The sequence below is a fragment of the Polaribacter sp. Hel1_85 genome, assembly GCF_000766795.1.
Lineage (GTDB): Bacteria > Bacteroidota > Bacteroidia > Flavobacteriales > Flavobacteriaceae > Polaribacter.
Genome location: NZ_JPDS01000001.1, coordinates 62,672 through 293,357, shown reverse-complemented (window position 1 = coordinate 293,357; position 230,686 = coordinate 62,672). Strand labels below are relative to the sequence as shown.

184 protein-coding genes, 1 tRNA gene, 1 other RNA gene and 1 pseudogene (2 of these 187 cut by a window edge) are annotated in these 230,686 nt (G+C 28.9%); 93 read left to right on the top strand and 94 right to left on the bottom strand.

Annotated features, from left to right (window positions below):
- Both PHEL85_RS01225 and PHEL85_RS01220 read right to left on the bottom strand, forming a co-directional pair.
- Positions 1-3,947, bottom strand: partial view of a T9SS type A sorting domain-containing protein gene (locus PHEL85_RS01225; RefSeq protein ID WP_036820003.1) — the 5' portion only. Its footprint begins 3,721 nt before the window's first position; only the first 3,947 of its 7,668 coding nucleotides appear in the window; it begins with the start codon at positions 3,945-3,947; its stop codon lies beyond the left edge, outside the window.
- 102 nt (positions 3,948-4,049) lie between these two features.
- Positions 4,050-4,454 (bottom strand): response regulator transcription factor, encoded by a 405-nt coding sequence (locus PHEL85_RS01220; protein WP_036820000.1) that lies wholly within the window; start codon positions 4,452-4,454, stop codon positions 4,050-4,052.
- 93 nt (positions 4,455-4,547) lie between these two features.
- Here PHEL85_RS01220 and PHEL85_RS01215 point away from each other — a divergent pair, with 93 nt between their 5' ends.
- Together PHEL85_RS01215 and PHEL85_RS01210 are read left to right on the top strand one after the other, a co-directional pair.
- Positions 4,548-6,368 carry an ATP-binding protein gene (locus PHEL85_RS01215; RefSeq protein ID WP_036819997.1) on the top strand — a complete coding sequence of 607 codons (1,821 nt, stop codon included), beginning with the start codon at positions 4,548-4,550 and terminating at the stop codon, positions 6,366-6,368.
- Positions 6,361-6,987 (top strand): response regulator transcription factor, encoded by a 627-nt coding sequence (locus PHEL85_RS01210; RefSeq protein ID WP_036819994.1) that lies wholly within the window; start codon positions 6,361-6,363, stop codon positions 6,985-6,987. Before PHEL85_RS01215 ends, PHEL85_RS01210 begins: the two co-directional genes overlap by 8 nt.
- On the opposite strand, the gene bcp is transcribed toward PHEL85_RS01210, so the two are convergent.
- Positions 6,984-7,436 (bottom strand): thioredoxin-dependent thiol peroxidase, encoded by a 453-nt coding sequence (gene bcp, locus PHEL85_RS01205; RefSeq protein WP_036819992.1) that lies wholly within the window; start codon positions 7,434-7,436, stop codon positions 6,984-6,986. The two genes, PHEL85_RS01210 and bcp, sit on opposite strands and share 4 nt — an antisense overlap.
- Before the next feature lie 133 nt (positions 7,437-7,569).
- Between bcp and PHEL85_RS01200 the strand changes: the two genes are divergently transcribed.
- Positions 7,570-8,226 carry an endonuclease III domain-containing protein gene (locus PHEL85_RS01200; protein ID WP_036819990.1) on the top strand — a complete coding sequence of 219 codons (657 nt, stop codon included), beginning with the start codon at positions 7,570-7,572 and terminating at the stop codon, positions 8,224-8,226.
- Positions 8,227-8,671: 445 nt separating this feature from the next.
- Here the strand turns inward: PHEL85_RS01200 and PHEL85_RS01195 are convergent, their stop codons facing one another.
- The gene (locus PHEL85_RS01195; protein WP_036819987.1) at positions 8,672-9,259 is read right to left on the bottom strand and encodes an RNA polymerase sigma factor; all 588 of its coding nucleotides are present in this window, start codon (positions 9,257-9,259) and stop codon (positions 8,672-8,674) included.
- A gap of 217 nt (positions 9,260-9,476) precedes the next feature.
- Between PHEL85_RS01195 and uvrA the strand changes: the two genes are divergently transcribed.
- The 8 genes from uvrA to PHEL85_RS01155 all read left to right on the top strand — a co-directional run bounded on the left by uvrA (position 9,477) and on the right by PHEL85_RS01155 (position 19,570).
- A complete protein-coding gene (gene uvrA, locus PHEL85_RS01190) occupies positions 9,477-12,269 on the top strand; it encodes an excinuclease ABC subunit UvrA (RefSeq protein ID WP_036819984.1) in 2,793 nt (930 codons plus the stop codon).
- Between the two features lie 226 nt (positions 12,270-12,495).
- A complete protein-coding gene (locus PHEL85_RS01185) occupies positions 12,496-13,605 on the top strand; it encodes a MauE/DoxX family redox-associated membrane protein (RefSeq protein WP_036819981.1) in 1,110 nt (369 codons plus the stop codon).
- 156 nt (positions 13,606-13,761) lie between these two features.
- On the top strand, positions 13,762-14,115 hold the full coding sequence (locus PHEL85_RS01180) for a DUF6686 family protein (RefSeq protein WP_235318215.1): 354 nt from the start codon (positions 13,762-13,764) through the stop codon (positions 14,113-14,115).
- Between the two features lie 105 nt (positions 14,116-14,220).
- Positions 14,221-15,315, top strand: a complete 1,095-nt coding sequence (locus PHEL85_RS01175; RefSeq protein WP_036819978.1) for a hypothetical protein — start codon at positions 14,221-14,223, stop codon at positions 15,313-15,315.
- A gap of 258 nt (positions 15,316-15,573) precedes the next feature.
- Complete coding sequence (locus tag PHEL85_RS01170) at positions 15,574-17,532, top strand: histidine kinase (RefSeq protein WP_162179426.1); 1,959 nt, start codon at positions 15,574-15,576, stop codon at positions 17,530-17,532.
- A 4-nt stretch (positions 17,533-17,536) separates the two neighbouring features.
- On the top strand, positions 17,537-18,382 hold the full coding sequence (locus PHEL85_RS01165) for a metallophosphoesterase (RefSeq protein WP_036819973.1): 846 nt from the start codon (positions 17,537-17,539) through the stop codon (positions 18,380-18,382).
- A gap of 2 nt (positions 18,383-18,384) precedes the next feature.
- A complete protein-coding gene (locus PHEL85_RS01160) occupies positions 18,385-19,134 on the top strand; it encodes a LytR/AlgR family response regulator transcription factor (RefSeq protein WP_036819971.1) in 750 nt (249 codons plus the stop codon).
- Between the two features lie 64 nt (positions 19,135-19,198).
- On the top strand, positions 19,199-19,570 hold the full coding sequence (locus tag PHEL85_RS01155; protein WP_036819969.1) for a helix-turn-helix domain-containing protein: 372 nt from the start codon (positions 19,199-19,201) through the stop codon (positions 19,568-19,570).
- Between the two features lie 240 nt (positions 19,571-19,810).
- On the opposite strand, the gene PHEL85_RS01150 is transcribed toward PHEL85_RS01155, so the two are convergent.
- Positions 19,811-19,886, bottom strand: a tRNA-His gene (locus tag PHEL85_RS01150).
- 54 nt (positions 19,887-19,940) lie between these two features.
- Complete coding sequence (gene bshB1 / locus PHEL85_RS01145) at positions 19,941-20,657, bottom strand: bacillithiol biosynthesis deacetylase BshB1 (protein ID WP_036819967.1); 717 nt, start codon at positions 20,655-20,657, stop codon at positions 19,941-19,943.
- 345 nt (positions 20,658-21,002) lie between these two features.
- Between bshB1 and PHEL85_RS01140 the strand changes: the two genes are divergently transcribed.
- Together PHEL85_RS01140 and pckA are read left to right on the top strand one after the other, a co-directional pair.
- A complete protein-coding gene (locus PHEL85_RS01140; protein WP_036819964.1) occupies positions 21,003-22,841 on the top strand; it encodes an SLC13 family permease in 1,839 nt (612 codons plus the stop codon).
- A 535-nt stretch (positions 22,842-23,376) separates the two neighbouring features.
- Positions 23,377-25,005, top strand: coding sequence for a phosphoenolpyruvate carboxykinase (ATP) (gene pckA / locus PHEL85_RS01135; protein ID WP_036819961.1), 1,629 nt, complete (start codon positions 23,377-23,379; stop codon positions 25,003-25,005).
- A gap of 35 nt (positions 25,006-25,040) precedes the next feature.
- Here the strand turns inward: pckA and PHEL85_RS01130 are convergent, their stop codons facing one another.
- On the bottom strand, positions 25,041-26,198 hold the full coding sequence (locus tag PHEL85_RS01130) for a trans-sulfuration enzyme family protein (RefSeq protein ID WP_036819958.1): 1,158 nt from the start codon (positions 26,196-26,198) through the stop codon (positions 25,041-25,043).
- A gap of 72 nt (positions 26,199-26,270) precedes the next feature.
- Here PHEL85_RS01130 and PHEL85_RS01125 point away from each other — a divergent pair, with 72 nt between their 5' ends.
- The 3 genes from PHEL85_RS01125 (at position 26,271) to PHEL85_RS01115 (ending at position 28,099) form a co-directional block, all read left to right on the top strand.
- Positions 26,271-26,969, top strand: coding sequence for a Rossmann-like and DUF2520 domain-containing protein (locus PHEL85_RS01125; protein WP_036819955.1), 699 nt, complete (start codon positions 26,271-26,273; stop codon positions 26,967-26,969).
- Between the two features lie 65 nt (positions 26,970-27,034).
- Positions 27,035-27,562, top strand: a complete 528-nt coding sequence (locus PHEL85_RS01120) for a KdsC family phosphatase (protein WP_036819951.1) — start codon at positions 27,035-27,037, stop codon at positions 27,560-27,562.
- A gap of 111 nt (positions 27,563-27,673) precedes the next feature.
- Positions 27,674-28,099 carry a DUF2147 domain-containing protein gene (locus PHEL85_RS01115; RefSeq protein WP_036819949.1) on the top strand — a complete coding sequence of 142 codons (426 nt, stop codon included), beginning with the start codon at positions 27,674-27,676 and terminating at the stop codon, positions 28,097-28,099.
- 46 nt (positions 28,100-28,145) lie between these two features.
- On the opposite strand, the gene PHEL85_RS01110 is transcribed toward PHEL85_RS01115, so the two are convergent.
- Positions 28,146-28,787, bottom strand: a complete 642-nt coding sequence (locus PHEL85_RS01110; RefSeq protein WP_036819946.1) for a protein-L-isoaspartate(D-aspartate) O-methyltransferase — start codon at positions 28,785-28,787, stop codon at positions 28,146-28,148.
- Positions 28,788-28,972: 185 nt separating this feature from the next.
- Between PHEL85_RS01110 and PHEL85_RS01105 the strand changes: the two genes are divergently transcribed.
- From PHEL85_RS01105 to PHEL85_RS18055, 3 genes are all read left to right on the top strand, one after another.
- Positions 28,973-29,932 carry a Gfo/Idh/MocA family protein gene (locus tag PHEL85_RS01105; protein WP_036819943.1) on the top strand — a complete coding sequence of 320 codons (960 nt, stop codon included), beginning with the start codon at positions 28,973-28,975 and terminating at the stop codon, positions 29,930-29,932.
- Positions 29,933-30,111: 179 nt separating this feature from the next.
- On the top strand, positions 30,112-31,002 hold the full coding sequence (locus tag PHEL85_RS01100; protein ID WP_036819940.1) for a 3-hydroxybutyryl-CoA dehydrogenase: 891 nt from the start codon (positions 30,112-30,114) through the stop codon (positions 31,000-31,002).
- Between the two features lies 1 nt (position 31,003).
- On the top strand, positions 31,004-31,648 hold the full coding sequence (locus tag PHEL85_RS18055; RefSeq protein ID WP_081965054.1) for an acyloxyacyl hydrolase: 645 nt from the start codon (positions 31,004-31,006) through the stop codon (positions 31,646-31,648).
- A 48-nt stretch (positions 31,649-31,696) separates the two neighbouring features.
- Here PHEL85_RS18055 and PHEL85_RS01085 read toward each other — a convergent pair whose 3' ends face one another.
- Positions 31,697-32,170, bottom strand: coding sequence for a Dps family protein (locus tag PHEL85_RS01085; protein WP_036819938.1), 474 nt, complete (start codon positions 32,168-32,170; stop codon positions 31,697-31,699).
- Positions 32,171-32,276: 106 nt separating this feature from the next.
- Here PHEL85_RS01085 and PHEL85_RS01080 point away from each other — a divergent pair, with 106 nt between their 5' ends.
- Positions 32,277-33,224 (top strand): hydrogen peroxide-inducible genes activator, encoded by a 948-nt coding sequence (locus PHEL85_RS01080; protein WP_036819937.1) that lies wholly within the window; start codon positions 32,277-32,279, stop codon positions 33,222-33,224.
- 66 nt (positions 33,225-33,290) lie between these two features.
- On the opposite strand, the gene PHEL85_RS01075 is transcribed toward PHEL85_RS01080, so the two are convergent.
- Complete coding sequence (locus tag PHEL85_RS01075; protein WP_036819936.1) at positions 33,291-34,910, bottom strand: ABC-F family ATP-binding cassette domain-containing protein; 1,620 nt, start codon at positions 34,908-34,910, stop codon at positions 33,291-33,293.
- Positions 34,911-35,099: 189 nt separating this feature from the next.
- Here PHEL85_RS01075 and PHEL85_RS01070 point away from each other — a divergent pair, with 189 nt between their 5' ends.
- The 3 genes from PHEL85_RS01070 to PHEL85_RS01060 all read left to right on the top strand — a co-directional run bounded on the left by PHEL85_RS01070 (position 35,100) and on the right by PHEL85_RS01060 (position 39,469).
- On the top strand, positions 35,100-36,491 hold the full coding sequence (locus PHEL85_RS01070; protein WP_036819935.1) for a TlpA family protein disulfide reductase: 1,392 nt from the start codon (positions 35,100-35,102) through the stop codon (positions 36,489-36,491).
- 132 nt (positions 36,492-36,623) lie between these two features.
- Positions 36,624-38,432, top strand: coding sequence for a DEAD/DEAH box helicase (locus PHEL85_RS01065; protein ID WP_036819933.1), 1,809 nt, complete (start codon positions 36,624-36,626; stop codon positions 38,430-38,432).
- Between the two features lie 242 nt (positions 38,433-38,674).
- Positions 38,675-39,469, top strand: coding sequence for a carbonic anhydrase (locus PHEL85_RS01060; protein WP_036822926.1), 795 nt, complete (start codon positions 38,675-38,677; stop codon positions 39,467-39,469).
- 498 nt (positions 39,470-39,967) lie between these two features.
- Here the strand turns inward: PHEL85_RS01060 and PHEL85_RS01055 are convergent, their stop codons facing one another.
- The 5 genes from PHEL85_RS01055 to PHEL85_RS01035 form a co-directional block, all read right to left on the bottom strand.
- Positions 39,968-40,720, bottom strand: coding sequence for a hypothetical protein (locus PHEL85_RS01055; protein ID WP_036819930.1), 753 nt, complete (start codon positions 40,718-40,720; stop codon positions 39,968-39,970).
- Positions 40,721-40,722: 2 nt separating this feature from the next.
- Entirely contained in the window at positions 40,723-42,483 is a 1,761-nt protein-coding gene (locus PHEL85_RS01050) for a hypothetical protein (RefSeq protein ID WP_036819928.1), read from the bottom strand.
- A 250-nt stretch (positions 42,484-42,733) separates the two neighbouring features.
- Entirely contained in the window at positions 42,734-43,981 is a 1,248-nt protein-coding gene (locus tag PHEL85_RS01045; protein WP_036819926.1) for an aminotransferase class I/II-fold pyridoxal phosphate-dependent enzyme, read from the bottom strand.
- A gap of 83 nt (positions 43,982-44,064) precedes the next feature.
- Positions 44,065-45,060 carry a PLP-dependent cysteine synthase family protein gene (locus PHEL85_RS01040; protein ID WP_036819924.1) on the bottom strand — a complete coding sequence of 332 codons (996 nt, stop codon included), beginning with the start codon at positions 45,058-45,060 and terminating at the stop codon, positions 44,065-44,067.
- Between the two features lie 158 nt (positions 45,061-45,218).
- On the bottom strand, positions 45,219-47,402 hold the full coding sequence (locus PHEL85_RS01035; protein ID WP_410477239.1) for a S9 family peptidase: 2,184 nt from the start codon (positions 47,400-47,402) through the stop codon (positions 45,219-45,221).
- Positions 47,403-47,465: 63 nt separating this feature from the next.
- Here PHEL85_RS01035 and PHEL85_RS01030 point away from each other — a divergent pair, with 63 nt between their 5' ends.
- Complete coding sequence (locus tag PHEL85_RS01030; protein WP_036819920.1) at positions 47,466-47,789, top strand: YbaB/EbfC family nucleoid-associated protein; 324 nt, start codon at positions 47,466-47,468, stop codon at positions 47,787-47,789.
- Between the two features lie 162 nt (positions 47,790-47,951).
- Entirely contained in the window at positions 47,952-50,558 is a 2,607-nt protein-coding gene (locus PHEL85_RS01025; RefSeq protein WP_156109068.1) for an AsmA-like C-terminal region-containing protein, read from the top strand.
- A 56-nt stretch (positions 50,559-50,614) separates the two neighbouring features.
- Here PHEL85_RS01025 and PHEL85_RS01020 read toward each other — a convergent pair whose 3' ends face one another.
- Together PHEL85_RS01020 and rocD are read right to left on the bottom strand one after the other, a co-directional pair.
- Complete coding sequence (locus PHEL85_RS01020; protein ID WP_235318214.1) at positions 50,615-51,055, bottom strand: DUF5362 family protein; 441 nt, start codon at positions 51,053-51,055, stop codon at positions 50,615-50,617.
- 114 nt (positions 51,056-51,169) lie between these two features.
- A complete protein-coding gene (rocD, locus tag PHEL85_RS01015; RefSeq protein ID WP_036819919.1) occupies positions 51,170-52,414 on the bottom strand; it encodes an ornithine--oxo-acid transaminase in 1,245 nt (414 codons plus the stop codon).
- 351 nt (positions 52,415-52,765) lie between these two features.
- On the opposite strand from rocD, the gene rlmD reads away from it, so the two are divergent.
- Positions 52,766-54,220, top strand: coding sequence for a 23S rRNA (uracil(1939)-C(5))-methyltransferase RlmD (gene rlmD / locus PHEL85_RS01010; protein WP_036819917.1), 1,455 nt, complete (start codon positions 52,766-52,768; stop codon positions 54,218-54,220).
- A 79-nt stretch (positions 54,221-54,299) separates the two neighbouring features.
- On the opposite strand, the gene PHEL85_RS01005 is transcribed toward rlmD, so the two are convergent.
- Positions 54,300-54,758, bottom strand: coding sequence for a DUF6702 family protein (locus PHEL85_RS01005; RefSeq protein ID WP_036819914.1), 459 nt, complete (start codon positions 54,756-54,758; stop codon positions 54,300-54,302).
- Positions 54,755-57,337: a sulfatase-like hydrolase/transferase gene (locus PHEL85_RS17195; protein ID WP_052108407.1), complete on the bottom strand. Its 2,583-nt coding sequence runs from the start codon at positions 57,335-57,337 to the stop codon at positions 54,755-54,757. Before PHEL85_RS17195 ends, PHEL85_RS01005 begins: the two co-directional genes overlap by 4 nt.
- Before the next feature lie 320 nt (positions 57,338-57,657).
- Here PHEL85_RS17195 and PHEL85_RS00995 point away from each other — a divergent pair, with 320 nt between their 5' ends.
- From PHEL85_RS00995 to PHEL85_RS00950, 11 genes are all read left to right on the top strand, one after another.
- Positions 57,658-57,951: a 4a-hydroxytetrahydrobiopterin dehydratase gene (locus PHEL85_RS00995; protein ID WP_036819911.1), complete on the top strand. Its 294-nt coding sequence runs from the start codon at positions 57,658-57,660 to the stop codon at positions 57,949-57,951.
- Position 57,952: 1 nt separating this feature from the next.
- Positions 57,953-58,414, top strand: a complete 462-nt coding sequence (locus PHEL85_RS00990; protein WP_036819908.1) for a DUF6452 family protein — start codon at positions 57,953-57,955, stop codon at positions 58,412-58,414.
- A complete protein-coding gene (locus PHEL85_RS00985; protein ID WP_036819905.1) occupies positions 58,395-59,120 on the top strand; it encodes a DUF6048 family protein in 726 nt (241 codons plus the stop codon). The genes PHEL85_RS00990 and PHEL85_RS00985 overlap by 20 nt, the downstream gene beginning before the upstream one ends.
- A gap of 60 nt (positions 59,121-59,180) precedes the next feature.
- Positions 59,181-60,128, top strand: a complete 948-nt coding sequence (locus tag PHEL85_RS00980) for an isopenicillin N synthase family dioxygenase (protein WP_036819902.1) — start codon at positions 59,181-59,183, stop codon at positions 60,126-60,128.
- A gap of 121 nt (positions 60,129-60,249) precedes the next feature.
- The gene (locus PHEL85_RS00975; RefSeq protein ID WP_036819899.1) at positions 60,250-60,573 is read left to right on the top strand and encodes a translation initiation factor; all 324 of its coding nucleotides are present in this window, start codon (positions 60,250-60,252) and stop codon (positions 60,571-60,573) included.
- Between the two features lie 51 nt (positions 60,574-60,624).
- Positions 60,625-61,569, top strand: coding sequence for a DUF1835 domain-containing protein (locus tag PHEL85_RS00970; RefSeq protein ID WP_036819896.1), 945 nt, complete (start codon positions 60,625-60,627; stop codon positions 61,567-61,569).
- Positions 61,570-61,572: 3 nt separating this feature from the next.
- Positions 61,573-62,442, top strand: a complete 870-nt coding sequence (locus PHEL85_RS00965) for a nucleoside phosphorylase (RefSeq protein WP_036819894.1) — start codon at positions 61,573-61,575, stop codon at positions 62,440-62,442.
- Positions 62,443-63,303, top strand: a complete 861-nt coding sequence (locus tag PHEL85_RS00960; RefSeq protein WP_036819891.1) for a substrate-binding domain-containing protein — start codon at positions 62,443-62,445, stop codon at positions 63,301-63,303.
- A gap of 18 nt (positions 63,304-63,321) precedes the next feature.
- Entirely contained in the window at positions 63,322-63,462 is a 141-nt protein-coding gene (locus PHEL85_RS17730) for a hypothetical protein (RefSeq protein ID WP_156109066.1), read from the top strand.
- Positions 63,463-63,745: 283 nt separating this feature from the next.
- Positions 63,746-64,624 carry a UDP-2,3-diacylglucosamine diphosphatase gene (locus tag PHEL85_RS00955; protein ID WP_036819888.1) on the top strand — a complete coding sequence of 293 codons (879 nt, stop codon included), beginning with the start codon at positions 63,746-63,748 and terminating at the stop codon, positions 64,622-64,624.
- A gap of 5 nt (positions 64,625-64,629) precedes the next feature.
- Positions 64,630-65,643: a glycosyltransferase family protein gene (locus PHEL85_RS00950; protein ID WP_036819885.1), complete on the top strand. Its 1,014-nt coding sequence runs from the start codon at positions 64,630-64,632 to the stop codon at positions 65,641-65,643.
- On the opposite strand, the gene ung is transcribed toward PHEL85_RS00950, so the two are convergent.
- A complete protein-coding gene (gene ung / locus PHEL85_RS00945; protein WP_036819883.1) occupies positions 65,627-66,289 on the bottom strand; it encodes a uracil-DNA glycosylase in 663 nt (220 codons plus the stop codon). The genes PHEL85_RS00950 and ung overlap by 17 nt on opposite strands.
- A 37-nt stretch (positions 66,290-66,326) precedes the next feature.
- On the opposite strand from ung, the gene PHEL85_RS00940 reads away from it, so the two are divergent.
- The 3 genes from PHEL85_RS00940 to PHEL85_RS00930 all read left to right on the top strand — a co-directional run bounded on the left by PHEL85_RS00940 (position 66,327) and on the right by PHEL85_RS00930 (position 82,331).
- Complete coding sequence (locus PHEL85_RS00940; protein ID WP_036819880.1) at positions 66,327-68,531, top strand: endonuclease MutS2; 2,205 nt, start codon at positions 66,327-66,329, stop codon at positions 68,529-68,531.
- Positions 68,532-68,798: 267 nt separating this feature from the next.
- Complete coding sequence (locus PHEL85_RS00935) at positions 68,799-77,483, top strand: T9SS type A sorting domain-containing protein (protein ID WP_156109065.1); 8,685 nt, start codon at positions 68,799-68,801, stop codon at positions 77,481-77,483.
- A gap of 147 nt (positions 77,484-77,630) precedes the next feature.
- Positions 77,631-82,331, top strand: coding sequence for an MBG domain-containing protein (locus PHEL85_RS00930; protein WP_036819874.1), 4,701 nt, complete (start codon positions 77,631-77,633; stop codon positions 82,329-82,331).
- A 3-nt stretch (positions 82,332-82,334) separates the two neighbouring features.
- Here PHEL85_RS00930 and PHEL85_RS18185 read toward each other — a convergent pair whose 3' ends face one another.
- Positions 82,335-82,463, bottom strand: coding sequence for a hypothetical protein (locus tag PHEL85_RS18185; protein ID WP_262501541.1), 129 nt, complete (start codon positions 82,461-82,463; stop codon positions 82,335-82,337).
- A 121-nt stretch (positions 82,464-82,584) separates the two neighbouring features.
- Between PHEL85_RS18185 and PHEL85_RS00925 the strand changes: the two genes are divergently transcribed.
- A complete protein-coding gene (locus PHEL85_RS00925; RefSeq protein ID WP_036819871.1) occupies positions 82,585-83,034 on the top strand; it encodes a hypothetical protein in 450 nt (149 codons plus the stop codon).
- A 62-nt stretch (positions 83,035-83,096) separates the two neighbouring features.
- Here PHEL85_RS00925 and leuB read toward each other — a convergent pair whose 3' ends face one another.
- The 6 genes from leuB to PHEL85_RS00895 form a co-directional block, all read right to left on the bottom strand.
- On the bottom strand, positions 83,097-84,152 hold the full coding sequence (gene leuB / locus PHEL85_RS00920; RefSeq protein ID WP_036819869.1) for a 3-isopropylmalate dehydrogenase: 1,056 nt from the start codon (positions 84,150-84,152) through the stop codon (positions 83,097-83,099).
- A 131-nt stretch (positions 84,153-84,283) separates the two neighbouring features.
- Positions 84,284-85,804 (bottom strand): alpha-isopropylmalate synthase regulatory domain-containing protein, encoded by a 1,521-nt coding sequence (locus PHEL85_RS00915; RefSeq protein WP_036819867.1) that lies wholly within the window; start codon positions 85,802-85,804, stop codon positions 84,284-84,286.
- A 181-nt stretch (positions 85,805-85,985) separates the two neighbouring features.
- Positions 85,986-86,585, bottom strand: coding sequence for a 3-isopropylmalate dehydratase small subunit (gene leuD / locus PHEL85_RS00910; RefSeq protein ID WP_036819864.1), 600 nt, complete (start codon positions 86,583-86,585; stop codon positions 85,986-85,988).
- An 11-nt stretch (positions 86,586-86,596) separates the two neighbouring features.
- A complete protein-coding gene (gene leuC, locus PHEL85_RS00905; RefSeq protein ID WP_036819861.1) occupies positions 86,597-88,003 on the bottom strand; it encodes a 3-isopropylmalate dehydratase large subunit in 1,407 nt (468 codons plus the stop codon).
- 233 nt (positions 88,004-88,236) lie between these two features.
- Complete coding sequence (locus PHEL85_RS00900) at positions 88,237-88,884, bottom strand: HAD family hydrolase (RefSeq protein WP_036822916.1); 648 nt, start codon at positions 88,882-88,884, stop codon at positions 88,237-88,239.
- A 539-nt stretch (positions 88,885-89,423) separates the two neighbouring features.
- A complete protein-coding gene (locus PHEL85_RS00895; protein WP_036819859.1) occupies positions 89,424-91,133 on the bottom strand; it encodes a lipocalin-like domain-containing protein in 1,710 nt (569 codons plus the stop codon).
- 571 nt (positions 91,134-91,704) lie between these two features.
- Here PHEL85_RS00895 and PHEL85_RS17725 point away from each other — a divergent pair.
- From PHEL85_RS17725 to PHEL85_RS00860, 9 genes are all read left to right on the top strand, one after another.
- Positions 91,705-94,005, top strand: coding sequence for a DUF1566 domain-containing protein (locus tag PHEL85_RS17725; protein ID WP_156109063.1), 2,301 nt, complete (start codon positions 91,705-91,707; stop codon positions 94,003-94,005).
- 320 nt (positions 94,006-94,325) lie between these two features.
- The gene (locus tag PHEL85_RS18310; protein ID WP_081965052.1) at positions 94,326-94,730 is read left to right on the top strand and encodes a 7TM diverse intracellular signaling domain-containing protein; all 405 of its coding nucleotides are present in this window, start codon (positions 94,326-94,328) and stop codon (positions 94,728-94,730) included.
- 80 nt (positions 94,731-94,810) lie between these two features.
- Positions 94,811-94,966, top strand: a complete 156-nt coding sequence (locus tag PHEL85_RS00885; RefSeq protein WP_156109061.1) for a hypothetical protein — start codon at positions 94,811-94,813, stop codon at positions 94,964-94,966.
- Between the two features lie 39 nt (positions 94,967-95,005).
- Positions 95,006-95,131 (top strand): LuxR C-terminal-related transcriptional regulator, encoded by a 126-nt coding sequence (locus tag PHEL85_RS18305; RefSeq protein ID WP_081965082.1) that lies wholly within the window; start codon positions 95,006-95,008, stop codon positions 95,129-95,131.
- Between the two features lie 578 nt (positions 95,132-95,709).
- The gene (locus PHEL85_RS00880) at positions 95,710-101,256 is read left to right on the top strand and encodes an immunoglobulin-like domain-containing protein (RefSeq protein ID WP_081965051.1); all 5,547 of its coding nucleotides are present in this window, start codon (positions 95,710-95,712) and stop codon (positions 101,254-101,256) included.
- A gap of 277 nt (positions 101,257-101,533) precedes the next feature.
- Positions 101,534-102,214 (top strand): tetratricopeptide repeat protein, encoded by a 681-nt coding sequence (locus PHEL85_RS00875; protein WP_036819850.1) that lies wholly within the window; start codon positions 101,534-101,536, stop codon positions 102,212-102,214.
- Positions 102,215-102,751, top strand: coding sequence for a YfiT family bacillithiol transferase (locus tag PHEL85_RS00870; RefSeq protein ID WP_036819847.1), 537 nt, complete (start codon positions 102,215-102,217; stop codon positions 102,749-102,751).
- Positions 102,752-102,817: 66 nt separating this feature from the next.
- Positions 102,818-103,282 carry a DUF962 domain-containing protein gene (locus PHEL85_RS00865; RefSeq protein ID WP_036819845.1) on the top strand — a complete coding sequence of 155 codons (465 nt, stop codon included), beginning with the start codon at positions 102,818-102,820 and terminating at the stop codon, positions 103,280-103,282.
- 3 nt (positions 103,283-103,285) lie between these two features.
- Positions 103,286-103,624 carry a tRNA-binding protein gene (locus PHEL85_RS00860; protein WP_036819842.1) on the top strand — a complete coding sequence of 113 codons (339 nt, stop codon included), beginning with the start codon at positions 103,286-103,288 and terminating at the stop codon, positions 103,622-103,624.
- Here PHEL85_RS00860 and PHEL85_RS00855 read toward each other — a convergent pair.
- The 5 genes from PHEL85_RS00855 to PHEL85_RS00840 all read right to left on the bottom strand — a co-directional run bounded on the left by PHEL85_RS00855 (position 103,621) and on the right by PHEL85_RS00840 (position 107,099).
- Positions 103,621-104,022 carry a hypothetical protein gene (locus tag PHEL85_RS00855; RefSeq protein WP_036819839.1) on the bottom strand — a complete coding sequence of 134 codons (402 nt, stop codon included), beginning with the start codon at positions 104,020-104,022 and terminating at the stop codon, positions 103,621-103,623. The genes PHEL85_RS00860 and PHEL85_RS00855 overlap by 4 nt on opposite strands.
- Before the next feature lie 15 nt (positions 104,023-104,037).
- Positions 104,038-104,196 (bottom strand): YqaE/Pmp3 family membrane protein, encoded by a 159-nt coding sequence (locus tag PHEL85_RS17550; protein WP_076686390.1) that lies wholly within the window; start codon positions 104,194-104,196, stop codon positions 104,038-104,040.
- A gap of 108 nt (positions 104,197-104,304) precedes the next feature.
- Positions 104,305-104,919: a LysE family translocator gene (locus PHEL85_RS00850; protein ID WP_036819836.1), complete on the bottom strand. Its 615-nt coding sequence runs from the start codon at positions 104,917-104,919 to the stop codon at positions 104,305-104,307.
- A 64-nt stretch (positions 104,920-104,983) separates the two neighbouring features.
- On the bottom strand, positions 104,984-105,955 hold the full coding sequence (locus tag PHEL85_RS00845) for a tetratricopeptide repeat protein (protein WP_156109059.1): 972 nt from the start codon (positions 105,953-105,955) through the stop codon (positions 104,984-104,986).
- A gap of 109 nt (positions 105,956-106,064) precedes the next feature.
- Positions 106,065-107,099, bottom strand: a complete 1,035-nt coding sequence (locus PHEL85_RS00840) for a quinone-dependent dihydroorotate dehydrogenase (protein ID WP_036819831.1) — start codon at positions 107,097-107,099, stop codon at positions 106,065-106,067.
- Positions 107,100-107,231: 132 nt separating this feature from the next.
- Between PHEL85_RS00840 and PHEL85_RS00835 the strand changes: the two genes are divergently transcribed.
- Complete coding sequence (locus PHEL85_RS00835; RefSeq protein ID WP_036819829.1) at positions 107,232-108,071, top strand: sterol desaturase family protein; 840 nt, start codon at positions 107,232-107,234, stop codon at positions 108,069-108,071.
- Between the two features lie 4 nt (positions 108,072-108,075).
- On the opposite strand, the gene PHEL85_RS00830 is transcribed toward PHEL85_RS00835, so the two are convergent.
- Positions 108,076-109,149: a serine hydrolase domain-containing protein gene (locus tag PHEL85_RS00830; protein WP_052108406.1), complete on the bottom strand. Its 1,074-nt coding sequence runs from the start codon at positions 109,147-109,149 to the stop codon at positions 108,076-108,078.
- Positions 109,149-110,408, bottom strand: a complete 1,260-nt coding sequence (locus PHEL85_RS00825; RefSeq protein ID WP_036819827.1) for an exo-beta-N-acetylmuramidase NamZ domain-containing protein — start codon at positions 110,406-110,408, stop codon at positions 109,149-109,151. Before PHEL85_RS00825 ends, PHEL85_RS00830 begins: the two co-directional genes overlap by 1 nt.
- A 4-nt stretch (positions 110,409-110,412) precedes the next feature.
- On the opposite strand from PHEL85_RS00825, the gene PHEL85_RS00820 reads away from it, so the two are divergent.
- From PHEL85_RS00820 to PHEL85_RS00790, 8 genes are all read left to right on the top strand, one after another.
- Complete coding sequence (locus PHEL85_RS00820) at positions 110,413-111,648, top strand: ABC transporter permease (protein ID WP_036822907.1); 1,236 nt, start codon at positions 110,413-110,415, stop codon at positions 111,646-111,648.
- A 434-nt stretch (positions 111,649-112,082) separates the two neighbouring features.
- Positions 112,083-113,462 carry a sugar porter family MFS transporter gene (locus PHEL85_RS00815; RefSeq protein ID WP_036819824.1) on the top strand — a complete coding sequence of 460 codons (1,380 nt, stop codon included), beginning with the start codon at positions 112,083-112,085 and terminating at the stop codon, positions 113,460-113,462.
- A 44-nt stretch (positions 113,463-113,506) separates the two neighbouring features.
- Entirely contained in the window at positions 113,507-117,661 is a 4,155-nt protein-coding gene (locus tag PHEL85_RS00810) for a hybrid sensor histidine kinase/response regulator transcription factor (RefSeq protein ID WP_036819820.1), read from the top strand.
- Positions 117,662-118,097: 436 nt separating this feature from the next.
- Positions 118,098-121,058, top strand: a complete 2,961-nt coding sequence (locus tag PHEL85_RS00805; protein WP_052108405.1) for a SusC/RagA family TonB-linked outer membrane protein — start codon at positions 118,098-118,100, stop codon at positions 121,056-121,058.
- Between the two features lie 23 nt (positions 121,059-121,081).
- On the top strand, positions 121,082-122,500 hold the full coding sequence (locus tag PHEL85_RS00800; protein WP_036819814.1) for a RagB/SusD family nutrient uptake outer membrane protein: 1,419 nt from the start codon (positions 121,082-121,084) through the stop codon (positions 122,498-122,500).
- Positions 122,501-122,588: 88 nt separating this feature from the next.
- Positions 122,589-125,027 carry a VCBS repeat-containing protein gene (locus tag PHEL85_RS00795; protein ID WP_156109057.1) on the top strand — a complete coding sequence of 813 codons (2,439 nt, stop codon included), beginning with the start codon at positions 122,589-122,591 and terminating at the stop codon, positions 125,025-125,027.
- Positions 125,028-125,122: 95 nt separating this feature from the next.
- Positions 125,123-125,908: an FG-GAP repeat domain-containing protein gene (locus PHEL85_RS18050; protein ID WP_235318213.1), complete on the top strand. Its 786-nt coding sequence runs from the start codon at positions 125,123-125,125 to the stop codon at positions 125,906-125,908.
- Positions 125,874-129,230: a VCBS repeat-containing protein gene (locus tag PHEL85_RS00790; RefSeq protein WP_052108404.1), complete on the top strand. Its 3,357-nt coding sequence runs from the start codon at positions 125,874-125,876 to the stop codon at positions 129,228-129,230. The genes PHEL85_RS18050 and PHEL85_RS00790 overlap by 35 nt, the downstream gene beginning before the upstream one ends.
- Positions 129,231-129,296: 66 nt before the next feature.
- On the opposite strand, the gene PHEL85_RS00785 is transcribed toward PHEL85_RS00790, so the two are convergent.
- Positions 129,297-129,542: a hypothetical protein gene (locus tag PHEL85_RS00785; RefSeq protein ID WP_036819811.1), complete on the bottom strand. Its 246-nt coding sequence runs from the start codon at positions 129,540-129,542 to the stop codon at positions 129,297-129,299.
- Between the two features lie 182 nt (positions 129,543-129,724).
- Positions 129,725-131,953 (bottom strand): glycoside hydrolase family 3 C-terminal domain-containing protein, encoded by a 2,229-nt coding sequence (locus PHEL85_RS00780; RefSeq protein WP_036819809.1) that lies wholly within the window; start codon positions 131,951-131,953, stop codon positions 129,725-129,727.
- 319 nt (positions 131,954-132,272) lie between these two features.
- On the opposite strand from PHEL85_RS00780, the gene PHEL85_RS00775 reads away from it, so the two are divergent.
- Both PHEL85_RS00775 and PHEL85_RS00770 read left to right on the top strand, forming a co-directional pair.
- Entirely contained in the window at positions 132,273-133,874 is a 1,602-nt protein-coding gene (locus PHEL85_RS00775; RefSeq protein ID WP_052108403.1) for an MFS transporter, read from the top strand.
- A gap of 31 nt (positions 133,875-133,905) precedes the next feature.
- Positions 133,906-135,294 (top strand): GH1 family beta-glucosidase, encoded by a 1,389-nt coding sequence (locus PHEL85_RS00770; protein ID WP_036819807.1) that lies wholly within the window; start codon positions 133,906-133,908, stop codon positions 135,292-135,294.
- Between the two features lie 175 nt (positions 135,295-135,469).
- Here PHEL85_RS00770 and PHEL85_RS00765 read toward each other — a convergent pair whose 3' ends face one another.
- Positions 135,470-135,994: a YkgJ family cysteine cluster protein gene (locus tag PHEL85_RS00765; RefSeq protein ID WP_036819804.1), complete on the bottom strand. Its 525-nt coding sequence runs from the start codon at positions 135,992-135,994 to the stop codon at positions 135,470-135,472.
- A gap of 88 nt (positions 135,995-136,082) precedes the next feature.
- Between PHEL85_RS00765 and argS the strand changes: the two genes are divergently transcribed.
- The 6 genes from argS (at position 136,083) to PHEL85_RS00730 (ending at position 142,493) form a co-directional block, all read left to right on the top strand.
- Complete coding sequence (gene argS, locus PHEL85_RS00760) at positions 136,083-137,990, top strand: arginine--tRNA ligase (RefSeq protein WP_036819801.1); 1,908 nt, start codon at positions 136,083-136,085, stop codon at positions 137,988-137,990.
- Positions 137,991-137,994: 4 nt separating this feature from the next.
- Positions 137,995-138,594 (top strand): hypothetical protein, encoded by a 600-nt coding sequence (locus PHEL85_RS00755; RefSeq protein ID WP_156109053.1) that lies wholly within the window; start codon positions 137,995-137,997, stop codon positions 138,592-138,594.
- A gap of 233 nt (positions 138,595-138,827) precedes the next feature.
- Complete coding sequence (gene lpdA, locus PHEL85_RS00750; protein ID WP_036819795.1) at positions 138,828-140,216, top strand: dihydrolipoyl dehydrogenase; 1,389 nt, start codon at positions 138,828-138,830, stop codon at positions 140,214-140,216.
- A 130-nt stretch (positions 140,217-140,346) separates the two neighbouring features.
- On the top strand, positions 140,347-140,721 hold the full coding sequence (locus tag PHEL85_RS00745) for a LysM peptidoglycan-binding domain-containing protein (protein WP_200882304.1): 375 nt from the start codon (positions 140,347-140,349) through the stop codon (positions 140,719-140,721).
- Positions 140,722-140,851: 130 nt separating this feature from the next.
- Positions 140,852-141,598, top strand: a complete 747-nt coding sequence (locus tag PHEL85_RS17190) for a hypothetical protein (protein ID WP_052108402.1) — start codon at positions 140,852-140,854, stop codon at positions 141,596-141,598.
- Positions 141,599-141,890: 292 nt separating this feature from the next.
- Positions 141,891-142,493, top strand: coding sequence for a hypothetical protein (locus PHEL85_RS00730; RefSeq protein ID WP_036822894.1), 603 nt, complete (start codon positions 141,891-141,893; stop codon positions 142,491-142,493).
- A gap of 15 nt (positions 142,494-142,508) precedes the next feature.
- On the opposite strand, the gene rlmF is transcribed toward PHEL85_RS00730, so the two are convergent.
- Together rlmF and bshC are read right to left on the bottom strand one after the other, a co-directional pair.
- Positions 142,509-143,456: a 23S rRNA (adenine(1618)-N(6))-methyltransferase RlmF gene (gene rlmF, locus PHEL85_RS00725; protein ID WP_081965050.1), complete on the bottom strand. Its 948-nt coding sequence runs from the start codon at positions 143,454-143,456 to the stop codon at positions 142,509-142,511.
- A gap of 86 nt (positions 143,457-143,542) precedes the next feature.
- Positions 143,543-145,135: a bacillithiol biosynthesis cysteine-adding enzyme BshC gene (gene bshC, locus PHEL85_RS00720; RefSeq protein WP_036819789.1), complete on the bottom strand. Its 1,593-nt coding sequence runs from the start codon at positions 145,133-145,135 to the stop codon at positions 143,543-143,545.
- A 206-nt stretch (positions 145,136-145,341) separates the two neighbouring features.
- Between bshC and PHEL85_RS00715 the strand changes: the two genes are divergently transcribed.
- Positions 145,342-147,819, top strand: a complete 2,478-nt coding sequence (locus PHEL85_RS00715) for a M14 family metallopeptidase (protein WP_036822887.1) — start codon at positions 145,342-145,344, stop codon at positions 147,817-147,819.
- 225 nt (positions 147,820-148,044) lie between these two features.
- On the opposite strand, the gene rimO is transcribed toward PHEL85_RS00715, so the two are convergent.
- Positions 148,045-149,394: a 30S ribosomal protein S12 methylthiotransferase RimO gene (rimO, locus tag PHEL85_RS00710; RefSeq protein WP_036819787.1), complete on the bottom strand. Its 1,350-nt coding sequence runs from the start codon at positions 149,392-149,394 to the stop codon at positions 148,045-148,047.
- A 58-nt stretch (positions 149,395-149,452) separates the two neighbouring features.
- Positions 149,453-151,093 (bottom strand): annotated as a pseudogene (locus tag PHEL85_RS00705) (amidase family protein).
- An 80-nt stretch (positions 151,094-151,173) separates the two neighbouring features.
- Here PHEL85_RS00705 and PHEL85_RS00700 point away from each other — a divergent pair.
- Both PHEL85_RS00700 and PHEL85_RS00695 read left to right on the top strand, forming a co-directional pair.
- Positions 151,174-152,244 (top strand): serine hydrolase domain-containing protein, encoded by a 1,071-nt coding sequence (locus PHEL85_RS00700; RefSeq protein ID WP_036819784.1) that lies wholly within the window; start codon positions 151,174-151,176, stop codon positions 152,242-152,244.
- A gap of 175 nt (positions 152,245-152,419) precedes the next feature.
- Entirely contained in the window at positions 152,420-153,730 is a 1,311-nt protein-coding gene (locus PHEL85_RS00695) for a M48 family metalloprotease (protein WP_036819781.1), read from the top strand.
- On the opposite strand, the gene PHEL85_RS00690 is transcribed toward PHEL85_RS00695, so the two are convergent.
- The 9 genes from PHEL85_RS00690 to PHEL85_RS00655 form a co-directional block, all read right to left on the bottom strand.
- Positions 153,727-155,184: a hypothetical protein gene (locus PHEL85_RS00690; RefSeq protein WP_036819778.1), complete on the bottom strand. Its 1,458-nt coding sequence runs from the start codon at positions 155,182-155,184 to the stop codon at positions 153,727-153,729. The two genes, PHEL85_RS00695 and PHEL85_RS00690, sit on opposite strands and share 4 nt — an antisense overlap.
- Positions 155,185-155,261: 77 nt before the next feature.
- A complete protein-coding gene (gene ftsY / locus PHEL85_RS00685; protein ID WP_036819775.1) occupies positions 155,262-156,215 on the bottom strand; it encodes a signal recognition particle-docking protein FtsY in 954 nt (317 codons plus the stop codon).
- A gap of 310 nt (positions 156,216-156,525) precedes the next feature.
- Positions 156,526-156,678 (bottom strand): DUF4295 domain-containing protein, encoded by a 153-nt coding sequence (locus PHEL85_RS17545; RefSeq protein WP_081965049.1) that lies wholly within the window; start codon positions 156,676-156,678, stop codon positions 156,526-156,528.
- Between the two features lie 54 nt (positions 156,679-156,732).
- Complete coding sequence (rpmG, locus tag PHEL85_RS00680; protein WP_026775116.1) at positions 156,733-156,915, bottom strand: 50S ribosomal protein L33; 183 nt, start codon at positions 156,913-156,915, stop codon at positions 156,733-156,735.
- A 27-nt stretch (positions 156,916-156,942) separates the two neighbouring features.
- Complete coding sequence (gene rpmB / locus PHEL85_RS00675) at positions 156,943-157,182, bottom strand: 50S ribosomal protein L28 (protein WP_036819770.1); 240 nt, start codon at positions 157,180-157,182, stop codon at positions 156,943-156,945.
- Positions 157,183-157,270: 88 nt separating this feature from the next.
- Positions 157,271-158,512 carry a competence/damage-inducible protein A gene (locus tag PHEL85_RS00670; RefSeq protein WP_036819768.1) on the bottom strand — a complete coding sequence of 414 codons (1,242 nt, stop codon included), beginning with the start codon at positions 158,510-158,512 and terminating at the stop codon, positions 157,271-157,273.
- Between the two features lie 84 nt (positions 158,513-158,596).
- Entirely contained in the window at positions 158,597-159,205 is a 609-nt protein-coding gene (locus tag PHEL85_RS00665) for a fumarylacetoacetate hydrolase family protein (protein ID WP_036819766.1), read from the bottom strand.
- Positions 159,206-159,300: 95 nt separating this feature from the next.
- The gene (gene purU, locus PHEL85_RS00660) at positions 159,301-160,170 is read right to left on the bottom strand and encodes a formyltetrahydrofolate deformylase (protein ID WP_036819763.1); all 870 of its coding nucleotides are present in this window, start codon (positions 160,168-160,170) and stop codon (positions 159,301-159,303) included.
- Between the two features lie 95 nt (positions 160,171-160,265).
- Positions 160,266-161,105: a 1,4-dihydroxy-2-naphthoyl-CoA synthase gene (locus PHEL85_RS00655; protein ID WP_036819760.1), complete on the bottom strand. Its 840-nt coding sequence runs from the start codon at positions 161,103-161,105 to the stop codon at positions 160,266-160,268.
- Positions 161,106-161,174: 69 nt separating this feature from the next.
- Here PHEL85_RS00655 and PHEL85_RS00650 point away from each other — a divergent pair, with 69 nt between their 5' ends.
- Entirely contained in the window at positions 161,175-162,332 is a 1,158-nt protein-coding gene (locus tag PHEL85_RS00650) for an alpha/beta hydrolase-fold protein (protein WP_036819755.1), read from the top strand.
- A 75-nt stretch (positions 162,333-162,407) separates the two neighbouring features.
- On the opposite strand, the gene PHEL85_RS00645 is transcribed toward PHEL85_RS00650, so the two are convergent.
- The 5 genes from PHEL85_RS00645 to ffs all read right to left on the bottom strand — a co-directional run bounded on the left by PHEL85_RS00645 (position 162,408) and on the right by ffs (position 166,706).
- Entirely contained in the window at positions 162,408-162,902 is a 495-nt protein-coding gene (locus tag PHEL85_RS00645) for a hypothetical protein (protein ID WP_036819752.1), read from the bottom strand.
- Complete coding sequence (menD, locus tag PHEL85_RS00640; RefSeq protein WP_081965048.1) at positions 162,902-164,620, bottom strand: 2-succinyl-5-enolpyruvyl-6-hydroxy-3-cyclohexene-1-carboxylic-acid synthase; 1,719 nt, start codon at positions 164,618-164,620, stop codon at positions 162,902-162,904. The genes PHEL85_RS00645 and menD overlap by 1 nt, the downstream gene beginning before the upstream one ends.
- 245 nt (positions 164,621-164,865) lie before the next feature.
- On the bottom strand, positions 164,866-165,519 hold the full coding sequence (gene fsa, locus PHEL85_RS00635) for a fructose-6-phosphate aldolase (RefSeq protein WP_036819749.1): 654 nt from the start codon (positions 165,517-165,519) through the stop codon (positions 164,866-164,868).
- A gap of 200 nt (positions 165,520-165,719) precedes the next feature.
- Complete coding sequence (locus PHEL85_RS00630; protein WP_036819744.1) at positions 165,720-166,523, bottom strand: SDR family oxidoreductase; 804 nt, start codon at positions 166,521-166,523, stop codon at positions 165,720-165,722.
- A gap of 84 nt (positions 166,524-166,607) precedes the next feature.
- Positions 166,608-166,706, bottom strand: an RNA gene (gene ffs, locus PHEL85_RS17540) — signal recognition particle sRNA small type.
- Between the two features lie 178 nt (positions 166,707-166,884).
- On the opposite strand from ffs, the gene PHEL85_RS00625 reads away from it, so the two are divergent.
- From PHEL85_RS00625 to PHEL85_RS00610, 4 genes are all read left to right on the top strand, one after another.
- Positions 166,885-167,406 carry a DUF4199 domain-containing protein gene (locus tag PHEL85_RS00625; RefSeq protein ID WP_036819743.1) on the top strand — a complete coding sequence of 174 codons (522 nt, stop codon included), beginning with the start codon at positions 166,885-166,887 and terminating at the stop codon, positions 167,404-167,406.
- Positions 167,407-167,507: 101 nt separating this feature from the next.
- The gene (locus PHEL85_RS00620) at positions 167,508-168,464 is read left to right on the top strand and encodes a glycosyltransferase family 2 protein (protein ID WP_036819742.1); all 957 of its coding nucleotides are present in this window, start codon (positions 167,508-167,510) and stop codon (positions 168,462-168,464) included.
- A gap of 41 nt (positions 168,465-168,505) precedes the next feature.
- On the top strand, positions 168,506-170,221 hold the full coding sequence (locus PHEL85_RS00615; protein ID WP_036819738.1) for a phospho-sugar mutase: 1,716 nt from the start codon (positions 168,506-168,508) through the stop codon (positions 170,219-170,221).
- A complete protein-coding gene (locus tag PHEL85_RS00610) occupies positions 170,221-172,050 on the top strand; it encodes an ABC transporter ATP-binding protein (RefSeq protein ID WP_036819735.1) in 1,830 nt (609 codons plus the stop codon). The genes PHEL85_RS00615 and PHEL85_RS00610 overlap by 1 nt, the downstream gene beginning before the upstream one ends.
- Before the next feature lie 81 nt (positions 172,051-172,131).
- Here PHEL85_RS00610 and PHEL85_RS00605 read toward each other — a convergent pair whose 3' ends face one another.
- The 5 genes from PHEL85_RS00605 to PHEL85_RS00585 form a co-directional block, all read right to left on the bottom strand.
- Positions 172,132-173,544, bottom strand: a complete 1,413-nt coding sequence (locus tag PHEL85_RS00605) for a CCA tRNA nucleotidyltransferase (protein ID WP_036819732.1) — start codon at positions 173,542-173,544, stop codon at positions 172,132-172,134.
- Positions 173,545-173,688: 144 nt separating this feature from the next.
- Positions 173,689-174,726 carry a CDP-glycerol--glycerophosphate glycerophosphotransferase gene (locus PHEL85_RS00600; protein ID WP_036819729.1) on the bottom strand — a complete coding sequence of 346 codons (1,038 nt, stop codon included), beginning with the start codon at positions 174,724-174,726 and terminating at the stop codon, positions 173,689-173,691.
- A gap of 2 nt (positions 174,727-174,728) precedes the next feature.
- Positions 174,729-175,409 carry an NTP transferase domain-containing protein gene (locus PHEL85_RS00595; RefSeq protein ID WP_036819727.1) on the bottom strand — a complete coding sequence of 227 codons (681 nt, stop codon included), beginning with the start codon at positions 175,407-175,409 and terminating at the stop codon, positions 174,729-174,731.
- A 14-nt stretch (positions 175,410-175,423) separates the two neighbouring features.
- Positions 175,424-176,173, bottom strand: coding sequence for a glycosyltransferase family 2 protein (locus PHEL85_RS00590; RefSeq protein ID WP_036819725.1), 750 nt, complete (start codon positions 176,171-176,173; stop codon positions 175,424-175,426).
- 12 nt (positions 176,174-176,185) lie between these two features.
- On the bottom strand, positions 176,186-177,001 hold the full coding sequence (locus tag PHEL85_RS00585) for a 2,3,4,5-tetrahydropyridine-2,6-dicarboxylate N-succinyltransferase (protein ID WP_036819722.1): 816 nt from the start codon (positions 176,999-177,001) through the stop codon (positions 176,186-176,188).
- Positions 177,002-177,211: 210 nt separating this feature from the next.
- Between PHEL85_RS00585 and ruvX the strand changes: the two genes are divergently transcribed.
- The 4 genes from ruvX to mazG all read left to right on the top strand — a co-directional run bounded on the left by ruvX (position 177,212) and on the right by mazG (position 179,573).
- Positions 177,212-177,622: a Holliday junction resolvase RuvX gene (gene ruvX, locus PHEL85_RS00580; protein ID WP_036819719.1), complete on the top strand. Its 411-nt coding sequence runs from the start codon at positions 177,212-177,214 to the stop codon at positions 177,620-177,622.
- 132 nt (positions 177,623-177,754) lie between these two features.
- Positions 177,755-178,345, top strand: a complete 591-nt coding sequence (gene def / locus PHEL85_RS00575) for a peptide deformylase (protein ID WP_036819716.1) — start codon at positions 177,755-177,757, stop codon at positions 178,343-178,345.
- Positions 178,346-178,371: 26 nt separating this feature from the next.
- A complete protein-coding gene (locus tag PHEL85_RS00570) occupies positions 178,372-178,794 on the top strand; it encodes a DUF5606 domain-containing protein (RefSeq protein ID WP_036819713.1) in 423 nt (140 codons plus the stop codon).
- Positions 178,794-179,573, top strand: coding sequence for a nucleoside triphosphate pyrophosphohydrolase (gene mazG / locus PHEL85_RS00565; protein WP_036819710.1), 780 nt, complete (start codon positions 178,794-178,796; stop codon positions 179,571-179,573). Before PHEL85_RS00570 ends, mazG begins: the two co-directional genes overlap by 1 nt.
- 153 nt (positions 179,574-179,726) lie before the next feature.
- Here the strand turns inward: mazG and PHEL85_RS00560 are convergent, their stop codons facing one another.
- The 14 genes from PHEL85_RS00560 to PHEL85_RS00495 form a co-directional block, all read right to left on the bottom strand.
- On the bottom strand, positions 179,727-180,689 hold the full coding sequence (locus PHEL85_RS00560) for a glycosyltransferase (RefSeq protein WP_036819708.1): 963 nt from the start codon (positions 180,687-180,689) through the stop codon (positions 179,727-179,729).
- Between the two features lie 249 nt (positions 180,690-180,938).
- Positions 180,939-181,745 (bottom strand): enoyl-ACP reductase, encoded by an 807-nt coding sequence (locus PHEL85_RS00555; protein ID WP_036819705.1) that lies wholly within the window; start codon positions 181,743-181,745, stop codon positions 180,939-180,941.
- A gap of 91 nt (positions 181,746-181,836) precedes the next feature.
- Entirely contained in the window at positions 181,837-183,489 is a 1,653-nt protein-coding gene (gene recN / locus PHEL85_RS00550; RefSeq protein WP_036819702.1) for a DNA repair protein RecN, read from the bottom strand.
- A 72-nt stretch (positions 183,490-183,561) separates the two neighbouring features.
- Positions 183,562-184,452: a DUF4835 family protein gene (locus tag PHEL85_RS00545; RefSeq protein WP_036819699.1), complete on the bottom strand. Its 891-nt coding sequence runs from the start codon at positions 184,450-184,452 to the stop codon at positions 183,562-183,564.
- A gap of 82 nt (positions 184,453-184,534) precedes the next feature.
- A complete protein-coding gene (gene coaBC / locus PHEL85_RS00540) occupies positions 184,535-185,746 on the bottom strand; it encodes a bifunctional phosphopantothenoylcysteine decarboxylase/phosphopantothenate--cysteine ligase CoaBC (RefSeq protein ID WP_036819696.1) in 1,212 nt (403 codons plus the stop codon).
- Positions 185,746-186,066 (bottom strand): DNA-directed RNA polymerase subunit omega, encoded by a 321-nt coding sequence (locus tag PHEL85_RS00535; RefSeq protein WP_036819693.1) that lies wholly within the window; start codon positions 186,064-186,066, stop codon positions 185,746-185,748. The genes coaBC and PHEL85_RS00535 overlap by 1 nt, the downstream gene beginning before the upstream one ends.
- Before the next feature lie 9 nt (positions 186,067-186,075).
- Entirely contained in the window at positions 186,076-186,939 is an 864-nt protein-coding gene (locus PHEL85_RS00530) for an outer membrane protein assembly factor BamD (protein ID WP_036819690.1), read from the bottom strand.
- A gap of 120 nt (positions 186,940-187,059) precedes the next feature.
- Positions 187,060-187,569 carry a ferritin gene (locus PHEL85_RS00525; RefSeq protein WP_036819687.1) on the bottom strand — a complete coding sequence of 170 codons (510 nt, stop codon included), beginning with the start codon at positions 187,567-187,569 and terminating at the stop codon, positions 187,060-187,062.
- Positions 187,570-187,575: 6 nt separating this feature from the next.
- Positions 187,576-188,454, bottom strand: a complete 879-nt coding sequence (gene dapA / locus PHEL85_RS00520; protein WP_036819685.1) for a 4-hydroxy-tetrahydrodipicolinate synthase — start codon at positions 188,452-188,454, stop codon at positions 187,576-187,578.
- A 99-nt stretch (positions 188,455-188,553) separates the two neighbouring features.
- Positions 188,554-189,075, bottom strand: coding sequence for a DUF6913 domain-containing protein (locus PHEL85_RS00515; protein ID WP_036819682.1), 522 nt, complete (start codon positions 189,073-189,075; stop codon positions 188,554-188,556).
- Between the two features lie 33 nt (positions 189,076-189,108).
- Positions 189,109-190,197 (bottom strand): esterase-like activity of phytase family protein, encoded by a 1,089-nt coding sequence (locus PHEL85_RS00510; RefSeq protein WP_036819679.1) that lies wholly within the window; start codon positions 190,195-190,197, stop codon positions 189,109-189,111.
- Between the two features lie 525 nt (positions 190,198-190,722).
- Positions 190,723-191,370, bottom strand: coding sequence for a lysoplasmalogenase (locus PHEL85_RS00505; RefSeq protein ID WP_052108400.1), 648 nt, complete (start codon positions 191,368-191,370; stop codon positions 190,723-190,725).
- Between the two features lie 3 nt (positions 191,371-191,373).
- Complete coding sequence (locus PHEL85_RS00500) at positions 191,374-195,024, bottom strand: ABC transporter permease/M1 family aminopeptidase (RefSeq protein WP_036819676.1); 3,651 nt, start codon at positions 195,022-195,024, stop codon at positions 191,374-191,376.
- A gap of 52 nt (positions 195,025-195,076) precedes the next feature.
- Complete coding sequence (locus PHEL85_RS00495) at positions 195,077-195,964, bottom strand: ABC transporter ATP-binding protein (RefSeq protein ID WP_036819674.1); 888 nt, start codon at positions 195,962-195,964, stop codon at positions 195,077-195,079.
- 220 nt (positions 195,965-196,184) lie between these two features.
- Between PHEL85_RS00495 and PHEL85_RS00490 the strand changes: the two genes are divergently transcribed.
- The 3 genes from PHEL85_RS00490 (at position 196,185) to PHEL85_RS00480 (ending at position 199,127) form a co-directional block, all read left to right on the top strand.
- Positions 196,185-197,273: a M42 family metallopeptidase gene (locus PHEL85_RS00490; RefSeq protein WP_036819672.1), complete on the top strand. Its 1,089-nt coding sequence runs from the start codon at positions 196,185-196,187 to the stop codon at positions 197,271-197,273.
- A gap of 152 nt (positions 197,274-197,425) precedes the next feature.
- Positions 197,426-198,583 carry an aminotransferase class V-fold PLP-dependent enzyme gene (locus tag PHEL85_RS00485; RefSeq protein WP_036819669.1) on the top strand — a complete coding sequence of 386 codons (1,158 nt, stop codon included), beginning with the start codon at positions 197,426-197,428 and terminating at the stop codon, positions 198,581-198,583.
- 1 nt (position 198,584) lies between these two features.
- The gene (locus PHEL85_RS00480; RefSeq protein WP_036819666.1) at positions 198,585-199,127 is read left to right on the top strand and encodes an NUDIX hydrolase; all 543 of its coding nucleotides are present in this window, start codon (positions 198,585-198,587) and stop codon (positions 199,125-199,127) included.
- Between the two features lie 7 nt (positions 199,128-199,134).
- Here PHEL85_RS00480 and PHEL85_RS00475 read toward each other — a convergent pair whose 3' ends face one another.
- Entirely contained in the window at positions 199,135-199,896 is a 762-nt protein-coding gene (locus PHEL85_RS00475; RefSeq protein WP_036819663.1) for a DUF6503 family protein, read from the bottom strand.
- 166 nt (positions 199,897-200,062) lie between these two features.
- Positions 200,063-201,829: an ABC transporter ATP-binding protein gene (locus tag PHEL85_RS00470; protein ID WP_036819660.1), complete on the bottom strand. Its 1,767-nt coding sequence runs from the start codon at positions 201,827-201,829 to the stop codon at positions 200,063-200,065.
- Positions 201,830-202,036: 207 nt separating this feature from the next.
- Between PHEL85_RS00470 and PHEL85_RS00465 the strand changes: the two genes are divergently transcribed.
- Positions 202,037-203,929, top strand: coding sequence for a DUF294 nucleotidyltransferase-like domain-containing protein (locus PHEL85_RS00465; protein ID WP_036819656.1), 1,893 nt, complete (start codon positions 202,037-202,039; stop codon positions 203,927-203,929).
- A gap of 1 nt (position 203,930) precedes the next feature.
- Positions 203,931-204,596, top strand: a complete 666-nt coding sequence (locus PHEL85_RS00460) for a PolC-type DNA polymerase III (RefSeq protein ID WP_036819653.1) — start codon at positions 203,931-203,933, stop codon at positions 204,594-204,596.
- Between the two features lie 53 nt (positions 204,597-204,649).
- On the opposite strand, the gene acs is transcribed toward PHEL85_RS00460, so the two are convergent.
- From acs to PHEL85_RS00415, 8 genes are all read right to left on the bottom strand, one after another.
- The gene (acs, locus tag PHEL85_RS00455; RefSeq protein WP_036819651.1) at positions 204,650-206,557 is read right to left on the bottom strand and encodes an acetate--CoA ligase; all 1,908 of its coding nucleotides are present in this window, start codon (positions 206,555-206,557) and stop codon (positions 204,650-204,652) included.
- A 131-nt stretch (positions 206,558-206,688) separates the two neighbouring features.
- A complete protein-coding gene (locus tag PHEL85_RS00450; protein WP_036819649.1) occupies positions 206,689-206,907 on the bottom strand; it encodes a hypothetical protein in 219 nt (72 codons plus the stop codon).
- Between the two features lie 46 nt (positions 206,908-206,953).
- A complete protein-coding gene (locus PHEL85_RS00445) occupies positions 206,954-207,319 on the bottom strand; it encodes a response regulator (protein WP_036819646.1) in 366 nt (121 codons plus the stop codon).
- A 16-nt stretch (positions 207,320-207,335) separates the two neighbouring features.
- Positions 207,336-210,023, bottom strand: coding sequence for an ATP-binding protein (locus PHEL85_RS00440; RefSeq protein WP_036819643.1), 2,688 nt, complete (start codon positions 210,021-210,023; stop codon positions 207,336-207,338).
- A gap of 278 nt (positions 210,024-210,301) precedes the next feature.
- Positions 210,302-211,993 carry a sodium:solute symporter family protein gene (locus tag PHEL85_RS00430; protein WP_036819638.1) on the bottom strand — a complete coding sequence of 564 codons (1,692 nt, stop codon included), beginning with the start codon at positions 211,991-211,993 and terminating at the stop codon, positions 210,302-210,304.
- A gap of 29 nt (positions 211,994-212,022) precedes the next feature.
- The gene (locus tag PHEL85_RS00425; protein WP_036819635.1) at positions 212,023-212,283 is read right to left on the bottom strand and encodes a DUF4212 domain-containing protein; all 261 of its coding nucleotides are present in this window, start codon (positions 212,281-212,283) and stop codon (positions 212,023-212,025) included.
- Positions 212,284-212,295: 12 nt separating this feature from the next.
- The gene (locus PHEL85_RS00420; RefSeq protein WP_036819632.1) at positions 212,296-213,516 is read right to left on the bottom strand and encodes a hypothetical protein; all 1,221 of its coding nucleotides are present in this window, start codon (positions 213,514-213,516) and stop codon (positions 212,296-212,298) included.
- A 109-nt stretch (positions 213,517-213,625) separates the two neighbouring features.
- Positions 213,626-214,045: a terminase gpP N-terminus-related DNA-binding protein gene (locus PHEL85_RS00415; protein ID WP_036819629.1), complete on the bottom strand. Its 420-nt coding sequence runs from the start codon at positions 214,043-214,045 to the stop codon at positions 213,626-213,628.
- A 162-nt stretch (positions 214,046-214,207) separates the two neighbouring features.
- On the opposite strand from PHEL85_RS00415, the gene PHEL85_RS00410 reads away from it, so the two are divergent.
- Positions 214,208-214,987, top strand: a complete 780-nt coding sequence (locus tag PHEL85_RS00410; protein WP_036819626.1) for a sulfite exporter TauE/SafE family protein — start codon at positions 214,208-214,210, stop codon at positions 214,985-214,987.
- 107 nt (positions 214,988-215,094) lie between these two features.
- The gene (locus PHEL85_RS00405; protein ID WP_036819623.1) at positions 215,095-215,892 is read left to right on the top strand and encodes a TerC family protein; all 798 of its coding nucleotides are present in this window, start codon (positions 215,095-215,097) and stop codon (positions 215,890-215,892) included.
- A 56-nt stretch (positions 215,893-215,948) separates the two neighbouring features.
- On the opposite strand, the gene PHEL85_RS00400 is transcribed toward PHEL85_RS00405, so the two are convergent.
- From PHEL85_RS00400 to PHEL85_RS00375, 6 genes are all read right to left on the bottom strand, one after another.
- On the bottom strand, positions 215,949-216,320 hold the full coding sequence (locus PHEL85_RS00400) for a hypothetical protein (RefSeq protein WP_036819621.1): 372 nt from the start codon (positions 216,318-216,320) through the stop codon (positions 215,949-215,951).
- Positions 216,313-216,792: a hypothetical protein gene (locus PHEL85_RS00395; RefSeq protein ID WP_036819614.1), complete on the bottom strand. Its 480-nt coding sequence runs from the start codon at positions 216,790-216,792 to the stop codon at positions 216,313-216,315. The genes PHEL85_RS00400 and PHEL85_RS00395 overlap by 8 nt, the downstream gene beginning before the upstream one ends.
- Positions 216,793-216,885: 93 nt before the next feature.
- Positions 216,886-218,073 (bottom strand): enoyl-ACP reductase FabV, encoded by a 1,188-nt coding sequence (gene fabV, locus PHEL85_RS00390; RefSeq protein ID WP_036819611.1) that lies wholly within the window; start codon positions 218,071-218,073, stop codon positions 216,886-216,888.
- Between the two features lie 10 nt (positions 218,074-218,083).
- Entirely contained in the window at positions 218,084-219,031 is a 948-nt protein-coding gene (locus PHEL85_RS00385) for a phosphoribosylaminoimidazolesuccinocarboxamide synthase (protein WP_036819607.1), read from the bottom strand.
- Between the two features lie 43 nt (positions 219,032-219,074).
- The gene (locus PHEL85_RS00380) at positions 219,075-219,695 is read right to left on the bottom strand and encodes a hypothetical protein (RefSeq protein ID WP_036819605.1); all 621 of its coding nucleotides are present in this window, start codon (positions 219,693-219,695) and stop codon (positions 219,075-219,077) included.
- On the bottom strand, positions 219,692-220,645 hold the full coding sequence (locus tag PHEL85_RS00375) for a PhoH family protein (protein ID WP_036819602.1): 954 nt from the start codon (positions 220,643-220,645) through the stop codon (positions 219,692-219,694). The genes PHEL85_RS00380 and PHEL85_RS00375 overlap by 4 nt, the downstream gene beginning before the upstream one ends.
- Before the next feature lie 128 nt (positions 220,646-220,773).
- Between PHEL85_RS00375 and PHEL85_RS00370 the strand changes: the two genes are divergently transcribed.
- From PHEL85_RS00370 to gldG, 5 genes are read left to right on the top strand one after another with little or no spacing between them, the layout of a single operon-like run.
- Positions 220,774-221,634 (top strand): S-adenosyl-l-methionine hydroxide adenosyltransferase family protein, encoded by an 861-nt coding sequence (locus PHEL85_RS00370; protein WP_036819600.1) that lies wholly within the window; start codon positions 220,774-220,776, stop codon positions 221,632-221,634.
- Positions 221,635-221,640: 6 nt separating this feature from the next.
- Positions 221,641-221,937 carry a putative quinol monooxygenase gene (locus PHEL85_RS00365; RefSeq protein ID WP_081965047.1) on the top strand — a complete coding sequence of 99 codons (297 nt, stop codon included), beginning with the start codon at positions 221,641-221,643 and terminating at the stop codon, positions 221,935-221,937.
- The gene (locus PHEL85_RS00360) at positions 221,937-222,458 is read left to right on the top strand and encodes a GNAT family N-acetyltransferase (protein ID WP_036819595.1); all 522 of its coding nucleotides are present in this window, start codon (positions 221,937-221,939) and stop codon (positions 222,456-222,458) included. The genes PHEL85_RS00365 and PHEL85_RS00360 overlap by 1 nt, the downstream gene beginning before the upstream one ends.
- A 4-nt stretch (positions 222,459-222,462) precedes the next feature.
- A complete protein-coding gene (gene gldF, locus PHEL85_RS00355) occupies positions 222,463-223,179 on the top strand; it encodes a gliding motility-associated ABC transporter permease subunit GldF (protein WP_036819593.1) in 717 nt (238 codons plus the stop codon).
- The gene (gene gldG / locus PHEL85_RS00350) at positions 223,172-224,815 is read left to right on the top strand and encodes a gliding motility-associated ABC transporter substrate-binding protein GldG (protein ID WP_036819590.1); all 1,644 of its coding nucleotides are present in this window, start codon (positions 223,172-223,174) and stop codon (positions 224,813-224,815) included. Before gldF ends, gldG begins: the two co-directional genes overlap by 8 nt.
- Positions 224,816-224,912: 97 nt before the next feature.
- Here gldG and PHEL85_RS00345 read toward each other — a convergent pair whose 3' ends face one another.
- A complete protein-coding gene (locus tag PHEL85_RS00345) occupies positions 224,913-225,674 on the bottom strand; it encodes an NAD(P)H-binding protein (RefSeq protein WP_036819587.1) in 762 nt (253 codons plus the stop codon).
- Entirely contained in the window at positions 225,661-226,323 is a 663-nt protein-coding gene (locus tag PHEL85_RS00340) for an MIP/aquaporin family protein (protein WP_036819585.1), read from the bottom strand. The genes PHEL85_RS00345 and PHEL85_RS00340 overlap by 14 nt, the downstream gene beginning before the upstream one ends.
- A 106-nt stretch (positions 226,324-226,429) precedes the next feature.
- On the opposite strand from PHEL85_RS00340, the gene PHEL85_RS00335 reads away from it, so the two are divergent.
- Both PHEL85_RS00335 and PHEL85_RS00330 read left to right on the top strand, forming a co-directional pair.
- Complete coding sequence (locus PHEL85_RS00335; RefSeq protein WP_081965046.1) at positions 226,430-227,359, top strand: DUF2911 domain-containing protein; 930 nt, start codon at positions 226,430-226,432, stop codon at positions 227,357-227,359.
- 164 nt (positions 227,360-227,523) lie between these two features.
- Positions 227,524-228,153 carry a class I SAM-dependent methyltransferase gene (locus tag PHEL85_RS00330; RefSeq protein WP_036819583.1) on the top strand — a complete coding sequence of 210 codons (630 nt, stop codon included), beginning with the start codon at positions 227,524-227,526 and terminating at the stop codon, positions 228,151-228,153.
- Here the strand turns inward: PHEL85_RS00330 and PHEL85_RS00325 are convergent.
- Both PHEL85_RS00325 and PHEL85_RS00320 read right to left on the bottom strand, forming a co-directional pair.
- Entirely contained in the window at positions 228,134-229,105 is a 972-nt protein-coding gene (locus PHEL85_RS00325; RefSeq protein WP_036819581.1) for a Gfo/Idh/MocA family protein, read from the bottom strand. The genes PHEL85_RS00330 and PHEL85_RS00325 overlap by 20 nt on opposite strands.
- A gap of 3 nt (positions 229,106-229,108) precedes the next feature.
- A protein-coding gene (locus PHEL85_RS00320; protein ID WP_036819580.1) for a sodium:solute symporter crosses the window boundary here: on the bottom strand, positions 229,109-230,686 show its 3' portion. The gene runs 147 nt beyond the window's last position; the window shows 1,578 of its 1,725 coding nt (coding positions 148-1,725); the start codon falls outside the window, past its right edge — the gene reads right to left on this strand; the stop codon is at positions 229,109-229,111.

Sequence of the window (230,686 nt, the reverse complement as noted above, 5' to 3'; positions counted from 1 at the left end):
ACCAAATTGGTCATTGCTTCTATTCCTTGTAAACTTTGAATTTTAGCTGTTACATTTGGTAACAAAGTATTATTTATTGGGTCTTGAATATTTAAACTATCTATTACTTGTGCTTCTGATATTAAAATATTTCCATTCAATCCATTGGTGTCAAAACCTAAATCTATTAAGGCTTGCTCAAAATTTGTGTCTGGTATTAAAACAATTGGTTCATTTGTTTCATAACCACAGTCTAAATTATAAACCGCTGTATCATTAATAAGTGTCCAATTATCTGTTGCAAATGTTACATCATCTACTTGTACACAAGTTAAATCTATATTTTCTGACAAATCAATTTCTGTAATATTCGAATTTGTTCCATTATTTAAATTAATAGATGTAAGTTCATTACTATTTAAGAACAATCTTTTTAATTGAGTATTATTAGAAACATCAAATGTTGTTAGCTTCGCATCAAAAGCATCAATTCTTTCTAATAACGGATTATTTGAAACATCTAATTCTGTAATATCATTTTCACCTAATCTTACATCATATAACTTCGGGTTTTTACTAATGTCTAAGGCTGTTAATTTAGAATCTGAAACATATAACCTTTCTAAATCTGGCAACATAGTAACATCTATTGTTGTAATTGCTGTTTGCCAAAAATGAATTCTATTAAGTTTAACATTATTAGATAAATCTACAGTTGTTAAATTTAAATTTAAATCAAAATTTAATTGTTCTAAATTTATATTTGTTGCTATATTTAATGTCGTTATATCATTTTGACTTCCCCAAAGACGTTTTAGTTTAGTATTTGTTGAAACATCTATGGCTTCCAATTTATTTTGGTGTATATAAAAATCTTCTAAATCAATATTTTTAGAAATATCTAGTTTAGAAATATTGTTATTACCTACATATAAATTTTTCATTTTTATGTTTAATGACATATCTAGATTAGTTAATCTATTTTCTGTCACATCTAAATATTCTAACATTTCTACTTGAGTTAAATCTAAAGATGTTATTTCATTACTCCTTGCAGATACATGTTTTAATTTAGGCAACTTAGGTAGTTTTAAGCTGTTTAATGACGAATTATTTAAATTTAAATAGGTAACATTTGTCATACTATCTAAGCCTTTAAAACTTTTAATTACTACATTCTCTAACTTTAAAGAATCTATAGCTTTTGCTTCTGATAATTTAATAGTACCATTTAATCCGTTCGAATCAAAACCCAAAGTAATTAATCTGCTTTCAAAAGAACTATCATCTAGTTCTACAAATTCTTCTCTTGTATAATCGCAGTCTAAATTGTAAATTTCCTCATTATCTATATTTTTCCAATTTTCTTTTGCAAAAGCAACATCATCAACTTGTACACAAGTTAAATTTGGGTTATTTTTTAAATTTAGACTTAAAGGAATAATAGTACCATTTGAATACTTTTTTATATTAAAACCTGCGTTTAAATTGACTGTTGCCAATTTATTATCCATTAAATCTATTACTGAAAGACTTAAGTTGTTTTTAAAATCTAATGTTGTAAAATCATTATTACTAGCCAAAAAATTGTTTAAGTTTGAATTATTTGCTAGATCTATTGCTGAAATATTATTATTTCTAACATTTAAATATCTTAAACTTTTATTATTACTAACATCTAAAGAACTAATAGTATTTTCTTGACAATACAAATAGTCTAAATTATCTAAACTACTAACAACCAATTGTGTAATTGTATTGTTAGAAACATCTAAAGACTTAATTAGATTATTAGTAGTAAGGTTTACTGAACTTAAGTTGTTAGATGAAACATAAACATTTATCAATTTGGTATTTAAACTTGTATTGATTTCTGTAAAACTATTATTAGATCCACTAAAATCTACAAGATTTGTGTTTTTAGAAATATCTATTTGTGATAAATTATTTGCAGAAATATTTAACTTAGCTAAGTTAAAATTATTTGAAACATCTACACTATTTAAATTATTATTAGAAGCATTTAAATCATATAATTTATCGTTTTTAGAAACATCCAATACGTTTAAATTAGTCGTAGAACAATTAAAATGAGTCAAATCTTTTTTGTTAGAAATGTCGACAACTAAATCTTTATTACCACCAATATTTAATGTCGAAATTAATGAGTTGTTTGCAAGATTAAAATTTGTTATTTTATTGTTAGAAATTTCAATACTAATTAATGATAAATTATTAGAAACATCTAAGCTGGTCATACCATTATTAATTAATGACAGAAATTCAAGTTTTGTATTGTTACTAATATCTATGGCTAATGGTTTTGAATTACTAATTATCTTTAAAACATTTAATTCTACTAATGATTGTAAATTTATTGCAGATAAGTTAGAGGCAGAAAGAGTTAAATCTCTTAATAAGGAACAATTATTTAATGATAATGTATTTAATGATGTCATATTTTCTAAAAAAATACTTTCAAGTAAATTTGCATTATCAAAATTCAAACTTTCTAATGGGTTATCAGAAGCATTAAAATAAGTTAAGTTAGCTTTCGGAAAAGATAAGTTGGTTAAATTATTATAAGCAACATATAAACTTTGTAAGGGAGAATTATTATTAATTGTTAACGTTTTTAACCCTAAATGACTAACAGAAATTTTTTCTAATTTTGAATTTCCATTTAAATTTAAAGTTTCCATTTCATAACTATTATCTTGGATAACATACAACTCTTTTAAATTAGGCTGTGCAGAAATTATACCTTGGGCAATATCGCTTTCTATAATATTAAGTTTTTCTAAGTTAGTAATTCTTTCTAAACCTGTTATATCTTTTATATTTCCAGATATTGTAAGTTCTTTAATTTTAGATAAGTTTTCTTCACTTACATAATTATCTAAAACATCGTCGGCTTCTTGATCTACAAATTGTTGTTCTAAAGTTGTATCAGGAAAATATACTTTCCCTTCTTGACAATCTTCACTATAACTTGTAGTTGTGTCTTTATAAAGCCATATAGAAGTAGTATTTGAATATTCTATATTATCTACGTCTATACAAGTTAATTGTGGATTTTGTAAACTTTTAAATTCTTTAATTTTTGTGTTACCTCCATTTTTAAGGTTTAAAGAAGTTAACCCAATATTTCCTACAACATTTAACGTATCTATATTTACATTATTAATTAAATTTAATGTAGAAATATTAGGATTATTTATAAAATCTAATCTTGTTAAAAACGGATTTGCAATTAAGTTTAATTCTGTAAGTTTTGTATCTATAGCTCTTACTCTTGTTAAAAATTTGTTTTCACAGAAATTAACGCTAGTTAAGCTAGTGTAAGAAATATCAACATCAACAAGTTTAGGGTTATCTGTAATATTTATATTTTCTATAGGGTTATTACCAAATGAGAATTGAACTAATTCTGGGTTTTTAGTTACATCAACATTATAAATAGAATTTTTATAAATAGCAAAAACAACCAAATTAGGGTTATTAGTTACATCTATTAAGGATAAATTATTGAATGCTACATTTATAACAAACAAAAAAGGATTCTTACTCACATCTATTTCTGTAAGTTTATTAACTCTAATATCTAAATACGTTAAAAGCGGATTGTTAGAAACATCAATTTCTTCAATATCATTATAACCAGCATATAAATAAGTAAGTTTAGGCATAAATTTTATAGCAGAAATATCTTTTATTTTACCTGTTACATTTGTTAAATGCGGATTATTAATATTTATAAGTGGATCTACCATACCTGTTGGATTCCAGATTTTTAAACTATCAATTTTTATAACATCAGAATTAAGTATGTTTCCATTTAATCCATTTGTGTCCCAGCCTAAGTCTATTAAAGCCTGCTCAAAATTTGAATCTGAAACAGGTACTGTTTGAGCGAGAAAATTTAAGCTCAAAAAAAAGATTCCTAAAAAAAATAGTTTTGTTTTCATAGTAATTTGGTTTTAGTTATAATATTTGTTTAGTTTTTCAAAAATAGTTTTATTAGTAACTCAATAAAATACCTACAAGTAGGTATTTGAAGTTATAAAGCCCTAAAATTCAATTAATTTAAATGCCTTTGCATATTTATACCAATCAAATATTGATTCTAAGTTTAATTTTTGTTTGATATGTTTTCTATGCGTAGAAATCGTGGTAGTTTCAACAAAAAGTAGTTTAGCAATTTCATTTGATTTCTTACCTTCCATTACATGTTTAAACACCTGTTTTTCTTTAAAAGTTAAAGAATCAAATTGTTTTTTATGTTTAAGAATAAATTGCTTTTCATTTTCTAATTCTTCGGAAAACTCCATTAGCTTAGGTATATCTTCTAAAGAAATATTAAAAAAGAAAAGAAAATCTTTCACAAAACTAATTGGAAGGTTTTTTCTTTGGGTTACTTTATAATTGTCTTCTTTTTCATATTCAATTTTTTTATATAATTTAATTATTCCCATGCCTAATTTATATTTAAAATGAATACTCAAATTTAATTTGAATTCTATAAAAAAAAATCATACTTTAGTATGGTGTTTTTTAAACCATATTAATTGAAAATTAAACTTACTTTTTTATTTTTTTTATTTATAGCAGTTACATTTTCACAGGAAAAAAACTCTTCCATTTATTCTAATTTATCAATTTTCTTTTCAGAAAACAAAGATTCTATGAACATTAAAACCATAGTTGATAAATTTGATAAAGGTGAATTTTATAAAGAAAAAGACCAAAGAATTTATAAAAAGTTAGATACTAAAACCTTGTGGAGTCATTTTTATGTAAAGCCTTCTAAAAACAAAATACATTTTAAATATTTTACAATATCAAATTCATATTTACCTTATGGAAAAATCTATTTAAAAAAAGGTAATAAGATAGATTCACTTTATAGAGTTTCAAACAATCATTTTTTTCCTCACAAAAATATTTTTTATAGAAATCCTGTTTGGAAAATCCCTGTAGACTCAATATTAACGTCAGATGTTTTTTTAAAAGTAAAAAATAGCAGTGGTAGAACAAGAATGGTAATGTATTTAGAAACAGAAAATGATTTTTTAAAGCGTGTAGAAACTGAATATTTTTACTTCGGTTTATTTATTTCTTTTCTTATTTCTATGACATTGATATTGGTCTTTTTTTCAGTTCTTAAAAAAGAATATGCCGTTTTATTTTATGCCCTTTATATAATTACTGTTTTATTTGAGTTTCTTGCAGGTAAAGGCTTGGGTGTTCAGTATTTTTGGTCTGATAGTACTTTTTTTATAAATAATATTAGAAGTTTTAGTCAGACAGTTGGAGTTTTTTGTATTGGTTATTTTTATACAAAATTCTATAAATTAAAAGCCTCTCAAACTATTTCTAAAGGAATCTTTAAATGGGGAACATATTTAACAATTCCTATCATTTTATTATACGTCTATAAATATTGTTTTGGAGGATTGATTAATTTATATTTAACAGTTTGGACAGTTTTAAAAATTATTATATTTATTTGGGTTTTAAACCATTTATATTTAACGATCAAAAAACAACTTCCTGCTTATTTAGTTATTGCTTTTATTTTACCCATTCTTGCTGTAATTAACGGACAAATTATGAACCCAGAAGTTCATAATCAATTAGCTATAAAATTTAGCGGTCCAAATATTTATTACATCACTTTATCATTAGAAATTTTACTATTTACTAGATTTATTTTTGGTTCTGTTATAGATACTCAACAAAAATATTTTAAACTGAAAAAAGTAAGTGATGAATTAAAATATAATTTTCAAAATAAAACTTTAGAAATACAACAAGAAGAGCGAAATAAACTAGTTAGCAATGTACATGATACTTTTGGTGGTTATTTAGAAGCTCTAAAACTTAGATTGTTACAAAAAACAGAAAACTCTCCAGAAAAAATACAAGAAATTTTAGATGCATTCTATAAAGAGTATAGATATTTACTAAATAGTTTATATTCACCTAAAATAAATTCAGAAAATTTTGTAGAAAATTTAATTGAATTTTGCCAAAAATTAAACCAATTAACTGAACATAATATTTCATATCAATTTGATATAGAAAACACAGAATTATCTCAAGAAAAATGTTTGCATATATATAGGATTATTTCTGAATTAATAACCAATGCAATTAAATATTCTAAAGCTTCAGAAATAAATATTAACCTGAATCAAAAAGTTAAAAACTTAATAACCTTAGAAGTTTCTGATAATGGTATAGGATTTGATAAAAAAATGGTAAACAAAAAAGGTTTTGGATTGAATAATATTGAAACTCGAGTAAATCAAATGAAAGGTTCATTAAAAATTGACTCAAATAACTCAGGAACTTTTATTGAAATTCAAATACCAGAAAATGAATAAAGCTTCAATAAAAATAGTAATAGCAGATGACAATCGTTTTTTTTGTGATGCTTTAAAAGATAGTTTAAACAAGTATAAAGAACTATCAGTAAAAAATACATTTACTACAATTAATGATTTAATAAAATTTACTCAAAATAATAATTTAGATATTTTAATTTTAGATGTAAATTTTAATGGCGAAAATTCTTTAGATTTTATACCTGAAATAAAACCACCTAATTCAAACTTTAAAATTATTGCACTTACAACAATGAATAATAATTATATGAGAGAAAAAGCTCATAATAAAGGTGTAGATTTATTTATAGGAAAAGATGGTGATTTAGCTAATTTTAAAAGTGTAATTTTAGATTGCTTTAATAATGATAGAGTCAAAAAAAGTAAAATAAATGCTAAAATAAAAGTAGGGAATTACACATTTACTAAAAGGAAACTAGAAATATTACAAGCTTTATATATTCATTCTGATAAGAAAGAAAAAGAACTTTCAGAAACTTTAAATATTACTGAAAGCTCTTTAAAATCTCATAAAAGAGAATTATTTGAAATTACAAATACCAAAAATACTCCAGAATTAATTAAATTTGGTATTCAAAACGGATTAATAGTTTCTTAATCTAAAATCTGAGCAGCATGTGCTTTTGTTTTTACTTTTAAAATAATATCTTCAATAATACCTTTTTCATCAATAACAAAAGTTGTTCTATGAATTCCATCATATTCACGTCCCATAAACTTCTTTGGTCCCCAAACATTAAAAGCTTCAATTACAGCTTTATCTTCATCAGCTAAAAGCGGAAAAGGTAATTCGTTTTTATTAATAAAATTTTGTTGTCTTTTAGCAGAATCTGCACTTACACCTAAAACATCATATCCTTTTGATAAAAAAGATTGGTAATTGTCTCTTAAATCACAAGCTTCATTTGTACAACCTGGTGTACTTGCTTTTGGATAAAAAAATAATACTAACTTTTTACCAGCATAATCTGATAATTTTATAGTATTTCCTGCATTGTCTTTTGCTTCAAACTGTGGAGCATTATCTCCTATTTTTAGTGATGTCATTTTCTAAATAGTTTTTAAAGTTTAAAAGTACAAAGTTTATAAAGTTCTTTCAAGTATAATCTAAAAAAATAAATTTTAAAGAGCCTATTTTTTACTTTCTACTTTTTAACTTTACAATTTTATAACTCACTTTATGAATAAACAAGAAAAAGTACAATTTGTCATAGATACACTTCAAGAAAAATATCCAGAAATTCCTATTCCTTTAGACCATAAAGATCCTTATACACTTTTGATTGCAGTTTTATTGTCTGCTCAATGTACAGATGTACGTGTAAATAAAATTACACCAATTTTGTTCGCTAAAGCGGATAATCCTTTTGATATGGTTAAAATGTCTGTAGAAGAAATCAAAGAAATTATTCGTCCTTGTGGATTATCACCAATGAAAAGTAAAGGGATTTATGGTTTGTCTAAAATTTTGATTGAAAAATACGATGGAGAAGTTCCTCAAAGTTTTGAAGGTTTAGAAGAATTACCTGCAGTTGGTCATAAAACTGCGAGTGTGGTAATGAGTCAGGCTTTTGGAGTTCCTGCTTTTCCTGTTGATACACATATACACAGATTAATGTGGCGTTGGAATTTAACAAACGGAAAAAACGTACAACAAACAGAAAAAGATGCAAAAAGATTGTTTCCAAAAGAATTATGGAATGATTTACACTTGCAAATGATTTGGTATGGAAGAGAATACTCTCCTGCTCGTGGATGGGATTTAGAAAAGGATATTATTACAAAAACAATAGGTAGAAAATCTGTTTTAGAAGATTATTTTAAAACAAAAAAATAAAAACACATTATTATGAGGAGGAATACTAAATAATCTTTTTTAAATTGAGATTACTACAGTTTATAAAAAATAAACTTCGCAATGACAAAATTCTTATATTTAGCAAAAATGTGCGTTAGGGATTGAAGTGGAAATCCTTTTTTATTTGTTTTTCACAAATAAAAAAGATTGCAACGTAAAGCCCGACCTTTAGGTAACGCCCAAATTAAAAAAAGCCCCAACAATGTTGAAGCTTTTTCCACTCTTAATTCAAATTCAATTCAATGAGATCTTCTGATTTGGTTTTAACAAAAGTTAGCGATTTGGAAAAATTAATCAAAAATTGAACTGTTTCTTGTTTTGGTTGCATCTGAAAATCAAATGACTTTTTAGAGTAAAGTTGCATCATATAGTTAATTTAATATCTTGGTTATAAATAAGTAACGATGCATTTTTTACTTTATTGTTAATTCACTAAAATAATTTTATGTTTTTCTATTAATTTTCTCATATTGATTAAAGCGTAACGCATTCTACCCAATGCTGTATTGATGCTAACACCAGTGTTTTCACTTATTTCTTTAAAACTCATATCTTTATACATACGCATTACTAAAACTTCTTTTTGTTCTTCTGGCAACTCTTTTACAAGTTCTCTAACATCATTGTAAATCTGTTCTTGAATAATTTGTTTCTCTGCATTTAGGTTTCCATCTCCTAAAACAGAAAAAATATCGAATTCATCTGTATTTTTAAAAGTGGGCATTCTATTAGACTTTCTAAAGTGATCTATAACTAGATTGTGAGCAATTCTCATAACCCAAGGTAAAAATTTACCTTCTTCGTTATAATTCCCTTTTTTTAAAGTTCTAATTACTTTAATAAAAGTATCTTGAAAAACATCTTCTGTTATATCTCTATCTTGAACTTTACTGTAAATAAAACTGTATAATCTTTGCTGATGTCTTTTTATTAAAACTCCTAAAGCTGCTTCTTTTCCTTGTATATAATCACTTACTAAAGTACTGTCTGTAATTGTATTTTTTCTCACCATAACTACTTTTCGAAGAACAAGTTGTTCTTCTAATTTAAGATTAAATTAATAATTTAAAAAGTAGTTTTCTTAGTATATGCGTCTAATTTTGTGAGTTTTATGAATGCCAAATATCATTAATATTTTTTAAAACAACAAATAATTTAACAAAATTCATTGATATTAGTTTTAAAATAGGTTAAAAAAAAGGTACTTTTATCGCTTATATTTTTTATTAATGAAGATTGACATTTCTAAAGTAAACCCTAAAGAAAACATCATAATTAAAGGAGCTAAACTCCACAATCTAAAGAACATAGATGTAGTTATCCCTAGAAATAAATTAGTAGTTATTACTGGTCTTTCTGGTTCTGGAAAATCTTCTTTAGCTTTTGATACTTTGTATGCAGAAGGCCAAAGACGTTATGTAGAAAGCTTAAGTTCTTATGCACGTCAGTTTTTAGGAAAACTACACAAACCCAAAGTAGATTATATAAAAGGAATTGCACCAGCTATTGCCATTGAGCAAAAAGTAAACTCTACAAATCCACGTTCTACAGTAGGTACAAGTACAGAAATTTACGATTATATAAAACTTTTATACGCCAGAATTGGTAGAACCTTCTCTCCTATTTCTGGAAATGAAGTAAAAAAAGATACAGTTTCTGATGTTGTTAATTTTGTAAAAGAATTTGATGAAAGAACAAAACTTTTATTATTAGCACCTATTACTATTGATGAAAATCGTGATTTAAAAACCGTTTTACAAGTTTTAGAACAGCAAGGTTATGCGCGTTTAAAATGGAATGATAAAGTATTTAGAATTGCAGATTTCCATCAAAAAGAATTTAAAAATGAAGCTTTATTTTTAGTGGTTGATAGAATTATCACTAAAAATGATGAAGATTTTTACAACAGATTAGCAGATGCAATTCAGACTGCCTTTTTTGAAGGAAAAGGAGTTTGTTTTGTAGAAAACTTAGAAGATAATAAGGTTGTTGAATTTAGTAATAAGTTCGATTTAGACGGAATGTCCTTTTTAGAACCTAACACACATTTATTCAGTTTTAACAATCCTTATGGCGCTTGTCCAACTTGTGAAGGTTATGGAAATGTAATTGGCATTGATGCTGAATTAGTGATACCAAATACAGGTTTATCCATTTTTGAAGATTGTATTTTTCCTTTTAAAACACCTTCTTACATTCATTATAAAGAAGATTTAATTGATGTAGCTTATAAATTCGATATTCCTATTCACAAACCTTGGTTTGAACTTTCTGAAGAACAAAAAGCATTGGTTTGGGATGGAAATAAATCTTTCAAAGGAATTCACCACTTTTTTAACGTTTTAGAAGAAAAAAGTTATAAAATTCAGAATAGAGTAATGCTTTCTCGCTATCGAGGAAAAACAAAATGTACATCTTGTAACGGAAAACGTCTACGTCATGAAACTAATTTTGTTAAAATAAATAAGAAAACAATTTCTGATTTAGTAACACTTCCATTAGATGAATTAGCTGTATTTTTTAAAAATATCAAGCTTAATAAATATGAAGAAAAAATAGGAAAACGTTTGTTAACAGAAATCAACAATCGATTGCAATTTTTAACAGATGTTGGTTTGTCTTATTTAACCATCAACAGAACTTCTAACACACTTTCTGGAGGTGAAAGTCAGCGTATAAATCTGGCAACTTCTTTAGGAAGTTCTTTAGTTGGGTCTATGTATATTTTAGATGAACCAAGTATTGGTTTACATCCAAAAGATACAGAACGTTTAATTGGCGTTTTAAAAGATTTACGTGATTTAGGTAATACAGTTGTTGTGGTAGAACATGATGAAGATATTATGAAAGAGGCCGATTATATTATAGATATTGGTCCTGAAGCTGGTACTTTTGGAGGAAATGTTGTTGCAGAAGGAACTTTTAAAGATATATTAAAATCAGAATCATTAACAGCTAAATATTTAAACGAAGAATTAAAAATAGAAGTTCCTACAAAACGTAGAACTTCAAAAAACAGCATTCAAATTATTGGAGCAAGAGAAAACAATTTAAAAAATATTGATGTTACTTTTCCTCTAAATTGTTTGTCTGTAATTACTGGAGTTTCTGGATCTGGAAAAAGTACATTGGTTAAAAATATTTTATATCCAACAATGCAAAAAAAACTGATTGGTTATGGAGATAAAATTGGTCAGCACACAGAAATTAAAGGAAGTTTTGATACTTTAAAACATGTTGAGTTTATAGATCAAAATCCTATAGGACGTTCTTCACGTTCTAATCCTGTAACGTACATTAAAGCGTATGATGATATTAGAGCATTATTTTCTAATCAGAAATTATCAAATATCAGAAACTATAAACCAAAACACTTTTCTTTTAATGTAGAAGGCGGACGTTGTGAGGTTTGTAAAGGTGAAGGAGAAGTTACCATAGAAATGCAATTTATGGCAGATGTGCATTTAGAATGCGATGTTTGTAACGGAAAACGCTTTAAGAAAGAAGTTTTAGAAGTAAAATTTGATGGTAAATCTATAGATGATATTTTAAACTTAACAATTGATGATGCTGTTGCATTTTTCTCTGAAAATTTAGTTCCTAAAATTGCCAATAAACTAAAACCTTTACAAGATGTTGGTTTGGGTTATGTGCAATTAGGCCAATCTTCTTCTACACTTTCTGGTGGAGAAGCACAGCGTATAAAACTCGCTTCTTTTTTAGTTAAAGGAAACACAAAAGACAAAGCGTTGTTTATTTTTGATGAACCTACAACAGGTTTACATTTTCATGATATTAAAAAATTATTAGCATCTTTTAATGCCTTAATTGACAAAGGACATTCTATTATTGTTATTGAACATAATATAGAACTCATTAAATGTGCAGATTATATTATAGATTTAGGTTTAGAAGGTGGTAAAAAAGGTGGAAACCTTATTTTTGAAGGAACTCCAGAAGAATTGGCAAGAAATAAGAAGTCTTATACTACTAAATATTTGGCAGAAAAGTTGGTGTTTTAAAATTGAAATAATTTTTATTTGAAGCTATTTCCAGCTTTACGCACTCGCTTTTTTAACCTAAAAAGGTAAAAAAGAGCTCAAACAAATGCTTCAATCTGGGCTAAACTTGTTTGCTAACAAAAGGCAAACACAAATAAGTAAATACGAGTTCAAAAAAGAATGAGATTTCTCAATCGCTGAAAAAGCTCATTTCGAAATGACAACCGTTAGAAAATAAAAAAGTAAAATGATTACGAATTTAACAGACAAACAAAAAATTAATTGGGTTAGAATAATTGCTCTAATTCCTGTTTTAATTTTGATGATATATGCACCAAAATTATGGATTTCTACAAAAGGGTTTCCTGTAATTCCGTTGTTTGATTGGTGGCCTATTCTTAAATATCCTTTCGATTATATTTTAGGTAGTTTTTTCTTTTTAATTCAGATTGTATACATTTTTCAGAATAAAAAATGGCAAGGTTGGACCATCATTTTACTCTATCTTTTTTTAGCATTAGTAGATCAAAACAGATTACAACCCTACTTTTATCAAAGTTTTTTAACCATTTTTGCAATTGAAATTTTTAGAAAAAATGCAAATCCTAAAAAAATATTATATGCTATAATTCTTATCTTTTTTGCAACCTATTTTTGGAGTGGAATACAAAAAGTAAACGAAGCTTTTTACATACAATGGTTAAGTGCTTTAAACAAACATTTTAGTTTTTTACCTCAATGGTTTTTAGTTGCTTTTACATATGCTGTGCCTTGGTTAGAAGCTTTAATGGGTGTTTTATTACTTTTTAATAAAACAAGAAAATTTGGTGTATTATTTATTCTATTAATGCATGGCACCATTACTTTTCTTTTATTTTATTTAGGTTATGGTTACAATGTTGTGCCTTGGAATATCCAAAATATGTTGTCTGTAGTTATCTTATTTTGGACTTTAAAAACTGCAAATGCTTTTGAATTTTTCTTAAAGTTTTTCAATAAACAAAAGATGGCAATACTTGTTTTTACCATTTGTTTACCACTTGCTAATAATTTAACTGGGTTTTATGATAGTTTGTTATCATTCCATTTTTTTACAGCAGATTTAAATTATTACAATGTTTTTCTTAATGAAGAGTTAGAGGATAATTTACCAGATCATATTCAAAGATTTTATCGTTTTCAAAACGGAAAACCATATATTAATATGAATGAATGGGCACAATTCGACAATAAAGTTTTATTTTATCCAGAAGATAGAATTATTAAATATATGGATGCTTATTTGCATTCTTTTGCCAATAATCCTAATGAGAAAGGATTGACAGAATTGGTGGTTTATAATCATAAAAACGAGTAATATTTTCCTATATATTTAATTCCATTAATACTCATTAGTTTTATTCTTTAGAAGAATATTTAAAGTCTAAAAATTAATTATTTAGATTTAATCTAAATAATTTTTTAAATCACAATAGTTTATTTAGATTTGTTATTTATAACCAATCTAAATTACATGTGCCAAAAATCTAAAATAATATCTAGAGTTAAAAACGGAGAATTGTCTATATGCAATGGTTGTAAAAACTATAACCTTGTTTTTAATAATATTTTTTTTCAGTTTGATAGAAATCAATTAAATACGTTTAAAGAATATATTACAAAAATTGATATCGATTATTGGTTAGATTACAGTTCTAATACCACACAAAGAAGAAAAATTCCTGTCCCAACTTTTCATCAAAACCTAGTTTTAGTTTTTGATATCTATGAAATTGAAGAATTGAAAATTCTTTTAGGTATTCACAAAAGTAAATCGAAAGATATTTTATTAACAGCAGATATAGATTACACTTTAATTTTAAATTAAAATTACAAATTCTAATTCATCTTTTACGAATTCTAAAACGGACAATATTTTACGCTACTTCCCTACTACTTTTATAATGTATTAACATTTAAAAAAGTAGAAATTATGAGAGCATTCCTAAAAAAATCAGTATTTGTATCAGGTTTAATTATATTAAGCAGCACTTTTATCAGTTGTGATAACAACGAAGTAAAAAAAGAAAAAGAAGTTATCATTATAGCAGACAATGCTATTTCTAATGATAAAGAAACCAACATCGAAATTACATCAAGAAAACCCATTGTTTTTATTGCGGGTTTTGATAAAGGAGATGAAACTTTTTACTCTAATGCAAGAATATATTTTCAAGAAAAAGGATTAAAAGTTATTGACGGACAATATTCATTAGAAGAAATTATTGTTTGGATGAATGAACACGCAAATCAAAATCCTTATGGTGAAGTTCATATTGTAAATCAGAGTAATCCTTTTAAAGGCATGAACTTAGAAACAGTTGTTAGAGGAGAAAAAATAACCACAGAAACTTTAAGAAAAAGCTTAACAAAAGGTACTTTACCATCACTTAAAAATATTGTAAATAATAAAACAAAAATTATATTTCATGCTTCTGGCTTGGTAGAAAACAAAGAATTTCTAAAAACATTAAAAGATGCTTTTTCTTCTAAAAATTTACCAAAAGTAATGGCTTCTCCTTATCATACAATTTTTGGAGGAAAGTTTTCGAATCACTTTTTAGCACAACCATATTATGTGTTTTATCCAACAGCAAATTCACCAGGAAAAATCGATTTATCTAAAGAAATAGCTAAAAAATATAAAGAAGAAAAAGATATAGATTGGTTTGAAGCATTAAATAATGAAGAAGAAAGATATATTGGTGAAGCTTATACTACACAGTTTTCTATACCAATTAAATGGGAATTTGGTTACCATAATACAGATAATGAGATGCCAATATTCAACTCGCAAGAAGAAGTAATGGATTGGGTAGAACAACATGATGAATTAATGGTTGAAATTAATAATTACAACATTCCGTTAGAAAAATTTAGATGGAATTGGAGCGTAAAAAATAGCACTTTAGTTATAAGAGGTAGAACAACTGCATTATGTGTATTAAAACCGTTAATTAAACCTTATGGAGATTTAAAACATATAGAACCAGACACAAGCAACAAACGTTTGTATGCTATGAAGTAAAATGGAATGGAAATTGGAAATACAGGGTTTTATCTTTTCTTAAAAAAGAAAAATAAAATCTTGTATTTTAGGTTCCCGTTTTCACGGGATTGACAATTCTATTAGAAACCTTGATGCAAAGCCTAAAGGAGCTTTTTTAAATTGAAAAACGTTATTACATAAAATTAAAAATGGTGTAATGACGTTTTAATTAGTAAGTTTGTATACATGCATCTTTTTTTTAAAATCTTAGCTACAGTTTTATATTCCGAAAGAATAATGAGGAGAAATCTCTTTATTTTATTTTTTTTATTTGCAATAATTACAATTGTTTCTCAAGAGAATAATATTCAAAATTTTTCAACTTCAGACGGATTATCAAGTATTTCAATAAATGATATTAATCAAGATGAAATTGGGTATTTATGGTTAGCTACAGACAAGGGGTACACAAAATTTGATGGAGTAAATTTTACTAATTACCAACAAGAAAAGGCAAATTGTATTTTTATAGAAAAAAACAAGATTTATATCGGTTTAAAAAACGGGCTTGTAGTAATTCAAAATAACAAAACTTCCTTTTTTAAGAGTAAAGAAATTCTAAAAATAAGATCGATAAATAACAAAATAATCATTGCTACTATTCAAGGTGTTTGTGAATTAAAAGAAAATTACATTCAACCTTTACCGATAAATACGCAGATAGATTTTTCAATTATAAATGACATTACATATTTTAAAAAAAATCTTTTCATTGCTTCTAATAGTGGTTTATGGAATATTGATAAGGTAAACAAACCTCACAAAATATCAAAAATTTCTAATGAAAACTGCAGTTCTTTCCTGGTAAATAACAATCAAATTATAGCAAGTACATTTAATAATGGAGTAAAAATTATTGAAAATAACTCAATAATTAAAAGTATTCAATCTTCAGAAAACATCTCTTCCATAAAAGCAATAAATGATGAAATTTGGATACCCTCAAAAGAAAACGGTATTGAAATTTTAGATCTAAATAATTTTACATTTAAGAGAAAAATAAACAAATATAATTCAGCAATATCAAGTAAAATTAGCACCATTTTTAGTGATAATCAGAATTCAATTTGGATTGCAAGCTTGAATAAAGGATTGTTTAAATACAGTTCTATTAAAACCACCAATAGACCGAACATTTACATTGAAAATGTATTAGTAAATTATAAAAAAATTAGCCTAAATAATGAAAATTTAGCTTTAAAGCCTAACGAGAATAACATTTCTTTTTCCTTTAAAACCATTGATTTAAACAATGCGAGAAAGATTCAATATCGATATAAATTAAATAAAGAATTTACACCTTGGAATTCTCAAAACAAAGTAGACTTTCCAGAATTAAAATCAGGTAAATATCAATTTACAATTCAATCTAAAAACGGAAACTTACTTAGTAAAAAAGTATCCTTTCCATTTATTATAAAAACACCTATTTACAAAAAAGGTTGGTTTCTTATTTTAGGTGGTATTGCTTTCTGTCTTCTTTTAGCTGGAATTATTGATTTATATATTAGAAAGTTAAAAAAGCAAAACCAGCAAAAAGTTGAAAACTTAAAACTAGAAAACCATTTATTGACATTAGAGCAAAAAGCATTGCAGCTACAAATGAATCCGCATTTTATTTTTAATGTTTTAAATGGTATAAAAGCACTTGGTAATTCTGGAAATTCGAAAGAATTAAATACCACTATTTCTCAATTTTCTAAGCTATTAAGAAGTGTTTTAAATAATTCACGTTTAGAAGAAATTAGTTTACATGATGAAATTGAAACATTAAAAAATTATTTATTTTTAGAGCAAAAAATGAATGCAAATCCTTTTGATTTTAATATTAACACATCTTTAAATAATATTGATTCAGAAGAAATTTTAATTCCACCAATGTTAATACAACCTTTTATTGAAAACAGTATTAAGCATGCATTTGAACCAAAAACAGAAGATGCTAAAATTAACATTTCATTTAAAGTAAAACATAAATTCTTATATTTTACAATTGAAGACAATGGCATTGGGTTTTATCAATCTAAGAAAGGAAAATTGAAATCCAATCATCAATCTGTAGCTTTAAAAGTTACAAAAGAACGGATTAAACATTTATCAAAATACAACTCCTTTTCTATTGAAGAAATGAAAGATAAAAATGAAATAAAAGGAACAAAAGTTGAATTTAAGATTCCATTAAAAACAGATTATTAAAAACATGAAAAGACGAAAATTTATAAAAAATACGCTCATAACATCTTTAGGAGCTGGTCTTTTAGGAAGTATTTATACTTGGCAAATAGAACCTTTCTGGTTAGAATTTGTAAAAGTAAAAATGCCTATTAAAAATTTACCAAAAAACTTAATAGGAAAAACATTAATGCAAATTAGTGATGTTCATGTAGGTAATAAATTTGACTATGAATACATTATAGATTCATTTAAGAAAGCACAACTTTATAATCCAGATTTTGTTGTTTATACTGGAGATTTTGTTTCTTATGAAACACCTGAACAATTTAATCAATTAGAAAAAGTATTTAAATATGCGGTTAATGGAAAATTAGGAACTGCAGGAGTTTTAGGAAATCATGATTATGGTATTGATTGGTTAGAACCTGATGTGGCTGATAAAATTTCTAGTATTTTAGATAAAGTAAATGTTACAATTCTAAGAAATGAAGAGATTAGTTTTAGTGGATTAAATATCTTAGGTGTTGATGATTACTGGGGATCAAATTTTAACCCAGTAAAAATTATGAATAAATACGATACACAAAAGGCAAACATTGTTCTTTGTCATAATCCTGATGTTTGTGATTTAAATGTGTGGAATAATTATAAAGGTTGGATTTTATCTGGACATACACATGGAGGACAAGTAAAACCGCCTTTTTTAAACCCACCTATTCTACCAGTTAAAAACACAAGATATTCTTCAGGAGAATTTGATTTATATGATGGAAGAACACTTTATATAAATAGAGCTCTAGGAAATTTATATCAGGTAAGGTTTAATGTAAGACCAGAAATAACAATTTTTGAATTAGAAGAAAAACTATAATTATGGTAAAATTAACATCATTTGTGGTAGAAGATAATTCTTTAGCTTTAGACATGTTAGTAAATGATATTACTACACATCATAAAGAAATAGAAATAATAGGTACTGCTAAAAGTGTTGTTGAAGCGGCTAAATTGCTTCAAAAAAAACAACCTGATATTCTATTTTTAGATATTATGCTTGGAGATGGAACAGGTTTTGACTTGCTAGAAATATTCCCAAACCTAACTTCAAAAATTATTTTTGTTACAGCAAGTGATGAATTTGCTATTAGAGCTTTTAAGTTTGCTGCAATAGATTATATTCTAAAACCTTATTCAAATGAAGATTTAGAGAGTTCTATTAAAAAAGCAAAACAGCAAATAGAACCTCAAAAAGAGCAATTAAACATTCTAAAACAAGCAGTTACAAACCCAAAAGACAACATTAAAAAGATTTCATTACATACACAAGATAAAATAATTATAGTAAATATAGAAGATATTATCCGTTGTAAATCAGATAACAACTATACTACTTTCTATTTTAAAGACAAATCAAAGATTTTAGTTTCTAAAACTTTAAAGTATTATTCAGACATGCTAAATACTCATGGTTTCTTAAGAGTGCATCAAAGTCATTTAATAAATAAGTCACAAATTAAAGAATTTATAAAATCTGATGGTGGTTATATTATTTTAAAAGATGCAAGCAACATACCGGTTTCAGTAAGAAAAAAAGGAGATGTAATTGAATTCTTAAACAGTTTCTAAAAAAAATTATTAAATTAATCATCATTTGTGGTGAATTTTTACTACATTTGAAGACCTAATTATAATGAAAGAGAAAGATAGACAACGATCAGATAGAATAATTAAGGTTTTTAAAGATAGCGGATTGAATCAAAGACAGTTTTCAGAACTTATTGGAGTTTCACAGCAATTAATTAGTGCTGTAATCAACTATTCTAAAAAACCCAACGAAACGATCTTGTTTGCTATCATCGATAATATATCAGAAATAGAACCAATGTGGTTGTTAACTGGTAAAGGAAAATATAACAATAACTATGTACCCCTATTAAATGAAGCTCGATCCCCTATAGAATTTCAGATAAAAAACATAGTTAGGAAGCAATTTGAAGAATTATCTAACGGTATTATTCAAAGAATATCAAACATTGAGGAGTCTGTTAATCAGTCTAATTAAATATTCCCCGCAAAGAATATAAAATAACAACTCTAAAAATAGTATTGTCCCCTAAAACAGATACTATTAATCGTTGAAAAGACCTTCAATGTTTGAATAAGCTTCAAAAAAGACCTTCTCAATTGAGAAAGGTGTTTTTTTTTACCCAAAATTAAACTATCATTGAAACCTTTGGTTATTTTATTAAAAAGTATGAGGACCACAAAAAAATCCTTCTCAGATGAGAAGGATTCTATTTTTGGGTGGAAGACGGGACTCGAACCCGCGACACTCGGTACCACAAACCGATACTCTAACCAACTGAGCTACAACCACCATATAATTGCGGGTGCAAATATAAATATTTTTTCTTTTCTGATGAAAGAAAATATTAAATTAATTTACCTAAATTTTCAACAGCAACGTAACGTTCTGTAGTAAAGCCTTCTGCATACTCTACCCCAATCAACCTTCCTAAATCTTTTGCTCTATAGTTCACACTATCTGTAAAATTCTTACTAGTTATTGGAGTTTCTGGCTGATTACTTTTAGGATCATAAAACTGAGAAGAGTACGCCAATACAGATTTCATTTTTAAATCCATAAAACCAGAAACATTTAACACAAAATCAGGTTCAATATTTTTCCACTGTATGTAATGATATACTTGTTTTGGTCTCCATTTTTCTTGTCGCTTCCCTTCTATTATTGTTTCAATTTTTAATAATCCACTTAAAAAGCAGGCATCAGAAACTAAATTACTCCCTTTTGGGTGATCTATATGTCTATCATCTATAGCATTACAAAGTACAATTTCTGGTTTGTACTTTCTAATCATTTTTATAATCTCTAATTGATGCTTTTTATCATTTATAAAAAACCCATCAGCAAATCGTAAATTTTCACGTACAGAAACACCTAAAATTTCTGCAGCATTTGCAGCCTCTTTATCTCTTAAATCTGCAGAACCACGAGTTCCTAACTCTCCTCGAGTTAAATCTACAATACCAACCTTTTTCCCTAAAGAAACTTCTTTAGCAATGGTTGCTCCACAACCCAATTCTACATCATCTGGATGTGCTCCAAATGCTAAAATATCTAATTTCATATACCTTATATGTGTTAAAATTTTCTTGTCTTCAACTTAAAACAATGTCAATAATTGATTGTTAAACTTACAAATCTGTTGATTTTACTTAAAAAAAAGACATATCAACAAAAAAGTATATTAGTTCTTAAAATCAAAAATAACCTTTTTAGAAAGATTAATTAGTAAGCAGGTATTTCTATTTCGATTTCGTGTGTTCTTTTCAAAAAAAACTGTTGTAATTTTTAAGAAAATCACAAAAATTAAAACAAAACTGTGTCCATGATATATGTCATAAAAATGAATTAGTTTTGGCTCTAATTTTGTTCACATATATTAAACCAACCATACCAAAATAGAAAGATTATGATTTTAATGCTTGTAATTTTAACAATAACCATCGCATTATTTGTTTGGGGTAAATACTCCCCAGATGTAATTGCACTCGTCTCCATGTTGAGTTTATTTTTATGTGGAATTTTAAATTTAACAGAAACACTTAGTGGTTTTAGCAACCCTACAGTTGTTATGATTGCTTCACTTTTTATAATTGGCGAAGGTCTTTCTCAAACAGGATGGACCGCGTTAGCTGGTAAGAAATTAATAGAATTGGCTGGTAAAAGTATTCCTAAATTATTAGTAATTATTACACTTGGTTCTGGAGTATTATCAGGATTTGTAAGTAATACTGGTACTGTTGCTACTTTATTACCTGCAACGATTTCTTCTGCTTGGAGTATTGGTACAATGCCTTCAAAAATATTAATTCCTGTTGCTTTTGGTTCTAATACAGGTGGTTTATTAACTTTAACCGGTACACCACCAAACATCATTGCTAATAATGCTTTAATTGATGCTGGTTTTGAAGGATTTTCTTTCTTTGAATTTGGATTGATAGGTTTACCTCTGCTAATTATTGCTATTATTTATTTTAGATACATTGGTTTTAAATTATTACCAAGTAACAAAACTAATAACAAGCCGATAAATATAGATACTACTTTACACGAATGGATTGAAGCCTATCAAATTGACAATGATTATTACAGACTAAGAATTCGTTCTATATCTCCTTTAATCAATACAAAGCTAAGTGATTGGGATTTAGAAAATGAATATAGAATAAATGTAATCCGTTTAAAGAGAAGACATCCTAATAGATTAAAAGGAACACAACCTTTTATTGAGTTCCCAGAAAAGGAAACTGAATTAAGGTATCACGATATCATTACAGTAAAAGGAACTACAGAAGATATTAATAGACTAATGATTAAATTCAGACTTGGTTTATTAGTAAAAGAATCTGCAAAAAGCGAATTAAGAAACAACTTAATTAACCAAGAGGTTGGTATGTCTGAAGTTATTGTAACTCCTAAATCTCGTTTAGTAGGTAGAGAAATTAAACTACATGAATACTTTAAAAGATATGAAATTCAGTTACTAGCAACTTCTAGACATAAAAAACCTTATGTTGAAGATAAAATGAGAGTTCATGCAGGAGATAGTTTTATCATTAGAGGTCCTTGGGAAAACATTGAAGAATTAAAAAATCAACATAAAAATATAGTTGTAGTTGGTAGCCCAGAAGAAATGTTAAAAGACGTTGATGAATTAACACCTAAATCTTACATTGCATTAGGAGCATTAGTTTTAATGATTGTACTTTTAGTTGCTAAATTAGTTCCAGGTGCAATTGCCGCATTAATTTCTGCAGGTATTGTATTATTTACAGGTTGTGTACCATTTTCTAAAGCTTATAAAAGTATTAGTTGGATAAGTGTTGTAATGATTGCAGCCATGATTCCTATGGGAGTTGCCATTCAAAAAACAGGTGCAGCAGAAATGATTTCAAATTCATTAATTAGTTTCTTAGGAAAAGAAAACCCTACATTATTATTAGGAGGTGTTTTCTTATTAACCACAACATTTAGTCAATTTATAAATAATTCTGCAACAGCAGTATTAATGACGCCAATTGTAATTATGGCAGCTGCAACTTTAAATGTGTCTCCAGAACCTTTATTAATTACAGTTGCTATTAGTGCTTCAACTGCATTTTTAACTCCTATTGGAACCACAACCAACGCAATGGTTATGAGCTCTGGAGATTATAAATTTATGGATTATTTAAAAGTAGGATTCCCTCTTTTAATATTATTTGTAATAACAACACTTTTATTAGTACCTATAATCTGGCCTTTTTAAGGTGAGATTATTTCTGAAGCTTGATTTTAATTACTAGAATAAAGTATCAGTTCATTTTTTTTTAAAAACGCTAAAAGCAAAGAGTTGAACTCTTTGCTTTTTTTTATTGCTTCTCTACAAATTAAAGTCTTTATTTTTTTTTAGCTATCAATTAATATATCATAAATATCTTTACCTAATTTTAATTTACAATTCATTAAACTCAACATATTAAATTTAAGATAGAATTGCTTTTTATAGCAGAAATAGATTTTGAAAAAAGGTCAATAAACTAAGGCTATAAGATAATAAAAAAATTAATAAAAGCGAATGATTTAGATCATTTTAAGTAATTTAAAATGTCTTTAATTTTACTTAAATAAAAAGCAGGCTATTCTATTGTAGAAAAATTATTAATAAAGTAATAAGTATTTAATAATTAAGATAATTTACTTAAAAGTAGGATGCTCTCTTTTAATATTATTTGCATTTACAACGTTATTATTAGCGCCAATAAGTTGGCCATTTTAAATAAATAATTTTAAATAATACTATTATGACAGAGTGTGTAATTATTCCTAAAAAATCAGATTTAGGAATTTATGGTATTAAAAACGTAACTCCACATTGGAATCTATCACCAGAAGAGTTACAAAAAATTACCATAGAAAAAGGAATGGGTAAAGAAACCAAAAACGGAACTTTAGCCATTAATACAGGTAAATTTACTGGAAGGTCTCCACAAGACAGATTTATTGTAAAAGACAACTACACCAAAGATAAAGTTTGGTGGGGAAAAACCAACAAACCTGTTTCTGCAGAAAATTTTGATAAACTACAAAACAATATTGTAGAATATTTATCGAACAGAGAACTTTACATAAGAGATGGTTATGTATGTGCGGACCCAAATTACAAAACAGATATTAGAACGATTACTGAACTTCCTTGGTCTAACTTATTTGTTTATAATATGTTTTTAAGACCAACTGAAAAAGAACAGTATCTTTTTGATGAAGATTGGCTAGTATTATGTGCTCCAGGATACATTTGTGAAGAACCTAAAACTTATGGAATTCGTCAAGGAAACTTTTCAATTATCAACTTTACAAAAAAAACAGTTTTAGTTGGTGGCTCTGGTTATACAGGTGAAATAAAAAAAGGAGTTTTTTCTGCACTAAATTTAATTCTACCAATTGAAAAAAATGTTTTACCAATGCATTGTTCTGCAAATGTTGGTGAAAATGGAGATACTGCTATTTTCTTTGGATTATCAGGTACAGGAAAAACCACATTATCTGCAGATCCTGCTAGAAAATTAATTGGAGATGATGAACATGGTTGGACATCAGATAACAATATTTTTAATTTTGAAGGTGGATGTTATGCTAAAGTAATCGATTTATCAGAAGAAAAAGAACCAGATATTTTTAATGCAATTAAACCAGGAGCTTTACTTGAAAATGTCGTTTTTAAAGAAGATGATGAAATCGATTATATGAATGGATCAATTACACAAAACACACGTGTAAGTTATCCTATTTATCACATAAATAACATTGCAAAACCTTCCTATGCTAACAATCCTAAAAATATTTTCTTTTTAACTTGTGATGCTTTTGGTGTTTTACCTCCAGTTTCTAAATTAACTTCAGGGCAAGCTGCTTATCATTTTATATCTGGTTACACAGCAAAAGTAGCAGGTACAGAAGCTGGTATTACAGAACCTGTCCCTTCTTTTTCTGCTTGTTTTGGTGAGCCTTTTATGCCACTTCATCCAACAAAATATGCAGAAATGTTAAGTAAAAAAATGACAGAAGCAGGTGTAAACGTTTGGCTAATTAATACAGGTTGGACAGGTGGACCTTTTGGTGTAGGATCTAGAATAAAGTTAAAATATACGAGAGCCATGATTACTGAAATACTAAAAGGCAGTTTAGATACTATTGAATTTGAACAACATCCAATTTTTGGTTTATTTATGCCAAAATACTGTCCTAATGTACCAACAGAAATGTTAGATCCAATGAATACTTGGCTTAAAAAAGGTGCTTATATTGGTAAAGCCATACATTTAGCTCATTTTTTTCATTTAAATTTTGAAAAATTTGCAAATGAAGCTTCAGAACATATTATTGAAGGTGGTCCTTTAATTGACGAGCATCATCAATTAGATCACATGTAAAATCTTAATAATTTTATACTATAAAAGCAAAGAGTTTAACTCTTTGCTTTTTTTATAGCTTGTTCTATATCTTCAATTAAGTCTTTCGTTTCTTCAATACCAACAGAAAAACGAATTAATCCATCTTTAATTCCTCTTGATAAACGCTCTTCTTCACTTAATAAAGCGTGTGTAGTTTGGGTAGGGCTTACAGTAGTGCTTTCTAAACCTGCTAAACTCATTGAAGGTTTTATCAATTCTAAATTATTCTGAAACTTCATCGCATCAATTCCTTCTGATAATTCAAAAGACAACATTGCTCCAAAACCTTTCATTTGTTTTTTAGCCAATTCATATTGAGGATGGCTTTTTAAACCTGGATAATAAACAGCATCAATATTTGAATTGTTCTCTAAATATTCTGCCATAAATTGAGCATTTTTGGTTTGCTCTTTTACACGAAGGTTTAATGTTTTTAAACTTCTTTCTAACAACCAAACTGTCTGATTACTTAAATTACCACCAAAATTGATAGCCGTTTTCCAGATTTGTTCAATATGTTCTTTAGATGCAGCAATTGCTCCCGCAGAAATATCTGAATGACCTCCCATATATTTAGTTGCAGAATGTAACATAATGTCAATACCAAAATCTATTGGGTTTTGATTTATGGGTGATGCAAAGGTATTATCGATCATTGTTAGAATAGCATGTTCTTTTGCCAAAGATGAAATTGCTTTCATATCGGTAATTCCTAATAAGGGATTAGAAGGCGTTTCTATATATAATACTTTAGTATTTTTTTTGATTAAAGCATTAAAATCTTCAACTTTATCTGATTCAGTAAAAGAATATTCTATTCCGAATTTATCAAATTCTGATACAATAAAATTATAGGTTCCTCCATAAATTACCTGTTGCACCACAACATGATCTCCTTTTTGTAAAAAACCAAATAATGCAGCAGAAATAGCTGCCATTCCAGACCCAAAAATTAAAGCATCTTCCGTTTTTTCTAATGCTGCAATTTTTTTGTGTAACATTTCTTGATTTGGCGTGTTAAAATAACGTGGATAACGCTTCACATCAACCCCATCAAAAGCATAAGAAGTTGAAGGGTAAATTGGAGAAACGGCTCCTTTAAACTGCTCATCTTTAACCTCACCAACATGAACACAAGTTGTGTTTATTCCTAACTTTTTTGATTCTTTCATTAAAAAAAATTTATTCCTGCTAAATTAACAATTCTTAAATAATATCACCTAAAATTTCAATATCTTCGTTTCATGATATCAATTTTACTTGTTGGAAAAGGAAATGTTGCCACACATTTACACAATGCTTTTTTAAGTGTTGACAACATTGTGTTTACACAAATTAGTTCCAGAAAACTAGAACATATTCCAAAAGCAGATATTACGATTATAGCCGTTTCTGATGATGCAATTGCAGAAGTTTCATCAAAAATTAAAAATACCTTTGTGGTGCATACTTCTGGAGCATGTTCTATAAATGAATTAAAAAATACCACAAAAAAAGGTGTTTTTTACATGCTTCAAACTTTTTCTAAAGAGAAAAAAGTAGATTTTAATGAAGTTCCTTTTTGTATAGAAACAGAAAATGATAAAGACTATAAATTACTTGAAGAATTAGCAAAATCAATCGGTAAAAAAATATACAATGTAAATTCTAAACAACGAAAAGCATTACATGTTGCTGCTGTTTTTGTAAATAATTTCACAAATCATCTGTATAAAATTGGGAATGATATTTGCAAAGAATACAATGTTCCTTTTGAAGTTTTACAACCTTTAATTAAAGAAACTGCTTTAAAAATCAGAACATTATCACCAGAAAAAGCACAAACAGGTCCTGCAATTAGAAATGACAAAAAAACAATAAAAAATCATTTAGATTTGTTGAATAAAGAGCAACAGAAAATTTATAAAATCTTAACAAAATCAATTAAAAAATCTATAAAATAAATTATTTTAATTAAAATAGTTTGTCTCCTTGAGTAAAATCGAAAGGTTTTTTTTAAACATAAAATATGGAAATTAGTTACAAACAATTATTACCCCAAATAAACACTTTAATTTTTGATGTAGATGGCGTTCTCACAAACGGAATGGTAACTATAATGCCAGATGGAGAATTGGTAAGACACATGAGTATTAAAGATGGTTATGCTTTAAAAACAGCAGTGGATAAAGGTTTTAATATTTGTATTATTTCTGGAGGAAAAAATGAAGGTGTAAGAACTCGTTTAGCAAATTTAGGAATTAAAGATATTTATTTAGGTGCTCATGATAAAATTAAACAATACAATGAATTGGTAAAAAAATACAACTTAAAGCCAGAAAACGTATTGTATATGGGTGATGATGTACCAGATTACCCTGTAATGAAATTAGTAGGATTACCTTGTTGCCCTAACGATGCTGTTAGAGAAATTCAAGGTATATCAAAATATATTTCAGACAAAAAAGGTGGTGAAGGTTGTGCTAGAGATGTTATTGAACAAATTCTAAGAGTACAAGGAAAATGGGAAAATAATTTTAATGCTAAGTACGATTAGAAAAAAAATTAATTATTTTTTTTTAATATTTACAAATCTTAATAAATTCTATTATTTTAAAAAACACTTTTAGTTTCCAAAATTTTGGAAGAAAATCTTAAAATTATATTTATGAAAAAATCACTTTTAACTTTAGTTCTTTTAATTATTACCATTTCTGTAAATTCGCAAAGTATTTTTGGTAAATGGAACTCTACCAATGAAGAAACTGGTGAAGTAGACTCAGTAATTGAAGTATATAAAAAACAAGGAAAAGCCTTCGCTAAAATAATTGACATTAAAAATCCTGAAAGAAAAAATGCAGTTTGTGATTTATGTGAGGATGAAAACAAAAACAAACCTATTTTAGGTTTAAATATTCTAACTGGTTTAGAAAAAGATGGAGAAGAATGGTCTGGTGGTAATATTTTAGACCCAAGAAATGGTAAAGTTTATAAATGTTATATCGAATTGGTAAAAAAAGATAAATTAAAAATACGTGGTTATATTGGTCTTGCTTTATTTGGTAAAACAGCTTATTGGAAAAGAGCTAATTAGTGTTTATTTAAAAAACTAAGCACTTAGAACTAAAAAATCATAACTATTAATTTCTCTCCTCTAACATTGGCACAAAAGCAAAATCTCCTAATTCGTGCTTTTCGAATTCTTTAGCAGATTTTCTAATAAAAAGTGTCATTATTTGTGTTTTATCTCCAACAGGAATTAACAACCTACCCCCTACTTTTAATTGACTTAATAATGGTTTTGGCACAAAAGGAGCACCTGCAGTCACAATTATTTTATCAAAAGGTGCTTGTTCTGGCAAACCCTTATAACCATCACCAAAAATAAATTTCTTAGGATTATATCCTAATTTTGGAAGAAATAAAGATGTCTTTTTAAACAACTCTCGTTGTCTTTCTATTGAATACACTTCTGCCTTTAACTCTAGTAAAACAGCTGTTTGATAACCAGAACCTGTACCAATTTCTAATACCTTTTCACCAGGTTTCACCTCTAAAGTTTGCGATTGAAATGCAACAGTATAAGGCATGGAAATGGTTTGCTCTGCAGCTATAGGAAAAGCTTTGTCTTGGTAAGCGTGTGACTCAAAACTACTGTCTATAAATAAATGACGTGGAATTTTACGTACTGCATTCAATACATTTTTATCAATAATACCTTTTGCATTTAATACGTTAGCAAGTTGGTTTCTAAGTCCTTGGTGTTTAGAAGTATCTCTCAAATTTAACAAATTTCTGGAGTCTAAAAATAGTAATTAATCTATATAAATAAGCATAAAATTGTATCTTTGTTTTTGGCTGATTTTTAAAAATCAGGAAATTCAAAAATCAATGTCTTTTCGAAAAAGTAATCTTATCTCAAAAAAAGATTGTTTCACTTTATTCTCAGAGACTTAAAATATTTTATATGCTTAAAGTTGGAGTATTAGGTGCTGGTCACTTAGGAAAAATTCATTTACGTTTATTACAACAATCTAATAAATATGAGTTAGTAGGTTTTTATGATCCTTCTAAAGAAAATGCAAAAAATGTTGCCAAAGAGTTTGGTTATACTTCATTTGAAACGATAGAAGCTTTAATAGATGCAGTTGAAGTAGTTGATATTGTTACTCCTACTTTATCGCATTTTGATTGTGCTGAAAAGGCTATTGAAAAAGGAAGACATATTTTTATTGAAAAACCAATTACAAAAACAGTTTTAGAAGCAGAACAAATAAAAGCACTTGCTAAGAAACATAATGTAAAAGGACAAGTTGGTCATGTAGAACGTTTTAACCCTGCATTTACTGCTGTTAAAGATATGATTGACAGTACAATGTTTATAGAATGTCATCGTTTGGCAGAATTTAATCCAAGAGGTACAGATGTGCCTGTAGTGTTGGATTTAATGATTCATGATATTGATATTATTCTTTCTGTTGTAAAGTCTGAAGTTAAAAATGTGCACGCTAGTGGAGTTGCTGTTATTTCTGACACTCCTGATATTGCAAACGCAAGAATTGAATTTGAAAACGGTTGTGTTGCTAATTTAACAGCAAGCAGAATTTCAATGAAGAACATGCGTAAAACAAGGTTTTTTCAAAAGGATGCTTATATTTCTGTTGATTTTTTAAGTAAAGAATCTGAAGTAGTAAGAATGAAAGATGTACCTGAAAACCCTGATGAGTTTGCGATGATTTTACAAAATGCAGAAGGTGTTAAAAAACAAATTTATTTTGAAAACCCTGAAGTAGAAAATAACAATGCTATTTTAGATGAATTAGAAACTTTTGCAGACGCTATTAACAACAATACAACTCCTGTGGTTACATTAAACCAAGCTACAGAAGCATTAAGAGTTGCTCAAATGATTATTGATTGTTTTTAAATTAAAGTCGCAAAGTTATAGAGTTACAAAGTTGCAAAGAAAAACAGTTGTTATTTCTTTGTAAAAAGTTGATAAATAAGTGCGTTAAGGATTGAGCGATTTGTTTGAGCTCTTTTTGTTTTTACAAAAAAGCGAGTAGCGAAAGCCTGTTAAAACGCCCTAATAAAATAAATTATTTAATGAAAAACATAGCAGTTATTGGAGCTGGAACCATGGGAAATGGTATTGCTCATACATTTGCACAATTTAATTATAAGGTTAGTTTAATAGATATTTCTGAAGCTTCTTTAGAAAAAGGAATGGCTACTATTGCTAGAAATTTAGACAGAATGGTGTCTAAAGAAAAAATTTCTGAAACTGAAAAAACTTACACTTTACAAAATATTTGCACTTTTACATCTATTAAAGAAGGTGTTAAAAATGTTGATTTAGTTGTGGAAGCTGCTACAGAAAATACTGTTTTAAAAACTAAAATTTTTAAAGAATTGGATGAAGTTTGTGCTAACCACACTATTTTAGCAACCAACACTTCATCTATTTCTATTACTCAAATTGCGGCGGCAACAAACAGACCCGAAAAAGTTATTGGAATGCATTTTATGAATCCTGTGCCTATTATGAAATTGGTAGAAATTATTAGAGGTTACAATACTTCTAATGAAGTGATGGAAACCATTGTTGGGCTTTCAAAAAAAGTGAATAAAATTCCGGTTGAAGTTAATGATTATCCTGGTTTTGTTGCCAACAGAATTCTAATGCCAATGATTAACGAATCTATTGAAACGTTGTATAACAATGTTGCAGGTGTTGAAGAAATTGATACGGTTATGAAATTAGGAATGGCGCATCCAATGGGACCTTTGCAACTAGCTGATTTTATTGGTTTAGATGTTTGTTTATCAATTTTAAATGTTTTGTATGATGGTTTTAAAAATCCCAAATATGCTCCTTGCCCGTTGTTAGTAAACATGGTAATGGCAGGAAAATTGGGTGTAAAATCTGGCGAAGGTTTTTATGATTATTCTGAGAGTAGAAAAGCAGAAAAAGTAGCTAAAATCTTTAGTAAGTAGAATGATTAAGAGGCAATATTTATTTTCTATCTTTTTCTTTACATTCTTTGCTTTAAAAGCTCAAGAGACAAAAAAAGGAATTCTAAACATCAAAAAAATTGGATTTCTTTATAATTATGCTGATGAAAACAATTTTTTGTTTGATGATGTAGATTATAACTATACAACAAACACTCTTAAATTACAAGCTTTTTATGATTTAGGAACTTGGAAAAATTGGAAATTTGATTTAATTGTTCAACCTCAAATTCAGACTATTAAACATCAATTGATAAATATACAGTTCGTTTTACCTTCGGAAGAAGATTATCTAACCAAAAGAACTGAATTTACAACACCAAAAACAATGTATTTGTATGGTTTTGAATTGGGTTTTGTTTTAAAAAGAGAGCTTGTAAAAAAATTAGATTTTGAAATTATAATTGGCTTAGGTTTAGCTGCAATAAATACTAGAACAGAACGTTTGGCAAAAGGATTTACCTTTATAGAAAATGGATCTTTAGGATTTTCTTATCAAACTACAAAAAAAACATCTTTGTATTTAGGTAGTAATATCGGACATGTTTCTAATTTTGACACAAAAAAACCAAATAACGGGTATTCTTTTCTAGGATTCGAAATTGGTTTATCCTATTTATTAAAATAAAAAAAGGAACTCAATTGAGTTCCTTTTTTTATTCACTTAAACTGTTTCTTATTTTCCTAACCATGAGTTTAACATCCAGATAGTTTTTTCTTGTTCGGCAATAAAATCACTCATCATAGAGTTTGTACCTTCATCATCTGCTTTATCAGATAAATCTAAAATTAAACGTTCATTTTTTAATAATTCTGAAAGTGAATTTACAACCAAATCAACAGCTTCAACATCGTTAGAAATATTTTTACCAATTGCTACCGTTGCATTTTCTAAATAATCTGTAAAAGTATGCAATGGTTTGCCTTGTAATGTTAAAATACGTTCTGCTATTTCATCTATTTTAATTTGAGAATCTGTGTAAAATTCTTCAAACTTTTCATGCAATTGAAAAAAATTCTTTCCTTTTATATTCCAATGTAATCCTCTTAGGTTTTGGTAATAAATTTGAAAATTTGCTAATAATCCGTTTAATTCAGTAACTAACTTAGCAGTTTCTTGTTTGTCTAATCCTAATATTGTTTTGTTCATTTTTCTATAATTTTATTTGGTACATCAAATTTATGAGAAAATAAACACATTAAATTATAATCATAATTGATAGTTTTAATATCTTTATCAAAAATTTTTATACGAGATGACAATTACTCAATTAAAATACGTTTTATCGGTTGCAGAATATCAAAATTTTACGGTTGCAGCAGACCATAGCTTTGTAACTCAACCTACTTTAAGTATGCAAATTCAAAAGTTAGAAGACGAACTAAATGTTAAGATATTTAATCGTTCTAAAAAGCCAATTGAATTAACTGAGGTTGGTAAAAAAATAGTAGAACAATCAAAAGTTATTGTTGATGAAAGTAATCGAATTTTAGATATTGTACATCAGCAAAAAGGATATATAGGTGGTGAATTTAAACTAGGAATTATCCCTACTATTATGCCTACTTTATTACCAATGTTTTTACAAAACTTTACAAAAAAATACCCAAAAGTTAAGTTGATTATAGAAGAATTAACAACAGAAGAAATTGTAAGAAAATTATCTGACGGACATATTGATGCCGCCCTTGCTGCTACTCCACTAGAAAATGAAGCAATTAAAGAAAGACCTTTGTATTATGAACCTTTTGTAGGATTGGTTCCGCAAAACCACAGGCTTTTTAACCACAAACAAATATCTGCTGAAGAATTAGAAATGGAAGATATTTTATTGTTAGAAGATGGGCATTGTTTTAAAGACAGTGTTATTAATTTATGTAGAACTCATAAAGTTGATAACAAAAAAGGGTTTCAATTACAAAGTGGAAGTTTTGATACATTAATTAAACTTTCTAAAGAAGGTTTAGGAATGACATTGTTACCATATATGCATACATTAGATTTAAATGATATAGACAAAAGTCATTTACGAGAATTTACAAATCCTCCTCCTGCAAGAGAAGTAAGTCTAATTTATCATAAATCACAATTAAAAATACAATTAATTGAAGCTTTAAAAAAAACAATTGATGGTGTTGTAAGAGGTGCTATTTCTTTTTCTGATGTAAAAATAATTAGTCCTTTACAAAAAAGTAAAACTTAGATTTCTGCCTTCGCAGTAATAAAATTAACAAAAAAAAGGAAGCTCTTTAGCTTCCTTTTTTTTGTTTTAAGAATACATCTTATCTCGTAATTCCTTAATTTTTGGATCTGATAAATAATCATCAAAAGTAGCATGTCTATCTATGACACCTTTTGGTGTTAACTCAATAATTCTATTAGCAACAGTATTTGCAAACTCATGATCATGAGTAGTAAACAAAACAGTACCTTTAAAGTTAATCAATGAGTTATTTAATGCTTGTATCGATTCTAAATCTAAGTGATTTGTTGGTTCATCTAATATTAAAATATTTGCTCTTTTCATCATCATTCTAGATAACATACAACGCACTTTTTCTCCTCCAGAAAGTACATTACTTTTCTTTAAAGCTTCTTCACCAGAAAAAATCATTTTCCCTAAAAATCCTCTTAAGAAAACTTCTTCGCGTTCTTCTTCTGTTTGTGCATATTGTCTTAACCAATCTACTAAATTTAATTCTCCATCTTGGAAAAAAGAAGAATTATCTAAAGGTAAATAAGATTGTGTAGTGGTAACTCCCCATGCAAATTTACCTGCATCTGCTTTTTCATTATCAGTAATAATTTGATAAAAAGCAGTTACTGCTCTTGAGTTTCTAGAAATAACAGCAATTTTATCTCCTTTATTTAAATTGATATGTACATCATCAAATAGTTTTTCTCCTTCAAATTCTTTTGATAAACCTTCTACATTTAAAATCTGGTCACCAGCTTCTCTATCACTTTTATAAATAATGGCAGGATAACGTCTACTTGAAGGTTTAATTTCTTCAACATTTAACTTGTCAATCATTTTTTTACGAGAAGTGGCTTGCTTTGATTTCGCCATATTTGCAGAAAAACGACGTATAAATTCTTCTAATTCCTTCTTTTTCTCTTCTGCTTTTTTATTTTGTTGTGCTCTTTGTCTTGTTGCTAACTGACTAGACTCATACCAAAATGTATAATTACCAGAATAATGATTTATTTTACTATAATCAATATCAGAAATATGTGTACAAACTGCATCTAAAAAGTGTCTATCATGCGAAACCACAATTACACAGTTGTCAAAGTTTGCAATAAAGTTTTCTAACCAAGCTATTGTTTCAAAATCTAAATCATTGGTAGGCTCATCCATAATTAACACATCAGGATTTCCAAAAAGTGCTTGTGCAATTAACACACGTACTTTTTGTTTACCATCTAAATCTTTCATTAATGTATAATGTAAATCTTCAGAAATACCTAAGTTAGATAACATTGCTGCTGCATCAGAATCTGCATTCCAACCATTCATTTCTTCAAAAATTATTTGAAGTTCACCAATCTTTTCTGCATTTTCATCTGTGTAATCTGCATACAAATCATCAATTTGTTTTTTTATTTTAAACAAATCTTTGTTTCCCATTACTACAGTTTCTAAAACTGGGTATTCATCAAAAGCATAATGGTCTTGTGTTAACACAGACATCCTTTTTCCTTTCTCTAAGTGAACCTGACCAGAAGTAGGTTCTTGTACACCAGAAAGAATCTTTAAGAAAGTGGATTTTCCTGCTCCATTTGCGCCAATTATTCCATAACAATTTCCTGTTTGAAATTTTGTGTTTACATCATCAAACAAAATTCGTTTTCCGAATTGTACAGATAAGTTAGAAACTGATAACATACTCTATTTTTTTAATTTTGTGCAAAAGTACAAATTTGATTTATCTTTTCATACTCGATTCTAATTGGTTTTCAATAAATAATAGTTGAATTTTTAAGTCTTTTTTAAGAAGGATTTTAACAACGAATTAACAACAAGAGCTCTGATGAATACCTAAATTTGTCAATAAGTAAAGATCCCCAATTTTATATGTTTAAATATTTACTTCATTTAACTTTTTTGTTTGCTATTACAGCTTTAGTTAGTTGTGATTCTAACCCTAAAAGTACAGCGACTTATTTTGGAGGTAAAATTATCAATCCAAAATCTAATTATGTTATATTGTATTCTATGGAAAAAGTGATTGACACACTATTTCTTGGAAAAGACAATAAATTTTTAGGAAAGCTAGACAATGCTAACGAAGGCTTGTATTATTTTAAACATGGTAATGAAAACCAATACATTTATTTAGAACCTCTAGATAGTTTAATGTTACGTTTAAATACGTGGGATTTTGATGAATCTATCGTTTTTGCAGGTAAAGGTGCAGAAAGAAACAACATTTTAATCGATTGTTTTTTAGAAGAAGAAAAAGACAATAAAATGTTTTATAAATTAAATCATTTTGAACCAGATGAGTTTCATGCAAAAGCAGATTCTTTGCTTTTAATAAAAGAAAAAACGTATTCAGATTATATAGCAAATCACCCTGAAGAAACAAGTGGTTTTAAGAATGTTTTAAAAATAGCACTTACCTACCCTATTTTTGCAAGGATAGAAAGATATCCTATTGCTCATGTAAAATATAGTAAAAAGACTGATTTCCATGATTTTAAAAACTCATTTTATACACACAGACAATCTGTAAGTATTAATAATGATTCTCTTATGTATTACCCACCCTTTTCTCAATATGTGCGTAATTTCTTATACAATACTACATACTCATTAGGCCACAAACCTATGACTGATGAATATTCATCAGATTTTACAGTAGATTTATTAAAAACAATCGATAAAAACATAAAATCGAAAGAATCTAAAAATGCTTTTTTAAAACAAACTGTGATTGGGCATTTTTATAGAAAATCTAGTTGTGATGCTAATAAAGATGCTTTTAATGCTTACTTTGATTTAAGTACAAGTACAAAAGACAAAGATCGGGTAAGACAATTACTACTAGACAGTAAAGCATTACATAAAAATCAGAAAATAACAGACTTTGCTATTCATGATTTAAACAATGGTATACATTCGATAAAACATCTTATCAAAAACAAAAACACTTTTATATTCTTTTGGAATCCAGAGTATGTGTCTACGATGTATATATCGTCTAGATTAAATTATTTATCTCAGAAATTTCCAGAAATACAGTTTATTCCTGTTAAAATTGATGGAAACAAAAATGATAGAATCCATAAATTGGATATTAAAAATCAATTTTTTATCACGGCAAAAAGTGAAGCTAACAATTTCTTAACCAGTAAAATGCCTAGGTCAATAATTATCAATAAAAAAGGAATTGTAACCAATGGTTTTGCCTCTATTTCTTCTAAAAAACTATACCCAGAATTAAAAACTTTAAGTAAACACTAATTATTTACTGTATTTTATAATATAATAGTATATTTGCAGGATTTTTTATTTGAGTGTAACTCATTAAAAATCAGTCCGAATTTATAATCGGGTTTGCAGGTGGGCGTTCTGTGAATCCACAAAAAACACAGTATGTCAACATTTTTAGAATTAGGTTTAAAAGAACCTATTAGTAGAGCATTGACGGATTTAGGTTACGAAAAACCTACCGTTATTCAAGAAAAAGCAATACCGCAAATTATTTCATCTACAGACGATTTAAAAGCTTTTGCACAAACAGGTACAGGTAAAACTGCTGCTTTTAGTTTGCCAATATTAGAAATTTTAGATCCAACTCAGAGCAACGTACAAGCAATTATTTTATCACCTACAAGAGAACTTGCCGTTCAAATTGGTAATAACATTAAAGATTTTTGCAAATATTTAAAAGACGTTAAAGTAACAACTGTTTATGGTGGTTCTAGTATGGAAGATCAAATTAGATCTTTAAAAAGAGGTTCTCAAATTGTAGTTGGAACTCCTGGTAGAACCGTAGATTTAATAAACAGAAGAGCTTTAAAACTAGGAAACGTTCAATGGTTAGTCTTAGACGAAGCTGATGAAATGTTAAACATGGGTTTCAAAGACGAATTAGATAAAGTTTTAGAAGCAACTCCAGAAACAAAACAAACCTTGTTATTTTCTGCTACTTTTCCTAGAGAAGTAGAAGCAATTGCAAGAAATTATATGACAAAGCCAGTAGAAATTACTTCTGGTGAGAAAAATTCTGGTTCAGATAACGTAACTCATGAGTATTATGCAGTTACAGAAAGAACACGTTACCCTGCTTTAAAAAGAATTGCAGATTTAAATCCAGATATTTATGCAATTATCTTTTGTAGAACTCGTAGAGAAACACAAGAAGTTGCAGACAATTTAATTAGAGACGGTTATAGCGCAGATTCTTTACATGGGGATTTATCTCAAGGTCAAAGAGATTCTGTAATGGGAAAATTCCGTAAGAAAACAATTAAAATATTAGTAGCTACAGATGTTGCTGCTCGTGGTTTAGATGTAAATGAATTAACACACGTATTAAATCATAAATTACCAGATCAAATAGAAAACTACACACATAGAAGTGGTAGAACTGGTAGAGCAGGTAATAAAGGGATTTCTATTGTTTTAGCAAATGGAAAAGAAAAAGGAAAACTAAGACAGATAGAAAGAATCATTAAAAAGAAATTTATTGAAGGTAAAGTGCCTTCTGGTAAAGAAATTGTACAAAATCAATTAATAAACTTAATTGATAAGGTTCATAATATTGATGTAAACGAAACTCAAATTGGCGAATTCTTACCAACTATTTACGAAAAGCTAGAAGACTTAGATAGAGAAGAATTAATTAAAAAGTTTGTTTCTTTAGAATTTAATACGATGTTAAAGTATTATGAAAACTCTAAAGATTTAAATGATTTATCTTCTAGAGACAATTCTAGAGCTAGATCTACCAATGATAACATGACGCGTTTCTTTATCAATATTGGTAGAAAAGACAACTTAAATCCTGGTAAATTAATTGGTTTAATTAACGACCAAAATATTGGAGACAAAATAGAAATTGGAGCTATCGATATTTTAGATACTTTCTCTTTCTTTGAAGTGGATAAAAATTTCGAAGACAAAACCTTAGAAGCTTTTGCTGCCAACCAACCAGATTTTGACGGACGATCAGTAAACGTAGAAATTACAAAGAAAGAACGTTCTGGTGGTGGACGAAGAGGTGGTAGAAAACCTTTTGGTAAAAAGGATGGCGGATTTGGAAGACGTAGAAGTTCTGAAAACTCTTCTAGAAGTAATGACGGTGGAGGAAGAAGATCTGAAAGACGTTCTTCAGATAGACCTAAAAATTCTGGAGACAGAAATGCTGGTGGTTTTGGAAGAAGACGTAGAGAGCGTTAAACAACATAAAAGTAGAAATACAAACCTCATCATTGCAAAATGATGAGGTTTTTTTTTGTAAAATTTTCACATCAACCTAATAATAATTCGATATAATAAGCAACTCCCTTACTATTAATTTAATAGGATTACGAAACCGATTTCTTAATTTACTAGAAAACATGATAAATGTTAGGTAATCATTTTTGATAATTAACAACATTTGTACTAGAAACAAATCTATCTTAAAATATATTAAAACCATGAAAAAGGTTCTATTCACTTTCGTAACTATTGCATTATTTAGCATCACATCTTGTACTTCTAAAAAAGAACAAAAAGAGGCACACAAAAAAGAAACACATCCTCATTGGACGTATCAAGGGGAAACTTCTCCAGAACATTGGGCAGAAATAGAAAAAAATTCTGATTGTGATGGTAAAAGTCAATCTCCCATTAATATAATAGATATTCATGTAAAACCTACGCAACAGAAAGAAAATCCTTTAAATATCTTGTATTCTCCAAAAACAGAATTAAATCAAGTTATAAATAACGGACATTCTATTCAGTTTAATTTTGAAGCAGGAGATTCTATTCAATATCATGGAGATACTTATCATTTAATGCAAATACATTTTCATGAATCTTCAGAACATACAATTAATGGAATTCGTTATCCATTAGAAATTCATTTGGTTCATAAAAATAAAACGAATGAATATACTGTAATGGGTATTTTAGCGCAAGAAGGAGAAGAAAGTCAGTTATTTGAGTTTTTTGAAAGCTTTTTACCTATTGCAGAAAACAAAACCAAAGAAATACACCAATCTTTAGATTTAGCTACTTTATTTCCTCAAAATACCGATTTCTATTCTTATGGAGGTTCTTTAACAACACCTCCCTGTACAGAAAGTGTAAACTGGGTTATTTTTAAAAATCCTATTATTGTATCTGTAGAAGAAGTTTTAAAACTTAAAAACAACATGCCTAAAAATAATTATAGAAACGAACAACCTCTAAACGGTAGAGTGGTTTCTTTAAATATACACGATTAAAAAAAATATTATTATTTTTTTTCAAAAGATGATAAATGTCATATATGTGAAAAAGTATTCTTCCTATTTTTGATTCGTCTTAAAACCCCTACTTTATATTTTTAAGACAGATACTATTTAATTAAAGAAAAAAGCAATCTCATTATCCTACCCCAACTCATCGTGAGATTGCTTTACCTTTAATAACATTCCTAAAATATTTTATACGTTTATAAGAACAAATCATTCTAAGAATGATACATTTTCTTGTCTCCAAAATTTAAAATACACAAAACTGATATTAATCATATCAAAAACTCTTTTATAGCTTTATATTTAATAAAAGATAAAAAGTAAATAAAATAATACAAATTCTTTGTAAAAGAAAACCCCTTCATAGTAAGGTGAAGCAAACTCATTATTTTTACCCCAAAAACTTCAATATGAGCTTGCTTCACTCTTATGCTTTGTAAAGTATAGTGCAATATGCAATCACAAATATTAAATTAATTAAAGGCGTTAAAGCGGATTATAAATATTAAATTTTAAGGTATCTGTTATAGTTTCATTATTCTTTAACCTTCCTATAATCTTTAAATCACCTTTAAACGTACTACCATTTAATAGTAAATTTCCTGCTGTAAATTTAGCTGATCCTAAACCATTAGCATTTAATTTTAATTTTTCTTCTCTAAATCTTGGATTAGAAAATGGAATATTTGTATTAGCATTTAAAACCAAAAATTCAATTTCATACCCAGAAGAAGGAAAACCCGTTTCAGAATTAACATTAACTGTTAACAAAGCTTCAGACTCAAAGGAATTATCCATACCAAATATATTCGAACTAATTTTCAAAGCTTTGGCAGCAGCTTCTGTAAATGCTAAGTTAACTGATGCTGGATAAGCAAAGGTTTTAGCAGTAACTTTTACATCACTAGAAACAATATTACTAGATTTTAAATATACTGTAGCACTTAAATATTTTAATCTATTTATTGATAGAGTGTCTTTTGCTGTTTTTGTTAAAGTTTGTTTGGAGTTTTCTGTAAAAACACCAGCAGTTGTAATAAATTCTATCTCTCTTTTATCGGAATCTGAATCTATTGAAATATAAGAAGTAATTTTAATGGTAGAATTATTATCAGCAGGAATGCTATATACATCATCGGTTGCCATTATACTAATAACATCAGGTGCTTCAATGTTTTTAAATTGATTACAGCTAACAATTAAAAAAATGAAAAGTAAAAGGCTTAGTATCTGTTTCATAATTAAAAGAATTTATTTAAAGTAGATCCCGTTTGTTTTTTTAACTCTATATCAAAAGACAGCGACCAATACCATAAACCTGCTAATCTTTTTTCGGATACTGTTGGGTTTGGATCTACACTATTATACCATAAAACTCCAGAAGAAAACCTTGTTAATCTTGTGGGTCTATAAGACAAACCCGTCATTAAATTTACTCCATCAAATAAGTCTTCTCTTTTATTCTCGACCTTAATAGTGCCTATACTTACACCTATCATTAAAGAAAAATGCTGTCTAAAATATCTAAAATACTTATTGCTTCCTGGAGGTAATTCTTTCGATAAATATTTTGTTCTAATGTCTTTATTAACAGGCCCAAAATTGATATTTGCTCCCAAAAACGGACGTAAAAAATTATTATTTTCATCAATACCTAAAACAAGACCAAAGTCGGGTATAATTAATTTACTTGATTCCGAAGAAATGGTACTCATAAACGTATTTGCAAACAATAACTCTTCTTTTGTATTTCTTTGCAAGTCTAAATTGCTCTTTACAATTTTGTCAATGCTTTTAATAATAGCATCCATATTTTCTATTAAAGGTAAAATATCAGTAAGAAATTTACTAATCTCAACATCAAATTCACTACCAATATCTTTTACCAAACCTATAAACAAACGCACAGACTTTATATCTTCTATTAAAGTGTTAAACGCCTTTTTATTTGTTTGTGTATATAATAACCTTGCATCTAAATCATACTCAGAAACTAATTCATCGTTTGCATTACCAACAATAGAACCTCTACCCTTTAAAATTTGAATAATTTTTTCGTTACTAAAAGATTTTAAATTTGCTATTAGTTTAGAGGATAATAAATATTCTTTGGGCTCATTATTAAACTCTTTACCATTTTTAAAAAGTTTTAAAAAATTTACAAGCGTTGGCGTATTAATAAGCTCTTCAATCATACTTTTCTTTATGTAAAAAATAGCATCTAAAGCTTCATAATCTTCCTTTAATTTATCATCATAAATAGCCTTGTATGTAGATAAATTGTAAGGTGCTTCTCCTATATAATTAAAATTATTATCTAACGTAGCATTACTTTTTTGTTTGATTACTTTTATGTATTGATCAAATATTTTTTTAAACGCCTTATCTTTATAAAAACGATTGTTTACAGAAGTACTCTTTATAATGCCTGAATAAAATGTTCTAAGTTTTTGGTTTCTTATCGTAGAATCGATTGGTTCTGCTATTGTAGTACTTGATAAAATTCCTTTTTCTTTTTCTATAAATTCCTTAAATACAGTATTAGAATTATTTTTAATGTAGCTATTTAGTTTATGAAGTGTTTCCATAGCTTCTCCTGTAAACATTTCTAGAATAGAAATATCATAACTTGTATTGGGAGCCAAAGGATTCATATTTAAAACCAAATAATGATGCTTATCATCCTCTTTAATTGGCTCATAATAAAAGTTAATGGTTTTATCTCTGTTTCTGTCTTCCTTAAATTGTTGCGACCTTAGTTTTATAAAGTATTTTAACTCACTAAATTTAATTCTAGACTTTCTAAAACTTACTTTTTTTATTTTAAGTGTTTTAGAAATTTTAATTTTCATGTTAAAACTTACATCGTAGGGTAATTCACTTTTTAACAAACCTGTAAAAGCATCAAATTCTACTACAAGATCTATAGGTGCATTTTGCTGTGCGTAACTGGCTAGGTAGCAACTGCTAAGCATAACCAATAAAATTATTCTTTTAAACATTTGTATAGTAGTTTAGGAAGTTAGTTATACAAATATAATTGGTTTTTTGTATAAAAATTATCCCTACAAATAGGTAATTATTAAAACAACAAATAACAGATTACTTTATGTCTCGAAATGGCAAAACGATGTGAAGAAAACCATCGTTTTTTTCTTGTGAAATTGACGGCATTCTTTAGTTAGAATAACATATTAACAAAAAAACCTCACAAATTTGTGAGGTTTTTTAAATATTAATTTTGATAAAGAATTACATCATTGCTGCTGCAACCTTTTTATACGTTCCGTTTTCTAATTTTTCTCTAATTGCAGAAAAAGCAGTAATCGTTTCGTCAATGTCTTCTTGTGTATGTGTTGTTGTTGGTATCAATCTTAAAATGATCAATCCTTTTGGTATAACTGGATATACTACAATAGAACAAAAGATTCCGTGGTTTTCACGTAAATCATTTACCATTGCCATTGCTTCAGGAATATCTCCTTTTAAAAATACCGGTGTAATACATGTTTGCGTGGTTCCTAAATCGAAACCTGCTTTACGTAAACCAGATTGTAAAGAGTTGGTATTTTCCCATAATTTAGCTTTTAATTCAGGCATTGTACGCAACATATCTAAACGTTTTAATGCTCCTTTTACCATTGCCATTGGCAACGATTTTGCAAACATTTGAGAACGCATATTGTATTGTAAATACTGTATTACTTCTTTATTTCCTGCAAAAAAAGCACCAATACCTGCCATAGATTTTGCAAAAGTTGCAAAATAAACATCTATTTCGTCTTGTACTCCTTGTTCTACTCCTGTTCCTTTTCCGTCTTTTCCAAGAGTTCCAAATCCATGAGCATCATCTACTAAAAGTCTAAAGTTATATTCTTTTTTTAAAGCAACTATTTCTTTTAAACGACCTTGCTCTCCACGCATTCCAAAAACACCTTCAGAAATTACTAGAATTCCTCCACCGTTTTTTTCTGCCATTTTTTTTGCACGCTTAATGTTTTTCTCAAAACTTTCCATGTCATTGTGCTTATACACAAAACGTTTACCAGCATGTAAACGAACACCATCTATAATACATGCATGAGTATCCATATCATAAACAATAACATCGTGTTTTGTTACCAAAGCATCAATTGCAGATACCATTCCTTGATATCCAAAATTCACTAAATAAGCAGCATCTTTTTCAACAAATTCTGCACATTCTTGCTCTAATTGTTCATGGAATTTTGTATGACCAGACATCATTCTAGCTCCCATTGGATAGGCCATACCATGTTCTGCAGCTGCAGTACCATCTACTTTTAAAACTTCAGGATGATTTGCTAAACCTAAATAATCATTGATACTCCAGGTAACTACTTTTTTACCATTAAAAGACATTCTATTAGAAATAGGTCCTTCTAATTTAGGAAAAACATAATAGCCTTCTGCTTGTTTTGCCCATTTACCTAAAGGTCCTTTATCTGCTTCTATTCTTTCAAATAAATCTATCGCCATGTTCTCTTTTTTTTATTTTTCTTCGAACTGCAAAGTAACCGCTTTTTTTGCAGTTTATCAAATTGTGAACGGTTCTATTCTACTTACAAAAAATTGTTCTCTTTCATCCAATCATCACTATAGATTTTGTTCATATAACGAGACCCATGATCAGGAAAAATTAAGACCACAAAACTATCTTTGGTAAACATTTCTTTAGCTGCGTATTGTTTGGCTGCTTGCATAACTGCACCACTTGTGTACCCAGGAAACATACCTTCTTTTTTTACAATATTCCTAGCCTCTAAAGCGGCATCTTTATCAGATACTTTTTCATAGATATCAATTACATCAAAATCGGTAGCAGTAGGAATTAAGTTTTTACCCAAACCTTCAATTTTATAAGGACTTACCTCATTTAAATCGAGTTCTTGTGTTTCATGGTATTTTTTTAAGACAGAACCAATAGCATCCACCCCTAAAATTTTAACTTCTGGATTTTGCTCTTTTAAGTATTTTCCTGAACCAGAAATAGTACCTCCAGTTCCACTTGCAACTACTAAATGCGTAATTTTACCTTCTGTTTGTTCCCAAATTTCTGGTCCGGTAGTTCTGTAATGTGCTTCTATATTTAGCTCATTAAAATACTGGTTGATATAAACAGAATTTTTTGTTTTCCTATGGATTGCCTTCGCAACTTCATAATAAGATCTTGGGTCTTCTGGTGCAACATTTGCAGGACAAACATGTACCTCTGCTCCCATAGACTTTAGTAAATCTATTTTATCTCTAGAAGATTTATCACTCACAGCTAAAATACATTTATAGCCTTTTACAATACTAATCATTGCCAAACTAAAACCAGTGTTACCTGAAGTAGTTTCTACTATAGTAGCTCCTTTTTTAAGGATTCCTTTTTTTTCTGCGTCTTCTACAATGTGTTTTGCTATTCTATCTTTTGCTGAATGTCCTGGGTTAAAAGCTTCAAACTTTGCGTAATATGAACCCGGTAGATTTTTTGTAATCTTATGAAGTTTAATTAGTGGGGTTTCTCCTACTAACTCTAATATTGAATTTGTAATTCCTTTATTTCTAGTCATTCTCTCACTATTCTCAAAGTAAATGTCATTACGATTTGCAAACCGAAAACCTTTCGTAATTATTAAAAAAGAGAGCTTCGATACGCTCGCAATGACACTTATTTTTTCTTTGATTTCAAACGCAAAAGTACGTTTAATACTTAAATATGTAAACCGTTTTAAGACTTAATTTTTACAACGCCTAATTTATCCTCTAAAGCTAAAAAGAACGTGTACATTTTAGCGGTTTCTTTTAAAGCATCAAAACGACCAGAAGCACCACCATGGCCTGCTTCCATATTTGTATCTAATAATAATAAATTATTGTCTGTTTTTAATTCACGTAATTTAGCTACCCATTTTGCTGGTTCCCAATACTGTACTTGTGAGTCATGAAAACCTGTAGTTACCATAATATTTGGATAGTCTTTTGAAGTTATTTGATCATAGGGTGAATACGATTTTATATAATCATAATACTCTTTGTCATTCGGGTTTCCCCATTCGTCATATTCTCCAGTAGTTAATGGAATACTATCATCTAACATCGTAGAAATTACATCTACAAAAGGTACAGAAGCAATAATTCCGTTATACAATTCTGGGTTCATATTTACAATAGCTCCCATTAACAAACCTCCTGCAGAACCTCCCATTGCATATAAATGTTCTGGAGATGTGTAAGAGTTGTCAATTAAATATTTAGAACAATCTACAAAGTCGTTAAAGGTATTTTTCTTATTCAGCATTTTACCATCTTCATACCATTCTCTTCCCAAGTACTCACTTCCACGAATGTGTGCTAAAGCATACACAAAACCTCTGTCTAATAAACTTAAACGTGTGGTAGAAAAACTATCTGGTATAGTATAACCATAAGAACCATAAGCATATTGCAATACTGGTGTATTATTATTTAAGTCGGTATCTTTATGATACACCAAAGAAATAGCAACTTTTTTGCCATCTCTGGCAGTTGCCCAAACTCTTTTACTGATGTAATTTTCTTTTTGAAATTTGCCACCTAAAACTTCTTGTTCTTTTTTAACATCTTTAGTCTGATCTTTCATATTAAAATCAATAACAGAACTTGGTGTTGTAAACGAATTGTATGAGTAACGAATGATATCTGTATCAAAATCTGGATTTGCATACACACCTACAGCATAAGTTTCTTCGTTAAAAGGTAGGTAATAATCGTCCTTTTTATCCCAGCGTTTTATTCTTACTCTATTTAAACCATTGGTACGTTCTTCTAATACTAAATAATCTTTAAATATTGAAAAACCTTCTAACAACGTATCATCTCTATGTGGTATAACATCAACCCAATTTTCTTTAGTTGTTTTAGAAACTGGTGTTTTCATCAACTTAAAATTGAGTGCTTTATCTTTATTTGTTAACAAGTAAAAATGATCTCCAAAATGAGAAACTTCGTATTCTAAATCTCTTTCTCTTGGTTGAATAATTGTAAATTCTCCTGTTGGATTATCAGCATCTAAATACCTTGCTTCCGTAGAAATAGTACTGTAAGAACCAATTATAATATATTTATCTGATTTTGACTTGGTTACATACGTACCAAAGGTATCATCTTTTTCATGATACACTTCTACATCTTCTGATGTTGGCGTACCTAAAACGTGTCTATAAATACTTGAACTACGTAAAGTTACAGGATCTTTTTTAGTATAAAAAATAGTTTTATTATCATTTGCCCAAACAGAACCTCCTGTACTATTTTCTATATTATCTTTATAAATTTCGCCTGTTTCAAGATTTTTGATTCTTAAAAAATACTGTCTTCTACTCACAGTATCTGTTGCAAAAACAACCAGTTTATTATCATTAGAAATATTTAAACCTCCTAATTGATAATAATCGAAATCTTTGGCCATTTCATTTACATTAAAAAGTACTTCTTCTTTTGCCTCTAAATTTCCTTTTTTACGGCTGTAAATAGGATACTGATTTCCAACCTTATAACTTGTAATATAAAAATATCCATTGTCTTTATAGGGTACAGAAGAATCATCTTCTTTAATTCTACCTTTCATTTCTTCGAACAATTCTTCTTGAAATGGTTTGGTATGCTTGGTTACTTCTTTATAATATGCATTCTCTTCCTCTAAATAATTGACTACTTTTTGAGTCTGTGCATCTTTATCTGAAGCATTTTTTTGTTCGTCAGACAAACGCATCCAAAAATAATTATCTACTCTAACATCTCCGTGTTTTTCTAGTTTTGTAGGCTCTTTAGCTGCTACTGGAGTTTTTGCATCTGTACTTTTCATGGTCTCATTTTTACAAGCGATTGCAAATGTAAGACTTAATACGATGAAAGGAATAACTATTTTTCTCATTTTTAAGTGATTTAAATTCCTTATAAAAATACTAAATTTGTACAACATAAAAAAAATAACAAAATGTTTGGAGACTTATCAGGAATGATGAATAAGCTTAAAGAAGCACAAAAAAATGTAGAGGTAACAAAAGCTAGATTAAATTCTGTTTTGGTTGATGAAGTAGCGGTAGATGGAAAACTAAAAATAACTTTAACAGCTAATAGAGAAATTAAAGCAATTTCTATAGACGAAGCTTTACTTAAGGATGCAGAAGAATTAGAAGATTACTTAATTCTAGCATTGAACAAAGCTCTAGAAAAAGCAACTAAAATTAACGAAGCAGAAATGGCTGAAGCTGCAAAAAGCGGCATGCCAAATATACCTGGTATGGACATGTTTAAATAATATAAATACATCATAAACACAAAAAAGTACTGTAATTTAATAATAATTACAGTGCTTTTTTTTTATAAAACATTCTTATACAATTAACGTTCTATAAACATTCTAACAAGCTCTTAATTTGTATTTTTGCGCTTGCCAATTAATCTAGCAAAAAGTATACTGATGAATACCGAAAAAAAGAAAAAATCAATGGGTAAAAGAATTATAAAGTGGATTACTATTACTGCTTTACTATTATTAACTGCCCTAATAGCTGTTCCTTATGTATTTAAGGATAAGATTGTAGCAATGGTAAAAAACACCATTAATAACAATATAAATGCTACAGTAACTTTTAAAGATACAGACCTTAGTCTTTTTAAAAATTTCCCTTTACTAAGTTTAACAGTTAATGATTTGGCTGTAGCTAATAAAGCTCCTTTTGTAGGCGATACATTGTTTAATGCGAAAGCTTTAAGTTTAGATATGAAAGTTACGGAGCTGCTTAAAAAGGAAAATGAAACCATTGCCATTAAAAGCATTACTTCTTCTAATGGAAATATAAATATTATTTTCAACAAAGAAGGAAATGGGAATTTTGATATTGCCAAGAAAAATACTATAGATGCAACTACAGCCTCAGAAAGTACTTTTTCTCTAAATATTGAAGAGTATGAATTGGCAGACATCAATTTTAATTATGTAGATAGAGATAGCAACACAAAAGTAAGTATTGATAGTATTTATCATTCTGGTAAAGGAAATTTTGCTGAAGATATTTTTAATCTCGATACAAAAACAACGGGCTTTTTATCTTTTGATTTAGACAAAACAAATTACATCAATAAGGTAAAAATTTCTTTGGATGCTATACTTGGTATCGATTTAAAAAACAACAAATACTCTTTTAAAGAAAACACGGGTTACATAAATCAATTGCCTTTAGAATTTGATGGTTTTATTCAATTGATAGAGGATAATCAGTTTTATGACCTCCATTTTAAAACACCAACTTCTTCCTTTAAAAATGCATTAGCCTTGTTACCAAAACAATATGCTGGAAACTTAAAAACGATAAAAACAGAAGGTAATTTTGAAGTAAATGGTGTTGTAAAAGGTACTTTGTCTGACAAAACTATTCCTGCTTTTGATATTAATATCGTTTCAAAAAATGCGCTTTTTAAATATGCCGATTTACCTAAATCTGTTAAAAACATAAACATTGATTCTAAAATAATTAACACAACAGGATTAACAAAAGACACCTATGTAACTATCAATAAACTTAATTTTAAAATTGATGAAGATGTATTTTCTGCAAACGGAAATTTTAGAAATATTACCACAAATCCAAATATAAATATTGCTGCAAAAGGAACCATTAATTTGGCTAATATTGGCAAAGTGTATCCTGCTCCATTAGAAAAGGAATTGGCTGGTATTCTAAAAGCGGATATTACCACTAATTTTGATATGAATTCTGTAGACAAAGGACGTTACCAAAACATTAAAAACGCTGGAGAAATTACAATTCGAGATTTTAAATATGAAGGAACAGATGTTGCAAAGCCTTTTTACATTAACAAAACAGGTATTTCTTTCAATACAAATTCTATAAAGCTAAACGAATTTGAAGCAAAAACAGGAACCTCTGATTTGGCTATAAAAGGAAACCTTGATAATTTCTATGGATTTATTTTTAAGGATGAAGTATTAAAAGGAAACTTTCTTTTAAATTCTAACAACCTTATTGTGGCCGATTTTATTTCGATTGATAAAACTAAAGATGATAAAGAACATAGTTCTTCTTTAAAAATCCCTGCTTTTTTAGATGTTAAACTTACAGCTAATGCTAAGAAAGTTGTTTATGATAACGTAAACCTTTCTAACGTTTCTGGTGATGTTTTTATTCATGACGAAAAAGTAGATTTAAAAAACGTAAAGTCAGATGTATTTGGTGGAAATATCGCTTTTAATGGAAATGTATCTACAAAAGGAACTACTTCTAAATTTAAAATGGATTTAAATTTAAATCAGTTAAATGTTGGTGACTCTTTTGGGAATTTAGAAATGCTAAAATCTATAGCTCCTATTGCCAAAGCTATTGAAGGCAAAATGAATTCTACAATTACTGTTTCTGGAAATTTAAATGATGATATGACACCTAATTTAAAAACCATTTCTGGAAATTTATTAGGTCAGTTATTAGACACCAAACTAAAAGCAGGCAATTCTAAAATGTTAACCACTTTAGGGGAAAAAGTGAAATTTTTAGATGTAAACCAACTAAATTTACATGAAGCAACAGGCTTGTTTTCTTTTGAAAATGGTTTAGTAACCGTAAAACCTATTCCACTTAAATATAAAGATATTGCTATAGAAGTTGGAGGAACTCATGGTTTTGATCAAACAATGAATTATGATATTGTTTTTGACGTTCCTGTAAAGTATTTAGGAACCGATGTTACTAATTTAATTTCGAAACTAACTGCAAAAGATGCCGCTTCAATAAAAAGTATTCCTGTAAAAGGAAACTTAACAGGTAGTTTTGGAAGTCCCAGTTTTACATCTAACATAAAAGATGCAACAGCAACTCTGATAAAAGATTTGGTTGAAAAACAAAAAAACAGTCTGATAGACCAAGGTAAAGACAAATTAAAAGATTTAATTGGCATTGGTACTACCAAGAAAGACTCTATCGAAGAAGGAAAGAAGGTAGAAGATAAAGTAAAAGATGTTTTAGGAAACTTATTTGGTAAGAAGAAAAAAATTAAGTTTCTTTATAAATAAACATAAAAACGAAAGCAAATTGCTTTCGTTTTTTTATGCTTACTATTTTTTAAAATCTAAAACGCTCCTAATAATGAAACCACTATCATTAAAGCATAAAGAGACAAGGTGATAATCATAAATACACCTATAAATTTATAATGAGATTTTAACATTTCAAAAGCTTTTGCTAATGTTTCATCATTTTTTGTAGACAATGCTTTTTTCATTTTATTTGAAAATTGTAACAAGTAATACACTGGAAAAAAGTGAATTATTGCAAGAATCAAATAGGTAATTGACATGGTTACTCCTAAATAATCTGGAACTCCAGGTTGCATTTTTGCAGCCATATCAAAAATAGTCGTTGCAAATATTGCAAAAACTAACATAAAACCAATCAAGATAAAACCAATAATAGCTAAAAATTTTGCCCACTTTGCAGTTTCTCTTAAAAAGCTTTTAGAAGCACTTGTAATTGTTAATTGCTCTAATTGTGTAATAGGATTATTCACCATAATATAAGTTCTTAATTTAGTTCTCTTCAAAAATAAACAAAAAAAAGAAGCCACGAATTCACAATTATATAATAATAATAATGATTCCGTGGCTAAAAATTTATGTAATCTATCTTATTTCTTAAACTCAGAAATTGTTTTCTTAATAATTGAAATGCAATCCATTAATTGTTCTTTAGTCATTACTAAAGGTGGCGCAAAACGAATTATGTTTCCATGTGTTGGTTTTGCTAGTAAACCATTATCTCTTAATTTCATACAAATATCCCAAGCTGTAGAACTTTCTTCTGTATCATTTATTAAAACAGCATTTAACAACCCTTTACCCCTAACAGACTTTACCAATTCATTTTCTTCAGCAAAAGATGCTAATTCACTTCTAAAAATTTTCCCTAAAACTTCTGCGTTTTCAGCCAAATTTTCTTCAGCAATAACCTCTAAAGCAGCAATTGCAACTGCTGCTGCAATTGGGTTTCCTCCAAAAGTAGAACCGTGATTTCCTGGTTTAATCACATTCATAATGTTATCATTTGCTAACACAGCAGATACAGGATACGCACCTCCACTTAAAGCTTTACCAAGAATTAAAACATCTGGCTGCACATTTTCATGATTTACAGCTAACATTTTACCCGTTCTTGCAATACCTGTTTGTACTTCATCTGCAATAAATAAAACATTGTGTTTAGCACACAATTCTTTTGCTGCAGCTAAATATCCTTCTGTAGGCACATACACACCTGCTTCTCCCTGAATTGGTTCCACTAAAAATGCAGCAATATTATTACTACTTTCTAACGTTTCTTGTAATTCTTGTAGATTATCATATTCAATTTTGATAAATCCTTTAGTATAAGGTCCAAAATTCTTTCTAGCAACAGGATCATTAGAAAAAGAAATTATAGTAGTTGTTCTTCCATGAAAGTTGTTTTCACAAACAATTATTTCTGCTTTATTTTCATCAATTCCTTTTACTTCATAAGCCCATTTTCTAGCTAGTTTTAGTGCAGTTTCTACAGCTTCTGCACCAGTATTCATTGGTAATAATTTGTCGAAACCAAAAAGTTCAGTTGCAAATTTCTCATATTTCCCCAACATGTCATTATAAAATGCACGTGAAGTCAATGTTAACGTTTTTGCTTGATTTATCATTGCATCCACAATTTTAGGATGACAATGTCCTTGGTTTACTGCAGAATAAGCAGATAAAAAATCATAATATTTTTTATCTTCTGCATCCCAAACAAACACACCTTCACCTTTACTCAAAACCACAGGAAGTGGATGATAGTTATGTGCACCATATTTGTTCTCTAATTCAATTGCTTCTTTCGAAGTCAGTTTCTCTAAAACAGTCATTTGTTTCGTTTTAAATGTTTATAATTAAATAACCATTCCTGTTCTACCTTTATCCTTTCGAAAGTTTCGAAAATTCAGCGTGGGAAAGAAATCATCCCCGAAGTTTTGCAAAAGTAATAAAATAATAACTTGTAATAAAAATTATTTGGGCGTTCCCTAAAGTTCGTGCTTTCACTACTCGCTTTTTTCGTTTCTCAAAAAGAGCTCACACAATTAGCCTGTCTTGAGCGAAGTCGAAAGGTTCAATCACTAACGCAGATTCAAAACTTTAAAGAGATGAAACTTAAATTCAATATCCGTAAATCTATCAATAACTTTTCCTTAATTTTGCAACCCAATAAATTATAGAGAATGCCACGTAGAGAACGAAATAAATTTGTAAAAAAGAATCAAGTTTTAGAATTAAAAATTGAAGATTACGCCTTTGGAGGAAAAGGAATTGCAAGAATACATTCTGAAGAAGGTAGTTTTGTTGTTTTTGTTCCCAATACTTTACCTGGACAATTGGTAAAAGCACAAATTAGTAAGTCAAGTAAAAAATACGCGGAAGCAAAGTTAATAGATGTTTTAGAACCTTCTGATGATGAAGTTGAAGTTACTTTTCAAGACATTCCTGGAGCGCCTTACATTCAATTACCTATCAATTTACAGCATCAATATAAAAAAGAAAGTACACTTTCATTATTTAAAAGAATTGGAAAAGTAGAAAATATTGAAGATTTATTTGATGAGTTTATAGCGTCTCCAAACGTATTTCATTACAGAAATAAAATGGAATATGGTTTTTCTGCCATTGGTTATGATAGAGTTAATAAAACCGATAAAGACGAGTTTACGTTAGGTTTTAAAAGACGTGGAGTTTGGTGGATAGGAGATAATCTTGAGAAAGATTCTGGTTTGTTTGATAAACAAATGGAAGACAACCTAAAAAACATCAGAAAATATTGTCAAGATACAGGTTTAGAACCTTGGCACGGACCTAGAAAAACAGGTTTCTTCCGTTATTTTGTTGTGAGAAAATCTTTTAAAACTGATGAGTTATTATGTAATTTAGTAACCACTTCTCCTGAATTAGAAAACTTCGATTTAAACAAATTTGCCTCTTTTCTAAAAGATATTTTTGGAGAGCGTTTAGCGGGATTATTACATACAATTAATGATGAAACTGGAGACAGAACAATTGCTACAGCAGGAAGTTTAGATTTGGTATATGGTAAAGATAAAATTGTAGAAGAACTATTAGGCTTAAATTTTGAAATCAGCATGAAAAGCTTCTTTCAAACAAACCCAAAATGTGCAGAAAAACTATATTCTAAAGTTGTAGAATATGTTTTAGAAGATAAAACAAAAGTAAACAATACTGTTGTGATGGATTTATTTTGCGGAACAGGAACTATTGGACAAATTGTAGCTTCTAGAAGTGAAAACGCAAAAATTGTTGGTGTAGATATCGTTGCTTCTGCTATTGAAGATGCTAAGAAAAACGCAAAAAGAAACAATATTGATGGTTTAAAATTCTTTGCTGCAGACGTTGGTAAATTTTTAATTGCGCATCCTGAGTATAAAAATAAAATTAAAACGATTATTTTAGACCCTGCAAGAGCTGGAATTGCACCAAAAACATTGCAAAAAATCATCAATTTAAATGCAGATAGAATGGTGTATGTTTCTTGTAATCCTGCAACGCAAGCAAGAGATACAGAATTGTTAAGAGAAGCTGGTTATCAAATTAAAAAAATTAGTTTGGTAGATCAATTTCCTCATACAAGTCATATTGAGACTGTTGTTTTGTTTGAGAAAATATAATTCAAAATATATTAAACTTACAAAAAAAGACTTCTCAAATAATAAATTTTGAGAAGTCTTTTAGTTTATAAAAAGTCGATTAATAATCCACCTTTATTTCTCTTCTTTCTTTATCTAATCTATAATCTTTAAAAGTATTGTTAATATCTAATTTAATAATATTAGAATGAGATTTTACATTTAGTAAAAATTCATTTTTAATGGTAACAGATTTTATATTTGTTTTATTTTTAGACAAATAACAGATTACTTTTGTATGATGTTGACTAGTTTTTATATCTAAAACTTGAGGTATTATATTTTCGCCATCAAACTGCCAACTAGTTGTTTTGTGTAAATATTTACTAAAATCTTCTGTAGAAACATGTAAGCTTTTAGAGTCTCCAAACTTAATAAAGTTTTCTTCATCAAAATCAATTTCAAGCATCAATACATGCCCTCTTTTTATTACATTAAAAGTAGCAGAAATAGACTCATGGAAATTATTTGTTTTGCCTATGTTGAGTAAAGCTAAAAAAGCAATTATTAAAATTTTCATTTCACCATAACTTTAATAGTTCCTAAGGTTTTTCCTTCTTTTATAATACTCAATATATAAATCCCTTTAGTAGCTATATTATTTATTTCTAAAACTCCTGTACCTTCTTTTTCAAGAACAAGTTGTCCTTTTATCGAAAATAATCGAACTTGATACTTTTCTAAATTAGTAGATATTACAGAAAAATTTCCATCATTAGGGTTTGAATTTATATAGTACCCTAAATCTTTTAATTCTAAATCTTGTGTACTTAATGTATTACCGCAACTTTCATCTAAACTGGTTAAAGGATCGTCTGTAGCAAAAGGGTTTATATTTGCATTGGTATCATCACAATCAAACTGACTTACAAATCCATCGCCATCTGCATCAACATCATTTAAGCCTCCTGCACTACTAATAAAACTATCACTAAAATTACCTTTCATACATCTAGAAATTTGAGGAAAATCTTGAGTAACTACATAATAATATTCAAATGTTTCTTGCCCTTGTGCAGTTGTTAATGTAACAGAAGCTTCTATTCCGTTGCACTCATCTAAATCTCCTTTACCAGCTACATATCCAAAATCATTGGTGTATTTTCCTGAATAAGGGCCACAAGGCGCGCTAATTCCGTCTCCAGGGCGTAAACCACTTTCTAACTGAAAACTAGGAAACATTTCTTTTATATTTCCTTCTTTATCTGGCCCAAATCTGTATAAAACAGGAAAACCATCTGATGCCCAACCAACTTGTAAAAGTTCTGTTGGTGGCGAATTTAATGTTGAAATACCTTGTTGTAATTCTTCTACATACCCAAACATGTTTCCATGATAATGATAGCCAGAATTAGGATTTACGTGTGCAGAAGCACAATCTAAACCAACAAAATCTCTTCCATCTCCAATATTTGTGGTAGGTTCAAAAACCCAATCCCAATTATATTCTCCTGTAATTTGATCTTCAAAAATAAAAGGTGTCGCAGGTGCAGGCATCATATATACGCCATTTAACGCAATCCCAAAATAATTTACAGGTCTTCCATTAGTTCTAGAAATACTTGTTACTTCTTCGCTTAAACTTGGGTTTAAATCAAACTTATATGTTCTATAATATGGTTCTGGAATTCTTGGTGATACATAAGAAAAATTATGATTTGGGTAATTGTTAGAATACACAACTCTTTGGTTTCCTTCTACAAACTCATAATAAATACTTGGACTAGTTGGTATGTCTTCACAAGCAATATTATCATAACTCAAAACATCGGTAACTCCACAAGTATTATTACAATCATCAATTGTAGTTTCAGCTCCGTTTTTAATACCATCGTTACAAGACCAATCACTTCTAATTGTCTGTGCCTCTTGCTGTAACATTGCTTTTATTGCTTCTTGTTCTGTTGTTAGACTACCAATTAAATTAGTTTCTTCTTTTATATCTGTAATAATATTATAAAATTCTTCATTACCGTTTTCGTCTTCAATTAATTTATACGTATCATTTCTAGTTGCCCAAAATTGAGTATTACCGCTTTCATAATCTGTATAATTTATTTGTTTTGAAATTTGATTTTCAAAAGACAATGCAGGTTTTAAACTTAAACTATTTTCTGTTCCGCCTAATAACTGTACTCCTGCCAACTCTAAAATTGTAGCGTGTAAATCAGTTGCTTGCACCAAACTTGTTTCTACTTCATTTACTCTTTCTACAGATTTACCTGTAATTATTAGTGGTACACGAATTCCACCTTCGTACATTGAAGATTTTGCATGACCAGTTGGCCAATAATTATTTGCTTGCCCTGGAGTTCCATTATCACCTATAAAAATAATTACTGTATTTTCGAGTGTTTCTTCATCCATACTTTCCAAAAGTCTATTAATTTCATAATCCATGTTTTCAATCATAGATAAATAGGTTGTTCTATCATTTGTAGGTGTAGTTGTATAAGTTCCATCTGGTGGTGCTTGAAAAGGAACATGAGGAGCAATATGAGCTAACCATAAAAACCAAGGTTTTGTTTGATTATCAATCCAAGATATTGCGCTGTTTGTTAGATATGTAGTAGCATATTCTGTAATTTGTTCTTCATTTCCTTCAGAATTTACTTTTGTCCAATCATAATAATCATCTACTTGACTCGTAAAAACACCTTCATAATAAGGTACACCAGAATCTATTGGATGACTATAATTGCTAGTATCATTGCCTCCAAGATGCCATTTACCAATAAACCCCATGCTGTAATCTGTTATACTTTGCTCTTTTATTTTTGTAAACAATGATGTATGGCTAGTATCTAAAACTAAAGGCGGTTTCATAACTCCGGTTTTAATTCCGAATTTACCACTCATTATTGCAGCACGAGTTGGCGAACATTGAGGAGCTGCCCAACAATTCGTAAAAGAAAGTCCTTTTTCTCTTAATGAATCTAAAGTTGGTGTAACAGGTAAATCACTATTTATTCCAAAACCGGGAGTAGAATCAATTCCCATATCATCTGCAATTATTAATAATATGTTTGGTGATTGTTGTTGACTAAAACTAGTCGATATAAAGAAAAATAGTAATAGAAATGTTTTTAAAATTCTCATTTAAATTTATTTTTGGTTGTTGAAATATATTTATACCAAGTAATGTTTAGTTAAGGTCTTTTAAAATTTAGACCTAATATTATGACAAAAGTTTAATTTGAGCTTATTTATTTTTTAATTTCTAAAGGCATTAGAATAATTTTATAATTATAATTAACAAGAAACAGGAAATAATTTTGTTATCATTTAATTACATTTGTAATATAATTTAAAAAATAAGTACTGTATTTATAAGGCTATTAATTTAGGGTTATTTTTTATAGAAAAGGATTGAAGAAAATTAAAAACTTATTTAATAATTAATTTGTTAAAAATTGAAGATGAAAAAATTAACAGAATTCGAAATATTAAAAAAACTAGAATCTCTACCAGAATGGGAATATTTTGATAATGCTTTGCATACCGATTTTGAATTCGACAACTTTAAAGATTGTATGTCTGCAATGAATAGAATTGCTTTTGAATGTGAAGCGTTAAATCATCACCCAGAATGGACAAATATTTATAATACATTAGACATTACACTAACAACTCATGATGCTACAGGTGTTACAGAATTAGATTTTAAATTAGCTAAAGCTATCAATATAATTGTTGAAGTTGAAGAAGAATAGTATGAAAAAAATAATGTTCTTTTTAGGTTTCATTCTTCTCATAAATATTTCTTGTGAAAAAGATGATTTCTGTTTAAAAAACCCTGTAACAGAAAAATTAGTTATAGAATTTTATGATGAATCAAATACCGAAACGCTAAAAAACGTAAAGGAATTGTATGTTTGGGCAGAAGGAAAAAATGACAGCATTTATGTAAATCAAACTATAAATACAATTACAATTCCTTTAAATAGTTTAACTACAGAAACTGTATATAATTTCTCAAAAGAAGGAGTTATAAATCAGTTTACAATAAAATACACTCCAGAAGAAGTATATGTATCTCGTTCTTGTGGTTATAAAATTGTCTTTAATGAAGTTACTTTTTCATCAGACAATACTTGGATTAAAGAATTTACACCAGAAGAAACATTAATCATATTAGAAAATCAAGATGCAGCACATGTACAAATATTTCATTAGCATTTGTTTCCTTTTTGTTTATGTTGATGGGTTTTCACAAGAACAAAAAAAGAACACAATTATAGCATCAAAAAAAGATTCAATCGTTTATAAAACCAATTATGGGTTTCGAGTTGGTATAGATATTAGCAAACCTATTTTAGCACAGTTTAATAGTTCTTACAGTGGTTTAGAAATTGTTGGAGATTATAGAATAAAAAAGAACTTTTACATTGCAGCAGAAGTTGGTTTCGAAGAAGAAACTACGGCTGAAGATTATACAAATTCAACATCAAAAGGGAATTATATCCGTTTAGGTTTTAATTACAATGCTTACCAAAATTGGTTAGATATGAATAACGAAATCTTTGTAGGATATCGTTATGGTTTTAGCTTTTTTGAGCAAACCTTAAATAGTTATACACCTAATGTAATAACAGATATAGAAGATTACCCTCTTTATTTCCCTGCAAATACCAATACAACTCCATTTACCATAACTGGTTTAAATGCACATTGGTCAGAATTTGTTGTTGGTTTTAGAGCAGAAACATTTAAAAACTTTTTTATCACATTTAGTGGTTCTTATAAAATTTTAATGAGTGTAAAAGATCCTGAAAATTTTAAAACACTGTATTCACCTGGTTTTAATAGAATCTTTGAAAGTGGATCTGGTTTTGGATTTAACTACACACTTACTTACTTAATTCCTTTTAAAAAGAAATAAAAATTTGGCTTTATCGAATTTTTAGTAACTTTATCATCCCAATTTTTAAATTAAAATATCATGAATAAAATACCAAGTGTAAATTTAGCAGATTTTCTATCTACTGATGAAAGCAAAAAACAACAATTTATTGATGAAATTGGTCATGCTTACGAAAACATTGGTTTTGTAGCCTTAAAAGGTCATTTTTTAGATGATCAATTAGTCGAAAACTTATATACTGAAATAAAAAACTTTTTTGATTTACCACTAGAAACAAAAGAGAAATATGAAATTCCAGGAATTGGAGGTCAAAGAGGTTATGTCTCTTTTGGTAAAGAATCTGCAAAAGGTAAAAAAGAAGGCGATTTAAAAGAGTTTTGGCATTTTGGACAATATGTAGATAAAGACTCTAAATATGCAAATGAATACCCAGAAAATGTAACTGTTAATGAATTAGCTAATTTTAATAAAGTTGGTAAAGAAACTTACCAAATGTTAGAAAAAACAGCTAAATATGTATTACGCTCTTTAGCATTACATTTAGGATTAGAGGAAACCTATTTTGACAACTATATTAAAAATGGAAATAGTATTTTACGTCCTATTCATTACCCGCCAATAAAAACAGAACCTAAAGGTGCAGAAAGAGCAGCAGCTCATGGAGATATTAATTTAATTACGTTATTAATGGGCGCTCAAGGTAAAGGTTTGCAAGTTCAAAACCATAAAGGAGAATGGATTGATGCCATGGCTGCACCAGATGAAATTATGATTAATGTTGGTGATATGTTATCGCGTCACAGTAATAACAAATTAAAATCTACCATTCACAGAGTTGTAAATCCACCAAAAGAAATGTGGGGAACTTCTCGTTATTCAATTCCGTTTTTTATGCATCCTGTTTCAGATATGAAGCTAGATGTTTTAGATAAATGTATCGATGAAGAGCATCCAAAACAATTTGAAGATATAACTGCTGGTGAATTTTTAGATCAACGTTTAAGAGAATTAGGATTAAAAAAGTAAAAACAAAACCCATCCTAACCTTCCTAAAGGGAAGGAATGGTTTGCGAAATAAAAAAATAAAATAAAAACTCAAATACCCGAGTTGAGTTTCTCCCCTTTGGGGAGATTAAGAGGGGCTAATATGGATTTCAAAGATCAACTAAAAAAATTATTTCCAGAACACAAGGAAACTGCTGAATCTGTTAAAGAAAAATCGAATATTTGGTTACAAGAAGATCCAATTATCTGTAAATACGAAAAGCGAAAAGGGAAACCAATTACTATTTTAGAAGGCTATACAGGAGCAACATCAGATTTTAAAATATTAGCAAAAGAAATTAAAACAAAACTATCTGTTGGAGGTAGTTTTAAAGATGATAAAATAATTATTCAGGGAGATTTTAGAGACCGAATAATGATGATGTTAAAAGATAAAGGGTTTAAAGTAAAACGTGTTGGTGGTTAGTATATTTAATGCCTCACAATAATTAATCAAAAAAAACGTTGTTTTTTAATTATGAATTCTTCAATATTACATATTACAAACGGAGATAGTACAACAAACTATCTTAAAAAACTTCATTTTTCAGGAGACTTTATTACCTGGAGAGAAATGTTGTGTGAAGGGAAAACGACAACAGATGTTGGTAGTGAAACCTTTTGGAAAAACAGGTTCGACTTTTTAAAAACTTCTTACAATGTTAGTAAAAAGAAATTTATCGATTTTACATTAAAAGAATACAGAAGTCTTTGTAATAAAAAAGAAAGTAAAGAAATAGTCTTATGGTTTGAGCACGATTTATTCTGCCAAATAAATATGATTGCTGTTATTAGTTGGTTAAAAAAATACAGAAAAGGTTATCATATTTCTTTAGTTTGCAGTGGTAAAGTAAAAGGTACTAACAAACTAAAAGGATTGGGAGAACTTACTGAAAATCAAATTCAAGAACATTACCAAAACAGAGTAGATTTAACACAAGACGATATTGAATATGCAGATTATATTTGGCAATTGTATTGTTCTGATAGTCCTTTAAGATTAGAAACTATTTACAAGTACAACCCAATGTCTCCATTTAAATATTTAGCAGACGCTTTAGAAGCACATTTACTTAGATTTCCTACTATCAAAAATGGTTTAAATCAAATTGAAAATACCATTTTAAAAACTGCTAATACACAAGAATTCTCATCTAAACATCAATTAGTTGGTCAATTACTAAAAACCCAAACCAACTATGGTTTTGGAGATATTCAATACGAACATCAAATAGATCAACTTAAAAAACTATTTACTTCATTCGATCCTGTAAAATTATCTCGAAAAGGTAAAAAAGTATTAGAAAACCAGATGAATTTTTATAGTGAAATTCGCAACGAAAATTCGTATCTTGGTGGAGCAAAAAAATATAGTTTTTTATTTAATAATCAATCAAAAAAACTATTACAAATTACATCATAAAATATGCCTATAAAACAATCCGAACTAATCTTAAATCCAGATGGAAGTGTTTATCATCTAAATTTAAGACCAGAACATATTGCGAATAATATAATTTTTGTTGGCGATCAAGATAGAGTCGACAAAATTTCTAAACACTTTGATTCTATTGAGTTCACAACTCAAAAACGTGAATTTAAAACCACAACTGGTACTTATAAAAACAAACAATTTTCAGTGATTTCTACTGGGATTGGGCCAGACAATATAGATATTGTTTTAAACGAATTAGATGCTTTGGTAAATATCGATTTAAAAACAAGACAACCAAAAGAAAATCTAACGTCATTAAACATTGTTAGAATGGGTACTTCTGGTTCTTTACAAGCAGATATTCCTGTAGATTCTTTTGTAATAAGTTCTCATGGTTTAGATTTAAATGGCTTATTACACTCCTATCAAATTGATACAATTACAAACCCAGAAATAGAAGACGCATTTGTAAAACATACAAATTGGAGTCCTAAAAAAGCATATCCAATTATTATAGAAAATAGTAAAACTTTAGAAAATAAATTAAAGTCTGATAAAACTTTTCAAGGAATAACAGCTACAGCTGGTGGTTTTTATGGGCCTCAAGGAAGAATTTTACGTTTAGCTATACAAGACAACGATTTAAATCATAAAATTGATAGTTTCAGTTTTAACGGACATAGAATTACCAATTTAGAAATGGAAACTTCTGCCATATATGGTTTGTCTAAATTATTAGGTCATAAATCGTGTTCAATTAACGCAATTATTGCCAATAGAGCTGATGGTACTTTTAGTAAAAATCCAGGTAAAGTGGTCGCAGAATTAATAGAGTATGCACTTGAAAAACTAGTTGAGTAAATGACCAACCTTAAAGTTGGTGGAGTTCCTGAGCATTTCAATTATCCATGGTACATCACCTTAAAAAATAAAGAATATAGCAAACATAATATCAATCTTCGCTGGCAAGATTTTCCTGGTGGAACTGGGCAAATGTGCAAAGCTTTAAGAAATGGAGATGTAGATATTGCTATCGTTTTAACAGAAGGAATTATTAAAGATATTGGCGCAGGAAATCCTTCTAAAATTGTACAAACATTTGTAAAATCTCCTTTAATTTGGGGAATTCATGTGGGTGCAAAATCAACTTTCCAAAAAATTGAAGATCTAGAACATGCAACAATTGCAATTAGCAGATTTGGTTCTGGTTCTCATTTAATGGCAATCGTAAATGCTTATAATCAAGGTTGGGATATTTCTAAATTAAAGTTTAAAGTAATTGGTAATTTACAAGGCGGTATTGATGCTTTAACTAACGGTGAAGCAGATTATTTTATGTGGGAACATTTTACCACAAAACCCTTAGTAGATAATGGAACTTTTAGAAGAGTTGATGACTGCCCCACTCCTTGGCCTTGCTTTGTAGTTGCTGTTAGAAACGAAGTTTTAGAAAATAATTTTGAAGAAGTAAAAAGGGTTTTAGACATTATTAATGATGAAACTAAAGACTTTAAAAAAATTAATAATATAGATAAAACTTTAGCCGAAAGATATGAGCAACAAATAGAAGACATTCAACAATGGTTAAAAATTACAGCATGGAATGATGGAAAACCCATTACTAAAAATTTAATTACGCGCATTCAAAATAAAATGGTAAAGTTTAACGTTATCCAAGAGAAGAAAAAATCGGGCGAGTTCATAAAAAATATGTACATTTAGCCTATAAAACCCTTTAGAATGAAAAAAGTAGTATTTATTGCAGTTTGTATTTTAGGAATCCTTTGTTTTTCTTCTTGTAGAAGCACTTCTAAATCTTGTGGTTTAGCAGACAATACAACAACTATTCAAACAACATTAAATCAGGTAGATTTTTCTTAAAATCTTCTTGATTCTTAATTTCAAATTCAATGAATCCGCTTTTTAGCGGATTTTTTTTATGATACATAATATTAACCTAACAATATCGAAACCTTTTTATAAGGTTTTTCTTACCTATTTTTCATTTTAAGTTTACTATTACTAAACATTGACTTGCTATTTTTGGTTAAATCAAAAGAAGAAAGATTATTGTTTAGTAACAAAGTACCTTTTTATTGCCAAAAACAAATTGCAAAGAACTTACATTTTTGCAAACATCAACACTTCTACCTCACTTTAAGAAATGAAAAAGCAAAAAAAACGTAAGTTAGATTATGTTGTTATATCTGATGTACATCTTGGTACATATGGTTGTAGCGCTAAAGAACTATTAAACTATTTAAAAACAATACAACCAAAAGTATTGATTTTAAATGGTGATATTATTGATATTTGGCAGTTTAACAAACGTTATTTTCCAAAATCTCATATGAATGTAATTAAACATTTAACAGGGCTTTTATCAAAAGGAACAGAAATATACTATATCACCGGAAACCATGATGAAATGTTACGAAAGTTTAAAGGTTTTCAACTTGGAAACTTTAAAATTTTAAACAAACTTGTTTTAGATATTGATGATAAAAAAGCATGGATATTTCATGGTGATGTTTTTGATGTTACCATGCAACACTCTAAATGGTTAGCTAAATTAGGTGGCAAAGGTTATGATCTATTAATAGTTCTAAACACCTTTATAAACTGGATAAGTAGTCTTTTTGGTTATGGAAAACTTTCGCTTTCTAAAAAGATTAAAAACAGTGTAAAAAGTGCTGTTAAGTTTATTAATAATTTCGAAATAACAGCTTCAGATATTGCTATAGAAAACAACTATGATTATGTTATTTGTGGTCATATTCATCAACCAGAAATTAGAGAAATAGAAACTCAAAAAGGAAAAACAACCTACTTAAATTCTGGAGATTGGATAGAAAACTTAACTGCCTTAGAATACAGTAATAAAGAATGGAATTTATATGAATATGCGAAAGATAAAGTAGCAAAAAAACAAGAAAATAAACTAAGCAAAAAAGAATTAAAAATTATAAATAAAGAAGAAAAAAACAACTTTCTTTTTGAAGAGCTTTTAAAAGAATTTGACATTCAAAAACCCGTAAAATAATACTTATGAGAATACTATATGCAATTCAAGGTACTGGAAATGGTCATTTAACAAGAGCTAAAGAAATTATTCCTATTCTAAAACAAAAAGGTGAATTAGATATTTTAATTAGTGGAAATGAAAATAATTTAGAATTAGGTTTTAAGGTAAAGTACAACTTAAAAGGTTTAAATTTTACATTTGGTAAAAAAGGTGGTATTGACTTTTGGCAAAGTTTTAAAAAGATGAAATTACGCCGTTTTTACAACGAAATTAAAAGGTTACCAATTAAAGACTATGATTTAATTATAAACGATTTTGAACCCGTTTCTGCATGGGCAGCAAAACTAAATAATGTAAATATTATTTCTTTAAGTCATCAAAATGCTGTTTTAGATTCCGCTTCTCCTAAATACGGAAAATATAAGTTTGAAAAATATATTTTAAAATACTACGCGCCTTCTAAAGTACGTTTTGGTTTTCATTTTAAACCTTATAGTTCAGCAACTTTTACACCAATTATTAGAAAGAAAATTAGAACTATAAAAACTAGTAACAAAGGCCATATTACAGTATACTTACCTTCTTATAAAGTTGAGAAAATTGTAAAAATTTTATCTAAAATACCAATTGTAAAGTGGCATATTTTTTCAAAAGAAACAAACAGTTTAATTTTTAAAAAGAATATTATCATTTATCCTATCAATGAATTCGATTTTATAAAAAGCATCAGTTCTTCTTCTGGTGTACTTTGTGGAGCTGGTTTTGAAACTCCTTCTGAAGCTTTATATCTTAAAAAAAGACTAATGGTTATCCCTATGAAAAATCAATACGAACAACAATGTAATGCATTAGCTTTAAAAGAAATGGGCGTTTCTGTAATGAAAAAACTAAGTAGAAATAGAGTTCCTAAAATTGCAAAATGGATTCATTCAAATACAATTACAGAAGTAGCTTATCCAGATACAACAGAAGAAATTATAGAAGCAATTTTATTGCCTTATTACAATCAAACAGTTTTGTCTACCATTGTATCGTAGTTTTTTGAGATTTTTGTAAAACCTCATTCGTTTTAGAAAAATGTTTACTTCCAAACCAACCTCTCCAAGCCCCTAAAGGAGAAGGATGAGGAGCTGTAAAAACAGTATGTTTCTGAGTATTTATCAATGCTGTTTTACTTTCAGCAAACTTACCCCAAAGTAAAAAAACAACATTTTCTTTCTCATTAGAAATTTGCTCAATAACAGCATCTGTAAACGTTTCCCAACCTTTCTTTTGATGACTTCCGGCTTCATGAGCTCTAACAGTTAAAGTTGCATTTAGCAATAAAACTCCTTGTTTTGCCCATTTTTCTAAATCCCCACTTTCAGGAATTTCCTGATGTAAATCTGAAGCAATTTCTTTAAAAATATTTTTTAAAGATGGTGGATGTTTCATTCCGTCTTTTACAGAAAAACACAATCCGTTTGCTTGGTTTTCGTCATGATAAGGGTCTTGACCAATAATAACCACTTTTAAATCTTCAAAAGAACAGAAATCAAAAGCTGCAAAAATAACATCTTCTTTAGGAAAACATAGATGATTTTTAAATTCATCATCAACAAAATTGGCTAATTCTTTAAAATAAGGTTTATCAAATTCCTGCTGTAAAATATTTTTCCAACTATCAGCTACTTTTATTTGCATTGTTTGTTATTTTTGTGCGAATATCAAAGATAGTATTTTGAATAAAAACATATCAACCAAAACATTACAAGATTTAGAATTTACAACTGTTTTACAACATGTTGCAGAATATTGTATTTCTGGTTTAGGAAAAGAAAAAACGTTAGAAATAAAACCTATAAGTAACAAAAAAACGCTGTTTAAAGAATTGTATTTGGTAAATGAATATGTTTCTTCTTTCGAAAGCGAAAATAGAGTTCCAAATCATGGTTTCGATAATATTACAGAAAACGTAAAACGTTTAGCTATAGATAATAGTTTTATAGAAACAGATGCTTTTTTAAAAATTGCAACTACATCTCTTACTGTAAATGAATTAATTAAGTTTTTTAAAAAATTAAAAGTTCAGTTCCCTACATTTTTTGAGCTATCTCAAGAAATAGAATTTACCACTTTTATAGATGATGAAATAAAGAAAATTATTGATATTTCTGGTGAAGTAAAAAACAACGCTTCTATAAATTTAAAACAAATTAGAAAAGACATTAATAATGTTCGTGGTAAAATAGGAGCAAGTTTTTCTAGTGCTTTATCTAAAGCAATATCTGCTGGTTATTTAGATGACATTAAAGAAACTGTTGTAGACAACCAACGTGTTTTAGCAGTTTCTGCCATGCATAGAAAAAAAGTTGCAGGTAGTTTATTAGGTGCTTCAAAATCGGGTAAAATTGTTTATATTGCTCCACAAGCAACACTTTCTTACGCTAGAGAATATCAGAATTTAATTTACGACGAAAAGCAAGAGATTGTAAAAATATTAAGAGATTTATCTGCAATAATTCGTCCTTCAGTTAATTTATTAGAAGAATATCTTTCGTTTTTAATTCATATTGATGTTGTAGGTGCTAAAGCAAAATATGCGCAAATAATTAATGCAATTTTACCTAAAATAACTAAGGAAAAAAGAATCTATTTTAAGAATGCTTATCACCCCATTTTATGGCGAAAAAACAAAGAGCAAAAAATTGATACAATTGCTCAAACAATTGAGTTAAATGAACGCCAACAAATCATTGTTATATCGGGTCCAAATGCAGGTGGAAAAAGTATTACTTTAAAGACAATTGGCTTGCTTCAATTAATGTTGCAAAGTGGAATATTAATTCCTGTAGACGAACGCAGTCAAACATATATTTTTGAGACAATACTAACCGACATAGGAGATAACCAATCTATTGAAAACCAATTAAGTACATACAGTTATCGTTTAAAAAACATGCGTTACTTTTTGCGTAAATGTAATGAAAACACTTTGTTTTTAATTGATGAATTTGGTACAGGTTCTGATCCTGAATTAGGAGGTGCTTTAGCAGAAATTTTCTTAGAAGAATTTTACTATAAAAAAGCCTTCGGAATTATAACAACCCACTACTCTAACTTAAAAGTTTTAGCCAACGAATTAGAGAACGTTACCAACGCAAATATGCAATTTAATGAGCGTTCTTTAGAGCCTTTATATAAGTTATTTATTGGGCAAGCAGGTAGTTCTTTTACATTTGAAGTTGCACAGAAAAACGGAATTCCATTTAGCTTAATTAACAAAGCTAAAAAACGAGTAGAAACAGAAAAAGTGCGTTTAGATAAAACCATATCTAAACTTCAAAAAGAAAGAAACAGACTACAAAAAAATTCTGATAACTTAGAAAAACAAAAAACAAAAGGTCAAGAACATTTAGATAATTTACAAGAAAAAGAACAACGTGTTCAAGATAAATTAGCTGGCTTTCAAGAACTCTATGACCAAAATCTAAAAATGCTTTCTTTAGGTAGAAAAACAAACGAACTTCTAAACAAATACTTTCAAACCAACAATAAAAAAGAGCTAAATGTTAACTTTAATAAATGGTTTACAGAAGAAAAAGTAAAACATTTAAAGAAAAACCCTGAAAAACCTAAAACCAAAGCACAAAAACAAAAAGCGGAGGTTGTAGAAAAAAAGCAACAAGAAATTATTAAAAAAGTTGAAAAAGAAGTTTTACAAAAAGTGGTAGAAGTTAGGAAAGAAAAGAAAATAGAAGCTGCAAAAATAGCCAAAGAAAAATCTTTATATGTCTATAAAATTAACGATAAAGTAAGAATTATAGATTCTAATTCTGTTGGTACAATAGAAAAAATTGACAAGAAAAGTGTCACAATTAATTACGGAATTTTCACAACAAAAACGTCTCTTGAAAAAATAGAATTGGTTGAAAAAAGTAAATAACTTACACCTTTTTATGTGACTTTTTTTTAAGAATTGTTTCTTATGTATATAAAACTAAGTAAAATACTATTGTACAAATCAATAACATAGACTATATTTGTTTCAAATATTAACTATAAATTTTTTATTCAGTTAATTTTCAAAGTATATTTAATTTGGGGGGAGTTAATATACTTTTTTATTAATGAGTTAGTCTTATTAATAATTATGTCATTTTTTTTTAGAATTGTATTTATCTCTCCAATAATTTTGGTTAAAAAAACAATTATGATTAAAAAAAGACAAATATTTGGATTTTTGGGAATTAAATCCTTGTCAAAAAAAATAAATATAACAGTAATTTTATTACTATTATTACTCTTCAGCTTCAACAACCAATCTTTTTCACAAACAATTTCTGGTACTGGAGGTACTAGTGATGCTACCTGTGGAGATTGTACTCCAACTGGTTGGGCAGATCTTAATGGAACACCAGATATTTCAAATAAAGACAAAGCAGGTGGAGAGGCTTATGCTGGAGGTGGAGCAACTTGGGTACATGCCCCTCTTGATTTTCCTCCAACTGGTGGTCAAAGTTGGATATCAATGAAAGATTTAGGAGGAGTTGCTGGTACTTCTGAAGAATCTGTAACAACTACAATAGGAGATATTGAGGCAGGTAAATTATACAAAATCACATTGTATTCAATGTCTCCAATAACAAATGAAGATGGAGGTACAGGTGAAAACCAATATTATTCAGGTACACATAAAAAGAAATATGATTATCAATTGGGTGTAAATCAATCTAACCTATTTACAAAACAATATATAACTTCTATAGGAGAAGATCAATGGAATGAAACACAAATTTATTTTATAGGAAACCCAGACACCTCTGTTCCAGGGAATTCAACAATGGTTTTAAATATATTTCCAGGAGAATATTCAAACTACACAGGAGGTAATACTAGAGTATATATAGAATCTATTCATATTTCAGTAGAAAATGACGCTATAGAAAAAGTAGATACTGATGGTGATGGTATAGATGACACAATAGATATAGATGATGATAATGATGGTATTATAGATGCTGTAGAAGCAACCGTTGATGGAGTTATTTATGATCCTTTAGGTGATGAAGATGGAGACCTTTTACCAAATTACTTAGACACAAGTGATAATGGTACGGGAGACTCTAGTACAACAAGTTATGAAGATTTAAACGGAGATGGAATACCAGATGTTTATGATTTTGATGGTGATGGAATACCTAATCATTTAGATTTAGATGCAGATAATGATGGAATACCAGATAATATAGAAGCACAATCAACAGCAGGTTATGTAGCTCCAACAGGTGTTGTAGGGGCAAATGGTTTAGATAGCGCATATGAAAGTGGAGATGATACAGATTCTGCTAATGGTATAGGTGGTCTTGATGGTACAAATTTAATTGATACAGATGGTACTGGAAACCCAGATTATTTAGACACAGATTCAGATGGTGATGGTGTTAGTGATACCGAAGAAGCTAATATAAATTTATCAGGTGATGTAGGTGAAAATGGTTTAGATGATTCTTACGACAATGGAGATGATTACTCTGATGTTAATGGTAACTTTGATGATACACAATCAGATAATTTCCCTAACACAAATGGTGTAGATGATGTTAACTGGAGAGATAATAATGATTCAGGCGGTAAAGATACAGATGGAGATGGATATCCAGATGCTACAGATTTAGATGATGATAATGATGGAATTTTAGACACAGAAGAATGTACTATAATAGAAAGAACAGAAAATAATGCTGATTCAGTAGTAGATGGAGTTAGCGTTGGTGTTGGTGGTAATGAAGATGCCTCATATGATGGTTCTAATGATGATAGAGCAACTTTAAATGATGTAATTGATGTGTTAGTTATAGATTTAGGAGTAACGGTTCCAAAAAACACAATTATTGAAGTCGAAGCTCGTGTAACTGATAATACTAATCATATTATGAAAGTACAACAATCTACTACAACAGCTAATTTTACGAATAATTTGATATTTACATGGACATCTATAAACACAGATGAAAACAAACCTTATAAATTATCGGAAGACGCAAGATATATTAAAATTACATTAAGTACAGACGGTGGTGGTGGTCAATTAGAAGTTGATAATGTATTGTATCAAGCACATACTGTAGAATGTGATGATGACGGTGATGGTATCCCAAATAGAATAGATTTAGATTCAGACAATGATGGTATTCCAGACAATATAGAAGCACAAACAACTACAGGTTACATAGCCCCTAACGGTGTTTATGATTCAAACGGAGTAGACACAGCATACTCAGGTGGATTAAGTCCTGAAGATACTGATGGAGATCTTATAGATGATTATTTAGACACAGATTCAGATGGTGATGGCGCTTCAGATCAAGCAGAATCAAACTTAGCTTTAAGCGGAAACTATGGTGCCAATGGTTTAGATGCTAATTATGATACTAACGATGGTTACACAGACGTTAATGGTAATTTTGATGACACACAAGATGACAATTTCCCTGATGCTGATGGCGATGTAAATTCAGGAGGTGATGTAGATTATAGAGATGATGATTCTATTTTTCTAGACAATGATAATGATGGCATACCAGATGCAACAGATTTAGATGATGATAACGATGGAATTTTAGATACAGAAGAAGGTTATATTACAGGTACTTGTGTTACTTATAATGGAACTATTCAATCTGAAAATGATATAGGTAACTCTGCAAATGCAACAGGTGAACCTGATGGAGACTTTGCAACAGTTTATAATGGAGGTAGTACTTTTGATTTTGATTTTGGGCAGACTTACCCTAGTGGAACTCAATACACAATTACCTGGAGAAGAAGAAATGATGTTACAACAGGTACTGCATACATAGATTTAAGCGAATCTCTAGATGACACAACATATACTCTTCAAGTAACACCAACAGGAAGTACTGATAATGTGACTTTTCAAGATGTGACTATTACATCAACAACAAACTTTAGATATATTAGATTTGCAAAAGGTTCAATAAATACTGTAGACTATGAAGTTGATGCAATCTCAATTGTTTCCACAGATTGTAATACAGATACTGATGGAGACGGAATTCCCAATTATCAAGATTTAGATTCAGACAATGATGGTATTCCAGATAATATAGAAGCACAAACAACAGTTGGCTATATTGCTCCTAATGGTGTATTTGATGCCAATGGAGTAGACACGGCGTACACAGGTGGATTAACACCTGTAGATACTGATGGAGATTCTGCTAATGATTATTTAGAAACAGATTCTGATAACGATGGTATTTTAGACAATACAGAAGCAGGCTTATCACTTTCTGGCGTTTATGGCACAAACGGTTTGGATAATAATTACGATAATGGAGACAATTACACAGATGTAAATGGTAATTTTGATGATTCACAGACCAACAATTTCCCTGATATTGATGGTGATGTATTTACAGGAGGTGACGTAGATTATAGAGATACAGAAGTAACAAATGATATAGATGGCGATGGTATTAGTGATGATATAGATTTAGATGATGACAATGATGGTATTTTAGATTCTGTAGAAATAGGCACTTGTTCTGATACTGGAACTTTAGATTGGTCTGCTGAATATAGTGATGATGATGACCCAATAATTACCAATCCTACCATAACAAATACAAGCATAACATTTAATTTATCTCGAATATCTAATGTTACTAGTGATAGTGAATACCTTGTAAATAATAATTCTTACGAATTAGATCAAAAAGCCTCTTTTAATGCAGAGTCTACACATACTTTTGAGCTAAGTTCACCTATTTACAATCTATCTTTTACCATTTCTGATGTAAATATTGATAATGACGATCAAGCTATAGATAATGTAGAAATCATCTTAACAAAACAAGATGGTACATTATACACCTTAACAGCGTCTGATTATACTACAGGAGCTTCAAATACATTTAATGGAACATCATTTATTGGTAACACAACTGGAAGTAGTGATGTTACCATAAATGCAATACCTGCTTGGATTAGTAAAATAGAAATAGTTTATAAAAATAATAGTCCTAGTGGATCAGTAAGTGCAATACAAGATATAGCTTTAGGAAACTTTACTTTTTGTACTCCTTTAGATTCTGATGCTGATGGTGTGTTTGATTATATAGATTTAGACTCTGATAATGATGGAATACCAGATAATTTTGAAGCGCAAACAACTGCTGGTTATATAGCTCCTAGTGGTAGTTATAGTGCAGAAGGTATAGATTTAGCATACGGTAACGGGGTTACCCCAGTAAACACAGATGCAGCAGCTGTTTCTGGTGCAGATACAATTCCAGATTACTTAGACTTAGACTCTGATGGAGATGGAGCTTTTGATATTGTAGAATCGGGTACTGGACTTACAGATGCAGATTTAGATGGAAAAACCGATGGTAGTGTTGGTAGCAATGGTTTAGATGATACCTTAGACGTAACTGATACTTATAATGATGTTAACGGAAGCTTCGATAATACAGTAACTGATAATTTTAATGATGATGATAATGATGTAAATTCAGGTGGAGACTTAGAATACAGAGATGCAGTTTTTGGTTTAGACTCAGATAGTGATGGTGTTATTAATAGTGTTGATATAGATGATGATAAAGATGGTATTATAGATACTGTAGAAAGTGGAGGATATGATCCTGATGGAGATGATGATAATGATGGAATCTTAAATTATTTAGATATTGTTGATGATGAAGTTGGAGGAACTCTAACCACAGATTATACAGATGCTAATGGTGATGGATATCCAGATGTATATCATGCAGATTCAGATGGACTTCCAAATCATTTAGATATAGATGCCGATAATGATGGTATACCAGATAATGTAGAATTTCAATCAACAATTGGCTACATCGCTCCTTCCTTAGATCCTATAAATGATGCGGATGGTGATGGATTAAATAACGCTTACGATCCAGATTGTACTGCCGTTAGCCCTTGTGGAGATAGTGATACTGTTGGAGTAAGCTTAACGATTCCTAACAATCATGACGGTACAGACAATCCAGATTATTTAGACACAGATTCAGATAATGATGGCGTTTTAGATATTGAAGAAAACGGAGATTCAGATACAACTCTTAGTGGAAATGATACTGATGGAGATGGTTTAGATGATAATTTTGAAGGTTCTGATATTTACGATGGTTTTGTGATAAACGATGAAATAGATACGCCTTCTGTAGACTTACCAGATACTGATTCTGATGTATTTACTACTGGAGATGTAGATTATAGAGATGATACTGATGACCCTATTGTACCTGGTCTAAGTGGAGATAATTTATGGCTGAGAGCAGATATAGAAGTAACAGGTACTACAGAAGTATTAGATTGGGATGATCAATCTGGTGATGACGAAGACGCCACTGCTACTTCAGGTACAGCTCCTACAAAAATAGATGCAGGTTTAAACTTTAACCCTACAATTGATTTTAATGGTAGTGATGATTTTATGCAAATTACAGGCGGTTTATTTGAAACTTCAACAAATACTGATGTATGGGTTTATATTGTAGCTAATACACATATCATACAAAAAAATAGTATTATTAGAGAAAACTTAGCAACAGGGCGTGTAGGAGTACATTTACCATGGGATGGTGGCACAGCAATAGAAACAGAAGAACCAATGTATTATGACGTTGGATCAACTAATAATGGCGAGAGAATTTTTGGAGAATGGGGTGCAAATACTAATGAATTTAACCTTTGGACTTTAGGTAGTAGTACTTCTACAGAAACTCCTACAGGGCAAAATAAAAGTATTTCTAAAAATGGTGAAGAAATACTGTCTAGAAACACTAGTACAATAGGTACCGGAAATAATAATAATTTCTACATTGGATCAACAGATGGTAACAATGAATTCTACGATGGAGAAATTGCTGAAATTATGGTGTTTACAGTTTTACCAACTTCTTTAGATAAACAACATATAGAAAGTTATTTAGCTATAAAATATGGTATGACTTTAAGTACTGAAGAATATCAAAATAACTCAGAAATTATAGAAGGAGATTATATTTTAAAAGATCAAACAACAAAGATTTGGGATTTCACTGCTAATAGTGGTTATCATAATGATGTAGCAGGTATTGGTAGAGATGATGCAATGCCATTAACTCAAAAACAATCAAAATCTATAAATTCAGATGCTATTATAACTATTGGTTTAAGTGCTATTGTTGCAGATAATGCAAGTAATCTAAATACATTTTCTGCAAACAAAGACTTTTTAGTTTGGGGTAATGATAATGGTACTATAAATACAATTACAGAAACAGAATTAATCTGTGCACCAGAAAAAACAATTGGTAGAACCTGGAAAATTAATGAAAATGGTAGTGTAGGTTCTGTACAAGTAGCAGTAAATAAAACTACAATCGATGCAGCTCTAGTAACAGCAAATACAATTAAAGTTTTAAAAGTTGCCGATGATGAAGCCTTTACAATTAATGTAGATTACGTACCACTAACAGATACTACTATAAATAGTGAAGCCGTATATGCTGCAAACTATGATTTTAATGGAACTAAATACTTTACATATACTGAAATAAACGGTATTTTCTGGAATGGAGATAGTAGCACTTGGGTTGGTGGTAATAGTGCAGCAACTACTGGCGCACCTAGTTCTAACACTTCAGATAAAGATAAAGTAATGGTAATAGATTCTGAAAGTTCATTAACTCATGCTACTTTAACAGAAAATGCAATTGTAGAATGTGTCTGGATTAAAGAAAATTCTAAATTAATGGTTTCTTCATCTAATTATTTAGAATTTGATGAAGACTTTATTCTTGATGGAGAAATTAAATTAATTGGAGATGGTCAATTAATACAAACACATGCTGGTGCATCAAATGTAGAAGGTACAGGTAAATTGTATAAAGACCAACAAGCTTTGGTTCCAAATATATACAGATATCATTATTGGTCATCACCAGTAAGAGAATATAACAAATCTACATTTAGAGTTGGTACTGTTTTAAAAGATGGTAATATTCCAACTTCTGAAACTTCAGAAATTGTTGATATAAATTGGGTTGCAGGATATGATGGAGCACCTGGAATTGCAGGAACTACCCCAATATCTATAGCTCCTTACTGGATTTACACAAACTTAAATGACCCAGGAGATGGATCTTCATGGGTACACCAATACGAAACTGGAGTTATCGAAAGAGGACAAGGATACTCTATGAAATCTACAGGTATTGTTGGACAAAACTTTACTTTTGTTGGTACTCCTAATGATGGCTCAATTACCTTTAATATAGACCCTAATACTACAGATTTATTAGGAAATCCATACCCTAGTGCTTTAGATACTTATGATTTTATTTCTACGAATGAAGACTCAATAGATGGTACTTTATATTTTTGGGAACATACAGGTGAAGATGCTTATACTACTGGGTCTGAAGGCCATAATTTCTCAGGTTATCAAGGAGGTTACTCTCAAAGAAATTTAACTATGGGAATTGCTGCCAATGGAGTTCAAGCCGTAAATGATGAGACATTCGATTGGGAAACAGCTACAGATAATGGAAATAACATTACACAAACAGTAAATGATATTACTGCTACTGTAACTACTTCAAATATAGATGGACTAGATTTAGTTGATGCTAACGGAGGAGGTAGCACCTCTGGTAATGTAATTACTATGTCTAGTAATTTAACAGAATTAGGTACAATAACAGTTACTTTTAGTGAACTTGTAGATTTATCAAGTATATATTTATATAACGATATAACATCTGGAAGTTTAGATCTAACTATAACTAGCGACGGAGGTTCAAGTGTAAATTCTACTTTAACAAATACAACTGGAAACTTAATAACACTTGGTTGGAATGATGTAACATCAATTAAAATATCTAGTAATAATTTTACAGATTTTAAAGTAGCAATAGATGATATAATATTTACCAAAGGTGGAATTACCCTTGGAGACGGAGAATACCATGCACCTAGTAGATATATGGCAGTTGGTCAAGGATTTTTTGTCTCAGCATCTACAATTGGTGGAGAAATACGTTTTGAAAATCTTCATAGAAACTATAAGAATAATGATTATGATAATGCAGGTACATATTTCTTTAAAAATAATTCTGGTAAAACCATTAAAAGTAATGAAGATGAAATTGATGATTTTATAGACAAGTTACCAATAATTAAACTTGGTTTTGGTTATTATAATGCTAATGAAGTTGCTTTACACAGGCAAATTGGTATTTCTTTTTATGATGAAAATAGTTTTGAATATGATAATGGTTATGATAGTGAAATGTTCGATACTAATTCAACAGATATTTACTGGGAGTTTGAAGCTATACCTAATAAAAAATTAATAATAGCTGGTATTTCTGAAATTACAGACGAATTAGAAGTTCCTTTAACAATAGAGATTGACACAAATGAAAGTGTATATTTCACAGTTGATGAACAACAAAATATTGACCAACCCTTTTATTTATTGGATAAAGTGACTGGAGTGTATTATGATTTTACTGAAACTTTTGAACTAAATTTAGAAAAAGGTATTTATTCAGATCGTTTCTATATTACCTTTAACAATGAGGTATTAAGTACAGAAAACAATATTCTAAATAAAGAATTAGCTATTTTCATGGATAATAATTCTAAAGAAATTGTTATTCAAAATTTAAATAACATTAATATTACAAAAATAGAATTATTTAATATTCTAGGTCAGAGAGTAAAACAATTTGAAGATATTGAAAATGAATCTGAAAACAGATTAAAAGTAAGCAAATTATCATCAACAGTTTATATTGTAAAAATTCAGACTGAAAAAGGGAATCTTACTAAAAAAATTATGATTGAATAATTCTATATTCTTTATGTAAAAACAAAAAGAGCAGATTTATCTGCTCTTTTTTGTTTAAATAAATTTTTAAATTATAAAATAATTTAATAAATTTACAATAATTAAAAAACTATCTGGTTTTTTAATAACCCCTAAAACGATTACTTTATGATCCCTAAATCAAAAAGTAGATGGTATATGTTACCGTTTATAGTATTACTGTTAAATCTCAATTTAACAGCACAAATATTATTAGATAATAACTTAAAATTATCTTATAATGATATTTCAACTAATTATTTATCAGATTCTTTTTTAAATAAATCAGGTGAAACTGAAGAAAATTATAGTGCTTTAGAGAATGAAAACTATAATGAAATTAAAAATTTAAAAGAAGAAAATCCCCCTTCTAAAAAAATAGGGCTAACTGATACTTCTGCAAAAGCAGCTCTTAATACCTTAAGTTATAGTTTTGAAAACACTATAGATGGTTGGACAAACACTGGTGGAGATGCTTTTGATTGGACAAATGATAGTGGTAGTACGCCTTCATCTAATACCGGGCCAACGACAGGTTCAGTAGGCTCATACTATATGTTTATAGAAGCTTCAAGTCCAAGAGGAAATGGTGATAATGCTTATTTTCAAAAAGAATTTGATTTTACTGGAGAAATTGATGCAGAAGTTTCTTTTGACTATCATATGTATTCTGGTACTGCTACTAATATGGGAACACTTAAAGTTCAAATACTTAATCAATCTGGCATTTTACAAGAAACTCTTTTCAATGAAACTGGCAGTAAGGGAAATAGTTGGTTAAACCAAACAATAAATTTAAGTGCATATAATAATCAAATTATAATTATTCGTTTTGAAGCAATAAGATTAGGCAGCTGGCAATCTGACATTGCTATTGATAACGTTGTTATTAATAGCACTACAGATAATTCAGGCATTCCAATAACAGTTACTGCAGATGCCAAAACAAAAGAATTTGGTGATGCAGATCCTACGCTAACCTACACAATTACCTCAGGAAGTCTAGAAAATGGAGATACATTATCAGGTAGTTTAACAAGAACTGCAGGAGAAGCTGTTGGAACTTATTCAATTAATAAAGGTACTTTAAGCAATTCTAAATATTCAATAACCTATGTATCTGCACTATTAACAATTACAGATAAAGATACAGATGGAGATGGTTATCCAGATACCATTGATATAGATGATGACAATGATGGTATCTTAGATACCGATGAAAATTGTGTGATACCAGGAAGTGCAAATCCATCGGGAGATTCAGAGGCATGGATAGATGAAGAATATTCTGTTTTTGGTGTTGGAAATAACACAAATGGATTAGGGTATCAAGAATCTGGTTTTCAACAAGCTGCTTACCAAAGAGGAATAAACCTTACTGTTTTAGATGATTCTTCAACAAATTTTGTTAGAGAAAGTCCTGCTTCTAGTTCTTCTCCTTTAACTTTAGATGATGAAGTTTATTTTGGTATAAACCCTACATCCAGTTCAAATGATGGAGTTGTTACCTTTACCTCAACCTATTATGCTCCAGATTATGATGCTGATGCAGGTGTTGGTTGTTCTTCAAACCCTGTTGGAAGAAATTCAGAATTAAGAACAACAACTAGTAGCGAATTTACTTCTGGAGGCTCTTCATCAGCAGTATATGTAGTTCCTGAAAGAGGTTCTGTTACTGGAGATTCATATTCAGTTCATATCAATTTTAACACAAGTGTTTATGCTTTTAGTTTTGATATAAATGACGTTTTTGATACAACTCCTGGTAGTGTAAATCCAGTATATGAATTAGAAGTATTTGTTAATGGAAAGTTATTAGCTTATATGAAAGCAGATAATTTTGGAAATGATATAACAGGAACTATGGAACTCTTTAGAGGAGATAAAACTACCTTAGTTAATAACGCAATAAATATTGGTAATCAAACCGAAGCAACTATTGGTTTTATTAATCCAACAGCAATATCAAATGTTGAAATTAGAACAACTATTTTTTCTGGAGACACCAGTGAATGTGCAAGGGATGCTCATGGTATTGATAGTTTTGCTTATGGTACTACTGCACAATCTTGTTTTGCAGATGACTTAGATTTTGATGGAGATGGATTAAATAATGATAAAGATATCGATTCTGATAATGATGGAATTCCTGATAATGTTGAAGCACAATCAACTATAGATTATATTGCTCCTAATTATATTTATACAGCAAATGGCTTAGATACTGCATATGCTAGTGGCTTAATGGTAGTAAATACAGATGGAAATGGAAACGCAGACTATACTGATTTAGATTCTGATGATGATGGTATTTTTGATACTGTTGAAGTTAGTTTAACTATTGACAATGATAATGATGGAAAAACCAATGGATCTGTAGGTGTAAATGGAATTGATGATACTTTAACATCTGACGATTATACAGATATAAACGCCCATATAGACCAACCTACAACATTGTTAGACACAGATAATGATGTATTAACTATAGGAGATGTAGATTATAGAGATACACATGTTTCTGGAACCCCAATGATTACTCAAATACATCAAACAGATGCAAATAAAGTTATAGAAATAACCAACATACATTCAACAAATTCGATACCAGCAAACACTATTAAATTTTCTCTATTTAGCAATAAAACTGGAAGTCAAACAGATATTATTCCAGATGAAACTTATTTTATCCCTACTGATGTACTTCCAGGAGAATCTGTCTTAATATCAAACATTAATATCATAAATATTGCAGATGGAAATGATATTTTATTATTAACAAATCCAAATGGTCTTTCTTCTGGATCAACTTCTTGGAAAAATAGATATGATACTACAAGTAGCATTACTAATAACACATCTTATGTAAGATCTGATGAAATAATTTCTACAAATAAAGATTTTACTACAACAGAATGGATAGCTTTTGTAGATGATAATTTAGACCCATATAGAGATTTAGCATCAGGAGGACCAGAAAGACATCCTCATGATCCTTTATTGTCAGAAATATCGAGTGCAAATTCTGAATCTAATATGTCTTTAGGAAAACATAGAGTAAATCCTACAAATAGAACAGGAAATAATTGGAGTAATGGTTTACCAGATATCACAAGAAGAGTTGTAATCGCAGAAGATTATGAAACCTCAACGGTGTTAAGCGCAAGAAATTTAACTGTTAATACTGGTAATAAAATAACTGTTTCAGACAATTTTTTACGAGTATCAGGTGAAATCAATTTAGTTGACACTTCTAGTGAAATTCGATTAGCAGGTACTTCGCAATTAATTCAAATACATAATTCAACAGAAAAAATTTCTGGAGTAGGTAAATTGTATATAGATCAAAACTCTACAATACCAAGTATTTATAGATATAATTACATGAGCTCTCCAGTTGGTGGAGGTTCGTATACTATTGAAAGTGTTTTAAAAGATGGAACAATACCAACTTCAGCTACTTCTACTCCATTAGATATCAATTTTGTAACTGGTTATGATGGTGCAAATGAAAGCCCTATTCAAATAGCAGATTATTGGATCTACTCATATGCAAGTTCAGATGGTTCTTACTCTAATTGGGTTCAAGAAAAAAAAGGAGGTACAATACCTTCTACAGATGGTTTTCTCATTAAAGGTCCTGGAGTACCACAAAATTATACTTTTGTTGGTACACCTAATGATGGAGAATTAACGACCTCAATTGGAGCAGAAGAAGCTTATTTAGTTGGTAATCCTTATCCTTCTGCATTAAGTGCAAAGAAATTTATTGAAGATAACTCAAACGCTATAAGTGGAACTCTCTATTTTTGGCAGCATGCAGGAGAGGAAGATATTGAAAGTTCTAATATTGCAGGTCATACTTATGCAGGTTACATAGGTGGTTATTCTGCAAGAAATATTGCAATGGGAATAGCTGCACAAAATGTAAGTAGTAATAACGATTCTTCTCTACCAAGTTTAGGTGACGGTGAGTATACAGTTCCTGCAAATTATATTGCAATGGGGCAAAGTTTTTTTATAAATGCAGATTCTGATGGTGGCCCTATAATATTTAATAATAGTCAAAGAGAATATATTACTGAGGGTGAAAATTCTGTGTTTTTTAAATCTAAAAACCAAGGACTTCCTACTTTACCAATTATAAAATTAGGAATGAATTATACAGCTAACAATGAACGCATAATGCATCGACAAATTGGTATTTCGTTTAATTCAAATAATACTTTTGATTTTGAAACAGGGTATGATAGCCAAATTTTTGATTTATCAAGTTCTGATTTTTATTGGAAATTTCCTAGCTCTGAAGAAAATTATGTAATAGCAGGAGTTGGAGAAATCTCATCAAGTTTACAAGTTCCATTAGAGATTGTTCTAGAAAAAGATAATGAAATATCAATAGAAATAGATGAATGGAATTTAAACAACAATGCTGTTTATTTGTTTGATAAAATTACAAATAAATTTTATCCTTTACATGAAGCTAAAGCAGTAATAAGTCTTGAAAAAGGCAAATATAGTGAAAGGTTTTTCATAACATTTACAAAAAAACAAAAACACACTCTAGCTATAGATGAAAATTTACTTTCAGATAAAGTATCTGTTTTCTATGATAAGTTTTCAAAAGAAATTAATATCAATATTAATGATGATATTAATATTTACAAAGTTGAGCTATATTCAATTATAGGACAAAAAATTAATTCATGGAGAATCACAAACAACAATAAAGAATTCAAACAAAAAATTAATTCAAAATCAAAATCAGTTTATTTAATTAAAATAATAACAAATAAAGGAAAAATAGCTAAAAAAATAATTATAGAGTAACCCCTAACCCCTACCCCTAATGATTACTTTTATAGAGACGTTAAACTCGTCTACACCTCCATTACCAGGAGGTCCAGGACCTCCTGGACTACCTACATTACCGATTGATAATGGTCTAATTTTTTTGTTCATTACAGCAATAATATTTGGCACTTATATTCATTATAAAAAAAGAGAAAAAAACGATACTAAAAGTTCTCTGAACTAGAGATCTTTTTGTAATTTCATGCTATTAATTGTTTAATCAAATAGCATGAAAAAGCTAGTTTTTATTTTATTTTTTACATGTATTTTACTACAAAAATGCACTAAAGAAGATTGTAACTCACTTTGTTTTACTCCTCCAAATCAGTTCAATTTTGAGTTTGTTGATGCTAAAACTGGTGAAAACATATTTACAAGTAATAGCTTTGATAAAAATGAACTAAACGTTATTAATCTAGAGAATAATTCAATTGTTGAGTTTACTTTTATTGATGAAAATGATTATAATATTTTAAGCATTAATTCTATTGGTTGGAAAACGGAATCAGTAAATTATTCTATACAAATTGCTAATAAAGAAATTTTAAATCTATATGTAGAAGCTAAAAGACTGAGTGAAAACTGTTGCTCTTTTACTCGTTTTGAAACTATTAAAATTAATAATACAAACTATACATTAGATAATCAAAGTGGTATTTATACTATTTTATTAGAATAAAGTTCAATAAAAAAAAGCACTCAAAATTGAGTGCTTTTATATATATAAACTAGAATTATATTCTAGATATTTGCTGCTAACCAGTCTCCTACTTCTTTCGTTCCATAAGCTTTACCTCCATCAGCTAAATCTTCTGTAACAATACCTTTTCCTAAAGCAATGTTTACCGTGTTTCTAATTACTTGTCCTTCTTCGTGTAAACCAAAGTTTTCAAACATCATTGCTGCAGATAAAACCGTTGCCATTGGATTTGCAATATTCAATCCTGTTGCTTGTGGATAAGAACCATGAATTGGTTCAAATAAACCAATATCAGAACCTAAAGATGCACTTGGCATTAATCCCATAGAACCAGAAATTACAGAAGCTTCATCAGTTAAAATATCTCCAAATAAGTTTTCTGTAATTAATACATCATAACTATTAGGCCATTGAACTAAACGCATTGCAACTGCATCTACAAATTCATATGCAACCTCAACTTCTGGATAATCTTTTTCCATAGCTTGCACAGTTTCTCTCCATAATCTTGATGTTTCCAAAACGTTAGCTTTATCTACACAACATAATTTCTTACCACGTGTCATTGCTAATTCGAAACCTTTTTTTGCTAATCTCTGAACCTCAGCTCTTGTATAAACACAATTATCAAATGCAGTTTCCCCTTCATCTCTTCTACCCTTTTCACCAAAGTAAATACCTCCAGTTAACTCACGTAAAAAAACCAAATCAGTTCCTTCTATTCTTTCTCTTTTTAAAGGAGATTTATCTAATAAAGAAGGAAACGTAAATGTTGGTCTTACATTTGCAAATAAACCTAATTTTTTACGCATTTTTAATAATCCTTGTTCTGGACGAACTTTTGCTGAAGGATCATTATCAAATCGTGGATGTCCAATTGCACCAAATAATACAGCATCAGAAGCTACACAAATTTCATGTGTTTCATCTGGATAAGGTTCTCCAACTGCATCAATAGCTGCAGCTCCTGTTAAAGCTGGTTTCCAATTGATTTCGTGATTGAATTTTTTAGCAATTGCATCAGATACTTTTACTGCTTGGTCAATTACTTCAGGACCAATTCCATCTCCTGCTAATAATGCGATATTTAATTTCATTTCTTTTTAATTTTTGTCATCTCGACTTTATGAGAGATCTTTTTGATTAATTATATTTATTTAGATTTTTCGACTTCACTTCGTTTCGCTCAAAATGACAACTTCAAGCTTCCATCTTCAAAACCTCTGTTTTATATTATATTCAACATTTTCTCTGTAGCCTTAATTGCAGATACTGTTTGATCTGAATCTAAACCACGAGATATAAATTCTTTTTCTTCACTCTTCCAAGTTATAATTGTTTCACACAAAGCATCAGAATTACTTCCTGGAGGTATTCTTACTGCGTAATCTATTAAAGCAGGTAAATCTTTTTTACTATGCCTTTTATACAATTTACGCAATGCATTCATAAATGCATCAAATTGCCCATCTCCTTGTGCATGCGCTTCGTATAAAACACCTTCAACTTTTAATTGTAAAGTTGTAGAAGGTTTCATTCCTTTTGCATGCCCTAAAACATAGTTTTCTACAACAACACGTTTTTCTATAGTGTCACTGTCTAAAACATCAGAAATAATATATGGTAAATCCTCTTGAGAAACTACTTCTTTTTTATCTCCTAATTCTATAATTCTTTGGGTAACTTTCTTAAGCTCTTCATCATTTAAACTAAGACCTAAATCTTGTAAGTTTTTCTGAATATTTGCTTTTCCAGAAGTTTTCCCTAAAGCATATTTACGTTTTCTTCCAAAACGTTCTGGCATTAAATCATTAAAATAAAGATTGTTCTTATTATCTCCATCTGCATGAATTCCTGCAGTTTGTGTAAAAACATTAGCGCCAACTACTGGTTTATTTACAGGGATTCTAAATCCTGAAAATGTTTCTACTAACTTACTTACTTTATTTAATGCTTTTTCATTTACTGTAATTTCTACTTCTTTTAAAAAGTCGTTAATTACTGCAATAACACTTGCCATTGGTGCATTTCCTGCACGTTCACCCATCCCATTTATGGTTAAGTGTAATCCATTTACACCTGCTTTTACAGCTTCCATAACATTGGCAACTCCTAAGTCGTAATCATTATGACCATGAAAGTCGAAATGAGCAGTTGGGTATTTTTCTCTAACTTCATTAATAAAACTAAAAGTTTCATCATGCGTTAACACCCCTAAAGTATCTGGTAATAAAATACGCTCTACATTTTGATTTACTAAGAAATCTAAATATTCAAAAACGTATTCTTTAGAAGTACGCATTCCATTAGACCAATCTTCTAAATAAACATTGGTTTTTATATGATGCTTTGCAGCCAACTCTATAGTTGCTTTTATATCAGCAAAATGTTGAGTTGGTGTTTTTTTAAGTTGATGTGTTAAATGATTTAAAGAACCTTTAGTTAATAAATTCTGAACTTTAGCGCCAGCAGCTATCATCCAATCGATAGATTTTCCTCCATCAACAAAAGTTAACACTTCTATAGTCTCTAAAAAATTGTGTTCAGCAGCCCAAGAAGTTATTTTTTTAACGGCTTGTAATTCACCTTCAGAAACTCTTGCAGATGCTATTTCTAGACGATCTACTTTTAATTCTTCAAGCAATAATTTTGCTATTGTTAATTTTTCGGAAACTGAAAACGACACTCCTGATGTTTGCTCTCCATCACGCAGTGTCGTATCCATTATTTCAATCTTTCTCTTCGTCATTTATATCAACTTGAAAAATATAGGTCTTTTATTCTATTATAGATTCCTCTGTTTCGCTTCCGCTTCAATCGGAATGACAGTTGAAAGTCATTTCGACCTTGTGGAGAAATCTATTTGAGATTCCTCGATTTCTCTATTACTTTACTCGGAATGACAATTTTAATTTAAAATAATCTTTTAATTAAAATGGTCTTGTTTCAGCAAATGCAGAAATTTCGTTTTCGATGTTTTTTAAGTAATCAATATCATCAAAACCGTTTAACATATTGTCTTTTTTGTAAGTATTAATTACAAAAGATTCAGACTCTCCAGTAGCAACTAAAGTTACCCTTTGGTTAGGTAAATCTACTTTAATTTCTGCTTTAGGATCTGCCATAATTGCTGCAAATAAAGTATCTGCAAATTCAGCTGAAACTTGTACAGGTAAAACCCCAACATTTAAACAGTTATTTTTAAAGATATCTGCAAATGCTGATGAAATTACACAACGTAATCCAAAATCGTACACAGACCAAGCTGCATGCTCTCTAGAAGAACCAGAACCAAAGTTTCTACCTCCAACTAAAATTTTAGAACCTGCATAAATTTCTTTATTTAAAGGAAAATCTGCTTTTGGTGTTCCATCTTGTTCAAATCTCCAATCACGGAAAAAATTGATATCAAAATATTTACGCTCAGTTGCTTTTAAGAAACGAGCAGGAATTATTTGATCTGTATCTACATTCTCTGTAGGTAAAGGATATGCTGTACTTGTTAGTACTTCAAATTTATCGTAAGCCATTGTTTTCTTTATTAAGCGTTAGCGTTTAAAATTGTTCTTGGATCTGTAACAACTCCTTCTACTGCAGATGCTGCTGCAACTAAAGGTGATGCTAATAATGTTCTAGATCCTGGTCCTTGTCTTCCTTCGAAGTTTCTGTTTGATGTAGAAACTGATAATTTTCCTGAAGGAATTTTATCATCATTCATTGCCAAACAAGCAGAACAACCTGGTTCTCTTAAAACAAAACCTGCATCTGTAATTATTTTATCTAATCCTTCAGCTTGTATTTGATCTACTACTTTGTGAGATCCTGGAACTAACCAAGCAGTAACATTATCTGCTTTTTTTCTTCCTTCTACAATAGAACAAAATGCTCTAAAATCTTCTATACGTCCGTTTGTACAAGAACCTAAGAATACAAAGTCTATTTCTTTACCAATCATAGAATCGCCTTCGTTAAAAGACATATATCCTAAAGATTTTTTATAAGTATCTACTCCACCTTCTACATTTTCTGCTAAAGGAATAGATTTAGTTACACCAATTCCCATACCTGGGTTTGTACCGTAAGTAATCATTGGTTCTATATCTGATGCTTCATAGTTAAATTCTACATCAAACTCTGCTCCTTCTTCTGTATATAGAGTTTCCCAATATTTCATTGCCTTGTCCCAATCTGCTCCTTTAGGAGTTTGAGCACGACCTTTTAAATATTCGAAAGTTTTAGCATCAGGTGCAATCATACCACCACGTGCTCCCATCTCAATAGATAAGTTACACACAGTCATACGTCCTTCCATTGTCATATCTTCAAAAACATCTCCTGCATATTCAACAAAAAATCCTGTTGCTCCAGAAGTAGTTTGTTTTGCAATAATGTATAAAGCAACATCTTTTGCAGTAACACCAACACCTAATTTACCATTTACGTTAATACGCATTTTTTTAGGTTTTGGCTGCATAATACATTGTGTAGATAATACCATTTCTACCTCAGATGTACCAATACCAAAAGCAATAGCACCAAAAGCACCATGAGTAGATGTATGAGAATCTCCACAAACAATTGTAGCTCCAGGTAACGTAATTCCGTTTTCTGGACCAACAACGTGTACAATTCCGTTATTTACATCTCCTAAACCCCAATGAGAAATACCATGCTTTTTTGCATTGTTTTCTAAAGCATCTAACTGGTTTGCAGATAAAGGATCTGCTACAGGTAAATGTTGGTTTATTGTTGGTGTGTTATGATCTGCAGTTGCAAATGTACGTGCAGGATATACAACACTGTTTCCTCTACTTTCTAATCCTAAAAAAGCTACAGGACTTGTAACTTCATGGATAAAATGACGGTCTATAAAAAACACATCTGGTCCGTCTTTTACTTTACGAACAACGTGCGAATCCCATACTTTGTCAAATAATGTTTTTGCCATTTTTTGGTTCTTTAATGATTGTTAATTTAATCAGCTACCAAAAATACAAATTTTATAAGTTTTTAAATTTAAATATTCGTTTTAAAACATTATACCCAACTGTTAAAGAATACTTTATAATTCTAAAAAACAGCGTTTTAACTTATTTAAAAATACGATGTCTATTTCTTTTATGAAGTATTACTTTTTTCAGATAATGTATCTCTCTAATTTTTGAAACTTGTTTTTTTTACTTATAAAACTTTAATTAAATCTAAAGGTGTTTCTAAAATAAATTTTGCACCACTTGTCGTTAGTTCCTCTTTAGTTCTGTAACCCCAAACTACACCTACAGGATGCATACCTGCGCTTTTTGCTGTTAACATATCCACATCTGTATCACCTACAAAAATAAAATCTGCTACCGCTATCGCTGTCTTTTCACTAATTTCTAATGCAACAGTAGGATTTGGTTTTTTTAAGGCTTCTACTTTTAAACCAGCTACAACTTCAAAATTCCATTTAGGCATTACAGTTTTTACTACTTTTTTGGTAAGTTCATCTGCTTTATTAGAAAAAACCGCTAATTTTAATCCGCGTTCAGTTAAAGCATCTAACAAATCACTAATACCCTCGTACATTTTGGTTTTTACGGTACAATTATCTCTATATTCTACCATCATTTCATCTAAACAACGATTTACAAAATCTTCATTTTGATACTCTTTCGGCAAAGATTTAACCACAAGATCTCTTAACCCATGTCCTATAAAACTCTGACAAACAGCAACACTATGCGTAGGAAAACCATGCTGTTTCAACACTACATTTATAGCGTTACTTATATCTTCTAAAGAATTTACAAGTGTGCCATCTAAATCAAAAATTACTCCTTTAAACATATTCTTTTTGTTTTGCATTATACGCTTTACAAAGCTAAAAATTATTATTGCTTTGGGGTAATTGACATGTTTTATTTTTCTATTAATAAAAATATAGATGTGTGTGTTTTTTATTACTCTTTATTCTTTTCCATTGATGAAAAGAACCAAAAATCTAGACTTATTTTATTTTTCTGAAATTCTACTTTTTATTTCATTATCGTGTCCAGACCGCTAAAACTCTTTGGACACTTGCCATTCCATAAAAATTGAATTTGTACGAAAAATAAAAATAGGTCGGGTTTAGTGCAGAACTACTCCACATTATTTAACCCTTAATAAAAATGTGAGTGTGTTTTTTGGCTCTCTTTTCTTTTTTCCTTTAACAGATACTGAAACAAGTTCAGTACATGTAAATTTAGTACGAACTTTAATAAAAATATAGTTCGTATTATAAAACTAAAAAAGTAGTACAATAGGATAAAACCTCTTGAACTACTTTTTATTTCATACAATCTTGAAGTAAAAATATTTACTCAGAATCTACATATGTGGGTATTTTAAACACTTTGGGTAGATTCATTACATGAAAACACATATGTTGGCGCACCACTTCCTATAATAGAGCATGCTAACCCAAGTGGTCCGGCCGTACCTAACATTAATGTATAAGGTTTTGAGTCTGGACTAGGACTGTTAAACTTTAATACATACATAGCAGGGTTGTATGTATAAGACTGAACCTCAATTAACACTCCTGGAGTAGAAAATGCATATAAAACCTCACCTTTTTCACTAATAGACAGTATTATATCTCCATCATTAGAGCTACCAAACTGATGATAATTTCCTGCAAAATTCACTAATGGTACAGGATTAAAAGGCGTTGAACCTGTAATACTTTTACCAGCAATATTTCCTGAAACATTAATTAATGTTCCATTATTAAAATCACGATTAAACGTAATCTTATCGCCATTTGGGAATATCAAAGTATTGTATTTAAAAGAATATGTATGATCAAACACATGACTCACTGATTTTTTACCATCCATAGAATACGAGATTGTCACTGCAGACTCTAGCACTACTCCAACTTTCTCTGCACCAGTGGATTCTAATACTGTACCGGTTTGATTTGTATCAATAGATAAAAACGCACCTGGTTCTGCTCCTTCCAAAGCATAATACCCTGTATAACTAGATAAACTGGCAGCTTTAGTTATATTTTGTTCAATCCATGCGTCACCTTTTACTGGCTTACCATTATAACTTCCTGAACAACTAGCTATTCCCTCATATATTGGTGCAGAATTAGGGTTCGTAAATACCTGATTATCCATTAGAGCTTTAATAGTAAGTCCCGTATCTATTCCATATTCCTCATTATTAATGGTCAGTTCGAATTCCATGAAATAGTCTACTCCATCATAAGATTTCGGACTAAGAGGTGTCACAACACTAGGAATATATATACTAGTACCGTCCTTTAACAATACTGTGGCATTACCAACGATTGGTTGACCTACCGTTAAGACTTTGTCACCTGGAGCTGAGTTCGTTAATTGAATACCGTTATCTAGTTGTACATCCTGTAAAATCCATTTGGCGCTTGGTGGAAAAGCTCCATATTCATGATCCATCCAGGTAGTACCCTCAACCTCTATTGTTTCACCATCTATAGTTATTGTGCCACTAGCTTTTAGGTTTGTGAGCGAATAGTAATAGTTATTCTGCTTTATAGGGTTTTGCTCTTTAGGGTATATATCCCTAATTCCTGTACCCCATACCAATAATGGAGGCCCAACCTGATTCACTTTTATATTTATAGTACATTTTACATTATTATCATCTAAGAAATTAGCAATGACATTCATATTTGTAGGATCACTTTGCGGAGCACTCATGGAAATACTTGTGTTAGGAACAATAGTATTAAGGCTACTAGGTAATTTGACACTCCATGGTTTAGAAGGATCTGATTCTGCCCATGAAGCAGGGCAATTTTCAATTATTTCATACGATTGATGATGCTTTTTTTTAGAAACATCTGCAATAGAAATTTGCATAAGACCAATCCCATACATATTGGCTGCATTTACTTCAAAACCAAATTGTCTTGGCTTGAACCCCTTAATATCTGGAGTTTCCTTCATTTTTTCGGTCAAAGTTCCAATATGCCACCACCACTCTGTAAGTGCTCCTTTGTGTGCATATTGATCTTGTGGAATTTGTATAGCTGGTACTTGTAGTTTTGGTATTGCTTTCATTTTGTTTGTTATTAAAATTCTCTTACTCTATTTACATATAGGCTTTTCAGATTTCGCCTTTGTAATTAAAAACTAAGTGTAGCTACTTAATCAATAATTAGTTTTTATTTACTTTACAAAGGTTTGTTGATATTATATATTTAGCTAGCGCATAAAAACTTAATTTTAAAAACAGGTAATTATACCAAATAAATAATTGCGAGGTTTAAGCCTACTAAAAAAGCACTAAATTAGAAGCAATTTTTTACTTGAAGTTCTATTCACTTTTTATATTTTCTTTGTTTTTTCTAATTCTCTCTATTATTTTTACTTTCTTTTTTCATTGACCTCTCGACTTCTTCGCTTTAGATAAATTATAACAACCAAAAACATAGACTTACAAATCGTTGTTTGTTAATAAATTAACTAATGTAATTTTACTTAAACTAACTATTTCAAAATAAACCTATTTCAAAATAATTTGAACGTGTAAAAAGGGTAAACCTATTTCAGTATAATACAATCTCCGTTTTTTCTGTTTCGAATTAAACTATTATTAAAATAAAGTGTCAAAGAAGCAAAAGAATTAAAAATGAAAAAACACATAGCTATATTATTATTTATTTTAGGAACACAACTGTTCGCCCAAGAAAATAATGAACATTTAACAGCTACAATTATTGGTTCTGGTTCTCCAAAATACAATACAGAACGCTCTGGTCCTTCTGTATTAATATCATACAAAAACACACAGATTTTGGTAGATATGGGAAACGGAACACAAGCCAATTTAGACAAAAACAATACGAAAGTTAGAAATCTTGATGCATTGCTTTTTACACATCATCATTTAGATCATAATGAAGAGTTTGCGCCTATTTTTATTCAAACACTTTTGGGAGGGCAACAAACAATAATTGCAGGACCAAAACAAACCACTGCTATCGTTGATAATATTCTTGCTATTTATAAAGAAGATATTGCTTACAGATTATCTAAATCTGGAAGAACTTTAAAGGACGTAAAAACTAATTATACCGCTAAAAACTTAACAGGAAGCAATACTTTTAAGATTGGAGATATTAGAATAAGTTACACTCCTGTAAACCACACAATTGCTACACTAGCTTATCGTTTTGATGTTGGCAATGAATCTATTGTAATTTCTGGAGACTTAACTTACTCAGAATCTTTACCAATTTTGGCTAAAAATGCAGATTACTTAATTATTGATTCTGGTGGAGCAATTCAATTAGGATCAAATAGAAACTCTAACAAAGGTAAAAGGAACAAAAGCGGAAATAAAACCAAACAAAAAGCGCACGTTAATTTATCTGAAAGCTCACAAATGGCAAAAGAAGCCAATGTTAAAAATTTAGTGTTAACACATTTTGTTGCGACAAATATTGATGAAGTTGCTACTTCTTCGGAAATAAATAAAAATTATACAGGTACAATTATTTATGCTGAAGATTTAATGTCTTTACCGCTAAAACAAAACATTGCAACCAATCAGAAATCTAATTACAATTATCCAATTGTAGATACAGGAATTACAGATTCTTATTCTGATACAGATAAAATTTCTACACCATCTGTTAATGAACCTTTTTACGGACAAGATGCTAATTACAATGGCAATTTGCCTTCTTACATCAATAACAATAACGGTACAATTACAGACAATGTAACGGGTTTAATTTGGCAACAAGATATGGGCGTAAAAATGACGCTTGATGAAGCTATAAAAAAAGCAAAAAACTCTAATTTGGGCGGTTTTAATGATTGGAGAGTACCTACAATTAAAGAGCTTTATTCTTTAATTCAATTTACAGGAAAAGTAAAAGGAGCTAAAGCCATAGAAATGTTTATTGATACAAATTATTTTAATCAACCTTTGGGTGATACTGAAAAAGGAGAAAGAGAAATTGATGCTCAAACGTGGTCTTCTACAGCATATGTTGGACGAACAATGAGAAATGATGAAACTATTTTTGGTGTTAATTTTGTTGATGGTAGAATAAAAGGATATCCAAAATACAACCCAAGAACTAGTGCAGAAAACAAAATGTATTTTCGTTTAGTTCGTGGAAATACCGAGTACGGAAAAAATAATTTTATAGATAATAAAGATGGTACAGTAAGCGATTATGCAACAGGTTTAATGTGGCAAAAAGCCGATGATGGTGTTGGTAGAAATTGGGAAGAAGCGTTAACATACGCAGAAAATCTTCAGTTAGAAAAAAATACAGATTGGCGTTTACCAAATGCTAAAGAATTACAAAGTATTGTAGATTATTCTCGCTCACCACAAACCACAAATTCACCAGCAATAAATGCAATTTTTGAAACTACCAAAATTAAAGATCCAGCAGGAAACGCAAATCAATATCCATTTTTCTGGACAAGTACAACACATTTAGACGGACAAAATCCGTACGCAAGTGCAGTATATTTTGCTTTTGGTGAAGCACAAGGACAAATGAGAGGTAAATTAATGGATGTACATGGCGCAGGAGCTCAAAGAAGTGATCCTAAAAATGGAAATAAACAAGAATATCCTAAATATTTTGGACCTCAAGGTGATGTTAGATACGTTTATAATTACGTAAGATGCGTTAGAAATATAAATCCTACAGAAAACACCAATACCGTGGAAAAAACAGTAATAAAACTAAAAAACAAAGACCAAAATAAACCAAAACAGAATCGTCAGAAAAGACAAAATACTGCTCCAGATTTTAAAGAATTATTAGCTAAAATGGACCAAAATAATGACGGGAAAATCTCTAAAAATGAAGTAAAAGGTAGATTGAAAGACAACTTTGACAAACGAGATAGAAACAAAGATGGTTATATTACAGAAGATGAATTAACAAGAAGGAATCATTAAAGAATAAAGAACTAATTGCATATTTACGAGTACATAATATTGGTAGAATTGATCTCTATAAATTTGTAGAAACTAAATTAGAATACCTATTATTTACAGAGAGTAATATCGATAGAAAACAAATACCTTTAGATTATAAATTTCCTGCTTTAAACATTAATACTAAAGGAAACCGAATCTTTTATCTAAAAGTAAATTTTCAAAAAGAAGCGGATTTTTCTTTAAAAATTATCCCTGAGAAAAAATTTATTACATACGTTTCTAACAAACAAGTTATTAATAGTTTTTATTACGGTACTTGGATTGTAATTATCTTTTAAATTTTATTTTTCTCCCTAAAGCTAAAAGACAGGAGCTACTTATACTACCTGTTGTTTCTTTTGTCTTTAATGGTTACTTTTTTATTATATGATGGTTCTTTAATAAACCTGTTTAGAAGAGATTCTTTCTACTATAAACTAGAATTTTTAACTTATTTCTCAAATGAGATTTGGTTTTTGTTATTCTCAATTAAATTCTTAGACCTCAACAAAAGACATCCGCTTTTAACAAAGTTATTTTTCATTCCCCTCCTATTAGTACTCCTACTCTATGCATTCTATTTTTCTACTAATAATTTTGTTTATTCAGCAATTGGTGATTTTATAGGAGTATCTCTTTTTCCTATTTTGTGGTTTCTGGGGTTTTATTATAGGTTTTCCGTTTGGATTCTGGGAAGTTCATAGGGAAATGCTCATTATAAAAATTGCAAGTTGGTTATATATTTTTATATTTACTTATGCTCTTAGCTATAAAATGGGAAATAGTGAAACAGAAAAACAATATTGAAAACTCTGAAACTGATTTACCTTTAAAAAAAGAACATCAACCTAAAGAAACTTTTTTTCATCTTTTAAAAGAAAATAAGTTCGTAATTCCCCTACTTACTTTAATAGAAACTGACACTTTAAAAGGAATTTGAGACGGCTTAAACAATACTAAAATTAGTGAGTAATTATTTATTTCTAAAAGCACTGTAAAGTATCATATTAGAAATATTTATACTAAAATTAATTTGAACAACAGAAATGAGTTAGAAGAAAAAATGACTTTAACCATGAAAAAACAAAAAAATATCTGTAAGTAAATTAAAGATAGAGATGGGAGAAATTACCTTCTTTTTTTTAGGTGTTTTAACGTTTTTTACAACAAGTAAATATTTAAAAGTTTAGTTAATCAATTTACACAAGTTTAAAAATTTAGTTATAATCGCTTACATGTCGTCTAATTTAACTAGATTCTTATTAAAAATAAAAATCTAACAAAAAATATTTTGTAACGTTTTTGTAACGCTCTTTTTGCTGTATTGTATAGTTTATATCATTTATTTGTATTTATTACAATCATTTTAACCAATAAAAAACTATATAAAAAATAAGCTATTACTAGTAACAATTGCATTTTTCTACATCACACAAGATTTTGCATAGCAAACAAAAATCGAACGTCCAAACAACCTAAAAAACTAACCAAAGTTATCCCTACCTGCTTTATAAAACATTATAATGTTATATAAAATTTACTCCGAAATAATTTCCTGATTTAAATCAGACATTTTATTATTTAATCTCAATATATCTAAAATGCGAACTGCTTATTGGATTCCATATTTTTAATTAAGCTTACTAACTAATCAACAAAATAATTTAACCAAAATTCATTACAATGAAAAAAACATTACTTTCTAAACTGGTAAAGTACTTTTTAACTTTATTCTTTTTATCATTTATCTATACAATGTCCTCTCAGGTAACAATTTCCCCATGGAAAATGAACAACGGAAATGGAATTATACCTTTTAATGTTAGTTATAACGGAGAACCAACAGCGTATTCACAAATGAATATTCCTGCTCCTGCAGATAATAATTGGGTAAATGCACCTGTAGATTCAAATGGAGCAATTAACTTTTCAGTACCTTCTATTTTAACGCAATGTTTAACACAAATAGATTTCACTTATTTTGAAACATATTTAAATATTCCTACAAATTTTAATGTTTCTGATTTAAATATAAGTTTTACTGCTGCAGATGATGGTGCTAGAGCATATATTTTTAATTCAGCACACCCTAATGGAGCTTTTATTGGTCAAATAGTGTTTGGCCAAGCACCAATAACTGCAAATTATGCAAGTTTGGCTGTTCCTGATGAAATAAATAGATTAGTAATAGCACAATTTGACAGTTGTCCTTCTGGAAACAATTTAACAGGTGCACAAGTTAAAGTAAATGGTCAAACTGCTGTAATTAACATTGGTGGTTGTGCACAATCAAATTTCTTTTGGTCAGATGCTCCAAGTACAAGCTTTTTTAGTAAAGAAACAACAGGAACAATTAATGGAATTGGGTATACGTATACTTCTTCAGAATTTATACAAACAACCTCAAGTTTATATAGCCATGCAACTTTTCCTACAACATATAATGTACCAAATAATAACCCAACTATTAAAAATATAAGTTCGAGTTCAAATACTTTAACATTTAACAGCCCAATGACAAACCCTGTATTAGTATTTGCTTCTATAGGGAATGGCGGTCAATCAGTACCTATTCAATTTAATAATGATATTGAAGTTTTATGGTCCACAGGTATAACAATTGATTCATCTACTCAAATTACTGGTACTGAAGGTTATGCTATTGTTAGAATGAATGGTGTTTTTTCTAGTATTTCTTTTGATTATTTAGCTGATGAAAATTGGGTGAATTTTGCTTTTGGAGCCGATTTTACTACATATTCTCCAGACATAGAAGCACCAATATTAACTTTAAATGGTAATACTACAGATACTATAAACGCTTTTACAACCTATACATATCCTAGTGCAACTGCAACAGATAATTGCGATAATAATCCTGCAGTTTTAGTTTCAGGTACAGTAGACACAAATACTATTGGTAGTTACACATTAACATATACAGCAGTTGATGCTTCAGGAAATACTTCTATCCCTATTACTAGAGTTGTTAATGTTGTAGACACTACTCCTCCAACAATTATAACTCAAGATATAACAATAAATTTAGACGCTAATGGTAATGCTATAATTACACCAACTCAAATAGATAATGGTTCTAATGATGCATCAGGTAGCATTACTTTAAGTTTAGACAAAACAAATTTCGATTGTAGTAACCTTGGTATTAATACTGTAAACTTAACAGTAACAGACACAAATGGAAACATTATTTCTGCACCTGCAAATGTTACTATTATAGATAATATTGCACCTGGTAATGGAAGTGGATCAGTTATTTTTACTGCTCCATCTACAATAATAAATAATGTACCAGAAGCGGCTAATTATGACATGGTATATCAATTAAATGTACCAAACACTGCTAGTTGGAACACACAAGACCAAGTGCCATATGCAGTTAATAATGTTGCTGGTCTTAATGGAGTTTCCTATAATCGAATTGCATATTATATCGAATTAGATAACAACTGGGTTTGGGTTTCTTTAGATGCATTTACAAATAATATGAATGAAATTGGCATACCTACAGAAGCAGTATTTACAGGTAATGTATCTAATTTAAATGTTTTCTCTAATGTACCAGGAATTACAAATGGAACAGAAATTACAACAGGAAATATTGAGTTTTGGTCAAATAGCTACGAGAAGAATAATTTAAATGGTATACCTGGTGCTAATAATAATACATATGATTTTGGAGATAACAATAATTACCCAACTGATTCTTACGGATCTTTTCAAATTCATAATTACGATCAAGGAGAAACTCTTTTTGGCTATAACAGATGGTCTATAGGTGACAATAGTGATATAGGAATTGGTAATGCACCTTATGGAAACCCAGATTGGACTTTCTTTAGTAACGCAGCAACATATTCCAATAAACAAATTTTTGTGTTTGTACAAAGTGAAAATCAAGGAAATATACTTACTAATGACATTACTATTCAATTAGATGAAAATGGAAATGCAACTATTAATGCTATAGATATTGATGGAGGAAATACAGACAATTGTGCAATAGCAAATCGTAGTTTAGACAAAGATACTTTCGATTGTTCTAATATTGGAACAAACGAAGTTCTATTTACAATTACAGATACCAGTGGAAACTCATCAACTGCAACTGCTATTGTTACTGTAAAAGATGTTATTGCACCAATTATTATAGGCAAGAATATTTCAGTTACATTAACATCTTCTGGTACTGTTTCAATACTACCTGAAGATGTTTTAGATAATGGTTCAGATAACTGCGGAACTATTACCTACACAATTAATCAAGATACATTTACTGTCGCAGACGCAAATAATAGTCCAGTAACTATTCAACTAACTGCAACTGATCAAAGTGAAAATTCAACTGTAGTTCCTGTTTTAGTAACTGTTATTGACCCAGTTCCAGTTGTAATAACACAAGATATTATTGTAAATTTAGATGAAAATGGAAACGCAACTATTTCTCCTCAACAAATAGATAATGGTTCTATTTCTGTTGTAGGTATTGAAAGCTTAGAACTAGACATTACTTCTTTTAATTGTGATAATATAGGTACGCCTATAACAGTAACTTTAACTGCAACAAGTACTTTAGGGAGCATAGCAAATGGCACTGCAATTGTTACTATTTTAGATACTTCCGTACCAAATGTAGTTACACAAAATATTATTGTTCAATTAGATGAAAATGGAAATGCATCAATTAGTCCAGAAATGATTGATAACGGTTCTAATGATAATTGTGGTATTCAAAATTTAAATTTAGATACTACAACATTCGATTGTTCAAACGTTGGAAACAATATTGTTACTTTAACAGTAACGGATAATAATGGTAATATTTCAACGCAAACTGCAACAGTAACAGTTCAAGATAACATTGCTCCTACTGCAATTGCACAAAACATTAACATTCAATTAGATGTTTTAGGTAATGCTTCAATCATACCTTCAGATGTTGATAATGGTTCTAATGATGCCTGTGGAGTTTCTTTAGCTTTAAATACAACTTCTTTTACGTGTGCAAACGTTGGTGATAACACTGTAACTTTAATAGTAACAGATAACAACAATAATGTTTCTAGTACAACTGCTACTGTAACTGTAATTGACAACATTGCACCTAATACAATTGCACAAGACATTACTGTTCAATTAGATGCATCTGGAAATGTTTCAATAACTCCAGAAGACATAGATAATGGCTCTTTTGACAATTGTACGTTTACTACTACTATAGATGTTAGTTCTTTTGATTGTTCTAATGTTAATGTAGAAAATGTTGTTACGTTAACTGTAAGAGACGCTAGCGGAAACACTACTTCTACAACAGCAAATGTAACTGTTCTAGATAGTGTATTACCAGATTTAATTACACAAAATATTAATGTTTATCTAGATGAAAACGGAAATACATCTATTGTACCTACTGATATAGATAATGGTTCTTCTGATGCTTGTGGAATTGAATCTCTTGTATTAGATATTACTTCATTTGATTGCGCTAATTTGGGTGACAACACTGTTACTTTGACGGTGACCGACGTTAACGGAAATGTAAATTCTCAGGAAGCTATTATTACTGTTATAGATAATATTGCCCCAATTGTAGGAACTCAAAGTATCTCTGTAACTCTAGATGCTACAGGAAGTGCTTCAATTACCCCAGAAGATGTTTTAATTTTAACTGAAGATGATGTAGAAAGAGGTAATAGCTGTATAGTTACTGATGCTGAAGAACATGCAATGTGTTTAGATGATTATATTAAAAACAGTAATGGTTATAATCAAAGAAGTAACTATAAGAAAGGGTGTAATAATAGTAAACATGGACATAAAAATGATGATGCTTTTTTCTCTTTTGATGCAAATCAAGGAACAATAATTAAAAACCTAGATGGATCAATGATCGTTACAGGTATGCTTGTAAATACAACTGATGCAAATGACAAATGGGAAGTTACCTTAAACTTAAACAATCCTAAAAACTGGAATGAATGGTCAGATTTAAAAAGAAAATATAATGGGTCTAAAAAAACCATCGGGTATAGTTATAAAGATTGGACTTATTATGAATTAGCTGATGGTAGTAAATTAACGGGTATTGGTTCAAACGCTGGTCTTGAAACTGAAATTTATCAAAAATACTCTTCGTATGGTTTCCAATTAGGAGAAAATGCAAATTTAGAAAATGGAAATTACGGATTAAGTGGATCTTTCTATTACACTAATAATAAAGGTAAAAAAGAAAAAGGAGAATTCAATTTCGATATATCAGATTGCCTACAATTACCTGTACCAGAAGGAACTGTAATAAGTAGCGATAATTGCTCTATAACAAGTACAGCTTTAGACATTAATACTTTTAATTGTGATAATTTAGGAGAAAACACAGTTCAAGTTTCTGTTAAAGATCAAAGTGGTAACACTACTACTGTACCTGTAATTGTATATGTTTTAGGAGAAACTCCAGTAATTTCTATTGATGAGTTTTACACAGTTAATGGACAAAAGAAAAACACTGTTTTCTTAGGATATCAAGAATACACATACTTAAAAACAGAAGTTAATGGAGGTTCTGATTTTACATACGAATGGACAGATCAAAATGGAACTGTAATTTCTACAGATAAACATCCTAAAGTATCTCCAGAAATCACATCAACGTATACTGTTGTTGTAACAAATTCTAACGGATGTCAAGCTACAGATTCTATAGAAGTTTGTGTTATAGATGCTAGAGATAAAGACAGACATGGTAGATTTAATGATAAAGTTATTATTTGTCATCATTCTCATAGTCATTCTCGCTCTTGTGGGCATAATTCTAATTCAAATACACATCAAAGTAATGATAAGTTAATCAGTGTTAGTAAAAATGCTGTAAAAGGACATTTAAAACATGGTGATGTATTAGGTGGTTGTGATGCTACTTGTGCAACAGAAGTTTATATTGAACCAGAATTGGTAACAGATGTAAATATTTATCCAAATCCTTCTACTGGATACTTTAGTGTAAAACTAGAAAACTTTGAGAATAAAGCAGAAATACTACTTTTTAATTTACACAGTAGACTTCTTCAACGTAGATATGTTAAAGATTGTAAAAGAGAGAACAGTGTAACAATGGGTGGTAGATGGTTAGATGAAGGTGTTTATGTTGTAAAAATTAAAACTGGCGGTGAAATTTTTACGGGTAGTGTAATTATTGAAAGAGGTAGACACTAATCAATTATAAACTTTTTGATAAACTGTAGGGGGTTTATCATTGCAAGAAAACAGGTTAAGAAATTTCTTAACCTGTTTTTGCTTTTTATAAAAAATAATATATAAAAATATTAAATTACTTAAATGGTAATTAATCTTTGATACTATCAGAATTTGCAATAAATAATAATTTAACTATAAAATTAAATTATAAAAAACTAATATTATTAATAAAATTCTGTAACAAATCCTATAAATTAGTCGTCTAAAATAGAGAATCATTTTAACTCACCAAACAATGAAAAAATTTCTATATCCATTATTTGTGCTTGTCTTATTAGCCGGTTGTACATCACAAAAAAACTCTGAAGAATTTATAAAATCTACTCAAGGACGTTATTTATTTAATGCCAATGAAGTAATTGAAATCTATTTTAAAGAAAAAACATTGCATGCAAAATGGCGTGGAAATGATGATATTGCATTATTAAAAGTAAGTGATAGCTCTTTTTACATGAAAGAACTGAATGAAAAAATGGTATTTGTAAGTCAACCAGAAATGCATATTGAGTTGGCGCCAAAAAGAGAACACGAAGGTGTAAAATATCATTTTAAACAAATGAAAAATGGAGAAAAAACGCCAAATGAATATTTTGAATTGAAAGAATTTGACAAAGCCCTAACTGCTTTTAAAACAATTAAAGAAAAAGATTCTTTGAGTCCAATTATAAGAGAAAACAGAATAAATAGATTAGGTTACAATTTTGTTAAAAAAAATAATTTTGACACAGCTATAGAAGTTTTTAAAATTAATGTAGCTTTATATCCTAATAGCTCTAATGTTTATGATAGTTTAGGTGAAGCTTACTTACTAAATAAAGATACTGTAAATGCAAAAGCTAACTTTAAAAAAGCATTGTCTATCAATCCAGAAAACAGAAGCGTTAAAAGGTTTATGAAGAAAATTACAAAAAAATAAATGACAATAGAAGAATTAAAATATCCAATAGGAAAATTTAATATTCCTGAAAAAATCACTAAAAAAAACATTGAAGATTGGATTTCACTCTTGGAAAGATTCCCTCAAGAATTAGAATTTTTAACAAGAGAATTATCTGAAAATCAATTAGACACTCCATATAGAGAAAATGGTTGGACAATAAGACAAGTTGTACATCATTGTTATGACAGTCATCATAATTCATATACACGTTTTAAATGGGCGTTAACAGAAGATAAACCGGTAATTAAAGCGTATTTTGAAGAGCGTTGGGCAGAATTACACGATTCTAAGTCTGCTCCTATCCTATTATCTATTGATGGTTTAAAAGCTTTGCATTCTAAATGGGTGTATTTATTAAGAGGTTTATCTGAAAAAGATTTAGAGAAATCTTTTATACATCCTTCTGGAAATGAAGAAGTAAGTTTGAAAGAAAACATAGGAATTTATGCTTGGCATTGTAGGCATCATTATCATCATATAGAGCAATTAATGATAAGAAAAGGTTGGAAATAAGAGTCTAAGAGCAATTTGGTTTTCTTTCTAAAAAATACTTACCTTTCAGTTTTAATTTTTATCTATATGAAAACTGCAAAAGAGTATTTTGATGAATACGCTGTAAGCCATCAAAATGAAACAAACCAAGCCATACACTATATTTGTGTTCCTCTAATATTTTTTAGTGTTATTGGTTTACTGATGAGTATACCAACTACGTATATAGAAAATACTTTAAACTTATCAAACCCATTATTAGAAAATTGGGCAGTAGTTGTTGGTCTTATTATTTCTGTTTTTTATCTAAAATTGGGATTTTGGTATTTTATTGAAATGTTGTTTGTTATACTTATTTCTATTTTTGGAAACCACCTAATAGGAAATCAAGTAAATCTTTTTTATACATCTATAATAATATTTGTTTTAGCGTGGATTGGTCAGTTTTACGGACATAAAGTAGAAGGAAAAAAACCATCTTTCTTAAAAGATTTAGAGTTTTTATTGATTGGTCCTTTATGGGTAATTCAAAAATTAGGAAAGAAAAAATAACCTATGAAAGAGGAAATAACTTTTGAGGACTTTTTAAAAATTGATATTAGAATAGGAACTATAATTGAAGTCAATGATTTTCCGAAAGCAATAAAGCCTGCTTATCAATTAAAAATTGATTTTGGTTCTTTAGGAATTAAAAAATCGAGTGCTCAAATTACTGACTTGTATTCTAAAGAAGAATTGTTAAACAAACAAGTTTCTGCAATTGTAAACTTTAAAGCAAGACAAATTGCTAATTTTAAAAGTGAAGTTTTAGTTTTAGGTGTTTATAATACTGATGGTAAAGTAGTTCTTTTACAAGCTTCTAAAGAAATAAAAAACGGAGAACAAGTAAGTTAATTTTTTATTTGATAATCTATAATTTTTATTTCCAATTCCTCTCTTGAACAATTATAGATTATCCATTTTTCTTTTATATTATTTTTATTTTTTAACCAAGTAATTGATAAAATATCATTTTCTATTTTCCAACTTCCTTTTTTGTAATTTTTAAATCTTAAATCAGACATCATACAAATTCTAGTATTTACAAAATGTCTAACAATTAACTTTTTATTTTCTAGAAATTGGTATCCTATATTTTTAATAGTTAGAGAATCTTCTTTTGATAGTATAAAATGATTTTTACTTAAATTAGATTTAAAAGACCAAACTCCAATTAAGTTTTCATTAATATTTTGAGAATTTAAATTAAAGGAGATGAAAAAAAGGAAAAACATCAACTTTAAATCTTTCATCTCTTATAACTTTAATTAATTCTTAGGATTATTTAAAATTACCAAAGCTCCAATTACACCAGGAATCCATCCACAAAGTGTAAGTAAAAAGATAATAAAGAAAGATCCACAACCTTTGTCTATAACAGAAAGTGGAGGAAAAATAATTGCAAATAATACTCTAAAAAAACTCATTTATATATTTAGTTGGTTACATATATAAGACGTTTAACAAGTAATTTTGTTACAAGAACTATTTTAAATTAGAAAAATTAATATCGTTTATAAAAAAAACGTTTGTTGCTATAACAAAATCATAATCGCAATTAAAACAAATACAATTATTTGTCCCCATTTTAGGTAAACACCAACTTTTAAGTTTTCTTTTAAATAGTTAGAAATACTTCCTGCTAAAACAGCAATAGAAGCAAAAACTAAAAAAGAAGTTAGAATAAAAACCCCTCCTAAAACATAAAACTGAACAACATTAGAAATTGAGTCAGAAAATAAAAACTGTGGAAAAAACGCTAGAAAAAAAATAGTTACTTTCGGATTTAAAACATTCATTATAAATCCTTTTTTGAATAATTTTAAAACTGATTCAGATTTATCAGTTTGATTAGACAATACTATTTTAGCATCACTTTTATAAACTTTAAATGCTAAATAAATTAAATAACTTGCTCCTAATAATTTAATGAAAAAGAAAATATTTTCGTTTTCTTTAATAATTGCAGAAACGCCAAAAGCTACTAAAGTTGTATGAATAATACAACCTGTCATTAAACCAAAAACAGTTGCTAAACCATACTTTTTACCGTTTACAATACTTTGTGTGAGTACAAAAATATTATCTGGCCCAGGAGAAATTGCTAAAATAGAAGTTGCTATTGCAAAAGAAAAAAGTGTTTCAATCATTCATTAAATAATATCAATAATTAAAGGTATTCTGTTTTATTTCCTTATGTTTTTTTGTAAACCACTATTTATTTAGTTTTTGATTAAATTCAGATATTATATTTTTAAATTCCGTTCCATAAATTAATTCAGCATTTTCGTAAGATTGATTTACACATAATTTAAGAAACTTTTTCTTGTCAAATAAAATCAAATAATCGATAAATGCTCCTGCAATAGGGTACAAAATTTGTTCTGAATATTTATCTCCATTAATCCACAATTCTTTAATATCAAAACTTTGGTTTTGGATTGCTTGTTTTGCATTTTCTAATCTATTTGTGTTGGATTGGTCAAAGTAAACCCCAATCCCTTCATTTATCAGCCTGTTTCTTTTGTTTCTTTTACTCAACCAAAAAGAGATATTATGAGCAATTTCGTGCCCTTTGGTTTGATTATCTCTATTATGAGAAATACAATATTTTGGTTTTGAAAAACCCAATGAAGTTTTTAATACTTTTAATGCTTCTTCATTAGATTTCCACACAAAAAAATCAATTTTTTTTGGCAATTCAGATTCAAAGAAAACATTAATACTAAAATACGCTTTTTGTCTTTCTTTTACATATTTCTTTATGTCTAAAATTGAATTTTCGTTTTGAAAATGAAAAATAATATGATCTGTTTCGAATCTTTTCCAATTTTTATAAACTTTATCGAAACCAAATAACAAAGCTAAACCTCTCAATTTTTTAGTTGAGTTTTTAGTTCCTCTGTATTTTAAAGAATTTATATAAAATTTTCGAGCTTTTTCAATCTCTCCAATTGCAAAATAAGATTCCATTAGTTCAATATTCGACCAAGCAAATTGCCATTCTTTTTCTGAATACTTTTTTGCATTTTCTAAATAAGGAATTGCATTTCGAAATTCATTAAGACTATTATATGCTTTTCCGATTCCCAAAAGTACGTCAAAATCATTTGGGCTAGATTCAATTACTTGTTTTCCTAATTCAATAACTTTTTCAAATTCCTTAATATTGAAAGCTTTTCTCATTTCAGTTTTTTGTGAAAAACTTGAAATACAAAATCCAATTAAAAATATTATTTGAAGTAAAAACTTATTCATAATGGTTTACAACTGCAAAATAAAAAATAAACAGTTGTTAAGATTGTTTTAAAATAGCTTTATTTATACGTTTTACTAAACCTGGTCCTTCGTAAATAAAACCAGTATACACTTGTACCAAATCTGCTCCAGCATTTATTTTATCTAAAGCATCTTGCTCAGAATGAATACCTCCTACTCCAATTATTGGAAATGATTTGTTAGATGTATCTGCTAAATATTTTATGACTTTCGTACTTTGATTTTTAACTGGCTGCCCACTAACACCACCATTACCAATTTCTTCTAAACGTTCTTTTGAAGCTTTTAAATTATCTCTATTTGTTGAGGTATTTGATGCAATTACACCATCAATTTTAGTTTCTGACACCAATTCTATAATTTCATCTAACTGAATATTATTTAAATCTGGAGCAATTTTTAATAAAATTGGTTTTTGTACTTTCTCTTCTGAGTTTAATTTCTGACAAGCAGAAATCAATTCAACTAAATAATCTTTATCATTTAATTTTGCATGACTTCCAACGTTTGGACAACTTACATTCAACACAAAATAATCTACGTAAGGATGTAATGCTTTAAAAACTTCACAATAATCTGCAGTATAATTTTCTGGTAAAGTTGATGTGTTTTTTCCAAGGTTTCCCCCAATAATAACTTTTCCTTTATTTTTCTTTAAATTTTCAATAGCAGCTTCTAATCCTTCATTATTAAACCCCATTCTATTAATAATTCCTTGATCGCTTTTTAAACGAAATAACCTTTTCTTTGGGTTTCCTGCTTGTCCTTTTGGAGTAACAGTTCCTATTTCTATAAAACCGAAACCAAAATTTGCCAATTCATTATACAAAACTGCATTTTTATCAAAACCGGCAGCTAAACCAACAGGATTTTTAAATGTAATTCCGAATAATGTTCTTTCTAAACGCTTGTCTTCAACCACATATAAACTTCTAAAAATTGAAGCTACAAAAGGGATTTTACACATTATTTTAACTAAAGAAAATGTAAAATGATGAATTTTTTCTGGATCGAATAAAAAGAAAATGGGTCTTACAATAGATTTGTACATAAGTTTCTAGAATTATTAAGTAGCTTATTTCTAGTATGCAAAATTACATATTTTAAGTCGATATCGCTCTAAAATAGGCTTCAAATTAAGAGTTCAACTATTTTCATTATTTTAGACAAAAATAAAATCAATTTGGAAACTATATTTAATTATTTCGAAACCATTCCTTCTGCACACAGAAGTTTAATTTTAGTAGGTGGAATTACATTTTTCTGGCTTTTAGAAGGTGCAATTCCATTATTTAAATTCGATTACAAAAAATGGAAACATGCTTTTCCTAATTTATTTTTTACAGCAACAACAATCGTAATCAATTTTGCGTTGGCTTTTTTATTACTAAAAACAGCAGATTGGGTACAAGCAAATAATTTTGGATTGATAAATTGGTTACCAGAAATGCCTTTATGGTTATATATGGTTTTAGGTGTTTTATTTCTAGATTTTTTTGGCGCTTATTTAGCACATTATGTAGAGCATAAAATTCCAACTTTATGGATGGTACATTTAGTACATCACTCAGATCATAAAGTAGATACAACAACTGCAAACAGACATCACCCTATAGAAAGTGTTATTCGGTTTTCTTTTACTTTATTAGGTGTTTTTGTGGTGGGTACACCTATTGCAATTGTTATGCTATATCAATCTATGTCTTTAATATTTACACAGTTTACACATGCAAATTTAAAGATTTCACCAAAGGTGGATACCTTTTTAAGTTACTTTATTGTGTCTCCAGATATGCACAAAATTCATCATCATTATCAGTTACCATATACAGATTCTAACTACGGAAATATTTTTTCTATTTGGGATCGACTTTTAGGAACCTACATGGAAATGGACAGAGAAAAAATTGTGTATGGAGTTGATACTTTTTTTGACGAAGAAAAAAACTCTTCTTTAAAAGAATTGCTAAAACAACCTTTTCAAGGATCTAGAAAGCCTACTAATTTGGAAGAGATAAATTAAAATCCTAATCTATAAAAACAGCTTCTAATTCTTTTATGTAATCTTTCATTTTTACACCAGATAGATTTGTTAATATAGTTATTACCATGTCTTTTTCAGGATAAATTAACAATTGAGATGTTGCACCAATTCCTCCTCCAGAATGACTGTATTTTATAACATCATTTTTAATTTTAGAAATAGCGATTCCAATTCCGTAGTTAGTATTTTTTCCTTCAGATGTTTTTTGTGGAGTTATTAACTCTTTTAATGAGTTTTCAGAAATTATTTTAGAATTTATAAACTCATTTCCAAATAAAATTAAATCTTCTGATGTAGATAAAAAACCTCCTCCAGCTGCTTTAAAAACATTATTTACAGTTGGTCCTTCTTTTACAGTTCCTTTTCTTTTTATATAAAATTTTGTTCTATTATAATTTTCTACATTAGATTTATCTAGAACTGTTTTATTCATTTTAAGAGGAGAAAAAATGTTGTTTCTCATATATTCAAAATAATCTTTTTCTGATGCATTCTGTATCACAACACTTAATAAATTCCAACCATAAGTACTATAATTAAATTTGGTTTGAGGTTTAAAAAGTAACGCTGAATTTTTAAAAACATCTAAACCTTCAACTATCGACATTTTTCTATTCAATAAAAATTCACTGCCTTTATAATGTCTAACTCCTGCTAAATGACCTCCAATCTGTCTTATTGTAAAATCATACTTTTTTCTAGGAAAATCAGGTACATAATCATATAAACTTGCATCAAAACTTAGTTTTTTATCATCAACTAAATTTGCTAAAGCAACTGCTGTTAAAGTTTTTGAAATACTTGCAATTCTAAATTGAGATTCACTTGGATTTACTTTTTTTCTATTTTCTAAATCTGCAAAACCAAAACCTTCAGACCAAATAAGCTTGCCTTTTTTTGATATAGATATAGACATTCCCGGAATTTTTTCTTTTTCAAAAAAAGATTTGGTTAATTTTTGTCCTTGATTGATCTTTTTTGAAAAATCAGAATCTTTAGTTTGACTTATTCCAAAATATGAAATCAATAAAACTATTACTAAAGTAAATTTTTTCATTATTTATAAATTAAATATTGTTCCCTAATCAATTTAAAAGCTTCCAAACCTTTCTGCCAAGTTTTTCTAATTTCTTTTGCGGAAAATCCCTGTTCTATTTGTTGTTGTAATTTTGTATTTCCTGCATGAATTGTAAATGTTTTTCCGAAGAACTTTTCTGTTTTTGGTGTTTTATTATAAGCATCAATTAACCATTCTAAGTTTATCGAACTTAATTTTTCTGTTTTACTTAAATCTACACCATAACAAAGTTTGCCTTTTTCTTTTGGATATTTAGAACCAAAATTCGGTTTTGGAGTATAATTAAAATCACTTTTCGTAAAAAATGACGCTCCATATCTTTGAAACTGAAACTCTGTTCCTCTTCCTGCATTAATAATAGTTCCTTCAAAAAAACCTAAACTTGGATATAAATTTATCGATTTATCATTTGGTAAATTTGGAGAAGGTCTAATGGTTAAACTGTACTCAGAATCATGTGTATAATTTTCTAAAGGAATCACTTTTAAATCACATTTAATTCCGTTTTTCAACCATTTTTCACCATTAATCATTTGTCCATATTCGCCAATTGTCATTCCATAAACTACAGGAACTGTATGTTTACCAACAAAACTTGTATGTTTTTTTTCTAAAATTGGTCCACCAACATAATGTCCATTTGGGTTAGGTCTGTCTAGAATTATAACCTGAATTCCGTTTTCTGCACAAGCTTCCATCACATAATGTAAGGTAGAAATATAAGTGTAAAAACGAACACCAACATCTTGTATATCAAAAACTACTACATCAATTCCTTCTAATTGTTTCGCAGAAGGTTTTTTATTTTTTCCGTACAAAGAAACAATAGGTAAACCTGTTTTGGTGTCAAAACCATCTTTTACCAATTCTGCAGCATCTGCTTTTCCTCTAAAACCATGTTCTGGAGAAAACACTTTTATAACATTAACATCTCTATAATTGTGCAAATAATCTACTAAATGATGCGTTACTTTTTTAGAACCCATAACATTTGGCGCAACTTCTGCTCTTTGTAAAACCGATAAAACAGAAGTTTGATTTGCAACAACAGCAACATTCTTCTCTTTTAATAAGTTTAAATACAAATTGGTTCTTTCTGCTCCTGTTTTTATTACAGTTACAGTTTTATCAATTTTTTGAATCGTTTTTTTAGGATTTTGAGCACAAGAAATCAGCTGAAAATTCAGCATTAGAAATAAGAATAAATATGTACTTTTGAAAGGTTTAAAATCAATCATCAATTTGAATTACGAGTTATTTATTGCAAAACGCATTATTGCTGGCAAAAAGTATAAAAATAGCATTTCATCGCCAATAATAAAAATTGCAATTACTGCAATTGCGTTAGGAATCATTATTATGTTAATTGCTGTAGCAACAGGCGCTGGATTGCAATATAAAATTCGCGATAAAATGGCTGGTTTTAAAGGCCATGTACAAATAATCAATTATGATGCCAATAATTCTGATGTTTCTACAGTTTCTATAAATAAAAACCAAGATTTTTATCCTGAATTTAAAAATATAGACGGCATTAAAAACATTCAGGTTTTTGCAAATAAAGCAGGAATTTTAAGAACCAAAACAGAATTTGAAGGTATTATTTTTAAAGGGGTTTCTACAGATTACGATTGGACTTTCTTTAAGGAATATTTAGTTGAAGGTAGCATCCCAAACTTAAGTTTACAAAGAACCAAAGAAGTATTATTATCACAAACAATAATGAATCGTTTACAACTAAAACTAAACGATACTATTTTAGCGACTTTTTTAAAAACGGCAACCAGTAAATTACCCTCAAACAGAAAATATACCATTGTAGGAATTTATAATTCTGGTTTTGCAGAATTCGATAAATCTATGATGATTGGAGATCTTAGAGAAGTACAAAACCTTAACAAATGGACAGAAAATGAGATTGGTGGTTTTGAAGTAATTCTTGATAGTTTTGATAATATTGAAGAAAAAGGGGAAGAAATTTACAGTAATATTGGCGCAACTTTAAACAGCAAAACCATTTTAGACAGTTACCCAACAGTATTTGAATGGATTCAGCTTTTTGATAACAATGTGTGGTTTATCATTGCTATTATGATTTTGGTTGCAGGTATAAATATGATTACTGCCCTACTCGTTTTAATTTTAGAACGTGTACAAATGATAGGTATTTTAAAAGCCTTAGGAAGTACAAATACAAGCATCCGTAAAATATTTTTATACAATGCTTCTTACCTTATTTTAAAAGGTCTTTTCTGGGGAAATATTATTGGTTTAACTATTATTTTTATTCAGCATTATTTTAAGATAATTACACTAAACCCAGAAACGTATTATGTAACAACAATGCCAGTTTACATTTCATTTACATATATTTTACTACTAAATATTGGCACATTAATTATGTCTTTTTTAATGCTCATTATTCCTTCTTACATTATCACAAAAATCAATCCATCTAAATCTATTAAGTTCGCTTAAAATTTAAATTTTAGCGTTCCCTAAAGGTCGCGCTTTACACTATATCTTTTTTAAGGCTTCGCTTCAGTATCTTCAACCAAAAAAAAACTTGGCTTCGATAACCTCAAAAAAGGATGCCGTTTCAATCGCTAACGCAGACATTCTATACGCTTAATGCATAACCAAAAGCTAGTAAATAATTTGCGTTAGCGATTGAATGGTTTGTTTGAGCTCTTTTTTGTTTTTTCAAAAAAAGCGAGTAATGAAAGCGCGACCTTTAGGGAACGCCCAAAAATAGGTTTTGTGAAAAATAAATTCAACCTCAACTATACTCCATTTTTTTCTTCATATTTATTAAAAAGCAACATTTCTACTAATAGATGTTTATTCTGTTGCATCACTTTTTATAGTGGAAGATTATCTTTATCCATTAATTTAAAAAAAACAATAGCAAAATGAACAACATTAGATTTCTAATTTTAATAACCTCTATTGCTGCTTTAGGTGGCTTACTTTTTGGCTACGATACAGGTGTTATAAATGGAGCTCAATTTTATTTAACTAAATACTTTCAATTAGATGCAGCAACAAAAGGTTGGGTTGTAGGTAGTGCTTTATTAGGTTGTTTATTAGGTGCAGTTATTGCGGGTCCTTTAAGTATTAAATTAGGTAGAAAAAGTTCATTAATTATTTCTGCTATTTTATTTTCATTATCAGCTTGGGGTTCTGGTTTGCCTAGTTTCTTAGAAGAATCGGTAACATTATTAGTTGTTTTTAGAATAATTGGTGGTTTAGGAATTGGAATTGCATCTATGAATGCGCCAATGTATATTGCAGAAATTGCACCTGCAGACAAAAGAGGAAAACTAGTTACTTATTATCAATTAGCGATAGTAATTGGTTTTTTTGCAGTTTTTCTAGTCACTTATTTTATTGGAAATAAGCTAACAGAATTGCAAAATGTAGAATTTGGTTGGAGACAAATGTTTTGGTCTGAATTAATACCAAGTGGACTGTTTTTGATTGCTTTATTTTTGGTTCCTAAAAGTCCGAGATGGCTTCTATTAAAAAACAAAGATATAGAAGCACTTGCTGTTTTAACTAAAATTCATGGTGAAGAAAATGCAAAAAGAGAAGTCGAAGAAATAAAAAACTCTTTAGTAAAAGAAATAAAAAAGGGAAAAGTTAATTATTTTTCTAAAAATATATTAATCATTATAATTATAGGATCTGTTTTTTCTTTACTGCAACAATTTACAGGTATAAATGCTGTGCTATATTATGGTGCAGATATTTTTGAAAAATCGTTAGGTTTTGGTAAAGGAGATATTTTAAAACAACAAGTTTTATTAGCTTTTGTAAATTTAGTGTTTACTTTGGTTGCCATGGTAACTGTAGATAAATTAGGCAGAAAACCACTTGTGTATATAGGTTCTGGTGGTATGTTGGTTGGTTTTTTACTTTTAGGATTTACAATTCAACAGCAAGCTATAGGTATTTTATCACTTTTAGGCGTTTTAATATTTATCGGTTCTTTTGCTTTATCTATGGGACCAGTTGTTTGGGTAGTTTTATCTGAAATGTTTCCTAATAGAATTAGAAGTGTAGCTATGTCTGTTGCTGTTGCTGTTCAATGGGCAGGAAATTATGTTGTTTCTCAATCTTTTCCTATGGTTACTGCTAGTGAAGCAAATAACAATAGTTTTTGGAATGGGTCTATGCCCTATTTTATTTTTTCTTTCTTTATTTTAATTATTATTGTATTTACTTATAAATTTATTCCAGAAACAAAAGGAAAATCTTTAGAAGAAATAGAATCTATTTGGAATAACTAGCTTAAAAATGTAATATTACAGTAAACTATTAAATTAATTTTTTTATGAAAAACCCTTTGGTTTTAATGCTTCTTTTTTTGTGTATAAATTTATATGCTCAAGATTCTTATAAAGAATATAATTTTGTAAATATTAAAGAAGGTATACCTAAAGTAGGTGTTTCTTGTATTATTCAAGATCATTATGGTTTTATTTGGATTGGAACAACTGGTACAGGAGTCTATAAATTTGATGGTATTGATTATACACCCTATAAAGTTAATTTTAAAAATACTAATTCACTTACTAATAACTTAGTACAATGTGCTTTTGTAGATAGTAAAAAAAGACTTTGGTTTGGTACAGAAGATGGGTTAAATCTGTACCTAAGGGATTTAGATACATTTAAAAAAGTAAAATTAAATACAGGTAGTATTATCAAAGACAATATTTTATCTATTGAAGAAGATTCTTTAGGTAATTTATTAATTGGTACTAGCAGAAGAGGTTTATATAAATTAAATATAAATACATTTAAAGTTGATAAATTTTTAAATAATTCAGACAAAGATCTAAGTGTTCGAAGCATTAAACATACTAAACAAGGTAAAACTTTTATTGGTACTAATCTTGGTCTTAAAGAAGTAGATTTCACCAATAACAAACTAATACACACAAGTTTATTTACAGACAAACAAAAAACGATAGATAAATCAATTGAAGTTTTATTTATAGATAATAAAGATAATTTGTGGGTTGGTTTTGAAAGAGATGAAGGCGTCTACAAATGTACTTTAACAAATGACAGAAATAATAATATTATAGATTTAAAAAAGTTTGATTTTACTTCTAAGAAAATAATGGAAATTATTCAGTTACCAGATAACACAATAATGATTGGTACAGAAAATGATGGACTTTTACATATTGATAAAAATGATGAAATTATTAAAAAATATGTTTCTAGTAAAACAGAAAAAAACAGCATTTTACACAATTCTATTTGGGAACTTTTCATAGATAAAAATGATAGAATTTGGATGGGTTATTTTAATAGTGGAATTGCTGTAAGTGATAAACTTTTTGATAAATTTAAGAATATAGAAAGTTTACCAAACAAAAATAATTCTCTAAATATTTCATCAGTAACTAGTGTTATAAAAGACAAAATAGGTGATTTATGGCTCTCTACAGATGGTGGTGGTATTGATGTTTACAATCCTAAAACATCCAAAATAACTCATATAAATAAGAAAAACAACACCCCATATTCTGGTCTTAACTCAGACTATATTGTCAATTTATTTATAGATTCAAAAAATAATTTATGGGCTGCAAGTTGGGATAACGGTATTTTTCTTTTAAAAAATAAATCAAAAAAGTTTATCAATTTTAATCAAACTAATACCGCATCAAAATTTAACTCAAATACAATTAGAAGTTTTTCAGAAGATTCGAAAGGTAATATTTGGATAGCTACTTATTTTGAAGGACTTTATTCCTATAATTTAAAAACTAGTAAATTTAAAAAACACGATTCTAAACAATTTCTTAAACATAAGTCTTTAAATAGTAAAATAATGAGAGTCTTTGTTTCTTCTGATGATACTATTTGGGTTGGTACAGCAGATGGTTTATTTAAAATAAAAGACTTAGGAAATGATGAATTTGAAATACTTGCTTTAGGTAAAAGGATGCAAAAAGAGTATGGTAATTTATCTGATGTAAATCATATTCTTTGTATTTATGAATCATCAAATAATGATATATGGATTGGTACAAGAGGTGCTGGTCTTTGCAGATATAATAAAAAAGAAGATTCTTTTACTTGGTTCAATAAATCTAAAGGCTTGGGCGAAGAAAATGTTTCTGCTATAATTGAAGATGATGATAATAATATTTGGGTTAGTGGTAATGCTGGATTGACTAAAATATCTTTGAAAGATAATAAGTACACAAATTATACATCTAGTGATGGTTTATTATCTAATGATTTTAATTTTGGAGCTGCATTAAAAGACGAAAATGGTACTCTTTATTTTGGAAATTATAAGGGGCTAGATTACTTTAATCCAAAAAAACTAGAAACCAATTCTACAATACCTTCATTACATTTAACAGATTTTAAATTGTTTAATGAAAAGGTAATACCAAAAGCAGAAGATTCTCCCTTAGAGAAAGTAATCTCAGAAACAGAAAGCATTCAATTATTACATAATCAATCTGTTTTTACAATTGAATATACAGGTTTAAATTATACAAGACCAGAAAAAAATAATTATGCCTATTATTTAGAAGGTTATGAAACTGCATGGAATTATGTAGGTCATAAAAGAAACGCTACTTATACAAATCTAGATCAAGGAAACTATGTTTTTAAACTAAAAGCATCTAATAATGATGGTGTTTGGAATGAAGTTCCGTTAGAGTTAAAAATTACAGTTCTTCCTCCTTGGTGGAAAACAAATTGGGCAATATTAATATATGTACTTGCATTTCTTTTTTGTGTTTATCTATTAAATAGCTTAACTCAAAAAAGAGTAAAAGAAAAAGAAATATTAAAAAACGAAAGATTACAACAAATACAAAATGATGAACTAAATAAAAAGAAACTCCAGTTTTTTACAAATATTTCTCATGAATTTAGAACTCCTTTAACCCTTATTATTAACCCTATTAAAGATATTATCAGAAATAAAGAACTGAACCTTCCTCAAAGTGTTAAAAATAAACATGCTATAATTTATAAAAATACAAACAGACTCTATAGATTGATTAATGAGTTAATGGATATTAGAAAATTAGAGCATAATAAGATGAAAATTAGAGCAAGTAAAATTAATTTAGTTGAATTCACTAAAAATATATCTTACTATTTTCAAGAAGAAACAAGCACAAAAAATATTTTATTAAGTGTAGATTCAGAATTACCTAATATAACTGTATGGGCAGATGAAAAAATGTTAGAAAAAATAATTTTCAATCTTTTATCTAATGCCATAAAAGCTACGCCAAAAGGAGGCGCTATTACTATTGAATTATTTTCTAATGATAAATTACATAAGTTACCTTTATTTAATTACCAAGAATCCGTAGAAGCAGTTGAAATTGTGATTTCTGATACTGGGTCTGGTTTAAATGAGAAAGAAGTAGAAAAAATATTTGAACGTTTTTACCAAGTAGAAGATCAAAACAAAACATATATAGGTGGAACAGGAATTGGCTTAGAAGTTGTAAAGAGTTTTGTTTATCTCCATAAAGGAGAAATTAAAGTAGAAAGTAAAGTTGGTTCTGGAACTACTTTTAAAATTTTATTACCTATTGGTAAAGATCATTATACAGAAAATGAGATTATTTATAAAAATGAGAAAGAAGAAAATATAAAAGAAAAATTTATATTAATAACCCCCAATGAAACGAAGGTTGAACCAACAGAAAGTAGTGTTTTTAATAAAACAAAGACAATTTTAATTGTTGAAGATAATGTAGAGTTAATAGATTATTTAAAAATAGAATTAAACCAAGAATATAAAGTTTTTACGGCATCAAATGGTAGTGAAGGAATTAAAATTGCTAAAGAAATATTACCAGACGCAATAATTACAGATGTTGTAATGCCTGAAATGGATGGTTTTGATTTTTGCAAGGCTATAAAAACAGATGCCTCAACTAGTCATATACCTTTACTTATGTTAACAGCCAGAACTACTATTGAAAATAGAATTGAAGGAATAGAAAATGGAGCTGATGCTTATATGGTAAAACCGTTTGATTTAAAATTATTGAAACTTCGCTTATCTCAATTAATTACAAGTAGACAATTAATTTTTGATAAATTTTTTGGTGCAATAAGTGGTGCTGAAGAAACAATAAACTCAAGCTCTATAGACAAAGAATTTATACAAAAACTATTAGACTATATAAATGATAATATTTCTGATTCTAATTTAAGCGTAGAAGAATTAGCTTCTCAATTAAAATTAAGTAGAAGTCAACTCTATAGAAAAATTAAAACAATAACAGGTCAAACTGTTAATGAATTTATCAGAAAAATTAGATTAGAAAGAGCAAAACAAATTCTAGATTCTGGTAGAGGTAATATTAGTGAAGCATGTTTTAGTGTTGGCTTTTCTTCTCCTTCTTATTTTTCTAAATGTTTTAAAGCACACTTTGGTAAATTACCATCAGAAATAGAAATTAAAAAAGAAAGCAAGCTTTAGCATTAAAAAAAACACAAACTTTTAATGCAAAGTTAAAGAACGCCAATTGCAAATTAATTAAGTTTTTAGATATAAGAAGCATTATAGAACAATTGTTGCGTTCAATGAATTAAATGTAGCATTAGTATTAAATAAAGGTTAAATAGCAACAATAGTTCTAAATTCTGTATTTTCTGTGTTAAAAAAGATGGTTTTGTTACTATACATTTGAAAAGTACAACAATGCCTATGAAGCAAAAAGACTTAAAAAAAAAATTATTATACGAAATATTATTAGTACTACTTATGTTAATACTGCTAGTACTAATAGGTAATAATATATAATTAATCTTTTATTTTATTTTGCATTGCTTACCAAACAAACATTTTTAATTAACCAATTTTATGTATGATGATAAAATTTAAAGTCGCAATTATTGCATGCCTAGTATTTTGTATGCAAAACGTCTATTCGCAGAATAAGACAATTACAGGTGTAGTTAATGACTCCTCAGGAAACACCTTGCCTGGAGTTTCAGTTATTATTAAAGGAACAAAAAAAGGTGTTACCACAGACTTTGATGGTAATTATTCTATTTCTAATGTTTCACCTAACAACGAGTTAGTTTTTTCTTATTTAGGAATGGCTTCTCAAACAATTTTAGTAGGTAACAAAACTAAAATAAACATTGTATTAAAAGATGATGCAAGCTCTTTAGATGAAATTGTGGTTATCGGTTACGGTAAAACTTCTAGACGTACAGTTACTGGAGCTATATCTTCAGTTAAATCAGAAGACATCACAAAAACACCTGTCGTATCTGTTGACCAAGCTTTACAAGGTAATGCTGCTGGTGTATCAGTTACAAATGCAGGTTCACCTGGTGCTAGTCCACAAGTGCAAATTCGTGGATTAGGTACTTTTGGAAATAGCCAACCTCTGTATGTTATTGATGGTGTTGTGTCGGGAGGTTTAAATGAAATAAACCCAAATGATATTGAAACAATGGACGTTTTAAAAGATGCATCCACAGCTGCTATTTATGGATCTAGAGCATCTAACGGTGTTGTAATGATTACAACCAAAAAAGGGAAAAGTGGAAAAACAAAATTAACTTTTGACTCTTATATCTCTACGCAATCTATAGCAAAAAAATTAGATTTATTAAATTCTAATCAATTTGAACAGTTTGCAAGTGAAACTTACGGATTACCTAATAGGTATACAACAGATAACGCAACAACTAAACTTAATACAGATTGGCAAGATGAAGTTTTTCAATCTGCAATTATGCATAATACAAATATAGGTGTTTCTGGTGGTAATGAAACAGCTGTTTTTAATATATCTGCGGGTTATTTAGAGCAAGATGGAATTATTATTGAAACAGGGTTTAAAAGAGCTTCTTTAAGAGCTAACAGTGAATTTAAATTAGGCGATAAATTTAAAATAGGAGAAACACTTTCTATTGCGGATTCACATAGAGACAATGAAGAAGAGAATGGAGATAGAAGTCTTGTAGAGCATTTAATAAAATCATTACCATATACATCTGTTTATGATGCTTCTAATCTAGGTGGTTATGGTGGTCCAGATACTACTCTAGATAATGGTTCTGATGCTGAAAACGCAGTAAGGTTACAGGAGTTACAAACAAATGTAACTGAAAACATGAAGATACTAGGTTCAGTATATGCTTCTTATGATATTCTTGATGGACTAAACTATAAATTTCAATATGGTTTCGATAGATCAACTACAGAAAATAACATATTTAGACCATCATTTAATGAAGGTGTAAATTTTCGTAATGCCGCAGATACACAGCAAGGAACTATTATTTTTAATTCAAATACATTTACAAATGCAATAAATTATTCAAAAACATTTAAGGATGTACATAATTTAGACGTACTATTAGTCGCTGAAAAATTTGAGACTACAGCTAATGTAAACTACTCACAGATAGACAATCCTTTATCAGATGCTATAGAAGTTGTTCAAGGGTTGGCTACAGTAAATAATGCACGTTATGAATACGGATTAATATCTTATGTAGCAAGGTTAAACTATAATTATGATAACAAATATATCTTTTCAGCTTCTATTCGTCGTGATGGTTCATCTCGTTTTGGAGCAAATAATAGATGGGGTACTTTCCCTGCAGTATCTTTAGGATGGGTTTTAAGTGAAGAAGACTTTCTTAAAAACTCTAACTCAATAACTAATTTAAAATTGAGAGCTTCTACTGGTCTTACAGGAAATGATGGAAACAATGATTATGTGTTTCAATCAGGTTTAATTACAGGGTATAATTACAGTGGTTTTTCTAATAACACAGGAGTTTCAAATTTTGGTACTTCAAACCCGGATTTAAAGTGGGAAGAAGCAAGACAAACTAATATTGGTATAGATTTAGGGATAAACAATGATTTTTCTTTATCTTTTGAATATTTTAATATTAATAATAAAGATATTATTGTACCAATTCCTAATGTTTCATCAGATGGTTTAGGAGCAAGATTTACTCAGCGTAATGGAGCAACTACTACAACTAATGGAATCGAACTTACTTTAGGGTATAACAAAACTGTAAATGAAGATTTTAGCTGGTCTGCTAATTTAAATTTTGGTTCATCTAAAAATGAAGTTACTAGTATTAGTAGCTTGTCATTTATTGAAAGTAATACTTTTGAAGGTGAAAGTTTATCAAGAATTACAGAAGGTGAGTCATTATTCTATTTTTACGGGTATGAAACAAATGGCTTATTTCAAGTTGGAGACGATACAAGCGCACAACCAAATGCTGCTCCTGGAGATATTCGTTTTGTAGATCAAGATAACAATGGTGTTATAAATAGTGATGATAATGTTAAAATTGGAGATCCTTTTCCAGATTTCACATACGGTTTAAACCTATCAGCTAATTACAAACAATTTGATGCTTCTTTATTTTTTAATGGAGTAAGCGGAAATGACATTTATAACACAACTAAGTATGATTTAGAAGGGATGACACGTTTATTTAACGCAGGAACTGCTGTTTTGAATAGATGGACAACTACAAACACAAACACAAATGTGCCTCGATATACTGCAGCTCATTCAGATAATGTAAACCGTTCAGATCGTTTTGTAGAAGATGGTTCTTATGCTAAACTTAGAAATTTAACAATTGGATATAGCCTTGATGATTCTAGTTTAGGAAGCATAACTAAAGGAACATTTTCTAAATTTAGATTGTACTTAACAGGACAAAATTTATTTACAATTACTAATTATTCTGGATATGATCCTGAAATTGGAGGAAGTACAGTAAGCCCTGGTCAATTATCTTCAGCAGGAGGTATTGGAATTGATAGAGGTACTTATCCTCAACCGAGATCAATCATTTTAGGTGTACAATTAGCATTTTAATTTTATTTAAAACATTATAAAACATGAAAAATTTAAAAACAATAATAATAGGATCATCAATTGCAATTGGTCTTTTGTTTGCATGTGATCAGTCTGAAATTAAATTAACTAATCCAAATCAATTATCACCAGAAACATTTTTCAAATCTAGTGCACAATTAGAAGCGGCAGTTACAGCATCATACGCTTACCTTCAAGATGTTGGTAACTACGGTAGATATCAATTTTATATCAATGATAATATTGGTGGTGAAAATTATGCAGCAGGTAATTTAGAAGCAGATAAGGTACAAATGATTAACCTAGATGTTGATGAAGCAAATAACGGTAATAATCAATATTGGGATCATAACTACAAAGGGATCGGAAGAACTAATTTTGTAATTGATAATGAAGTAAATTTTGAAAACATAGATACTTCAGAAATTTCTCAAAGATTAGGAGAAGTACATTTTTTAAGAGCTTTGTATTATTTTAATATCGTTACTAAATACGGAGAAGCTCCTTTAGTTTTATCTTCTATTGCTATTGAAGGTGGAACTCCAAAATCTAGCGTAAGTGATATTTATGCAGCAATAGTTACTGATTTAAATTTCGCTGCTAATAATTTACCAACAAAAGTGACTCAAGAACAAGGAAGAGCTACTTCTGGTGCAGCATGGGCTTTATTAGGAAAAGTACTTTTACAAAGTGGAGATGCAGATGGAGCAAAAACCGCTTTAGCAAAGGTTACGGGTTACTCTTTAGTAGATGATTATAGAAGTAATTTTACGGTTGCAGGAGAACATAATGATGAATCTGTATTCGAAGTTCATTATGATGAATCTACTGGTGGAGGAGATTCTTGGAACCAAGATGGTAAAGGAAATTCTGAAACTTCTTTTAGAGCTATGGAATATTCTGGTTGGTACAATGTAAAACCTAGTCAAGATCTTTTAGATGAATATGAAGATGGAGATACACGTTATGCTGCTAACTTTTATTCAATAGATGATAGCGATAATGGAACGATGACAAATACATCCAATAATGGAGCAAATACTTTTGTATCTGGTGGTATTGGACCAGATGATAATCCAGCTTGGAGAAAGTACCAAAACTTAGATAATCGTGCAGCAGAAACTACTGATAGTGGTATTAATGCAAGAGTAATTCGTTATGCAGATGTTTTATTAATGAAAGCTGAAGCAGAAATACAATCAACTGGAGGTGTAGAATCTGTTGCATTAGGGTATTTAAATCAAGTAAGAGCAAGAGCTTCTGTTAACTTACCTGCTATTTCTGTCGTAGGTAAAGCAGCTATTATGGATGCTATTGTACATGAAAGAATTGTTGAATTAGCAGGAGAACAATCTCGTTATTTAGATAAACAAAGGCTAGATGGATTCTCTTATTTGTTACCAATTCCAAACATTGAGTTATCAGCAAATACTAATTTATAATAAGAGTTTATTATTAATTTTAACCTTGTAAAGTCTGAGCTTTACAAGGTTTTTTTTATTAAATTCACACTTTCTAAATGTAATTAACATGCGTATTTATACTTTTTTCTTTATACTTTTTATATTTACAGCTTGTTCAGAAAAAGAAATAGTTAAAAAGCAATTTACTTTATTAAATTCTGAAAAATCAAATATAAATTTCGAAAATACACTTACAGAAACAGACACTCTTAATTATTTTAACTACCCTTACATTTATATGGGGGGAGGTGTAGCTGTAGGAGATTTTAATAATGATAACTTACAAGATTTGTATTTTACAGCCAATATAGTTGCTAATAAATTGTATTTAAATCAAGGTGATTTATCCTTTAAAGACATTACAAAAACAGCAAATGTAGCTATGGGTAATGAATGGTTTTTGGGAGTTACCACTGTAGATATTAATAATGATGGCTGGTTAGATATTTATTTAAGTGTATCTGGTAAAAATCAGTCAACACCAAACAAATTATTAATAAATCAAGGAATTAATAAAGAAGGAGACATTACTTTTAAAGAACAGGCAGTAGAATATGGAATAGCTGATAAAGGACATTCTAGTCAGAGTACTTTTTTTGATTATGATAATGATGGAGATTTAGACCTATATGTTGCAAATTACCCTATCACTCCTTTTAAAACTTCCCCAGAAATATTTAGAAAGCATATAGAACATGCTACATCATTACATTCAAATCATTTATATTTAAATAATGGAGATGGTAAATTTACAGACATTACAAAACAAGCAGGTTTGCTTTCCTATAGTTTGTCTTTAAGTGCAACCGTTAGCGATTTAAATAATGATGGACTTAAAGACATTTATGTAAGTAATGATTTTGCTAGTGCAGATTTTTGCTACATAAATAATGGAGATGGAACTTTTAAAAACACAATAGAAGAATCTACAAAACACAATGCACTTTACGGTATGGGTGCAGATATTGCTGATTTTAATAATGATGGTTTTTTAGATATTTTTCAAGTAGACATGGATGCTTCTACCAATAAACGATCTAAAGCTAATATGGCAAGTATGAACCCACAAGTTTTTTGGGATACTTATGATGCAGGCTTACATTATCAATACATGCATAATAGTTTACAATTAAACGCAGGAATACTAACTAAAAATTCAGACCCAATATTTAACAATGTTTCTAGACTTGCAAATGTATCTTCTACAGATTGGAGTTGGGGTCCTGTTTTTGCTGATTTAGATAATGATGGCTGGAAAGATTTATATGTTTCTAACGGAACTAGAAGAGAAATTAACAATACCGATTACTTTAATAAAATTAAGTCTGAAAAAAAATCATTTTCAAAGAAAAAAGAAAATAATAATTTAGAAAACTCAATTAAAATCCCTTCTGAAAAAACCGATAATTTTGCATTTAAAAACGCTAAAGACCTAACTTTTAAAAAAGTAAATTCAGACTGGGGATTAGAGTTTAAAGGTTTTTCTAATGGTGTTGCATACGCTGATTTAGATAATGATGGGGATTTAGAAATTATTTTAAATAATATAGATGATAAAGCTGTAATATTTGAAAACAATAACATTTCAAAAAACAATTATTTGTCCTTAGAATTTAAAGGGTCAAAAAATAATTTAAGAGGTATTGGAGTAAAATGTACAGTAACTTCTGAAGGACTTTCTCAGTTTCAAGAACTTTCTTTAGAACGTGGCTATCTTTCATCAATGTCACCTATTTTACATTTCGGATTAGGATCAAGTTTAAAAATTGACACTTTAAAAATAGAATGGTCAGATGGAAAAGTTCAAGTTTTAAAAAATGTTTCAGCAAATAAAAAAATTACTATTGATTATGTGAATGCAATTGTTGTTCAACCATCAAAAGAAAAAGAAAAAAGACAACAATTTAATTCTGATGAAAATACATTAAGCAATGTGTTTAAACATCAAGAAAATGATTATGATGATTATAAAAAAGAAATTTTATTGCCTCATAAAACTTCCATGTTTGGTCCCTATATTTCTGTAGGAGATGTTAATAATGATGGTTTAGACGATTTTTACACAAGTGGAGCAGCAAATCAAAAAGGAGGTTTATTTTATCAAACTAAAAAAGGAGGTTTTGAACAGAAAGATTTTATGATTGATAATGAAATTGCTCAAGAAGATATGGGTTCTTTGTTTTTTGATGTAGATATGGATGGTGATTTAGATTTATATGTGGTTAGTGGTGGTAATGAATTTGAACCTAACTCTAAACTTTTACAAGATAGATTGTATAAAAATGATGGAAAAGGAAACTTAAAACTATCTAAAACAGCATTACCAAAAATGTATACAAGTGGTTCTAGAGTGTACAATTTTGATTTTGATAAAGATGGAGATCAAGATTTATTAGTTTGTGGAAGGTTAGTTCCTGGAAATTATCCTGCACCTGCAAAAACATATATTTTAGAAAACATAAGTACGAAAAGCACTTTAAAATTTAAAGATGTTACAAAAAAATAATTCCAGAATTTGAAAAATTAGGTTTAGCAACTTCTGCAAGTATAGAAGATATTGATAATGATGGCTATAAAGACATTGTAATTGTAGGTGAATGGATGCCTATTAGAGTTTTTAAAAATATAGAAGGAAATAAATTTACTGAAATCACAGAAAAATTAGGGCTTACAAATACAACAGGCTGGTGGTTTAGTATTGCTAGTGGAGATTTTGATAATGATGGCGACATAGATTTTATAGCCGGAAATTTAGGATTAAACTACAAATACAAATCATCTAAAGATGAAACTTTTGATATCTACTTTAACGATTTTGACCAAAATAACAAAAATGACATCGTGCTAAGTTATTATAACGAAGGGAAAAAATTTCCCGTTAGAGGTCGCTCTTGTTCATCATCTCAAGTAGGACAAATAAAAAAACAATTTAAAACATACAATGAGTTTTCAGAGGCTACTTTAATTGATGTTTATGGAAAAGATAAACTAGAAAATTCTCTACATTATCAAGTTAATAGCTTTGCTACAACATATCTAGAAAATAAAAATGGGAAGTTCATTATGCATGCATTACCAAATGAGGCACAACTTTCTAGTAATAATCAAATTTTAGTAAAGGACTTTAATAAAGATGGTAATTTAGATGTTCTTATGGCAGGTAATTTATATGCATCAGAAATAGAAACACCAAGAAATGATGCAGGAACGGGAGTTTTTTTAACAGGTGATGGAAATGGTAATTTTACTCCTACATCTATTGATGAAAGTGGATTTTATGCTCCAGAAGATGTTAAAGACATGGCCATAATAAAAGTAGGTATTCAACAAAAAATAATAGTTGCAAACAATAATGATTATATTCAGTTTATATCAATCAACAAATAATATAAAGTTAAAATCACTTTATATTCTATCTATTTTTCTTCTTTTTTCATGTAAAAAAGAAGAAAAACCTATAAGTGTAATTCAAAAACCTAAAGAAACTCTTTTTAAAAAGCTTAGTGCTTCAGAAACAGGAATTGCTTTTAATAATAGAATAACAGAAAATCTAAATAATTTTTTTGTTGTGTACAATTACGCATATAATGGAGGTGGTGTTGCAATAGGAGATATAAATAATGATAATTTACCAGATATTTATTTTACAGGTAATCAAGTAGAAAATAAACTCTACCTAAACAAGGGCAATTTTAAGTTTGAAGACATAACCAAAACAGCTGGTGTTGCTGGTATATTTGGTTGGAATAATGGTGTTGTAATGGTAGATATTAACGGAGATTCTCTGTTAGATATTTATGTTTGTAGAGGAGGTTGGAAAGGATCTAATAAAGAAAGAGCCAATCTTTTATTTGTGAATAATGGAGACAATACTTTTACAGAAAAAGCAAAAGATTATGGTATAAATGATATAGGTTTTTCTATGATGGCTTCATTTTTTGATTTTGATAATGATAACGACCTAGATTTATACCTTATAAATAGACCTCAACAGTTTAATATCTCTCACAACGGAATTGCAAAAGGTAAAAAAGACCAGCATCCGCTTTTTAGACATAAACTTTTTGAAAATAAAAATGGTATTTATAAAGAAGTTGGTTTAGAATCTGGAATAGATAAAACCTTTTCTTATGGTTTAGGTCTTGTAACTTCAGACATCAATAAAGATGGTTTTTCTGATGTATATGTAGCAAACGACTATTTTGAGAGTGATTATTTTTTTAAAAATAACGGAAATAAAACATTTACACAAGACATTAAAAACATGACAAATCATGTTGCTTTTTATGGAATGGGTGTTGATGTGGTAGATTTTAATAATGATGGATTTGAGGATCTTATAGAATTGGAAATGACACCATCAGATCATGAAAGAGCTAAAGTTAACATGGCAAGTATGAATGTTGATGGTTATAACAGAATATTAGAACAAGGAAACCATTACCAATATATGCACAATATGCTGCAAATAAATAATGGAAATGGTTTTTTTAGTGAAGTTAGTCAGTTGGCAGGAATAGACAGAACAGATTGGAGTTGGTCTTGCCTTGGTAGTGATTTTGATAATGATGGAAATAGAGATTTATTTATTTCAAATGGTTTTAGAAGAGATGTGTTTGATAAAGATGCAAGTACCAAATTTGTTAACTATTTAGAGTCCGAAGAAAAGAAACAAAAGTCAAAACTTGAAAATTTAAAATTTATAGTAAATCTTTTTAAAGAAAACAAAATTGCAAATCGTATTTATCAAAATGAGGGGGATTTAAAATTTACATCAAAAGAGAAAGAATGGGGATTGCAAGACATAAGTTTTTCTAATGGTGCAGCAGTTGCTGATTTGGATAATGATGGAGATTTAGATTTAGTGGTAAACAACATTAATGATCCTGCTTTTATTTATAAAAATAACGCAGAAAAAAACAACAATAATTACCTTAAAATAAAACTAAAAGGTCCTAAAAACAATACTTTAGGCTTGGGTGCAAAAATAACATTGTATCATAAAGATAGTATTCAGTATTATGAAATGAAAAATGTTAGGGGTTATTTGTCTTCGGTAGATCCTATAGCGCACTTTGGTTTAAAAAATAAGTTGCAAATAGATTCTGTAAATGTTATTTGGCCAGATGGTAAAAAAAATACTTTAAAAAATGTTGATGTAAATACTACGCTTACTATTCCTTATAAAAACGCTTTTAATTTTGATTATAAAAAAACAAATACCTCTCCTGTTTTTATAGATATTACTAAAAAAGCGTTTGCAAACAAACCTTTAAAACATATAGAAAATACATTTAACGATTTTAAAGAACAAATTTTGTTACCTCATAAATTATCTACAGAAGGACCAACAATAGCAGTTGCAGATGTAAATAATGATGGTTTAGAAGACTTCTATTTAGGAGGTTCAGCTTCCTATACAGCTAAACTTTATATCCAACAAAAAAACACAACATTTAAAGAATCAAAACAAAATACGTTTTTAAATGACAAAGCATATGAAGATACTGCTTCCTTATTTTTTGATGTAAATAATGATGGTTTTACAGATTTATATGTCGTTAGCGGAGGTAATGAGTTTGAAAAAAATTCCGTTTTGTTTCAAGATAGATTGTATATTAATAATGGTAAAAGTTCGTTTACAAAATCAAATAACCTTCCAATTATAAATTCAAGCGGAGGCTGTGTTTTACCTTTGGATTATGATCAAGATGGAGATTTAGACTTGTTTATAGGAGGACGTGTTGTGCCTAATCGATATTTAGAAGTACCCAAAAGTTATATTTTAAATAACACTAATGGTATTTTTACAGATGTTACAAAAAAAGTAGCTTCTGGTCTTGAGCATCTAGGAATGATTACCGATGCTAGTTGGCAAGATATTGATGGAGATTCTATAAATGAATTAATTATAGTTGGTGAATGGATGCCAATAACAATAGCAAAACTTAAAGATGGTGTTTTTAACAAAACCGAAATTTCTACTTTAGAAAACACAAGTGGTTGGTGGAATCATATAGAATCAAAAGACATTGATAATGATGGAGATGTAGATTTTATTGTTGGTAATTTAGGTGAAAACTATAAATTTAAGGCATCAGAAGAGAATCCATTTTTTGTATATGCTTCAGATTTTGATAAAAATGGAACAAATGATGTTTTTCTAGCAAAAAAATATAAAAATAGAATTGTACCTGTTAGAGGAAAAGAATGCTCTACACAGCAATTACCTGGTTTGTCAACCAAAATTAAAACATATAAAGATTTTTCTAAAGCCAATATAGGAACTATACTTGGAGGGAATAATACAAGTTCTAAAAGAAAAGAAGTACAATTGTTTAAAAGTATAATTTTAAGAAATAACAAAGGAAAGTTAGTTGTTGAGCCCTTACCTTACCAATCTCAGTTCTCTACAATACAAAGTACTATTACAGATGATTTTAATGATGATGGAATTGTAGATATTATTAGTGCTGGGAACAAATTTAATGTAGAAATAGAAACCACTAGAGCAGATGCTTCTGTAGGATTGTTTTTAAGTGGAAAAAGAAACAATTCGTTTCATGCTTTTACAGCTAAGGAAAGTGGTGTCTTTTTGTCTGGAAACGTAAAGGAATTAAAATCAATTTTATTAGGAAAGGAAGGGATAAAAGGAATATTAGTAGGAGTAAATAATAACGATTTACGTCTTCTCTCACAAAATAATTAATACGTACTCATTTATTTAATTTCTTTTTAAAAATTACTCTCTACTACTTTAACATCTGGTTTTAATTTAAAAATAGAACCAGTTAAAGGGGCTTTTAATTTTTTTTTGTGATTGAGGTGTTATTAATGAATTTTCATTCATAATAATTCCTGCATTTCTATAAATTATTTCTCCGTTTTCTATACCTCTTTCTCCTCTTCCATAAAGAAATATTACTAAAGGAATCTTCTTTTTTTTATTATGTTTAGGTGAAAACAATCGATAAGGTAGTTCTAAACCTTTGTTTTTTTTATAAGTTTTCTTTTCTAGCAAACTATCTATATTCTACATAACCTACTCTTTATCAGAATCTTCAGTATTTAATGATATTTTATGATTACATGCTATACAAATAAAAAAAATTACTACTAAAAGATTATTTCTCATACTAATCAGTTTAAAAAAAAGCAGCATAAATCAACTTCATACTGCTTTCTCACATTTAACAAATCAAATTAAAACAAATTAAACCTTATCTTTTTTACAATGTTGTTTGATGCATTTCCTATATATAAATAATATGTTCCTTTTTCTACAGACCAATCTGAAATTTCTGTATTGTAATAGGCTAACTCAGATGTATCAATAGAAATTGTTATAGTTTTTTCACTACCTTTATCTAAATATACTTTCTTAAATCCTTTTAACTCTTTTAAAGCTCTTTTTACTTTGGATTTATGCTTACCAACATATAATTGTATAACCTCTGCTCCTTCTCTATTTCCTGTATTAGAAATATTAAGAGTTATTTCTATCTTGTCTTTTTCAGTATATTTTTTCTGATTTATTATTACATCAGAAATTACAAAATCAGTATAAGACAATCCATAACCAAAGGCATATTGAGGTACTATTTTTTTAGTATCAAACCATCTATACCCTACTAAAATATCTTCCTTATAATATTGATTTACATCATCTCCAGGATAAGATGTTACTCCAAATGAATGTGCAGCATTGTCTTTTAATTTTTTAGGAAAAGAAAAAGGAAGTTTCCCTGAAGGATTTACATCTCCACTTACAATATCTGCAATAGAATGTCCTGCCATACTTCCTAAATACCAAGTTTGTAAAATTCCTTTCGTTTTAGAAACCCAAGGCATTTCTACAGCATTTCCTGTAACTAATAAAAAACCTACCTCTTTATTTACATCATAAATTCCATTTAATAGTTTTTCTTGTCCATAAGGCAATTCAAAAACTTTTCTATCTCCTCCTTCAGTATCTTGATGATAACTTTTATTTAAACCACCAATAAAAAGAACAATGTCTGCTTTTTTAGCAACTTCAACCGCCTTTACGTATAAAGAATCTTGATTTAAAGTAGCAGGAAGTGTTGCATTGTAAGCAGAAGCACCAGACTCATAACCCATTGTATGAATTATAGTAGCATTTTTATACCTTGCTTTCAATCCTTCTAAAGGAGAAACTTCAAAAAGGGGTTTCAATTGAGACGATCCTCCACCTCTTGTCATATTTCTTGTTGCATTTTCCCCTATAATTGCAATTGTTACTCCTTTCTTGTCTTTAATAGGGAAAAAATTATCTTCATTTTTTAATAAAACAATTCCTTCAACACCTACTTTTCTAGCAACTTCATGATGTTCTTTATTATTTAATTTTCCTAAAGCTCTGTTTGGGTTTAAGTTTGTTCGATAAATTAATCTTAAAACTCTACGTACTTTATCATTAAGTAACTCTTCTGTTAATTCACCTTTTTTAATAGCTTCTAAAAATGGATTTGCTAAATAATAGTAATTATAATTATCTTTTTTACTTACACCTAAACCATCAGTTCCTGTACCCATTTCCATATCTAAGCCATATAAAGCTGCTTCTTTTGTATTATGAGCAGAACCCCAATCACTTATTACCACACCATCAAAACCCCAATCAGTTTTTAAAATTTTATTTAAGATTTTATGATGTGTTGTGTACTGTCCTCTAAATTTATTGTATGCTCCCATAAGAGACCAAACTTTTCCTTTTTGTACAGCGGCTTTAAATGCAGGTAAATAAATTTCATGTAATGCTCTATCACTAACCTCTACATTAATTTTATCTCTTAAATGTTCTTGATTATTTAACACATAATGCTTTACACAAGCAGCAACTCCATTTTTCTGAACTCCTTTTACATAAGGAACAACCATCGTTGAAGCTAAAAAAGGATCTTCACCTAAATATTCAAAATTTCTACCATTAAAAGGTGTTCTGTAAATATTTACACCGGGGCCAAGTAAAACATCTTTTTCTCTATACCTAGCTTCTTCACCTAAATTAAAGCCATATTCTCCAGATAGTTCAGGATTAAAACTTGCAGCCAAACATGTTAATGCTGGAAAAGCTGTTATTGCATCATTTGTCCAATCTGCTTCCCCCCAATCATCCCAAAGAATTTCTTCTCTAACTCCATGAGGTCCATCAGACATCCATACTTCTGGTATACCTAATCTAGAAACTCCTTTTGTACTAAATTTAGATTGTGCATGAATTAAAGCAATTTTTTCTTTAAGCGTTAAAACAGCAATTATACTATCTATTTTAGCTTCTACATATGCAGTACTTGTTTGATGTTTTTCTAATTGAATTTGTGGTATTTTATTTTGTCCATTTGTAAATAAAACATGTAGGCTTAAAATAAAAGTTAATAACGATATATTGTTTTTAAACGGTAATTTCATATTCGAAAATTAATTAACAGTTTTCTGTTTTTTGATAAAACTACTTTTTAACAGAATATATGAGTAAAACTATTTCAACTAAGATTATAACATTTGTTGCAATTCCTTAAAAAGCCGTCCTTTTCCTATATCAATAACACATTTGAGCTATCTTTTGCTTTAGATGTATCATTAATAAGTTTTTGTTTTTTTCAAGTTTAGAATACTTTAGTAATATCAAAATTGTATTTAAAAAAATTGATAAGATCAATAAATACTGATATTATTTTGACCTGTTTTAAATAACTAAATAAAAAAATAATAATTTACATAATTAAAAATGTTAGAAATAAATAAAGTCCCTTTAAAAGAAAAAATAGGTTACGCCCTTGGTGATGGAGCTGCAAATATAGCTTGGAGAGGCGTAGCTGCTTTTTTGTTTATTTTTTATACAGACGTTTTTGGGTTGCATCCTGCAACAGTAGGTCTTTTAATGTTAATATCACGCTTTAGCGATGGTATTAGCGATATTTTAATGGGTATTATTGGAGATAGAACAAAATCTAAATACGGGAAATTCAGACCTTGGATTTTATGGACAGCAGTTCCACTAGGAATCAGCCTTTCATTACTTTTTTCTAGTCCTGATTTAAATCCGACTGGTAAAATTATCTATGCTTACATTACCTACATTGCTTTTACATTAATTTATACAGCAAATAATGTTCCTTACGGAGCTTTAATGGCAGTAATGACTGGGAATGATAAAGAAAGAACAAGTATTGGTTCTTTTAGAATGGTTGGTGCATTTGGAGGAGGAATGTTAGTACAAGGAGCCTTACTTTTTTTGGTTGCCTATTTTGGTAATGTAAACCCTACTATAAAGGTTGACAAATTAGGTGCAGAAAGATTTAAAGTTGAAATATCTGCCCCTAAAGATGTATTAAATGCAAATATAAAAACAGAAGATGGCATTGCATTATTCACTTGGGATACTCTTGATAAAAAAGAAAATACGCCCACAAAAGGAAAAAGCTTTACAATAGAAGCTCATAAAAATTACACATTTATTGTAGAAGGTGAAAAAGATATTAATGCAGCTTCTTTTTCAATTATTGATCAAAAAAAAGGATATAGTAATTCTATCTATGTGATGTCTATATTCTTAACCTTATTTATGATTATTACTTTCTATTCAACAAAAGAGAGAGTATTACCACCTAAAGAACAAAAAACAAATCTAAAACAAGATTTAAAAGATTTAATATCTAATAAACCTTGGTTAATTTTATTAGCTATAGGTTTATTATTTAATGTTTACAACTCTATAAAACAAGGTATTGTTGTTGTCTATTTTACTCATTATTTAAATGATCAATTATTGGCTGCAAGTTTTATGGTTGGCTTAATGTTGGCTTCAATAGCAGGTGCGATGGTAACTGCTCCGTTAAGTAAAAAAATAGGGAAACGCATGTTATTTATTTATGCGCTGTTATTTTCTGGAGGTGTAAATGCATTACTCGTTTTTTGCGGACCAAATGATATATCTATGATTTTTATACTAGGTATTATTTCTGAATTTGGAGCAGCAATTCTGCCAACTTTATTCTTTGTAATGTTAGGTGATGCTGCTGATTATTCAGAATTTAAAAACGGAAGAAGAGCTACAGGTTTAGTGTATTCTGCAGGTTCTTTTGCAACAAAATTTGGAGGAGGAATTGCTGGGGCAATTATTGGTTTAGTATTAGCTGCATTTCATTATAGTGGACAAGATTCATTAGCTATAGAAGGTGCTTTACCAGGAGTTGTCATGTTAATGAGTTGGATTCCTGCTATAGTTACAGTTTTAGCCGCTATAGTAATGTTCTTTTATCCACTTACTCAGACTAAATTGGATGAAATTACTTTAGAATTAAATACAAGAAGATTAGAAGAAAAATAGAATTTTAAAATATTGATACAAAATATATATTATGAATAAATTTCCGAAAGATTTTGTTTGGGGAACAGCCACATCATCTTATCAAATTGAAGGTGCTAGTGATTTAGATGGAAAAGGTCCCTCTATTTGGGATGCATTTTGTAGCATTCCTGGTAAGATAAATAATGGAGAAACAGGTGATGTTGCTTGCGATCATTATCATAAATTTAAAGAAGACATACAGTTGATGAAAAACATGGGCGTTAAAGCTTATCGTTTTTCAATTGCTTGGTCTAGAATTATGCCTACAGGGAAAGGTACTGTTAACGAGAAAGGAGTTCAATTCTATTCAGAATTAATTGATGAACTTTTGAAAGCCGACATCGTTCCTTGGGTTACATTATATCATTGGGATTTACCTTTGGCTTTACAGCTAGAAAATGATGGTTGGCTTAACAAAGATATTATTGAATATTTTAAAGAATATGCTAATGTTTGTTTTGATAGATTTGGTGATCGTGTAAAAAACTGGATTACATTAAACGAACCTTGGGTAGTTTCTATTTTAGGTTACGGACAAGGTGTTTTTGCTCCAGGTAGAGTTTCTAATTCAGAACCTTATTTGGCAGCACATCATTTAATTTTAGCCCATGCAAAATCAGTAAAATTATATAGAGAAAAATATGCACATCAAAAAGGAGAAATTGGCATCTCTAATAATTGTGATTGGAGAGAACCTTTAACAAATAGTAAAGAAGATAAAGAAGCTGCCGAAAGAGCACTTGAGTTTTTCATTGCTTGGTTTGCAGATCCTATTTACAAAGGTGATTATCCAAAAGTGATGAAAGAAAGACTAAAAGAACGTCTTCCCTCCTTTTCTGAAGAAGAGAAAAATTTGATAAAAGGTACTTCAGACTTTTTTGGTTTGAATCATTATACAACCATGTATGCAGCAAATTCAGATGGAACTGTAAAGGAGGTTGCTGTAAACGGAAATGGTGGTATTTCTGAAGATCAAGATGTAGATTTAACTGTAGATAAAGATTGGAAAGTCACTTTAATGGACTGGGCAGTGGTGCCTTGGGGTTGTAAAAAATTATTAAAATGGATAGATAAACGATACGACAAACCAAACATTTACATCACAGAAAACGGTTGTGCATATCCTGATCAATTAATAGATGGAAAAGTTGATGACCAAGAAAGGTTAGAATTTTATCAAGGATATTTAAAAGCTTGTCAAGAGGCAATAGAAGAAGGCGTAAACTTAAAAGGATATTTTGCTTGGTCTTTTATGGATAACTTTGAATGGGCTTTAGGTTATGAACAACGATTTGGTTTGCATTATGTAGATTTTAAAACTTTAAAAAGAACTCCTAAAAAATCGGCACATTGGTTTAAAAAAGCCATTAAAAATGATAGTGCAGAAGTAACCTTATAATTTAAAATAAAATATAAAACGAAAAAACCATCTCATAAGAGATGGTTTTTTTAAATCAACTAATTCAAATAATTTACACATGAAAACAGTTTACTACGTTGTCTTCATTATAATATTAGCAAACTGTGTGCCAAAAAAATATTTGAATCTAATTTTTTATTTTTTTTAACTAAAATTACTTTCTTCTAATCTTTTTATTAGAAGTTAAGGGAATGCGTTTTTTTAATTCTTCTACAATTGAATACGCTGCAGGACAAATAGCTGTATTAGTTACTGTTAAATCTGTGATTCCAATAAATTTCCTACGATTTGTATGTGGATATTCTGCACATGCTTTAGGTCTAACATCGTAAATAAAACAAGTATTATCAGATTCATCTAAGAAAGAACAAGGCGCCGTTTTTAAAACCATAAAGTCATCTTCATCTCTTTCTAAATATTGTTTTGTAAATGCAGCAACTTTCATTTTTAAATGTTTAGAAATTCGCTCTACATCTTTGTCTGTAAAAATAGGACTTGTTGTTTTACAACAGTTTCCACATTCTAAACAATCTGTTTTTTCAAACTCAGCATCATGAATTTCTTGCATTACATAATCTAAGTTTTTAGGTACTCTTTTCTTAAGATTTGCAAAATACTTTAGATTTTCTTTTCTAGATTCTTCAGCTAATTTTGGTAGTTGTTCTAAGCGTTTTTCCATGCTACAAAAATACAATTATTCTTCACCAAAAATCATTCTAAAAAACAAATAAAAATATGTAATTTTGCATTTCAATTTTCTAGAATTTATGAGCATTCAAAATAGTATAGAAACCAAAGTAAAAGAAGGTTTTTTAGCTTTATACAATACAGAAATTCCATCAGTAGAATTTCAAGCAACCAGAAAAGAATTTGAAGGAGATATTACTGTTGTAGTTTTTCCTTTATTAAGATATAAAAAAGGAAATCCTGTTCAAATTGGTGAGGATTTAGGAAAATACGTAGTTGAAAACATTGAAGAAGTTACTAATTATAACGTAGTTAAAGGTTTTTTAAACTTAGTTATAGACGATTCTTTTTACAACAATTTCTTTAACTCAATTTATGCAAATTCTAATTATGGTTTTGTTGATCCAAAAGCAGGAGACAAAGCTATGATGGTAGAATACTCATCACCAAACACAAACAAACCTTTACATTTAGGTCATGTTCGTAATAATTTATTAGGGTATTCTGTTGCAGAAATTATAAAAGCTGCTGGGAAAAAAGTTTACAAAACACAAATTATTAACGACAGAGGTATTCATATTTGTAAATCTATGTTGGCTTGGGAAAAATTCGGAAACGGAGAAACTCCAGAATCTACAGGTTTAAAAGGTGATAAATTAGTTGGTAATTACTATGTAAAATTTGAACAAGAATTTCAAAAAGAATATTCTGAATGGTTAAAAAGCTCAAAATCAACTGATTTATTTATTGATTTCTCTAATAAACCTGAAACTCAAAAACTATTAAAAGAAAAATATAAAGAACAATTTTTAAATGGTGATGATTTAAGTTCAGAAGCACATTCAGAATTTAGAAAAGAATTTAAAAACGAATATTTTTCAAAGTATAGCAAAATAGGTATAGAAGCCAAAGAAATGCTTCAAGATTGGGAAAATGAAATACCTCAAGTCGTTGATTTGTGGAAAAAGATGAACTCTTGGGTTTATGCAGGTTTTGATGTAACTTACAAAAACATGGGTGTAGATTTTGACAATCTATATTATGAAAGTAACACCTATTTATTAGGTAAAGATGTTGTTGCACAAGGTTTAGAAAAAGGTGTTTTCTATAAAAAAGAAGATGGCTCTGTTTGGTGCGATTTAACTGAAGATGGATTAGATGAAAAAATTGTGTTACGTTCAGACGGAACTGCAGTTTATATGACACAAGATATTGGTACAGCAATACAACGTGTAAAAGATTACCAAGATGTTGGTGGAATGGTGTATACAGTTGGTAATGAGCAAGATTATCACTTTCAAGTATTGTTCTTAATTTTAAAGAAATTAGGATTTGATTGGGCAAAACAATTACATCATTTAAGTTACGGAATGGTAGATTTACCTTCTGGGAAAATGAAATCTAGAGAAGGAACTGTTGTTGATGCTGATGATTTAATGCTAGAAATGACGGATACTGCTAGAACAATTTCTGAAGAATTAGGAAAGTTAGATGGTTATTCTGAAGAAGAAAAAGAAGAATTGTATAAAACGATTGGTTTAGGAGCTTTAAAATATTTTATTTTAAAAGTAGATCCTAAAAAGAGAATTTTGTTCGACCCAAAATCTTCTGTAGATTTTCAAGGAAACACAGGTCCTTTTATTCAATATACCTATGCTAGAATTCAATCTATCATTAGAAAAGCAGATTTTGATTTTTCAAAAGCTGTAACTATAGAATTACACGAAAAAGAAAAAGAATTATTAAAGCAATTAGAGTTATACCCTGAAACTGTGCAACAAGCAGCTGCAAATTATTCGCCAGCAATTATTGCAAATTACACGTATGACTTGGTTAAAGAATTCAATTCTTTTTATCAAAACGTATCTATTTTAGGAGAGGAAAATTTAGATAAAAAAATATTTAGAGTACAATTAGCTAAGAAAGTTGCAGACACTATAAAATCTGCATTTTTATTATTAGGAATTAATGTTCCTGAGAGAATGTAAATCTATGATAATCAAAAATAAATTCATTTTTTTATTTTTAACTATTTCATTTAGTATAAACTCACAAGGGGTGTTTAACAATTATGAAAAAGGAAAATTGTATTTAAGAAACAATACTGAATTAGTTGGTTTTATAAAAGTAACAATTGATGATGAAGTTAAATATAAAAGAACTTTAAACGATAAAAAGCAATTGTTTGATGATCAATCTGTAAAAAAAATTGTCTTTACTAATGATAATAGAACTTTTTATTATAAACACGATAATAATTACGTTTATCTAGTTCAAAAAAAAATAGAAGGAAAATTAGATTTATATTATAAACAGAGTTATACACCTGGACATATGGGACCAAATGGTATGATGATAGGTGGAGGTTCTTCTATAATATATTATATTGGAAAAGAAAATTCAGATACGGTGGATGAACTTTCTAGTAATGTTAATAGTAAAGATTTTTGGCTTCATTTTTCAAAATACATTGCAGATTGTAAGTATATGATTGATAAAGTAAAAGATAAAAAAAGTATTAAGAAAAATTTTAGAAAAAAAAGAACAAGGTTAGTTGATATGGTTAATGATTATAATTCTAACTGCAAGTAAAGTCTTACATTAAGATATAATTAAAATTGAAATAAATTAAAATAAAGTTAAAAGTTAGTAAATTAGCACGCGTTAAGGATTGAAGTGGCATCCTTTTTAGTTGTCAGTTCGAGTGAATTTGAGAAGTATGAACAAATTTGTATCGAGAACAAAACTAAAAAGATAGAACGGAAAGCCTGTTAAAACGCCCAAAAAGAGAACAAACAACATCAACAAAAAGATAAAACACAATTATGAAATACGACATCATCATTATCGGAAGTGGACCTGGAGGATATGTAACAGGAATTAGAGCTTCTCAATTAGGCTTTAAAGTTGCCATTGTAGAAAAAGAAAACTTAGGTGGAATTTGCTTAAACTGGGGATGTATCCCAACAAAAGCACTGTTAAAATCTGCTCAAGTTTACGATTATTTAAAACATGTTGATCAATATGGTTTAAAAGCAGAAGCAATTGATAAAAATTTTGATGCTGTTATTAAAAGAAGTCGTGGTGTTGCAGAAGGAATGAGCAAAGGTGTTGCTTTCTTAATGAAGAAAAACAAAATTGATATTATTAACGGTTTTGGTAAAATTAAAACTGGTAAAAAAGTTGATGTTACTGCAGAAAATGGAACTGTAACTGAATATAGTGCAGACAATATTATTATTGCAACGGGTGCACGTTCTAGAGAATTACCAAACTTACCACAAGATGGTAAAAAAGTAATTGGTTATAGACAAGCAATGAGTTTAACTAGCCAACCTAAATCTATGATTGTTGTAGGTTCTGGTGCAATTGGTGTTGAGTTTGCTCATTTTTATAACTCAATGGGAACTGATGTTACTATTGTAGAATTTATGCCAAATGTTGTACCTGTAGAAGATATTGATGTTTCTAAACAATTTGAAAAATCAATTAAAAAAGCGGGTATTAAAGTAATGACAAATTCTTCTGTAGAATCTGTTGACACTTCTGGTGAAGGAGTTGTTGCTACTGTGAAAACTAAAAAAGGTGAAGAAACTTTAACAGCAGACATCTTATTATCTGCAGTTGGAATTAAATCGAATATAGAAAATATTGGTTTAGAAGATGTTGGAATTATTGTTGACAGAGATAAAATCTTAGTAAACGATTTTTACCAAACGAATATTCCTGGTTATTATGCAATTGGAGATGTGGTTCCTGGACAAGCTTTAGCACATGTTGCTTCTGCAGAAGGAATTACTTGTGTTGAGAAATTAGCTGGTTTACATACAGAAGCAATTGATTACGGAAACGTTCCTGGTTGTACATATGCAACTCCAGAAATTGCTTCTGTTGGATTAACTGAAGCAAAAGCGAAAGAAGCAGGTTACGAATTAAAAGTTGGTAAATTCCCGTTTTCTGCCTCTGGTAAAGCAACAGCAGCAGGAACTACTGAAGGTTTTGTAAAAGTGATTTTTGATGCAAAATATGGAGAATGGTTAGGTTGCCATATGATTGGCGCTGGTGTTACAGATATGATTGCTGAGGCAGTTTTAGGACGTAAATTAGAAACTACTGGTCATGAAGTGTTAAAAACAATTCATCCTCACCCAACAATGAGTGAAGCTGTAATGGAAGCAGTTGCAGATGCTTATGATGAAGTAATTCACTTATAAAATATTTGTTTAAATGTTGTTCCGAGTGAAAACGAGGAATTTCAACTATAAAAACAATCATTTAATCGAAAACCGAAGCAAATTTGCTTCGGTTTTTTTTACTTTTATAGTATACAAACATAAAATAAAAATGAAAGCAAAGTATCAAGAAGTATTAGAATTAGGTCAAGAATTGGCAATTCAAAATGGAGATGTAAAAGAAGAAAATGGGATTTTACATGTTACTGGAACTGCAAAAAACCAATATGAAAAAAATCTTCTTTGGGATAAAATAAAAGAAATAGGTGGAGATAATCCAGCTGATATCATGGCAAATATTGAAGTAGCAGATACTTCTGTTTTTGCAAATCATACAGTTGCTAAAGGAGAAACTTTAGGAAAAATTGCAAAACAATATTATGGTAATGCAATGAAATATACTGCTATTTTTGATGCAAACACAAACATCTTAAAAAACCCAGATGTAATTCAAATAGGACAAGAATTAGTGATTCCTAATTTATAAATCAGAAAAAAGAAAAAGAGTTTATAACCGAAGCAATTTGCTTCGGTTTTTTTGTTCACTATTTATAGGTATTGGTCTTTAAAAAATAAATTTTTATCTTTGATTACCAACAAACTAAACTACTACAACCATGAAAATTGAACGTCAAACAGAAAATGATTTAATAATTTCATATAAATTATTAAGAAAATTAATAGGAACAATTGGAGTCTTTTTGCCAATAATTCTTGTAGCTGGAATGATTTATTTTGACAATAAAAACATTGTTCAAGATTCTATAAGTGATTATTATGGTACCCCTATGAGAGATGTTTTTGTAGGTTTTCTTTTTGCTCTAGGTTTTTTCTTATTTAGCTATAAAGGTTTTAAAGATAAAGAAAAAGGATTTTTCTATAACGACCAAACTTATGCAGTTGCTGGGGGTATTTTTGCTTTAGGAGTTGCTTTATTTCCTACAACAAGTGAAAACGGAATTATTAGAGGTATACATCTTACCTCTGCTCTATTGCTTTTTACGGTATTTACCATTTTTTGTATGGTTATTTTTAGAAGAGGAGTTGCATTTTCTGCTCAAACTTCTATGAAAAAAGTTAGAAATAAATTCTACTTTTGGTGTGGTATCTTCATTATACTATTTGTTGTAGCAGCAGGTTTAAGTTTTGTTTTTATGAATGAAGAAACAAGAAGATCTACAGATATTATTTTCTATTGTGAGACTTTTGCATTGTGGGTTTTTGGTTTTTCTTGGTTGATAAAAGGAGAAGCTGCACTTACTGATAAACAAAAAAATAAAACTCTCATTAAGAAAAACATTAAATATTCAATTTTAAAACTGAAGGATGTTCTTTCGGTTTTTTTTATATTTGAAATCTTATAAATATAAGATATGAATCCAAAAGAGAACAATCTAAAAAAGAACGAAAATTTTATAAACCACTGGGAAACAAAAAGAGGTAATAGAGTTAAATATGCTATTCTACAAAGTCTTTATTTTGCAATTCCTTTTAGTATTGTTTTTCAAGCAATAGAAAGTATTCAAGGTTTTTTAACTCTAAATTTCGGTTTCAAATTTCTTACTATTTTTAGTGTTTATTTTTTGCTTACCTATTATGTTTCTTTTACTATTTATGAGAAGAAATATCAAAAATTCAAAAAACAATCCTAGAAATTTGATTACCAATAAAAAAAAGTTTTTTACAGAAACAATTAAAGCCCTTGTTAAGCTAATTATTGCAGGAATCCTTATTGGAGTTTTAAAAGAATATGATACTATAATTGCAGGCATTTTAATTCTTAAAATTGTACATAATATTTACAAAGAAATCATTCAGCCAAAAACAAATAAAAATTGGTTGCTTATAGTTGGTATGCTATTAACAGGTTTTGGAGGAATTGTTGGCGAAACTTGGGGAGTTACAAATGGCTATTGGGAATACCATGAAGTTACTAGAGAATTACCACTTTGGTTGCCTTTTGCATGGATGCTAGCTTTCCATTATTTATATAAATTGGAACGTAATTTAATTCCTTTATTAAAAGAGCAAACTCAAAAAAACAAAATAATTTTAGCAATATTATTGGCATTAATTCTACCTGCTTTTGGAGAAGTAATTACAATTTATTTAGGAGTTTGGACGTATTATTGGCCTTATCAACTATTAGGAGTTCCTTTATATGCTTTTATCTGTTTAGTTTTTGTGCATATGTTAGTCTATACTATTTTACATTACGTTTGTAAAAAGTATAAAATTGAAGATGTTGTTTTTAATTGATTGTTATATAGAGAATCACAGAGAAATTTCACGTAAAGGCATTATCATAAAGAGAATCACACAAGAGTATTTCTTCCCTTTGGGAAGATTAAGATGGGCTTTTTTTTCTAAAAACCTCCAACAAGCAATTCTTGTTACCTTATTTCCTTGATGCATCGGAATTATTTTAAATTCTGTAGCACCTAATTTCTTAGAAGATTTTTCTAAACTATCAATATTATCTTTTTTAGAAACCAAACTTGTAAACCATTTACTCTTTTCTTTAAATAAAGAACTTTCATATAAATAGTTATGTAGAAAAGCCTTTTCTCCTCCTACATACCACAACTCATTGTTATTTCCTGAGAAATTACGAACAGCATTGTTTCCTAAGTTTCTTGTTTTTCTTCTATTTGCACCTTGTGCTTCTTCTGCAGATTTATAAAAAGGAGGATTACACATAGTCGCAGAAAAAGAATCATCATCTTTTAAAATTTCTTTTAAAATCTGTTGTTCATTAAACTGTTGACGCAATTCTATATGAGCATCTAAATTATTATCGTCGATAATATCTTGAGCAACATCTAAAGAATCTAAATCAATATCTGTAGCAACAAAATTCCAATTATATGCTGCAACACCCAAAAGTGGATAAATACAAGTTGCACCAGTACCAATATCTAAAATCTTAATATCTTCTTCACCAGAAAGTAAATCTGCTAAATGATGAATATAATCTAAACGACCAGGAATTGGTGGACATAAATTTTCATCAGGAAAATTCCAATTAGAAATTTTATCAAAAGAAAATAATAAGCCTTTGTTTAATTCTTTTACTGCAACAGGGTTTGAAAAGTCAATTGAAAGTGTATCAAATTTATTTTTAGCAACAAACTCTTTTAATGCTGGATTATTGGTCATAAGTTCGTCGAAATTATAACCTTTATTAAATTTGTTTTTGGGGTGTAAACCTTTGTCTTTCATTCTTTTTTTATCAAATTGATCGCAGTTGAGAATTAATAAACACCTCTCGACTGCGCTCGAGGAGATATCATTAATAAATTAAAATACTATAATTCTAACACTGTAAATTCTAATTGTAAAGGTTTTAAAGCTCCTTTTAACGCTTTTATAAATGAAGAACCATACTCTAAATAATATTCAGAAAAATTACGTTGACGTTCTTCTAAACTTTGATTTGGTAAAATTTCATTTTGTAGTTGAGTAATTCTATCAACTAAATCTTTTTGTCTTTTTTTCTCTGCTTTTAACAAACGTTTTTGCAAATTTTCTAAACCTTTTATTTGTTTTCTTTCTTGTGCATTTACTGCATTTACAAAAGAAACATCCGTTTGTTTTGCAACTTCTTTCAATTCTAAAAACTGTTTTTGTAAAAACTGAATCTTAACATCAAAATTAACTTGAATATCAGAGTTTTCAGTTACTTTTTTAGACAATAAATCATATTGATTTAAAAATAGTTCTTCAAGAGAAATATTCAATTTATGAAGTTTATGTACTTGTTTTTCTGATACAACTTGTACAGAATTACGTAATAATAATATTGGAAATGGGATTTCTACCACTTTAAAATAATCTTTTAGCTCTAACCAATATGCCATTTCTCCTCCTCCACCTAAATAACATAGATTTGGTAAAATTACTTCTTGATACAAAGGTCTCATAATTACATTTGGCGAAAAAGCTTTCGGGTTTTCATCAACCTCTTTTAAAATTTCAGCTTTTGTAAAAGTAATTTCTGTATTGTTTACTTTATAAGTTCCGTCTTCAAAAATAATACGTTCTCTAAAATCATCGCCCAAATAAAATAAATTTATCTCTCTTGGGTTTACTTGAATTTTATAATTTTTTTCTAATTCTGTAATCGTTTTTAAAACTTCATTAAAAGAAGTTTGATTTTCTAATTCGTCTTTTACAACCGGGGTGAATAACTGTTTTAAATTAGCATCATCACCATCAACAATTACCAAACCAAACTCACTAAACAATTCATTTGCAATGTAACGCGTTGCATCCGCTAAATTGTTATGCTTTAAATATCCTTCAGAAAATAATTTCTTAATGAATTCTGCATTTTTAGAGTTTCCTAAATGATTAGAAAAAACTTCAAAAACATCTTCTAATCCTTTTGTAGAAAATCGTCCAACTGCTCCACCATCTTCTCTATTCCATAAAACTTTTTTACCATCGAAATTAAAATAATTAATTTCTTCAAAATCATGATCTTCTGTTGCCATCCAATAAATTGGAACAAAATTTTGCTCAGGAAATTTTCCTGATAATTCTTCACATAAATTAATGGTTGAAAGAATTTTATATAAGAAATACAAAGGTCCTGTAAACAAATTTAATTGATGTCCAGTAGTAATTGTAAACGTATTATGCTGCTTTAAGATCTCAATATTTTCTGAAGTTTTTTCAGAAATAGTAAAGTCTTTATATTGATTTTTCAAAGCATCTACCAAAACCAATCGAGATTGTAAACGAAAAGATTTTTGCTTCTCCTCTATCTGATTATGAAAACCAGTTATATCAGGAAAATTATTATAAAAAGGTTGTATCTCTTCATTTTTCTCTAAATAATCAATCATTGTTTTAGAGAAAAAACCGGTTTTATGAAATGGAATGTGTGTTACTTTCATATTAAATAATAATAACACTGCTTTTGCAACAATCAGAATCTGATATAGAATTCATTTAGTTTGATTAATTTTTGATAAAAATACGAATAATTTTTCCTTAGTCGTAAAGCTAAAATCAATCTAACAAACTTTTAACATCAAATAGAACCATTCTATTGAAAAACAAAAAAATATATGCTTACTTTTGGTATCCAAACACATTTTTTATGAAAATTAGAATCCTTCTTATCACTGCTTTCTTAACATTTGGAAGTATGTTTTCTCAAACTTTACAATCTCCTTCTGAGTTTCTAGGGTATGAAATTGGTGCTCGTTTTACAAGACATCATAAAGTTGTAGAATATTTTAAATATGTAAGCTCAACTTTATCTAATGTACAACTGGAAAAGTATGGAGAAACGAATGAACATAGACCTTTGTATTTAAGTTATATTTCTTCACAAGAAAATATAAATAATTTAGAAAACATTAGACAAAGCAACCTTTCTCAAGCCGGAATTAACTCTGGAGATTCAAATAATAATAAAGCAATTGTTTGGTTAAGTTATAATGTTCATGGTAATGAAGCTTCAAGTACAGAAGCAGCAATGTTAACTTTGTTTGAATTGGTTACCAAGAAAAAAACTTGGTTAGAAAATACCATTGTAATTATAGATCCTTGTATAAACCCTGATGGAAGAGACCGATATGTAAATTGGTATAATCAAGTAAAAAGCACACCTTACAATATTAATCAAGAAGCAAAAGAACATGCAGAACCATGGCCTTCTGGAAGACCCAATCATTATTTATTCGATTTAAATAGAGATTGGGCTTGGGCAACTCAAGTAGAATCTGCTCAAAGAATTAAAATGTATAACAAATGGATGCCTCATATTCACGTAGATTTCCATGAACAATATATTAATAATCCCTATTATTTTGCACCAGCAGCAGAACCTTTTCATGAAATAATTACCGATTGGCAGCGTGATTTTCAAACTCAAATTGGTAAAAATCATGCTAAATATTTTGATAAAGAAGGTTGGTTGTATTTTACAAAAGAAAGTTTCGATTTATTATACCCAAGTTATGGAGATACATATCCAACTTATATGGGCGCAATTGGTATGACGTATGAACAAGCTGGTCATGGAATGGCAGGATTGGGCATTAAAACGGATGAAGGAGAAGTTTTAACGTTAAAAGATAGAGCTATTCATCATATGACAACAGGTTTATCTACTATAGAAATTTCTTCTAAAAATGCTAATCTATTAAATACTGAGTTCAAAAAATTCTTTGATAATTCAGAATTAAAATATAAAAGTTATGTGTTAAAAAATGAAAACAATGATAAGACAAATCGTTTAAAAGTACTATTAGATACTCATGAAATTAAATACGAAAACACAAAAAGTGGCACTGTAAAAGGGTATGTCTATAACACTCAAAAAGATGGAAAAATGAGTGTTTCTGCTAATGATTTGGTAATTCATACAAATCAACCAAAAGGTAAAATGGTAAAAGCACTTTTTGAGCCAAAAACAAAATTAGTAGATTCTTTAACATATGATATTACTGCATGGTCTTTACCTTATGCTCATGGTTTTAAAGCAATTGCTTCTAAATCTAAAGTGATTTCTTACAAAAACAATCATTTAAATACTACCAATAATTCTATTGACAAATCTGCTTATGCTTATATTTCTAAATGGAATAGTTTAAAAGATGCTACTTTTTTAGGAGCATTACTAAAAGCAAATATTACTCCTCGTTTTTCTGAGAAACCTTTTTCTATTGGAGGAAAATCTTATGAAAGAGGAACTTTAATTATTTTAAGAAATGACAATAAAAATGAGTCTTTTGATACCAAATTAATAGAAATTGCTAATAAACATTACAGAGAACTTGCTACTGTTTCAACAGGATTTGTAAGTTCTGGAGTAGATTTTGGTTCTTATTCTGTAAAACCAATTAACCAACAAAAAATAGCAGTTTTATCTGGTAAAGCTACTTCTTCTTTAAGTTTTGGTGAAATCTGGCATTTCTTTGAAACACAATTACAATACCCAATTACAAACATAAATTCTGATGATTTTTCTTCTGTAGATTTCTCAAATTATGATGTTATTATTTTACCAAACGGTTATTACAGTAAAGTTTTAACTAAAGAAACATTAGATAAACTTAAAAAATGGACGCGTTCTGGAGGAACCATAATTGCTATTGGAAGTGCTTTAAATAGTTTTGCAGGTAAAGATGGATTTTCTCTAAAAAAGAAAAAAGCAATGAAGGATACTATTAAAGCAAACTTAGTTCCTTATGCTGATAGAGAGCGTAAAAGCGTAGAAAACTTAATTACAGGAAGTGTTTTTAAAAGTACTGTAGATACTACACACCCTTTAGCTTTTGGTTATGAAAAAACCTATTTTTCTTTAAAATTAAGCGGAACTACTTACGAGTATTTAAAAGACGGGAACAATGTTGCTTATTTTGATAAAGCTACTAAAAACATTTCTGGTTATGCGGGTAGTAAGGCTGTTAAAAATGTTCCTGAGTCTTTATTATTTGGTGAAGAGAAAGTAGGAAGAGGAAGTATTATTTATATGGTAGACAATCCATTATTTAGATCTTTTTGGGAAAACGGAAAACTCTTTGTTGCCAATGCTGTTTTCTTTTTAAATTCTGATAAGTTGAAATAAATAAAACTTATATAATACAAAAATCCAATCAAAAAAGATATTTTAAGTAGTTCTCGACTGCGCTCGAACTGACATTTTATAAAAAACTAGTAAGATAATAAATTAGAAAAATGTCTCCTCGAGCGCAGTCGAGAGGTTTATTCAAAAATTTTTACTTTCGATGAAATTGACTTTTCTATGATAATTTATAAAAAAACCGCTCGTTGAGCGGTTTTTTTTATGCTTTTATCTTTTCTGATTTAAAGGTATTGGTTTTTCTTGTTTCACAACTGGCGTTCCGTATAAGTCGTAATCTCCAGCTTCATGAATCTCAATATCAATAAACTCACCTATTTTAATATAATGTTCTTTAGCATCAACTATCACATCATTATCTACATCTGGTGAATCAGATTCTGTTCTTCCGTAGAAAAACTCACCGTCTTTTCTATCAAACAAACATTTAAATGTTTTTCCTACTTTCTGTTGATTCAATTCCCATGAAATCTGAGATTGAACTTCCATAATTTCATTTACTCTTTGAAACTTCACTTCTGCAGGTACATCATCTTCTAACACATAAGCACCAGTATTTTCTTCATGAGAATACTCAAAAGCACCTAAACGCTCAAAACGCATTTCTTCTACCCAATCTTTTAATTCTTGAAACATTTCTTCTGTTTCTCCTGGATAACCAACAATTAGTGTTGTTCTAATTGCCATTTCTGGAACAGCTTCTCTAAATTTATGAATTAACGCAGTAGTTTTCTCATGCGTTGTACCACGTTTCATAGATTTTAACAACTCTGTATTTATGTGTTGTAAAGGAATGTCTAAATAATTACATACTTTTGGCTCGCGTTTCATCACTTCTAAAACATCCACCGGAAAACCTGTAGGAAAAGCATAATGCATTCTTATCCATTCAATTCCTTCTACTTTAGCCAATGCTTCTAGCAAATCTGCTAATGCACGTTTTTTATAAATATCTAACCCATAATAGGTTAAATCTTGTGCAATTAGCATTACTTCTTTAATTCCTTTTTCTGCTAATTTTGTTGCTTCTGTAATAATATCTTCAATAGGAGTTGAAACGTGTTTTCCTCTCATTAAAGGAATTGCACAAAAAGAGCAAGGTCTATCACAACCTTCTGCAATTTTTAAATATGCATAATGTTTGGGTGTCGTTGTTAAACGTTCACCTATTAATTCGTGCTTATAATCTGCTTCTAAAGCTTGTAAAAGATTTGGTAAATCATGTGTACCAAAATACTGATCTACATTTGTAATTTCATTTTCTAAATCTGGCTTATAACGCTCGCTTAAACATCCAGAAACAAAAACTTTATCAATTTCACCTGCCTCTTTTCTTTTCGCATAATGTAAAATAGTATCAATAGATTCTTCTTTTGCTTTTCCTATAAATCCACAAGTATTTATTACTACAATATTTCCATCATCATTTTCATCTTCATGAACCACTTCTTTACCATTAGCTTTTAATTGCCCCATTAACACTTCACTATCGTAAATGTTTTTAGAACAACCTAAAGTAACAACGTTAATCTTATTTTTTTTGATGGTTTTTGTACGCATGATATTTTGTTTAAAGCGGATGCAAAAATAGTTTTTTTAAAATGAATAAAAATTATTTCTATTGATAGTTTTTAGGCATTTTTCTTGCTTTAGTTAATTGTTCAAAGGCATAACCAATTTCTAATAGTTTTCTTTCAGAAAAAGGAACTCCAATAAATGTTAAACTAATAGGTTCTCCAAATTTTTTATATCCCATAGGAACTGTTAATGTTGGATGTTTTGACACAGCTGCAATACCAGAATGATAATTATTAATAGACAAAATTGCGTCTAGTTCTTCATTCTTTAAAGCTTGTAAATATTTTTCTCCTTCTGATTTTAAATTAGCTTTTACAATTTCTAGTTGTTCTAATGTTGTTGAATCTTTTACAATTCCTTCAAACAATTGTTGTCCATAAGGTGCTCTTAAAAGTGAATCTTTTTTATTAAAACCAACAACATCTTTTACACTTTTTATAGAGATAGATGTATCTGCATTTTCTGATAAATACTTAGGCAAATCATGTTTCATGTCAATATTTAGTAAGGTTAAAAAACCGTCAAAAGAAATTTCTGGCGGTGTAATTTCTACTATTTCTGCTCCGTCTGTTTTTATTTTCTCAATTGTAAAAGCATAAATAGAGTCTGTTAACAAAGATTTTAAAACTCCAATTTTTTTTCCTTTGAATGAATTCTTAAACTCAACTTCAATCTTAGAAATATCCAAAATAGATTTTGAATCTTCTTTGTCATATCCTAAAATAGAGTTTAAAAGAATTAAATTATCAATCACATTTTTTGTCATTGGTCCTGGAGTATCTAAAGTACTTGAAATAGGTACAATACCTGTTCTGCTTAAAACACCAATTGTTGGTTTTAAACCCACAACAGAATTCTGACTTGAAGGTGATGTTATAGAACCCTATGTTTCTGTACCAACAGCAGCTACAGCATAATTAGTAGCAACTGCAACTCCACTTCCTGCAGAACTTCCTCCTGTTTCAAATATTTTCCTTCCATAAGGGTTTAAGGTTTGTCCACCAATTGCAGAATATCCTAAAGGACAACCAGAACAGAAAAAATATGCCCATTCACTTAAATTAACTTTTCCTAAAATTAAGGCGCCATTTTCTTTTAGTTTTTTTACTATAAAAGCATCCTCAGTATTCTTATTTTCTGCTAAAGCAATTGCTCCTGCAGTAGTAGGCATTTCTTTAGTGTTAATATTATCTTTTAACAAAATTGGCATTCCGTAAACAGAATAATCAGACGAAAACTCTTTTAAATTTTCATCTTTTTCTCTTGCTTCTTTAACAACGTTCGGATTCAATGTGATAATAGCATTTAAAGATCTAGTGCTATCACTTTCAAATTTCCTAATTCTATATAAATAAAAGAGTGTTAGTTTCTCATACGAAAGCTTTCCCTTTTTAATATTTTTTTGAAGTGAAGGAATATCTGACTCTAAAATTATTGGCTTTAAAGATTGATAATCTTCATCAGAAAAAGAAGCTAAATCATCTTGAAAAGGCTTAAAAATTGTATTCATATCTAAATACTTAGACTGAATTAATTTAAACTTCATTCTATCCTTTTCATGATCTTGCTGCATTTCTAATGCTGAAGTTTCATCATATTTTTTAAAAAAAACGGTTGCTTTTTCCTCACTACAAGCCAACAAAAAGAAAAGTGAACCTCCTAATAAAAGTAATTTTTTCATTATATTCAATTTAGTATCCAAATATAACGTTTTAAACCTTTTGCAAAAAGAGAAGTCTTATCCTACATAATATCTTATAAATGAATGCAACCAAAACCTATTCGTTTTTACTTTTATTTTTGTTCACCTTTTCTTTTTGCTCAAAAAAAGAGGTTGAAGAAGAACAAACAGCAGAAACCTACTTTCCTTCTTTAACAACAGATACTTGGGAAACTATACTTCCTGAAGACTTAAACTGGAATCTTAACAAGATTGAAGAATTAAAAACCTATTTATCCGAAAAAAACACCAAAAGTTTTATGGTGCTTTACAACGGAAAAATTGTACTAGAAGAATACTTTAACAATCACACATCAACTAATAATTGGTATTGGGCAAGTGCAGGCAAAACATTAACTGCTACCATTTTTGGAATCGCACAAGATGAAAACCTATTAAATATAAATGATAAAGTGTCTGATTTTTTAGGAATAGGTTGGACAAGCACTACTTTGGAACAAGAAAACCAAATTACTTGTAAAAATTTATTGTCTATGACTTCTGGTTTAGATGATACTTTAGGTGATGCTGTTTTTGCTGATAATTTAAAATACGTTGCAAATGCAGGAACACGTTGGGCATATCATAACGTGTATGTAAAAATGCAAGATGTTGTTGCAAATGCAAGCAATATAACTTGGCAGAACTATTTTAACACCAAATTAAGTGATAAAATTGGCATGAATGGAACTTGGACAGATTTAGGGAGTTTAAGTGTTTATTGGAGTAATACAAGAAGTATGGCACGTTTTGGATTGCTAATTTTTGCAAACGGAAAATGGGAAAACACACAAATTGTTTCTGAATCTTTTTTAATGGAAGCTACAAATACTTCTCAAAACATTAATAATTCTTATGGGTATTTATGGTGGTTAAACGGAAAACCGAATTATCATTTACCACAAACTCAAGTTCAATTTAATGGAGAATTAATACCAAATGCACCTGCAGATATGTATGCTGCTTTGGGTAAAAATGACCAAAAAATATATGTTGTACCAAGTAAAAAACTGGTAATTATTAGAATGGGGGAATCTGCTGAAGACTCTAATTTTGCGTTGTCTAATTTTGATAACGATTTGTGGGAAAAAATAAATGCAGTAATTGAATAAAGTAAGTTTTTACATTAAAAATGAATCTACAAGTTTTTTTTTTTTAAACACTTGTAAATTGTTTTCCTGGTTCATTAATATTTTCCAAATTGAACTAAGAAAACATCATAAATAGAAAACACTATAACCTTTTTTAAAAATAAAGTATCTTCGTTCTTTAAAAATAATCTTTAGAATGATTAAAAAAATTACAGCAATATTTGTCTTACTATTTTCTATAAATTTTAGCGCTCAAACCTTAAGGCTAATTGATACAAGTGATTTCGAAATTAGAAAAAAGCTCACTAAAAATTTAAAAAAAACACATAGCCTTTTTTATAAAAGTTTAAAAAAAGAATACAAAGGAAAATTAAGAATAGAAATTACTAATTTATATAAAAGCAAGCATAAAGAGTTTTTGAAAAATGTGAATAAAGAGAAAATTATTTTCGACACACTTTTTACAAAATATACCGATAGCTTGTCTAAAGTAATTATTAATTCGAACCCGAAACTAAAAGACAAAAACCTTTCTATTTATATTTCTAAAAACCCTAGTATAAATGCTTTAAATATTGGAGATGGTATTATTTTTCTGAATATAGGATTGTTTAAGTATTTTGAAAACGAAGATCAATTAGTTTCTGTTTTATCACATGAAATAGCACATGAAAACCTAAATCATGTTAGCGATAACATGATTAGAATAGCCAAATTAAGAACTTCTAAATTAAGAAAAGATCAAGCAAGAAGAATTAAAAAAGAGAAATACAACACCTACGATAAGTCCTTTTCAATTTTAAAAAACTTACTATATTCTGATAGTAAAACCCACAGAAAAAAAGAAATGCAAGCAGATTCTGTTGGTTATCTTTTATATAAAAACACAACACTTTATAAACCAAACTATATAAGTGCTTTACAGTTATTAGCAGATTATGAAAAATTGCCAACTATAAATTTAGATTCTACGGTTTATAGACGATTTTTTGATATTCCAAAACAACCTTTTAAAGATTCTTGGCTAAAAATGGAAAAATTTTCTGATTATGATTATTCTAAATACACCGAAAAAATTAATAAAGATTCTGTAAAATCTCATCCAGAATTTACAGAAAGAATCTTAAAGTTAAAGAAAGACTTTCCAGAATTATCTATAAATGATTCACTTTCTAAAAGTTCAAAAGGAAAGACATTTTCTAGATTACAGAAAATAGCTAAAGAAGGAGATATTGTTAACTTCTATGATTTAGAAGAATATGGTTATAGTATAAGGCTTATATTACACAAACTATCTAAAGACTCTACAAATAGTTATTTAAAGAAATGGTTGGGCAAAAACTTTTTAAGTCTTTATAAGGCTAAGAAAAAATATCAATTAAACAGATATATAGAAAGAATTAATCCTAAAAAACAAACTAAAGAATATCAGCAATTCTTGAGTTTTATATGGAATTTAAATTTAGAAGAAATTAAAAATATTGGCGATTATTATACTGAAAATTAGTAGTTTAATTTCTCTAATCTAATTTCATCATGGTCACTATCCTTATTTAATTCTCTTAATAAAATATAACCTTCTTTTGCAATGTAAGGAGTAATAAAATGTTCTTCAGAAGACATCGGAATTTGTTCATGATTCATTTTACCATCAATTACAGTAACGATTCCTAAAACCCAGTTCTTCTTTTTGGTTGCTTCGTCTTTTTTATAATCTCTATAAAAGAAAACAACGCCATTACCCTCTTTTATTCTTTGAGAATACAAATAATCAGAACTTGAATAATAAGATTTGTCTTTTTCTATCTTTTCTACATTATTAAGCGTAAACTCTTTGTTGAAATTTAACATTAAAAAATCTGTTGTTTTAGGAGCCAAAGCAACGACAACATAATACTGAGTATCTTTAAATTTTTCAGTTAAAAAAGCGGTACTTCCATCTTCAAAAATAAAGAATTGTTTAGCTAATAAACGATAACCATCTTCCTTTAACTTTCCATTCTTTTTAATACTTAACAGGCTGCCAGCTTCTTCCCATTTAAAATATTTTTTAAATGTTTCATTTCCTTTATTATCTAATTCAATTTTAAAGAAACCTGTTGCTTTTTTAAAATCAAAACCTGATGACCTATATTTACTAGTCATACCAACAATTACAGTTCTGTTTTTAAGTTTTCTAACCTTATAAAAATGATTGTAATCAGATTTTTTATTTTCTATTTCATACTTAAAATCAGCTTCTCCTGTTTTTGGATTAATTAAATGTAAAACTTGAGATTTAGTTCTAAAATTCTTTGCCCATAATACAATTGTTTCCTCGTTAAGAAACTCAATTCTTGTATTTACAATTTCTTCTTTTGGATTATAATTGTATTGCCATTTTTTAGAATTATCTATATTATAAGCTTCTAAAGTGGCTATTTTTTTAGTTTGAAAAGAATTTTTAAGTAATTTAGATTGTTTAAAAAGTAAATATCCATCATCAATAGCAAGTGGATATTGTATAAAAATATTTTTTTTGATTCTTTTATCAAGTTTTTTAGCAACTCTTTCTCCTTCTATAACCGAATCATTTTCAAAGTAAAAAGGTTTAGACATTTTGTTGGTAGACAAATCTAAAGTTCTATTAGCTACAAACTTATAATCAGAATTATTACCAAAAAACTGTTGTTGTGATTTGTAATATATTTTGCTTAGAATAATCTTATTCCCTATTTTTTCAGGTGTGATAAATTGGAATGCATACTTTTTATAATTTGCATCTATAAACTCTCCATTAGCTACTTTGTTTAGGTTTTTATCTAAAAAAATATATTCAAATTTTTGTTCAGCTTCACTAACGTTATCTAGTTTTACCACCATAAAATAGCCATAAATATTTTTATCTATTTCATAAATTGGGTTAAACAATTGAATATCTCCAGATGCTAATTCAGCCAAACTAGATATTTGAGAATTCATTAAAAAACTAATGAAGAAAACAAAAAGTGTAATTATTTTTCTCATAACTATTTAAAAAAGAGATTATATTTAGAGTGTTATTTAAAAAAAGAATCTACAAACTCATGTTTGTTAAAGACTTGTAAATCGTCTATTCCTTCTCCTACTCCAATATATTTTACGGGTATTTTAAACTGATCTGAAATACCAATGACAACACCACCTTTAGCTGTACCATCTAATTTAGTAACTGCCAAAGAGGTAACTTCTGTTGCTTTTGTAAATTGTTTTGCTTGTTCAAAAGCATTTTGCCCTGTAGAACCATCTAAAACCAATAAAACATCATGAGGTGAGTTATCTACCACTTTTTGCATTACACGTTTAATTTTTGTCAACTCATTCATTAAATTAACTTTATTATGTAATCTACCTGCTGTATCTATAATTACAACATCTGCATCTTGTGTAACTGCAGATTTTAACGTATCAAAAGCTACAGAAGCAGGATCTGAGCCCATTTCTTGCCTTACAATTGGCACATCTGTTCTATCTGCCCAAACTTGTAATTGATCTATTGCTGCAGCTCTAAATGTATCTGCTGCACCTAAAACAACTTTTAATCCTTGTTTTTTAAATTGAGAAGCTAACTTACCAATCGTTGTTGTTTTACCAACTCCATTTACACCAACAACCATTATTACATAAGGTTTTTTGTCTTTAGGAATTGTAAATTCGGTTTCATTACCAACATTAGTTTCAGATAATAAACCTGCAATTTCTTCTCTAAGAATTCTATTTAACTCATCTGTACCAACATATTTATCTTTGGCAACTCTAGCTTCTATTCTATCAATAATTTTTAGTGTTGTATCTACACCAACATCAGAAGCTACTAAAATTTCTTCTAAATTATCTAAAACATCATCATCTACTTTAGATTTACCTGCAACTGCTTTGGTTAATTTACCAAAGAAACTTTCTTTAGATTTTTCTAAACCTTTGTCTAAGGTTTCTTTTTTTTCTTTTGAAAATATTTTTTTAAAAAAACTCATTTTTATTTTTTAAGCTATACAACAGTACATTAAAAAACGTGCCGTTTATTTGTGTTGGTCAAATTGTCATTAAAGTTGCCTGCGTTAGCGATAGAAGCGACATCCTTTTTATATTTAACTAGATTCAGTATTTCTACTAAACAGGTAAATTACTTATAAATATTTAAAGCTGCTGAAATAAAATTAGCATAAAAAGATATAGCGTAAAGCGCGACCTTTTAGGTAACGCCCAAAAATACGGAATTATAGAACGCAAAAAAAACTACTTTCTAAATTAGAAAGTAGTTTTTTATATTTTATTCAGTAAAACTTACTTTTTAGCTAAAAAGTCGTTTACTTTAGAAGGATCCATAATAGATTCTACAAACATGTAAGCTCCTGTTTTTGGAGATTTTACCATTTTTATAGCTTTACTTAATCTTTTCGAAGATGTTTGTAAAGATGCTACTGTTTTCTTTGCCATTGTCTATGTTTTTTAATCTATATGCTCTATTCTGAGTTCTAGATAGTTTAATAATTATTTAATTTCTTTATGAACAGTCATTTTCTTCAAGATAGGATTGAATTTTTTAATTTCCATTCTATCTGGAGTGTTCTTTTTGTTCTTTGTTGTAATGTATCTAGATGTACCTCTTTCTCCTGAAGCTTTATGCTCTGTACATTCTAAAATTACCTGAACTCTGTTTCCTTTTTTTGCCATCTGTATAAAATTTTAAATCGCTTGAGCTTATTTAGTTAAAAATCCGTTAGCTCTCGCTTCTTTTATAACTGCAGAAATACCATTTCTGTTAATATTTTTTAAAGCTGATGCAGATACTTTTAAAGTAATCCATTTATCTTCTTCTGGGATATAAAAACGCTTGGTCATTAGATTAGCGTCAAACTTTCTCTTAGTTCTATTTAAAGCGTGAGAAACATTGTTCCCAACCATTGCTTTTTTTCCTGTTAATTCACAAACTCTAGACATCTTTTCGACAGTATTTATAGTGTTATCTCTAAACGAGGTGCAAATCTACAATTAATTCTAATTATGAACAAAACAAATTCACAAATTTTTATAGAATTTCTTTTTGCAGAATCTCTAGTGCTTTACTCACTGTTCTATTGATTACCTTTTCTCTTGGTTGTCCAAAATTAAATTCTTGTACAATCTCTTTATTATCAGCTATAAATGCAATGTAAACAACACCTAAACTTTTATCTGTATCATCTGTTGTTGGGCCAGCGTTTCCTGTTACTGCAATTGCATAATTTGTTTGTAGTTTCTCCTTAACTCCTCTAGCCATTTCTATAGCTACTTCTTTACTTACAACTGTATATTTATGAATAGTTTCTGGTAATACACCTAACAAATTTATTTTTGTCTCAGCAGAATAGGTTACAAAACTACCTTTATAATATGCAGAAGAACCTGCCACAGAAACTAATGTTGCTGCAATTTTACCTCCCGTTAAACTTTCTGCCGTAGAAATTGTTTTATTATTTTTCTTTAGCAACGCTCCTACTCTTTTTTCTAACGAACTATCATCATCTAAACCAGTAATAATTTCTGGAATTAACTGATAAACTTCTGCTACTTTTTCATTTAGTTCTTTTTCTAAAACTTCTTTGTTTTCGCCTTTGGCGGATAAACGCAAACGAACTTTACCAAATGATGGCAAATAAGCTAACTTTATATGCGATGGTAAATTGTTTTCGAAATCTTCAATTCTTTCTGCAATCATACTTTCTCCAACTCCATAAGTCATAATTGTTGTATGGATAATAAAGGGCAAATGAAATTGCTTCTGAATTCTTGGTAAAACTTGATTAGTTATTAAACCTTTCATTTCATAAGGCACTCCTGGAAGTGACACAAAGACAGTCTCATTTTCATAAAACCACATTCCTGGTGCTGTACCAAAATTATTTTGTAAATACGTTGCTTTTGATGGCAATTGCGCTTGAGTTCTTTGCACTTCTTTAAACGGATGATTTATTTTTTTAAATAAACCTTTTATATGTGCTATTACTTCTGGATATTCAATGAACTTATCATCATTAAAATATTCTGCAATCGTTTTTTTGGTGATATCATCTTTTGTAGGACCTAATCCTCCTGTTATGATAACAATATCTACTCTTTCTTGGGCTTCTTTTAAAGCATTTAAAATATGTTGCTTTTCATCTTGAATAGAAGTTATTTGATATACAGAAACGCCTATTTTATTTAATTGTTGGCCTATAAATTGTGAATTGGTATCTACAATTTGCCCGATGAGAATTTCATCTCCAATAGTAATTATTTCTGCTTGCATTATTTTTTCTTTTAAAGTTTAAAGTTTTTAAAGTTGAGTCTTAAAACTTTTTACTTTCTAACTTTATAAACTTTACAACTAAACTTATTTAACTCTAATATTAAAAGCTTCTTTACCTGCAACAATTCCTTTTAACCTATCATTTTCAACAACTCTACCAACTCCTGCTGGTGTTCCTGTAAAAATAATATCACCTTTTTTTAAGGTAAAATACTGAGAAACATAAGCAATCAATTCATCGGTTTTCCACAACATAGCATTTGTGTTTCCATCTTGAACGATTTCATCATTTTTATATAATTGAAATTGTAAGTTTTCTAAATCAAATTCTTCTTTAGCATAAAACTCACCAACAACTGCACTTCCATCAAACGCTTTTGCTTTTTCCCAAGGTAAACCTTTTTCTTTACATTTTGCCTGAACATCTCTTGCTGTAAAATCGATTCCTAAACCAATTTCGTCATAATATTTATGAGCAAATTTTGCGTCTATATGTTTACCAACTTTATTCATTTTTACCAAAACTTCTACTTCATAATGAACATCCTCAGAAAATGGTGGTATAAAAAATGGATTTTTTCTTGGTAAAATAGCTGAATCTGGCTTTAGAAAAACAACAGGATTTTCTGGTCTTTCATTTGCTAACTCTTCAATATGCTTTGCGTAATTGCGCCCAATACAAATTATTTTCATCTTTATTGATTGAAAATTAAATGGTTTAAAATTATAATTAAAGAATGTCATAACTCTAAACTGCCAACTGCAACTGAATTACTGCATACTTTTTTTTATTCTCCTGCTTCTGGAAAAACAATTGCTCTGTTACCAGAAACAATAATTTGATTATTTAAATGGCATTTTACTGCTCTAGCTAAAACTAACTTTTCTATATCTGCACCAATTCTTTTTAAAGTAGTTGGAGTACTTTCATGAGTTACAGGTTTAACATCTTGCTCAATAATTGGTCCTTCATCTAAATCTTCTGTGGCATAATGTGCTGTTGCTCCTATTAATTTCACTCCTCTTTCATAAGCTTTCTTATAAGGATTTGCGCCTTGAAAAGCAGGCAAAAAAGAATGATGAATATTGATAATTCTTTCTGGAAAATGATTGATAAAATCTGAAGATAAAATTTGCATATATCTTGCCATAATTACCAAATCAACCTCATTTACATCTAACAATTGTTTTACCTGAGATTCTTGTTCTTTTTTTGTTTCTTTTGTAACTGGTAAATGATAAAAAGGAACCTCAAACATTTCTGCAATATGTCTTAATTTATTATGATTACTAATAATCATTTTTACATTACAATTTAAACGTCCTTCTTTAAAACGTTCTAACAAATCGTATAAATTATGACTTGTATGAGAAACCATAATGGCTACATTTTGTTTTTTATCACCATAATTAACAGACCAATCAAATTGTAAAGGTGCTGCTAATTCTAAAAAACTTTTTTCTAATTCTTCTTTAGAAATATTTGTGCCATCTGCATTTAAACGAACTCGCATAAAATATTTATCTTCAATAGAATTTACGTATTGCTGACAACTTAAAATATTGAATCCTTTATCATAAAAAAAACTGGTGATTTTTGCTACCAACCCTTTTTGATCTGGACATTTTATTAAAAAAGTTACTACTTGTGATTTCATATTTTTTATTCAAAAATTGAAAGATTAAATAATTTAAATATTCGGTTTCGACTGCGATCAACCTGACAACTGCTTACTGTAAACTGCATACTGATTTATGGTATCCATTTTTTAGGAAAATTAGGTTTTCTCTTTTCAAGAAAAGCATCTCTTCCTTCTTTTGCTTCATCTGTCATATAAGCTAATCTTGTTGCTTCACCTGCAAAAACTTGTTGTCCAACCATTCCATCATCTGTTAAATTCATTGCAAATTTCAACATTTTAATAGAAGTAGGACTTTTAGCTAAAATTTCTTGCGCCCATTCATAAGCAGTATCTTCTAACTCATCATGAGCAATAACAGCATTTACCATTCCCATTTCATACGCTTCTTGAGCAGAATAATTTCTTCCTAAAAAGAAAATTTCTCTTGCTTTTTTCTGACCCACCATTTTTGCCAAATATGCAGAACCATAACCACCATCAAAAGAAGTTACATCTGCATCTGTTTGTTTAAAAATAGCATGTTCTTTAGAAGCCAAAGTTAAATCGCAAACAACGTGTAAACTATGTCCACCACCAACTGCCCAACCAGGAACCACGCAAATAACTGCTTTTGGCATAAATCTAATTAAACGCTGAACTTCTAATATATTTAATCTGTGATAACCATCTTCACCAACATAACCTTGATGTCCTCTGGCTTTTTGATCTCCACCAGAACAGAAAGAGTAAACTCCGTCTTTTGTACTTGGTCCTTCTGCAGAAAGCAAAACTACACCAATGTTTACATCTTCGCCTGCATCATAAAAAGCATCATACAATTCTGATGTTGTTTTGGGTCTAAAAGCATTTCTAACATTGGGTCTGTTAAAAGCAATTCTTGCCACTCCATTACATTTTTTATAGGTAATGTCTTCGTATTCTTTAACGGTTTTCCACTCGGGTTGTATCATAATTTTGTATTTTGGACGTTCTTGTAGAAGAACAAAATAATTGTTTACAAAAATAAAAGATTCAAATTTATGATAAAGAAATCGTTCTCACTAATATGTATACTTTTTTTCTTTAGTGGATTTTCTCAAAAACTAATTGAAAAAAACTTAGTTTCTGACATTTTAGAGTCTACTAGAAATCTAAAAATTTATTTACCTGAAGGATATGAAGAAGACAACAAAAAAAACTATCCTTTAGCAGTTGTTTTTGATGCAGAATATTTATTTGATGCATATGTTGGTAATTCTGTTTTATTTGCTGCAAAAGACAAAGCTCCTAAACAAATTGTTGTGGGTATTTCTATGAAAAAGACTAGAAAAAAAGACACCTATTTTAATCCTAATAATGGTAATCTAACTGCAAGCAATACTGCTTTTTATCAATTTGTAAGAGATGAAGTTATCTTTTATATGGAAAGTAATTATAGAACTTCACCTTTTATATCCTTAATAGGAGAAGGAACATCTGCAAATTTAATTAGTCATTATTTAAAAGAAAATGTACCTTTTATCAATTCGTATATCTGCATTAATCCTACGTTTTCAGATTTTGTAGGACAACAATTTCAATCTTATAATTTAACGAAATTTTTAAAAGAAGACAATACATTTTATTTATACACCAATAATTCCACTTCATTTTCACCAAAAAAACAGACTAAAATAGGCGAATTACAAACAGGTTTATCATCACTTAAATTAAAGAATTTTAATATTATAAATGATACAATTGTTACTTCAAATAGTGTTTCTGCAATAAGTGAAGCGATTCCTAGAGCTATCAATAAAATTTTCGAAATCTACTCTGCAATATCAAAAGAAGAATATGAAAAAAATATAAAAGACTTATCTCCTATTGATGCAATTGCATATTTAGAAAATAAATATTTAGAAATCGAATTTCTTTTTGGAAGTAATTTAGGAATAAGAGAACGTGATATTTATGCAGTTGAAAGCATAATTATCGAAAAAGAAAATGGAGATCAATTACGTGAATTTGGCAAAATGATTCTAAAACTATTTCCTTCTTCTCCTTTAGGTGATTATTATATTGGTAGGTATTACGAAAGTGGAAAACAAATTAAAAAAGCCTTAAAACAGTATAAAATTGGCTACGGAAAAATGGATCCTTCTGACCCAAATTCTGATGCTTTTTATGAAAATATTTTAAGGCTTGGTGGAATGTAAAAGAGTTAACAGTTTTCAGTAACAGTAAACAGTTTGACAGGAAACGGTTACTGAAAACTGCTTACTAAAGACTTATTATTTCACCAAGACAATTCTATCAGGTTCAATAGTTATTAGTTTTTGTTTATATAAATTACCAACTGCTTTTTTAAATGCTTTTTTACTCATTTTCATATGAAAACGAATTGAATCGGGCGAACTTTTATCCGTAATTAAAATAAAGCCTTCTCTACTATCTTTTAACTTTTGTAAAACTTTTTCTACATCAGAACCAATAACATTTCTAAAACCTTGTGGACGAAGAGAAACATCAATTTTTCCATCTTCACGAATCTGTTTTATATAACCAGTAACTTCCATATTTTCTTCTAACTCCTGAAAAACTTCACTTCTAAAAAGCAAACCATCAAATTCTTCATTTATTAAAACAATATAACCCAAACCTGTTTCAGTTTCAATTACTAAGTTTACTTTATCTCCTTCTTTCAAGTACATTTCTGGTTCTTGAGAGTTTTCTTCTCCTTCTTGTAAATTATCTTCTCCTTCTCTAAAGTCTTCTTGTAAATCCATTACTGTATCAGTTTAAAATATTCTTTTAAAATTAAATCATTTTCTTCACTTGGCGTGAAAATTTCTAATATTTTTGGTTTTTGTGATGTTTCATAAAAACCTTTTAGTTGTGCTGTTACTGTTTCTGTAGAATATGCTTTTAAATAATCGAACTCATACATTTTACACAAATGTTCTGCTGTTAAACAATGTGGAGTCTCAAAATACTTAGTTGCATTTGTAGATTTTGGTCCTGGAATAATTTTAAAAATTCCACCACCAGAATTATTAATTAAAATAATTCTAAAATTCTTAGGAATATTCTTATTCCATAACGCATTACTATCATAGAAAAAACTCAAATCTCCAGTGATAAAAATTGTTTGTTTTTTGCTCGCAAAAGCAGCGCCAATTGCAGTACTTGTACTTCCATCAATTCCACTTGTTCCTCTATTACAAAACACACGTAATGTATCTTTTATTGTAAACAATTGAGCATACCTAATAATTGAGCTGTTACTAATTTGCAACTGACTATGATTAGGAACACTTTCTAAAATTTGTTCAAAAACTTTAAAATCTGAATGTACTGATTTTGATAAATATTGTTGATGTTTCACTCGTTTTTCATCACGAAACTGCAACCATTTTTGTTGATATTCACTTTCTTTTTCTGAAATGCATTTGCTAAAATTAAAAAAGAAATCTACAGGATTTGTTTGTATAAATTCTGATAAACAAAAGAAAGTATCAACAGCTTTTTTAGCATCAATATTCCAATGATGTTTTGGTTGATATTTTCTTAAAAATTGTTTTATTTTTTTAGAAACTATCATTCCTCCAAAAGTGATTAAAACTTCTGGTTTTAAAGCCTCAAACTGATTTTCATCCAAAGAAAAGATCAATTGATCTATAGAATTGATTGCTTTTTTATGATGTAAATTTGAGGTTGTTTCTGTGAATATTAAAACAGAATTATCATCAGCATAATCATCCATTAATTTTTGCAAATCTTTATCAGGATAATTTACACCAACTAAAATCATTTTTTTTGTTGATGCATTCCAAATTTTTGCAAGTTTATTGTAATCAAGAGACTTCTCGACTGCGCTCGAAGTGACATTTGGAAAACTAAAACGCTGTAATTCTTTCACTGTTTCATACAAAGGTTCATCAAAAGGCACATTTATATGTACAGGTCCTTTTTGTGATACAGAAATTTGTAAAGCTTCCGAAATAAGTTCTAAATTTTGAGTTTTAAATTTTGAGTCCTCAATTAAATTTGCAGAAAACAAAATATGATTTTCAAACACATTTTCTTGACGAATCGTTTGTCCATCACCAATATCAATTAAATGCTTGGGTCTGTCTGCAGAAATTACAACTAATGGAATATTACTATAAAAAGCCTCTGCAATTGCAGGATAATAATTCAGTAAAGCAGAACCAGACGTACAAACAATTGCCACTGGTTTTTGAGTTTGTTGTGCAATTCCTAATGCAAAAAAAGCAGCACATCGCTCATCAACAACACTTAAAGCTTCAATTTCTGGATGATTAGAAAAACCCACAGTTAATGGAGCATTTCGTGAACCTGGAGATATAACAACTGTATCAATTTTAAATTGATGACAAGCTGAAATTACAATTTGTGCGAGTTCTTTTTTTGGAAAAGCCCCTTTTAATTTCCCCGATGGGGAAAAACTTGTACCGGAAAAATGTACCTTATCTTTTTTCATTCAAAAAAACTAATCTTTTTTTTAAAAACTCCAAACTTAATAAATTTGGAGTTCTTATAATTTTTAGTTTTACTATTAGCTTTCAAACAAGTTTAGCCCCGATTGAGCGGTTTGTTTGAGCTCTTTTTTGCCCTTTTTAGGTAAAAAAAGCAAGTAGCGAAAGCGGGTAATTGCTTCAAATTGTTATTATTTTTTTAATACCAATATCGCAACAGTTTTTCCCCTTTGGGGAATTAAAGGGGCTTCTAGTTTCCTTTTTGGTAATCTGCTAAAAATTTAGCCAAACCACTATCTGTTAAAGGATGTTTTAATAATCCTTCAATTGCACTTAAAGGTCCAGTCATAACGTCCGATCCTAATTTTGCACAATTCACAATATGCATTGTATTTCTTACAGATGCAGCTAAAATTTGAGTTTCAAATTTATAGTTATCAAAAACAAGTCTAATTTCAGAAATTAAGTTCATTCCGTCTGTAGAAATATCATCTAAACGTCCTAAAAAAGGAGAAACATACGTTGCTCCTGCTTTTGCTGCCAATAAAGCCTGACCAACAGAAAACACCAACGTTACGTTTGTTTTAATTCCTTTAGAAGAAAAGTATTTACATGCTTTTACACCGTCTTTTATCATTGGTAATTTTACCACAATTTGAGGATTTAAAGCAGCCAATGCTTCACCTTCTTTAACCATTCCATCAAAATCTGTAGAAATTACTTCTGCAGAAACATCACCATCTACCAACTCACAAATTTCTTTGTAATGGTTAATAATATTAGCTTCACCAGTAATTCCTTCTTTAGCCATTAAAGATGGGTTTGTAGTTACACCGTCTAAAATTCCTAAAGCTTGCGCTTCTTTAATTTGCTCTAAATTTGCAGTATCGATAAAAAATTTCATTTGTATTTATTTAATTGTAATTGTTATGTTTTGGGCGTTTTAACGGGCTTTACGCACTCGCTTTTTGTTCATTCTTCACAAAAGAGCTCAAACAAATGCTCCAATCCCTAACGCAAAGATAGTTACTTGCTTATAAAGTTTATAAGTGAAATAAAACTATTTTTTACCACTTATAAACAAAGAAATAAAAAATGTTAAGACTATAATTTATAATGATTCATCAAAATCTTCTCATACGTTCTATCTGGTAAAATACGTTTTAAAACGATTGAGAATTTTTCCATAAACCCACCTACTTTATAATGAATTTTAGGTTTTTTAGAATTTATAATTTTATAAACCGCTTTTGCCATTTCTAAAGGATCCATTCCACCATCTACATGCGCATCCATTAAATCTAAATTCATTTGATAATTATCTTTATAAGCAGAATTCTCAAAAACTGGTGTATGATATCTTCCTGCAGCAATATTTGTTGCAAAATCACCTGGAGCAACGTTTACAACGTTAATCCCAAAAGGTTTTACTTCCATACTTGTTGCTTCTGTAATGGTTTCTAAAGCTCCTTTTGTGGCAGAATACAATCCCCTGAAAGGTAAACCCATATAACCTGCAATAGAAGTTACATTTATAATTGTACCCGATTTTTGTTTACGCATTTGCGGTAAAGCAGCTTTCATTACATCAATTGCACCAAAAACATTCGTATTAAAAACAGCACGCATTTCATCAGTTGGTGTATCTTCAATAGGACCTGTAATTCCCATTCCTGCATTATTTAACAAAACATCTAATCTTCCTTCTTTTTTTATGATCAAATCGATAGCACTATTAATCGTATCAACTTTTAATACATCCAATGCAATTAGTTCAAAAGAAAAATCTGCTGTGTTTTTAGGGTTTCTACTTGTTCCATAAACTTTATATCCTTTTTCTGATAAAAAAGTAGCAATCGATTTTCCTATTCCAGAGGAAGCTCCAGTAATTAATACAACTTTAGACATAATATGTTTTATTTTAAAAGTTGTAAAGTTAAAAAGTTAAAATGGAAAAAGGCAAATTTCTAGAACGAAACTTTAGCGCATAAAAAATGGCAAGCTACCTACATCACACTGCTACAACCTAATACCTTTGCTGCGTTCCCGCCCTGGAGGATTCAAAGGGAGCTAGTTGTGTAGGACTTGCCGCTGCAAATTTACAATAGATTTTTATTTAAACAATTAAAAAAAGTATTATTTTTATGTAACAATTTCAACAACTTGAATACTAATGTATTGTTATGATAGTCTATAATCTTTTTCGAAAAATAAAAACTATCAAAAATGAAATCAATATATTTGTATAACTAACTAAATTATTAGAATAATGGAAAATCAAGCAAGTAGTAAAAGTATTATCTTAAATTACGGTTTATACCTAGGTGTTATTGGTATAATTGTTCACTTAGCTCTTTTTGCTTCAGGGAGTTTAATCGAATTACAATGGGTTAACAGTCTTGCTAGTTTTATTGCTATGATTGCTCTTATTATAATTGGTATTAAAAAATTTAAGGAAGCAAATGGTGGTTTTATCTCTTGGGGACAAGGTGTTAAAATAGGAATGGGAATTACCATGATTAGTGCAGTAATAGCTATTGTGTATACATTAATTTTTATGAATTATATTGACCCAACTTATCAACAACAAGCTATGGAAGTACAGCAAACTGCTTGGTTAGATTCTGGTATGACTGAAGAACAAATAGAAGGTGCTACAGAAATGGCTAATAAATTTCAAACTCCTGGAATTTTATCAGCAATGATTTTAGCAATGTCTGCTTTCTTAGGATTTGTAATATCTGCAATTATTGCTGCTGTTATGAAAAAGTCTGAAGAGGAAAACTATTAAGTTCTTATAAAAGTTAATTAGTTAATAAAGTTTTAAAGCTATTACAAAAATTGTTTTGAAACCAGTTAACTTTACAACTTTAAACTTTGTAACTACAAAATATGGATATTTCGGTAGTAATACCACTTCTTAACGAAGATGAATCTTTAAAAGAATTATACGATTGGATTGCAAAAGTTATGCAATCCAATCGTTATTTATATGAAATTATTTTTATTGATGATGGTAGCACAGATAATTCTTGGAAAGTTATAGAAGAGTTATCTGAACACAATACCGAAGTAAAAGGAATTCGATTTCAAAAAAACTACGGAAAATCTCAAGCATTAGATGCTGGTTTTGAATTAGCACAAGGTCGCGTTGTTATTACTATGGATGCTGATTTACAAGATAATCCAGAAGAAATCCCAGATTTATTTAGTTTAATTATTGATGAAGATTTCGATTTGATTTCTGGCTGGAAAAAGAAACGTTATGATAATGTTATTACTAAAAACATTCCATCCAAACTATTTAATGCTGCAGCAAGAAAAACTTCAGGATTAAAATTACACGATTTTAATTGCGGATTAAAAGCCTATAAAAATGAAGTAATTAAATCTGTAAAAGTTAGTGGAGAAATGCACAGATACATTCCTGTTTTAGCAAAAAACGAAGGTTTTACTAAAATTGGTGAAAAAGTAGTGCAACATCAGGCAAGAAAATACGGAGAAACTAAATTTGGAATGGATCGTTTTATAAACGGTTTTTTAGATTTAATTACCATTTCGTTTTTATCAAAATTTGGTAAAAGACCCATGCACATTTTCGGGCTTTGGGGAACATTAATGTTTCTTTTTGGAATAACATCAGCATTTTATATTGGAGCCTACAAACTATACAAAGTTTTTAATGGCATCAAAACAATATTAGTAACAGATAATCCTTGGTTTTTTATAGCCCTAACTTCTATGATTTTAGGAACTCTTCTATTTTTAGCCGGTTTTATTGGAGAACTCATAATAAAAACAAAAAGTAACGAAAAACACTATACCATTAAAGAAAAACTCAATTTCTAAATAGTATATTTGTTTTTTTTATAAACACAATCTTAGATTCTATGAAAGATATTTTAGACAAAGCAAAACAATGGCTAACATCAACTTTTGATGCTGAAACTCAAACAGAAATTCAAGAATTAATTTCTAATAACCCAGATGCATTAGCAGACAGGTTTTACAAAGACATGGAATTTGGTACTGGTGGAATGCGTGGAGTTATGGGGGCAGGAACTAATAGAATAAACAAATATACATTAGGTAGAGCTACTCAAGGTTTGTCTAATTACTTAATAGAAAACGTAAAAAAAGAACAACTAAGTGTTGTAATTGCTTACGACTGTAGACACAATAGTAAAAAATTCGCTAAAGTAGTAGCAGATGTTTTATCTGCAAATAATATAAAAGTATATCTTTTTGAAGATTTACGCGCAACACCAGAGTTGTCTTTTGCTGTTCGTCATTTAGGTTGTGATGCTGGTATAGTATTAACAGCTTCTCATAATCCGCCAGAATATAATGGTTACAAAGTATATTGGGCAGATGGAGGACAAATTGTTCCTCCTCATGATGGTGGAATTATTGCAAAAGTAAATGCTTTAGATTTTTCAGAAATTAATTTCAATGCAAAAGAAGATTTAATTGAAGTTATTGGTAAAGATGTTGATGACGCCTTTATTGATGGTTCTGTTAAAAACGGTTGTTTATCTGATAAAATTAATCGTAATGATTTAAAAATTGTTTTTACTTCTTTACATGGAACATCTATTGTTTCTGTGCCAGATGCATTAGCAAAAGCAGGATATTCTGATGTTCATATTGTTGAAGAACAAAGAGCTCCAAATGGTGATTTCCCAACAGTAAAATCTCCAAATCCAGAAGAGCCAGAAGCTTTAAAAATGGCAACTGATTTAGCAAACAAATTAGGCGCTGATATTGTAATTGGTACGGATCCTGATTGTGATAGATTAGGTGTTGCTGTAAGAGATTTAGATGGAAACATGAAATTGATGAATGGTAACCAAACAATGGTTGTTATGACTGAATTCTTACTAAAAAAATGGAAAGAAGAAGGTAAAATAAACGGCAATCAGTTTGTAGGTTCTACAATTGTTTCGACAGAATTAGTAAATAAAGCTGCAGCAAGTTATGGTGTAGCTACCAAAGTTGGTTTAACTGGTTTTAAATGGATTGCTAAAATGATTAGAGATCATGAATCTATGGATTTTATTGGTGGTGGTGAAGAAAGTTTTGGTTACATGATTGGTGATTTTGTAAGAGATAAAGATGCAGTTACAGCAACTCTTTTAGCTTGTGAAGTTGCTGCTTATGCAAAACAAAGTGGAAGTTCTTTCTATGAAGAATTACTAAACATCTATATTAGAAATAACTTTTATAAAGAACATTTAATTTCTATTGTAAAGAAAGGAATGAATGGTGCTGCAGAAATTCAGCAAATGTTGAGTGATATGCGTAATAACCCATTAACTGAAATTGATGGAGAAAAAGTAGAAACACTTTCAGACTATCAAGCTTCAACAAGAAAAAACTTAATAACTGGTGAAGTAACAAACATTGATTTACCAAAATCTAATGTGTTAATTTATCAAACTGAAACAGGAACAAGAATTGCTGCAAGACCAAGTGGTACAGAACCTAAAATTAAATTTTACTTTAGTGTAAATACTACATTAGACTCTGCAAAAAACGCTATTAATGTTGAAGTTGCATTAGATGCAAAAATTCAAAGAATCATTAAAGAGATGAAATTGAATTAATGAATCATTTCAAAGACATTTTAAAATATGAAAAGAAGTATAGAAAATTCACAATACTAAATATTGTATTTAACATTTTCTATGCTCTTTTTAATGTTTTATCTGTTTTAGCTTTTATACCTGTTTTAGGTATTCTTTTTGGTACTGACAAAAAGATTACAACCAAACCTACTTATGAAGGAATCACAAAAATTGGAAGTTATTTAAAAGATAATTTTTATCATTTTATATCTGAAAAAATAGAAAATGAAGGAGAAATAAATACTTTGCTATTCATCTGTTTATTGGCTCTTTCTTTATTTTTCTTGAAAAACTTATTTAGATATTTAGCCTCATATGTTATCACGTTTTTAAGGACGGGGATTGTTAAAGATTTACGTGACAAACTATATAACAAAATAGTAGAATTGCCAATATCTTACTTTACTGAAAAAAGAAAAGGAGATATTATTGCTAGAATGACAGCAGATGTACAAGAAGTAGAAGTTTCAATTTTAACATCTATAGAAACTATTGTTAGAGAACCATTAACAGTTATTATTGCCATTGCAATTATGCTTTTTATGAGCCTAAAACTAACGTTATTTGTTTTTATTTTACTTCCTGTTTCTGGTTTTATTATTTCATCAATCAGCAAAAAATTAAAAGCAAAATCTGCAAAGGCACAAAAAGAAACAGGAACTTTTCTATCCTTTATAGAAGAAACTCTAACCGGTTTAAGGGTTATAAAAGGATTTAATTCAGAAAAAATTATTGAGAGTAAATTCAATAATTCTACAACTACTTTTCGAAACTTAATGACAAGTGTTTTTCATAGACAAACCTTAGCATCTCCAATGAGTGAGTTTTTAGGTTCTGCAACAATTATTGCCATTCTTTGGTATGGAGGAACAGAAGTTTTATCTAAAACAAGTGCTTTACAACCAGATGAATTCTTTGGTTACATTGTATTGTTTTACACAGTTTTAAATCCAATAAAATTAATTACAACATCCTATTATAACATTCAAAAAGGAGAAGCATCTGCAGAAAGAATTATGCAAGTTTTAAATACTGAAAACAGTATTAAAGACAAACCAAATGCCATTATTAAACAAAGTTTTGAAAATGAAATTGTATTTAAAAATATTTCTTTTAAATATAAAAAAGATTATGTTTTAAAAGACTTTTCTTTATCAGTTAAAAAAGGAGAAACTGTTGCTTTAGTTGGACAATCTGGAAGTGGAAAATCTACCTTAGCAAATCTAATTACGCGTTTTTACGATGTCAATAAAGGAGAAGTTTTAATTGATGGTGAAAATATTAAAAATATCACTAAAAAATCTTTAAGAGATTTAATGGGGATTGTAACTCAAGATTCTATTCTTTTTAATGATACTATTGCAAATAACATAAAACTCGGAACAGAAAACGCTACAGATGAAGCTATTTTTGAAGCTTCTGAAATTGCAAATGCGAATGAGTTTATCCAAAATTTACCAGAAAAATTTAACACCAATATTGGTGATAGTGGAAACACACTTTCTGGGGGGCAAAAACAACGTTTATCTATTGCTAGAGCTGTTTTAAAGAATCCTCCAATTATGATTTTAGATGAAGCTACTTCTGCTTTAGATACAGAATCTGAACAATTGGTACAAACTGCATTAGAAAAAATGATGCAAAACAGAACTTCTTTAGTAATTGCTCACAGATTATCTACCATACAAAAAGCAGATAAGATTGTGGTTATGAAAAAAGGGAAGATTGTAGAGCAAGGAAAACATGAAGAATTATTAGCTAAAAAAGGAGAATACTTTAAGTTAGTTACAATGCAATCTTTAAGTTAAAAGAATATATCTTTCAAAAAAAAGACCAGTACTTTAAAAGTATTGGTCTTTTTTATGTTTATAATTAAGTGCTAAAGATGATTAATCAATTTTCAAGCCTAATGACTTTCCTTTTTCAATCATAAAGTTATAAGAAGCTTTATGTTCATTTGGAATTTCACCCTCTAAAATAGCTTCTTTAATAGCTTCTTTTATTTGCCCAATTTCTCTACAAGGTTTTAAATTAAAAGCTTTCATAATTTCTTCTCCTGTAACTGGTGGTTGAAAATTACGTACTTTATCTCTTTCTTCTACTTCTTTAATTTTAGTTCTTACTAAATTAAAATTTTGATGATAACGTTTAAATTTCTTTGGGTTTTTTGTAGTAATATCTGCTTCACATAAAGTCATTAAAGAATTAATATCATCTCCAGCATCAAAAACCAAACGTCTTACAGCTGAGTCTGTAACCTCACTTGCCAAAACAATTGGACGCGAACTTAACAACACCATTTTTTGAACAAACTTCATTTTATTGTTCATTGGCATTTTCAATCTCTTGAATAATTTATACACCATTTTAGAACCTACAAATTCGTGCGCATGAAAAGTCCAACCAACTTTTTTACTAAACTTTTTCGTAGGTGCCTTACCAATATCATGTAACAAAGCCGCCCAACGTAACCAAACATCATTTGTATATTCAGAAATATTATCTACTACCTCTAATGAATGATAAAAATTGTCTTTATGTTTTTGCCCTTCTACTTCCTCTACTCCTTTTAAAGCTATTAATTCGGGTAAAATTTGTTTTAGCAATCTTGTTCTTTCTAATAATAAAAAACCAATAGAAGGTTTTGGAGCTTCTAAAATTTTGTTTAGTTCAACAACAATTCTTTCTCTTGTAATAATTTTTAATCGATACGCATTTCTAGAAATTGCTTCTAAAGATTCATCATCAATTTTAAAATTTAATTGTGTTGTAAAACGAATAGCGCGCATCATTCTTAAAGGATCATCAGAATAAGTTATATCTGGATTCAGTGGTGTTTTAATCACCTTATTCTCCAAATCTTTAATTCCGTTAAAAGGATCTAATAATTCTCCAAAATTATCTTCATTTAAACTTAAAGCTAAAGCATTTATGGTTAAATCTCTTCTATTTTGATCATCTTGTAAAGTTCCTTCTGTAACTTCAGGATTTCTACTATCTTCAGAATACGATTCCTTTCTAGCTCCAACAAACTCAATTTCTATGTCTTTATATCGTAACATTGCTGTTCCGTAGGTTTTAAAAACCTGTACTTTTGGTTTGTTTGGCAACAATTTAGAAACTTGTTGAGCTAACTCAATTCCACTTCCAACTGATACTACATCTATATCTTTAGAGGTTCCTCTTTTTAAGAAAAAATCACGTACAAATCCACCAATTACATAACTATCCATTTGTAATTGTTTTGATGCTTTAGATATTACACTAAATATTTCTGAAGAAATTGCTTCTGTATATTTCATAATTTTAAAAGTGACGCAAATTTATTGTTTTCTATCCTTTTAAACTTAAAATTTATAAAAGAAAAATTTAATAAGTTTATGCTTGATGAAAAACTAGTAAGTCGTCCAGTTGAAAATTATTATTTCTGTAGAAAAAATTTAAATTTAATGGTTTCCAAAAAGCTTATTCATTTTATATCTTCTAAGCCAAGGAATTTTTCTTCTTTCAGGAATTCCATGCTTTTCGATATAATCTTCTACAGCATCAACCATTCTTTCTGCAGATTTACCATCATTATATGGATGATAATCATTGAAAATTTCTAATCTCTGATTCTTAAAAGGATCTTTTAATAGATTAATTTCTACCTTTTCAGAAAGTTTATCATACGTTAAAGAATTATCCCATTTAAAAATTTTAGAATTATTCTTATAAGTAATAACAGGTTTATCTAACAATAAAAATTCATACACTACAGACGATGTATCAGAAATCATTAAATCAGAAATTAAAAGATATTTAATAATATTTCTTTCTTCAATAAATAAAATATTGCTATTTCTTTCAGCTATTTTCTTGTATTTATTAATTAAGTCTTTCGACATTAAATCATGAAACTTAATAACTATTAAATAGTTTTTATTTGTAGCTAAATCTTCAAGTTCATTTTGTAAAAAAGGAGCACAAGTTAATGATGGTGAGAAAGTTGGGGCAAACAATATTATTTTTTTTGCCTTGTATTTTTCTTTAAGTTGCTGAGCATTTGAATCAAATTTATGCAATTGTTTTCCATAAATATCTAGTTTAGGCCAACCAGTTTCTACAACTTTAAAGTCTTTAAATTTATTTTTTAATTGATTAAATTTTTTAGTAAAAAAAGGACCTTGAGTTAGATATAAATCAAAATATTTTCTGATTCTAAAATGACCTTTTTTTTCACCTGCAAAACCATGAAATGTTTGAACCTTAACACCTCTCAAAAAATGAGGAGCTTCAATACCAGGCACAAAAAGTGTATCACTTTTAAATTCTATAATTTCTCGAATATTAGAAGTTACATATTCATCTTTAAAAGGAAATTTTTCAATTACTTCTTTTCTTGCAAACCAAATATACTCATAGTTTCTTTCTTTTAAAACCTGCTTTATAGGTTCTAAAATTCCAAAAGAATAAGGGTTCATACAGAAAAGAACTGTTTTCATACTTACATTAATTTATTAGCATTTTCTAGATCTTCTTTAAAATCGATTTCTATACAATTATATTTAGAAATATCTATAACTTTAAGTTTCAAATCATCTTGACTAATTGCATTTTCTAAGCCTTTTTCAAAATAATCATTATCATCACAAATCTCTAAATGTTTTATAAAAATATTCAAATCTTTTGAAGAAATAAAATTAATACCAACAGCTTCACCTAAAGCATTTTTTACTTCTTTAGATAATTTATTTACAAAACCATCTTTTAGAGTGTATTTTACTTCTTCTTCTGCTACATTTTGAGTATTTACAGAAATAAAAGAATTTTTATTATTAATATCTTCAATTAATAAAGACAACAATCTTTCATCAAAGACAACATCTCCATTAAACCATAAAACTGATTTACCTTTATGTTTTTTTAAAGCCTGTAATAAACTCTTAGAAGTATTTGTTCTATCAAAAAAAGGATTATATACATAATTAACTTCTGGAAACTTTTCCATAATTAAATCCTTTTTAAAACCAACAACAGTAGTAACATCATTAATATCAAAATACTTAGTGATATTATACAATTGTTTTTCCATTATACTTTTACCATCTTTTAATGGTGTTAATGGTTTAGGAAACGGATTTCCTAATCTTGAACCAATACCTGCCGCTAAAATAATTATTTTCATTATTTTTTATCTTATTATCTTATTCCTCTATTTAACAACCACAATTTAATATATCTAGTTAACACACCATAAGCTTGTGTTTTTGCAACTAAAAAACCAGTAAAACCATCTAAAAACCCAAGGCGTATTATATAATGAATAAAAAATCTTGCTGTTGGCTTTACCATTACATGATAAATATTTACTTTTTTCCCTTTTTCATGTAGTTCACTTGCTTTTATTGCAGCATAATGATTCATCTTAGATATATAATGGTCATAATTTCTGTAAGAAAAATGATCTATCTTATTCTTAAAAAAGCCTAATTTACCTTTAGTGACTATTTTTTCATGAACTAGACCACTGTATTTACAATATTCTTTTAAAAATAAACGAATTACTTTATCTCTCTGAAAACCACTATAATCAACTCGTTTTCCACAGAAATAAAAAGTTCTTCTTACATAAAAACCTACAAAATCCTTTGGATCTTTAAGAGCTTCTATAATTTCTTTTTCAACTTTTGGGGTAACTCTTTCATCAGCATCTAAAAGATAAATCCAATCATTTTCAGCTTGATTAATAGCAAAGTTTTTCTGAGAAGAAAAATCATCAAACTTTCGTTTGATGATTTTTACGTTTAGCTTTTCAGCTATTTCTAAAGTTTTATCTGTACTAAATGAATCAATAACAATAATTTCATCTGCAAAACTTACTGATTTTATAGCATCAGCAATATGAATTTCTTCATTTAAAGTAGGTATAATTGCAGTAATTTTTGTCATAGATTATTATTCTTAAACGGCTACATCATACTCACGTAAAGCGTCGTTAAGAGATGTTTTTTTGTTGGTGCTTTCTTTTCTTTTTCCGATAATTAATGCACAAGGTACATTGTACTCTCCCGCAGCAAATTTCTTAGTATAACTTCCAGGAATTACTACAGATCTTGCAGGTACTCTTCCTTTCATTTCTACTGGCTCATCACCTGTTACATCTATAATTTTTGTACTCATTGTAAGTACAACATTTGCTCCAAGAACAGCTTCTTTTTCTACTCTAACACCTTCTACAACTATACATCTAGAACCTATAAAAGCACCATCTTCTATAATAACAGGTGCAGCTTGTAATGGTTCTAAAACACCTCCAATACCAACACCTCCAGAAAGGTGAACATTTTTACCAATTTGTGCACAAGAACCCACTGTAGCCCAAGTATCAACCATGGTACCCTCATCTACATAAGCACCAATATTTACATAACTTGGCATTAAAATAGTTCCAGGAGAGATATAAGATCCGTGTCTTGCAACTGCATTTGGCACAACTCTAATTCCTCTTTCTGCAAAATTTTTCTTTAATGGAATTTTATCATGATATTCAAAAATACCAGCTTCTAAAGTTTCCATTTTCTGAATAGGAAAGTACAAAACAACTGCTTTTTTCACCCATTCATTTACTTGCCAACCACCATCAACTGGTTCTGCAACTCTTAACTTTCCGTCATCTAATAAATCAACAACTTTTCTAATGGTATTAATCGTATTTTGTTCTTTTAACAAATCACGATTATCCCATGCTGACTCTATAATTTTTCTAATATCTTCCATTTTAAAATTTACTTTTTACAAATATAAATCTATCTGTAAAAACCTGAGGCGAATATACATTTTTTAAACATATTATCCATCTTTGTTTAAATTCTAAAAATATTATTTTAACATAACACAGACACATTCTTACAACTAGTTGATAATATTTAAGTTATTACTTTATTATTAAGTTTTAACAGTTATTTTTGCAAAATAAATTAATATGTTTTGGGTAGAATTCTCGCCATAGATTTTGGTAAAAAAAGAACAGGAATTGCAGTAACTGATGAACTTAAGATTATTGCCTCTGGCTTAACAACAGTAAATACTGATGATTTAATTTCTTTCTTAAAAGAGTATACTTCTAAAAATAAAGTAGAACTTTTTTTAGTAGGAAAACCAAAACAGATGAACAATACTGATAGTGAAAGTGAAGCCTTGATACTTCCGTTTCTAAAAAAGCTTGAAAAACAAATTCCTCAAATTCCTTTATTAAGAATTGATGAACGCTTTACTTCTAAAATGGCTTTTCAAACAATGATTGATGGTGGTTTAAACAAAAAACAACGTAGAAATAAGGCTTTGGTTGATGAAATTAGCGCAACTATTATTTTACAATCTTATTTATATAATAAGTAACTACACCTTACTTGAAAGAAGTTTGAAAAGTTAAAACAATTTTAAAAAAAATCTCATATAAAAATTCGTAATTCAAAAATTCGTAATTCGTAAATCTTAATTGTACTTTTGCAAAGCTAAAAAAATAAAGAAATGATATTACCAATTGTAGCTTATGGAGATCCTGTTTTACGTAAAGTAGGAACTGAAATTGATGCAGATTACCCTAATTTAGAAAAATTGATTTCTAATATGAAAGAAACGATGTACAATGCTTCTGGTGTAGGTTTAGCTGCACCACAGATTGGCAAAGCAATTCGTTTGTTTATTATTGACGCATCTCCTTTTGCTGAAGATGAAGATTTATCTGAAAAAGATAGAGAGGCTTTAAAAAACTTCAATAAAGTTTTTATAAATGCTAAAATCACAAAAGAAGAAGGTGAAGAATGGGTATTTAACGAAGGGTGTTTAAGCATTCCTGATATTAGAGAAGATGTTTTTCGTCAACCAAAAATTACGATTGAGTATCAAGATGAAGAATTTAAAACGCATACTGAAACATTAGATGGTTTAGCTGCAAGGGTTTTTCAACATGAATATGATCATATTGATGGAATTTTGTTTACAGATAAACTTTCAACATTGAAAAAAAGGTTGATAAAAAAGAAATTAGAAAATATTTCTAAAGGGAAAATTAATGCAGATTATAGAATGCGTTTCCCAAATGCAAAAAAAGGTAAATAGTCTAAAAAAGACATAAAAATATATACATGGAATTTAGTAAAATTATAGCCGTTACAGGTAAACCAGGATTATTTGAAGTAATCTCTCAATCTAAAAATGCAGTAATTGCAGAATCTTTATTAGACAACAAACGTTTAGCAATCAATGCTACTCAAAACGTAAGTTTACTAGAAAACATTGCCATTTACACGTATGAAGAAGATGTGCCTTTACTAAACATCTTTACTGCAATGTTTGAAAAAACAGAAGGAAAAGAAGCTTTATCTCATAAAGAAAGTAGTAAAAAATTAACAGCTTTTTTTGCTGAAGTTTTACCTGAATATGATGAAGAAAGAGTGTATGCTTCAAACATTAAAAAAGTAATTCAGTGGTTTAATGCTTTAGTAAAAGCGGGAATGGATTTTTCTAAAGTTGAAGAAGCTACAGAAGAAACTGAAGCAGAAGCGTAATGAATTCTAGAAAAGATCAGTTAGCCGCTTTTAATAGATTGTTAGATATTATGGACGATCTTCGAGAGAAGTGTCCTTGGGATAAAAAACAAACTTTAGAAAGTTTACGTCATCTTACTATTGAAGAAACGTACGAATTGGCTGATGCAATTCTAGACAATGATTTACCAGAAATAAAAAAAGAATTAGGCGATGTGCTTTTGCACATCGTTTTTTATTCTAAAATTGGAAGCGAACAAAAAGCTTTTGATATTGCTGATGTTGCCAATGCAATTTCTGACAAATTGATAGACAGACATCCACATATTTATGGAGATGTTATTGCAGAAAGTGAAGAAGAAGTAAAACGTAATTGGGAACAACTGAAATTAAAAGAAGGAAACAAATCTGTCTTAGAAGGTGTTCCTAAAAGTTTACCTGCTGTTGTTAAAGCAAGTAGAATTCAAGAAAAAGTTGCTGGAGTTGGTTTTGACTGGGGAAAACCAGAGCAAGTTTGGGAAAAAGTACAAGAAGAACTTAGCGAATTAAACGAAGAAATTAAAGCTGGAAATAAAGAAAATACCGAAAAAGAATTTGGTGATGTTTTATTTTCTATGATTAATTATGCTCGTTTTATTGATGTAAACCCAGAAAATGCTTTAGAGAAAACGAATAAAAAATTTATTAATCGCTTTCAATATTTAGAACAAGCTGCAAAAAAAGAAGGCAAAGAACTTGCTGATATGTCCTTAACTGAAATGGATGTTTATTGGGAAAAATCTAAAGAATTCTTTAAATAACACTAACTTTTCAACTTGTCATTTCGAACATTACTTTAATAAAAATAATTTTTTATTGAAAGTAGCTTGTGAAGCAAATAGTGAGGTTAAGAAATCTTATTACTTTTTTTTAAATTTCTCCACAAGGTAGAAATAACAGCAAATTATAAAGTTTTACTTTTTTTTCTTCGGATAAAACTTAGATTCTAAAAAACCTAAACCATAGCCTAAAAACTGGGTTAAAGATGTAAACATACTTAAAAACGCTACATAAACATTCTTGTTTTGAAACAAGGAATCTATAAATATGAGCAAGAAATAAAATAAGTAGAAATACAGTAATTGATTATAGCCAAAAACCGCTAAAATAATTGCAAAATCAATTCCTATAATAAACAAAGAAGGAAACCAATATGTAGGTTTTGCTGTTTCTGGATATTTTTTATTTAAAATTGGTCTTGCAGTTCCGAAACCAAAAGTTTGTTTAAAAAACTGTTGAATTGTACTTCTTCTTTTATGATACACAAAAGCTTTTTCTATCAGTTGTGTTTCACATCCGTTTTCCCAAAGACGAAAAGTTAAATCGATATCTTCTCCATTTTTCATTTTAGAAAAACCTTGTGTTTTTTCAAAAGCAGTTTTAGACAAACCTAAATTGAAACTTCTTGGTTGAAATTTACCGACAGCTTGTTTTTTACCTCTAATTCCGCCTGTTGTTAACACAGAAGTCATAGAATAATTAATTGCTTTCTGTAAAGCTGTAAAACTAGCATGTGCAGCATCTGGACCACCAAAAGCATCTGTAAAATTATTTTCTAAGGCTTTATTTACTTCTGATAAATATTGATTTGGTACAATGACATCTGAATCTAAAATGATAAAATAATTTCCTGAAGCTTTTTGCATTCCGAAATTACGGCTTGCTCCTGCTCCACTATTTTCTTTAAAAAAGTATTTTAAATCGAGTTGACTTTTATATTTCTCTACAATTTTTTCTGAAGAAACATCTGATCCATCTTCTATAATTAAAACTTCGAAATTGTTAGTATAATCTTGTTTTGTAAGACTTTCTAACAACTCGTCAATTTCATTTGGACGATTGTAAACTGGGACAATTATGCTAAAAAGTAGTTTCAAAGTTCTAAAGTTTCAAAGTTTCAAAGTTCTTGGTTTTGAAACTATATTGTAAAAGTAAATAATTAAAAATACATTATTGGTTTTTTAATATTTCTAAAAGTTGGCAAACAAGTTTAGCCCTGATTGAGCGGTTTGTTTGAGCTCTTTTTTAGTTGTCAGTTCGAGTGAATTTGCTTTTTTAGCAAATTTGTATCGAGAACAAAACTAAAAAAAGCGAGTAGCGAAAGCAGGAAATAGCTTCAAATAAAACTACTCAAACTTTTCCATAACCGCTGTACTTACGCCCATATTTGAGAATCCGCCATCATGAAATAGGTTTTGTAAAGTAACTTTCTTGGTTAAATCCGAGAACAAAGTAATTGTATAATCTGCACATTCTAAAGCAGATGCATTACCTAAAGGACTCATTTTTTCTGAATAATTGATAAATCCGTCAAAACCTTTTACACCATTTCCTGCAGTTGTGGCTGTTGGAGATTGCGAAATTGTGTTGACACGAACTTTATGATCTCTACCAAAAAAGTAACCAAAACTACGTGCAATTGACTCTAAATATGCCTTATTATCTGCCATATCATTGTAATCTGGAAAGACTCTTTGGGCAGCCATATACGTTAAAGCAACAATAGAACCCCACTCTTTCATGGCGTTTTTATGATACAAAACATTTAATAATTTATGAAACGAAACTGCAGAAACATCCCAACCTTTTTTTGTGTAATCGTAGTTTGGATCTGTGTAAGGATTCTTTTTTCTAACATTTACAGACATCCCGATTGAATGCAAGACAAAATCTATTTTTCCGCCAAGAATCTCCATAGATTTTTCTATTAAGTTTTCTAAATCCTCTACAGAAGTTGCATCTGCAGGAATTATTTGAGAACTAGTTTTTTTAGCTAAATCATCTAAATTACCCATTCTTATAGATGCAGGTGCGTTTGTTAACACAAACTCTGCTCCTTCTTCATGCGCTCTTTCTGCAGTTTTCCAAGCAATAGAATTCTCGTTTAAAGCACCAAAAATAATTCCTTTTTTTCCTTTTAGTAAATTGTACATGATTTGGTTGTTCCTTTTTAGTTATTAGTGAAAAGTTTGTGGATGGATATTCTAAGAATAGTTCTCGACTGCGCTCGAACTGACATTAAAATTAGTTCAGTAATTGTTTTGCGTGAGTTAATGCTGAATCTGAAATGTCTTTACCACTTAACATTTCTGCAATTTCTTGTATTCTTTCCTCTTTCGATAAAAGCTTTAAATTAGTGGTAGTTACTCCTTTAATTTCTTTTTTATAAACCTTATAATGGTTTACTCCTTTTGCTGCAATTTGTGGTAAATGTGTTATTGCAATTACTTGCATATTACTACTCATTTGCTGCATAATAGCTGCAATTTTATTTGAAACTTCTCCAGAAACTCCTGTGTCTATTTCATCGAAAATAATGGTTGGTAATTGTGTGTTTTCTGATAAAATAGTTTTTACAGACAACATAATTCTAGACAATTCTCCACCTGAAGCCACTTTTTTTAATTCACCAAAACTACCTCCTTTATTTGCAGAAAAAAGGAATTCTAATTCGTCTTTTCCGTTATTGAAATAGTTTTTAGTTGGTTTTATTTTAATTGAAAAACGTGCGTTTTCCATTCCTAAATCGGTTAATAAAACTTGTAATTGCTTATTTAATTTAGGTATTGTTTTGGTTCTTGCATTTGAAATTAAATCGGCAACTTTATCTAACTTTACAGCAACATCATCAATTTGTTTTTGTTTTGCATTAATAAATTCGTCTGCAGATTCTACTTGACCAACTTTTTCTGAAAGTTCTTCAAAAACATTTATTAACTCTGCATTATTACTTACAGAATGTTTCTTCTGTAAATTATACAAAAGTTGTAATCTGTCATTGATTTCTTCAGCTTCATTAGGATTAAAATCTACATTTTCATTTGCATTTTCTAATTCAGAAACAACATCATCTATTTCTATTTTTACGGATGTAATTCTTGCTGATATTTCTTGGTATTCTTTAGAAAACGTTGCAATTTTAGACAATCTATTTTCTAAGGTATTTAGTAAATTCTGAATTCCGATTTCTTCATTAATCGTAATTTCTAAAGATTCAGATAAATTCAGTTTTATATCTTCTATATTATTTAATTTCTCTAATTTTTCTTCTAATTCATCTTGCTCTTCAGCCTTAATTTTAGCTTCTTCTAACTCTTTAAAAAGATGCGAATTATATTCATACTGTTGGTTTGCTTCTTTCTTTTGTTCTTCTAATAAACTAAGCTCTTTTTTTAATTTATTTAACTGAATAAAACCTCTTTTATAAGAAGCAATTCTTGCTGAGTTTTTTGCTAAAGCATCTAAAATTGAAAATTGAAAATTGTTATCAGACAATTGCATTGTTTGATGTTGAGAATGCACATCAATCAATTTTGTTCTTAATTGGTTTAAAACCGACAACGTAACAGGAGTATCGTTTACAAATGCTCTTGATTTTCCTGAAGGAAGAATTTCTCTTCTAATTATAGTTTCTGCTTCGTAATCTAAATCTACTTCATTAAAGAAATCTTCTAAATTGTAATTTGAAATTGCCACTTTTGCTTCTACAATACATTTTGTAGAAGTATCTTTTAAAGAAGATAAATCTGCTCTGTTACCTAAAACTAAACCTAAAGCGCCTAAAAGAATCGATTTCCCTGCACCAGTTTCACCAGTAATAATAGAAAGTCCTGAAGAAAAATCAATAGATAAATGATTGATTAAAGCGTAATTATTAATGGTAAGTTGTGCTAACAAGTTCTCTGAATTTTAAAAAATAAAATTAGTGAAAAATGAATGAAGTTTAAAGAATAAAAAGAAATTAAAGTTCTATTTAATATTCTTCCACTTAGAATTGTTGTTAGGAGATATTTTTCTAACAACCGTTGTTAATTTATTTTGATTTCTTGTATTAGGTCCATCTGCATATATATTTACAATTTCATCTGCTTTTGCATCGAAAAACAAACGAATTAAATAATTACCAACTGTTTTATTATAGATCTTTTCTAAAGAAATTACAGCGTCTTCAATTTTTTGTTTTGCTGATCCTTTATTCTTAGAAAAATTATCTAAACCATTTCTATGATAATTATAAGTTGCAGTTCTATATGATGTTAATTTTGGCGATAAAAAATTATCTATCAATAAAAAACGGTTTTGCTTACCAACCACATTTTGCCATGAAGACAAACCACTTTGTTGTGCTTGCAACATTACATTCTGTGCTTCTTTTAAATAAGGCTCTCCTCCGTTCTTTTTAAAAGTATCTGCATCTGCACCTAAAATTATATTTACATAAAATACAATGGTAGAAACTAAATTACTATCAAATGAGTTTTTATTATAAATTAAAGGGTCGAACTCATTGTATTTAAAATTAAACTCGTTGTCTTTTAAGTTTAATACAGGAGATGCATAAGAAGAACCAAAAACAGGTCTTGTAGATTGAACTTGTAAAGTAGCTTTAAAAGTATTTGCGTCTCTAGAAGTTACAATTATTGTAAAAGCACAATCTATTCTTTCTTCTGCTTTTACCTGTTTATTTGTCCATTTTGTTTGATTTACAAACTCTGACAATGATCTTTCTAACGTTTTAAAAACCTGAGTATTTGAGCCTTGAACCTGATTGTAATTTACAGTCACTAAGCAATTCAATTCTTGTGATTTCATCACAGAAGCAGAAAAGAATAATAGAAAAATAATTAAAATTTTTTGCACTTATTTTGTTTTAAATGTCTGGTCGAGCGCAGTCGAGACCTAACTTTAAACCTCTCGACTGCGCTCGAGGAGAAAAACAATATTAAGAAATCTTATTTACAATTTCGTTCATGATATCTTTAGCAACTTCTACTTTAGATTTTAACTGAAAAGATTTCTCTTTCAAATCTTTATCAATAATAGTAATTTTATTTGTGTCTGTTGCAAAACCAGCACCTTTATCTTGTAAAGAATTTAATACAATTGCATCTAAGTTCTTTCTTTCTAACTTACTTTTTGCATTTGCTAACTCATTATTGGTTTCTAAAGCAAAACCAACTAAAAATTGATTCTCTTTTATTTTACCTAAAGAAGCTAAAATATCTTTTGTTGGTGTTAACTCTATCTCTAACGAAGAATCTTTCTTTTTTATTTTCTGAGTTGCTGCATTTTTTGGTTTATAATCTGCAACAGCAGCAGAAAGAATTGCAATATCTACACCTTTAAAATAAGTATGCGCCGCATTATACATTTCTTCTGCAGAAACTACATCAATTCTATGAACTAAAGAATGTTTTATTTGTTGATGACTTGGACCAGAAATTAAATAAACTTCTGCTCCTAAATTAGCTGCTGCTTTTGCAATTGCAAATCCCATTTTTCCAGAAGAATGATTTCCGATAAAACGAACAGGGTCAATTGCTTCATAAGTAGGGCCAGCAGTTAATAAAAGCTTTTTTCCTTTTAAAGGTAACTTAGATAAAATATCCTTTTCTATAAATGATACAATATCTTCTGGTTCTGCCATTCTTCCTTCACCTACTAAACCACTTGCTAACTCTCCAGAAGTTGCAGGAATAATTGTGTTTCCAAATGATGCTAATTTGTCTAAGCTTTCTTTTGTTGATGGATGAATATACATATCTAAATCCATAGCCGGAGCAAAATATATTGGACATTTTGCAGATAAATAAGTTGCTAACAACAAATTATCGCAAATTCCATTTGCCATTTTAGACATTGTATTTGCTGTTGCAGGAACAACAACCATATAATCTGCCCAAAGACCAAAATCTACGTGATTGTTCCACAATTCATTTTCTTCATCTTCTTTATCGTAAAAAGTTGAATGAACTGGATTCTTAGAAAGTGTGGAAAGTGTGAGAGGTGTTATAAAATCTTTAGACGCAGGAGTCATAATTACTTTGACTTCTGCGCCTGATTTTATAAATAGACGAACTAAACTAGCCGTTTTATAAGCGGCAATTCCTGCAGTAATTCCTAAAAGAACTTTTTTACCACTTAAAATAGACATTATTCAGTTTCTGGAGTTCTAAAATATACTTTGTCATTTAACCATTCTTCAAGAGCAATTGCTGTTGGTTTTGGTAATCTTTCATAAAATTTAGAAACTTCAATTTGTTCTTTATTTTCAAAAACTTCTTCTAAACTATCGTTATAAGTAGCAAACTCTTCTAATTTATCAACCAATTCTTTCTTTAAGTCTCCGTTAATTTGATTTGCTCTTTTAGCAATAATAGAAATAGCCTCATAAATGTTTTCTGTAGGAGCTTCTATTTCATTCTTATTATAAGTAATAGTACTTAATGCTGCCTTAGTATCTTTATAATCCATAATTAGTTATTATTTCTTTTTTGAGTTTTGAAATTCTTTTTGTTTAGCAATTAAATCTTCTGCCGTTTTATTTTCTACATTTAAAGTAACTAACATTTTATTAGCCTCTTCCATAAATTTAGATTCCGGAAAGTTTCTTTTTAACTTTTCATAAGCTTCAATTGCATCTTTTGCACGTTCTGGTTTTCTTCTAACTGTACTTTTTAAAACAAAATCATGTGCTGCTTTTAATCTATAATAATATGCTTCTTCTTTAAATTCTGAACCTAAATAATCTGATAACAGATTATCAAAAGCTTGTATTGCTGCTTTATAGTTTCTTAAGTCGTAATCTGCTGTTCTATAATATGTTTTAGCAATTTCGAAATATTTTTTTTGAAGCTTATATCTTAACTCTTTATAATGCGTATTTGCTTCTTCAATTTTATCTGAATCTGGATATTCATTAATAAAACTTTGAAAAGATTCTAAAGCCTTATTTGTATCTGTAGGATCTAAACTAAAACGTGGAGAAGCTAATTTGTAACTATAAGCTGATAAAAAAGCTGCTTCTTCTTTTTTTGAACTTTTAGGATAATTTTTTGCAAAACGATCAAAGTAATAACCAGAAATACTATAATTTTTCTCGTTAAAATTTGATTGTGCCACCATAAACTGAATACGTTCCATTTGTGGTTTACCTCTATAGGTTGGTGTTATTTTCTCGAATAAACGTAAAGCTTTGCCGTACTTTTTTGTTTCGTACATTTTAGTAGCCATTTTATATTGGTCTTCAGATGTACCTTTGTTTAATACTTTTTGATATTCTCCACATGAAAATAAGACAAGTGAAACGATCAATAAATACGCTAAATTTTTAATTTTTTGCATCATGCAAAATTAGTGATTAAATATGGATTAATAAAACGTTTTTTTACACGTTAAATTGTGTCGTGTAATTATCTACAAAAAACGTAAAAAAAGAGATTGGTTGATACTAAAAGTTTGTTAATATTACTCTTGAGTAGGAGCTGCAACAATTAATTGCTTAATATCATTATCAAAAAGATAAAAACCACTCTTATCATCACCTATTAAATTAATTTTATCTAAAATATTTCTGGCTAAAGCTTCCTCTTCTATTTGCTCAGAAACATACCATTGTAAAAAGTTATGAGTAGCATAATCTTTTTCTTGTAAAGAAATATCAACCAAATCATTTATAGATGCAGAAACTGCAACTTCATGATTAAATAATTCTTGAAACAATTCTTTAAATGAATTAAAAGAAACACGAGGCGCTTCTAAAGTAGAAATTATTGCATGTCCTCCTCTTTCATTTATAAACTTCACTAATTTTAACATGTGCATTCTTTCTTCATCAGAATGTGCATACATAAATTGTGAAACCCCTTCAAAACCCTGTGTTTCAGCCCAAGAAGCCATTGCTAAATATGCTTGAGAAGATTGTGCTTCTATAGTTACTTGTTTATTTAAAGCGTCTTGTATTTTTTCTGATAACATAGTGTTTTATTTAAAGTTTGATACAAATTTAGCAATTTTAGTTGTAAGTTCTGTACTTGCTTTTACTAAAGGCAAACGTACATCATTTGTACAAATATTTAATTCTTGTAAAACTGTTTTAATTCCTGCTGGATTATTTTCTTCGAAAATATAATCTATAATATCCATCATTTTATAATGAATATCATACCCTTTTTTATTATTTCCTTGTAAACCGTGATTTATCATCATAGAAAATTCTTTTGGAAATGCTTGACCAATAACAGAAATTACTCCAGAACCACCTGCTAAAGCAACTCCTAAAGCCAAATCATCGTCACCAGAAATTATTAAAAAATCTGCTGGTTTGTCTTTTAATAAAGTATGATATTGTTGTTGGTTGTTTCCAGCTTCTTTAACAGCCACAACATTTTTAAAATCTTTTGCTAAACGTATGGTTGTTGCAGGCTCCATGTTTTTTGCAGTTCTACCAGGAACATTGTACAAAATAATTGGTAAATTAGTAGTTTCTGCAATTGCTTTAAAATGCTCATAAAATCCTTCTTGTGTTGGTTTACTATAATATGGAGCTACAGAAAGTATACCATCTAAACCGGTAAAATCTCTTGTTTTTAATTCTTCTACAACCAACGCAGTATTGTTACCTCCAACTCCTAAAACTAAAGGCAAACGCCCATTATTAGTTTTAATAATAACATCAATTATTGCCTGTTTTTCTTCTTTGGTAATTGTTGCGCTTTCAGCTGTAGTACCATTGATAACTAAATAATCTGTTCCATTTTCAATATTAAAGTTTACCAATTTAATAAGTGCATCAAAATCTACACTTAAATCTTCATTAAAAGGTGTAATTAAAGCAACTCCAGTTCCAATAAATTTCTGCATTATATAAAGTTTTAAAGGTGTAAAATTACAATTTTAAGATGGAATTAGTTGACTAAAAATTTAAATCTTACTAAGAATAAACAACTTTTATATTAAAGTTTAATTTTTTAGTTTCTTAAGAATTTGAAGATACTTTTTTAATTCTGAAGAAAATTGTTGAACATTTTCTAATTCAGTTGAAATTTCTAGTTCATATAGTTTTGAATTTACTTCAGAAAAACCAGCTTTAAACGTTGCTTTAGATTTTAAAACTGCATGCTCTAAATACAAATGATTTTCATTAAAATAACCAATTAGCAAATCGAAAGGTTGTTCTAAAAAACTTTGAAAAGTTGGTTCTACAAAGTCTCCTTTCCAATTAATGTCTTTTTCAGAAAAATGTTTGTAAGAGATAGCATCTGATTTATCAAATTTCTTATAGCTATATATTTTTGAATTCCTTACTCCAAGAATAGCTTCAACTTTTGATTCTAGCTCTATTTTTGATGAAATTTCTTCTGTTGATAAAATACCAACAGATTGAATTTCTTTTTGAGAAACGGTTCTATTTTCTGACAAATTTGATAAAATCTTATCAAACTTCTTTTTTAATCTTACTTCTTTTAATTTAGATAAATTCATCAATAAAATTACATTACTCTGTAAAAATAAGGATTATTTATTCTTTATTTCTAATAAAACAAACTGATTTAGTTGTTTTCCGTAAGCTTGAAAATTATCATCAGATACCAAAACCAAAGATTGGTTTCCGTTTGCTAATTTTTCTCCAAATGTAATTCCTTCAATATTATCTATTATCCCTCCAGTTAAACGATCTCTTATATCTTCAAAATCAAATACTAATCTTTTTTTAAGTGGTATAAAACTTGTTTCTCTTAAGGATTCTATATCTAAAATATTACTTGTATTTTCATCAACAGAAGCTTCAAATATTCTTATAATATTCCCCAAAGCTCCATAACCACTTTGATACGTTCTCTCAACAATAAGAAAATGATTTTCTTTATATTCCAAAATTGCGGTTAAACCATTTAAATTAGTTCTTCCTTGAGACGGTTTTGTAATATGCTCTAATTGATATGCAAATTGCTTTGTTGCTTTCTTTGCTGCTTTATCAAAATAAGTAATTCTAATTGGTGAAGAAGTTTTTGTAAAAGTAGGCTCTTCTCCATCGCTTAATAAAGGAGATTCCATTGCTACCCAAAAACCTTTATTATTGATACCTTTAGAAGAACCTTCAAAAGCTCCATTATGTTTCAATTTTGCAATTGCATTTGGAATAAAATAATTTGGAATTGTATAATTTTGGACAAAATTACCCAAAGAATCTGTAGTAAATACTGATGGACTTTTACCTTTAATTATTGAACCTTCACTTACAAAATTAACTTCTTGAGTTTCCTTATCAATAAAAATTGATTCTAAATCCAAAAATGTTTCTTTGTAAAAAGCAGTTATTGTATCATTTAAACAAACAACATTCTTAAAATCTATAGATTTAATTTTGTTTTTTTCAATATCAATTTTAGCTTTTACAAACCTTGGATCCCTAGAATCATCAACTACAAAATAATAAAATCCGTTTGAATAATCTACCCCAGAAAGCCCACCTATGACTGAATTATTTATCGTTAGTGAATCTTTTACAATATATTCATCTAAAAAAATTAATTCTGTTTGTGTATTTTTCTTGCAAGAAAATAAAACACTAATAAAAAAGACATAAAAAAGAAAGGTTCTCATTAATAAATATTTTTTATAAAGTTATCTATTCTTTAGAAAAGCATAAGTTAAAAATGTATCTATAGTCCAGAAAAGTGTATGAACTGTTTTAAATTAGAAATAAATCAGAAAAACAATATTTTTACTTAAAATAGATGTATCACAAACATATAGTTCAAAGTTAATTATTAAAGCTGAAAACAAGTAATTTCTTTCAAGTAAATTGATTAAAAATGATACTATAATTATCATTTTAACAAAAAAAAATAAACAATAAGTGTACATGTTGATTTTTATCACTTTTTTATTGCATAATATCCTTTTTATTTATATTATTGTAGGGTAATTGAAATTTAAGCATTTTAATTATTATTTTCCCCTAAATCAATACATATGAAATAATATTTTTTTGTTATCCCCCTAATTATTGGAGCCCCCTAAACTAACTGATAATTAACAAAAAAAGAAAAAACTATATCTATTTATTTAGAACAAAAAAAGCAGTTACAAAATGTAACTGCTTTTTTATTTATATAGAATTCTGTTTTAAGAATCTTTAACTATCATCGCTTTACAAATTAGATATTGCGCCACAATATAAGTAATCATTATACTTATACCATAAACCTCTCTTGCTTCATAAAACTTATTAACTGCTAATACGCTGTCTGATATTATAAAAATTATAGCACCTAAAAGCATCCATAAATTTTCGGTACTTTTTTCTTCTTTATAATTTATTAAGGCAAGTGTGCCAAAAGTAGAAATTACAATTCCATAAATTATAACCGGAATTAACATTTCGCCTAAATTATCTTTAATTAAGAAAACAATACTTCCAAAAGATATTATAAAGGGTAATGATGCTGTAATAATTTTAACAATACCTATTTTTTTTAAATAACCAGCAACAATTTTTATATATAAAAAATGAGCGATTAAAAAAGAAACTAAACCTAAAAGGAAATATTCTGATTTAAAAAGTAAAAATGTATCTCCCCAAAAAGAAAAAAACAACGCAGAAACATACCAAAAATCGGCTTTTTTAACTGAAGATAAATAAACAACCGCCAAAGAAATTGTTATAAATGGTTTTGTAAAGAATGCTAATGTTTCATTGTGTAAAAGCCCAAAAATATGAGAAACAACAATTACAAGAAATAAACCCGAAAATATTTTAGTCAGCTTTGTCATAAATTATAATTTTCTTCTGTTATCTTCAGATTGTGTATCAATCAACTTATTATAAGGATCTACCCCTACTTCAATCGGTTTTTCATCAACTATAATTGTAATTTTATTATTGATTTCAGTAATCTTATACTTCTTTAAATACAGTTCTTTCTCTTTCGTTTCTCCATCAATTTCTTCTTCAGTAAAAATACCAATATCAACATAATCTGCTAATGGAACAGATAAAATTGGTTTCTTCATTTTATCAGTTTTATAAGATAAAGTATCTCCTACTTTTTCACCATAATAACGTTTCCCTTTCTCATCATTTCTATATTTAGAAACTTCAAACTCTATTTCTACTTGGTATTTTCCATTTTCTAATTCTGTAGATTTTGCATCTAAAATTCTGTTTCTATACAAAGTTATGGTTTCAAACATATCTTTAATTACATATTGTAAAGAATCTGGTGTAGCTTCTTTTATATAATCAACCATTTCTATAGAAGTTGTATAAGGTGGTTCTTGAAACTTCACTTTTTCTACATACTTTTTTAAAGCTCCATTTAAATTATCTTCACCAATATAATCACTCAAAGCATAAAACACTAAAGATCCTTTTTGGTAACGAATATAGCCTTGTCCATCATTATACATCAATGCATTTTCACGTTTTCTTTCTAAGGTTCTTTGCAATAAATAATCATCTAAAGCTTTCTTTAAAAAAGTTCTCATTTTTGCTTTTCCATGTTGATGTTCTAACACTTTTAAGGATACATATTCAGACAAGCTTTCAGACAACATTGTTGCTCCTAAAACATCTGCTCCAATAACTTGATGCGCCCACCATTGATGTGCAACTTCATGCACCGTAATTGCAAACGGATAATCTACTCCATCTTCATTTTTATCATCTACATCTGCAATAAAACCAACTCCTTCCGAAAACGGAATTGTATTTGGAAAAGATTGTGCAAAGCTTCCTCCTGTTCTTGGAAACTCTATAATTCTTGCTTGTTTATGCTGATAAGGGCTAAAGTTTTTAGCATTATAATCTAAAGATGCTTTCATTCCTTTCATCATTCTGTCTAAATTAAATTCATGACCTTTATGATAATAAATTTCTAAACTGATGCCTTTCCACATTTCTTTTTTCACTTCATATCTCGCTGAGTTAAAAGCGTAAAAATTTAAGATTTTACTATCCATTTTATAATGGAAATATTTACGATCACCTTCTGTCCATTCTTTTTGCAAATAACCTGGAGCAATTGCAATTTGATCTTTAGATGTAGAAACTGTAGCTTCAAAATTGATCCAATCTGAATCTTTTGAAATATAAGTATCTCCTAAAGCTGTAGAATCTGATGGTTGAGGACGTAAATCATTTGCTGGTAAGTCGAATTTTTTACGCGTTTTGTTATCTGTTAATTCTGCTTGAGAGGAATATCCTAAAGAAGGAAACATTGAAAAATTATTGATAAATGTTCCGTTTTCTCTTACAGGAGATTTTCTTCTATACGTAGTATTTTTCTTACTTTTTACAGTAATTGCAAGCTGTAAAGTATCTCCAGGTAAAATTTTATTTTTAAAATGATACATATCAAAATGCTGAATGGTATCTTCTAAAACTAAAGAATTAGGCTTACTAAATTCAAAAGTACTTTCTAAATCATTATGGTTTAAAAACAACGTATCAATTGCTTTATCTGTTTTATTCACCATTGTATAAATAGCAGAAGCATCAAACATTCTTTCTTTCGGAAAAATATTTACATCTGTTTTTACAGAAACAATTCTTGGTTGTGCATAACCTTCGTATTTTTTATATGTTTTCTCCCAATTTACACTTTGCAATTCTGCCTCTTTAGATGAAGTTCTTTTCGATTTTGTACCTGTTTGCTGGTAAATAGAATATCCTAAACCTAAAAATGCTAATAAGAAAACAGAAAAACTGATGGCTGCAAAACCTTTAAAACGTGATTTAGCAATCGAAATTCTTTCTGCAAAAGAATTCGGAATTCCACGAACCCAAAATAAAAAAGAGCCAATTAATAAAACTAATCCGCATAAAATCCAATATAATTTATACCATAAATAAGGTTCTAAAATTCCATAACCATTCATATCAGAATAACTATATCTTGGACCTTGATTGTATTTAAAAATAGATTGCTCAATTCCTGCTAAAGACAAAAATGGCATTCCGATTGAAATGACCAACAATACAAATAAACCTAAATAAGGGTTGCCAATTAAGGTTTGAATAAAAATTGATAAAAAAGCCCAAACTAAAAAACTTAAAAAATCTAAGAAAAATAGTTCTGTTAAATAATGACCTATTTCAAAATTATAAAATCCATTATAAGCTTGAAAAAGCATTCCAGAAACCATAATTACAGCTAATAAAACCAATTGCATTTTTATCAATGCAATTACTTTAGAGAATAACAATGTCCAGTTAGGAATTGGAGTTGCATCAACCAAATGATTTACTTTGGCAATTTTTGCTCTATGTACCAACATACCAGCATATAAAAATGTACAAATATTTATTGATGCTGCAAAAACTCCACCTGTATTCAACATTTTCCACGTAACTGGCAAAGTTGCTGTTCCAAAAAGGTTTCCTATTTCTGATAAACCAACCACTATTAAAACCAAACCAACTAAAACAATTGATATAAATGCCCAACTTTTTACGATGTATTTAAAGTCGATATTCGATAATTTCCAAGTGGTTTTTAAGTTTTGTAAGAAAGAATAATTATAAGAAACTTTAGGTAAAACTATTTTTGTAATTCCGCTAAAATTGGTTTTTGTAACTCTTTCAGCTTTTGGTTTTTTAAATGAAAATGAAATGGCATTCTGACTGAATTTGAAGAATTTATATACAAACCCAAAGATTAAAGTAGCAATTACCAACCATAATAATCGATTGTAAACTATCATTTCTTTTATTGGAATTTGCAATTCGTTTTGCTCTGAAGGTGTCCAATATTTTGTGTAATAATTAGTTGCTGCAGAACCAAAAGGATCTATAATTGCAGCTAAAGTTCTATGCTCTGGCTCAGAAAGTAAACTTTCTAAAACTCCTTGTCCGAACATTAAAATAATAACGGTAATAAAACCTGCTGCTATATTTCTTGTAAACGCAACTACTGCAAAAACGATAGCACCAAACAATAATACGTTGGGTAAAATAAAAACGAAATACGTTTGTAAGTATGTTATTACATTAAATGGACCAACAATATCTGGATTTGTTCCAGGAAATCTAAAACCAATTATCATTCCCAATGCAATTGAAAATACAATTACAGAAACCACTACAATTGAACTAAAAAACTTTGCAAATAAATAATTTGCTTTTGTAAAAGGATAAGAATATAAAATGGTATGCATTTCACTTTTAAAATCTCTAAATACTGAAACTCCAACAATAGATGGAAATAAGAAGAAAATAAAAATGGTTAATGCGTTAAATAAACCAGAAACTCCTATTGGCGAGTTTACAATTCTAGAAGAACCAGTTGTGGCTGTTACAGAATCGAAAAAGCCTGCAGAAGCAGCAGATAAAAAGAATGCTAATAATAAGAAAATACCTATATAAATGTAAAATGCAGGTCTATTAAACCAATATTTTAATTCTTGTTTGAAAATAGTTGAAAACATTTCTTTGGATGTTTAGATAGTTAGATGAATAGATTTTTAGAATAAACTTTTATTAACTTAAAACTGGTTCATCTTGTTTTAAAGCAATAAAATAAACATCATCTAATTGCGGAGTTGCAGCCACAAAATCATCCGCAGGTTTTTCTATAGCATGCACTCTAATATTTAATGTATTATCTTGATTATAGTTTGAAGATAAAATATTGAAATCTCTTTCATTTTCTTCTAATTCTTCTCTTGTAATAATTTTTGTCCAAATTGTATTGCCAATTTCTTTAGTAGCTTCTTGTGGAGTTGTATGTTTTAAAATTCTTCCTCCATTTAAAATTGCCATTTCATTACACAATTCCTTAACGTCTTCTACAATATGAGTAGAAAAAATAACAGTTGTATTGGTACCAACTTCACGTAAAACATTTAAAAAACGATGTCTTTCTGCAGGATCTAAACCAGCTGTTGGTTCATCAACAATAATTAATTTTGGATTGTTTAAAAGTAATTGCGCAATACCAAAACGTTGTTTCATTCCTCCAGAATAACCAGCTACATATTTACGTCTTACATCATATAAATTGGTGATTTCTAAAACCTCTTTTACAATTGCTTTTCTTTCTGATTTGTTAGTAATTCCTTTTAAAGTTGCAAAATAATCCAATAAATCTTCTGCAGACATTTTTGGATACACACCAAAAGATTGTGGTAAATACCCCAACACTTTTCTTAAAGACATATTGTCTTCTAACACATTAATATCACCAAATTTAATTGAACCAGAATCAGGACTTTGTAATGTTGCAATTGTTCTCATTAAAGATGATTTCCCTGCTCCATTTGGACCTAATAAACCAAACATTCCTGTACCAATTTCGATACTTAAATTGTCAATAGCTTTTACTCCGTTTTTATAAGTCTTAGTTAAATTTTCAATTACTAACTTCATTTTCTTGGTTTTAGTGATTTTTACTCGAAAAAATGATTTCTCTTAACTTTTTAAGAGAAACCCATTAAAATTGTCATTCTCGTGAAAACGAGAATTTATGATTAGTGTAAAAGTAAGCACTTTTGTTACAATTTTTTGTGATTTTTTTAATGCAATCATAAAAAATCGCTTTATTTTTACATACATTAAAGAAAAATCAATTTTTATAAATATATAAATAATGGCAAAAAAATCAATATTAAATAAAAAATCGCTTACATTTTTAGAAAAATATTTAAATAATGCAGCTCCAACAGGTTATGAATGGGAAGGTCAAAAAATTTGGATGGATTATCTAAAACCTTATGTAGACACTTTTATTACTGACACTTATGGTTCTGCAGTTGGCGTTATAAATCCTGATGCAAAATACAAAGTTGTAATTGAAGGTCATGCTGATGAAATTTCTTGGTATGTAAATTATATTTCTGATAATGGTTTAATTTATGTAATTAGAAATGGTGGATCAGATCATCAAATTGCACCTAGTAAAATTGTAAATATTCATACTAAAAAAGGAATTGTAAAAGGAGTTTTTGGTTGGCCAGCAATTCATACAAGAAATAAAGCAAATGAGGAAGCTCCAAAACCAGAAAACATCTTTATTGATACAGGTTGTGCAACAAAAGAAGAAGTAGAAAAATTAGGAGTTCATGTTGGTTGTGTAATTACGTATCCAGATGAGTTTCATGTTTTAAATGGTGATAAGTTTGTTTGTAGAGCTTTAGATAATAGAATGGGTGGTTTTATGATTGCTGAAGTTGCACGTTTGCTAAAAGAAAATAAAAAAGAATTACCTTTTGGATTGTACGTTACGAATTCTGTACAAGAAGAAATAGGTTTACGTGGAGCAGAAATGATTACACAAACCATAAAACCAAACGTTGCTATTGTTACAGATGTTACTCATGATACAACTACACCAATGATTGAAAAGAAAAAAGAAGGTCATTTAGAAATGGGGAAAGGTCCAGTTGTTGCTTATGCACCTGCTGTACAACAAAAATTAAGAGATTTAATTACGGAAACAGCTGAGGCGAAGAAAATCCCTTTTCAACGTTCTGCACTTTCTAGAGCAACAGGTACAGATACTGATGCTTTTGCTTATAGCAATGGTGGAGTTGCTTCTGCATTAATTTCTCTTCCACTAAGATATATGCATACTACTGTAGAAATGGTGCATAGAGAAGATGTAGAAAATGTAATTAAAATGATTTATGAAACTTTATTAAATATTAAAGACGGAGAAACTTTTTCTTACTTTAAATAAATAAAAAATCTTTTATCAATTCGAGTGAATTTATGAAGAATGAATAAATTTGTATCGAGAACTTTTATACTAATTAGTTCTCGATACATTTTTTATTTACATTTTATTTCAATAAAAACCAATCAGACTAACAAACGTTAACACCATCTGAAATGAAAATCACCAACCAAAAACACCTTTTCAGTATTCCTGAAGAAATAACGTATTTAAATATAGCGAGTCAATCACCTTCTTTTAAAGCGGTTGAACAAGCAGGAATTGATGGTGTTTTAGAAAAAAGTCATCCCTATAAAATTACAGGTGACAGTTATTTTGAACCTGTAAAAGAAGTGAAAAAACTATTTGCGGAATTGATTAATGTAGACAATTATAATAGAATTGCAAATATTCCTTCTGCTTCATATGGATTGGCAACAGCAGCTAATAATATCACCTTAAAAAAAGGAGATGAAATTCTTTTAGTTGATGAACAGTTTCCTAGTAATTATTATGTGTGGGAAAAACTAGCCAAAAAATTTGATGCAAAAATTACAATTGTCTCAATGCCCTTAGAGAAACTGAATAGAGGTAAAAAATGGAATGAAGCAATATTAAATTCTATTTCTGATAAAACTGCAGTTGTAACTATAGGAAATATTCATTGGGCAAATGGAACTTTATTCGATTTAAAAGCAGTCAGTAAAAAAGCAAAACAAGAAAATGCTTTATTAATTATTGATGGAAGTCAATCTGTTGGAGCATTTCCTTTTTCGGTGAAAGAAATACAACCAGATGCATTAATTTGTGCAGGTTATAAATGGTTATTTGGACCTTATGGTTGTGGTTATGGTTATTTTGGTGAATATTTTGACAATGGAACCCCATTAGAAGAAAATTGGTCTAATCGTTTAAATAGCGAAAACATGAGCAATTTAACTTCATACGAATCTAAATACAAACCTTTAGCTAACAGGTATTCTACTGGTGAACACGCAAGTTTTATTTACATAAAAATGCAAATTGAAGCTTTAAAGCAAGTTTTAATTTGGACTCCAAATGCAATACAAGAATATTGTAAAGAAATTACTTCTGACGCAGTTAAAACCTTAAAACAGAATGGATGTTTTATTGAAGACGATAATTTTAGAACACATCATTTATTTGGAGTTGAATTACCTGAGAAATTAGATATTGAAAAACTAAAATTGAAACTAAATCAAGAAAGTATTTTTATTTCTTTTAGAGGAAATTACATTCGTCTTTCTTGTCATTTATACAATACAAAAGAAGGTTTCACTAAATTAACAAACTGTATTTTATCTTGTTTATAAAATGGACGAACTAATTGATATTTTAACTCCTGAAGGAAAACCAACTGGAAAAACGGCTTTAAAATCTGAAGCTCATAAAAATGGATGGTTTCATGCAACTGTTCATATTTGGTTGTTTACTTCGGATGAAAAAATTTTACTTCAAAAAAGAGCTTTATCAAAAAAAGTTTTTCCGGGTTTATGGGACATTTCTGTTGCAGGACACATTGGAGCTGGAGAAACAGTTTTATCATCTGCAAAAAGAGAAGTTTTTGAAGAAATTGGTTTACAATTAGAGGAAGAAGAACTTATTAAAATTGGCACTCGAATTCATCAAGTTTCTCATAAAAACGGAATTCAAGACAATGAACATCATCATGTTTTTATTGCAGAATTAAAAACTCCTTTATCAGAATTAACAATTCAAAAAGAAGAAGTAGACGATATTAAGTTATTTGATTTATCAATATTAAAAAACACAAAAAACCTCGAAAACGTTTTGCTCTCGAGGTTTCATGAATATTATGTTTCTGTTTATGATAAAATTATTGAACATTTATCATAAGATTTTTTTACTTTTTGGGTTTCATAAAAAATGAATCTGCTAATTTACCTTGACTTATTAATGGCAATGTAAATTCCACAATTTTAGAAGTTGGACTTAGTTTTTTATTTTCATCTTTTTTATACCAAGTAATCTCTTTTGGAAGCATTATTCCATTAACATTTTCCCATTTATTATATCTTATCATTTTATATTTATCACTAGTTTTTTTAGACCTAAATGTAACAGTGTATCCTAACCATTCCATTTGATATGTTTTTGGGTTGTAATAAATAATATAATTATCATCTGGTGAAGTTCCTTTGTCTGAAGCATAAGAAATTTTATATCCAGAATAATTGGTTCCTTCAAAACTTAAATCAGCTACTTTTTCATATGTAATACCATCATCTGCTAACACAAAAGGCATTGCATAAAAATAGAAATACAGATTGTAATAAAAAGCAGGATTTCCCTTATAAGTTCCTTTTTCATCTTCATCTAACCAAATTTCTTTTCCATCAAACCCTAGAGAATATTTTGGAGTATTAATTACAATTTTTCGTGAGTGTAAATCAGAAGTATGTACTTCTTCTCCTTTATTAAAAGATAAAACCTGAGCATTTCTCCATGCTTTTATTCCTCCATGTTTTTCAAAAACTTTTCCTAATTCGTCTGGAAAATTTTCTTTTGTAGATTCTACAATTATCTCTTTTTTAACATCTTTTTTAGCTTCATTTTTACATGATACAGCTACAATAACAATTAATAGCAATAATACTTTTTTCATAAGTTAGTTTATAGTTTAGATAACAGTTTTTAAGTCGTTTTATTTTAAAATACTTTCAAAAATAGAAAAATTAAAATTTTATTATTGTCATTTTGTGAGAAATGTAATGAATTCGAAAATCTTTAAACTTTCGAGATTTCTACACAAGGTCGAAATGACAAACAAATTAAATTTTTGATTGATACGTATACAAATCATAATATCTTCCTTGTTTAGCAATCAATTCATCATGAGTTCCTCTTTCTGCAATACTACCAGCTTCAACCACTAAAATTTGATCTGCTTGCTTAATAGTACTTAACCTGTGAGCTATTACAATTGTAGTTCTATCTTTTACTAATTCTGATAAACTTTTCTGAATTAAAGACTCACTTTCTGTATCTAAACTAGAAGTGGCTTCATCTAAAATAATGATTTTTGGATTTGCTAAAATGGCTCTTGCAATTGCTAATCTTTGTCTTTGACCTCCAGATAACTTCACTCCTCTTTCACCAATTAAAGTATCTAAACCATCATCAAAACGATCTGTAAATTCATTTACATATGCAGCTTTTACGGCATTTTGTAATTCTGCTTCTGATGCATTTGGTCTTGGAAATAATATGTTTTCTCTAATAGTTCCTTCAAACAAAAATTCATCTTGTAATACGACTCCTAAATGTTTACGATAACTTGATAATTTTACTTTTGACATGTCTTGATTATCAATCGTAATTTTACCAGATTTAGGGTTTAAAAACGTTGCTGACAAACCTGCAATTGTAGATTTTCCGGAACCAGAACTTCCTACCAAAGCAGTTACAGAACCAGAAAGAACTTTAAAATTAATATTATTCAACACTTCTTTTCCTTCTTCATAGGCAAAAGAAACATCATCAAAAATAATTTCTCCTTTTACTTCTTCTAAAACTATATTTCTATCCTCATTATCTTCTTCTGCAGGCATATTCATCAATTCTTCTGTTCTATCTAAACCTGCTAATGCTTCTGTTAATTGACTTCCTATATTACTCATTTGTACAATTGGTGCAATCATAAAACCAAGAATCAACGTAAAAAATAAAAATTCTCCAGTTGTCATTTCTCCTTGCATCATATAATAACCACCAATTCCCATAATTCCTGTGGTTGCAACTCCAATTAAAAATGTTGATGAACTAGTCATAATTGCAGTAGCAGTTAGACTCTTTTTTACATTTTGAAAAAGTTTCTCTACTCCTTTTTCAAAAACTTGGTTTTCTTGCTCTTCTGCATTAAATGCTTTTATTACTCTAACTCCTGCTAAAGTTTCTGTTAATCTACCTTTTACTTCTGCATTTATTTTACCTCTTGTTCTAAAAATTGGACGAATAAATTTAAATGCTTTTAAAGCTACAATCCCAAAAATAGAAATTGGTAGAAAGACAAATAATGTCATCCAGGGATTTAAATTGATCAAAATAATTAAAGATATTACTGCTGTAATTGTTCCTCCAACTAATTGAACCAATCCTGTTCCAATTAAGTTTCTCACACCTTCAACATCACTCATAATTCTAGAAACTAAAGCGCCTGATTTTGTATTATCAAAGAAACTAATTGGTAAAGACAATACTTTTTTTTGTACTTGTGCTCTTAATTCTGATATTAAATATTGTGCCTGTACACTTAAAATTCTAGTCAATAAAAAAGAAGTAATTGCTTGTAAAACAATAGCTACAATTACAATTCCTATTAATGAATATAATTTATCGAAATCTTTATTAGGAACCACATCATCTAATAACACTTTACTTTGCCATGGCAATATTAAACCTGATAAGCTTCTTATAACAATTAAAATCAACCCAATAAACACCAAGTTTCTCCTTGGCCAAATAATAGTTTTAAAAGCTTTACCAATTGAAACTTTTGGTTTCTTTTTATCTTTTGATGATTCTTTAAGATGCTGCATTTGTAAATTTAATTAAGAATATACGTTTCTACTTCTTGTCAATTTATATGCCAACTAAAACAACATGACATAATAACTTCAAATATACATTTCTGAAAGCTCTTAACTAAGAAATATATTATTTTTAGAATATTTAACTATATCTATTTAGCACAATTATTACTTTAACTCATAATAGTGTACTACTTTTTTCATAATTTAGTAAACATGAACACCATAGCAGAACGTATTTATGATTTTCTAAAGAACTTCCCTCCTTTTAGTATGTTGTCTAAAGAACAATTATTGTCTATTTGCAAATCAATACATGTGCATTATTTAGAAAAAGATAACGATTTATTTATCACAGGAAACTCCATTAAAAATGAATTTTATGTTGTAAAAGATGGCGCGATTGGTTTGTTTGAAGAAAAAACAAATTCTTTAGTTGATAAATGCGATGAAGGTGACATTTTTGGATTACGTGCTTTAATGAGAAAAGATAATTATAAATTATCTGCAACAGCAATTGAAGAAAGCATTGTGTATAGCATTTCATCAGAATTATTTGAAGAATATATTACTACAAACTCAGAAGCAAGTAATTATTTATTATCCAGTTTTGTTTCTAACACAAGATATATTGAATCTGACACATCAAAAGTTGAAAAAGAAAATGAAAAAATACTCGATTTTTTTGAAGAACAATCTGCAGATTATTCTAAAAACCCTATTCATTGCTCTGAAGAAACCAGCATTAAAGCAGCTGCTTTAATAATGACAAATAAACGAGTAGGTTCAATTATTATTACTGAACACAAAAAGCCTATTGGAATAATTACTGACAAAGATTTACGTACAAAAATTGCAACTGGTTTAATTTCTATCGAAAAACCGGTTTCTGCAATAATGTCTTTTCCAGTAATAACATATCCAGAAAATATAACAGTTGCAGAAGCTCAAATTGCAATGATGAAGCATAAAATAACACATTTATGCATTACAAAAGACGGAACTCCAAATACTGAGTTAACGGGTCTATTATCAGAACATGATATTATTGTAATTCGTGACAACAATGCATCCATTTTAGTAAAAGAAATAAAACGAACAACTTCATTTATAGAATTACAAAACATTAGACAACGTGCTGAAAAAATATTAAAACGCTATTTAAATCAACAAATACCAATTATATTTATTACTAAAATACTATCAAGTATTAATGATAGTATTACCAACCATATTATTGAATTATCCTTAAAGGAAATGCCAACTTTACCACCAACTTCTTTTAGTTGGCTAGCAATTGGTAGTCAAGGTAGAGAAGAGCAATTATTATTGACAGACCAGGATAATGCTTTGGTTTTTGAGAATGTTTCTAAAGAAGATTATAAAAATACGCAACAGTATTTTTTAAACTTATCAGAAAAAATAAATAAAGGTTTAGAAATTGTTGGTTTTGAATTATGTCCTGCAGACATGATGGCTAGCAATCCTAAATGGTGTTTATCTATAAGTGAATGGAAAAAGCAATTCAAATCTTGGATTAAAACACCAGATCAAGATAATTTAATGTTATGTACAATTTTCTTTGATTTTGAATTTGTTTATGGTGATAAAAAACTAGTAAAAAAGTTATCTAAAAGTATTTTTAAAGCAATTGATGCTCATGAAATATTTTTAAATTTCTTAGGTATAAATGCTTTAAAAAACCCTCCCCCATTAAGTTTCTTTAGACAATTTTTAGTAGAAAGAGATGGAGAGCATAAAGATCAATTTGATATTAAAGCAAGAGCAATGATGCCTTTGGTTGATGCTGCTCGTTTATTAATTCTATCAAAAGGTATCGACATTCCTAAAAACACAATAACTCGTTATGAAAAACTTGCAGAATTAGAACCACAAAATGGTGATATTTATATTGCATGTATTAAGGCTTTTAAGAATTTATTGCGTTATAGAACTGAACAAGGAATTATGCATAAAGATTCTGGAAGATTTATTGATTTAAATACTTTAAACAAGGCCAATCGTCTAGAATTAAAAAGTTGTTTTAAAGCTGTAAAAGAAGTACAAGATTTGATACAAACTAGATTTAAACTTTCTCATTTTTTATAATATGAATTGGTTTAAAAAGAAAAAACATCCTCCTTTTTGGAAATTATATATTGAATGTTTCAAAGAAAAACAAAACACAGATTTAAACCAAATTCGCTTTGTAGTTTTTGATACTGAAACGACAGGTTTAGATACAAAAAAAGACAGAATTTTATCAATTGGAACCATTGCAGTAATTGGCAATATTATAAAAGTTGAAGACAGTTTTGAATGTTATTTGAATCAAGAATTATTTAATCCTGAAACAGTTAAAATCCATGGTTTATTAAAAGAGAAATCATCAAGTAAAATAGAAGAAAAAGAAGCAATCATTCAATTTTTAGCACATATTAAAAATGCTGTTTTAGTAGCACATCATGCAAATTTTGATGTTGCAATGATTAATCAATCTTTAAAAAGATTAAACTTACCAAAACTAAAAAACAAAGTAATAGATACAGGTTATTTATTTAAAAAAACAAAATTAGATACAAGTAAAAATCACTTTAGTTTAGATTATTTATTAGAAAGATTTAAAATACCTCAACATGATAGACATACAGCTTCTGGAGATGCATACATTACTGGAATATTACTTTTAAAATTATTAAATATTCTAAGAAAACAAAATTCTGATTTAACTTTAAATCAACTTATACAAAACAACAATAGAAGAGGATTATTATAAAAAAAAGCGCCTTTAAAAAAGACGCTTTTAGATTCATATATATTTTAAATAAATTACAATCTGTTATCAATAATACTTTGTACAACTTCTGGATTTAAAAGTGTACTTGTATCACCTAAATTATCCATTTCATTACAAGCAATTTTACGTAAAATACGTCTCATAATTTTTCCAGAGCGTGTTTTTGGTAATCCATCAGAGAAATGAATTTTATCTAATTTTGCAATCGGACCAATATGCTCTGTAATAATTTGGTTGATTTCTTTTCTTAAATTATCATGATTTCTTCCTTCTCCTGTATCTTTTAAAATTACATAACCATATAATGCACTTCCTTTAATATCATGTGGAAAACCAACAATTGCAGATTCTGCAACTGCAGGATGTTCGTTAATGGCATCTTCAATTGGTGCAGTTCCTAAATTATGCCCAGAAACAATAATTACATCATCTACTCTACCTGTAATTCTATAATAACCAACTTCATCTCTTAAAGCTCCATCACCAGTAAAATACATATTATCGTAAGCAGAAAAATAGGTTTCTTTATAACGCTCATGATTTCCCCAAATAGTTCTTGCCATACTTGGCCAAGGGAATTTTATACACAATCTTCCATCAACTTGATTTGCTTTTACTTCTTGACCGTTTTCATCTATTAATGCTGGTTGAATTCCTATAAATGGTAAAGTTGCATACGTTGGTTTTGTTGCTGTAACATAAGGAATTGGTGTAATCATCATTCCTCCTGTTTCTGTTTGCCACCAAGTATCAATAATCGGACTTTTCTTTTTACCAACATTGTCATTATACCAATGCCAAGCTTCTTCATTAATTGGTTCTCCTACAGAACCTAAAACTTTTAATGACGTTAAATCGTATTTATCAACCAATTCTGTTCCGTGTTTTGCTAAAGCTCTAATTGCTGTTGGTGCTGTGTAAAATTGATTTACTTTATGCTTTTCTACAATTTCCCAAAAGCGTCCAAAATCTGGATAACTTGGTACACCTTCAAACATAACTGTGGTTGCTCCATTTGCTAACGGACCATAAACAATATAAGAATGTCCAGTAATCCAACCGATATCTGCAGTACACCAATACACATCATTTTCTCTATATTGAAAAGCATTTTTAAAAGTATATGCTGTATAAACCATATACCCCGCAGTTGTATGCACCATTCCTTTTGGCTTACCTGTAGAACCAGAAGTATATAAAATAAATAAAGGATCTTCTGCATCCATAATTTCTGCAACACATTCTTTAGAAGCTTTATCTAATAACGGTTGTAACCATTTATCACGACCATCTTTCATTGCAATATCTGAATTGATTCTTTTTGCAACTAAAACAGTTTCTACACCAGGACAAGATTCTAAAGCTTCATCTACAATTCCTTTTAAATCTATCGTCTTTTTTCCACGGTAAGAACCATCTGAAGTAATCACCATTTTACAATCTGAATCATTAATTCTTGTTGCTAATGCAGTTGATGAAAATCCTGCAAAAACTACAGAATGAATAGCTCCAATTCTTGCACAAGCCAATGTTGAAATTGCCAATTCTGGAATCATAGGAACATAAATACAAACTCTATCTCCTTTTTTAACTCCGTTTTCTTTTAAAACATTTGCAAACTGATTTACTCTTTCATGCAATTGATTATAAGTAATATGTTCTGCAGGATCTTTTGGATCATTAGGCTCAAATAAAATGGCGGTTTTATCTCCTTTTGTTGTTAAATGTCTATCTATACAATTCTCTGTAATATTCAGTTGAGCGCCTTGAAACCATTTTACTTCTGGTTTCGAAAAATCCCATTCTAAAACTTTATCCCATTTTTTTCTCCATAAAAAATGTTCTTCTGCAATTTCTTCCCAAAAATTTTCTGGTTCTCTTACTGATTTTCTATAAACTTTATAATACTCTTCTATATGTTTTATATGATAATTACTCATAACTTTATGTTTTTTTGATTATTCTTTTGATGTATACTTTTCTTATAATTCTCATATTTTCTATGGAATATGGTATTGATAAACATCAACAATATTTCTAAATATATTTGATATAATATTGCTTTCCATGGCTATGTTTTTTTAACATTAAACAAACCAAACCAATTAGGGTTTAAAACTTTTACTTTTATTAATGCCCAAAGAAAAAGCACAAAAAGAAGTCCTATCAATAAAGAAAATGCAGGACCAATAGGTAAATCATTCTGGATTTTTAATCGAAAATATAGGGTACTAACAATATAGATACTTATAAAAATATCTGAAATTAAAGGGTTTATTTGAAATTTCATTTTTTAAAACTTTAATTAAACAAGGTTTGTTTGCACACAAAACTATTTAATCAATTAGTTCAAATATTTCTGAAACTATTTTTTTAATAGAAAATGGTTTTATTAAGTATTTATCTGCACCTAATGCCAACCCTTTTTCTATATCTTTTGTTTTATTTTTTGCTGTTAAAAAAGCAACTTTAATATGCTTTAAGCCTTCATTACTTTTTATGTGTTTTAATGTTTGATATCCATCTACATTAGGCATCATAACATCTAACAAAATAACATCTGGTTTTTGATGTTCTAAAATTTGTAAAGCTTCACTTCCATCTCTTGCAATTAACACCTCTAAACCTTTTTTTTTAAAGGTATATTCTAAGGTCATTACAATGTTTGGCTCATCATCAACAATTAAAATTTTTCTCTTCATACTTTAAGTGTACAATTTAGTTAAAAGGTAGTTTAAAACCAAAAATTGTGCCCTTTTTATTTGTTTTTTCTATCCAAATTTCACCTTGATGCATTTCTACAATTTGTTTACTTATTGCTAAGCCCAAACCACTTCCTTGAGGTTTAATTGTATTCTGATTTATAGATTGATAAAACTTATCGAAAATAAAGCTCTGGTCTTCTTTTGGAATACCAATTCCATTGTCTTCAATAAAGACAAAAACATGACCATCTATCTTCTCATAATCAACACTTAAAACTCCATTTTCTGATGGACAAAATTTAATTGCATTAGATAGCAAATTAGTTAACACCTGTAAAACACGGTCTTCATCATAGCTAAATTCAATACTTTCATTAACAGAAACTACTAACTTAATAGCTTTCTTATTCGCTATTTGGCTAACACCGTTTATTGCTTTATCTATAGTTAATTTGATAGAATTCTTACTTAAATCTAAGTGATCTCTACCTGTTGATAATTTTTCGAAATCTAAAATATTATGAATTAATCTCGACAATCTATCTGAATCTTGTAAAATATTCTTTAAAAATTGAGTCTTTATTTCAGCATCCATTTCTTCATCATCTAAAATTAACTCTGTAGCTGCACGTATACCTGTAATAGGAGTCTTTAACTCGTGTGCAACTGTATCTAAAAACTCATCTTTTTGATGATCTTTATCTATTAGGTTTTTATTTGCTTCTTTTAATTGACTTGTTAAAGTTGATAATTCATCAGATTTTTCTTTTAATAATTTATTACTAGCATTTGCTTCTTTAGATTCTTCTAAAATCTTTAACACCTCAACCAAACTTATTTCTTCTTCTTTAACCACATTATCAATCAAAATTTTTGCAGATGCACTTCCTATACTTCCTGTTAAAAGTTTTTCAGAAAAATTAATTAATCTAGCATCTGCTAATTGTGTGTCTTGTGGTAATTTATATTTGGTAAAGAAAATACTTAACGCTCTTTGCGATCTTTTTTCACCAAGAAACTTATCTAAAATATTTTTAATATCAGCTACATAAGCTTCACCTTTCCAAACCAAAGCACCATCTTGTAATGTTGTGTAATTCTTACTATCTACATACATTTCTGCATAATTACGTTCCCTGTAATTACCCTTAAAAAGCAAAGAAAACGCTAAATAAAAAAGAGAATTAAAAATTAAACTCCAGAAAAAAGCATGTGCTGGAGGACTTAAAAAATCGATACCAAACAATGCATGAGGTCTTGTAAACTCTAGGTTGAAGATTCCGTTTTCTGTAAAAGTTGAAGAGCCCGTAAAAGCTTCAATTGTAAATGGTAAAATTAAAGTATAACCTGTAATTAAGAAACCAATAATTATACCTGTTATTGCTGCTTTTGATGAACCTCTGTTCCAATACAAACCAATAAAAAATGAAGGAGCTAATTGTGCAATAATTACAAATGATATTAAACCAATTGAGTATAGAGACAATTCAATTGAAAAATTGATGTAAAAAAGATATGCAAAAATGATAATTAGAAAAATTGAAATTCTTCTAATTTTAAGAATATACTTCGCATTCTTTTCTGGGTGATTTTTTATAAACTTTGATAAAAATCCATAAGGAATAATTAAGTTATTACTAATCATTGTAGAAAGTGCAAGTGTAGAAACTACTACCATAGAAATTACTGCAGAAAATCCTCCTAAAAAAACTAATAGTGCTAAAAAAACATTACCATTTTGCAAAGGAAGTAATAACGTATAATATTCTGCATTTACAGAATTTCCAAATGTAATTTTTCCTGCCCAAGCAATATAAATCACAAATAAATTAAACAATAAAAGATACAATGGAAATAACCAAATTGCTTTTTTCAAATGCTTTTCTCTATTATTTTCTATAACAGAAACCTGAAACTGCCTTGGCAATAAGAATATTGCAATAAAAGATAGCATTATCATAAACATCCAATTAAGTCCACTTTCAAAACCACTTAAAGTAGTTAATTCACTAAACCCTTCTGTAATTGATATTTTATTGTAAATATCTTGCGTTCCATCAAACAGAAAATAAGTTACAAAAACACCAATTATTAAGAAAAAAACTAATTTTAAAACTGATTCAAATGCTACTGATGTAACAATACCTATATGTTTTTCTGATGCATCTGTTTTCTGAGTTCCAAAAAAAGTAGCAAATATTGCCAAAAGAACAGCAATATAAAATGTAGAATCATCTAAAATTGAAGTAGAAACATAACTGTTCTCATCAGACATAATTGAAAAAGTTTCAGAAACTGCTTTCAATTGTAAAGCTATGTAAGGTACAATTCCTAAAACACAAATTACAGTAACTAAAGCTCCTAAAAACCTATTATTACCATATCTAAGTGATATAAAATCTGCAATTGAAGATATTTTTTGTTGTTTAGAAATTTTAATAATTTTTCTTAAAACAACAATCCATAAAGGTGATGCAATTACTGGACCTAAATAAATTGGTAAAAAACTAATTCCTGAATTTGCTGCAATACCAACACTACCATAATAAGTCCATGCAGAACAATAAACTGCTAAAGACAGTGTATAAACATAAGGATTATTTACCCATCTACTTTTTGATTTCTTTTCTGCTAAATAAGCAATAAAGAATAGAATTCCTAAGTAAGAAATTATGATAAAAACCAATAAATAATTACTCATAATGCCTTTTTAAAACAGTGTAAGAAATTATAATTGAAATAAGCCAAATTAAAAATATTGAAAAATACAATGTTGGAATTCCAAAAACTACACCATTTACATTAAAAATAAAAATCAACGGAATGCTAAATAATAACATTAACACTAAAGATAGTATTACTAATTTTTGTTCATGTCTTTTTTTCATTATAACCCTAAAAATAATAAAAAAAACAGCGCCATTTTATAATGACGCCATTTTTATCTAATAACCAATTAACTTTTTCTTTTATTCTTTTTTAATGATCAGAAGCTTCTCCTGCACCTGAAGGGATTCTAATATTTTCTACTAAATCTTGAACATTTTCTGGTGGCGCAGGTGTTAACCTAGAAATTACCACAGAAATTACAAAGTTTACAAACATTGCAACCGTTCCAAATCCTTCTGGTGAAATTCCAAACCACCATTCACTTGCTGTCGGTTTTTCTCCTAACCATCCTAATTTATATTTAGCCATGTAGAAGAACATCAACCCTAAACCTACAACCATACCTGCAATTGCTCCTTCTTTATTCATTCTTTTATCAAAAATTCCAAGTACAATTGCTGGAAAGAAGGATGCAGCTGCCAAACCAAATGCAAGGGCAACAACTGCTGCAACAAACCCTGGTGGATTTATTCCAAAATAACCTGCAACACAAACAGCTACTGCTGCACTTAAACGCGCTGCTAAAAGCTCGCCTTTTTCGCTAATTTTAGGTATAAATATTTTCTTTAATAAATCATGAGAAACAGAGGATGCAATAACCAATAATAATCCTGCAGCTGTAGATAAAGCTGCGGCTAAACCTCCAGCACCAACAAGTGCAATTACCCAATTAGGTAGTTTTGCAATTTCTGGATTTGCTAATACCATAATATCTCTATCAATTTTTAATTCATTTTTATCAGCATCTGCTAAATATTGAATTACTCCATCTTTATTTTTGTCTTCAAAATTCAAAAGTCCTGTTTTTTCCCAATTACCAAACCATTCTGGCATTTCTTCATATTTCTTTTCGCTAACAGTTTCAATTAAATTTACTCTTGCAAATACTGCCACAGCAGGAACTGTTGTATATAAAATTGCAATAAATAATAATGCCCAACCTGCAGATTTACGTGCATCTCTTACATTAGGCACCGTAAAGAACCTTACAATTACGTGAGGCAAACCAGCAGTTCCTGCCATTAAGGCTAATGTTATTGCAAATACATCTATCATAGATTTACCGCCAGAAGTATATTCTGCAAAACCTAATTCTCTATGCAAACCATCCAATTTATCAAGTAAATAAACACCATCTTCACCTGCTGCCCCAAAACCTAATTGCGGAATAGGGTTTCCTGTCATTTGAATTGAAATAAATATTGCTGGCACCATAAATGCAAATATCAATACACAATATTGTGCTACCTGTGTGTATGTAATCCCTTTCATACCACCTAAAACAGCATAAAATAAAACGATTGCCATACCAATATAAACTCCTGTATTAATATCTACCTCTAGATATCTAGAAAATACAATACCAACACCTCTCATTTGTCCTGCTACATAAGTAAAAGAAACAATTAAGGCAGCAATAACCGCAACTATACGTGCTACATTTGAATAATATCTATCTCCGATAAAATCTGGTACTGTAAATTTTCCAAATTTTCTTAAATACGGAGCTAATAACAAAGCTAAAAGCACATATCCTCCTGTCCATCCCATTAAATATACAGAGCCATCATATCCTCCAAAAGACACAATTCCTGCTAATGAAATAAATGATGCAGCAGACATCCAATCTGCAGCTGTAGCCATACCATTAATAATTGGAGGCACACCTCCACCAGCTACATAAAATTCTTTTGACGATCCTGCTCTAGCCCAAATTGCAATACCAATGTATAATGCAAATGAAATTCCGACTAAAATCCACGTCCATGTTAATATTCCCATAATATTTTAATTGTATTTTGTTAGTTAGTTTATTCGTCTACTCCGTATTTTTTGTCTAGTTTGTTCATTAGCTTCATATAAACAAATATGAGTACTACAAAAACATAGAGAGATCCTTGTTGAGCAAACCAAAAACCTAGTTTAAATCCACCTAATTTTATTGTATTTAGTTGCTCTACTAATAGAATACCAAACACATAGGAAACTAAAAACCAAATAGATAACAGTATTGCCAAATACTTAAGGTTTTGTTTCCAATATTTTTTCATTTGTTCTTTATTGTTCGACATAATTTTTTGTTTTTATAGATAGATCATTGCTTGTAATGTTACTGTACTTGTAGAAGTGCCATAATCTTGATTTTTATACTCTAAAGTAAGTTTAGAATTATGACCACTCATAAAAGCATTTACACCTAAACCTAAAATATTTCTATTATTAGAAGTAGCATCATAACTATTACTTGCATAAGAAATATAAGGTTGATATCTAGTTTTTGTATTGTCACCAGAAAAAACATAACCAACATGAGAATACACCATACTTCCAGTTCCGTAAGCACTGTACATATAGTTTGCACCATAATCGTTAGATTGATATGTAGCATAAGCAGTAATTGCACTTCCATCATCTCCTATTGGAGCATCATAAAAAGCATCAACTGCAAAAATTGAAACATCTTCACCAACCAAGTTTCCGTTTTCCATTAAAGCAGATCCATTTGGATGTAAGAAAAATCCTGCTCCAACATTAAATACTTTTTTTCCTCCAAGATAAGTTCCTACTTTATATGGTAAAAAGTTAGATTCTTGATCTAAAAAATGATAATCAAAGTAACCTGCATAAGCTTTACCTGCATCTTTAGAGCCTAATAAATTTTTACCCGCGTAAGCAATTTCTCCGTCTGCAACAGGAACTCTAGCATCTAATCCGTTTGTAATTGCATCATTGATAGCAATTCTGTATTGAAGTTTACCAAATTTACCTTTCATAAAAATACCAACATGTCTTGCAAATTGATCTGTTAAACCAATAGTTGCCCAAGATTGACGATTATTATCTAACGTCATCATGTTTAAAGTACTTTGGTTGTTTAATCTAGAAATTCCATTAAAGTAATGTAATCCTCCTCCAATAGAATGATTTTCATCTAAATTATATTGAGCCCAAGCAGCATGTAGAAAAAGTTGAGATCCTGTTCCTGTCCCTGTTGGTGAAAGTGTACTTGAATTAAGACTGTTAAGCCCGAAATGAGTTAATAATAAGAATTTTTTATTAATTTGAGAGAACATTAATACTCTTGCTCTTCTTAAATTAAAACTAGTTTTACTAGAAGTTGCAGCTGCATCATTATTGTAGCCTGCTTGTACTTGTGCCCAAGAAATTATACGAAGATACTTTTTACCATCTTCATCAAATTTTACTTTTAGTCCTCCTTTATAATCTGGAGAACCTTGAGCAAACACAGCTTGCATAGAAATAAAAAAAATTCCTAAGAGTAGTGTTTTAGTGGTTTTTGTCATTTGTTTTGTAGTTTAAGATTAGTTAAAAATAGTTTTGTGTGCTCCACTAAATTCCGACTAAATGCTACTACAAAAAAAAATAGTATACTATATTGGTAAATAAATATACTTAATTTTTAAAACGCTCCCATTTTATCATCATAAACTTATCTCCTAGTTCTGTTATAATTAAACCTGCTCCTACCAAATTATTAGAATCTTTAAAATAATTTGACAATTCATCAGCATTCAATATTTTATAAGTTGGATGGTAATTACCATTATATGGCCTCTTAATATTATACTTCTTAACCCAGTTTAAAATACTAACATGAGATACTCCAAGAATACGTTCTATTTCTCTATACGTCAACCCCTCTAAATACAATTGCAATGCCTTATTAACGTAATAATCATCAATTTTTTTCCCAAGCTTATTCACTGTAAAAAAATAAGAGCATTCTTTACACTTATAGCGTTGTCTATTTTTGATAATTCCACTTTTAATATACCTATCAGAACTACAATTCGGACATAAATCTATTTTCATGTATATAAAATTAGCATAAATATATCAATTTAGCAAATAATATTATATAAATACATTTTCATAAAAGAGAAAAACCATGCTGTCATTAGTTCTTCTTTTGTTTTCTATAATATTAGAATCAAATCTTCTTAAAATTATATTTATCAATTACTTTTGCTGTTAATGACCTATCAAATTTTAATAGAATCAATTTTAGCGAACTGGCATATTATTTTGCTTTTTTTTATAGTAGCAATTTTATATTCTTCTGTAGGTTTTGGGGGTGGATCTAGCTATTTAGCAATTCTAGCCTTAACAGGAATTGTATTTACACAAATTAGAGCAACATCACTGCTTTGTAATATTGTTGTAGTTTCTGGAAACGTTTTTTTGTTTTATAAGCAGAAAATATTTAATTGGAAAAAAATACTTCCTCTGATTTTATTTAGTATTCCACTGGCCTATTTAGGAGGTTTTTTAAAAATAAGTCAGCAATTCTTTTTTATTCTTTTAGGTCTAACCTTATTATTTGCAGCAATTACTATGTGGGTTTCTAAGCGTTTTGTATCATCAAAAGAAAAAGACATTCACTCTAACTTTACTAAAAATGCAAGTTATGGAGGGATAATTGGTTTTATTTCTGGAATGGTTGGCATTGGTGGAGGCGTTTTTTTAGCACCACTTTTACATCTCACAAACTGGGATACTCCTAAAAAAATTGCAGCAACTGCAAGTATTTTTATTTTGGTAAATTCTATAGCTGGTTTGGTTGGACAGTATTCAAATCCAAACTTTAGGATTGATTGGAATTTGACATCCATTTTATTAATAACTGTTTTTATTGGTGGACAAATTGGAAGCAGAATGAGTAACAACTATTTTACTCCTATTCAATTAAAAAAGGCAACTGCTATTTTGATTGCCTTTGTAAGTTTACGAATTTTATGGAAGTACATCTTTTAATAAAAATAAAACCTTAATAATTTAAATATTGAAACAAACCAAAATAAAAATTGTGTATTAACTGCAATCAAAATATATTTGAACCAACAACAAATCATTAAAAAATTATGCTAGGAATTATTTTCACACTACTAATGTTAATCTTATTACAAGCCGTTTTAGGATTTGACAACCTTTTATATATTTCTTTAGAATCTAAAAAAGCGCCAGAAACAGATCAAAAGAAAGTAAGAAAAACAGGAATTTTAATAGCAATCGTTTTAAGAATTGTCTTATTATTTTTACTAGTTTCAATTATTGATTATTTTCAAGAACCTTTTTCATTTTTATCTGGAGGAATAAAAGATGTTGTACATTTTTCTTTTAACGGACACAGTATTATTGTATTATTAGGTGGTGGATTTATCATCTATACAGCCATTAAAGAAATTTGGCATATGATTGGTGCCAAAGATTTAGACCATGATATAGAAGGAGACTCTAAAAGAGCTAAGTCTTCTAACGCAGTTATTGCCAGTATTGTTTTAATGAATTTGGTTTTTTCATTTGATTCTATTTTAGCTGCAATTGGTCTTACTAGTGAAATAGAAAACGAGACAACTGCATTTATTGTTATGGCAATTGCAATTGTAATTAGTGGGTTGTTAATGCTCGTTTTGGCTGATAGAATATCAACCTTTTTAGCAAAAAATAGAATGTATGAAGTACTTGGTTTATTTATCCTTTTTATAGTTGGAATTATGCTTGTTACCGAAGGAGGACACTTAGCCCATATAAAACTTTTTGGAAACGAAATTGTACCAATGAGTAAAACAACTTTCTATTTTGTACTGGGTATTTTAGTAATTGTTGATATTGTGCAAGGTAGATATCAAAAGAAATTATTAGCAGAACAAGCCAAATAAATTAAAATATAGTTTCATAAAAATGAAGTCGTTGTATAATTTTACAGCGACTTTTTTTATTGAATTTCAGAAATACTGTCTTTAATTCTTTGTGTAATAATTTGTAGAATTCTTCTATTAATTTCTGATGAATTATCAGTGTAAAAAGTAAATTCATCCATAGAAAACTGACCTATAACAAAACCTAATACAAGATTCTTATAATTGTTGTCTGTCTTAAAAACAGTAGTAATTCTGCTCCTCTTTTTCTTATCAATTAAAATTGAAAAATCAATTTTTCTTTTCTGCAAATAATTTTGAAAGGAAGCTATTAATAAATCGTGTTGCATTTTTATAACAGGACGAATTACTTCATTCTGAAACGTTTCTATTTCTGATGTTCCAGAATTAACTAAATCTGATAAAATTGGCCTTTCTTTTTTATTCATCTAACAATGCATCTAATTCGTATTGATAATCAAATTGTAAATCTTCATGAAGCGTTGCAATTGCTTTTTTTATTAAAACAATTTGTCTATCAAAAGTATTTGTTAGCCTCTGACTTCTGCGAATTGAAGGTTTAAAGTTTTTCAATTTTGCACAGAAATACAACAACAAAGCTACTTCAGTTTCCTTCTTTTTAGAATACCTAATAAACTTTTTTGTTAACGTTAAAATCTTACGAACACTCTTTCTAATATAGAAATAACTCTTGGTGTTTATTTCAGAAAAAAGTACATCCATTTGATCTTTAACACTCTGTATGTATTGCTCTTCGTCATGAGATTCAAACAATAAATACGTCAATAATTCTTTATTTTCTTTCTTAAATTTAGACAAATGCAAACACAACTCTTTTAACTCATTTGCAGATTTATGAGAGAGTTCATCTTTTAATTGTTTTACAGTTACAGCCTTCATCAACGTTAATTTTTTACAAGATAAAAAAGAAAACCTCACAAAATAAAATCTGTGAGGTTTATATTTAAATTCTCTTTAAAAGAGGATATTTATTTACTGAATACTTGGTACGTTTACCACTTCATTTACATCAGCATCATAATTTACACCATCAACTTTAAATCCGAAAAGATTGTAAAAATCATTGCTATATCCTTCTAAATCTCCAATTTCAGATAAGTTTTCTGTAGAAGCTGTCTCCCAAAGTTTCATAACCTCAGCTTGTACATCTTCTCTCATTTCCCAATCGTCAATTCTAATTCTTCCTTTTTCATCTAAAGCTAAATCGCCACCAAATAAACGCTCACTGTATAAACGTTGAATTTGCTCTATACAACCTTCATGAATTCCTTTTGCTTTCATCACTTTATATAATAATGAAATATATAAAGGAATTACAGGAATCGCAGAACTTGCTTGTGTTACTAATGCTTTATTTACAGAAACATAGGCTTTTCCTCCTATAGACTTTAAATCGTCTGCAATTGTAAAAGCAGTTGCTTCTAAATGATCTTTTGCTGCACCAATAGTTCCATTTCTATACACTGGTTTTGTAACTTCTGGTCCAATATAAGAATAGGCAACTGTTGTAGCTCCTTCTGCTAATAAGTTTTCAGCTTTTAAAGCATCCATCCACATTTTCCAATCTTCACCACCCATTACAGTTATTGTATTTTCTACATCTTCTCCTTCTGCTGGTTTTATTGAAATTTCTGATACGTTACCTGTATGAAAATCTACAGTTTTGTTAGAAAATTCACCACCAATTGGTTTTAAAACCGATTTAAACCTTTTTCCTGTTGTTGGGTGTGTTCTTACTGGTGATGCTAAACTGTAAATTACCAAATCTATCTGACCTAAATCTTCTTTGATTAAATTTATAACTTGCTCTTTTATTTCATTAGAAAACGCATCTCCGTTGATACTTTTTGCATATAAACCTGCAGCATTTGCATGTTTTTCAAAAGCTGCTGTATTGTAAAAACCTGGAGAACCTGGTCTTCCTTCTGTTCCTGGTTTGTCAAAGAAAACACCAATTGTAGCAGCATCTGAACCAAAAGCACTAGAAATTCTAGATGCCAATCCAAATCCTGTTGATGATCCAATTACTAATACTTTTTTTGCGCCATCAATTTTTCCTTTTGATTTTACATATTCTATTTGATTTACCACATTTTGCTCACAACCAGTTGGATGTGAAGTTAAACAGATAAATCCTCTTGTTCTTGGTTCTATAATCATTGTAATTAGTTTAGTTTGCTAAAAAAGAATTTACATTCTTTTCTATTCTATTTAAAACATTTTCTGTGGAAGCTTTTATAAAAGTTTCTCCAGTAATTTGTTCGTATAATTCTATATATCTGTTAGAAATTTCTATGATTTTTTCATCGTTCATTTCTGGAACTTGTTGTCCTTCTTTCCCTTGAAAACTATTTTCAATTAACCACTGACGCACAAATTCTTTAGATAATTGTTTTTGATTTTTTCCTTTATCTTGTCTTTCTTGATATCCTTCTGCATAAAAATAACGAGAAGAATCTGGTGTATGAATTTCATCAATCAATACAATTTTACCTTCTTTAGTTTTACCAAATTCATATTTAGTATCAACTAAAATTAAGCCTCTTTTTGCAGCGATTTCTGTTCCTCTTTGAAAAAGTTTTCTTGTATAATCTTCTAAAACTAAATAATCTTCTTCAGAAACAATTCCTTGAGAAAGAATTTCTTCTCTAGAAATATCTTCATCATGATCTCCATTTTCTGCTTTTGTAGACGGTGTAATTATTGGTGTAGGAAATTTATCATTCTCTTTTAATCCTTCTGCCATTTCTACTCCACACAAAAGTCTTTTCCCTAATTTATATTCTCTTGCTGCATGACCAGACATATAACCTCGAATTACCATTTCTACTTTAAATGGATCACACAAATGACCTACAGCAACATTTTCATCTGGATTTGCAATTAACCAATTAGGAACAATATCTGCTGTATCATTCATCATTTTTGTTGCAATCTGATTTAAAATCTGACCTTTAAAAGGTATTTGACGCGGTAAAACAACGTCGAAAGCAGATAATCTATCTGTTGCAATCATTACCAAAAGATCGTCGTTTATATTATAAACTTCTCTTACTTTACCTATATATACAGACTTCTGGTTAGGAAACTGAAAGTTAGTATCGTTAATTGTATTCATTTTATGTTGTGTTGTTGTGCGCGCAAAAATAAACTTTCCTACTTTATTTCTTTTTGTTTTTTAGAACTTTTATTTGCTTTAAATTATCAGCAATAGGAGTTGCAGTAATTACTTGTTCTCCCGGAATAAAATAAAAGAAATAAGCAGAATTTTGCCCTACTTTTCTAACATCTAATTTTGTATTGTCTTTAAATACTAATGTGTAATTTGGAATTATTTCTTTCTTAGCATATTTACTCTTTGTACCAAGTGCCATGCCTGTTCTCATAGAAACAAATAGTAGAAAAAAGATAAACATCAACCCAGTAAGTTTATTTTCTTTCTTAGCTAAGTGTTCATATTTTTTATCCCACTTTTCAATATTATAAATTTTTTGGTACCATTTTTTTACTCTTAAATAGGCATATAATTTAAACATCCAATTATTAAAATACATATACATTAACCAGAACATTATTGTTAAAATTAAAGAAATATGCCAATTATTAGTCAATAAACTGATAGGAGAAATTAAAGCATCTAAAATTGTAGTATAATTTAGATAGGATACTCCAAAAATTCCATAGAAAATCGCATCACTTACAATACCTAAAACAATAAGGTATAAATACCCAATATAAAAATAATCTTGTAGCCCTAATTTGTCTTTTTCAATTTTTATCATTCTGTTTCTATACTTTTATAAGCTGTAATAATTCTCTTTACTAATCTGTGTCTTACCACATCTTTATCATCTAAATATACTTGAGCAATTCCTTCAATATCCTTTAAAGCTAATAAAGATTCTTTTAATCCAGAAACTTGCTTTCTAGGTAAATCAATTTGACCTGGATCTCCTGTAATAATGAACTTTGCACTTTTACCCATTCTCGTTAAAAACATCTTCATTTGATTATGAGTTGTATTCTGTGCTTCGTCTAAAATTACAAATGCATTGTCTAAAGTTCTACCTCTCATAAACGCTAAAGGTGCAATTTGAATCACTCCTTTTTCTAAATGAGATTCTAATCTTTCAAATGGAATCATATCACGTAAAGCATCATACAAAGGTTGCATATAAGGATCTAATTTTTCTTTTAAATCTCCAGGAAGAAACCCTAAATTTTCACCAGATTCTACAGCAGGTCTTGTTAAAATTATTCTTCTCACTTCTTTTTCTTTCAACGCTTTTACAGCTAAAGCAACAGCTGTATATGTTTTTCCTGTTCCTGCAGGACCAACAGCAAACAACATATCATTTTTTGCCATTAAAGTAACCATTTTACGTTGATTTTGAGTTTGAGCTTTTATCAACCTTCCACTAACTCCATGCACCAAAACTTCTTTCGCATTTTTAGCTGCACTTGTTTTTTCTTCATTTCCTGTAGAAGTTAAAATACGCTCAATACTATTTTCATCTAACTTATTGTATTTGTTATAATACTTAATCAAACGTTCTAAACGAGTTTCAAACTCATCTAAAATTTCTGGTTCTCCATAAATTTTAAGTTTAGATCCTCTAGCAACAATTTTAATTTTTGGAAAGTATCTTTTTATTTGCTCAATAGTACTATTATGTGCTCCAAAAAAATCTTTTGGGCTAATTTCTGTAAGCTCTATAATGCGTTCGTTCAAATGTTTAATTTTTATTAATTAATTACAATTTTATTTCAACTAAAAATAGCGAATAAATTTTCTAAAATGATTAGATTTGCGTAAAATAGTTAACAACTTTTACACATTTAATTAACAGGAATAAATTAATGTCTCTAATTACTTTAACAACCGATTTTGGAACAAAAGACCACTTTGTTGGCGCTGTTAAAGGAGCTATTTACTCTGAACTTTCTGATGCCAAAATAGTAGATATTACACATGAAATATCACCGTTTAACATTACAGAAACTGCTTATATCTTAAAGAATTCTTACAAGAGTTTTCCTGATAAAACCATACATATTGTTGGTGTAGACTCAGAATTAAGTGAAGATAACAAACACATTGCCATAGAATTAGACAACCATTATTTTGTTTGTCCAGATAATGGAATTATTTCAATGATTGCATCAGAAATTAAACCTTCAAGGATTTTTGAAATTAATATTCATGATAGAATAGAAAGCAGTTTCCCTGTTTTAGATGTTTTTGTACAAGTGGCTTGTTTTATTGCTAGAGGTGGAAACTTAAATGTTATTGGTAAAGAAATTCAGACATATAAAAAGATGATTGAAATTCAGCCAAAAGTAAATCAGGCTCAAAACCAAATTATTGGAGGTATTGTTTATATTGATAATTATGGAAACGTAATTAGTAATATCAGCAAAAAAATGTTTCAAGAAATTGGCAAAGGACGTCGTTTTAAAGCAAATGCAAGACGTTATTCTTTTACACAAATATTTACAAAATATAATGAAGTCGCAGGTAATAGTGCTCATGATAGCATGCAATATGATGGAAGCAAATTAGCGCTATTTAATTCTGCTGGTTATTTAGAAATTGCTATTTATAGAAGTAATTTAGATACAGTTGGTGGCGCTTCTACGCTATTAGGTTTAGGTTATAGAGATGCTATTACGATTGATTTCATCAATGATTCTCAACCAGATTTTACTCCTTTAACTTAAAAAACTATGTTTGTTCGAATTGTAAAAATGAGTTTTCACGAAAAACACATTACAGCTTTTTTATCAATGTTTGAAGAGAAAAAAACATTTATTCGAGCTTCTATAGGGTGTGAATTACTAGAATTATATCAAGACAAAACAAACCCAGAAATCTTTTTTACTTATTCTTATTGGAAAGAAGAAGAAGATTTAGAAAACTATAGAAATTCTAAACTTTTTAAAGATGTTTGGGCAAAAACTAAAATATTTTTTAATGACAAACCACTAGCTTGGAGCGTTGATAAAAAAGTAAGTTTGTTATAATGAATTTTAATTTCACACTTTTTCCTGTTTTAAAAACTGAACGATTAATTTTACGTCAAGCAAATTTTGATGATGTAGAAGTTATTTTTGAACTTCGTTCTAGTGAAGAAATAAATAAATTTGTACATACAAAAAGAGTTAAAAATCATGAAGAAGCTAAAGATTTTGTTATGCTTTGTAATGAACTTTACAAAGAGAAAAAACGTATTTTTTGGTTGATAGAATTTAAGAATGAAGTTATTGGAAGTATTGTTTTACACAAAATTTCTCTAGAAAATAATTATAGTGAAATTGGCTACAAATTGAAGCCAAATTATCATCAAAAAGGTTTTATGAGTGAAGCAATTCAAGAAATTATAAATTTTGGATTCACTAATTTGCAATTAAAAACTATTGAAGCTTTTACTCACAAAAATAATATAGCCTCAATTGCGTTGTTAGAGAAACACAATTTTGTTTTTCAACCAGAAAGAAAAGATGAGGGCTTTGATAATAATCGTATTTTTAAACTAGAAAATTAATTAAATGTTTGCCATTTTAAAAAAAGAATTCAACTCATTTTTTGCGAGCCCAATAGCCTATTTGGTTATTGCTGTTTTCTTGTTAATTAATGGTTTATTTTTATGGGTTTTTAAAGACGATTTTAATATTTTAAATGCAGGTTTTGCAGATTTAAATCCGTTTTTCTTTTTAGCGCCTTGGGTATTTTTATTTTTGATTCCTGCAATAACAATGAAAAGTTTTGCTGATGAATTTAATAACGGAACTATAGAGCTTTTAAAGACAAAACCAATTTCTGACTGGCAAATAGTTTTAGGAAAATTTTGGGCTTCTCTCCTATTAGTTGTTGTTGCTTTAATTCCGACTTTAACCTATGTTTATACAGTTTACAGTTTAGGAAACCCAACAGGAAATATTGATTTTGGAAGCACAATTGGTTCTTATATTGGTTTACTTTTTTTAGCTTCTACTTATACAGCAATTAGCTTATTTACCTCAACATTATCTAAAAATCAAATTGTTGCTTTTATTTTAGGCGTTTTCATTACTTTCTTTTTATACTATGGTTTTGATGCAATTGCTACTTCTGTGGGAAATGATTTAACCATCAAAAAAATGGGAATTAACGAACATTTTAAAAGTATTTCTAGAGGAGTTATAGATACCAGAGATATTGTTTACTTTTTAAGTGTTACTGTATTCTTTTTATTCATCACTAAAATGCGTTTAGACAATGAATAAAAACATCAAAAATATTGCAATTTTAATTATTGGGTTGATCGTTCTAAATAGCATCAATCAATCATTTTATAGTCGTTTAGATTTAACTGCAGACAAACGTTACACACTTTCTGAAACTACAAAAAATATTGTTTCTAAGGTGGATAAATTTCTTTTTGTGTCTGTGTATTTAGAAGGTGATTTTCCTTCAGAATTTAAAAGATTACAAGCAGAAACACGTCAGTATTTAGAAGAATTGGCTGCAGAAAATTCAAACATAAAAATCAATTTTGAAGCTCCAGATAATCAACGAGAAGATTTGATTAAAAGAGGTATGTTACCTAGTCAATTAACCGTTGAAGAAGAAGGAAAACTCTCTGAAGCTATTATTTTTCCTTGGGCAGAAATTTCTTACGGAAAAAAATCTACCATTGTTTCTTTATTGCCGAATGCAATTGTAGTATCGCAAGACGAACAGCTACAAAAAGCCATTGAAAATTTAGAATACAGTTTTTCTAATGCAATAAATTCTATCACACAAAAAACACAAAAAAGAGTAGCTGTACTAACAGGAAATGGAGAATTACAAGATATTTATCAATATAGTTTTTTAAGTGAAGTTGCTAAAAAATACAGATTGGCAAAATTTACGTTAGATTCTGTAGCTGTAAATCCGCAACAAACTTTACAAGATTTAACTTCTTTAGATTTGGCAATTATTGCAAAACCATCACAAAAATTTTCAGCAAAAGAAAAATTTACTTTAGATCAGTTTATTGCAAACGGAGGTAAAACATTGTGGATGTTAGACAATGTACAAGCAGATCAAGATAGCTTGTTTAACAGTGGAAAAATGTTAGCATATCCAAGAGATTTGAATTTAACCGATTTGTTATTTTCTTACGGAATTAGAATAAATACGACTTTAATTAAAGATTTATACGCAGCACAAATTCCTTTAGCAACTGGTAAAGTTGGGAATCAAACGCAGTTTCAAAATTTAGATTGGTTCTTTCATCCTTTGGTTGGTGGAAATCCAAATCATGCAATTACAAAAAATGTTTCTCCTGTAAGATTGCAGTTTGCAAATCAGATTGACACATTAAAAAACAACATCAAAAAAACACCTCTTTTAATGAGTTCGTTATTAACTCAAAAAGTAGGAACTCCAAGTTTTATAGAATTACAATCTATTGCTGATGAAGTTGTTGAAGAAAAATACAAAAGTGGAAACCAATTATTTGCAGTTTTATTAGAAGGCGATTTTAATTCTGCTTATAAAAACAGAGTAAAACCTTTTGAAACTCCACTTTTTAAAGAAAACTCAACCAATAATAAAATGGTGGTAATTTCTGATGGTGATATTGGAAAAAATCAAATTTTAAAAGGACAACCTTTTGATTTAAACAGAGATAAATGGACAAATCAACAATTTGGAAATAAAGATTTTCTTTTAAATTCTGTTGATTATTTATTGGATGATGAAGGCTTGATTCAACTAAGAAACAAAACACTACAAATTAGAACTTTAGACAAACAAAAAGCATTTAAAGAACGTACTTTTTGGCAATTTTTGAATATTGTTTTACCGATTCTTATTTTGTTTACTTTTGGGTTTGTTTTTAATTATTTGAGAAAGAGAAAGTATTCTAAATAATTACAATTCTCATTCCGAACGAAGAATGAGGAGGAATCTCTTATAATAAATTTCTCAATCACTTTAAAAAAGCTCATTTCGAAATGACATATAGCCTTTAAATGGCTAACAAATCATCATGAATAAAAGTATAATCTAAAACTTCTTGTACTTTTTTAGAACTGATAATTTTCCATTGATAAACCTCGTTATTTTCGAATTCTGGCACTTCAAAACCATTACTAACTTTTGCTAAAGTGTAAAACTCTCTTCTTGTTGGATGATGATTAGAACACGCATTAAACGTTTCATTCCAACAATTTTGATCGATAATTGTATGAATAATTTCGATACAATCTTCTTTATGAATCATGTTTACAAAACCTTTTGGCTGAGGAATTTTTCTTCCGTTTTTAAACCAATTACATGGTTGTCTTACATCACCAAATAAACCTGCAAAACGAATTATGGTCGTTTCAAAAAAGTTGTTCTGTCTAAATAAATCTTCAATTTCTGTTAATGGCGTTTTTAAAACCTCATCTTCTTCTGTCATTACTTTATTAATTCTTCCATAGACAGAAGTAGAACTAATAAAAATTACTTTTTGAACAGGAGAATTTTCAATCTGAGAAATCAAATTTTCAAAACCATCAACATCTTTAGAGGTAATTGCAATGATTAAAATATCGGAATTTAAGAAAGTATCAAACTCTTCAAATTCAGATATATCAACAATATAAGGTTCAATTCCATTATCTTCTAAAAGTTCTAATTTCTCTTCAGAAGTTGTAGAACCTTTTACTTTAAAACCTTCATTTAATAACGAAATTGCTAAAGGTTTCCCTAACCATCCACAACCTAAAATACTAACATCCTTCATTACAACAATTATTGTCTTTAACTAATTTACAAGAAACTACTGCTAACAAAGCTCCTAAAATTGGCGCAATCATATACAACCATAAACCTTCAATATTTCCAGAAACTAAATTTGGCGCTAAAGAACGTGCAGGATTCATGGAAGCATTTGTAATTGGGCCTGCAAACATGGCCTCTAACAAAACAACTGCACCAATTGCAATACCTGCAATAACACCAATTTCTTTACTTCCTGTTGATACATTTATAATTACAACCATCAAGAAAAATGTTAATAATATTTCTAATACAAAAGCACGCCAAACATCTACAGTTGGTATGGTTGAACCCAAAAATTCACTTGTAGGAAACAAAAACCACAAAATTAAACTCGCAGTAAATGCACCTAAAACTTGCGCAATTATATATTTTGGTACTTCTTTCCAAGAAAACTTTTTTGCATACGCAAATGCAATCGTTACAGCAGGATTAAAATGTGCTCCAGAAGTTTCTCCAAAAGCATAAATCATTGCCATTACTATTAATCCCCAAGTTATTGCAATACCAACATGCGTAACGTCTCCTCCAGTAACTTCGTTTACTGTCATAGCTCCTGTTCCGCAGAAAATCATAGAAAAAGTTCCTATAAATTCAGATATATATTTCTTCATTGTTTTAAAAAATAAGCACAAAGATACAAACCCTTATTTTAAGGTTTTGTTAACATTTCTCATTTTTTGAAATCGTAAATTTATAACACTAAAAAAACTAAACATCATGAGAAAAATTTCATTTAAACTTTTAAGTACTTTAACCGTATTTTCTTTCTTAATTCTTGCAAGTTGCCAAAATAAAGAAACTAAAGAAGTTGTTGAAAAGGAAGTAGAAAAAATAGTTAAAACACCTGCTGCAAAAATTTCTGCACCTCAACCAAGTCCTGCTTCTACATTAATACAGAAAGTAGGATTGACGGATGTTACTGTAGAATATTCTAGACCAGGTATGAAAGGACGTGCCATTTTTGGTGATCTAGTGCCTTATGGAAAAACTTGGAGAACTGGTGCAAATGCTAACACAAAAATAACTTTTAGCACAGATGTAATTATTGCTGATAAAAATGTAGCAAAAGGAACTTATGCTCTTTATACAGTGCCTAATAAAGATTCTTGGGATATTATGCTGTACTCAGATTCTAGCAATTGGGGAAATCCTAAAGAATGGGATGAAACAAAAGTAGTTGCCAAAACTTCTGTAAAAGTACAGATAATGCCAGTAAAAATTGAAACGTTTACCATTACTTTTGATGATTTAACGAACAACTCTGGAGTTCTTGGATTACTTTGGGAAGACGTTTATGTAGGATTGTCATTTGATGTGCCTACAGATAAAAATGTTATGGCTTCTATAGAAGAAGTAATGAAAGGTGAGCCAAATGCTGCTGCTTATTATGATGCTGCTGTTTATTTTAAAACTGCAGATAAAGATGTAAACCAAGCAGTAACTTGGATAGACAAAGCCATAGAAATGACCAAAGAAGATCCTAAATTTTGGTATTTAAGACAACAATCTTTAATTCATGCAAAAGCTGGTAAAACAGCAACTGCAATTGCTGCTGCAAAAGCGTCTTTAGCTTTAGCTGAAAAAGCAGGAAATACTGGGTATGTAAAAATGAACAAAGCATCTTTAAAAGAATGGGGAGCAAAATAATTTGTTTTCTTTTTTAAAATATTTAAAAATCTCAAGTTTTCACTTGAGATTTTTTTGTCCTAAAAAGCTTTTGTTTCAAATTGATTTTATAAATACAAAAAACTAACTTTGTTAAAATTATCAACTAAATTTAATTGTAAAATAAACTTTAAAAAAGTAACTAAATGAAAGAAATGTGGAATAGCAGATATGCTGAAGAAGAGTATGCATATGGAACAGCACCTAATCAATTCTTTCAGGAAACGCTAGACAAATACAATCTAGAAGGTAACATTTTGTTACCTGCAGAAGGAGAAGGTAGAAATGCTGTTTATGCTGCAAAAAAGGGATTTAATGCTTTTGCTTTTGATATTAGTGTTGAAGGAAAAAAGAAAGCCTTAAAACTTGCTAAAAAAGAAGAAGTCATAATAAATTATGAGGTTGGTGATTTATTTGACTTGCAACTAACAAATGAAAAAATTGATGTTGCTGCATTGATTTTTGCGCATTTTCCACCAAATATTATAACCAAATACCACAATAAAATTGCTGAATTAATTAAACCAAATGGATACTTAATTCTTGAAGGTTTTAGTAAAAATCATTTAGAACTTCAAAAAGAAAACCCAAATGCTGGTGGGCCAAAAAACATTGATTTTTTATTCTCTGTCGACGCTATAAAAAAGGAATTTCCAAATTTCGACATAATTTTATTAGAAGAAAAAGAGGTAGAATTAAATGAAGGGAAATTCCATACTGCAAAAAGTAAAGTAATTCGATTTATTGGTAAAAAAACTAATACTCCAAACCAATAATTTCTCTTACAGAATCTAATGTTTTAATCAAATTTTTAGAGAACTCAAAAGTCATTATATTGCTTTCTTTTTTATTTTCTCTTAAGAGATTATTGAAATGTTCAGTTTCAAAATTGTAACCGATTGTTTTATAATTAAAATCAATAGTTTCCTCCTTGCCTTTTTCTATAATAGTTACAGTTGTAGGCATATGAAACATGGTGTTTATTTTTATAATTCCTTTTTCACAAGTAAAAATTGCTTCTGTTGCCATATCTTCTACTATAGTGCTTTTTAGAACTGCTTTTATGTCTTTATAATTGAAAGTCATATTACATTCAGAGTCAGCTCCGTTATCAAAAAAAGTTGCATTTGCATCAATAGAATTTGGTTTTCCTAAAGTAGATAAAGCTGCAAATATTGGATAAATACCAATATCTAATAAACTACCTCCACCAACTTCTTTTTTAAATAATCTGCTATTATTATCAAATTCTCTAGAGAAGCCAAAATCTGCTTCTAGTTTTAAAACCTCACCAAATTTTTCTGATTTTACTAAATCTAAAACATAGATATAATGAGGTAAAAAATAGGTCCATAACGCTTCCATTAACAATACATTATTCTCTTTTGCAACAGCAATCATCTCTTCTACCTCTTCCAAATTCATAGCAAAAGGTTTTTCACATAAAACTGCTTTTTTATGTTGTAAACAAAGTATAGAATGCTCTTTATGAAAACTGTGTGGAGTTGCAATATACACTGCATCAACCTCAACATCTTTTGCTAATGCTTCATAAGAATTATACGCTTTTTTTGAATTGTATTTTTTGGCAAATTCATGTGCTTTTTCTTGATTTCTAGATGCAACTGCAACTAATTCTGCATTTTTAATAGTTGCTAAATCTGTCGCGAATTTATTTGCGATACTTCCTAAACCAATAATTCCCCAACGTATTTTTCTATTTTTCATAATTTACTCAATTCCTATTGTTTCTAAATTATCGCTATTATGTTCTTTTGTAGGAAGAAATGTTTGAAGTATAATCGCAATTCCCATTACTAGAACACATCCTAATAAATTTAACCATAAATACGGTAACCAATCTAATAGAAAAACCGTAATAATTAAAGCTTGTGTAATTAAAGCTGCTATAAAAACGGCATTTCCTTTTACAAACTTTATAAAAAATGCCAACAAGAAAATCCCTAAAACATTTCCATAGAAAATAGAACCAATTATGTTTACTAACTGAATTAAATTATCAAACAAATTGGCAACACAAGCCACAGAAATCGCAATGATTCCCCAAGCCAACGTAAACCATTTAGATGCTTTTACATAATGCGTTTCACTCTTCTCTTCTTTTACATTTCGCTTGTATAAATCTATGGCAGTTGTACTTGCCAACGCATTTAATTCTGATGCAGTTGATGACATTGCTGCAGATAAAATTACCGCCAACAAAAGCCCAATTAATCCTCTTGGTAAATTGTTTAAAATAAAATGGATAAACACATAATCTTTATCATTCGATTCTATTTTTTTAATTGATTTTTCATCAACCTTTTTTATAATTTCTTTAGCTGATTCTTTTAAAGCTAAATCTCTTTTATTTAAAGATTGAATTTGCTCTTTTTCATCAATTTGAAAACCATCAACAAAAAGCGCTCTTTTATCATTTTCAATTTTAATATGTTCCTTTTCTAAAGCTTGATACTCTGTAACAAATTCAGATTTTAAAACTTCTTCATTTGCTGTAGGATTAAAATTTAAAGGCGATGCATTAAATTGATAAAAAACAAAAACCATAACACCAATTAACAGAATAAAAAACTGCATTGGCACTTTTAATAATCCATTAAAAATTAAACCTAACTGACTTTCTCTAACCGATTTTCCAGACAAATAACGCTGTACTTGACTCTGATCTGTTCCAAAATAAGAAAGCATTAAAAAAGTTCCACCAAGAATACCTGTCCAAACTGTATATCTGTTACTTAAATCAAAAGAAAAATCTAGCACTTCCATTTTATTACTTGCGCCTGCAATTTCTAAAGCATTTGTAAACGTAATATTCTCTGGTAATTGACTCATAATCATAAAAAATGCAATTAACATACCTATAAAAATGATAATCATTTGCTGTTTCTGAGTAACATTTACAGCTTTTGTTCCTCCAGAAACGGTGTAAATAATCACTAAAAAACCAATGATAATATTTAATGTTAATAAATCCCAATCTAATACTGCAGATAGAATTATTGCAGGAGCAAAAATGGTAATTCCTGCTGCTAAACCTCTTTGAACTAAAAATAAAATTGCCGCTAAACTTCTGGTCTTTAAATCGAATCTACCTTCTAAAAATTCATAAGCAGTATAAACCTTTAACTTATGATAAATAGGAATAAAAACCACACAAATAATTACCATTGCAATTGGCAAACCAAAGTAAAATTGCACAAAACCCATTCCGCTATGAAACGCTTGTCCAGGTGTAGATAAAAATGTAATTGCACTTGCCTGAGTTGCCATCACAGACAAACCAATGGT

What these genes read in the sequence shown, in the direction of transcription:
- PHEL85_RS01160 (WP_036819971.1), top strand. Translation starts at nt 18,385, where the DNA reads ATGGTAAAATTAACATCATTTGTGGTAGAAGATAATTCTTTAGCTTTA.
- PHEL85_RS00595 (WP_036819727.1), bottom strand. Translation starts at nt 175,409, where the DNA reads ATGAAAATAATTATTTTAGCGGCAGGTATTGGTTCAAGATTAGGAAAT.
- lpdA (WP_036819795.1), top strand. Translation starts at nt 138,828, where the DNA reads ATGAAATACGACATCATCATTATCGGAAGTGGACCTGGAGGATATGTA.
- PHEL85_RS00530 (WP_036819690.1), bottom strand. Translation starts at nt 186,939, where the DNA reads ATGATGCAAAAAATTAAAAATTTAGCGTATTTATTGATCGTTTCACTT.
- bshC (WP_036819789.1), bottom strand. Translation starts at nt 145,135, where the DNA reads ATGAAAGTAACACACATTCCATTTCATAAAACCGGTTTTTTCTCTAAA.
- PHEL85_RS00395 (WP_036819614.1), bottom strand. Translation starts at nt 216,792, where the DNA reads ATGAAGGCTGTAACTGTAAAACAATTAAAAGATGAACTCTCTCATAAA.
- PHEL85_RS00990 (WP_036819908.1), top strand. Translation starts at nt 57,953, where the DNA reads ATGAAAAAAATAATGTTCTTTTTAGGTTTCATTCTTCTCATAAATATT.
- PHEL85_RS01100 (WP_036819940.1), top strand. Translation starts at nt 30,112, where the DNA reads ATGAAAAACATAGCAGTTATTGGAGCTGGAACCATGGGAAATGGTATT.
- PHEL85_RS00995 (WP_036819911.1), top strand. Translation starts at nt 57,658, where the DNA reads ATGAAAAAATTAACAGAATTCGAAATATTAAAAAAACTAGAATCTCTA.
- leuD (WP_036819864.1), bottom strand. Translation starts at nt 86,585, where the DNA reads ATGGCTTACGATAAATTTGAAGTACTAACAAGTACAGCATATCCTTTA.
- PHEL85_RS00925 (WP_036819871.1), top strand. Translation starts at nt 82,585, where the DNA reads ATGAAAAAGCTAGTTTTTATTTTATTTTTTACATGTATTTTACTACAA.
- PHEL85_RS17190 (WP_052108402.1), top strand. Translation starts at nt 140,852, where the DNA reads ATGAAAATTGAACGTCAAACAGAAAATGATTTAATAATTTCATATAAA.
- gldG (WP_036819590.1), top strand. Translation starts at nt 223,172, where the DNA reads ATGAATAAAAACATCAAAAATATTGCAATTTTAATTATTGGGTTGATC.
- PHEL85_RS00650 (WP_036819755.1), top strand. Translation starts at nt 161,175, where the DNA reads ATGATAAAGAAATCGTTCTCACTAATATGTATACTTTTTTTCTTTAGT.
- rpmB (WP_036819770.1), bottom strand. Translation starts at nt 157,182, where the DNA reads ATGTCTAGAGTTTGTGAATTAACAGGAAAAAAAGCAATGGTTGGGAAC.
- PHEL85_RS00610 (WP_036819735.1), top strand. Translation starts at nt 170,221, where the DNA reads ATGAATCATTTCAAAGACATTTTAAAATATGAAAAGAAGTATAGAAAA.
- PHEL85_RS00535 (WP_036819693.1), bottom strand. Translation starts at nt 186,066, where the DNA reads ATGGATTATAAAGATACTAAGGCAGCATTAAGTACTATTACTTATAAT.
- PHEL85_RS01165 (WP_036819973.1), top strand. Translation starts at nt 17,537, where the DNA reads ATGAAAAGACGAAAATTTATAAAAAATACGCTCATAACATCTTTAGGA.
- PHEL85_RS00975 (WP_036819899.1), top strand. Translation starts at nt 60,250, where the DNA reads ATGGATTTCAAAGATCAACTAAAAAAATTATTTCCAGAACACAAGGAA.
- PHEL85_RS00475 (WP_036819663.1), bottom strand. Translation starts at nt 199,896, where the DNA reads ATGAAAAAAGTATTATTGCTATTAATTGTTATTGTAGCTGTATCATGT.
- PHEL85_RS00855 (WP_036819839.1), bottom strand. Translation starts at nt 104,022, where the DNA reads ATGAAAGATTTAAAGTTGATGTTTTTCCTTTTTTTCATCTCCTTTAAT.
- def (WP_036819716.1), top strand. Translation starts at nt 177,755, where the DNA reads ATGATATTACCAATTGTAGCTTATGGAGATCCTGTTTTACGTAAAGTA.
- PHEL85_RS00440 (WP_036819643.1), bottom strand. Translation starts at nt 210,023, where the DNA reads ATGAGTAATTATTTATTGGTTTTTATCATAATTTCTTACTTAGGAATT.
- rpmG (WP_026775116.1), bottom strand. Translation starts at nt 156,915, where the DNA reads ATGGCAAAAAAAGGAAACAGAGTTCAGGTAATTTTAGAATGTACAGAG.
- PHEL85_RS17195 (WP_052108407.1), bottom strand. Translation starts at nt 57,337, where the DNA reads ATGAGAATTTTAAAAACATTTCTATTACTATTTTTCTTTATATCGACT.
- PHEL85_RS01170 (WP_162179426.1), top strand. Translation starts at nt 15,574, where the DNA reads ATGAGGAGAAATCTCTTTATTTTATTTTTTTTATTTGCAATAATTACA.
- PHEL85_RS00615 (WP_036819738.1), top strand. Translation starts at nt 168,506, where the DNA reads ATGAAAGATATTTTAGACAAAGCAAAACAATGGCTAACATCAACTTTT.
- PHEL85_RS00770 (WP_036819807.1), top strand. Translation starts at nt 133,906, where the DNA reads ATGAATAAATTTCCGAAAGATTTTGTTTGGGGAACAGCCACATCATCT.
- PHEL85_RS01035 (WP_410477239.1), bottom strand. Translation starts at nt 47,402, where the DNA reads ATGAGAAAAATAGTTATTCCTTTCATCGTATTAAGTCTTACATTTGCA.
- PHEL85_RS00865 (WP_036819845.1), top strand. Translation starts at nt 102,818, where the DNA reads ATGAAAACTGCAAAAGAGTATTTTGATGAATACGCTGTAAGCCATCAA.
- PHEL85_RS01075 (WP_036819936.1), bottom strand. Translation starts at nt 34,910, where the DNA reads ATGTTATCAGTTTCTAACTTATCTGTACAATTCGGAAAACGAATTTTG.
- PHEL85_RS00465 (WP_036819656.1), top strand. Translation starts at nt 202,037, where the DNA reads ATGAACACCATAGCAGAACGTATTTATGATTTTCTAAAGAACTTCCCT.
- purU (WP_036819763.1), bottom strand. Translation starts at nt 160,170, where the DNA reads ATGAAATCACAAGTAGTAACTTTTTTAATAAAATGTCCAGATCAAAAA.
- PHEL85_RS00425 (WP_036819635.1), bottom strand. Translation starts at nt 212,283, where the DNA reads ATGTCGAACAATAAAGAACAAATGAAAAAATATTGGAAACAAAACCTT.
- PHEL85_RS01185 (WP_036819981.1), top strand. Translation starts at nt 12,496, where the DNA reads ATGATTACGAATTTAACAGACAAACAAAAAATTAATTGGGTTAGAATA.
- bshB1 (WP_036819967.1), bottom strand. Translation starts at nt 20,657, where the DNA reads ATGAAATTAGATATTTTAGCATTTGGAGCACATCCAGATGATGTAGAA.
- PHEL85_RS00965 (WP_036819894.1), top strand. Translation starts at nt 61,573, where the DNA reads ATGCCTATAAAACAATCCGAACTAATCTTAAATCCAGATGGAAGTGTT.
- PHEL85_RS00655 (WP_036819760.1), bottom strand. Translation starts at nt 161,105, where the DNA reads ATGATACAACCCGAGTGGAAAACCGTTAAAGAATACGAAGACATTACC.
- PHEL85_RS00470 (WP_036819660.1), bottom strand. Translation starts at nt 201,829, where the DNA reads ATGCAGCATCTTAAAGAATCATCAAAAGATAAAAAGAAACCAAAAGTT.
- PHEL85_RS01200 (WP_036819990.1), top strand. Translation starts at nt 7,570, where the DNA reads ATGAATAAACAAGAAAAAGTACAATTTGTCATAGATACACTTCAAGAA.
- PHEL85_RS00410 (WP_036819626.1), top strand. Translation starts at nt 214,208, where the DNA reads ATGACCTATCAAATTTTAATAGAATCAATTTTAGCGAACTGGCATATT.
- PHEL85_RS00690 (WP_036819778.1), bottom strand. Translation starts at nt 155,184, where the DNA reads ATGAATTCTCAAATATCTAGTTTGGCTGAATTAGCATCTGGAGATATT.
- PHEL85_RS00695 (WP_036819781.1), top strand. Translation starts at nt 152,420, where the DNA reads ATGATTAAAAAAATTACAGCAATATTTGTCTTACTATTTTCTATAAAT.
- PHEL85_RS00700 (WP_036819784.1), top strand. Translation starts at nt 151,174, where the DNA reads ATGAATGCAACCAAAACCTATTCGTTTTTACTTTTATTTTTGTTCACC.
- PHEL85_RS18055 (WP_081965054.1), top strand. Translation starts at nt 31,004, where the DNA reads ATGATTAAGAGGCAATATTTATTTTCTATCTTTTTCTTTACATTCTTT.
- PHEL85_RS00815 (WP_036819824.1), top strand. Translation starts at nt 112,083, where the DNA reads ATGAACAACATTAGATTTCTAATTTTAATAACCTCTATTGCTGCTTTA.
- bcp (WP_036819992.1), bottom strand. Translation starts at nt 7,436, where the DNA reads ATGACATCACTAAAAATAGGAGATAATGCTCCACAGTTTGAAGCAAAA.
- PHEL85_RS00880 (WP_081965051.1), top strand. Translation starts at nt 95,710, where the DNA reads ATGAAAAAAACATTACTTTCTAAACTGGTAAAGTACTTTTTAACTTTA.
- PHEL85_RS17725 (WP_156109063.1), top strand. Translation starts at nt 91,705, where the DNA reads ATGAAAAAACACATAGCTATATTATTATTTATTTTAGGAACACAACTG.
- PHEL85_RS00485 (WP_036819669.1), top strand. Translation starts at nt 197,426, where the DNA reads ATGAAAATCACCAACCAAAAACACCTTTTCAGTATTCCTGAAGAAATA.
- PHEL85_RS00360 (WP_036819595.1), top strand. Translation starts at nt 221,937, where the DNA reads ATGAATTTTAATTTCACACTTTTTCCTGTTTTAAAAACTGAACGATTA.
- PHEL85_RS01055 (WP_036819930.1), bottom strand. Translation starts at nt 40,720, where the DNA reads ATGAAACAGATACTAAGCCTTTTACTTTTCATTTTTTTAATTGTTAGC.
- PHEL85_RS00840 (WP_036819831.1), bottom strand. Translation starts at nt 107,099, where the DNA reads ATGTACAAATCTATTGTAAGACCCATTTTCTTTTTATTCGATCCAGAA.
- PHEL85_RS00370 (WP_036819600.1), top strand. Translation starts at nt 220,774, where the DNA reads ATGTCTCTAATTACTTTAACAACCGATTTTGGAACAAAAGACCACTTT.
- PHEL85_RS00850 (WP_036819836.1), bottom strand. Translation starts at nt 104,919, where the DNA reads ATGATTGAAACACTTTTTTCTTTTGCAATAGCAACTTCTATTTTAGCA.
- PHEL85_RS01195 (WP_036819987.1), bottom strand. Translation starts at nt 9,259, where the DNA reads ATGGTGAGAAAAAATACAATTACAGACAGTACTTTAGTAAGTGATTAT.
- PHEL85_RS00985 (WP_036819905.1), top strand. Translation starts at nt 58,395, where the DNA reads ATGTACAAATATTTCATTAGCATTTGTTTCCTTTTTGTTTATGTTGAT.
- gldF (WP_036819593.1), top strand. Translation starts at nt 222,463, where the DNA reads ATGTTTGCCATTTTAAAAAAAGAATTCAACTCATTTTTTGCGAGCCCA.
- PHEL85_RS00745 (WP_200882304.1), top strand. Translation starts at nt 140,347, where the DNA reads ATGAAAGCAAAGTATCAAGAAGTATTAGAATTAGGTCAAGAATTGGCA.
- PHEL85_RS00765 (WP_036819804.1), bottom strand. Translation starts at nt 135,994, where the DNA reads ATGGAAAAACGCTTAGAACAACTACCAAAATTAGCTGAAGAATCTAGA.
- PHEL85_RS00895 (WP_036819859.1), bottom strand. Translation starts at nt 91,133, where the DNA reads ATGAAAGCAATACCAAAACTACAAGTACCAGCTATACAAATTCCACAA.
- PHEL85_RS00830 (WP_052108406.1), bottom strand. Translation starts at nt 109,149, where the DNA reads ATGAAAAAATTTACTTTAGTAATAGTTTTATTGATTTCATATTTTGGA.
- PHEL85_RS01120 (WP_036819951.1), top strand. Translation starts at nt 27,035, where the DNA reads ATGGAAATTAGTTACAAACAATTATTACCCCAAATAAACACTTTAATT.
- PHEL85_RS00715 (WP_036822887.1), top strand. Translation starts at nt 145,342, where the DNA reads ATGAAAATTAGAATCCTTCTTATCACTGCTTTCTTAACATTTGGAAGT.
- PHEL85_RS00800 (WP_036819814.1), top strand. Translation starts at nt 121,082, where the DNA reads ATGAAAAATTTAAAAACAATAATAATAGGATCATCAATTGCAATTGGT.
- rlmF (WP_081965050.1), bottom strand. Translation starts at nt 143,456, where the DNA reads ATGAAAGACAAAGGTTTACACCCCAAAAACAAATTTAATAAAGGTTAT.
- ftsY (WP_036819775.1), bottom strand. Translation starts at nt 156,215, where the DNA reads ATGAGTTTTTTTAAAAAAATATTTTCAAAAGAAAAAAAAGAAACCTTA.
- PHEL85_RS00845 (WP_156109059.1), bottom strand. Translation starts at nt 105,955, where the DNA reads ATGAGAAAAGCTTTCAATATTAAGGAATTTGAAAAAGTTATTGAATTA.
- PHEL85_RS00415 (WP_036819629.1), bottom strand. Translation starts at nt 214,045, where the DNA reads ATGAAAATAGATTTATGTCCGAATTGTAGTTCTGATAGGTATATTAAA.
- PHEL85_RS01175 (WP_036819978.1), top strand. Translation starts at nt 14,221, where the DNA reads ATGAGAGCATTCCTAAAAAAATCAGTATTTGTATCAGGTTTAATTATA.
- rlmD (WP_036819917.1), top strand. Translation starts at nt 52,766, where the DNA reads ATGCCACGTAGAGAACGAAATAAATTTGTAAAAAAGAATCAAGTTTTA.
- PHEL85_RS01020 (WP_235318214.1), bottom strand. Translation starts at nt 51,055, where the DNA reads ATGGTGAATAATCCTATTACACAATTAGAGCAATTAACAATTACAAGT.
- PHEL85_RS00445 (WP_036819646.1), bottom strand. Translation starts at nt 207,319, where the DNA reads ATGAAGAGAAAAATTTTAATTGTTGATGATGAGCCAAACATTGTAATG.
- dapA (WP_036819685.1), bottom strand. Translation starts at nt 188,454, where the DNA reads ATGCAGAAATTTATTGGAACTGGAGTTGCTTTAATTACACCTTTTAAT.
- PHEL85_RS01050 (WP_036819928.1), bottom strand. Translation starts at nt 42,483, where the DNA reads ATGTTTAAAAGAATAATTTTATTGGTTATGCTTAGCAGTTGCTACCTA.
- PHEL85_RS00515 (WP_036819682.1), bottom strand. Translation starts at nt 189,075, where the DNA reads ATGAATTTATCTAAATTAAAAGAAGTAAGATTAAAAAAGAAGTTTGAT.
- PHEL85_RS00330 (WP_036819583.1), top strand. Translation starts at nt 227,524, where the DNA reads ATGAAAGAAATGTGGAATAGCAGATATGCTGAAGAAGAGTATGCATAT.
- uvrA (WP_036819984.1), top strand. Translation starts at nt 9,477, where the DNA reads ATGAAGATTGACATTTCTAAAGTAAACCCTAAAGAAAACATCATAATT.
- PHEL85_RS01130 (WP_036819958.1), bottom strand. Translation starts at nt 26,198, where the DNA reads ATGAAAGAATCAAAAAAGTTAGGAATAAACACAACTTGTGTTCATGTT.
- PHEL85_RS00980 (WP_036819902.1), top strand. Translation starts at nt 59,181, where the DNA reads ATGAATAAAATACCAAGTGTAAATTTAGCAGATTTTCTATCTACTGAT.
- PHEL85_RS00420 (WP_036819632.1), bottom strand. Translation starts at nt 213,516, where the DNA reads ATGACAAAAACCACTAAAACACTACTCTTAGGAATTTTTTTTATTTCT.
- PHEL85_RS00385 (WP_036819607.1), bottom strand. Translation starts at nt 219,031, where the DNA reads ATGAATACAATTAACGATACTAACTTTCAGTTTCCTAACCAGAAGTCT.
- PHEL85_RS00915 (WP_036819867.1), bottom strand. Translation starts at nt 85,804, where the DNA reads ATGACGAAGAGAAAGATTGAAATAATGGATACGACACTGCGTGATGGA.
- PHEL85_RS00955 (WP_036819888.1), top strand. Translation starts at nt 63,746, where the DNA reads ATGAAAAAGCAAAAAAAACGTAAGTTAGATTATGTTGTTATATCTGAT.
- PHEL85_RS18185 (WP_262501541.1), bottom strand. Translation starts at nt 82,463, where the DNA reads ATGAACAAAAAAATTAGACCATTATCAATCGGTAATGTAGGTAGTCCA.
- PHEL85_RS01005 (WP_036819914.1), bottom strand. Translation starts at nt 54,758, where the DNA reads ATGAAAATTTTAATAATTGCTTTTTTAGCTTTACTCAACATAGGCAAA.
- PHEL85_RS00490 (WP_036819672.1), top strand. Translation starts at nt 196,185, where the DNA reads ATGGCAAAAAAATCAATATTAAATAAAAAATCGCTTACATTTTTAGAA.
- PHEL85_RS01105 (WP_036819943.1), top strand. Translation starts at nt 28,973, where the DNA reads ATGCTTAAAGTTGGAGTATTAGGTGCTGGTCACTTAGGAAAAATTCAT.
- coaBC (WP_036819696.1), bottom strand. Translation starts at nt 185,746, where the DNA reads ATGTCTATTTTAAGTGGTAAAAAAGTTCTTTTAGGAATTACTGCAGGA.
- leuB (WP_036819869.1), bottom strand. Translation starts at nt 84,152, where the DNA reads ATGAAATTAAATATCGCATTATTAGCAGGAGATGGAATTGGTCCTGAA.
- PHEL85_RS00625 (WP_036819743.1), top strand. Translation starts at nt 166,885, where the DNA reads ATGGAAAATCAAGCAAGTAGTAAAAGTATTATCTTAAATTACGGTTTA.
- PHEL85_RS00555 (WP_036819705.1), bottom strand. Translation starts at nt 181,745, where the DNA reads ATGTACAATTTACTAAAAGGAAAAAAAGGAATTATTTTTGGTGCTTTA.
- menD (WP_081965048.1), bottom strand. Translation starts at nt 164,620, where the DNA reads ATGAAAAAAGATAAGGTACATTTTTCCGGTACAAGTTTTTCCCCATCG.
- argS (WP_036819801.1), top strand. Translation starts at nt 136,083, where the DNA reads ATGAGCATTCAAAATAGTATAGAAACCAAAGTAAAAGAAGGTTTTTTA.
- rimO (WP_036819787.1), bottom strand. Translation starts at nt 149,394, where the DNA reads ATGCGTACAAAAACCATCAAAAAAAATAAGATTAACGTTGTTACTTTA.
- PHEL85_RS00480 (WP_036819666.1), top strand. Translation starts at nt 198,585, where the DNA reads ATGGACGAACTAATTGATATTTTAACTCCTGAAGGAAAACCAACTGGA.
- PHEL85_RS00775 (WP_052108403.1), top strand. Translation starts at nt 132,273, where the DNA reads ATGTTAGAAATAAATAAAGTCCCTTTAAAAGAAAAAATAGGTTACGCC.
- PHEL85_RS01125 (WP_036819955.1), top strand. Translation starts at nt 26,271, where the DNA reads ATGATATCAATTTTACTTGTTGGAAAAGGAAATGTTGCCACACATTTA.
- PHEL85_RS00400 (WP_036819621.1), bottom strand. Translation starts at nt 216,320, where the DNA reads ATGAATAAAAAAGAAAGGCCAATTTTATCAGATTTAGTTAATTCTGGA.
- PHEL85_RS00585 (WP_036819722.1), bottom strand. Translation starts at nt 177,001, where the DNA reads ATGGAAGATATTAGAAAAATTATAGAGTCAGCATGGGATAATCGTGAT.
- PHEL85_RS17545 (WP_081965049.1), bottom strand. Translation starts at nt 156,678, where the DNA reads ATGGCAAAGAAAACAGTAGCATCTTTACAAACATCTTCGAAAAGATTA.
- PHEL85_RS00665 (WP_036819766.1), bottom strand. Translation starts at nt 159,205, where the DNA reads ATGAAAATAATTTGTATTGGGCGCAATTACGCAAAGCATATTGAAGAG.
- PHEL85_RS00590 (WP_036819725.1), bottom strand. Translation starts at nt 176,173, where the DNA reads ATGACAAAAATTACTGCAATTATACCTACTTTAAATGAAGAAATTCAT.
- PHEL85_RS00875 (WP_036819850.1), top strand. Translation starts at nt 101,534, where the DNA reads ATGAAAAAATTTCTATATCCATTATTTGTGCTTGTCTTATTAGCCGGT.
- PHEL85_RS01085 (WP_036819938.1), bottom strand. Translation starts at nt 32,170, where the DNA reads ATGAACAAAACAATATTAGGATTAGACAAACAAGAAACTGCTAAGTTA.
- PHEL85_RS01065 (WP_036819933.1), top strand. Translation starts at nt 36,624, where the DNA reads ATGTCAACATTTTTAGAATTAGGTTTAAAAGAACCTATTAGTAGAGCA.
- PHEL85_RS01045 (WP_036819926.1), bottom strand. Translation starts at nt 43,981, where the DNA reads ATGGCGATAGATTTATTTGAAAGAATAGAAGCAGATAAAGGACCTTTA.
- PHEL85_RS01140 (WP_036819964.1), top strand. Translation starts at nt 21,003, where the DNA reads ATGATTTTAATGCTTGTAATTTTAACAATAACCATCGCATTATTTGTT.
- pckA (WP_036819961.1), top strand. Translation starts at nt 23,377, where the DNA reads ATGACAGAGTGTGTAATTATTCCTAAAAAATCAGATTTAGGAATTTAT.
- PHEL85_RS00960 (WP_036819891.1), top strand. Translation starts at nt 62,443, where the DNA reads ATGACCAACCTTAAAGTTGGTGGAGTTCCTGAGCATTTCAATTATCCA.
- PHEL85_RS01030 (WP_036819920.1), top strand. Translation starts at nt 47,466, where the DNA reads ATGTTTGGAGACTTATCAGGAATGATGAATAAGCTTAAAGAAGCACAA.
- PHEL85_RS00605 (WP_036819732.1), bottom strand. Translation starts at nt 173,544, where the DNA reads ATGAAATATACAGAAGCAATTTCTTCAGAAATATTTAGTGTAATATCT.
- PHEL85_RS00340 (WP_036819585.1), bottom strand. Translation starts at nt 226,323, where the DNA reads ATGAAGAAATATATATCTGAATTTATAGGAACTTTTTCTATGATTTTC.
- PHEL85_RS00345 (WP_036819587.1), bottom strand. Translation starts at nt 225,674, where the DNA reads ATGAAGGATGTTAGTATTTTAGGTTGTGGATGGTTAGGGAAACCTTTA.
- PHEL85_RS00365 (WP_081965047.1), top strand. Translation starts at nt 221,641, where the DNA reads ATGTTTGTTCGAATTGTAAAAATGAGTTTTCACGAAAAACACATTACA.
- PHEL85_RS00570 (WP_036819713.1), top strand. Translation starts at nt 178,372, where the DNA reads ATGGAATTTAGTAAAATTATAGCCGTTACAGGTAAACCAGGATTATTT.
- PHEL85_RS00670 (WP_036819768.1), bottom strand. Translation starts at nt 158,512, where the DNA reads ATGCAAGCAGAAATAATTACTATTGGAGATGAAATTCTCATCGGGCAA.
- PHEL85_RS00790 (WP_052108404.1), top strand. Translation starts at nt 125,874, where the DNA reads ATGATTATATTCAGTTTATATCAATCAACAAATAATATAAAGTTAAAA.
- PHEL85_RS00325 (WP_036819581.1), bottom strand. Translation starts at nt 229,105, where the DNA reads ATGAAAAATAGAAAAATACGTTGGGGAATTATTGGTTTAGGAAGTATC.
- rocD (WP_036819919.1), bottom strand. Translation starts at nt 52,414, where the DNA reads ATGACTGTTTTAGAGAAACTGACTTCGAAAGAAGCAATTGAATTAGAG.
- PHEL85_RS00460 (WP_036819653.1), top strand. Translation starts at nt 203,931, where the DNA reads ATGAATTGGTTTAAAAAGAAAAAACATCCTCCTTTTTGGAAATTATAT.
- PHEL85_RS01210 (WP_036819994.1), top strand. Translation starts at nt 6,361, where the DNA reads ATGAATAAAGCTTCAATAAAAATAGTAATAGCAGATGACAATCGTTTT.
- PHEL85_RS00805 (WP_052108405.1), top strand. Translation starts at nt 118,098, where the DNA reads ATGCAAAACGTCTATTCGCAGAATAAGACAATTACAGGTGTAGTTAAT.
- PHEL85_RS00405 (WP_036819623.1), top strand. Translation starts at nt 215,095, where the DNA reads ATGCTAGGAATTATTTTCACACTACTAATGTTAATCTTATTACAAGCC.
- PHEL85_RS00450 (WP_036819649.1), bottom strand. Translation starts at nt 206,907, where the DNA reads ATGAAATTTCAAATAAACCCTTTAATTTCAGATATTTTTATAAGTATC.
- PHEL85_RS17730 (WP_156109066.1), top strand. Translation starts at nt 63,322, where the DNA reads ATGAAAAAAGTAGTATTTATTGCAGTTTGTATTTTAGGAATCCTTTGT.
- PHEL85_RS00600 (WP_036819729.1), bottom strand. Translation starts at nt 174,726, where the DNA reads ATGAAAACAGTTCTTTTCTGTATGAACCCTTATTCTTTTGGAATTTTA.
- PHEL85_RS00505 (WP_052108400.1), bottom strand. Translation starts at nt 191,370, where the DNA reads ATGACAAAGCTGACTAAAATATTTTCGGGTTTATTTCTTGTAATTGTT.
- PHEL85_RS01070 (WP_036819935.1), top strand. Translation starts at nt 35,100, where the DNA reads ATGTTTAAATATTTACTTCATTTAACTTTTTTGTTTGCTATTACAGCT.
- PHEL85_RS00525 (WP_036819687.1), bottom strand. Translation starts at nt 187,569, where the DNA reads ATGTTATCAGAAAAAATACAAGACGCTTTAAATAAACAAGTAACTATA.
- PHEL85_RS00930 (WP_036819874.1), top strand. Translation starts at nt 77,631, where the DNA reads ATGATCCCTAAATCAAAAAGTAGATGGTATATGTTACCGTTTATAGTA.
- PHEL85_RS00755 (WP_156109053.1), top strand. Translation starts at nt 137,995, where the DNA reads ATGATAATCAAAAATAAATTCATTTTTTTATTTTTAACTATTTCATTT.
- PHEL85_RS01220 (WP_036820000.1), bottom strand. Translation starts at nt 4,454, where the DNA reads ATGGGAATAATTAAATTATATAAAAAAATTGAATATGAAAAAGAAGAC.
- PHEL85_RS17550 (WP_076686390.1), bottom strand. Translation starts at nt 104,196, where the DNA reads ATGAGTTTTTTTAGAGTATTATTTGCAATTATTTTTCCTCCACTTTCT.
- PHEL85_RS01060 (WP_036822926.1), top strand. Translation starts at nt 38,675, where the DNA reads ATGAAAAAGGTTCTATTCACTTTCGTAACTATTGCATTATTTAGCATC.
- PHEL85_RS00950 (WP_036819885.1), top strand. Translation starts at nt 64,630, where the DNA reads ATGAGAATACTATATGCAATTCAAGGTACTGGAAATGGTCATTTAACA.
- PHEL85_RS00795 (WP_156109057.1), top strand. Translation starts at nt 122,589, where the DNA reads ATGCGTATTTATACTTTTTTCTTTATACTTTTTATATTTACAGCTTGT.
- PHEL85_RS00630 (WP_036819744.1), bottom strand. Translation starts at nt 166,523, where the DNA reads ATGTCTAAAGTTGTATTAATTACTGGAGCTTCCTCTGGAATAGGAAAA.
- acs (WP_036819651.1), bottom strand. Translation starts at nt 206,557, where the DNA reads ATGAGTAATTATCATATAAAACATATAGAAGAGTATTATAAAGTTTAT.
- PHEL85_RS00970 (WP_036819896.1), top strand. Translation starts at nt 60,625, where the DNA reads ATGAATTCTTCAATATTACATATTACAAACGGAGATAGTACAACAAAC.
- PHEL85_RS00810 (WP_036819820.1), top strand. Translation starts at nt 113,507, where the DNA reads ATGAAAAACCCTTTGGTTTTAATGCTTCTTTTTTTGTGTATAAATTTA.
- PHEL85_RS01180 (WP_235318215.1), top strand. Translation starts at nt 13,762, where the DNA reads ATGTGCCAAAAATCTAAAATAATATCTAGAGTTAAAAACGGAGAATTG.
- PHEL85_RS00510 (WP_036819679.1), bottom strand. Translation starts at nt 190,197, where the DNA reads ATGAGAACCTTTCTTTTTTATGTCTTTTTTATTAGTGTTTTATTTTCT.
- PHEL85_RS00935 (WP_156109065.1), top strand. Translation starts at nt 68,799, where the DNA reads ATGATTAAAAAAAGACAAATATTTGGATTTTTGGGAATTAAATCCTTG.
- ung (WP_036819883.1), bottom strand. Translation starts at nt 66,289, where the DNA reads ATGCAAATAAAAGTAGCTGATAGTTGGAAAAATATTTTACAGCAGGAA.
- PHEL85_RS00495 (WP_036819674.1), bottom strand. Translation starts at nt 195,964, where the DNA reads ATGAAGTTAGTAATTGAAAATTTAACTAAGACTTATAAAAACGGAGTA.
- PHEL85_RS00620 (WP_036819742.1), top strand. Translation starts at nt 167,508, where the DNA reads ATGGATATTTCGGTAGTAATACCACTTCTTAACGAAGATGAATCTTTA.
- PHEL85_RS01040 (WP_036819924.1), bottom strand. Translation starts at nt 45,060, where the DNA reads ATGACTAGAAATAAAGGAATTACAAATTCAATATTAGAGTTAGTAGGA.
- PHEL85_RS00870 (WP_036819847.1), top strand. Translation starts at nt 102,215, where the DNA reads ATGACAATAGAAGAATTAAAATATCCAATAGGAAAATTTAATATTCCT.
- PHEL85_RS00860 (WP_036819842.1), top strand. Translation starts at nt 103,286, where the DNA reads ATGAAAGAGGAAATAACTTTTGAGGACTTTTTAAAAATTGATATTAGA.
- PHEL85_RS00645 (WP_036819752.1), bottom strand. Translation starts at nt 162,902, where the DNA reads ATGGATTTACAAGAAGACTTTAGAGAAGGAGAAGATAATTTACAAGAA.
- PHEL85_RS18050 (WP_235318213.1), top strand. Translation starts at nt 125,123, where the DNA reads ATGCCTATTAGAGTTTTTAAAAATATAGAAGGAAATAAATTTACTGAA.
- leuC (WP_036819861.1), bottom strand. Translation starts at nt 88,003, where the DNA reads ATGGCAAAAACATTATTTGACAAAGTATGGGATTCGCACGTTGTTCGT.
- PHEL85_RS00430 (WP_036819638.1), bottom strand. Translation starts at nt 211,993, where the DNA reads ATGGGAATATTAACATGGACGTGGATTTTAGTCGGAATTTCATTTGCA.
- fabV (WP_036819611.1), bottom strand. Translation starts at nt 218,073, where the DNA reads ATGATTATAGAACCAAGAACAAGAGGATTTATCTGTTTAACTTCACAT.
- PHEL85_RS00825 (WP_036819827.1), bottom strand. Translation starts at nt 110,408, where the DNA reads ATGATTGATTTTAAACCTTTCAAAAGTACATATTTATTCTTATTTCTA.
- PHEL85_RS01115 (WP_036819949.1), top strand. Translation starts at nt 27,674, where the DNA reads ATGAAAAAATCACTTTTAACTTTAGTTCTTTTAATTATTACCATTTCT.
- mazG (WP_036819710.1), top strand. Translation starts at nt 178,794, where the DNA reads ATGAATTCTAGAAAAGATCAGTTAGCCGCTTTTAATAGATTGTTAGAT.
- PHEL85_RS00500 (WP_036819676.1), bottom strand. Translation starts at nt 195,024, where the DNA reads ATGTTTTCAACTATTTTCAAACAAGAATTAAAATATTGGTTTAATAGA.
- PHEL85_RS00335 (WP_081965046.1), top strand. Translation starts at nt 226,430, where the DNA reads ATGAGAAAAATTTCATTTAAACTTTTAAGTACTTTAACCGTATTTTCT.
- PHEL85_RS01025 (WP_156109068.1), top strand. Translation starts at nt 47,952, where the DNA reads ATGAATACCGAAAAAAAGAAAAAATCAATGGGTAAAAGAATTATAAAG.
- PHEL85_RS00900 (WP_036822916.1), bottom strand. Translation starts at nt 88,884, where the DNA reads ATGTTTAAAGGAGTAATTTTTGATTTAGATGGCACACTTGTAAATTCT.
- PHEL85_RS01155 (WP_036819969.1), top strand. Translation starts at nt 19,199, where the DNA reads ATGAAAGAGAAAGATAGACAACGATCAGATAGAATAATTAAGGTTTTT.
- fsa (WP_036819749.1), bottom strand. Translation starts at nt 165,519, where the DNA reads ATGAAATTTTTTATCGATACTGCAAATTTAGAGCAAATTAAAGAAGCG.
- PHEL85_RS01080 (WP_036819937.1), top strand. Translation starts at nt 32,277, where the DNA reads ATGACAATTACTCAATTAAAATACGTTTTATCGGTTGCAGAATATCAA.
- PHEL85_RS00380 (WP_036819605.1), bottom strand. Translation starts at nt 219,695, where the DNA reads ATGATAAAAATTGAAAAAGACAAATTAGGGCTACAAGATTATTTTTAT.
- PHEL85_RS00780 (WP_036819809.1), bottom strand. Translation starts at nt 131,953, where the DNA reads ATGAAATTACCGTTTAAAAACAATATATCGTTATTAACTTTTATTTTA.